Source organism: Escherichia sp. E14S1, assembly GCF_004211995.1.
Taxonomy (GTDB): Bacteria; Pseudomonadota; Gammaproteobacteria; order Enterobacterales; family Enterobacteriaceae; genus Escherichia.
In genome coordinates this window covers 1-230,686 of record NZ_RHJQ01000002.1, presented here as the reverse complement: position 1 = coordinate 230,686, position 230,686 = coordinate 1, and the positions used below count along the sequence as shown (strand labels likewise).

Sequence of the window (230,686 nt, the reverse complement as noted above, 5' to 3'; positions counted from 1 at the left end):
CGCCCATGCCCGCTGCAATAAAGACCATGTCTGCACCTTCCAGCGCCGCACGCAGTGCATCACGATCCTCATCAGCCGCATTACGGCCAACTTCTGGATTAGCGCCAGCTCCCAGTCCTTTGGTGATACCACTACCGATCTGAATCGTCTGCCCAACCGCTGTTTTACGCAGCGCCTGTGCATCGGTATTTACCGCGAAAAATTCAACACCTTCAATGCGCTCACGCACCATGTGTTCAACAGCATTACCGCCGCCGCCGCCGACGCCGATGACTTTAATCACCGCGTCGTTGGTAAGTTCCATTGGTTCAAACATAGTTTCTCTCCGATATGTGCCTGTCGCCTGAGGCCGTAATCACCGCCGGCCTCATAAAAATTAAAATTCTTTTCGCAGCCAACTATTGAGTCGCTTGATCCACGAGCCAACAGATGCTGTAACACGTTTTTCAACTTCCGCTTCACCGTTAAGATGTGACTCTTTCCCGTAATGAAGCAATCCCACTGCCGTTGAATAATACGGCTCCTGAGCGTAATCCGTTAAACCGGTGATATTCAGCGGCGCGCCGATACGCACCTGCGTATGAAACACGCGTTGAGCGCAGGCGGCAAGACCTTCGATCTGCGCCGCGCCACCGGTTAATACAATACCCGCAGCCAGGTGATGCTTTACGCCTTGTTGGCGAAGCTTTTCCTGCAGCTGCAATATCTCTTCGTTGACCAGGTTGAGCAGCTCGGTATAGCGCGGCTCAATCACCTCCGCCAGCGTCTGACGTTGCAGACTACGCGGCGGACGACCACCTACACTCGGCACTTCCACGCTCTCGTCTTTACCGACGATGGAACCCAGCGCGCAGCCATGACGAACTTTAATCGCTTCGGCGTCGCTTGGCGGTGTGCCAAAGGCATAAGCGATATCACTGGTCACGACATTGCCAGCATAAGGAATTACCTTGGTGTGACGCAATGCCCCGCCAGTATAAACGGCGATATCCATTGTACCACCACCGATATCGACGACGCAGACGCCCAGTTCTCGTTCGTCTTCCGTCAATACCGAATAACTTGATGCCAGTCCGGCAAATATCAGTTGGTCAACTTTCAGGCCACAACGTTCAACGGCTTTCACAATGTTTTTTGCCATATCGTTGTGACATGTGATCAGGTGCACTTTTGCCTGCATACGCACGCCAGAAAGTCCTACCGGATTTTTGATCCCTTCCTGATAGTCAATCGCATACTCTTGCGGGATCACATGCAGCACACGATGTTCATCACGCACGCGCACCGATTTCGCGGTATGGACGACATTTTCTACATCTTCTTGTGTCACTTCTTCTTCAGAAATAGGCACCATACCAATTTCATTCTGGCAGCTGATGTGCTTACCAGAAAGCGCCAGATATACCGAAGAGATCTGACAATCTGCCATCAATTCTGCCTGGTCAATGGCGCGCTGTACGCACTTGACCACGGATTCGAGGTCGTTCACCCCGCCTTTATCCATACCACGTGACGGGCAGCTGCCCACACCAATGATATTGACCATACCGTCGGGCAGAACTTCCCCTACTAAAGCGGCAACCTTCGCGGTACCAATCTCCAGTCCTACTACCAGTTTTCTGTCCGTCGCCTTGATCATTGTTGTTCTGCCTGTGCCTGATTTTGTTGCTGAGTAGATTCCTCTGGCGGCAAGGGCGCCCAGCCGACTGCCGCACCAGAGTCATAACGCAAATCAACGTAGCTAATCCGTTTGCCATCGGTTTGCGCCTGCTGCTGTAAAACCGGATAAAGTTCTACAAAGCGAGCCAAACGTTTCATCGTATCGCCCCGGCCAAGATTGAGCTTAATATCGTTATTCAGCGTCAACTGCCAGGAGCGCCGCGCGGTCATCGCCGCTTCCTTCAGAGTAAATCTGTCCTTTGCCAGCATCTGCCCCATTTCGCGATAGCCCTGCAACACTTCATTTGCGCTGCCTTCCGGACCATACAACATTGGGAGCACCTGCTTGCTGGTGCGATCTGGCGGAACGCTGAAGGTGTTTCCTTCAGCGTCAACCATATGCTGATCATTCCAACGCGCAATCGGCACATATTCAACCAGATGAATCTTCAATTCATCAGGCCACTGCTTTCTGACGCTCACCTGCTTAATCCACGGCAGGCGTTGTTCAATTTGCGTCTGGATGATATTTACATCCTGGGTCATAAAGGTACCTGGCTCACCCAATGCCAGGATCGACTGCCGGATATCGTCATTACGCGTGTAATGGCGTTCACCGGTCAACACCAGCTTTGAGAGCGGCAGGCGTTGCGCATCTTCCATCCAGCCCAACACGACCCAGCCGCTCACCAACACTGTCGTTAAAACGGTCAGCAGGAAAAGGATCCCCGCCAGACGCGTTCCATTATTGCGGTGAGAAGAAATCTCTTCTTCACTGTTTCGCGTGTTCAGAGCAGCCTGCGACATATTAGTCCGCCAGTTCCAGAATTCGTACTACCAACTGCGAGAAGCTCATACCCGCCTGACGTGCCGCCATCGGCACCAGACTGTGACTGGTCATACCCGGTGAGGTATTAGCTTCCAGCAGATAAAACTGTCCATCGCTGTCCAGCATGACGTCTATACGTCCCCATCCTTTGCATCCTAAAGTCGTCCATGCTTTCAGCACTAATGCCTGCAAATTTGCCTCTTGAGCCACTTCTAAACCTGCCGGGCAGAAATACTGTGTCTCATCAGAGAGATACTTCGCCTCATAATCATAGAAGGTTCCAGCGGGTTGAATACGTATTGACGGTAAAATTTCTTCACCGAGTATCGCAACCGTGAACTCCGGCCCACTTAGCCATTTTTCAATCAATACTTCTTCATCGTGCTGAAATGCCAATCTTAATGCATCTTGCAGAGCATTTTCTGCTACTACTTTTGACATTCCCACACTGGAACCTTCGCGGCTCGGCTTGACGATAAGCGGCAAACCTAAGGCAGAAATTTCTGCTAACTGCTTATCACTAATGCCTTTTTCAAACTCTGCGCGGGTTAATGCTACCCACGGCGCTACCGGTAAACCAGCCCCCTGCCAAAGCAGTTTGCTGCGTAGTTTATCCATTGAAAGCGCAGATGCCATCACTCCACTGCCGGTATAAGGCAAGCCCATCAGCTCGAGCATACCCTGCAGCGTGCCATCTTCACCACCGCGACCGTGCAGAGCGATAAACACTTTCTGAAAGCCCATCGACTTCAGTTGCGTTACGTCGATTTCTTTCGGGTCGACAGGATACGCGTCAATACCGCCTTCACGCAGCCCAGCTAACACTGCCGCGCCAGAATTCAGAGAAACTTCCCGCTCTGCGGAGGTCCCGCCCAACAGGACCGCGATTTTATCAGTCATGTCGCTCTTCCTCTGTAGTTTGCGGCTTCAGTTTGATTTCAGCTAAAGATCGGGCAATTTTTCCGATATTTCCTGCCCCCTGAACGAGGATCAGGTCGTTACCAGTTAATACTGGTGCTAACATCTCGGCCACCTGCGCCGGGTCCGGCACCAGAATCGGATCAATTTTCCCACGGCCACGGATTGTACGACACAACGAACGACTGTCCGCTCCCGGAATAGGCGCTTCGCCTGCCGGATACACTTCCAGCATCAGCAGGGTATCCACCTGAGTCAGCACATTGGCAAAATCATCATACAGGTCGCGCGTACGGGTGAAACGGTGCGGCTGAAACAGCATCACCAGGTTTTTATCCGGCCAACCTGCTCGCGCCGCTTTAATAGTGGCGTCCACCTCGGTCGGGTGGTGACCATAGTCATCAACCAGCATTGCCGTACCGCTTTTACCATTCACAGGTTCCAATGGAAATTCACCAAGGAAATCAAAGCGGCGTCCGGTCCCCTGGAAACTCTCCAGCGCACGCAAAATAGCCTCGTCTTCAATCCCCTCTTCCGTGGCGACCGCAACGGCAGCGGCAGCATTCAGGGCATTGTGACGACCTGGCGCATTCAGTGTAACGCGCATTGGCTCTTTGTCCTGACGCAGCAGCGTAAAGTGCCCCTGCGGGCCAATCTGCTGATAATCTTCCACACGCACGTCAGCATCTTCGCTGAAGCCATAAGTGGTGGTTTGACGGCCTACACGCGGTAACAATTCGCGAATTACCGGATCGTCAACACACATCACCGCACGACCGTAAAACGGCAGGTTGTGCAGAAAATTAATAAAAGTCTGTTTTAAATTCTCAAAGTCGCCCTGGTAGGTATCCATATGGTCGGCTTCGATATTAGTGACAATCGCTACCATCGGTTGCAGATGCAGGAACGACGCATCGCTTTCATCAGCTTCAGCAATCAGGTAACGACCGTGGCCTAAACGTGCATGAACACCCGCCGCTTTTACCAGCCCACCGTTCACGAAGGTCGGGTCGAGGCCCGCTTCTGCGTAGATGCTGGAAACCATCGCGGTGGTTGTGGTTTTGCCATGCGTCCCGGCAATGGCGATGCCATGACGAAAACGCATTAACTCAGCCAGCATTTCAGCACGACGAATAACCGGAATACGTGCCTCATGAGCGGCAACAATTTCCGGGTTATCGGCGGAAATCGCGCTGGAAACTACGACCACACTGGCATCACGCACGTTTTCCGGGCGATGGTTGAAGTAAATCGTCGCTCCCAGGTTCGTTAGCTGTTGCGTGACTGGGTTTGGCGCTAAATCGGAACCACTGATCTGATACCCTTCATTGGCCAGAACTTCGGCAATACCGCCCATACCGGCACCACCGATGCCGACAAAGTGTATGTGCCGAACGCGACGCATTTCAGGCACGATGGAACGCAGTTTTGCCAATTGTTGTGTATTCATTCTTTACGCCATTAACTTCTCAAATTCATACGATGCAAAAGGCATCGCTACGATTACGCCCGGGCAGCCCGGCTCACTTCATTTGCCACTCGCTCGGTGGCATCCGGAATGGATGCAGCTCGGGCGCGTTCTGCCATGGTTAATAAGGTTTCTCGCGACCACCCGGCCAGGGTGTTGGCGACGGCATCCACAGTAAGCTGCGGCTGCTCGATAATTTTGGCTGCGCCCGCTTTTTCCAGCGGCAGCGCATTCCAGTACTGTTGGCGGTCTTTATGTTGAAACGGCACAAACAACGCAGGTAGCCCTGCCGCAGCGATTTCACTCACCGTCAACGCGCCAGAACGGCAAACGACGACATCCGCCCACGCATAGGCCGCCGCCATATCATCAATAAATTCCGTCACTTTATGCTGCGGTTGCCCCGCTTCGGCATAAGCCTGTTCAACGGTTTGTTGCGAACCTTTGCCGCTCTGATGCCAGATAGTGACTGAATCACCCAGCTTTGCTGCAACCTGCGGCATTGTCTGGTTAAGGATGCGCGCTCCCTGGGAACCACCCACAACCAGAACACGAACCGGACCTTCACGACCAGCCATACGCTGCTGTGGCAACGGCAGCGCCAGCACATCAGTACGCACCGGGTTACCAACAACTTCGGCATCAGGGAAAGCCCCCGGAAACGCCTGCATCACTTTGGTAGCAATTTTCGCCAGCCATTTATTGGTCAAGCCAGCAATGCCGTTTTGTTCGTGAAGTACGACCGGAATGCCTAACGACCATGCTGCCAGACCACCAGGCCCGGAAACATAGCCGCCCATACCGAGCACCACATCGGGCTTGTAAGCTTTCATAATCGCCCGCGCCTGACGCCAGGCGTTAAAGATCCGCAGCGGGGCCGCGAGCAACGCTTTAATACCCTTGCCGCGCAGACCAGAAATACGAATAAAGTCGATCTCGATACCGTGCTTCGGCACTAAGTCCGCTTCCATACGATCGGCAGTACCCAGCCAGCGAACTTGCCACCCCTGGGCCATTAAATGGTGCGCAACAGCCAGTCCCGGGAACACGTGCCCGCCAGTACCGCCTGCCATCACCATTAATCGCTTCCCTTTACCACTCATCGAGAACCTCGTACAAACGCCTGCGCTTTCTCCAGACGTGTTTCATAATCAATACGTAACAGCATCATGATGGCTGTCGACATAATCAGTAAGCTCGAACCACCGTAACTGATCAGCGGCAATGTCAGACCTTTAGTTGGCAACATCCCCGCTGCCGCGCCTACGTTAACCAGCGCCTGGAAGCTAAACCAGATACCAATTGAACAGGCGAGAAAACCGGAAAAACGGTGGTCAATTTCTAACGCTTTACGGCCAATCGACATCGCGCGAAAAGCGACGAAGAATACCATTAAAAGCGCCAGCACCACACCGATATACCCCAGTTCTTCGCCGATAATGGCGAAAATGAAGTCAGTGTGAGCTTCTGGCAGATACTCCAGTTTTTGTACCGAATTGCCTAAACCTTGCCCCCACAATTCGCCACGACCAAACGCCATCAGGGATTGCGTTAACTGATAGCCGCTACCGAAGGGATCTTCCCACGGGTTCCAGAACGCAGTAACACGGCGGATACGGTACGGTTCGGCGAGGATCAGCAGCACGACCGCTGAAATCCCCATGCCGATAATGGCAATGAACTGCCACAATTTTGCCCCCGCCAGGAACAGCATCGCCAGTGTGGTGACGAACAATACGACTACTGTACCAAGGTCTGGCTGTGCCAGCAGTAACACTGCCAGCACCAGAATTACGCCCATCGGTTTCAGGAAGCCGCGCAGGTTGTTACGTACTTCGTCGCCTTTGCGCACCAGATAGTTGGCGATGTAACAAAACAGCGACAGCTTGGTCAACTCCGCAGGCTGAATACGCAGCAGGCCGAGATCGATCCAACGTGATGCCCCTTTAACTGAGCTACCTACCACCAGCACGATCATCAGCAGGATGATTGATCCAAGCAGCATCGTGGCGCTGTAACGTTGCCAGAACTCCATCGGCAGACGCAGCGTAATGATCGCCAGAATGAATGCCAGGATCAGATAGACGCCATCACGCTTCGCGAAGAAAAACGGATCGTTGGTTAAGCGCTGCCCAATGGGCATTGACGCCGAAGTCACCATGATAAAGCCGATCGCCGCGAGGCCGAAGGTCAGCCACAGCAAGGTGCGATCGTACATGATCAGGCTGTCGGTATCTTTTTCCCGCGAGCCCATCACCCAGCCTTTAAGCGCCGTGGAGATCCAGACCAGGATACTGAGTCCTGGCAGGCGCGGCATTTTCAGGCGAGGGAGAGATAAACGCATCAACCTAACTCCTTCGCCAGACGGGCGAACTCATTGCCCCGTTGTTCAAAGTTCTTGAACTGATCGAGGCTGGCACAGGCTGGTGACAACAGCACCATATCCCCTGGCTGCACGCGTGGCGCCAGCAAGAGCATCGCCTGCTCCATGGTTTCGGTTTGCTCTGCCACTTCCGGGCGCAGCGCCGCTAACTGGGCGCCATCACGACCAAAACAGTACAAACGCACGTTGTCGCCATTCAGATAGCGCGCCAGTGGACTGAAATCCGCCGATTTGCCATCACCGCCCAGCAATAAATGCAGCGTACCGTCTACCTGCAAGCCGTTCAGCGCCGCCTCTGTACTCCCGACGTTGGTGGCTTTCGAATCGTTAATCCAGCGCACGCCGTTATGCTCCAGCACCACTTCAAAACGATGCGGCAGACCAGTGAACGTGGTTAACGCTTTCAGGCTGCTGGCGCGCGGTAACCCTGCGGCATCAGCCAGCGCCAGCGCTGCCAGCGCATTGGTATAGTTGTGTTGCCCGGAAAGTTTCATCTCTTTCACGTTCAACACTTTCTCGCCTTTCACCCGCAGCCAGGTTTCGCCCTGCTGATGATTCAGGTGATAGTCACCCATGTTGACGCCAAAGCTGACGCAGCGTTCATCCGCACCGCGAATCGGCATCGTTAAGGCATCATCGGCATTGACGACACAAACTTTCGCATTTTCGTAAATACGCAGCTTTGCCGCACGATATTGCTGCAATCCAAACGGATAGCGATCCATATGATCTTCAGTCACGTTCAGAATGGTCGCTGCCACCGCCTGTAAGCTGGAGGTGGTTTCCAGCTGGAAGCTCGACAGTTCCAGCACGTACAGTTCGCACTCGGCATCCAGCAGCATCAACGCAGGCAGGCCAATGTTGCCCCCCACGCCGACGTTAACACCTGCTGCTTTCGCCATTTCGCCCACTAAAGTGGTGACAGTGCTTTTGCCGTTAGAACCGGTGATCGCCACAATCGGTGCCTGCGCTTCGCGGCAGAACAGTTCGATATCGCCAACAATTTCAATTCCGGCATCGGCAGCGGCGCTTAAAGATGGATGCGCCAGCGCAATACCAGGGCTGGCGACGATCAGATCGGCTGCCATCAGCCACGCGTCATTAAGACCGCCAGTGTGACGTTCCACCGCTTCGGGTAATTTATCCAGGCCAGGCGGTGTCATACGTGTATCCATAACGCGCGGCGTCACGCCGCGAGCAAGGAAAAAGTCCACGCAGGAAAGCCCGGTGAGGCCCAGGCCGATAATAACGACATTTTTACCCTGGTAATCAGCCATGATTAACGTACCTTCAGCGTTGCCAGACCAATCAGGACCAGCATCAGCGAAATAATCCAGAAGCGCACAATGACGCGCGGTTCCGGCCAACCTTTCAGTTCATAGTGGTGATGAATCGGCGCCATGCGGAAAATACGTTGCCCGCGCAGTTTAAAGGAGCCGACCTGCAAAATAACCGACAGGGTTTCAACCACAAACACACCGCCCATAATCACCAGCAGGAATTCCTGACGCAGCAGCACAGCGATAATGCCCAGCGCGCCGCCTAATGCCAGCGAACCGACATCGCCCATAAAGACCTGCGCCGGATAGGTGTTAAACCACAAGAAGCCCAGCCCTGCCCCGACTATCGCGGTGCAGACAATAACCAGTTCCCCGGCGTGCCGCAGATACGGTATATGCAAGTAGCTGGCAAAGTTCATATTGCCGGTTGCCCACGCCACCAGCGCAAAACCACCGGCGACAAATACGGTCGGCATAATCGCCAGCCCGTCGAGGCCATCGGTCAGGTTTACCGCATTACCGGTACCAACAATGACGAAGTAAGCCAGCAGGATGTAGAACAGCCCCAGCTGCGGCATCACATCTTTAAAGAACGGCACCACCAGCTGCGTTGCTGGCGTGTCTTTCCCGGCAAGATACAGCGCAAAGGCGACGCCCAGCGCGATCACCGACATCCAGAAATACTTCCAGCGCGCAATCAGGCCCTTGGTGTCTTTACGCACCACTTTGCGATAGTCGTCGACAAAACCAATGATGCCGTAACCCACCAGCACCACAAGTACGCACCAGACATATGGGTTAGCGGGATAAGCCCACAGCAGTACGGAGATCACTATCGCCGTCAGGATCATTATCCCGCCCATGGTCGGCGTACCGCGCTTACTAAAGTGCGATTCCGGGCCATCGTTACGAACGACCTGACCAAAGGAGAGTTTTTGCAAATGGGCAATCATACGCGGGCCCATCCACAATGAGATAAACAGCGCGGTCAGCAGGCTGACGATGGCGCGAAACGTCAGATAGGAAAAGACGTTAAAGCCGGAATAATATTTGACCAAATGTTCGGCCAGCCAAACTAGCATGTCCCATTCTCCTGTAAAGCGCGTACCACCTCTTCCATGGCGGCACTACGTGAACCCTTAACTAAAATCGTAATCACCTGTTGCTCTGCAATCAGTGATTTAAGACGCGCAATTAACGCGGATTTATCAGCAAAATGTTCGCCAACGCCGCTGGCGGTGCTGATAACATGGCTTTGTTTACCCACGCTTAACACGCGGTCAATACCAGCCGCCTTCGCCGCTTCGCCCACCTGTACATGGCAGGCTTCGCTTTCAGCGCCCAGTTCCGCCATATCGCCCACCACCAGCACGCGGTAGCCAGGCATTTCAGCCAGTACCTGGACTGCTGCGGTCATTGAACCGACATTGGCGTTGTAGGAGTCGTCGAGCAACAACTGGTTTTCCGCCAGTTGAATCGGGAACAGACGCCCGGGAACGGCTTTCAGATTCGCCAGCCCCGCTTTGATAGCATCAAGCGTTGCGCCCACGGACATGGAGAGCGCGGCGGCTGCCAGCGCATTCGCAATATTGTGACGCCCCGGCAACGGCAGCAGAACATCGACGCTACCCGTTGGGGTTTGTAGCGTAAATTCCGTACCGTGCGAAGTCACATGGATATTGGTGGCGGTGAAATCGCTGTTGGCGGCATTCGGTGAGAAACGCCACACTTTGCGTGAGCCAATTACGCTCTGCCAGTTCAGCCAGTCGTTGTTGTCGGCATTCATAATGGCGATACCGTTTTCCGGCAGGCCGGTAAAGATTTCGCCTTTCGCTTTCGCGACACCAGCAAGCGAGCCGAAACCTTCCAGATGCGCCGCCGCCAGGTTGTTGACCAGCGCCGCTTCCGGGCGAGTCAGACTCACAGTCCAGGCAATTTCGCCCTGATGGTTCGCGCCAAGTTCAATAACTGCGTAATCGTATTCCGGCGTTAAGCGCAGCAGCGTCATTGGCACGCCGATGTCGTTGTTGAGATTGCCCGCGGTATAAAGCGTATTGCCGCACTGGCTTAAAATCGCCGCAGTCATCTCTTTAACGGAGGTTTTACCGGAGGAACCGGTCAGAGCAACCACGCGCGCCGGAACTTGCTGGCGAACCCATGCAGCCAGTTCACCAAATGCCAGACGCGTGTCTTTAACGATTAACTGCGGCAGGTCGATATCCAGTGGACGGCTGACCAGGAGCGCGCCTGCGCCCCCAGCTTTCGCCTGGTCGGCAAAATCGTGGGCATCGAAACGTTCGCCTTTCAGGGCAACAAACAGACAGCCTGGCGTCAGTTTCCGCGTGTCAGTCGTTACGGCATCCAGGGTGATATCCGCCCCTTTTAGTTCACCGTTGAGAATATCGGTAAGTTGGCTAAGGGTTACGCTAATCATGCGATCACCCCCAGCAAACGCGCCACCGTGACGCGATCGGAGTAGTCCAGGCGCTGATTGCCAACAATCTGGTAATCTTCATGGCCTTTGCCCGCGACCAGCACCACATCGTTCTCTTTAGCCTGCATAACGGCGCAAGTCACCGCTTCGGCACGACCTTCCATCACTTTGGCATGTCCGGCATCTAACATTCCCGCCAGAATATCGTTGATGATGGCGCGCGGTTCTTCGGTACGCGGGTTATCGTCAGTTACTACCGCCACGTCGGCAAACTCTTCAGCAATCGCCCCCATCAGTGGACGCTTGCCTTTATCACGATCGCCGCCACAGCCGAAGACGCACCACAGCTTGCCTGCACAGTGAAGTCGTGCAGCCTGCAAGGCTTTTTCCAGTGCATCCGGGGTGTGAGCATAATCCACAACCACCGTCGGTTTGCCCGGTGCAGTAAACACTTCCATACGTCCGCAAACCGGCTGCAGACGCGCGGCGGTTTTAAGCAGGTCAGCCAGCGGATACCCCAGTGCCAACAGCGTCGCCAGCGCGAGCAGCAAGTTGCTGACGTTAAAAGCGCCCATCAGGCGACTTTCAATTTCCCCATCGCCCCAGCTTGAGCTAAAGCGAATGGTTGCGCCGCTGTCGTGATAGTTCACGTCGGTCGCTTTCAACCAGCGGCCATGACAGTTCAGATTGATATGGTCTTCCATCGACACCGCAACTGCATCCGGCAGTTTTGCCAGCCAGCGACGGCCTACTTCGTCATCGGCGTTGACTATCGCCTGACCGCAATGATGTTCGGAGTAAAGCAGCCATTTTGCGGCTTCGTAATGTTCCATATCACCGTGATAATCAAGGTGATCGCGGCTTAAGTTGGTAAAGACCGACGCCGCAAATTTCAATGCCGCCACACGGTGCTGTACCAGCCCGTGGGAGGAAACTTCCATTGCGCAAAAAGTCGCGCCCTGATCCACCAGCCCCGCCAGCTCATGCTGAACGTCGACTGCCGAACCGGTCGTGTTTTCCGTCGGAATAACTTTACCCAGCAGGCCGTTACCTACGGTCCCCATCACCGCGCTGGTTTCACCAAGCAACTGACTCCACTGCGCCAGAAGCTGGGTAGTGGTGGTTTTGCCGTTGGTGCCCGTTACGCCCACGAGACGTAAATTGTCAGAGGGTTCATGGTAAAAGCGGCCCGCCAGCGCTGATAAACGCTCATTGAGCTGGCTGAGATAGATGACCGGTACGCCGTGCATTTCACGGATTTCACCATCGGTCGCCTCATCTTTTGCCTCTGCAATAATGGCAGCCACACCTTGCGCTATCGCCTGCGGGATATATCGACGCCCGTCCGCCTGATGACCTACTACAGCTACAAAAAGATCGCCCGACGCAGCCACACGGCTGTCGAGTGTCATCTCTCGCAGTGCTCGCGAAGGTGCGTTTGGCACCCACGGAGCAAGAAGGTCGCGCAAATTACGATCTGCCACCTGTCCCCTCGCCTTGATTAATCACAAATTCGTTTTTATCACCCGTTGTCAGCGCATCCGGTTCGATGTTCATGGTGCGCAATACGCCGCCCATGATGGCACCAAAGACCGGCGCGGAAACGGCGCCGCCGTAGTATTTACCCGCCTGCGGATCGTTAATAACAACAACCAGCGCGAAGCGCGGCTGACTCGCAGGCGCAACGCCTGCGGTATAAGCAATATATTTATTGATGTAGCGACCATCCGGCCCGACCTTTTTCGCGGTACCGGTTTTAATGGCGATACGATAGCCTTTAATCGCCGCCTTCACGCCACCCCCGCCCGGTAGCGCCACGCTTTCCATCATATGCACCACGGTGCGAACAATGGATTCCGGGAAGACACGTTCACCAGGAACCGGGGGGTCAACCTTGGTAATCGACAGCGGGCGATAGATACCATAGCTGCCAATGGTTGCGTAGACTCGCGCTAACTGTAACGGTGTCACCATTAGCCCGTAGCCGAAAGAGAAGGTGGCCCTCTCTATGTCAGACCACCGTTGTTTTTGAGGATATAAGCCACTGCGTTCTCCGACCAACCCCAAATTGGTCGCTTTTCCCAACCCAAAACGTGAGTAAGTATCTACTAACGCTGAGGACGGCATCGCTAACGCCAGCTTGGAAACACCGACGTTACTCGACTTCTGTAATACCCCGGTCAGGGTTAATTCGCTATAGCGCGCCACGTCTTTAATTTCGTGGCCGTTAATTCGATAAGGCACGGTATTAAGCACCGAGTTTTCCCGCACCACACCACGTTGCAACGCGGTCATCACCACCATCGGTTTGACAGTAGAGCCCGGTTCAAACACGTCGGTAATGGTACGGTTACGCATCGCCTCTTTTGGCGTGCCACTCAGATTGTTGGGGTTGTAAGACGGGCTGTTGGCCATCGCCAGCACTTCGCCGGTGTTGACATCCACCAGCACGGCGCTGCCGGATTCAGCCTTGTTAAAGGCCACGGCGTTGTTCAGTTCGCGGTAAACCAGCGCCTGCAGGCGTTCATCAATACTCAATGCCAGGTTGTGCGCAGCCTGGCTGTCGGTAGAAGAAATATCTTCGATTACACGGCCATAGCGGTCTTTACGCACAATACGTTCGCCCGGTTGCCCGGTAAGCCATTTATCAAAACTTTTCTCGACGCCCTCAATCCCCTGGCTATCAACGTTGGTAAAGCCAATGAGGTGAGCGGTCACTTCGCCAGACGGGTAGTAACGGCGAGATTCTTCGCGCAGATGAATCCCCGGCAGCTTCAGTTTTTTGATGTATTCAGCCATGTCAGGGTTAACCTGACGCGCCAGATAGATAAAGCGCCCTTTCGGGTTAGCATTAATACGGGCGGAAAGTTGATCCAGCGGAATATTGAGCGCGTTAGCCAGCGCCTTCCAGCGGTCACCGACGCTGATGCCACCAGCTTCATGCACTTCTTTCGGGTCGGCCCAGATCGCTTTTACTGGCACACTCACTGCTAACGGGCGACCAGAACGGTCGGTAATCATGCCGCGGGAGGTGGAGACTTGCTGAACGCGAAGAGAGCGCATGTCGCCCTCTTTCACCAGCATATCCGGGGAGATTACCTGCAACCAGGCAACGCGCCCCAGCAGGAAAGCCAGTGCCAATAAAATACAGCCGCATAACAACGCAAAACGCCAACTGATAAAGTTGGCATGTTCTTCCTGACGTTTTGGTTTCTGCGTTTTCGCCGCTGCTTTCATGCGTCGCGTTTATCCTTATTTTTGCACTACGATATTTTCTTGTGATGGATCAACATGCTGCATTTGCAGCTTCTCCGTGGCGATCCGTTCCACCCGGCTATGGTCGCCGAGCGCATTCTCTTCAAGAATGAGGTTGCGCCATTCAATGTCTAAAGCGTCTCGCTCCAGCACCAATTGTTCGCGCTGAGCGGTGAGCAAACGGGTATGGTGCGCCGTGGTCACCACAGTCACCGCCGTCAAAATAATGCAAATGAACAGGCAGAGCGGCAGCTTCCCAAACCGCAAAAGATCGTCACCGATAACGCCAGGCAAGGCATGGCGCTCGTGGCTTCCCATCGATCCTTTAACTTTGCTGAGGGCTTCTGTCACTCTGCTGATCATGCGTTCGTCCTCTCTGCAATACGCAGAACTGAACTACGGGCACGAGGGTTCTCAGCCACCTCTTCTTCGCCCGGCATCAACTTACCTAGTGCCCGCAACTGACGGCCACCCAGTTTTTTGAGCTGCTCTTCAGTCATCGGTAACCCTGCCGGAACTTGTGGACCGCGACTGTTTTCACGCATAAAGCGTTTCACAATACGATCTTCCAGCGAATGAAAACTGATGATCGAAAGCCGCCCGCCTGGGGCCAGCACGTTAAGCGAGCTTTTTAGCGCCTGCTCTATCTCCTCCAGTTCACTGTTCACCCAAATGCGCACCGCCTGGAAGGTACGGGTCGCGGGATGTTTGAATTTGTCTTTCACCGGCGTTGCCGCAGCAACGACTTCTGCCAGTTCTTTAGTGCGGGTCATCGGCTGTTCGCGGTTACGCTCGACAATGGCGCGTGCAATACGTTTAGCAAAACGCTCTTCGCCATAGGTTTTTAATACCCAGGCAATATCGGATTCTTCTGCGGTTTGTAGCCATTCGGCGGCAGACTGACCGCGCGTCGGGTCCATACGCATGTCCAACGGGCCATCGCGCATAAAGGAAAAACCGCGTTCAGCATCATCGAGTTGTGGTGAAGAGACGCCAAGATCGAGCAGAATGCCGTCGATCTTGCCGATAAGATCGCGCTCGGCGACATATTCGCCCAGCGCAGAGAAAGGTCCATGAATGATGGAGAAGCGCGGATCATCAATAGTCTTCGCGACGGCAATAGCCTGCGGGTCGCGATCGATTGCCAACAAGCGTCCCGTTTCGCCAAGTTGCGAAAGAATCAGACGTGAGTGACCACCGCGACCAAAAGTTCCATCAATGTAGATACCGTCAGGACGGATATTGAGGCCATTTACGGCTTCGTCCAGCAGTACCGTGGTATGTTTATAGTTTTCCATCATTTTATAGAGACAAGTCCTGCAGCCGCTCCGACAAGTTTTCGGTAACAGACTGTTCAGCGTCGATATCTTCCCTGACCTGTTGATGCCAGGTCGTTTCATCCCACAGTTCGAACTTATTGAACTGCCCGACCAGCATCACTTCTTTCGTCAGCCCGGCATGCTGCCGCAACACAGGCGCGATTAATAATCGACCTGCGCTATCCAGCTGACACTCACTGGCATGCCCTAACAGAAGGCGTTGAACACGACGTTCAACAGGGTTCATGCTCGAAAGACGCGATAATTTGTGCTCGATAATTTCCCATTCAGGAAGGGGGTAAAGCAGCAGGCACGGGTGATGAATGTCAATGGTACACACCATTTGACCGGCAGCGCTCCCGAGCAGTTCTTCCCGATAACGGGTAGGCACCGATAAGCGCCCTTTACTGTCGAGATTGACTAACGTTGCTCCCCGGAACATGCCAGTCTCCCCCCGATTACCACTTTATCCCACAAATTCCCACTAAAAGGAGTTTACGGAGCGGAGGAAAAGCTTGTCAAGCCAGGAACATTCCTTACCGAAGCAAAAAACCCAATGTTTACGGCTAATATCTGCATTGTTTAAAAATCGCCCAACAAACGAAGCAAATTAACGTCATGAATAGTTGTAAGAAAAAATCCCATTCATCATTACCGTTTTAAAAACGACTCAATTTTCCTTAATGGAAATATAAAGTGTCAGTTTGCGACGCGAGCGGCATTTTAGGACATATCTCCCCCGGATAACAGTCCCTGTTGCACGTGCGCCATGCCTGATACCAGCGACTTTGAACAAAAGTTTAGAAAAGTGTTTGTTTAATCGGCAATTGCCGATTTGCTTGTAACAAAATAATGCAATTGCAATCTACCGTTACGAGTTAATTATCATTCAACGCAGCGAATGGAGTTAATTGGCAGGATATTCAGGAGGGCTTATGGATAATTGTCCAGAATAGTCTTATTTACATTATGGATATCGATGTCCAATTACGTACTCAATGCGCCAGAGGTAAAATCCACTGGCGCATCTTTTCGTAATGTTTATCTACGGCTTAGTACACCACGACGATAGAGATTACGTTTAATGCGTGTTAAGCCTGGTTTTGGTTTGCGCGGTTCGTCCAGACTGGCGAGCACAATCTCCAGTACGCGTTCCGCAACATCGCGATGACGCTGGGCTACCGCCAGTACCGGACACTGTAAGAAGTCGAGCAATTCGTTGTCACCAAAGGTCGCAATTGCCAAATCAGAAGGCAGTTTGCCATCGCGGCGCAGCGTGACATCCATAACGCCTTGCAACAACGCAAATGAGGTGGTGAACAGCGCCTGCGGCATCGGATGCGTTTCCAGCCATTTTTCGAATAACTGGGCAGCGGTTTCCCGCTCATAACTGTTGGCATAAAGGAAATGCACTTCGCGTGGATCATCTTTCCAGGCGGTACGGAAACCCTGCTCGCGCAGGAAGCTGACAGAAAGCTCCGGCAACGCGCCAAGATAAAGCACCGTCTCAGCAGGAAACTTACGTAACTCTTCGGCCAGCATTTCTGCATCATCCTGGTCGGCACCCACAACGCTGGTGAAGTGTTCACGATCGAGGGCGCGGTCCAGCGCGACAATCGGGAACGGGTCGTTAGCCCAGCGTTGATAAAAAGGATGCTCCGGCGGCAGCGACGTCGAAACAATGATGGCATCGACCTGACGCTGCAAAAGATGCTCAATACAGCGCATTTCGTTGTCTGGCTGATCTTCGGAACAAGCAATCAGTAGTTGATAACCCCGTTGCCGCGCCTGACGTTCAAGATAATTAGCGATACGGGTGTAACTTGTGTTCTCCAGATCGGGGATCACAAGACCAATCGAACGTGTGCGTCCAGCACGAAGCCCAGCAGCCACGGCATTTGGGTGGTAATTGTGCTCACGCACCACTGCCATGACTTTTTCAACGGTTTTGTCGCTCACACGGTATTGCTTCGCTTTGCCGTTAATAACATAGCTTGCAGTGGTCCGCGACACTCCCGCCAGCCGAGCGATTTCATCCAGTTTCACAATTGCCCCTTGAGTAAAATGTAAAAACCATACCCATTGTACTGGCATGGGTTAAATTCATTAACATCTAAGCGCAGAAAATTAACTGCGGCAACTGCTTTTATTCCAGGTTCCCACTGAATTCGCAAAAAAAGCCCAACGTGACATGTTGGGCTGTAAATTGCGCATTGAGATCATTCTCAACGCATTATTTTATCGCCGCGCGAAAGTCCTACTACGCCGGAGCGAGCGACCTCCACAATTTTCGCCACATCGCGAATCGATGCTAAAAATGCATCAAGCTTATCGCTGGTTCCCGCCAATTGAACGGTATAAAGCGATGGCGTGACATCAATGATTTGCCCACGGAATATTTCCGTATTGCGCTTCACTTCGTCACGTCCATAGCCACTGGCCTGAATTTTCACCAGCATGATTTCCCGCTCAACATGCGCCCCCTGCCCCAGTTCGCTAACACGCAGCACATCGACCAGCTTGTGTAATTGCTTTTCAATCTGCTCCAACACTTTTTCATCGCCCACGGTCTGGATAGTCATACGCGATAATGTCGGATCGTCGGTTGGCGCAACGGTCAGGCTTTCAATGTTATAGCCCCGTTGGGAAAAGAGGCCGATCACGCGGGATAACGCGCCTGATTCATTTTCGAGTAATACGGATAATATCCGGCGCATAATCAGGTTCTCTCCGTTTTGCTTAACCACATTTCATCCATTCCGCCGCCACGAATCTGCATCGGGTAGACGTGCTCGCTGCCATCAACAGTGACATCAACAAACACCAGGCGATTATTGCGGACCTGTTCCAGTGCCTCGCTAAGTTTGTTTTCCAGCTCTTGCGGATGAGAGATCTGGATCCCAACATGGCCATAGGCTTCCGCCAGACGAACGAAATCCGGTAGCGACTGCATATAAGATTGTGAATGGCGGCCGGAATAGATCATGTCCTGCCACTGCTTCACCATCCCCAGATAGCGGTTATTGAGATTCACCACCAGCACCGGCAGTTCATATTGCAAAGCGGTAGACAGTTCCTGAATGTTCATCTGAATGCTGCCGTCGCCAGTGACACAGACCACGGTTTCTTCTGGCAATGCCATTTTGACACCCAGCGCCGCAGGCAAACCAAAGCCCATAGTGCCGAGGCCACCGGAATTGATCCAGCGGCGCGGTTTATCGAAAGGATAATAAAGCGCGGCGAACATCTGGTGCTGCCCGACGTCGGACGTGACATATGCATCACCTTTCGTTAGCCGCCAGAGTGTCTCGATCACCGCTTGCGGTTTAATCTTTTCGCTCTGAGTGTCGTATTTAAGGCACTGGCGAGCGCGCCACTGTTCAATCTGTTGCCACCAGTCACGAATTTCATCCAACGGTTGGTGAGCCGTTTCTTGTGCCAGCAACTCCAGCATTTGATCCAGCACCAACCGCGCGTCACCAACGATCGGAATGTCGGCGGTAACGGTTTTTGAGATCGACGTAGGATCGATATCAATATGTAAAACCGTTGCATTCGGGCAGTACTTGGCCAGATTGTTAGTGGTGCGATCGTCAAAGCGCACGCCGACCGCAAAAATAACATCGGCATTATGCATGGTCATATTGGCTTCGTAGGTGCCGTGCATTCCCAGCATCCCCAGCGCCTGACGATGCGTTGCCGGAAACGCCCCCAGCCCCATTAATGAAGAGACGACGGGAAGATTAAGCTGCTCAATAATCTGTTTGAGTTGTTGATGGCAACTCGCAGTCACGGCGCCGCCGCCAACGTAAACTACCGGTTTTTTCGCTGCCGCCAGTGTCTGCAATGCGCGTTTAATCTGCCCCTTATGACCCAGTGTGGTCGGGTTATAAGAGCGCATACTGACCGACTCCGGCCAGACGTAGGGTAATTTGTTCGCCGGATTAAGAATATCTTTCGGTAAATCAACCACCACTGGCCCAGGACGACCACTTGCCGCCAGCCAGAATGCTTTTTTCAGCACCTGAGGAATATCTTCCGTTTGCTTAACCAGGAAACTGTGTTTTACCACCGGGCGGGAAATTCCCACCATGTCGCACTCCTGAAAGGCATCGTAGCCTATCAGCGAGGTCGCTACCTGACCAGAAAGGACAACCAAGGGAATGGAGTCCATATAAGCAGTAGCGATACCGGTAATCGCGTTAGTCGCCCCAGGACCCGACGTCACCAGCACGACCCCCACTTCCCCGGTTGCACGTGCCAGGCCATCGGCCATATGCACAGCCGCTTGCTCATGACGAACTAATACGTGATCGATACCCCCCACGGTATGCAATGCATCGTAAATATCAAGGACCGCGCCTCCGGGATAACCGAATACTTGTTTAACGCCCTGATCGATAAGCGATCGGACGACCATCTCGGCTCCAGACAACATCTCCATGACCTGCCTCACTGTTTGGCGGAAAAAATGTGTAAAACACATTAACCGTCCGATCTTGCTTAAGCAATTGGCAGACAGAGTCACAAACGTGAAGAAATAAGAATAAACAGGAGGAAAGGAGAAAAGAAACGATAAAATACTCCAGAATGAAGGCGTAAATTGATAATAAATTGGCTAGATTCGGCTACTTACAGCAATTTCTCTATTTTTTTAATTTTTCATGAAATCTGGCGCACATGCATTTAGAACAAAATTCTACATTTAATAAAAAAAGCAGAATAAACCAGAAAGGAATGCCTGATTTATTCTGCTTTTGTTTAGCGTTTACATATAGAGACTAATTGCTCTTCCATCCACTGATGGCCTTTATCGCGCCCGGCAGCCTCATGCCAGGAGAGATAACAGGTTCTGCTATTCTGTTTTAACGGCAGCGGTAATATCTGTAATTCTAAAGATTCGGCGAACTCTTCAGCCAGCCAACGAGGCGCAATAGCGACCAGGTGAGTTTGCGACACCACGCTAAGGACGCTCATCATTGCCATGCCCTGATAAGCAATACTGGCTTGCTTATCTACTGTGTCGTACCACGGTTGACTAAATGAGGCGAAACGATCGAGCGAAACCGCCGCATGTTGTTCGTTATAAACATCATGTTTCAGTAATGGACCTTTAATATGCGGATGGTTCTTACTGGCTACCAGCACCATTTCATCTTTAAATAACGGCACACTGGTAAATTCAGGGCGGTGGAAATCTTCATAACTTATAACGAACTCCGTTTCCTGATAGCGCAACTGATGTTCAGTGTTCTGATTTAATGAAGACTTGAACATAACATGTATATTTGGCGCAATCTGCTCAATGTGATTATAAATCTGCGAGGTCAGAATGCTGTCTAACGGGCTGCAAACACAGAGATGGAATACCCGCTCGCTACTGGCAGGCTCAAAACCTGAACCCGGTAATTCGTTTTGCACTAATTGCAGCGCCTGGCGCACAGAACCAAAAAGTTGAAATGCGCGGGCAGTCGGTTGGATACCACGACCATAACGAACAAACAACTCGTCATTAAACATCACTTTCAGGCGTGCAACAGCGTTACTGACCGCAGGTTGCGACATTCCCAGAACATGAGCGGCACGAGTAATATTCTGCTCCTGCATCACGGCATCGAAAACAGTTAATAAGTTTAGATCGACCATGCGCAGCTGTGGCTTACTAAAATCTGCTGGTTCTGGATGATCTGTTTTTACCTCTGGCATACTTAACTCCACTGTCACACTTAACTCCCTTTTCCTTACCGGAATGCAGAAAAAAATAATCCTGAAAAATATGATTTACCATACATATAAAATAAGAAAAAGGAAAATGAGTAAAATTAGGAAAACATAAAGATAAGAGTTCTGTTTAAAACAAAACCCACCGCCGCGCAGAGAGTCATCCACCACAGCATGATTATCTATAATGTTTTTGTCACACAAACAATATAATCATAATCACCATGAATGCTCAATCATCCGTGATATGTATAAAATCGCCACTTTAATTAAAAATTTATATATTAATCACCCATATATTCCTTATTAACTTATCAATAATATAAGCCTCATCAATAATTAAACATTCATAAAATAAATAATTACAGAAAAATCATCAGGATGGGTTAGGTAATTGATACTATCTATATGCATATCACTTATTGATTAAATGCAATAAATTATGCTGAAGTATGTCAATTAATGAAAAGTGTGATCTGGCTGATAGAAATTAATATTGTTGGTTTATGTATACACAGCACAATTAGCTAATTTGATACATGCAAAATTACCGCTGAAAAGCCGCTTTTCTTACTACAGGGTTGACATCCGTTTTTGTATCCAGTAACTCTAAAAGCATATCGCATTCATCTGGAGCTGATTTAATGACTCACATCGTTCGCTTTATCGGTCTACTACTACTAAACGCATCTTCTTTGCGCGGTAGACGAGTGAGCGGCATCCAGCATTAAGCCAGCACGCAGTCAAAAAAAACCCGCGCCATTGCGCGGGTTTTTTTATGCCCGAAGCGAGGCGCTCTAAAAGAGACAAGGACCTAAACCATGAGCCAGCAAGTTATTATTTTCGATACCACATTACGCGACGGTGAACAGGCGTTACAGGCAAGTCTGAGTGCGAAAGAAAAACTGCAAATTGCGCTGGCCCTTGAGCGTATGGGTGTTGACGTAATGGAAGTTGGTTTCCCCGTCTCTTCGCCGGGCGATTTTGAATCGGTGCAAACCATCGCCCGCCAGGTCAAAAATAGCCGCGTATGCGCGTTAGCTCGCTGCGTGGAAAAAGATATCGATGTGGCGGCTGAATCTCTGAAAGTCGCCGAAGCCTTCCGTATTCATACCTTTATTGCTACCTCCCCAATGCACATCGCCACCAAGCTGCGCAGCACGCTGGATGAAGTGATCGAACGCGCTATCTATATGGTGAAGCGCGCCCGTAATTACACCGATGACGTTGAATTTTCTTGCGAAGATGCCGGACGTACACCCATTGCCGATCTGGCGCGAGTGGTCGAAGCGGCGATTAATGCCGGTGCCACCACCATCAACATTCCGGACACCGTGGGCTACACCATGCCGTTTGAGTTCGCCGGAATCATCAGCGGACTGTATGAACGCGTGCCTAACATCGACAAAGCCATTATTTCCGTACATACCCACGACGATTTGGGCCTGGCGGTGGGCAACTCACTGGCGGCGGTACATGCCGGTGCACGCCAGGTGGAAGGTGCAATGAACGGGATCGGCGAGCGTGCCGGAAACTGTTCACTGGAAGAAGTCATCATGGCGATCAAAGTTCGTAAGGATATCCTCAACGTCCACACCGCCATTAATCACCAGGAGATATGGCGCACCAGCCAGTTAGTTAGCCAGATTTGTAATATGCCGATCCCGGCAAACAAAGCCATTGTTGGCAGCGGCGCATTCGCACACTCCTCCGGCATCCACCAGGATGGCGTGCTGAAAAACCGCGAAAACTACGAAATCATGACACCAGAATCTATTGGTCTGAACCAAATCCAGCTGAATCTGACCTCTCGTTCGGGGCGTGCGGCGGTGAAACATCGCATGGATGAGATGGGGTATAAAGAAAGTGAATATAATTTAGACAATTTGTACGATGCTTTCCTGAAGCTGGCGGACAAAAAAGGTCAGGTGTTTGATTACGATCTGGAGGCGCTGGCCTTCATCGGTAAGCAGCAAGAAGAGCCGGAGCATTTCCGTCTGGATTACTTCAGCGTGCAGTCTGGCTCTAACGATATTGCCACTGCCGCCGTCAAACTGGCCTGCGGCGAGGAAATCAAAGCAGAAGCCGCCAACGGTAACGGTCCGGTCGATGCCATCTACCAGGCGATTAACCGCATCACTGACTATAACGTCGAACTGGTGAAATACAGCCTGACCGCCAAAGGTCACGGTAAAGATGCGCTGGGTCAGGTGGATATCGTCGCCAACTACAATGGTCGCCGCTTCCACGGCGTCGGCCTGGCCACCGATATTGTCGAGTCCTCCGCCAAAGCCATGGTGCACGTACTGAACAATATCTGGCGCGCCGCAGAAGTCGAAAAAGAGTTGCAACGCAAAGCTCAACACAACGAAAACAACAAGGAAACCGTGTGATGTCGAAGAATTACCATATTGCCGTTTTGCCCGGAGATGGGATCGGGCCGGAAGTGATGACCCAGGCGCTGAAAGTGCTGGATGCCGTGCGCAACCGCTTTGCGATGCGCATCACCACCAGCCATTACGATGTAGGCGGCGCAGCCATTGATAACCACGGACAGCCGCTGCCGCCTGCGACGGTTGAAGGTTGCGAGCAAGCCGATGCCGTGCTGTTTGGCTCGGTAGGCGGCCCGAAGTGGGAACATTTACCACCAGACCAGCAACCAGAACGCGGCGCGCTGTTGCCTTTGCGTAAGCACTTCAAATTATTCAGCAATCTGCGTCCGGCAAAACTGTATCAGGGGCTGGAAGCATTCTGTCCACTGCGTGCTGACATTGCCGCTAACGGCTTCGACATCCTGTGCGTGCGCGAACTGACCGGCGGCATCTATTTTGGTCAGCCAAAAGGCCGCGAAGGTAGCGGACAATATGAAAAAGCGTTTGATACCGAGGTGTATCACCGTTTTGAGATCGAACGTATCGCCCGTATCGCGTTTGAATCTGCCCGCAAGCGTCGTCGCAAAGTCACCTCAATCGACAAAGCCAATGTGCTGCAATCCTCTATTTTATGGCGGGAAATTGTTAATGAGATCGCCATTGAATATCCGGATGTCGAACTGGCGCATATGTACATCGACAACGCCACCATGCAGCTGATTAAAGATCCATCACAGTTTGACGTTCTGCTGTGCTCCAACCTGTTTGGCGACATTCTGTCTGATGAGTGTGCGATGATCACTGGCTCGATGGGGATGTTGCCTTCCGCTAGCCTGAACGAGCAAGGTTTTGGTCTGTATGAACCGGCGGGTGGCTCGGCACCAGATATCGCAGGCAAAAACATCGCCAACCCGATTGCGCAAATTCTGTCGCTGGCGCTGCTGCTGCGCTACAGCCTGGATGCCGATGATGCGGCTTGCGCCATTGAACGCGCGATTAACCGCGCATTAGAAGAAGGCATTCGCACCGGGGATTTAGCCCGTGGCGCTGCCGCCGTTAGTACCGATGAAATGGGCGATATCATTGCCCGCTATGTGGCAGAAGGGGTGTAATCATGGCTAAGACGTTATACGAAAAATTGTTCGACGCTCACGTAGTGTACGAAGCCGAAAACGAAACCCCGCTGTTATATATCGACCGCCACCTGGTGCATGAAGTGACCTCACCGCAGGCGTTCGATGGCCTGCGCGCCCACGGTCGCCCGGTGCGTCAGCCGGGGAAAACCTTCGCCACCATGGATCACAACGTCTCCACCCAGACCAAAGACATTAATGCCTGCGGTGAAATGGCGCGGATCCAGATGCAGGAGCTGATCAAAAACTGCAAAGAATTTGGCGTCGAGCTGTATGACCTGAATCACCCGTATCAGGGGATCGTCCACGTGATGGGGCCGGAACAGGGCGTCACCTTACCAGGGATGACCATTGTCTGCGGCGACTCGCATACCGCTACCCACGGCGCTTTTGGCGCACTGGCGTTTGGTATCGGTACTTCTGAAGTTGAACACGTGCTGGCAACGCAAACCCTGAAACAGGGCCGCGCGAAGACCATGAAAATTGAAGTCCAGGGCATAGCCGCGCCGGGCATTACCGCGAAAGATATCGTGCTGGCAATTATCGGTAAAACCGGCAGCGCTGGCGGCACCGGGCATGTGGTGGAGTTTTGCGGCGAAGCAATCCGTGATTTAAGCATGGAAGGTCGTATGACCCTGTGCAATATGGCAATCGAAATGGGCGCGAAAGCCGGTCTGGTTGCACCTGACGAAACCACCTTTAACTATGTCAAAGGCCGTCTGCATGCGCCGAAAGGCAAAGATTTTGACGATGCCGTCGCCTACTGGAAGACCCTGCAAACCGACGAAGGTGCAACTTTCGATACAGTTGTGACTCTGCAAGCAGAAGAGATCGCCCCGCAGGTCACCTGGGGAACTAACCCCGGTCAGGTGATCTCCGTGAATGACAATATTCCCGATCCGGCTTCGTTTACCGATCCGGTTGAGCGCGCGTCGGCAGAAAAAGCGTTGGCCTATATGGGGCTGAAACCGGGTATTCCATTGACCGAAGTCGCTATCGATAAAGTGTTTATCGGTTCTTGTACCAACTCACGTATTGAAGATTTACGCGCGGCGGCGGAAATCGCCAAAGGGCGAAAAGTCGCGCCAGGTGTACAGGCACTGGTGGTTCCCGGCTCTGGCCCGGTAAAAGCTCAGGCGGAAGCGGAAGGTCTGGACAAAATCTTTATTGAAGCCGGTTTTGAATGGCGCTTGCCTGGTTGCTCAATGTGTCTGGCGATGAATAACGACCGTCTGAATCCGGGCGAACGTTGTGCCTCCACCAGCAACCGTAACTTTGAAGGCCGCCAGGGGCGCGGCGGGCGCACGCATCTGGTCAGCCCGGCAATGGCTGCCGCCGCTGCTGTGACCGGACATTTCGCCGACATTCGCAACATTAAATAAGGAGCAGACCATGGCAGAGAAATTTATCAAACATACAGGCCTGGTGGTTCCGCTGGATGCCGCCAATGTCGATACCGATGCGATTATCCCGAAACAGTTTTTGCAGAAAGTGACGCGTACAGGTTTTGGCGCGCATCTGTTTAACGACTGGCGTTTTCTGGATGAAAAAGGCCAACAGCCAAACCCGGACTTCGTGCTGAACTTCCCGCAGTATCAGGGCGCTTCCATTTTGCTGGCGCGGGAAAACTTCGGCTGCGGCTCCTCGCGTGAGCACGCGCCGTGGGCATTGACCGATTACGGTTTTAAAGTGGTGATTGCGCCGAGTTTCGCTGACATCTTCTACGGCAACAGCTTCAACAACCAGCTGCTGCCGGTGAAATTAAGCGATGCGGAAGTGGACGAGCTGTTTGCGCTGGTGCAAGCCAGTCCGGGGATTCATTTCGACGTGGACCTAGAAGCGCAAGAGGTGAAAGCGGGTGAGAAAATCTATCGGTTTAGCATCGATGCCTTCCGCCGCCACTGCATGATGAATGGGCTGGACAGCATCGGTCTGACGCTGCAGCACGACGACGCTATTGCCACTTATGAAGAGAAGCAACCAGCATTTATGCGTTAGTTTGTACGCCGTCCGGCACTCAATCGCCAAAAAGAAAAAAGCCAGCAGATAATCACTGCTGGCGTGGCGATTAACACCAATACTCAGTCACACATGATGTCCGCAAATCAGTATTCAGAATCACTCCCCTCCCACTGCATCAGCTCTTCAAGCATGGTTAATCGTTGTGGAACGCTTAACCAACGCAGCCAGCACAACGTCGCTGTCGCGGTAAAGTAGTGCTGATAAAACTGACGCATGGGACACCTCCTTGCTTCATCGTTAAGAATTATTGACTTAATATAGGGAAAATAAAATTGCTGACTTTTGCGCAGGAGTTCCCCTTTTATGCCATCAGCTCGTCTGCAACAACAATTCATCCGCCTGTGGCAATGCTGCGACGGTAAATCTCAGGAGACCACGCTGAACGAACTGGCGGAGTTGCTCAACTGTTCCCGTCGCCATATGCGCACGCTCCTGAACACCATGCAGGATCGCGGCTGGCTGACGTGGGAGGCGGAGGTTGGACGCGGTAAACGTTCGCGTTTAACCTTCCTGTATACCGGGCTGGCGCTTCAGCAACAGCGGGCAGAAGATTTGCTTGAACAGGATCATATCGACCAACTGGTGCAGCTGGTTGGCGACAAAACGGCTGTGCGGCAAATGCTGATTTCCCATCTGGGCCGCAGCTTCCGCCAGGGGCGGCACATCCTGCGCGTGCTCTACTATCGCCCGTTGCGTAATCTGCTGCCTGGCAGCGCATTACGCCGTTCCGAAACGCATATCGCCCGGCAAATCTTCAGCGCGTTAACCCGCATAAATGAGGAAAATGGGGAACTGGAGGCGGACATCGCCCACCACTGGCAGCAAATTTCCCCACTCCACTGGCGCTTCTTTTTGCGCCCCGGGGTCCATTTTCATCATGGTCGTGAACTGGAAATAGACGACGTCATCGCCTCGTTGAAGCGGATCAATACGCTGCCGCTCTATTCCCACATCGCTGAAATTGTGTCGCCGACGCCCTGGACGCTGGATATTCATCTCACTCAGCCAGATCGCTGGTTGCCGTTACTGCTGGCGCAAGTTCCGGCGATGATCCTGCCGCGTGAATGGGAAACCCTCAGCAATTTTGCCAGCCACCCTATCGGTACCGGTCCGTATGCGGTAATGCGTAACAGCACTAACCAACTGAAAATTCAGGCATTCGATGATTTCTTCGGTTATCGGGCATTAATCGACGAAGTTAACGTCTGGGTCTTGCCGGAAATTGCCGATGACCCCGCAGGAGGCCTGATGCTGAAAGGGCCGCAGGGCGAGGAAAAAGAGATTGAAAGTCGCCTTGAAGAAGGTTGCTACTATCTACTGTTCGACAGTCGCACCCATCGCGGAGCGAATCAGCAAGTCAGAGACTGGATAAGCTATGTGCTTTCGCCGACCAATCTGGTTTATTTCGCCGAGGAACAGTACCAGCAACTGTGGTTTCCGGCCTATGGGCTGCTCCCCCGCTGGCACCATGCCCGCCCAACACATTGCGAAAAACCTGCCGGACTGGAACATCTCACCCTGACCTTTTATCAGGATCACATTGAACATCGGGTGATTGCCAGGATCATGCAGCAGATTCTGGCAAGTCACCAGGTCACGCTGGAAATCAAAGAGATCAGCTACGATCAGTGGCACGAAGGTGAGATCGAAAGCGACATCTGGCTTAACAGCGCCAACTTTACGCTGCCGCTGGATTTTTCGCTGTTCGCACACTTGTGCGAAGTGCCGCTGCTACAACACTGTATTCCTCTCGACTGGCAAGCCGACGCCACGCGCTGGCGCAACGGCGAGATGAACCTGGCGAACTGGTGCCAGCGGTTAGTAGCCAGCAAAGCGATGGTGCCGCTGATCCACCACTGGCTGATTATTCAGGGGCAACGCAGTATGCGCGGCCTGCGCATGAACACCCTCGGCTGGTTCGATTTTAAATCAGCGTGGTTTGCGCCACCGGATCCATGATTGCTGGTTGATAACAAAATCACTACACTAACGCCGTTCTCAACGGGGTGCCACGCAGACGCGTGCGCTGAGAAAATACCCGTCGAACCTGATCCGGATAACGCCGGCGAAGGGATTTGAGGCTCCTTCTCAAGTCCTTTGCCACTCTTTTTTGAGGTGCAAAGTGTTAAAAAAATGTCTTCCCCTGCTGTTGCTGTGCACAGCGCCTGTTTTCGCTAAACCCGTTCTGACTGTTTATACCTACGATTCCTTCGCCGCCGACTGGGGGCCTGGTCCGGTGGTCAAAAAAGCCTTTGAAGCCGACTGTAATTGCGAACTGAAACTGGTGGCGCTGGAAGATGGCGTTTCGCTTCTCAACCGTCTACGGATGGAAGGCAAAAACAGCAAAGCCGATGTGGTGCTGGGGCTGGATAACAATCTGTTAGACGCCGCCAGTAAAACCGGACTGTTTGCCAAAAGCGGTGTGGCAGCGGGTGCAGTAAACATTCCCGGCGGCTGGAATAATGACACTTTCGTACCGTTTGATTACGGCTACTTCGCCTTCGTCTATGACAAAAACAAACTGAAAAATCCGCCGCAAAGCCTGAAGGAGCTGGTTGAGAGCGATCAAAACTGGCGAGTGATTTATCAGGATCCGCGCACCAGTACGCCGGGGCTGGGTCTGCTGTTGTGGATGCAAAAAGTCTATGGCGATGACGCCCCGCAAGCCTGGCAGAAGCTGGCGAAGAAAACTGTCACGGTCACCAAAGGCTGGAGCGAAGCCTACGGCCTGTTTTTAAAAGGCGAAAGCGATCTGGTACTGAGTTACACCACCTCTCCGGCTTATCACATTCTCGAAGAGAAGAAAGATAACTACGCCGCTGCGAACTTCAGCGAAGGTCACTATCTGCAGGTGGAAGTTGCCGCCCGCACCGCTGCCAGCAAGCAGCCGGAGCTGGCGCAAAAATTCCTCCAGTTTATGGTTTCTCCGGCTTTCCAGAATGCGATTCCAACTGGCAACTGGATGTATCCGGTAGCAAACGTCACGCTGCCTGCCGGGTTTGAACAATTGACCAAACCAGCAACCACGCTGGAGTTCACGCCAGCCGAAGTGGCGGCACAACGTCAGACCTGGATTAGCGAATGGCAACGCGCCGTCAGCCGTTAATTCCCGGCTGGTTAATTCCAGGTGTAAGCGCTGCTACGCTTGTGGTGGCGGTTGCACTGGCGGCGTTTCTCGCCCTGTGGTGGAACGCGCCGCAGGGTGACTGGGCAACAATCTGGCAGGACAGCTACCTGTGGCATGTGGTGCGTTTCTCCTTCTGGCAGGCGTTTCTTTCGGCGCTGCTCTCTGTCGTTCCTGCGATTTTCCTCGCCCGCGCCCTCTACCGCAGGCGCTTTCCGGGGCGGCAGGCGCTGTTGCGTCTGTGCGCAATGACCTTGATCCTCCCGGTGCTGGTCGCCGTTTTCGGCATTCTTAGCGTCTATGGTCGCCAGGGCTGGCTGGCATCGCTCTGGCAATCGCTTGGTCTGGAGTGGACCTTTTCGCCCTACGGCCTGCAAGGCATTTTGCTGGCGCACGTATTTTTTAATCTGCCGATGGCGAGCCGCTTATTACTCCAGGCGCTGGAAAACATTCCCGGCGAGCAGCGCCAGCTTGCTGCCCAGCTTGGGATGCGCGGCTGGCACTTCTTTCGTTTCGTCGAATGGCCGTGGTTACGGCGACAAATTCCGCCGGTTGCTGCGCTTATCTTTATGCTCTGTTTCGCCAGCTTCGCCACCGTGCTATCGCTGGGGGGCGGTCCGCAGGCGACCACTATCGAGCTGGCAATCTATCAGGCGCTGAGTTACGACTACGATCCTGCCCGCGCGGCGATGCTGGCGCTGATCCAGATGGTGTGTTGCCTCGGACTGGTGCTATTGAGTCAGCGATTGAGTAAGGCCATTGCGCCTGGTACCACGTTGGTTCAGGGCTGGCGCGACCCGGACGATCGTCTGCATAGCCGCATTTTCGATACGGTATTGATCGTGCTGGCGCTGCTGCTGTTGCTGCCACCGTTACTGGCGGTGATTGTCGATGGGGTAAATCGCCAGTTGCCGGAAGTGCTGGCACAACCGGTGCTGTGGCAGGCGCTGTGGACCTCGTTGCGTATTGCGCTGGCGGCAGGCGTATTGTGCGTAGTGCTGACCATGATGCTGCTATGGAGCAGTCGCGAACTGCGGGCGCGGCAAAAAATGCTGGCGGGTCAGGCGCTGGAGATGAGCGGCATGTTGATCCTCGCCATGCCGGGGATTGTGCTGGCAACGGGCTTCTTTTTGCTGCTCAACAACACTATTGGCCTGCCACAATCTGCTGACGGCATTGTGATTTTCACCAATGCGTTAATGGCGATCCCTTACGCGCTGAAGGTGCTGGAAAACCCAATGCGCGATATCACCGCCCGCTACAGCATGTTGTGTCAGTCGCTGGGTATTGAAGGCTGGTCGCGCTTAAAAGTGGTGGAGCTGCGCGCTCTGAAACGTCCGCTGGCGCAGGCGCTGGCCTTTGCCTGCGTGTTGTCGATTGGTGATTTTGGCGTGGTGGCGTTGTTCGGTAACGATGATTTCCGCACCCTGCCGTTTTATCTCTACCAGCAAATTGGCTCTTATCGCAGCCAGGACGGCGCGGTCACCGCGTTAATTCTGCTGCTGCTCTGTTTTCTGCTGTTTACCGTGATTGAAAAACTACCGGGGCGAAATGTTAAAACTGACTGATATCACCTGGCTTTACCACCATTTGCCGATGCGTTTTAGCTTAACGGTGGAGCGCGGCGAGCAGGTGGCGATCCTCGGGCCAAGCGGCGCGGGTAAAAGTACCCTACTGAATTTGATCGCCGGTTTTCTGACGCCAGCCAGCGGTTCGCTGACTATCGACGGCGTTGATCACACCACGACGCCGCCGTCACGCCGTCCGGTATCGATGCTGTTTCAGGAGAACAACCTGTTCAGTCACCTGACGGTCGCGCAGAACATCGGGCTGGGGCTTAATCCAGGACTGAAGCTGAACGCGGCACAGCAGGAGAAAATGCATGCTATCGCACGCCAGATGGGGATTGATAATTTAATAACGCGGTTACCGGGCGAGCTTTCCGGCGGTCAGCGGCAGCGCGTGGCTCTGGCGCGTTGCCTGGTGCGCGAACAGCCGATTTTATTGCTCGATGAACCGTTCTCGGCGCTCGACCCGGCGCTGCGTCAGGAGATGCTGACGCTGGTCAGTACAAGCTGTCAGCAGCAAAAAATGACGTTATTGATGGTGTCGCACAGTGTGGAAGATGCGGCGCGGATAGCCACGCGCTCGGTGGTGGTCGCCGACGGGCGCATCGCCTGGCAGGGTATGACCGATGAGTTGTTGAGTGGTAAGGCGAGTGCTTCGGCGCTGTTGGGAATTACAGGTTAATATGCACTGTCGGATGCGGCGTGAACGCCTTATCCGACGTTTTGTCCGCATCAGGCGCCCCGCACAAGACTATCCTCTAAACCCCAACCACTTTACGCAATATATCGATATACACCGGCATCAACGGATGGCGAATTAACACCACCAGCGCCACCACGCCAATGGCAGAAATCAACGGCGCCAGCCACAACAAATGACCACGCGACAAATAATGACTTAAACGATCGGTTACCTTGCCGCTGCGCCATAATCGCCAGCACAACCAACCGCCAACCCACAAAAACACCGCCGTCGCCAGCAGCAACCATTTAAACTCGCCACTCTGCATTCCGGCAGGAATATCGATCGCCGCGCCTGCCAGAATCCCCGGCAGGAAGTAAAACGGAGGCCATAACAGGCAGCCGATAATATTTGGCGTGATAAATTTCGCCACAGGCAGATCCAGCATCCCCGCCACCATTGGCACTAGCGGGCGCGTCGGCCCGATAAAGCGCCCGACCAGAATGGTAAACATGCTGTGTTGATGCAGCGCATGCTCGGTTTTATCGAGTAACGCTTTGTTTTTCTTCAGAAATGACCAGCGATGCAGCGGCTTTTTAAACCGCCAGCCCAGCCAGAAGGAGATCCAGTCGCCCATCAGGCAGCCAACAATCCCCGCCAGCCAGGCGTGCCAGAAACTTAACTCGCCGCTACCTATCAGCGCCCCCAGCCCCGCCATCAGCACCGTACCGGGCAGAATCAAACCGACCAGCGCCAGTGACTCCAGAAAGGCCACCAACACCACCGCCATCAATGAATACACAGTGGATTGGGTAATAAAGTGTTCCAGCAATGCTTGCATAATGTGCCTGTCAAATGGACGAAGCAGGGATTCTGCAAACCCAATGCTACTCCGTCAAGCCGTCAATCGTCTGATTCGTTACCAATTATGACAACCTGAGAGCTACATCATTCACTTTTTCTTCACAACCGGCACGAAACTCGCTCGGGCTGGCACCTGTGCATTTTTTAAATACCCGTGAGAAATAGAGTTGATCATCAAAGCCAACATTGCGCCCGACGGTGGCGATAGGCATACGAGTCGTGCTCAATAGCAGCTTCGCCTGACTGATGCGTTGATCTTCGCGCCAGCTTAAGACACTAATCCCTAATTGCTGGCGGAACAGATGCGACAGACGCGACGGAGACAAGCAGACATGCTGTGCGACACTGGCGATATCAAAATTGCTGTCCGCAAGGTGATCGCTGATGTACTGACAAGCCTCGCGTACCCGATTATCCATTGGCGGATGTAGCGACTCATTAATGACTTCCATGCGCCGCAGTAACAATTGCTCAAGAAGATTTATCGCCAGCAACTCCGAATAGCGCCCTTCCACTTGTCCGGCATTGATAATTTGCCCGAACAAATCGCTGAAATGCGGCTGATGCGCTTCGTTCGGGCGAAAGAAACCGGTATTGGCAAATATCGACGGCCAGTTAAGCCATTCGTGCCAGTAAGCGCGGGGGCGAAAGTAAACCCACTGGTGATACCATTCGCGGGCCTCCGGATGACGACCGTAGTGATGAATTTCTCCCGGCGGGAATAGCAAAATATCGCCTGGTCGGCAGACAAATTCTCGCCCCTGGTTTTTCACTATGCCCTGTCCGCGAATGGTGAGATTGAGAATATAGCCTTTCATTCCCAGCGGTCGGTCGATAAAAAAATCGAGATAACCGTTGGCCTCAATCGGCGTTAAACCCGCCACCAGATGGGCGTTGAACGAGTAACCCGGCAGCAAGGGATCATTTTGCGCTTCAGCCATACTTTTCATACTCCCGCCATTCAGAGAAGAAACCAATTGTCCATATTGCATCAGACATTGCCGTCACTGCGTCTTTTACTGGCTCTTCTCGCTAATCCAACCGGCAACCCCGCTTGTGAAAAGCATTTTGTAACAAAGGGGGGCAATAGCCATAACAAAAACGCGTAACAAAAGTGTCTATAATCACGGCAGAAAAGTCCACATTGATTATTTGCACGGCGTCACACTTTGCTATGCAATAGCATTTTTATCCATAAGATTAGCGGTTCCTGCCTGACGCTTTTTTTCGCAACTCTCTACTGTTTCTCCATACCCGTTTTTTTGGATGGAGTGAAACGATGGCGATTGCAATTGGCCTCGATTTTGGCAGTGATTCTGTGCGAGCTTTGGCGGTGGAATGCGCCACCGGTGAAGAGATCGCCACCAGCGTAGAGTGGTATCCCCGTTGGCAGGAAGGGCAATTTTGTGACGCCCCGAATAACCAGTTCCGTCATCACCCGCGTGACTACATTGAGTCAATGGAAGCGGCGCTGAAAACCGTGCTGGCAGAACTTAGCGCCGAACAGCGCGCAGCGGTGGTCGGGATTGGCGTGGACACCACCGGCTCCACGCCTGCACCAATCGACGCCGACGGCAACGTGCTTGCGCTGCGCCCGGAGTTTGCCGAAAACCCGAACGCGATGTTCGTTTTGTGGAAAGACCACACGGCGGTTGAAGAAGCGGAAGAGATCACCCGCTTGTGTCATACACCGGGCAAAACTGACTACTCTCGCTATATTGGCGGTATTTATTCCAGCGAATGGTTCTGGGCAAAAATCCTGCATGTGACTCGCCAGGATAGCGCCGTGGCGCAATCTGCCGCATCGTGGATTGAACTGTGCGACTGGGTACCCGCCCTACTCTCCGGCACCACACGCCCGCAGGATATTCGCCGCGGACGCTGTAGCGCCGGGCATAAATCTCTGTGGCACGAAAGCTGGGGCGGTTTACCTCCAGCCAGTTTCTTTGACGAACTGGACCCGATCCTCAATCGCCATTTGCCTTCCCCGCTGTTCACTGACACCTGGACTGCCGATATTCCGGTGGGCACCTTATGCCCGGAATGGGCGCAGCGTCTCGGTCTGCCTGAAAGCGTGGTGATTTCCGGCGGCGCGTTTGACTGCCATATGGGCGCAGTCGGCGCGGGCGCACAGCCTAACGCGCTGGTAAAAGTTATCGGTACTTCCACCTGCGACATTCTGATTGCCGACAAACAGAGCGTTGGCGAGCGTGCAGTTAAAGGCATTTGCGGTCAGGTTGATGGCAGCGTGGTTCCTGGATTTATCGGTCTGGAAGCAGGTCAGTCGGCGTTTGGTGATATCTACGCCTGGTTTGGTCGCGTACTCGGCTGGCCGCTGGAACAGCTTGCCGCCCAGCATCCGGAACTAAAAGAGCAAATCAAAGCCAGCCAGAAACAACTGCTTCCGGCGCTGACCGAAGCATGGGCCAAAAATCCGTCTCTGGATCACCTGCCAGTGGTACTCGACTGGTTTAATGGTCGTCGCACGCCAAACGCTAACCAACGCCTGAAAGGGGTGATTACCGACCTGAACCTCGCTACCGACGCTCCGCTACTGTTCGGCGGTTTAATTGCCGCTACCGCTTTTGGCGCGCGCGCTATTCAGGAGTGCTTCACTAACCAGGGGATCGCCGTAAACAACGTGATGGCGCTGGGCGGCATCGCGCGGAAAAACCAGGTGATTATGCAAGCCTGCTGCGACGTGCTGAATCGCCCGCTGCAAATTGTTGCCTCTGATCAGTGTTGCGCGCTCGGTGCGGCGATTTTCGCTGCCGTCGCCGCGAAAGTGCATGCCGACATCCCATCAGCCCAGCAAAAAATGGCCAGTGCGGTAGAGAAAACCCTGCAACCACGTACCGAACAGGCACAACGCTTTGAACAGCTTTATCGCCGCTATCAGCAGTGGGCGATAAGCGCCGAACAACATTATCTTCCAACTTCCGCCCCGGCACAGGCTGCCCAGGCCGTTCCGACTCTATAAGGACACGACAATGACGATTTTTGATAATTATGAAGTGTGGTTTGTAATTGGCAGCCAGCATTTGTATGGCCCGGAAACCCTGCGTCAGGTCACCCAACATGCCGAGCACGTCGTTAATGCGCTGAATACGGAAGCGAAACTGCCCTGCAAACTGGTGCTGAAACCGCTGGGTACCACGCCGGACGAAATCACCGCAATTTGCCGCGATGCCAATTACGACGATCGTTGCGCGGGTCTGGTGGTATGGCTGCACACCTTCTCCCCGGCCAAAATGTGGATCAACGGCCTGACCATGCTCAACAAACCGTTGCTGCAATTCCACACCCAGTTTAACGCGGCGCTACCGTGGGACAGCATCGACATGGACTTTATGAACCTGAACCAGACTGCACATGGCGGTCGCGAGTTCGGTTTCATCGGCGCGCGTATGCGTCAGCAACATGCCGTCGTTACCGGTCACTGGCAGGATAAACAAGCACATGAGCGTATCGGCTCCTGGATGCGTCAGGCGGTATCTAAACAGGATACCCGTCATCTGAAAGTCTGCCGTTTTGGCGATAACATGCGTGAAGTGGCGGTCACTGACGGCGATAAAGTTGCCGCACAGATCAAGTTCGGTTTCTCCGTCAATACCTGGGCAGTTGGCGATCTGGTGCAGGTGGTGAACTCCATCAGCGACGGCGATGTTAACGCGCTGGTCGATGAGTACGAAAGCAGCTACACCATGACACCTGCCACACAAATCCACGGCGAAAAACGACAGAACGTGCTGGAAGCGGCGCGTATTGAGCTGGGGATGAAGCGTTTCCTGGAACAAGGTGGCTTCCACGCGTTCACCACCACTTTTGAAGATTTACACGGTCTGAAACAGCTTCCTGGCCTGGCCGTACAGCGTCTGATGCAGCAAGGCTACGGCTTTGCGGGCGAAGGCGACTGGAAAACTGCCGCCCTGCTTCGCATCATGAAGGTGATGTCAACCGGTCTGCAGGGCGGCACCTCCTTTATGGAGGACTACACCTATCACTTCGAGAAAGGTAATGACCTGGTGCTCGGCTCCCACATGCTGGAAGTCTGCCCGTCGATCGCCGTAGAAGAGAAACCGATCCTCGACGTTCAGCACCTCGGTATTGGTGGTAAAGATGATCCTGCCCGCCTGATCTTCAATACCCAAACCGGTCCGGCGATTGTCGCCAGCCTGATTGATCTCGGCGATCGTTATCGTCTGCTGGTTAACTGCATCGACACGGTGAAAACACCGCACTCCCTGCCAAAACTGCCGGTGGCGAATGCGCTGTGGAAAGCGCAACCGGATCTGCCAACCGCTTCCGAAGCGTGGATCCTTGCTGGTGGTGCGCACCACACCGTCTTCAGCCATGCGCTGAACCTTAACGATATGCGCCAGTTCGCCGAGATGCACGACATTGAAATCACGGTGATTGATAACGACACCCGCCTGCCAGCGTTTAAAGACGCACTGCGCTGGAACGAAGTGTATTACGGATTTCGTCGCTAAGTAGCCGCATCAGGTATGTAACGCCTGATGCGACGCTGGCGCGTCTTATCAGGCCTACGCGCTGCGATTTTGTAGACCGGATAAGCCAAAGCGCATCCGGCACGAAGGAGTCAACATGTTAGAAGATCTCAAGCGTCAGGTTTTAGAAGCCAACCTGGCGCTCCCAAAACACAACCTGGTCACTCTGACCTGGGGCAACGTCAGCGCCGTTGATCGCGAGCGCGGCGTCTTTGTGATCAAACCTTCCGGCGTCGATTACAACATCATGACCGCCGACGATATGGTCGTGGTCAGCATCGAAACCGGTGAAGTGGTTGAAGGTACGAAAAAGCCCTCCTCTGACACGCCAACTCACCGACTGCTCTATCAGGCATTCCCGTCCATTGGCGGCATTGTGCACACGCACTCGCGCCACGCCACCATCTGGGCGCAGGCGGGCCAGTCAATTCCGGCAACCGGTACCACCCACGCCGACTATTTCTACGGTCCCATTCCCTGCACCCGCAAAATGACCGACGCAGAAATCAACGGCGAATATGAGTGGGAAACCGGTAACGTCATCGTAGAAACCTTTGAAAAACAGGGTATCGATGCGGCGCAAATGCCCGGCGTTCTGGTCCATTCTCACGGTCCGTTTGCGTGGGGTAAAAACGCCGAAGATGCGGTGCATAACGCTATCGTGCTGGAAGAGGTCGCTTATATGGGGATTTTCTGCCGCCAGCTGGCCCCGCAGCTCCCTGATATGCAGCAAACCTTGCTGGATAAACACTATCTGCGTAAGCATGGTGCAAAGGCGTATTACGGGCAGTAACGACTGTATAAAACCACAGCCAGTCAAACGAAACCAGGCTATACTCAAGCCTGGTTTTTTATTGGATTTTCAGCGTGGCGCAGGCAGGTTTTATCTTAACCCGACACTGGCGGGATACCCCTCAAGGGACCGAAGTTTCTTTCTGGCTGGCAACGGACAACGGGCCGTTGCACGTTACGCTTGCGCCGCAAGAGTCCGTGGCGTTTATTCCCGCCGATCAGGTTCCCCGCGCTCAGCATATTTTGCAGGGTGAGCAAGGCTTTCGCCTGACACCGCTGGCGTTAAAGGATTTTCACCGTCAGCCGGTGTATGGCCTTTACTGTCGCGCCCATCGCCAGTTGATGAGTTACGAAAAGCGCCTGCGTGAAGGTGGCGTTACCATCTACGAGGCCGATGTGCGCCCGCCAGAACGCTATCTGATGGAGCGCTTCATCACCGCTCCGGTGTGGGTCGAGGGAGATATGCGCAATGGCGCTATCGTTAATGCCCGTCTGAAACCGAATCCCGACTATCGTCCGCCACTCAAGTGGGTTTCTATTGATATTGAAACTACCCGCCACGGTGAGCTGTACTGCATCGGCCTGGAAGGTTGCGGGCAGCGCATCGTTTATATGCTGGGGCCAGAGAATGGCGATGCCTCCGCGCTCGATTTCGAACTGGAATACGTCGCCAGCCGCCCGCAGCTGCTGGAAAAACTTAACGCCTGGTTTGCAAATCACGATCCCGATGTGATCATCGGCTGGAACGTGGTGCAGTTCGATCTGCGAATGCTGCAAAAACATGCCGAGCGTTACCGTATTCCACTGCGTCTGGGGCGCGATAACAGCGAGCTGGAGTGGCGCGAGCACGGCTTTAAAGACGGCGTCTTTTTCGCCCAGGCCAAAGGTCGGCTAATTATCGACGGTATCGAGGCGCTGAAATCCGCGTTCTGGAATTTCTCTTCATTCTCGCTGGAAACTGTCGCTCAGGAGCTATTAGGCGAAGGAAAATCTATCGATAACCCGTGGGATCGGATGGACGAAATTGACCGCCGTTTCGCCGAAGATAAACCCGCGCTGGCGACTTATAACCTGAAAGATTGCGAACTGGTGACGCAGATTTTCCATAAAACAGAAATCATGCCGTTTTTGCTCGAACGAGCAACGGTGAACGGCCTGCCAGTAGATCGGCACGGGGGATCGGTAGCGGCGTTTGGTCATCTCTATTTTCCCCGTATGCACCGCGCTGGTTATGTCGCGCCTAATCTCGGCGAAGTGCCGCCGCACGCCAGCCCTGGCGGCTACGTGATGGATTCGCGGCCAGGGCTTTATGATTCGGTGCTGGTACTGGACTACAAAAGCCTGTACCCGTCAATCATCCGCACTTTTCTGATTGATCCCGTCGGGCTGGTAGAAGGCATGGCACAGCCTGATCCAGAGCACAGCACCGAAGGTTTTCTCGATGCCTGGTTCTCGCGGGAGAAACATTGCCTGCCGGAGATTGTGACTAACATCTGGCACGGGCGCGATGAAGCCAAACGTCAGGGCAACAAGCCGCTGTCACAGGCGCTGAAGATCATTATGAATGCCTTTTATGGCGTGCTTGGCACCACTGCCTGCCGCTTCTTCGATCCGCGCCTGGCGTCGTCGATCACCATGCGTGGTCATCAGATCATGCGGCAAACCAAAGCATTGATTGAAGCGCAGGGCTACGACGTGATCTACGGCGATACCGACTCAACGTTTGTTTGGCTGAAAGGCGCACATTCGGAAGAAGAGGCGGCGAAAATCGGTCGTGCACTGGTGCAGCACGTTAACGCCTGGTGGGCGGAAACGCTGCAAAAACAACGGCTGACCAGCGCGCTGGAACTGGAGTATGAAACCCATTACTGCCGTTTTCTGATGCCTACCATTCGTGGAGCCGATACCGGCAGTAAAAAGCGTTATGCCGGGCTGATTCAGGAGGGCGACAAACAGCGGATGGTATTTAAAGGGCTGGAAACCGTGCGTACTGACTGGACGCCGCTGGCCCAGCAGTTTCAGCAGGAGCTGTACTTGCGCATCTTTCGCAACGAGCCATATCAGGAGTACGTGCGTGAAACTATCGACAAACTGATGGCGGGCGAACTGGATGCGCAACTGGTTTACCGTAAACGGCTTCGCCGTCCGCTGAGCGAATATCAGCGTAATGTACCGCCACATGTACGCGCTGCACGCCTTGCCGATGAAGAAAACCAAAAACGCGGTCGCCCCTTGCAATACCAGAACCGTGGCACCATTAAGTACGTATGGACCACCAACGGCCCGGAGCCGCTGGACTATCGACGTTCACCGCTGGATTACGAACACTATCTGACCCGCCAGCTTCAACCTGTGGCGGAAGGAATACTCCCCTTTATTGAGGATAATTTTGCTACACTTATGACCGGGCAACTTGGGCTATTTTGAGCAAAAAAAGAGTTCGTCAGATACCATTTTGATGCGTGACGAATGCCTTGCCATCCAGTACCATAGCGCCCTTTCCATTCCTGGACCTGAATAACACTACTACCACATTAGCCTGGTAGCGGGTAGTTATTGCCTGCAATTAAAGATATAGAGCCAAACACATATGCCTTTTACACTTGGTCAACGCTGGATCAGCGATACAGAAAGCGAATTAGGACTTGGAACCGTTGTCGCGGTGGATGCGCGAACTGTCACATTACTTTTCCCATCTACTGGTGAAAACCGTCTGTACGCACGCAGTGATTCCCCCGTGACCCGCGTGATGTTCAACCCTGGTGATACCATTACCAGCCATGACGGCTGGCAGATGCAAGTCGAAGAAGTAAAAGAAGAAAATGGCTTGCTGACCTATATCGGTACTCGCCTGGATACTGAAGAGTCCGGCGTGGCCCTGCGTGAAGTTTTCCTTGATAGCAAACTGGTGTTCAGCAAACCGCAGGACCGTCTGTTTGCCGGGCAGATTGACCGTATGGACCGCTTTGCGCTGCGTTATCGCGCGCGTAAGTATTCCAGCGAACAGTTCCGTATGCCGTACAGCGGCCTGCGCGGTCAGCGTACCAGTCTGATCCCGCACCAGCTCAACATCGCTCATGATGTTGGTCGCCGCCATGCGCCGCGCGTTCTGCTGGCTGACGAAGTGGGTTTAGGGAAAACCATTGAAGCCGGGATGATCCTGCATCAGCAGTTGCTCTCTGGCGCTGCTGAACGTGTGCTGATTATCGTACCGGAAACTTTACAGCATCAGTGGCTGGTGGAAATGCTGCGCCGTTTCAACCTGCGCTTTGCGCTATTTGATGATGAGCGTTATGCCGAAGCTCAGCACGATGCTTACAACCCGTTCGACACCGAACAGCTGGTGATTTGCTCGCTGGATTTTGCCCGTCGTAGCAAACAGCGTCTGGAACACCTCTGTGAAGCCGAATGGGACCTGCTGGTGGTCGATGAAGCGCATCACCTGGTGTGGAGCGAAGACGCGCCGAGCCGCGAATATCAGGCTATTGAACAACTGGCAGAGCACGTGCCGGGCGTTCTGCTGCTGACCGCAACCCCGGAACAGCTGGGAATGGAAAGCCACTTCGCCCGTCTGCGTCTGCTGGACCCGAACCGTTTCCACGATTTCGCGCAGTTCGTTGAAGAGCAGAAAAATTATCGTCCGGTTGCAGACGCCGTTGCCATGCTGCTGGCAGGTAACAAACTGAGCAATGACGAACTGAACATGCTTGGCGAGATGATCGGCGAGCAGGATATCGAGCCGCTGTTGCAAGCAGCAAACAGCGACAGCGAAGATGCACAGAGCGCCCGTCAGGAACTGGTTTCGATGCTGATGGATCGCCACGGCACCAGCCGCGTGCTGTTCCGTAACACGCGTAACGGTGTGAAAGGCTTCCCGAAACGCGAGCTGCACACTATTAAGCTGCCGCTGCCGACGCAGTATCAGACGGCTATTAAAGTCTCCGGCATTATGGGCGCACGTAAAAGTGCGGAAGATCGCGCTCGCGATATGCTCTACCCGGAGCGTATTTATCAGGAATTTGAAGGTGATAACGCCACCTGGTGGAACTTCGATCCGCGCGTTGAGTGGCTGATGGGCTACCTGACCAGCCATCGCTCTCAGAAAGTGCTGGTGATCTGCGCCAAAGCGGCCACTGCGCTGCAACTGGAGCAGGTACTGCGCGAACGTGAAGGTATTCGCGCCGCGGTGTTCCACGAAGGCATGTCGATTATCGAACGTGACCGCGCTGCCGCCTGGTTTGCTGAAGAAGACACCGGTGCGCAGGTACTGCTGTGCTCGGAAATCGGTTCTGAAGGACGTAACTTCCAGTTCGCCAGCCACATGGTAATGTTCGATCTGCCGTTCAACCCGGATCTGCTGGAGCAGCGTATTGGTCGTCTGGATCGTATCGGTCAGGCACACGATATTCAGATCCATGTGCCTTATCTGGAAAAAACCGCTCAGTCAGTGCTGGTGCGCTGGTATCACGAAGGTCTGGATGCGTTCGAGCACACCTGCCCGACCGGACGCACTATTTACGATAGCGTATATAACGATCTGATTAACTATCTGGCTTCACCGGATCAAACCGAAGGCTTTGACGATCTGATCAAAAACTGCCGCGAGCAGCATGAAGCGCTGAAAGCACAGCTGGAACAGGGTCGTGACCGCCTGCTCGAGATCCATTCCAACGGTGGCGAAAAAGCCCAGGCCCTGGCAGAAAGCATTGAAGAGCAGGATGACGATACCAACCTGATCGCCTTCGCCATGAACCTGTTCGATATTATCGGTATCAATCAGGACGATCGCGGCGACAACATGATCGTGCTGACGCCGTCCGATCATATGCTGGTGCCGGACTTCCCTGGTCTGTCGGAAGATGGCATCACCATCACCTTTGATCGTGAAGTGGCGCTGGCGCGTGAAGATGCACAGTTTATTACCTGGGAGCATCCGCTGATCCGCAACGGTCTGGATCTGATCCTCTCTGGCGATACTGGTAGCAGCACGATTTCACTGTTGAAAAACAAAGCATTGCCGGTAGGTACACTGTTGGTAGAGCTGATTTACGTGGTTGAAGCCCAGGCGCCGAAGCAGTTGCAGCTTAACCGCTTCCTGCCGCCGACACCGGTACGTATGCTGCTGGATAAAAACGGCAACAACCTGGCAGCGCAGGTTGAGTTTGAAACCTTTAACCGTCAGCTTAACGCGGTTAACCGTCACACCGGCAGCAAACTGGTTAACGCCGTGCAGCAGGATGTTCACGCTATCCTTCAGCTGGGTGAAGCGCAGATCGAGAAATCTGCCCGTGCATTGATTGATGCGGCGCGTAACGAAGCCGACGAAAAACTGTCTGCCGAGCTGTCTCGTCTGGAAGCGCTGCGTGCGGTGAACCCGAACATTCGTGACGACGAACTGACCGCCATTGAAAGCAACCGTCAGCAGGTAATGGAAAGCCTGGATCAGGCAGGCTGGCGTCTGGATGCCCTGCGTTTGATCGTTGTGACGCATCAGTAACGGAGCCGAAAATGGGGATGGAAAACTACAATCCACCGCAGGAACCCTGGCTGGTTATCCTGTATCAGGATGACCACATTATGGTGGTCAACAAGCCGAGCGGTTTGTTGTCTGTACCGGGTCGTCTGGAAGAGCACAAAGACAGCGTGATGACGCGCATTCAGCGTGATTATCCGCAGGCAGAATCGGTGCATCGTCTGGATATGGCTACCAGCGGGGTGATTGTAGTGGCGCTGACCAAAGCCGCGGAGCGGGAATTAAAACGCCAGTTCCGCGAGCGCGAGCCGAAAAAGCAGTATGTGGCCCGCGTCTGGGGGCATCCATCCCCCGCAGAAGGTCTGGTGGATCTGCCGCTGATTTGCGACTGGCCAAACCGCCCGAAACAGAAAGTCTGTTACGAAACGGGTAAACCTGCGCAGACGGAGTATGAAGTGGTGGAGTATGCGGCGGATAACACGGCAAGAGTGGTGTTAAAGCCGATTACCGGGCGTTCACATCAATTGCGTGTGCATATGCTGGCGCTGGGTCATCCGATTCTCGGCGATCGTTTTTATGCTTCACCAGAAGCGAGAGCAATGGCACCGCGTTTGTTGCTACATGCAGAGATGTTGACGATTACCCATCCGGCATATGGCAATAGTATGACGTTTAAAGCGCCAGCGGATTTTTAATCGTCACGCTGGCGAAGTTCGGTAGGCCGGAGAAGGCGCTCACGCCACATCCGGCAATTTTGCGCCGATTGCCTGATGCGACGCGGGCCGCGTCTTATCAGGTCTACACTTTGAAACTTATTTAAATCCTTTCTGCTGCTTAATCAGCTCATACGCCTGCTGAATTTCCTGTGCTTTCTGCTTCGCCATCTCCATCATCTCAGGCGGCAAACCTTTCGCCACCAGCTTATCTGGATGGTGTTCACTCATCAGCTTGCGGTAGGCGCGTTTAATGGTGGTCGCCTCATCCGTTGGCTTCACGCCCAGCACATTACAGGCATCTTCCAGCGTCGGGCCACGCTGCGCTTGCTGCCAGTTACCACCGCCGGACTGCTGCTGATAACCGCCGCCAAACTGTGCACCGCCCTGCATCATGCGCAGAAACTGATCAAACTGGGCGCGGGAGATCCCTAATTCTTCAGCAATGACATACAGCACCGCTCGCTCATTTGGATGCAGCGAACCATCAGCAAACGCCGCCTGAATCTGGATCTCCAGAAACATGCGAATTAAGTCAAAACGACCAAAGCAGACACTGCGGAACTGACGCATCTTTTCGCGCAGTGGGTAATTGTCTGATTTTCCCACCCGGAACGCATTTTGCGCCGCAGTACGGGAAGCACCATGCAGATTCATTCGCTCCATCAGCTGGCTGGCGATATGAATATCAGCCTCGGTAACGCGACCTTTGGATTTGGTTAAATGCCCCATCACTTCAAAAGTGGTGGCAAAAAACAGCGCCTGACGCTCGCGCTGGTTGGCGAACCACGCCATCTTGCGGCTACGGGCTTTATCAAACATATGGCCAATTAACAGGCCTAACACTACGCCCCAAAAGCCGCCGCCCATCAGTAAGGCCACGGCCACGCCAATGATTTTTCCCCAATACTGCATATATTCCCCAAATGGACTTACGGAAACCAGCGCTATCTCCCACAATATAAAGGTGCTTTTACCGTTTTCCGGCTGCGGTCAATTGTGGGACATCGCCTATAATTTGCATTATCATACCTGTCATTCAATGCCGTGCCTAACACCACAGACGCTATTCGGACAGGATTAACACTAGCGTAGAGATGACGAGTACGTTAGTCTCTGACCGTTTGTCACGCGCAACGTTACCGATGATGGAACAATAAAATCAACGTATGAAAAAACGTATCCCCACTCTCCTGGCCACCATGATTGCCACCGCCCTTTATAGTCAACAGGGACTGGCAGCCGACCTCGCCTCACAGTGCATGTTGGGCGTGCCAAGCTATGACCGTCCTCTGGTACAGGGCGATACCAATGACCTACCCGTGACGATTAATGCTGACCATGCAAAGGGGAACTACCCCGATGACGCCGTGTTTAGCGGCAGCGTGGATATCATGCAGGGTAACAGCCGTCTGCAGGCCGATGAAGTACAGCTTCATCAAAAAGAGGCGCCAGGACAACCGGAGCCGATACGTACCGTCGATGCGCTCGGTAATGTCCATTACGACGATAACCAGGTGATCCTCAAAGGGCCAAAAGGCTGGACGAATCTGAACACCAAAGACACCAACGTCTGGGAAGGTGATTATCAGATGGTGGGGCGTCAGGGGCGCGGTAAAGCAGACCTGATGAAACAGCGTGGCGAAAACCGCTACACCATCCTGGATAACGGTACTTTTACCTCCTGTCTGCCGGGTTCTGATACCTGGAGCGTGGTGGGTAGCGAAATTATTCATGACCGCGAAGAACAAGTCGCGGAGATCTGGAACGCCCGTTTTAAAGTGGGTCCGGTTCCGATCTTTTACAGCCCCTATTTACAGTTGCCGGTGGGTGACAAACGCCGTTCTGGTTTCTTGATCCCGAACGCCAAGTACACCACCACCAACTACTTTGAGTTCTACCTGCCGTATTACTGGAACATCGCGCCAAATATGGATGCCACCATCACGCCGCATTATATGCATCGTCGTGGCAACATTATGTGGGAAAACGAATTCCGTTATCTCACCCAGGCCGGCGCAGGCTTGATGGAGCTGGACTATCTGCCTTCGGATAAAGTCTATGAAGATGAACATCCAGAAGATAGCAATTCACGCCGTTGGTTGTTCTACTGGCAACACTCCGGAGTGATGGACCAAGTTTGGCGCTTTAACATCGACTACACCAAAGTCAGCGACCCGACCTATTTCAATGATTTTGATAATAAATATGGTTCCAGTACCGATGGTTACGCCACGCAAAAATTCAGCGTGGGCTATGCGGTGCAGAACTTTGACGCCACGCTTTCGACGAAACAATTCCAGGTTTTTGATGATACCAGTGGCAACAGCTATGCCGCTGAACCACAGTTAGACGTCAACTACTACCATAACGATCTCGGCCCGTTTGATACCCGTATTTATGGTCAGGCAGTGCATTTTGTTAATACAAACAGCAATATGCCGGAGGCTACTCGCGTTCATCTGGAGCCGACGATCAACCTGCCGTTATCTAACACCTGGGGCAGTATCAATACCGAAGCGAAGCTGCTGGCTACCCATTATCAGCAGACCAATCTCGACTGGTATAACAGCAACCCACAAAACAATAAGTTGGCAGATTCTGTTAACCGCGTAATGCCGCAATTTAAAGTTGACGGCAAAATGGTCTTCGAACGTGATATGGAAATGCTGGCGCCGGGTTACACCCAGACGCTGGAGCCGCGCGCACAATACCTGTATGTGCCGTATCGCGATCAGAGCGACATCTATAACTATGACTCCTCATTGCTGCAATCCGACTACTCGGGCCTGTTCCGGGACCGGACTTATGGCGGTCTTGACCGTATTGCTTCCGCGAACCAGGTCACGACCGGTATCACAACTCGCGTATATGATGATGCAGCCGTTGAACGTTTTAATATTTCCGTTGGTCAAATCTACTATTTCACGGAGTCTCGCACCGGCGATGACAACATAACATGGGAGAATGACGACAAAACGGGCTCACTGGTATGGGCAGGCGATACCTACTGGCGCATCTCCGAACGCTGGGGATTGCGTGGCGGCATTCAGTACGATACTCGTCTGGATAACGTAGCCACCAGCAACACCAGCATTGAATACCGTCGGGATGAAGACCGTCTGGTACAGCTGAACTACCGCTACGCCAGCCCGGAATATATTCAGGCTACGCTGCCTAAATACTATTCCACTGCCGAGCAGTATAAGAATGGCATTTCGCAGGTGGGTGCAGTCGCTAGCTGGCCAATCGCCGATCGTTGGTCGATTGTCGGGGCGTACTACTACGACACCAACGCGAACAAGCAAGCCGACTCAATGTTAGGTGTGCAATACAGCTCCTGCTGCTATGCGATCCGCGTCGGTTATGAGCGTAAGCTGAACGGTTGGGATAACGATAAACAACATGCGATATATGACAACGCAATCGGCTTTAACATCGAACTTCGCGGCCTGAGTTCCAACTACGGTCTGGGTACGCAAGAGATGCTGCGTTCGAACATTCTGCCGTATCAAAACTCTTTGTGATTTGTTGATTTACCACGTAATCCGCAGTGCGGTTAATTGAAATGGAAAAAGTATGAAGAACTGGAAAACGCTGCTTCTCGGTATCGCCATGATTGCGAATACCAGTTTCGCTGCCCCCCAGGTAGTCGATAAAGTCGCAGCCGTCGTCAATAACGGCGTCGTGCTGGAAAGCGACGTTGATGGATTAATGCAGTCGGTAAAAATGAACGCTGCCCAGGCAAGGCAGCAACTTCCTGATGACGCTACGCTGCGCCACCAAATCATGGAACGTTTGATCATGGATCAAATCCTCCTGCAGATGGGGCAGAAAATGGGGGTTAAAATCTCCGATGAGCAGCTTGATCAGGCGATTGCCAACATTGCCAAACAGAACAACATGACGCTGGATCAGATGCGCAGCCGTCTGGCTTACGATGGTTTGAACTACAACACCTATCGTAATCAGATCCGCAAAGAGATGATTATCTCGGAAGTGCGCAACAACGAAGTGCGTCGTCGCATCACTATCCTGCCACAGGAAGTTGAAGCTCTGGCGCAGCAAGTCGGTAATCAAAATGATGCCAGCACTGAACTGAACTTAAGCCACATCCTGATCCCACTGCCGGAAAACCCGTCTTCTGAACAAGTGAATGAGGCGGAAACTCAGGCGCGTGCCATTGTCGATCAGGCACGTAACGGTGCAGACTTCGGCAAACTGGCTATCGCTCACTCTGCCGATCAGCAAGCGCTGAACGGCGGCCAAATGGGCTGGGGTCGCATTCAGGAGCTGCCGGGGATCTTCGCCCAGGCATTAAGCACCGCGAAGAAAGGCGACATTGTTGGCCCTATTCGTTCCGGCGTTGGCTTCCACATTCTAAAAGTTAACGACCTGCGCGGCGAAAGCAAAAATATCTCGGTGACCGAAGTTCATGCTCGCCATATTCTGCTGAAACCGTCGCCTATCATGACTGACGAACAGGCCCGCGTGAAACTGGAACAAATTGCTGCGGATATCAAGAGCGGTAAAACCACATTTGCTGCCGCAGCAAAAGAGTTCTCTCAGGATCCTGGCTCTGCAAATCAGGGCGGCGATCTCGGTTGGGCTACGCCAGATATTTTCGATCCAGCCTTCCGTGATGCGTTGACCCGCATGAATAAAGGTCAAATGAGTGCACCGGTTCACTCTTCATTCGGCTGGCATTTAATCGAACTGCTGGACACCCGTAACGTCGATAAAACCGATGCGGCGCAAAAAGATCGTGCATACCGCATGCTGATGAACCGTAAGTTCTCGGAAGAAGCAGCAAGCTGGATGCAGGAACAACGCGCCAGCGCTTATGTGAAAATTTTGAGCAACTAATGGTTAAACCCCAACGTGTTGTGATCACTCCCGGCGAACCCGCCGGGATTGGCCCGGACTTAGTTGTCCAGCTTGCACAACGAGAGTGGCCGGTAGAACTGGTTGTTTGTGCCGATGCCACTCTCCTTACCGACCGGGCAGCGATGCTCGGTTTGCCGCTTAACCTCCGCCCTTATTCCCCCAACTCCCCTGCGCAACCGCAAACTGCGGGAACGCTGACGCTACTTCCCATTGCACTACGTGTACCTGCCACAGCGGGACAATTAGCAGTTGAGAATGGGCATTATGTGGTGGAGACGCTGGCACGCGCGTGCGACGGTTGCCTTAACGGCGAATTTGCCGCGCTGATCACAGGTCCGGTGCATAAAGGCGTTATCAACGACGCAGGCATTCCGTTTAGCGGTCATACCGAGTTTTTCGAAGAGCGTTCGCAGGCGAAAAAAGTGGTGATGATGCTGGCAACCGAAGAACTTCGCGTGGCGCTGGCAACAACGCATTTACCGCTGCGCGATATTGCTGACGCCATCACCCCTGCGCTTCTGCACGAAGTGATTGCTATTTTGCATCACGATTTGCGAACCAAATTTGGTATTGCCGAACCGCGCATTCTGATCTGTGGCCTGAATCCGCACGCGGGCGAAGGCGGTCATATAGGCACGGAAGAGATAGACACCATCATTCCCGTTCTCGACGAACTGCGGTCGCAGGGGATGAAACTCAACGGGCCGTTGCCTGCCGATACCCTGTTTCAGCCGAAATATCTCGACAACGCCGACGCCGTGCTGGCGATGTACCACGATCAGGGTCTTCCCGTGCTAAAATACCAGGGCTTCGGGCGCGGTGTGAACATTACGCTGGGCCTGCCCTTTATTCGCACATCAGTGGACCACGGCACCGCGCTTGAACTGGCGGGACGTGGCAAAGCCGATGTCGGCAGTTTTATTACGGCGCTTAATCTCGCCATCAAAATGATTGTTAATACCCAATGAATAATCGAGTCCACCAGGGCCATTTAGCCCGTAAACGCTTCGGGCAAAACTTTCTCAACGATCAGTTCGTGATCGACAGTATTGTTTCTGCCATTAACCCGCAAAAGGGCCAGGCAATGGTCGAAATCGGCCCCGGTCTGGCAGCTTTAACCGAACCGGTTGGCGAACGACTGGACCAGCTGACAGTCATCGAACTTGACCGTGATCTGGCAGCGCGCCTGCAAACGCATCCGTTCTTAGGCCCGAAACTGACGATTTATCAGCAGGATGCGATGACCTTCAACTTCGGTGAACTGGCAGAGAAAATGGGCCAGCCGCTGCGTGTTTTCGGCAACCTGCCGTATAACATTTCCACGCCGTTAATGTTCCATCTGTTTAGCTATACTGATGCCATTGCCGACATGCACTTTATGTTGCAAAAAGAGGTGGTGAATCGTCTGGTTGCAGGACCGAACAGCAAGGCGTATGGTCGATTAAGCGTCATGGCGCAATACTATTGCAACGTGATCCCGGTGCTGGAAGTGCCGCCATCAGCCTTTACACCACCACCCAAAGTGGATTCCGCCGTCGTACGTCTGGTTCCGCACACGACGATGCCTTATCCGGTTAAAGATATTCGCGTGCTGAGTCGTATCACCACTGAAGCCTTTAACCAGCGTCGTAAAACCATTCGTAATAGCCTCGGCAACTTGTTTAGCGCCGATGTGTTAACGGGAATGGGGATCGACCCAGCGATGCGAGCGGAAAATATCTCTGTCGCGCAATATTGCCAGATGGCGAACTATCTGGCGGAGAACGCGCCTTTGCAGGAGAGTTAACGATGATCAATTCGCCCCGAGTGTGTATTCAGGTTCAAAGCGTCTATATTGAGGCACAATCTTCACCTGATAATGAACGTTACGTTTTTTCTTATACCGTAACCATACGCAACCTGGGGCGAGCGCCAGTGCAGTTGTTGGGGCGTTACTGGCTGATCACTAACGGCAATGGCCGTGAAACAGAAGTCCAGGGCGAAGGTGTGGTGGGCGTCCAACCGCATATCGCGCCTGGCGAAGAGTACCAGTATACCAGCGGCGCGATTATCGAAACGCCGCTAGGCACCATGCAGGGTCACTACGAAATGATTGATGAGAACGGCGTTCCCTTTATCATCGACATTCCCGTATTCCGACTCGCCGTTCCAATATTCATTCATTAAAAAATTATGGCGACATACCTTATTGGCGATGTTCATGGCTGTTACGATGAACTGATCGCATTGCTGCATAAAGTGGAATTTACCCCTGGGAAAGATACTCTCTGGCTGACGGGCGATCTGGTTGCGCGCGGTCCTGGTTCGCTTGATGTTCTGCGCTATGTGAAATCCTTAGGCGACAGCGTACGTCTGGTGCTGGGCAATCACGATCTGCATCTGCTGGCCGTGTTTTCAGGCATAAGCCGCAACAAACCAAAAGATCGTCTCACGCCGCTACTGGAAGCGCCTGATGCCGATGAACTGCTTAACTGGCTACGTCGTCAGCCTTTGTTGCAAATCGATGAAGAGAAAAAGCTGGTGATGGCCCACGCGGGGATCACGCCGCAGTGGGACTTACCGACCGCGAAAGAGTGCGCACGTGACGTAGAAGCGGTACTGTCAAGCGACTCTTACCCCTTCTTCCTCGATGCCATGTACGGCGATATGCCGAACAACTGGTCACCAGATTTGCGTGGTCTGGCGCGATTACGTTTTATCACCAACGCCTTTACCCGTATGCGCTTTTGCTTTCCAAACGGTCAACTGGATATGTACAGCAAAGAATCGCCGGAAGAAGCCCCTGCCCCGCTGAAACCGTGGTTTGCGATTCCTGGCCCTGTCGCTGAAGAGTACAGCATCGCCTTTGGTCACTGGGCATCGCTGGAAGGCAAAGGTACGCCGGAAGGTATTTACGCGCTGGATACCGGCTGCTGCTGGGGTGGTACATTAACCTGCCTGCGCTGGGAAGATAAACAGTATTTTGTCCAGCCGTCGAACCGGCATAAGGATTTGGGCGAAGCGGCGGCGTCTTAAACACAGCCTGATACAGGAAGGCCGGATAAGACGCGACCGGCGTCAAATCCGGCACTAGCCGTAAATTCTATACAAACTTACCGCCGCTCCAGAATCTCAAAGCAATAGCTGTGAGAGTTCTGCGCATCAGCGTCGTGGAATTCGCTGAACACCGATTCCCAGTCATCCGGCTCATAATCCGGGAAATGGGTGTCGCCTTCCACTTCTGCGTCGATATGCGTCAAATACAGTTTCTGCGCTTTCGGCAAGAACTGCTCATAAACGCGACCGCCGCCAATCACCATAATTTCTGGTACGTCACCACACGCCGCAATGGCTTCATCCACCGACTTCACCCACGTTACGCGATCGTCCGTACCCGGCTGGCTGCTGATGACAATATTTTTGCGTCCAGGTAGCGGGCGACCGATGGATTCCCAGGTATGGCGGCCCATAATCACAGGTTTATTTAAGGTGTTGCGTTTAAACCAGGCGAGATCGGCAGGCAGATTCCACGGCATGGCGTTTTCCATGCCAATAACGCGATCTACCGCTAGCGCCGCAATCAAACTGATCATTGAAATTTCCCGATAAAAAAAATTGTCGTCACTATACGTAAAGCGTAAACCTTCGTCGACTGGCGAGAGGATGATGTTGAGGAAAATTTTTATTTTGCTGGCGAGTCCATAATCTGTTCGTGGACTCGCCGCAATACAATGAAATAAAAACAAATAGTTAGCTGTAAAGCGTGATTTACGTCACTCTTTATTAGGATAAGGGTTTCGTTTCCGGTTCATCCGCCATATTACCGGTATGTTTCCCCTCTTCAGTACCCTGCCAGCCATGCCGTTGGATGAGTGACAGATGTTCCCGGTCCTCGGTGATGATCTCGCTTAACATCGCGCTGGTGCGTTTATAGACCGCCGCGCGGGCTTTGGTATCGTTTTCGCCCATAGCCATCTCTTCCACCATTTCAATATTAAAGCGGCGGAACACATCGGCGCGTTCTCGCGCTTCATACGGCCCCAGACCTAAACTTTCCAGCGCCAGACGCCCGGTTTTCAGCGCACCTTCGAAGGTTTCACGCTCCGGCTTTTCAACGCCTGCCTGACGCAAACGAATGTAGTGGTCGACATCACGGGCGCGGGCAATAATCTGCAAATGCGGGAAATGTTCTTTCACCATCTCCGTCAGTTGCAGGTTGGTTTGCGGATCATCAATAGCGTTAATCAGCACTTCCGCTTTCGCCGCTCCGGCAGATTCCAGTAAATCCATCCGCGTGGCGTCGCCGTAAAACACTTTCATGCCGAATTTACGCAGCGTTTCGATATGGTCCGGGTCGTGATCGAGCACCACCATTTTCACCCCGCTGGAGAGCAGTAAACGTCCGGTGATCTGCCCAAAACGACCGAATCCGGCAATGATTACCCGCGGCTGTTCTTCGTCGATCTCATCGGCTTCACGCGCCTCTTCAGTAGAAGATTGCTCAAGGCGATTGAGGATCACCAGCAGAATCGGCGTTGCCGCCATCGACAGCGCCACCGCAAGGGTCAGCGATTTCGCCCACTCCGGCTCCAGCACATTCGCCATTTGCGCTGCACCAAATACCACAAAGGCAAACTCACTGCCCTGCCCTAACAGCACCGCAAACCAGCGACGCTGTTTATTTGGCACCTGCAACGGTCGGGCAATCAGCCACAGCATGGCAATTTTGATGATGAGGAAACCAAGCAGCAAAATAACAATGCGCAACGGATTTTCAAGCAGCGTGCCAAAGTCTATCGACATGCCAACACCGATAAAAAACAGCCCCAGCAGCAAACCTTTAAACGGTTCGATATCGCTTTCCAGCGCATGACGATATTCCGAGCTTGCCAGCAGTACGCCCGCCAGAAACGCGCCCATCGCCATCGACAAGCCGACCTCTTCCAGCAGCAAACCAAAGCCAAACACGAGGAATAACGCCACGGCACTAAACACTTCCCGCAAGCCAGAGCGGGCAACAAAACGCAGCGCCGGACGCGTGACATAGCGCCCCAGCAGTACCACCAGCACCAGCGCGCCCGCCACTTTTAACGCCGACAGGGCAAATGCGCCCATCGTCGTCGAGGCACTGCTCGCCGCCAGTAGCGGGATCATCGCCACCAGCGGGATCGCCGCGATATCCTGGAACAGCAGCACCGCAAAGGCACTGCGGCCCATCTGCGTCATCATCAGATTGCGCTCATTCATCGCCTGCATGGCAATCGCCGTAGAGGAGAGCGCCAGCGTCATGCCGATCAGTTCCGCTACCTGCCAGCGCAGCCCAAGTAACATGCAGAACAGCCCCAGCAGGCCGCCGCAAATCACCATCTGCAATGCGCCACCGCCGAACACCGTCGCACGCAGTTTCCACAGCCTTTGTGGATCGAGTTCGAGGCCGATAATAAACAGCATCAGCACCACGCCGATTTCAGCAAAGTGCAGAATAGATTCGGCATCGGTCACCAGTCGCAGCCCCCACGGGCCAATAATGCAGCCGGCGATCAGATAGCCAAGTACCGATCCCAGACCAAGACGTACCGCAATGGGTACAATCAGCGCCGCCGATCCAAGATAGATCAGCGCCTGAATCAGCGTATGACTATCCATGATGTGCCTCCTGCCATTCCAGCAGACGTTGCTTATAGTAACGCGCCTGCCCTTCGAGGGTTTCGTCGTCACAAATAAAGGTGCAGTGCATGGCAAACGGCGGCAGCCAGTTCAGCCCACAATAGATCGCCGTCGCCTGTAGCGGCTGCGACAGCACATCAAAGCCTGGATGCGCACCAATTTCAAAATGGCTTTCCCCGCCGCCGGTCGTCACCGCCCACAGCAAATGTTTGCCATGCAGCGCCGTGCCGCCGTGACCGTAAGCCCAGCCGTGCGAGAAGACTTTATCGATCCAAAGTTTAAGGAGCGGTGGAATGCTGTACCACTGCATCGGGTGCTGCCAGACGATCAGATCGGCGCGAGACAGCGCCTCCTGCTCGGCGGCAATGTCGATATTGAAGTCAGGATAGAGTTGATAAAGAGAGCGAATTTCAACGCCTTCCAGCGTCCTTGCCTGTTCAAGCATCCGTTTATTCGCATGGGAATGATGCGGATACGGATGCGCATAAATTATAAGAATCATAGTTATTAGCCCGCGTGTTTACGCCTTTGTTTTCCCACAAAGTGTAGTCACATATTCACGCGGCTTATAGTCAATAATATTGATTCAGAAAAGAGAGAAATCTGAATAAATTACCCCGCTCGCTGCCTGCGGATCGTCATATTGCTGGTCTGCGCCAGTGACATTCCACGCGTCTCGGGAGCAAACGCTACGGAAATCAACAAGCCAAATAGCGAGATCCCCGCCCCCATTAGCATGGTGCTACTGATGCCGTAATTATTGATAAAGATTGGCAGCGCCCAGGTCGATACAATGGTGCCAATACGGCTTAAGGACATAATCACGCCCACGGCTGAAGCACGAATATCCGTCGGGAAGAGTTCATTAGGATAGAGCCACTGCAAATTACCTGGCCCGCCAGAGAAAAAGGCATACACCGCAAAAGCCATTACTACCAGCCAGATCCCCATATCCGGGATCAGCCCCAAAACTGCCAGCGCCAGCGTCATCATGGCAAAGCTGCCAATCAACAATGGACGCCGTCCGGCAGTGTTTAGCCACAGCATCGGCGGAATACAGCCGAGCATAAAGAACAGGCTAATCACCACATTCCCCAGCGCCGCGTTTTTGCCAACACCCAATCCCAACAAACCAACGATTTGCGGGCCAAAGGTGTAAATGGCGAACATTGGGATCACCTGGCAGGTCCAGATGGCGGCAACAAACAGAACAAAAGGAAAATGGCGGCGATTAAACAGATCGCGAAAACGGGTTTGCTGCGGCTGCTCTTCCTCGAAAGCCACCGGTTCGCCAAACAGTTTGATCATCATCTCTTCGCACTCTTTCACTCGCCCTTTGCGTAACAACCAGCGGGGAGATTCAGGCAGTTCGAATCGACCAATCAAAATCAACAAACAGGGGATCGCTGCGCTGCCCAGCATCCAGCGCCAGCCGCCTTCCACATCATAAAGCCAGTAGCCGACCAGATCGGCGCAGGTCGCGCCGACATACCACATGGCGGCGATAAAGCTGATGGAAAACGCCCGCTGACGGGTACTGGAGAACTCGGTGATCATTGAGGTGGCGATAGGATAATCCGCGCCGATAACAATGCCGATGAGTACCCGCATCACCAACAGTTCGACGGGGGATGAGACAAACATCGTCGCCACCGATATCACGCCGATGGCGATGATATCAATGAGGAACATTTTGCGCCGTCCGACTTTATCGGAAATATAGCCAAACAGCGATGTGCCAACGAACAGCCCGGCGAGCGTTCCCGCGCCCAGCAAGCCAATCCAGTCAGCGTCCAGTTTCAGCGCCGGCGTCAGTTGCTCCAGTGCCACGCCAATCATTACCAGTACATAACCATCCAGAAACGGCCCCCCGCTTCCCCACAGCAAAATGCGGCGGTGAATAGAGGAAAATTTAAGATCGTCAAAGTTTCTGGACGGTTGCATGGGTTATTCCTGTTTTTTTGCAATGAGAGTCAGTACGGCGTTACGTATCAAACCAACATCAGCCGTAACGAAACTCCACACCAAAGGTGCCGCGCGGGTATTCCCACTGTTCCAGCGCCGACCCCAGCCCCAGAATGCGACAGGTGCCGCACTCCAGACATCCGGCGTAATCGAAGCGCACACTGCCGTCATCCTGCTTCTTGTACAGACCTGCGGGGCACGCTTTCACCAGCAGCTCCAGCGCCTGTTTATCGGCATCGGCCTTCACAACAATGTGCGGATGCTCTTCATCGACATTGAATTTATTAACGCCCAGTTTGACGTCCACATTGACGGGAGAAGTCATAAAACGGTCACTCCTTTCATGCCATCCTTGATTAGATTGATGAAGCCCACCTTCTTGCCGTGGCGGAGGATTTTCTTGCGCATCAGTTCCGGCGCGCTGCCGTCAATGGTGAACAGGTCACGCGCCACGCCCACCGCCAGTTCCGGGTAGCCGCTAAACATGCGTGGATTATCAAGGAACGCCGGTAGTTTCTGGTACATGCGCATATCGCGCAGCGGGCCACTCTCCAGATGCTGACGATATTCCGCCAGTTTCTGCTTACTAAAATCGTCGTTTTTCATCGCTGAAAGCACGGTTTTTGCTGCGGCTTCCCCGGCGGCAATCGCCAGATCCATACCGCGAATGGTAAAACCGAGGTTCATACACATTCCGGCGGCATCACCGGCAATCAATACGCCGTCACCAACCAACTCCGGCAGCATGTTGATACCTGCTTCCGGCACTACGTGAGCGGAATATTCCACCAGCTTGCCGCCCGCGATCAGCGGTGCAACGGCCGGATGTTGTTTGAAATCTTCCAGCATTTGCGGCACCGATTTTTTTGCGTCATGCAGATGATGCAGACCACAAACCAGCCCCAGCGACAGGGTATTTTCATTGGTATAAAGGAAGCCGCCGCCCATCAGGCCATCTGTGGGGGAACCCGCAAACAGGCAAGCCGCACCCTGATTACCCTGCAACTGAAAACGGTCTTCGATAACCGACTTCGGTAACTCGATCAGTTCCTTCACGCCAACCGCCACATCCGTCGGTTTAACGCGTTTTGCCATCCCCAGCTTTTCGGCAAGGATGGAATTCACCCCATCAGCAAGGATCACTGTTTTCGCTTCAATCACATCGCCATCGGCTTCTACACCGACAACTTTGTCATCGCGCTGTACGAGGTTATCGACGCGAATCCCGGTAATTAACTGCGCGCCCGCGTCTTCGGCCTGCTCCATCAACCAGGCATCAAATTTACTGCGCAAAACGGAGTAAGAACGCTGGGATGGCGAGGTTTCATCACCATTGCAGTAGTCCATGGTCATCGCTGACTTTTCCGTCATAAACGCGAGTTTTTCATGGGTGATCAGGCGTTCTACGGGGGCGGATTCGGCGAAACCAGGAATAATGTGTTCCAGACTGTGGGCATAGAGACGCCCGCCGGTGACGTTCTTGGCACCCGCGGAATTGCCACGCTCGATAACTAACACTTGCGCCCCTTCGCGGGCGAGCACCAGTGCGGCAACCGAACCGGCAAGCCCAGCACCGACGATGATGGCGTCAAAGATATCTTCGGACATAAGAGCTCCCTGTCAGCGGCAGGGCCGAAATGCAGCCCTGCCAGAGTGGATCAACGCGCTAAAGCTGCGGTCAGCGCCGGAAGGATCTTCACGGCGTCGCCAACAATGCCGTAATCCGCATACTGGAAGATCGGCGCATTTTTATCTTTATTGATGGCGAAAATGGTTTGCGACGCGTTAGCGCCAACCATGTGCTGGATCTGCCCGGAGATCCCCACCGCCAGATACAGTTCAGGTTTCAGCATCAGGTTGGAGATACCGACATAGCGTTCGTGCTCCATCCATTTTTCGTTTTCCGCCACCGGACGAGAACAGGCCAGCTCCGCACCTATCGCCTTGCAAAGCTGTTCTGCCAGCGCAATGTTCTCTTTGCTGCCAATGCCGCGACCGACGCTGACCACCAGACGGGCTTTGTCGAGATCGACGCTGTTGCTCTGGCGCGACTGGGTTGCCGTGCGGGTAATCGCCACAGCCGGAGCCTGCCACTCCACGGTGTGCGTTTCGCCAGTGCGTGACGCGTCTGGCTGAGCCGCATCAAACGTGCCGCTGCTGATGGTCAGTACCGCATACGGCGTGGCAATGCGTTCTTCGCCAATTGCCAGGCCGCCGTAAACCATGTGTTTCACCGTCGCTTTACCGTCCTGTACGCTGACGGTGCTGGCATCGTTAGAAACTGCCGCTTTGAGGCGATAACCCAGTTTTGCCGCCAGTAATTTGCCGCGACGGGTGTTTGGCAGCAGTACCAGGCCGTCTGCGCCGTGCTGGCGAATAGTGTCAGCCATGACACTGGCGTAATCTTCGATCATCCGATCGTCCGGTTTGCCGCTTAATTTCCAGACATGATTAGCGCCGAGCTGGATTGCCTGTGCGCCATCGGCATCATTGAGGACAAAGGTGTTGATTTGATTAGCTAAAGCCTGCGCACCGTTCATCAGTTCCGGCAGACGAGAAGGGGTATCGCTGAATACCCAGACTTGAGAAAACGTGTTCATAGCATCCCCTGTAATTAAATGACTTTGCGAAGATTTTCAGCAAATGCGGCGATCTGTTCTTCGCCGTCGCCTTCAATCACGATGCGCTGACGCTCGCGCTGTTTCGGCGCGGCAACCTGTTGTTCAGACCACGCAACCTCCGCGTTAAAACCGATATCCGCCGCCGACCATACCTGGACTGGCTTTTTCGCCGCGCCGAGAATGGATTTCATCGAAGGAATTTGTGGGGAGTTGATATCAGTGGAAACAGCAACAACCGCAGGCAGCGGAATGCTTAAGGTTTCTGTTTCATCTTCCAGTTCGCGCTCAACGGTGAGGGTATCTGCCGTCAGGGAGATAATTTTGCTGACGCCGTTAACTGCCGGAATATTGAGGATTTCGCCCACCAGCAGACCAACCTGCTGGGCATAAAGGTCGGAAGAACCGTCGCCGCACAGGATCAGATCAAAGCCAGCTTTCTGTGCCGCGGCAGCCAATGCAGTCGCCGTTTGTTGCGGCAGTGCCTGCTCGAACTGGTCATCAATCACCACAATCAGTTCATCCGGGCCGCGCGATAGCACATCTTTACGCCCTTTGGCGTTGGTCAGGGCTTTACCGCCCACACTTAAGGCCGTCACCTGCGCCTCTGCCGCCTGCTGTTTTAACTGGCAAGCCGATTCAATAGCGTTCAAATCGTATTGGCTTATTTTCGCATCGGCTTTACTGAAGTCTAACGAACCATCAGCATTATTGACCGCAATATCCTGTTCATCAGGCACGCACTTATAGCAAGTAATAATCTTCATTGCATCTCCAGAAATCATGAAGGAAACGTCGTTCATATCGGTGGTGTTAATTACAGATATCACGTCCTTTAATTCGGGAATAAAACTTTAATCACCAATATTGAAAATGTCACACGCAGATAAATCCAACTTTCAATATTGTTAAGCTCCTCACCAATATTGAAAACATGGCGTAGCAAAGAGAAATTTTCAATATTGTTTTATGGATCACCAATATTGAAAGTCAGATGCTATTTTTTTACTCAAAATCAAATCCATCATATTGATTAATAATGGATATTTACACAAAGACACTCTGTTTTTACCCGATGAAAAACCGTGACTTACATCACAGAATGCAGCCAATTGAATACCCATTATGAGTTAGCCATTAACGCGTCCACGAGGTTAATAATAATTATATTAAATGTTAACAAAAATAAAACAAACGGGAACGCAAAATAAATATTCGTTTTCACAGTGGAATTAACTCATGACAAAAGAAAAGAGTAAAACGGGAATAGAACCGAAGGTGTTCTTTCCGCCATTAATAATCGTTGGCATACTTTGTTGGCTTACCGTAAGGGATCTGGATGCGGCGAATGTCGTTATTAATGCTGTATTCAGTTACGTCACCAATGTATGGGGATGGGCATTTGAATGGTATATGGTGGTGATGCTTTTCGGTTGGTTCTGGCTGGTGTTTGGCCCGTATGCCAAAAAGCGTTTAGGTAACGAACCACCAGAATTTAGTACCGCCAGTTGGATCTTTATGATGTTCGCCTCCTGTACGTCAGCTGCCGTACTGTTCTGGGGATCGATTGAGATCTACTACTACATCTCCACGCCGCCGTTTGCTTTAGCGCCAAACTCCACTGGTGCGAAAGAGCTGGGGCTGGCCTACAGTTTGTTCCACTGGGGACCGCTACCGTGGGCCACTTACAGCTTCCTTTCCGTCGCCTTCGCGTACTTCTTCTTTGTCCGCAAAATGGATGTAATTCGCCCCAGCTCCACTCTGGTGCCGCTGGTCGGTGAAAAACATGCCAAAGGCTTGTTTGGCACTATCGTCGATAACTTCTATCTGGTGGCGCTGATCTTCGCAATGGGCACCAGTCTGGGTCTTGCCACGCCGCTGGTGACCGAGTGTATGCAGTATCTGTTTGGTATTCCGCATACCCTGCAACTGGACGCTATTATCATTACCTGCTGGATCATCCTCAACGCTATCTGCGTAGCCTGTGGTCTGCAAAAAGGGGTAAAAATCGCCAGCGATGTGCGCAGCTATCTGAGTTTCCTGATGCTTGGCTGGGTATTCATCGTCAGCGGCGCCAGCTTCATCATGAACTACTTCACCGACTCGGTGGGGATGTTGCTGATGTATCTGCCGCGCATGTTGTTCTATACCGATGCCGTTGGCAAAGGCGGCTTCCCGCAGGGCTGGACCGTGTTCTACTGGGCATGGTGGGTAATTTATGCCATCCAGATGAGTATCTTCCTCGCGCGTATTTCCCGTGGTCGTACCGTGCGTGAACTGTGCTTCGGTATGGTGATGGGGCTGACAGCATCCACCTGGATCCTGTGGACCATACTCGGTAGTAACACTCTGCTGTTGATGGATAAAAATATCATCAACATTCCAAACCTGATCGAACAGTATGGTGTGGCGCGCGCCATCATCGAAACCTGGGCCGCTCTGCCGCTCAGCACTGCCACCATGTGGGGCTTCTTCATTCTCTGCTTTATTGCCACCGTTACCCTGATTAACGCCTGCTCTTACACCCTGGCGATGTCCACCTGCCGCGAAGTGCGCGACGGTGAAGAACCACCGCTGCTGGTGCGTATCGGCTGGTCAGTGTTGGTTGGTGTTATCGGCATTGTTCTGCTGGCGCTCGGCGGCCTGAAACCGATTCAAACCGCCATCATCGCCGGAGGATGCCCGCTGTTCTTCGTCAACATTATGGTGACGCTCTCCTTTATTAAAGACGCGAAACAGAACTGGAAAGATTAATTAACCCCCAAAATATCAAGAGGTTGAAAGATGGATTTTAATTTAAATGATGAGCAGGAACTGTTTGTCGCCGGTATCCGCGAACTGATGGCCAGCGAAAACTGGGAGGCCTATTTTGCCGAGTGCGACCGTGACAGCGTCTACCCGGAACGTTTTGTCAAAGCACTGGCGGATATGGATATCGACAGCCTGCTGATCCCGGAAGAGCACGGTGGTCTGGATGCGGGGTTTGTTACCCTCGCCGCCGTGTGGATGGAACTGGGTCGTTTGGGGGCGCCAACCTACGTGTTGTATCAGTTGCCTGGCGGGTTTAACACCATCCTGCGTGAAGGCACACAAGAGCAGATCGACAAGATTATGGCTTTCCGCGGCACCGGTAAGCAGATGTGGAACTCAGCGATTACCGAACCGGGCGCGGGCTCCGACGTGGGTAGCCTGAAAACGACTTATACCCGTAGAAATGGTAAGATTTATCTTAATGGTAGTAAGTGTTTTATTACCAGCAGCGCCTACACCCCGTACATCGTGGTGATGGCGCGCGACGGGGCTTCTCCGGACAAACCTGTCTACACCGAATGGTTTGTTGATATGAGCAAACCAGGCATCAAAGTGACCAAACTTGAGAAGCTCGGTTTGCGTATGGATAGCTGCTGTGAAATCACCTTTGACGACGTGGAACTGGACGAGAAAGACATGTTCGGTCGGGAAGGTAACGGCTTTAACCGCGTCAAAGAAGAGTTCGACCATGAACGTTTCCTGGTAGCCCTGACCAACTACGGTACGGCGATGTGCGCCTTTGAAGATGCGGCGCGCTACGCCAACCAGCGCGTGCAGTTTGGCGAGGCGATTGGTCGTTTCCAGTTGATTCAGGAAAAATTCGCCCACATGGCGATCAAATTAAACTCCATGAAAAACATGCTGTATGAAGCTGCGTGGAAAGCAGACAACGGCACCATCACCTCTGGTGATGCAGCGATGTGCAAATACTTCTGCGCTAATGCGGCATTTGAAGTGGTGGATAGCGCAATGCAGGTGCTGGGCGGTGTCGGGATTGCGGGCAACCACCGCATCAGCCGCTTCTGGCGTGATCTGCGTGTAGACCGCGTCTCCGGGGGATCTGACGAAATGCAGATCCTGACGCTGGGTCGTGCGGTGCTGAAGCAATACCGCTAAGTCCGTGCACTGCCTGATGCGACGCTGATGCGTTTTATCAGGTCTACGGAAGCACGAATGTCGGCCGGATAAGGCGTTTACGCCGCATCCGGCAGTCATGCGCTACACAATTTTTCAGGAGCTAATAATGGATCATCTACCCATGCCGAAATTCGGGCCGCTGGCCGGATTGCGCGTTGTCTTCTCCGGTATCGAAATCGCCGGGCCGTTCGCCGGGCAAATGTTCGCAGAATGGGGGGCGGAAGTTATCTGGATCGAGAACGTCGCCTGGGCCGACACCATTCGCGTTCAACCTAACTACCCGCAGCTCTCTCGTCGCAATTTGCACGCGCTGTCGTTAAATATTTTCAAAGATGAAGGCCGCGAAGCGTTTCTGAAATTAATGGAAACCACCGATATCTTCATCGAAGCCAGTAAAGGTCCGGCCTTTGCCCGTCGTGGCATTACCGATGAAGTCCTGTGGCAGCACAACCCGAAACTGGTTATCGCTCACCTGTCCGGTTTTGGTCAGTACGGCACCGAGGAGTACACCAATCTTCCGGCCTATAACACCATCGCCCAGGCCTTCAGTGGTTACCTGATTCAGAACGGTGATGTTGACCAGCCAATGCCTGCCTTCCCGTATACCGCCGATTACTTTTCTGGCCTGACCGCCACCACGGCGGCGCTGGCAGCACTGCATAAAGTGCGTGAAACCGGTAAAGGCGAAAGCATCGACATCGCCATGTATGAAGTGATGCTGCGTATGGGCCAGTACTTCATGATGGATTACTTCAATGGCGGCGAAATGTGCCCGCGCATGACCAAAGGTAAAGATCCCTACTACGCCGGTTGCGGTCTGTACAAATGCGCCGACGGCTACATTGTGATGGAACTGGTGGGCATTACTCAGATTGCAGAATGCTTTAAAGATATCGGCCTCGCACATCTGCTCGGCACGCCGGAAATCCCGGAAGGCACCCAGCTTATCCACCGTATCGAATGCCCTTACGGACCACTGGTAGAAGAGAAACTCGATGCCTGGCTGGCGGCGCACACCATCGCGGAAGTTAAAGAACGCTTTGCTGAACTGAATATCGCCTGCGCCAAAGTGCTGACCGTACCGGAACTGGAAAGCAATCCACAGTATGTGGCTCGTGAATCAATCACCCAGTGGCAAACGATGGATGGTCGCACCTGCAAAGGGCCAAACGTGATGCCGAAATTCAAAAATAACCCAGGCCAAATCTGGCGCGGAATGCCATCACATGGCATGGATACGGCTGCCATTTTGAAAACTATCGGCTACAGCGAAAACGACATTCAGGAGTTGGTCAGCAAAGGTCTGGCCAAAGTTGAGGACTAAACGCGTGGCGCCAGTCGGCTTGCCTGACTAGCGCCCGCCCAATAACAAACGAACAAAATGGATAGAGGTGCAATGGATATCATTGGCGGACAACATCTACGTCAAATGTGGGACGATCTGGCGGACGTTTACGGTCATAAAACGGCGCTGATTTGTGAATCCAGCGGCGGAGTCGTTAACCGGTATAGTTATCTTGAGTTAAATCAGGAGATTAACCGCACGGCAAACCTGTTTTATACGCTGGGGATTCGCAAAGGCGACAAGGTTGCTCTACATCTCGACAACTGCCCGGAATTTATCTTTTGCTGGTTCGGGCTGGCAAAAATTGGCGCGATTATGGTGCCGATTAACGCCCGCCTGTTGCGCGAGGAAAGCGCGTGGATCCTGCAAAATAGCCAGGCGTGCCTGCTGGTGACCAGTGCGCAATTCTATCCTATGTATCAACAGATTCAGCAGGAAGATGCCACGCAGTTGCGGCACATTTGCCTGACAGATGTGGCGCTTCCCGCTGATAATGGTGTGAGTTCGTTTACTCAACTGAAAAATCAACAACCTGCCACCTTGTGCTATGCACCGCCGCTAACGACCGACGATACGGCGGAAATTCTCTTTACCTCCGGTACCACTTCCCGACCGAAAGGGGTGGTGATTACCCATTACAACCTGCGCTTCGCTGGATATTACTCTGCCTGGCAGTGCGCACTGCGTGACGATGACGTCTACCTGACGGTAATGCCTGCGTTTCATATCGATTGCCAGTGTACTGCGGCGATGGCGGCGTTTTCTGCCGGAGCCACCTTTGTGCTGGTCGAGAAATACAGCGCCCGCGCCTTCTGGGGACAGGTACAGAAGTATCGCGCCACCGTTACCGAATGTATTCCGATGATGATCCGTACGTTGATGGTGCGACCGCCTTCAGCGAGCGATCAGCAACACCATCTGCGGGAAGTAATGTTTTATCTCAACCTGTCGGAGCAGGAAAAAGATGCGTTTTGTGAACGCTTCGGCGTTCGCTTGCTGACCTCTTATGGGATGACGGAAACCATTGTTGGCATTATCGGCGATCGCCCTGGCGATAAACGACGCTGGCCGTCGATTGGTCGGGCGGGGTTTTGCTACGAAGCGGAGATTCGCGACGATCACAATCGTCCGCTCCCGGCTGGTGAGATCGGTGAAATCTGCATTAAAGGCGTACCGGGAAAAACCATCTTCAAAGAGTACTTTCTCAACCCTGAGGCCACCGCTAAAGTCCTGGAAGCTGATGGCTGGCTGCATACTGGCGATACCGGATACTGCGACGAAGAGGGCTTTTTTTATTTCGTCGATCGTCGCTGCAATATGATCAAACGCGGTGGGGAGAATGTCTCTTGCGTAGAGCTGGAAAATATTATCGCCGCGCACCCGAAAATTCAGGACATCGTGGTTGTTGGTATTAAAGATTCGATTCGCGATGAAGCCATCAAAGCGTTTGTGGTGCTGAATGAAGGTGAAATATTGAGCGAAGAGGAGTTCTTCTACTTTTGCGAACAGAATATGGCGAAATTTAAAGTGCCCTCTTATCTGGAGATAAGAAAAGATCTGCCACGTAATTGCTCGGGGAAAATAATCAGAAAGGCGCTGAAATAAACACTACAGCAGGGTACTACCCTGTCTGGTAATAATCACGTTTAAAAATAATATGCATTTTTTTGCAGGGGCGTTGTCGTCCCTGAAAAAGCAAAATGGAGAAAAGGAATGAGTGAATCATTACATCTGACCCGCAATGGATCAATTCTGGAAATTACCCTTGATCGCCCAAAAGCGAATGCTATTGATGCAAAAACCAGCTTTGAAATGGGCGAAGTATTTCTAAATTTCCGTGACGATCCGCAATTACGCGTCGCCATTATTACTGGTGCCGGAGAGAAATTCTTTTCCGCAGGCTGGGATTTAAAAGCGGCAGCAGAAGGCGAAGCACCGGATGCTGACTTTGGTCCGGGTGGTTTTGCGGGCTTAACCGAAATTTTCAATCTCGACAAGCCGGTTATCGCAGCTGTGAACGGCTATGCCTTTGGCGGCGGCTTTGAACTGGCACTGGCGGCAGATTTTATTGTCTGTGCCGATAACGCCAGCTTCGCTCTGCCGGAAGCTAAACTGGGCATCGTACCTGACAGCGGCGGCGTGCTGCGTCTGCCGAAGATCCTGCCGCCTGCCATCGTCAATGAAATGGTAATGACTGGCAGAAGAATGGGCGCAGAAGAGGCGCAGCGTTGGGGGATCGTCAACCGCGTGGTTAGCCAGGCGGAACTGATGGATAACGCCCGCGAACTGGCGCAGCAACTGGTTGACAGCGCCCCGCTGGCGATCGCGGCGCTGAAAGAGATCTACCGCACCACCAGCGAAATGCCGGTAGAAGAAGCGTATCGCTATATTCGCAGCGGCGTGTTGAAACACTATCCATCGGTTCTGCATTCGGAAGATGCCATTGAAGGGCCGCTGGCGTTTGCCGAGAAGCGCGATCCGGTGTGGAAAGGACGTTAACAACCGTGAGCTATTACGCCTTTGAGGGGTTAATTCCGGTGGTTCACCCGACGGCGTTTGTCCATCCCAGTGCTGTATTGATTGGCGATGTGATTGTGGGAGCCGGTGTCTACATCGGCCCACTCGCCTCACTGCGTGGTGACTACGGGCGGTTGATCGTGCAAGCGGGAGCCAATATTCAGGATGGCTGCATCATGCACGGCTACTGTGATACTGACACCATTGTGGGGGAAAACGGCCATATTGGTCATGGCGCAATCCTGCATGGTTGTGTGATTGGTCGCGATGCACTGGTTGGGATGAACAGCGTGATTATGGATGGCGCGTTCATTGGCGAAGAGAGCATTGTTGCCGCTATGAGCTTTGTCAAAGCGGGCTTTAGTGGCGAGAAACGCCAGTTGTTGATGGGCACGCCAGCCCGCGCTGTACGCAGTGTTAGTGACGACGAGTTACACTGGAAACGGTTGAATACCAAAGAGTATCAGGATCTTGTCGGGCGCTGTCATGCATCGTTACATGAAACGCAGCCGTTGAGGCAAATGGAGGAAAATCGCCCCCGTTTGCAGGGGACGACGGATGTGGCGCCGAAACGGTAACATCGTCGGATGCGGCATAAACGCCTTATCCAACCCGGCTGAAGAGCAACCGTAGGCCGGATAAGATGCGCCAGCATCGCATCCGGCGATAGCTGTCGGATGCGGCATAAACGCCTTATCCAACCCTGCTGGAGAGCAACCGTAGGCCGGATAAGATGCGCCAGCATCGCATCCGGCGACCAGGTCGCACGGTATCAACGAAATGACATTAACGACGCATACTCTTTGACAACATCATCTGCCACTTCTGCTCGCGGTTAAGTTCCGTGAGCGGAACGGCAGGAATACGCGGCGTCTTTCTTACGCCGACTAATTTATCCCGGCTGTTATTGCGCAGGCGCGCGTAAATTTGCTCATCGATATCGACCACTTTTACCAGTCGCTGGCACTGGCATCCCCGCCCTTCCAGCTTATTAGGGATCATCTTAACTTCGCAGCTTATTTCTGCGACTTCCGACAGAATATAAGTCAGGGTATTAACCGCCTTGCTGTGTTCAATATCGAAATGAATAGAGATCTCTCTTGCTATCACCCATCGGTTTTCAGCCATCATCCATTCGGCGATTAACAAATAGAGTGGTTTTTCAACACATCCTTCACACATACGAACTCCAGTTTCACAAATTAAAAGACTGGCTATGACTCGTTTTGCAGCAATTAAACAAGGCCATATTAAAATTGTGGATATATCGATAGTATGCAACCTAACGAAGGATTAGTGTGAGCAAAATCCTGCTTACGCCATCAAAAATATGAATTCCAACAAAGTTTTGTCTTACAGATAAAAAAACGGTCCTCTTTCGAGAACCGTATTAGTTATTCGATCAAATTGGCGAATAAAACATATCCGCCATCACACGCTATTATTTGATCTGTGCGTGCATTTCCTGCACCGAAATAACTTTTTCGGTCGCATCGGCATTCAGCGCCATCGCGGTAGCGAAACCACCGTTCAGGGTGGTGTCATAATGCACTTTATATTGCAGCGCACTGCGACGAATCACGCGGGAGTCTTCAATCGCGCGACGACCTGAGGTGGTGTTGATGATGTAGGTGTATTCGCCATTCTTGATACGGTCCTGAATGTGCGGACGACCTTCATGCACCTTGTTTACCAGACGCGGGTTGATACCCGCTTCGCCCAGCACAATCGCCGTGCCGTGGGTTGCATCCAGCTCGAAGCCCTGTTTCAGCAGTTTTGCCGCCAGGTCCACCACGCGTTCTTTGTCGCCTTCACGCACGGAGAGCAGCGCACGGCCCTGTTTCTTCATGGTGGAGTTACTGCCCAGCTGCGCTTTGGCGAACGCTTCAGCGAAGGTGCGACCCACGCCCATCACTTCCCCGGTGGAGCGCATTTCTGGCCCTAACAGCGGGTCAACGCCCGGGAATTTGTTGAACGGCAGCACCACTTCTTTCACCGAGTAGTACGGCGGGATAACTTCTTTAGTCACGCCCTGCTCAGCCAGCGATTTGCCTGCCATCACGCGCGCCGCCACTTTTGCCAGCGGCACGCCGGTGGCTTTGGAGACGAACGGAACGGTACGCGCCGCACGCGGGTTAACTTCAATCAGGTAGACTTCGTTGTTTTTCACCGCAAACTGCACGTTCATCAGGCCGCGCACCTGCAATTCGAAGGCCAGTTTCTGCACCTGTTGGCGCATCACATCCTGAATTTCCTGACTTAAGGTGTAGGCTGGCAGAGAACATGCGGAGTCACCGGAATGCACGCCCGCCTGCTCAATATGCTCCATGATGCCGCCAATCAGCACCATTTCGCCATCGCAGATGGCGTCCACGTCAACTTCTACCGCGTCATCGAGGAAGTGGTCCAGCAACACTGGCGCATCGTTAGACACGCTGACCGCCGTCTGGAAGTAGCGACGCAGGTCAGCTTCGTCATAGACGATTTCCATCGCCCGACCGCCGAGAACGTAAGACGGACGTACCACCAGCGGGTAGCCAATCTCTTTTGCCTTCTCAACCGCCATTTCAATAGCGGTAACGGTGGCGTTCGCCGGTTGTTTCAGTTTCAGACGGTCAACCGCATGCTGGAAGCGTTCACGGTCTTCCGCACGGTCGATAGCATCCGGGCTGGTACCGATAACCGGGACGCCAGCGGCTTCCAGCGCACGTGCCAGTTTCAGCGGAGTCTGACCACCGTACTGGACGATAACGCCTTTCGGCTTCTCGATACGCACGATTTCCAGTACATCTTCCAGGGTTACCGGCTCGAAGTAGAGGCGGTCGGAAGTGTCGTAGTCGGTGGAGACGGTTTCCGGGTTACAGTTCACCATAATGGTTTCGTAACCGTCTTCGCGCAGCGCCAGCGAGGCGTGTACGCAGCAGTAGTCGAATTCGATACCCTGACCGATACGGTTCGGGCCGCCGCCAAGCACCATGATTTTTTCACGGTCGGTAGACGGATTCGATTCGCACTCTTCTTCATAAGTGGAGTACATATAAGCGGTGTCGGTGGCAAATTCTGCCGCACAGGTATCCACGCGCTTATAAACCGGGTGCAGATCATACTGGTCGCGCAGCTTGCGGATTTCCGCTTCGCGAACGCCCGCCAGTTTAGCCAGACGCGCATCGGCAAAGCCTTTGCGTTTCAGCTGGCGCAGGAAGTCAGCGTTCAGGCCAGTGATGCCCACTTCTGCCACTTTCTCTTCCAGACGAACCAGCTCTTCAATCTGTACCAGGAACCAGCGGTCAATGTTGGTCAGGTTGAAGACACCGTCTACAGACAGGCCCGCACGGAAAGCATCGGCGATATACCAGATACGCTCTGCGCCTGCGTCTTTCAGTTCGCGACGGATTTTGGTTAACGCTTCCGGGTCATCCAGGCTCACTTTCGGGTCGAAGCCAGTTGCGCCCACTTCCAGGCCGCGCAGCGCTTTTTGCAGGGACTCCTGCTGCGTGCGACCAATCGCCATCACTTCGCCAACCGATTTCATCTGAGTGGTCAGACGGTCGTTCGCACCAGCGAATTTCTCGAAGTTGAAGCGAGGAATTTTAGTCACCACGTAGTCGATGGACGGCTCAAAGGAGGCCGGAGTACGTCCGCCGGTGATGTCGTTCATCAGTTCGTCGAGGGTGTAACCCACCGCCAGTTTCGCTGCCACTTTGGCAATCGGGAAACCAGTGGCTTTCGACGCCAGCGCCGAAGAACGGGACACGCGCGGGTTCATTTCGATAACAATCAGGCGACCGTTTTTCGGGTTCACCGCAAACTGGACGTTGGAACCACCGGTTTCAACACCGATTTCACGCAGCACTGCCATCGAGGCGTTACGCATGATTTGATATTCTTTGTCGGTCAGCGTTTGCGCTGGCGCGACAGTGATGGAGTCACCGGTGTGGATGCCCATTGCATCGAAGTTTTCGATAGAGCAGACGATGATGCAGTTGTCGTTTTTATCACGCACCACTTCCATCTCGTACTCTTTCCAGCCAATCAGCGACTCATCAATCAGCAGCTCTTTGGTCGGGGAGAGATCCAGACCGCGGGCGCAGATTTCTTCAAACTCTTCGCGGTTATAAGCGATACCGCCACCGCTACCGCCCATGGTAAAGGATGGGCGAATAATGCACGGGAAGCCCACGTCAGCGGCAACCGCCAGCGCTTCTTCCATCGTGTGTGCAATACCGGAACGCGCAGTTTCCAGACCGATTTTCTTCATCGCTACGTCGAAACGGCGGCGGTCTTCTGCTTTATCAATCGCATCGGCGGTAGCACCAATCATGGTGACGCCGAACTCTTCCAGCACACCCTGACGCTCCAGCTCCAGCGCGCAGTTCAACGCCGTCTGACCGCCCATCGTTGGCAGCACTGCATCCGGGCGCTCTTTTTCAATAATCTTGCGTACCACTTCCCAGTGAATCGGCTCGATGTAGGTCGCATCAGCCATTTCCGGGTCGGTCATGATGGTCGCCGGGTTGGAGTTCACCAGAATGACGCGGTAACCTTCTTCGCGCAGGGCTTTACATGCTTGCGCGCCAGAGTAGTCAAACTCACACGCCTGACCGATAACAATCGGGCCCGCACCCAGAATCAGGATACTTTTTATATCTGTACGTTTTGGCATGACTCTTTTACTCCTGATTACTTAGCGGTTTTACGGTACTGCTCAATTAACTCGATAAAGTGGTCGAACAACGGCGCGGCGTCGTGTGGACCAGGGCTGGCTTCCGGGTGCCCCTGGAAGCTAAACGCCGGTTTATCGGTGCGATGAATCCCCTGTAATGTACCGTCGAACAGGGATTTATGCGTGACACGCAGGTTTGCAGGTAATGTTGCTTCATCCACCGCAAAACCGTGGTTCTGGGCGGTGATCATCACCACGTTTTTCTCAACATCTTTCACCGGATGGTTGCCGCCGTGGTGACCAAATTTCATTTTGACAGTCTTCGCACCGCTCGCCAGCGCCAGCAACTGATGGCCGAGGCAGATGCCGAATACCGGGATGTCGGTTTCGAGGAATTTCTGGATGGCAGTAATAGCGTAATCGCACGGGGCCGGGTCGCCAGGACCGTTGGAGAGGAAGATACCGTCTGGATTCATTTTCAGCACATCTTCCGCAGAAGTTTGCGCCGGAACGATGGTCAGGCGGCAGCCTCTGTCCACCAGCATCCGCAGGATGTTGCGCTTGGCACCGAAATCGTAGGCCACGACGTGGAACGGCAGCTCGTCTTCTTTTTTCGCTTCTGGCAGGCCGCCGGTCAGCGTCCAGCTCCCTTGTGTCCAGCTATAGGCTTCTGCGGTGGTCACTTCTTTTGCCAGATCCATGCCGTTCAGACCTGGGAACGCGCGGGCTTTTTCTAATGCCAGCGCCGCATCCGGGTTATCGCCCGCGATAATGCAGCCATTCTGTGCGCCTTTCTCGCGCAGTAAACGCGTCAGCTTACGGGTATCGATATCGGCAATCGCCACGATGTTATGGCGTTTCAGGTAAGAAGAGAGGTCTTCGGTGTTGCGGAAGTTGCTGGCAATCAGCGGCAGGTCGCGAATCACCAGACCTTGTGCATGTACCTGAGAAGATTCTTCATCGGCGTCATTAGTGCCGACATTGCCAATATGGGGATAAGTAAGAGTAACGATTTGACGAGAATAGGAAGGATCAGTGAGGATTTCTTGATAACCGGTCATTGAAGTATTGAAAACGACTTCCCCAACCGCCGAACCTGTTGCCCCTATGGCCCGACCGTGAAACTGGGTTCCGTCTTCCAGAACCAATAGCGCTGACTTAATCAAAACACCCTCCAGAGAATATTCACTCACTTTATTTGCATATTAATTCGCAATGATGACGCAAATCAATGCAAATCTGCCTACCGACGAATTTCTGGCAAACGGCGGCATTCTGGAGATATGGGCGCTAAAAGTCAACTCAATCGCGGTATTTATTATATGATTTTATGCGTCATGCATATTTTTATGGCATTAAGCGACAAAAAGATCACCTAACGTAGTCAGGAAAACGCTTGCACAGCGAGAAGAATGTAAAAACAAAATTCACTCGGAAAAAAGTGGACCAGATGGTCAAAATTTACATTAAAACAACAAAAACCACAGACAAAACTTTATATTTTTAGCAATTTGCATCAACAATTAAGAAAAAAACACAAAATAAAAGGGCCAAAAATCAAAGCCCTTTATAATCAACGAATTAGATATGTTATTTTTGCATCAATACAAATGTTTTGTGGTTATAATTTATTGAGATCCAGCACATCTCGCATATCAAAAAGACCATTTTTCTTGCCATTTAGCCACAATGCCGATCTTACCGCACCGTTAGCAAATGTCATGCGGCTGGACGCCTTATGGGTAATCTCCAGACGTTCGCCGATATCGGCGAACATGGCGGTATGTTCACCCACGATGTCACCCGCTCGTACAGTGGCAAAACCAATGGTGCCAGGAACACGTTCACCGGTATGGCCCTCACGACTGTAGACCGCGCAATCTTTCAGGTCTTTGTCCAGTGCATGAGCAATCGCCTCCCCCATCGCCAGCGCAGTGCCTGACGGCGCATCGACTTTATGTCTATGATGTGCTTCGATAATTTCAATATCGGTGTAGTCACCCATTACCTGAGTGGCTTTCTCCAGCAGCTTAAGCATGACGTTAACGCCAACGCTAAAATTGGCGGCAAAGACAATCGCAATATCTGTGGCAGCGTCACGAATCGCTTGTTTGCCAGCGTCATCAAAACCCGTTGTACCAATCACCATCCCTTTACCATGCTGGCGACAAAAAGCGAGATGGTTCAGCGTACCTTCCGGACGGGTAAAATCGATAAACACATCAAAATCATCTTTTACCGCGTCGAGGCTGCTTTGCACGGTAACGCCTGTTTTTCCGACTCCGGCCAGTTCACCAGCGTCGCTGCCCAGTAAAGAAGATCCTTCGCGCTCCAGCGCCGCGCCCAGCTGCACGCCTTCTAATGCCAGCGCCGCCTGAATCAACTGGCGGCCCATACGCCCCCCGGCTCCCGCGATGGCAACGCGGATGTTTGCATTATGCATAGCTATTCTCTTTTGTTAATTTGCATAGACCGTTTTCAGAGTAACCAGCGCATCGCTACGCCGCCAGCCAAAAACGCTGATAATTAGAAATTAATGATAAACAGGGAGGGATATCAGTGAAAGGCATGACGCAGAAAGTGATGCGTCATACCATCTGTCATTATGCCTGGTCTTGTGACTTTGACGGCAGGCAGCAAAGTATAAGCAGAATTACGCCCGTAACAGGGATCAACACGACAATAATGACCCACCACCCTGGATATCCGATATCGTGCATCCTTCTGACGGCTAGCGCCATCGCCGGTACGGCAAAAATCAACGTTAAAATAAATGACGCGGGCAGCGCAAAAAAAATGAAAACACCATAGTCATTGTTCATTGTTTCCGCAAACCACCAGCATAAAAGCGGTAGCAGACAGATAACGACACTACCGATCATAAACGACCAGAACTCAAAACGGGTGGCGACACCTTCATAATTAAAGATGTTTTTCCACCCTTCCAAATACGCTTCTCCATACGTCATAGAACACTTCCTTGTTTTCTGATTAGTTCGCCAGGGCCAGCACTTCCGCCACCCACTGCTGAAAGCCTTTCACATCCAGATCCAGCGCCACCTGCACGTTTGCAGGTTTACTCAGGCAACCGTCGATATCAACAACCGTAGTACCTGAGGTAAATTCGCCCTGCGTTTCCACTGCCACAAAACACGGCTTGAGAGTGAATAAGTCCGGGCGCACCAGCCAGGCGATGGCGCAGAGATCGTGCATACGCAGGCCGCTTTGCATACTGCCGCTACGGTAGTGACTAAACAAGGCGTGCAGCATTTTTCCGGTACGATTCAACTCCGGCAATGTAGCAAGATAATCAGGAGCTAACACCGCCTGATTGGTGACATCCAGACCGCACATGACGATTTCGATGCCGCTACGGAAGACGCACGCAGCCGCTTCTGGATCGGCAGCGATATTAAACTCGGCGTTTGGTGTGCAGTTGCCGCGTCCGGCAGAACCACCCATGATCACCAGACGGCGAATATGCGGTTTGCATTCCGGGCATTGTGAAAGTAACAGCGCAATATTGGTTAACGGGCCGATGGCTACCAGAGTAACAGGCTCAGGCGCACGCAGCAGGGCATCCCGAATAGCCAGAAATGCGGGTTTGTCCAGTGGGCTTCTGTTGTGCTCGACAAAGTCGTAGCCAGCCATTCCCGATTCACCGTGCACAGATGCTGCATTACGCGGTGCGCGTACCAGCGGCACGGCAGCTCCCTGGGCAAGCGGAATCTCCGCATTCCAGAAATGCAGCAGTTGCAGGGCGTTGCGGGTAGTTTTCTCAACCGAGACATTACCTGCGACGGTGGTCATCAGTTGCAGGTCGAGCTCGGGGGCAAAAATCGCGGCGGCAATGGCGACGGCATCGTCAATGCCGGGGTCTGTATCGAGGAAAATAGGTAAACGCATGTTTTCTCCATAAAAAATGCCGGTAACAAGACCGGCATTTTCGCATAACTTAGGCTGCTAATGACTTAATCAACTTCACGAATATCGACACGCAACTCTTTCGGCACTTCGAAAACGATATTTTCTTCGCGGCCTTCCAGCGGAATGGCTTCGCCACCGCCAAGCTGCTGTAAACGTGCGACTACGTTCTGTACCAGAATATCCGGAGCCGACGCGCCAGCAGTCACACCGACGCATTTCACCTCTTTTACCCACTCTTCCTGGATATCTGTCGCATCGTCAATCAAAAACGCCCGTTTGCCCATGCGCTGGGCCAGTTCCGCCAGACGGTTGGAGTTGGAGGAGTTTTTCGAACCGACCACCAACACCACTTCTGCCTGCTCTGCCAGGGCGCGTACCGCTTCCTGACGGTTGGTGGTGGCGTAGCAGATATCATCTTTGCGCGGCCCGACAATTTTCGGGAAGCGTTTACGCAGCGCGTCGATGACATCAGACGTGTCATCCACCGATAGCGTGGTCTGGGTCATAAAGGAGAGTTTCTCTTCGTTTTTGACCGTCAGTTTCCACACGTCGTCCGGCGACTCGACCAGATACATTCCCCCTTCCGGGTTACTGTACTGGCCCATCGTACCTTCCACTTCCGGATGCCCGGCGTGGCCGATGAGAATCGACTCTTCGCCACGACGGCTGGCGCGCGCGACTTCCATATGCACTTTGGTCACCAGCGGACAGGTCGCGTCAAATACCGTCAAATCGCGACTTTTCGCTTCGTTGCGGACTGCCTGAGAAACACCGTGTGCGGAAAAAATCAGGATCGCGCCGTCCGGCACTTCGCTGATCTGCTCAATAAAGATAGCCCCGCGCTCGCGCAGGCTATCGACCACGTAGCGGTTATGCACCACTTCGTGACGGACATAAATCGGTGCGCCGTAAATGGCCAGCGCGTTTTCAACAATGCTGATAGCGCGGTCTACCCCGGCACAAAAACCACGTGGGTTGGCCAACAGGATCTGCATGTTACGCCTCCAGCGCCGGATCGATTTCCAGCACTTCAATATCAAAATGAACGGTCTGCCCGGCCAGCGGATGGTTGAAATCAACGGTAATGGAGTCGCCGTTAATTTCGCGGATCACGCCAGGCATCTCACTGCCATCCATTGCGGTAAAAAGCATGATTGCGCCAATTTCTGGCTCGCCTGCATCCATAAACTCACGGCGGGAGAAGTACTGAATCAGGTCCGGTGACGGCACGCCAAACGCCGCATCTGGCTCCAGCGAGAAGGTGGTTTTATCGCCCACTTTCAGCCCCAGAAGGTGTTGCTCCAGACCTTCGGAAAGAGAAGCATCACCCAGGCGGAACAGCGCCGGTTTACCGTTGTTGCGGGTAGACTCGGCGGTAGTGCCATCGTCGAGTTTTAGCGTGAAATGCACCAGGACGGCGCTATTGCTCTGTACAGATTCAGACATGCAGGTTTGCTCTTATATTTTGAGGATTTTTGCCGGATGCGGCCTACGATTACGCAGCAATCTGTAGGCCGGATAAGATGCGTCAGCATCGCATCCGGCAGGGTTTATTATTGTTTTTTCGCTTTAGAAGGCAAAAAACCTTCCAGCACAATCAGTGCCGCACCGACACAGATTGCAGTATCGGCAAGGTTGAAGGTGGCGAAGTGCCAGTCGCCGACGTAGAAGTCGATCATATCGACAACGAAGCCATGCCACAGGCGGTCGAACAGATTGCCCAGCGCGCCGCCAATAATCAGCGCGTAAGCGATATTGTTTAGCTTCTGCGTGGCTTTTGAGCGATACATCATCACCACCAGGGTAACGCTAATACCAATCGCTATACCGGCAAAGAACCAACGCTGCCAGCCGCCGCTATCGGCAAGGAAACTAAACGCCGCGCCATAGTTACGCGCATAATGCAGATTAAGCGACGGGAACAGCGGGACCGTATCCCCCAGAGCAAAGTTCTGGAGGATCAGGTATTTGCTGCCCAGATCGATAATCAGCACGACTACCACCAGCCACAGCCAGCGTAGCCCTGTTGAACAGATCGATTGACTCATCAGGCAAACTTACGTTTTTCACCGTCACCGGCGACGTTGCTGACACAGCGGCCGCAGATTTCTGCGTGTTCCGCCACCTTGCCGACATCCAGGGTGTAGTGCCAGCAGCGTGGACACTTCTCACCTTCGGCTTTACTCAACGCGACTTTCAGCCCTTTGAGTACTTCGCTCTGCTGAGCATCAGCAGGTGCGTCGTTATAGTCTGCAACGGTAGCGCCGGAGGTCAACAGGACAAATCGTAATTCATCGCCCAGCGCAGTCAGTTTCGCCGCCAGTTCCGGTTCAGCATACAGCGTCACTGCCGCTTCCAGCGAGCCGCCCACTTTCTTGTCGGCACGCGCTTGCTCAATGACTTTGTTCACTTCGCCACGCACTTTCAGCAGCTCGTCCCAGAACGCATCGTTCATCGCTTCGCTGTCTGCCAGACCAAACAGGCCTTCGTACCACTCGCCGGTGAAGACGTATTTTTCACGCTCGCCCGGCAGGTAGCCCCACACTTCATCAGCGGTGAAGGAGAGGATAGGTGCCATCCAGCGAACCAGCGCTTCTGCGATGTGATACAGCGCAGTCTGGCAGCTACGACGCGCCACACTGTCCGCTTTGGCGGTGTACTGACGGTCTTTGATGATGTCGAGGTAGAAGGAACCCATCTCAACGGAACAGAAGCGCATCAGACGCTGTACCACTTCGTGGAAATCGTATGCTTCGTACGCCTTGAGGATGTCTTCCTGTGCCGCTTTCGCACAACCTACGGCCCAGCGATCCAGTACCACCATCTCTTCCGGTTTCACCATATCTTTTGCCGGATCAAAACCATTGAGGTTTGCCAGCAGGAAGCGTGCGGTGTTACGGATACGACGATAGCTGTCGGCAGCACGTTTCAGGATCTCGTCAGAAACGGCCATTTCGCCAGTGTAGTCGGTAGATGCCACCCACAGACGCAGAATATCCGCGCCCAGTTTGTTCATCACATCCTGCGGCGAAACGGTGTTGCCGATGGATTTGGACATCTTGCGACCCTGACCATCCACGGTAAAGCCGTGGGTCAGCACCTGACGATACGGCGCTTTGCCCTTCATCGCGGTAGAGATCATCAGAGAGGACATGAACCAGCCGCGGTGTTGGTCAGAACCTTCCAGATACATGTCTGCAGCGTGACCGGCAAATTCCGGACGCACGTCAACAACGGAAGAGTGGGTAGATCCGGAGTCAAACCATACGTCGAGAGTATCCGGCACTTTCACATACTGGTCAGCTTCGTCGCCGAGAATCTCTTTCGCATCGAGATCCCACCACGCCTGGATGCCATCAACTTCAACGCGTTTAGCCACTTCTTCCATAAGTTCGAGGGTACGCGGATGCAGTTCTTCCGTGTCTTTATGCACGAACAGTGACATCGGTACGCCCCAGGTGCGCTGACGGGAGATACACCAGTCAGGACGGTTAGCGACCATCGACTCGATACGCGCCTGGCCCCAGTCAGGGATCCACTGCACGCCTTTGATCTCTTTCAGTGACTGCGCACGCAGACCTTTCTGATCCATGCTGACGAACCACTGCGGCGTCGCGCGGAAGATGATCGGCGTTTTGTGACGCCAGCAGCACGGATAGCTGTGCTGCATTTTCTCAACGTGCAGCAGCGCGCCTTTTTCCTGCAGCAGCGCAACGACGATGTCGTTCGCTTTGAAGACGTTCACGCCATCCAGCGTCGGGTAAGTACCCGGCAGATAAGTGCCGTCCGGGCCAACCGGGTTAGCGGTTTCCAGACCGTATTTCTGGCCAATCACATAGTCGTCCGGACCGTGGCCAGGCGCGGTGTGAACGGCACCGGTACCAGCATCCAGGGTAACGTGATCGCCGAGGATTGCCGGAACGTCGAAGCCCATAAACGGATGGGTAAAGCGCAGCAGTTCAAGCTCCGCACCTTTTACCGTGCCGAGAATGGTGTAATCGGTCACGCCGATACGCTGCATTACGCTTTCAACCAGATCTTTCGCCAGAATAACGGCCTGACCGTCGATCTGCACCAGCGCATAGTCGAAATCCGGTGCAATAGAGATTGCGCGGTTTGCAGGCAGAGTCCACGGCGTAGTGGTCCAGATTACCAGCGAGATTGGGCCGTTAACGTTGCTGACGCCAAATTTTGCTTTCAGCGCATCCTGATCGACCGCCTGGAAAGCGACGTCGATGGACGGAGAAGTTTTGTCGTAATACTCAACTTCCGCTTCTGCCAGTGCAGAACGGCAGTCAACGCACCAGTGCACTGGCTTCGCGCCTTTGTGCAGGTGACCGTTGCCGATGATTTTGCCCAGCGCGCGGATGATGTTGGCTTCAGTTTTGAAGTCCATGGTCAGGTACGGGTGCGACCAGTCGCCCAGCACGCCCAGACGGATAAAGTCTTTGCGCTGACCGTCAACCTGGGTCGCAGCGTATTCGCGGCACTTGGCGCGGAACTCGGCCGCAGTGAATTTCTCACCCGGCTTACCGTATTCTTGCTCTACTTTCAGCTCGATCGGCAGACCGTGGCAGTCCCAGCCAGGCACATACGGCGAGTCATAACCGGAAAGCCCTTTGGACTTCACGATAATGTCTTTCAGAATCTTGTTAACCGAGTGACCAATATGAATGCTGCCATTCGCATAAGGAGGGCCATCATGCAGAATGAAGGTTTTTTTGCCTTTTTTAGCCGCACGAATGATGCCGTACAGGTCATCATCAGTCCAACGCGCCAGCATTCCCGGTTCGCGTTTGGCGAGATCGCCACGCATCGGGAACCCTGTTTCCGGCAAATTCAGGGTTGATTTATAGTCACTCATCAGATTCTCGGTTCCGTATTTCGGTTTGATTACATAACAGGCTTAAGCCGGTTTTGTTAGCCCAAAAAATTCGCGGGCGGTTAATTCATCACGCGCAATCTGCGCTTTCAGTTCGTCCAGCGACGCAAATCGCTGCTCATTGCGTATTTTTTTACGCAGCACTACTTGTATATGGCGACCGTAAAGGTCCATTGCAACATCTAACAAATGCACTTCCAACTGCTGGCGAATACCGGCAACCGTTGGACGTGTTCCGATGTTTGCCACACCGGGTAACGGCTTTTCGCCGAGGCCCAGCACTTCCACCGCGTAAACCCCTTTCACCGGGGAAACCTGACGGCGTAGCGGTACATTCGCCGTCGGGAAACCTATCGTGCGCCCTAATTCATCACCGTGGACCACACGCCCGGAGATGGCAAACGGGTGCCCCAGTAAACTTTCTGCCAGAGCCAGATTATCGTCTGCAAGTGCCTGACGCACAGCGGTGCTGCTGATACGCACGCCACCTTCGCAAAAAGTTTGCGTACTGGTAATGTCAAAGCCGTATTCCACGCCAGCTTTCTGTAATAACAAGAAATCGCCTTCACGACCAGCGCCAAAGCGGAAATCATCACCCACGGCGAGGAATTTTACCCGCAAATGCTTCACCAGTAGATCGCTGATGAAGTTTTGCGCAGTCAGCGCCGCAAAGCGCCTGTCGAAACGCACGCACAGCACGTAATCTACGCCACACTCTGCAAGGTAACGCAGTTTTTCCCGCAGTCGGGTCAGTCTTGCCGGGGCTTTATCGGTAGCAAACAGTTCCAGTGGTTGAGGTTCAAAAAGCATCACCATCACCGGTAAGTTTCGCCTGCGCCCTTCTTCCTGCAAGCCCTGCAACAGCGCGCGATGACCGCGATGCACGCCGTCGAAATTACCAATAGTCAGCACACACCCTTCTTGCGGGGCCTGGCTGAGATTATGTATGCCGCGTATCAGCTTCATGTCTGGCTCAAAACAGTGAAAATCGTCCGAGTATACCTTGTACAGCGGTCAAGGTTAACCGGCGATTGAGTACCGAAATCAGAAAGAAGTGGCTTTTCATTGCCATGGCGCAAATCACGGGCAGAAACTCACGGCCTGATGCAATTTTTATCGCGGAAAAGCTGTATTCACACCCCGCAAGCTGGTAGAATCCTGCGCCATCACTACGTAACGAGCGCCGGCACATTAACGGCGCTTATTTGCACAAATCCATTGACAAAAGAAGGCTAAAAGGGCATATTCCTCGGCCTTTGAATTGTCCATATAGAACACATTTGGGAGTTGGACCTTGGCTAATATCAAATCAGCTAAGAAGCGCGCCATTCAGTCTGAAAAGGCTCGTAAGCACAACGCAAGCCGTCGCTCTATGATGCGTACTTTCATCAAGAAAGTATACGCAGCTATCGAAGCTGGCGACAAAGCTGCTGCACTGAAAGCATTTAACGAAATGCAACCGATCGTGGACCGTCAGGCTGCTAAAGGTCTGATCCACAAAAACAAAGCTGCACGTCATAAGGCTAACCTGACTGCACAGATCAACAAACTGGCTTAATCGCCTTTTGTTGTCAGCTTTGTAAAAAAGCCCGCGCAAGCGGGTTTTTTTATGCCCATCTGCAGGCCAAAACTACAGCCTGCAGAGTACAAATGGTTATTTTGAAGCTGAAGTAAACAACGCAGAGTAATCTGTGTTGCAAATACGCTGTACCGCAGGATGTTGAATCATCCTTTCGGCGAAAATCGCGTGGTACTCTTCCATCACGTTCTCAACGCGGCCTATCTCCATAACCGAGTCATCGTTATAGAAATCATTAGCGTAAAGCGAAGGTGCAACGAAAATAGCGTTATGCGTCGCTCCAAAAGCTTTCATCAACGCAGCATCATCAAACTCCCCCAGAATTTCAACGTTTAAGCCCTGAGAGTTAAACCAGTTTAATAGCTTGCGTCCCAACATTGAGCGACGCCCCGGAATAAGTAAGCGACGCTCTTCCAGACAGGCAGGAAACGGCTTTTCTGGCAGCGGGTTAGTGCACCAGAAACTGACACCACACTCGCCAATTTTTATGGAAAACAGCCCTTCCTGCTGGGTGGAGTCTATCGGGCAGTCAGAGATGATCATATCCAGCTTATGCTGACTCAGTTGCTCCAACAGCATCTCGTGCGTCGATTCAAAACAGCGTAAATGGATCTGCTCGTCTTCCACCACTGCGGCATTCAATACACTACTGACCAGGCGTTTGGAAAGAGCATCTGCCACGCCAACATCAAACAACAAGTTGGACTCTTTGCGATAGTTCACAATGTCCAGCATTTCCTGGCTTAAGGTGAACATTTTATCGGCATAGCGATAGACCAGTTCACCCAGTTCGCTGGGTTCCAGACCACGTCCTTTACGCTTAAATAGTTTCCCTTGCAGGCGCTCTTCCAGCGCCCGGATCTGCCCAGTAATGGTTTGTGGTGTTAAATAAAGCGCCTCCGCTGCGCCAACCACAGAACCTTCTTTGTAGACATGCCAGAAGTAATACAAGTGGTTGTAATTGATATGAGACATGCTCATTTCTCTCCCTGATAAGAATGAAAAGGGAGCCATTTATGGCTCCCCGGTACATCGCCCTGTCAAACTGATGGACGTAAACGAATGCGTAACCAGCTATATCCAATTACCGCCGAAGAGATTGAGCCAACCAGAATGCCCAATTTCGCCCAGTTAATCAGTTCTGGATCTACGCTACCAAAAGCCAGGCTGGCAATAAAGATAGACATAGTAAAACCGATACCGCACAAGATCCCAACCGCCATAATTTGCTGATAAGTGGTTCCCTCTGGCAAATGAGCCAGTTTCAAACGCAGCGCCAACCAGCAGAACAAACTAATACCCAACGGCTTGCCAATCAGCAAACCGGCGATGATCCCTAATGGCAAGATGGAGGTCAGGCCATCCAACGTCACGCCTTGCAGAGAAACGCCGGCATTGGCAAAAGCAAACAGCGGCAAAATCAGATAAGCCACCCATGGATGCAGAACATGCTCCAGGCGCTTCGCCGGAGAACGGCCATGCTTCTCTTTCAATGGAATAAAGAAACCGACAATGACACCTGCCAGCGTTGCGTGGACACCTGATTTCAACACTGCGGTCCACAGCACCACGCCGACCAGAATATAAACTCCCGTGCGGCGAACACCACAAATGTTCAGCACCGCGAGCACCGCAATTGCTACGGCTGCAACGCCAAGAGAGGTCATCGACAAATCATTAGTGTAAAACAAGGCAATGATTATGATGGCCCCAAGATCATCGATAATAGCCAGCGCCATCAAAAAGATCTTCAGCGCCAACGGTACACGACTTCCCAATAACGCCAGAACCCCCAGCGCAAAAGCAATGTCAGTTGCCGCCGGGATCGCCCACCCTTCACGAGTAACAGGATCGGCGTAGTTAAAGGCCAAATAGAGCAATGCCGGGACAATCATCCCGCCGATTGCGGCAATAACTGGAAATGCCGCCTGGCGCAAACTGGCCAGCGATCCTTGCATCAGCTCGCGTTTAACTTCCAGACCAACCAACAGGAAAAATACCGCCATTAACGCGTCATTTATCCATAACAGCATGTTTTTATTGATTTCAAGAGAACCAACCCGGAGCTGAACCGGCGTCTCAAGAAAGTCGTGATACCATCCACTGGTTGCGCCGCTGTTGGCCATAATCATCGCCAGAACAGCGGCAATGATGAGAATAATGCCTCCCGAGGCATCACTGCTAAAGAATCGATGCAGATGTTTCACTTTTTATTTCTCTTTCAGGTGAATAGATCGTTTTTACTATTTTACCCTGCACGAATCATCGTTAAAATCAGATTATAGTGTAGGAATAATTCGTTTTTTACGATCTATAAAGAAGATTAAGTCACCAGCAGAGGAAGTGTTTTTGGCGCTCGAAAGCGGTGGCTGATGACCTCAAGCCCTGATAATCATAGCTTAAGGTCTGGATTTCTGAGGGATTAATTCGGAAAAATAATAATTAATTTGTTGTCAGTCGGCGTCGTTTGTTAGGACAATATTTCAAAAATAATCCAGCTTGTCGTCAATAATTGCGATAAAGAGATAAATTAAAGTTAAATAATTAAATCCTTAAAAAATTACGCCATAAAAATGCGAGGCGTCTTCAGGATTAGAATCGATAAAACTGAGTGGGTTAAAGAGAGCGGTATAATAGCGGCGGGTGCTTGAGGCTATCTGTCTCAGGCATTAGCTGGATGGCAGATAGAGAAAAGCCCCGAGTGATATTTTACCATCAACCCGAGGCCCCCTATATGCTGAACACATGTAGAGTGCCTCTTACTGACCGTAAGGTCAAGGAGAAGAGAGCAATGAAGCAGCATAAGGCGATGATTGTCGCCCTGATCGTCATCTGTATCACCGCCGTAGTGGCGGCGCTGGTAACGAGAAAAGACCTCTGTGAGGTTCACATCCGAACTGGCCAGACGGAGGTTGCTGTTTTCACGGCTTACGAATCCGAGTAAGAGCAACGGCGGGGAGCGATCCCCGCCACTTTACAGGTGCTCGCATATCTTCAACGCACCCTGGTTTTTACCCAGGCCTGCCCACGGGCAGGCTTTTGGGGAGGTTAGCGAGTCAGGTCGTCGAAAAACTTCTTCACGCCATCAAAGAAACTCTTCGAACGCGGACTGTTGTGCTCGCCGGTTGGGCCACCGAAGCTTTCCTGCAGCTCTTGCAGTAGTTGTTTCTGCTTCTCGTTCAGACCTACCGGTGTTTCGACCACTACGCGGCACAGCAAGTCACCTTGCGCACCGCCGCGGACAGACTTGACGCCTTTACCGCGCATACGGAACAGCTTACCGGTCTGGGTTTCGCCAGGCACTTTCAGTTTGACGCGACCATCGAGGGTCGGCACTTCGATTTCACCGCCCAGCGCCGCCATAGCGAAGTTGATCGGGACTTCGCAATACAGGTTGTTGCCTTCACGCTCGAAAATCGGGTGCTGTTTAACCTGAACCTGAACGTACAGATCGCCTGCCGGTGCGCCGTGTTCGCCCGCTTCACCTTCGCCCGCAAGACGGATGCGGTCCCCGGTATCCACCCCTGCCGGGATTTTAACGGACAGCGTTTTGCTGCGCTCAACACGACCATGACCATGACATTTGTTGCACGGATCTTTGATCAGCGTACCGCGGCCCTGACAGTGTGGACAGGTCTGTTGTACGGCGAAGAAGCCCTGGCGCATCTGCACCTGACCAGAACCATGACAGGTCGGACAGGTTTGCGGCTGTGTACCTGGTTTTGCACCGCTACCGTGGCAAACGTCACACTCTTCCAGAGTCGGAATGCGGATCTCTTTGGTCACGCCACGTACAGCTTCTTCGAGGGTGAGCTCCATGTTATAGCGTAAATCAGCACCACGCGCCGCACGTTGACGACCACGTCCGCCGCCAAAAATATCGCCGAAAACGTCACCAAAAATATCGCTGAAGTCTGCGCCGCCGCCAAAACCGCCGCCGCCCATGCCGCCTTGCTCAAACGCCGCATGACCATACTGATCGTATGCCGCACGTTTTTGCGAGTCGGTCAGAACTTCATAAGCTTCCTTGATCTCTTTAAATTTCGCTTCGGCCTCTTTGTCACCCTGGTTACGGTCCGGGTGGTATTTCATGGCCAGGCGTTTGTAGGCCTTTTTGATTTCACGCTCTTCCGCTGTTTTGGAAACGCCTAAAATCTCGTAATAATCTTGCTTAGCCATCTTTTTTGATTTGCCCCTAGATGAATGCACGGGCGGAGAGGAAATTCCCCTTCGCCCGTGTCAGTATAATTACCCGTTTATAGGGCGATTATTTTTTGTCTTTGACTTCTTCAAATTCAGCGTCGACAACATCGTCATCTTTCGCGTTGTTTGCAGAAGCATCAGCACCGGCAGTCTGCTGCTGGGCATGTTGCTGCTGGGCGATTTCCATCAGTTTCTGGGAAACCTGTGCCAGCTCCTGCATTTTCGCTTCGATAGCGGCTTTGTCTTCACCTTTCAGAGCAGTTTCCAGTGCAGTCAGCGCAGACTCGATAGCAGTTTTGTCGTCAGCCGGCAGTTTGTCGCCTGCTTCTTCAACCTGCTTACGGGTGCTGTGCAGCAGATGGTCGCCCTGGTTGCGGGTCTGTACCAGCTCTTCAAACTTACGGTCAGCTTCGGCGTTCGCTTCTGCGTCGCGTACCATTTTCTGGATTTCATCTTCGTTCAGACCAGAAGAAGCCTTGATGGTGATCTTCTGCTCTTTACCGCTATTTTTATCTTTCGCGGAAACGTGCAGGATACCGTCAGCATCGATATCGAAGGTAACTTCGATCTGCGGCATACCGCGCGGTGCCGGGTTGATACCATCCAGGTTGAACTGCCCCAGAGATTTGTTATCAGCCGCACGTTTACGTTCACCCTGCAGCACGTGGATGGTTACCGCAGACTGGTTGTCTTCAGCGGTAGAGAACACCTGGCTGTGCTTGGTCGGGATAGTGGTGTTTTTCGCGATCAGCGTCGTCATCACACCGCCCATGGTTTCGATACCCAGAGACAGCGGGGTAACGTCCAGCAGCAGTACGTCTTTTACGTCACCAGTCAGAACACCACCCTGAACAGCAGCACCGATTGCTACAGCTTCGTCCGGGTTAACGTCTTTACGCGGTTCTTTACCAAAGAATTCAGCAACTTTCTTCTGAACCATTGGCATACGAGTCTGACCACCAACGAGGATAACGTCGTCGATATCAGATACGGACAGGCCAGCGTCCTGCAGTGCAACTTTCAGCGGCTCGATGGAACGGTTTACCAGGTCTTCAACCAGGCTTTCCAGTTTCGCACGAGTCACTTTGATGTTCATGTGTTTCGGACCGGTCGCGTCTGCAGTGATGTACGGCAGGTTAACGTCGGTCTGCTGAGCGGAAGACAGCTCGATTTTCGCTTTTTCTGCCGCTTCTTTCAGACGCTGCATTGCCAGCGGGTCGTTGCGCAGGTCAATGCCCTGATCTTTCTTGAATTCTTCAACCAGGTAGTTGATCAGGCGGCTATCAAAGTCTTCACCACCCAGGTGGGTATCACCGTTGGTAGCCAGAACTTCGAAGGTTTTTTCGCCGTCAACTTCGTCGATTTCGATAATGGAAATATCAAAAGTACCACCACCCAGGTCATAAACCGCGATAGTACGGTTGCCAGTACCTTTGTCCAGACCGTAAGCCAGCGCAGCTGCGGTCGGTTCGTTGATGATACGTTTTACTTCCAGACCAGCGATACGGCCTGCGTCTTTGGTTGCCTGACGCTGAGCATCGTTAAAGTATGCCGGTACGGTGATAACAGCTTCAGTTACCGGTTCGCCCAGGTAATCTTCCGCGGTTTTCTTCATTTTTTTCAGCACTTCAGCAGAAATCTGCGGCGGTGCCATTTTCTGGCCTTTAACTTCGACCCATGCGTCGCCGTTATCAGCAGCAATAATTTTGAACGGCATGATGGAAACATCACGCTGTACTTCTTCGTCCTGGAAGCGGCGGCCAATCAGGCGTTTAATCGCAAACAGGGTGTTTTGCGGGTTCGTCACTGCCTGACGTTTAGCCGGCTGACCAACCAGAGTTTCACCATCCTGGGTATAGGCAATGATAGAAGGCGTGGTGCGATCGCCTTCGGCGTTCTCCAGCACACGAGGAGTGGTGCCATCCATAATCGCTACACAAGAGTTGGTAGTACCCAGGTCGATACCAATAATTTTACCCATCTAAACGTCTCCACTATATATTCGGTCATCATGTGGTATGAGTCTGTAATAGGGGCGAAACGTCTGGTTTCAACTGCCCAATTTCATTTTTTTGCAGACTCACTCACTGCGGTTGACTACTAAATGGGGTCGTAACCCACGTCATCAAGGGGGAGATGCAAAAATTTTTTGTGCTTTTGCGCAGAAATTTCGTGATATGCCGTAAGAAGACATGAAACAGACGGCAATTTCATTCATATAAAGAATGAATCCAACACAAGAGATTCACCAAAAAATTGTAATAAAAAGAAAAGATTACATACCTGAATCTTCTTTTCGCCAGCAGTAAACTAGTGGCTATTCATCCCCTACTGCTCCCCCGCTAAGAGAATCTTTATGAAATCCGTTTTTACGATTTCCGCCAGCCTGGTACTTAGCCTTATGCTGTGCTGCACGGCGCAAGCTAACGACCATAAAATCCTCGGCGTCATTGCGATGCCGCGTAACGAAACCAACGATCTGGCACTGAAACTCCCCGTTTGCCGCATCGTAAAACGTATCCAACTCACCGCCGACCACGGCGATTTACAGTTGAGCAGCGCGTCGGTTTATTTCAAAGCCGCCCGTAGCGCCAGTCAAAGCCTGAATGTTCCCGCCGAAATTAAAGAAGGGCAAACCACCAGCTGGATCAACATTAACAGCGATAACGACAACAAACGCTGCGTGTCAAAAATCACCTTTTCCGGTCATACAGTGAACTCGTCCGATATGGCCACGCTGAAAATTATCGGCGACGATTAACGCTTGAACAGAGAAGCCACAATAAATGAATGTTAATTACCTGAATGATTCAGATCTGGATTTTCTCCAGCATTGTAGTGAGGAGCAACTGACCAATTTCGCCCGTTTGCTCACCCATAACGAAAAAGGCAAAACTCGCCTCTCCAGCGTTCTGATGCGTAATGAACTGTTCAAATCGATGGAAGGGCATCCCGAGCAACATCGCCGCAACTGGCAGCTAATTGCCGGAGAATTACAGCATTTTGGCGGCGATAGTATCGCTAACAAACTTCGCGGACACGGTAAACTGTACCGGGCCATTTTGCTCGACGTCTCAAAACGGCTGAAGCTAAAAGCCGACAAAGAGATGTCTACGTTTGAAATTGAGCAACAATTACTGGAACAATTTCTGCGTAATACCTGGAAGAAAATGGACGAGGAACATAAGCAGGAATTTCTCAAGGCGGTCGATGCCAGAGTCAACGAGCTGGAAGAGCTATTACCGCTGCTGATGAAAGACAAATTATTGGCAAAAGGCGTGTCGCATCTGCTTTCCAGCCAGCTTACCCGCATTTTACGTACTCACGCAGCAATGAGCGTTCTCGGGCATGGCCTACTACGTGGTGCGGGGCTTGGTGGCCCGGTGGGCGCGGCATTAAACGGAGTTAAAGCCGTCAGCGGTAGCGCCTATCGCGTTACTATTCCGGCGGTCCTGCAAATTGCCTGCCTGCGTCGAATTGTCAGCGTCACTCAGGCCTAATCCCTCACATCGGGGAAAATTTTCATTTTCCCCTCAAAAGATCATGGACACTACTCCATTGGCTGATTATTATGCCGCGCCCTGAAAACACTACAGTTATTCAGGGAAATTATTTCACCATTCATTCAATGATGATTTTTGAGGAATTATGGGCAACACTAAGTTGGCTAATCCGGCACCGCTGGGCCTGATGGGCTTCGGCATGACCACCATTCTGCTTAACCTGCACAACGTGGGTTATTTCGCTCTGGACGGTATTATTCTCGCTATGGGCATCTTCTACGGCGGTATCGCGCAAATTTTTGCCGGTCTGCTGGAGTATAAAAAAGGCAACACTTTCGGTTTAACTGCCTTCACCTCTTACGGTTCTTTCTGGCTGACGCTGGTTGCGATTCTGCTGATGCCGAAACTGGGCCTGACCGATGCGCCAAATGCACAGTTCCTTGGTGTCTACCTGGGTCTGTGGGGCGTGTTTACGCTGTTTATGTTCTTCGGCACGCTGAAAGGCGCACGCGTTCTGCAATTCGTTTTCTTTAGCCTGACCGTGCTGTTTGCCCTGCTGGCGATCGGTAACATTGCCGGTAACGAAGCAATCATCCACTTCGCAGGCTGGATTGGCCTGATCTGCGGTGCCAGCGCAATTTATCTGGCAATGGGTGAAGTGCTGAACGAGCAGTTTGGTCGCACCGTTCTGCCGATTGGTGAATCCCACTAATTGCTTGATATCCCCCGCTCGGGGGATATCAGTTTGTTGACAACGTGCGCTTTATTCATGCCGGATGCGGCGTGAACGCCTTATCTGGTCTACAAAATCGTGCAAATTCAATATATTGCAGGAAACTCGTAGGCCTGATAAGCGTAGCGCATCAGGCAGTTTTGCGTTTGTCATCAGTCTCATCCCCCGCCTGGGGGGATTTTTTTATTCGCTAACTTCGCGTCTTGCACTCTTCGGTCTGAATGCTGCCACCACTTCCGGTGCAGTTTCAACGTATGGTCCTTCCAGCAACTGAATGCAGTACGGTACGCTGGCGAAAATGCCATGTACCACGACCTTACCCTCGGCATCCTTCACGCCTTCTAGTGTCTCTTTGATGGACTTCGGCTGACCGGGTAAGTTAAGGATCAGTGCCTGCTTACGAATCACCCCCACCTGGCGCGAAAGGATCGCAGTTGGCACAAAATGCAGGCTAATCTGGCGCATCTGTTCACCAAAGCCTGGCATCTCGCGGTCCGCTACTGCCAGCGTCGCATCGGGCGTAACGTCACGGCGCGCCGGGCCAGTACCGCCGGTTGTCAGCACCAGATGGCAACTCATTTCATCCACCAGCTCACACAACGTTTGCTCAATGATCGCCTGCTCATCGGGGATTAAGCGAGTTTCCAGTTCAAACGGCGTGGTTAGCGCCGATGTCAGCCATTCTTCCAGCGCAGGGATGCCTTTATCCTGATAAACGCCGCTGGACGCGCGATCAGAGATGGAAACTAAGCCGATACGTAAAGTATTCATCAAGATTTTTCCGTTTAAACAGTCTCGTTAAACAGAATGATACACTGCGAAGGGAGTGACAGACAGGCTTCAGAAGAGGTAGCGTGACCGACTTCCCGGTCACGCTAAGAATGATTACAGCAGATCGCCGATCATTTTTTCCAGTTTTTCCTGGTCAACAGCAAACTTACGGATACCTTCCGCCAGTTTATCAACTGCCATTGGGTCCTGGTTGTGCTGCCACAGGAACTCAGACTCGGTGATACGCGCCGGACGCGCTTTCACTTCACCAGTGTAAGACAGTTTACGTTCGATAGCCCCTTCGCTCTCAGCCAGCTCTTTCAACAGTGCCGGTGCGATGGTCAGACGGTCGCAGCCTGCCAGTTCCAGAATTTCGCCGATGTTACGGAAGCTTGCGCCCATAACCACGGTTTCATAACCGTGTTCTTTGTAGTACTGGTAGATTTCAGATACAGAAACGACACCCGGATCTTCTGCCGGAGCGTACTCTTTCTTATCTGTATTGGCTTTGTACCAGTCAAGAATACGGCCAACAAACGGAGAAATCAGGAACACGCCCGCTTCCGCACAAGCACGTGCCTGAGCGAAGGAGAACAGCAGAGTCAGGTTACAGTTGATACCTTCTTTTTCCAGCTGTTCTGCAGCACGGATACCCTGCCAGGTAGAAGCCAGTTTGATCAGAATACGATCGTTGCTAATACCTGCATCGTTGTAGAGCTTAATCAGGCGTTTTGCTTTCGCAATTGACGCTTCGGTGTCATAGGAAAGACGCGCATCAACTTCAGTTGAGATACGGCCCGGAACCAGTTTCAGGATTTCCAGACCAATATTTACTGCCAGTTTGTCGGTCGCGTCCACGATCTGCTGCGCGCGATCGTTGCTCTGCTGTTTCGCCCAGGCGACAGCATCATCAATCAACTTACGGTATTCCGGAATTTGCGCTGCGTTAAGAATGAGAGAAGGGTTGGTTGTGGCATCCTGCGGTTGATACAGCTTCATTGCCGCGATGTCCCCTGTGTCGGCCACTACGGTGGTGTACTGACGAAGGGAGGTCAATTTGTCCGTCATGATAGTATTTCTCTTTAAACAGCTTGTTAGGGGGATGTAACCGGTCTGCCCTGATGATATCACGACGTAACGACAGCGCAACCGCAGACAAAAGGGTTATCACCAGGCAAGACTGTTTCGGATTTCTGACATGGCGTTGATATCACCCGCCATTTTTAAACAAAACCTCATGTATGCTACACAGACGTTATCAACCAATGCACATCGTATATAATTCTTAATCAATTGGTAACGTTTACACAGGAATGTAACCGCGCGCCGGCGACAAGAGGGATACGAATGCCTGACTTTTTCTCTTTTATTAACAACGTACTATGGGGATCAGTGATGATCTACCTGCTCTTCGGCGCAGGCTGTTGGTTCACTTTTCGTTCTGGGTTCGTTCAATTTCGCTATATTCGTCAGTTTGGCAAAAGTCTTAAAAATAGCATTCATCCGCAACGAGGCGGTTTAACTTCTTTTCAATCATTGTGTACCAGTCTCGCCGCGCGCGTCGGCAGCGGCAACCTGGCAGGCGTTGCGCTGGCTATCACCGCCGGTGGACCGGGTGCTGTTTTCTGGATGTGGGTTGCCGCGTTTATTGGCATGGCGACCTCTTTTGCTGAATGTTCCCTTGCCCAGCTTTATAAAGAACGTGACGTCAATGGGCAGTTTCGCGGCGGACCGGCATGGTATATGGCGCGTGGGTTAGGGATGCGCTGGATGGGCGTTCTGTTCGCCGTCTTTTTGCTCATCGCCTACGGACTGATTTTCAGCGGTGTTCAGGCAAATGCTGTCGCTCGCGCGATGAGTTTTGCATTTGATTTCCCTCCGTTAGTAACGGGTGTCATTCTCGCCATTTTTACCTTGTTGGCGATAACTCACGGCATTCATGGCGTCGCCCGGTTAATGCAATGGTTTGTCCCTATTATGGCGTTAATCTGGGTACTCGCCAGCCTGGTCATTTGCGCAATGAATATCGGGCAACTTCCACACGTTATTTGGTCTATTTTTGAAAGCGCCTTTGGCTGGCAGGAAGCGGCAGGCGGCGCGGCGGGTTATACCCTGAGTCAGGCGATTACTAACGGCTTTCAGCGCAGTATGTTTTCCAATGAGGCGGGGATGGGATCAACACCGAACGCAGCGGCGGCGGCGGCATCATGGCCACCGCATCCGGCAGCGCAAGGTATTGTCCAGATGATCGGCATCTTTATCGACACGATGGTGATTTGTACGGCAAGCGCCATGCTGATATTGCTGGCTGGTAACGGCACCACCTATTTGCCACTGGAAGGTATCCAACTCATTCAGAAAGCGATGCGTGTATTAATGGGTTCCTGGGGGGCAGAATTTGTCACGATAGTAGTGATTCTATTTGCCTTCAGCTCGATCGTCGCCAACTACATTTATGCCGAAAATAATCTCTTCTTTTTACGGCTGAACAACCGGAAAGCTATCTGGAGTCTGCGTATCTGTATCTTTGTTACAGTCATTGGCGGCACCCTACTGAGCCTTCCGATGATGTGGCAACTGGCCGATATTATTATGGCCTGCATGGCAATCACCAATTTGACAGCGATTTTGCTGCTTTCCCCTGTGGTGCATATCATTGCCAGCGATTATCTGCGCCAGCGTAAACTCGGCGTACGTCCGGTGTTTGATCCGCTGCGCTACCCGGATATCAGTCAGCAACTTTCCCCTGACGCGTGGGATGATTTGTCGCAGGAGTAATCACAACTATCGATCAACTCATCCACTTTTTTTGCTACAGTCGCAGTAAATTTCCTGCAAGGACTGGATATGTTGATTCTGATTTCACCTGCTAAAACACTTGATTATCAAAGCCCTTTGGCCACCACACGCTACACGCTGCCGGAGCTGTTAGACAACTCCCAACAGCTTATCCATGAAGCGCGAAAACTAACGGCACCGCAGATTGGCAAACTGATGAAAATCAGTGACAAGCTGGCCGATCTCAACGCTACCCGCTTTCATGACTGGCAGCCTGACTTTACGCCAGAGAATGCCCGGCAGGCAATTCTGGCATTTAAAGGCGATGTCTATACCGGCTTGCAAGCCGAAACCTTTAGTGAAGAAGATTTTGCTTTTGCCCAGCAGCATTTACGTATGCTTTCCGGTTTGTACGGCGTACTGCGCCCGCTCGATTTAATGCAGCCATACCGTCTGGAGATGGGGATCCGTCTTGAGAATGCGCGGGGTAAAGACCTGTACCAGTTCTGGGGGGATGTGATCACCAACAAGCTAAACGAAGCGCTCGAAGCACAAGGCGATCAGGTGGTGATTAACCTGGCGTCAGATGAGTATTTTAAATCAGTGAAACCGAAGAAATTAAATGCCGAGATAATCAAGCCGGTATTCCTCGATGAGAAGAATGGCAAGTTTAAGGTCATCAGCTTCCATGCTAAAAAAGCGCGTGGCCTGATGAGTCGGTTTATCATTAAAAATCGCCTGACCAAGCCAGAGCAACTGACAGGTTTTAACAGTGAAGGTTACTTCTTCGATGAAGCCTCTTCCAGCAATGGCGAACTGGTGTTTAAACGCTACGAACTGCGTTAAGTTTGCGGTAAATGCCGGAGGTCATCCGGCATTTATATTTAGCGGTGATGTCTGCCAGGCCCCGGATAATGATCATCCCGGTGATCATGACGATGATCGTCACGATGATCGCGATGATTATTATAGTGCGGCTGCAGTCCGTATGGGTGCCAGCGATTGCCTCGCCATTCATAATTTCTGTGCCACCAGTCGTGGTCACGCCAGTAACCGCCATCCCAGTAGAAACCGCGATAATCACGATCGCCAATCTGTAACTTTACTGATGGCACCAGCATTATTTCCTCAGCCTGCGCTGCCATAGGAGCAACCAGAATCATGGAAAATGCGAGTAAGAGAGATTGCATCTTTTTCACAGGTGACTCCTTATTATCATTGCCAGTTATGGGCCGATATAAGGAGCTTACGGTAAAAGAATCCTCGTTGTCATTATCCAATCTAAGTCACCGCATTTATTGAAAATTTCTCCTTTTTTTCTGTCGATTTTTCTCATATTTTCTCCACAAAAAAGCCGAGCTGTATAAACACAAGCCCGGCTATTTTTTCGGAATTTAATAGATATTAATTATGATTCATCATGAGTTTGCGCAGCGCAGCAAAATCGGCAGGCAAACTATGTGAAAGTAAGGGCAAATCAGCACGTTCTGCCAGCTCTTTTGGCAGTTCCAGCGTTTCACCAAGAATCACTTCCACGCTCTCTTTAAACTTCGCCGGGTGCGCGGTGCCGAGGAACAGACCATATTCTCCCGGATGAAGCTGGTCACGCAGCGCACGGTAAGCCACGGCAGCATGCGGTTCCGAGGTATAGCCCAGTGCTTTTAACTCACGCATTGTCTGTCGGGTGGTTTCATCATCCACCACCGCATAACCCAGCTCCTTCAGTTGCCAGATTTTACGGCGGAACAACTCTTCCACTCGCGGCCAGTTGTTTGGCTGGCTGACATCCATCGCATTAGATAATGTCGCCTGGGTAGCTTTAGGCACCCAGTGCCCGTCGTGCAGGAAACGCGGCACCGTATCGTTAACGTTAGTAGCAGCGATAAAACGTTTCACCGGCAGACCGAGTGATTTCGCCAGCAATCCTGCCGTCAAATCGCCGAAGTTTCCGCTCGGCACTGAAACAACTAGCTGGTTACGCGCTTCCTGCGGCAACTGCGCCACGGCTTCAAAGTAATAGCAAATCTGCGCCAGCAAACGACTGATGTTAATAGAGTTAGCAGAGTTCAGTCCCAACGCCACTTTTAGTTCTTCATCATCGAATGCCTGTTTAACAAGAGCCTGGCAGGCATCAAAATCGCCGTCGATGGCGACGGTTTCAATATTGCCACCCAGCGTACAGAACAGTTTTTCTTGCAGTGGACTGATTTTGCCGTGCGGGTAAAGGATGACCACTTTAACGTTCGGTAAACCGTAGAAAGCGTGAGCCACTGCCGCTCCGGTGTCGCCGGAAGTCGCAGTCAGAATAGTCACTGGCTTATCGCCCGCAATATGGGTCAGCATTTGCGCCATAAAGCGACCGCCGAAATCTTTAAATGCCAGCGTTGGCCCGTGGAACAACTCCAGACAACCGACGTCATTTTCAACTTTGGCAACCGGAGCCGGGAAAGCGAATGCCGCGCGCACGCGCTCTTCCAGAACTTCCTGTGGGATCTCATCACCAATAAACGCCGAGAGGATCTTCGCGCTGCGAGTGACGAAATCCAGTTTCAGCATCTCATCAATTTCGGTCAGGCTGAATTCCGGTAGCTCATGAGGGAAAAACAACCCCTGATTTTTGCCCAATCCCTGCGTTACGGCTTGCGCAAAACTGACCTGCTCGTTGTGATCTTTCAGATTGTAGAGTTTCATTTAGTTTTCCAGTACTCGTGCGCCCGCCGTATCCAGCCGGCAAATATGAACAAGACCTTCCTGATTTTGCAGGTAATTCTTACCTAACCAGTCGGCAACTCGCTGGGCGGTATCCAGTTTATCGCACAGAGCGAACAAGGTCGGCCCCGAGCCGGAGATACCGCTCGCTAGCGCGCCGATTTCCGCGACCGCCTGACGTGCTTGTCTGAAGCCTGGCAGTAAACGTTCACGGTAGGGTTCAGCGATAACATCTTTCATCAGCTTTGCGGCCAGATCAGGCTGGCGGGAATAGCAGGCATGAATGAAGCCCGCCAGGTGTCGCCCGTGAGCAATGCAATCCTGGCGGCGATACTGCGCCGGTAAAATAGCCCGTGCTTCTGCCGTCGAGACTTTAATCCCCGGATACGCTAACACCCATAACCACTCATCAAATCCTGGTACCTGCTGGCTGATGATGCCGTTTTCTTCGATCATCAACTGCATGCCGCCAAGAAAACACGGTGCTACGTTGTCGTAATGAATGCTGCCGGAGATACGCCCTTCCAGTTCGCCCATCAAGGCCAGCAGGCGGGTATCATTGAGCGGCTTACCACAGTGTTCATTCATCGCCACCAGCGCCGCGACCACCGAACAGGCGCTGGAACCTAAGCCAGAACCGATCGGCATATTCTTTTCCAGGGTCATCGCCACCGGAATTTGCTTACCCACTTCCTGGCAAAAACGCTCCCAGCACTGATAAACGATATTTTCCTGCGGTTCTGACGGCAGCTTGCCTGCAAACCGTCCAAGATTGTTGAGACTGAAGCGCTCTGCTGACTCAACCGTCACTACATCTCCCAGCAAGGAACCATCAACAGGCACCACCGCCGCCCCGAGCACATCAAACCCGACGCTCATATTGGCACTGGAAGCCGGAGCATAAACCTTAACCATTTTAGACTCCTAACTTCCATGAGAGGGTGCGCAGCAGATCGGCAAAGACACCGGCAGCTGTAACGTCATTACCCGCACCGTATCCGCGCAGGACCAGCGGCAGTGGCTGATAATAGTGGCTATAGAAGGCCAATGCGTTTTCGCCGTTTTTCACTTTGAACAGCGGATCGTTGCCATCCACTTCAGCAATCTTCACGCGGCAGACGCCATCTTCATCAATATTGCCAACATAGCGCAAAACTTTTCCTTCATCACGGGCCTTCGCTACGCGCGCGGCAAAGAGATCGTCGAGCTGTGACAGATTCGCCATAAAAGTCGCAACATCGCCTTCCGCGTTAAACTCTGCGGGCAGCACAGATTCGATTTCGATATCCGCCAGTTCCAGTGATCGTCCTGTTTCACGAGCGAGAATCAACAGCTTGCGCGCCACATCCATACCAGAAAGATCATCACGCGGGTCCGGTTCGGTATAGCCCATTTCTCTTGCCAGCGTGGTGGCCTCGGAGAAGCTCATCCCTTCGTCTAACTTACCGAAGATGAAAGAAAGCGAACCAGAAAGAATGCCAGAGAATTTCATCAATTCATCACCCGCGTTGAGCAGGTTTTGCAAGTTCTCAATGACCGGCAACCCCGCACCGACGTTGGTGTCATAAAGGAATTTACGCCGTGATTTTTCCGCCGCGTAACGCAGCTGATGGTAGTAATCCATCGACGAGGTGTTGGCCTTTTTGTTCGGGGTCACCACATGGAAACCTTCGCGCAGGAAGTCGGCATATTGATCCGCCACCGCCTGGCTGGAAGTGCAATCGACAATCACCGGATTCAGCAAATGATATTCTTTCACCAGGCGAATTAAGCGCCCAAGGTTGAACGGCTCTTTGGCTTGGGCCAGTTCTTCCTGCCAGTTATCCAGGTTAAGGCCATGCACATTAGTCAGCAGCGCCTTCGAGTTAGCAACGCCGCAAACGCGTAAATCGATGTGTTTGTTCTTCAGCCAGCTTTGCTGACGCTTCAGTTGCTCCAGCAGCGCACCGCCAACGCCACCGACGCCAATCACAAACACTTCGATAACCTGATCGGTATTGAACAGCATCTGGTGGGTAACGCGTACGCCAGTGGTCGCATCATCGTTATTTACCACGACAGAGATTGAGCGTTCAGAAGACCCTTGAGCAATGGCGACAATGTTGATATTGGCGCGGGCCAGCGCAGCAAAGAATTTCGCCGAGATCCCACGTAAGGTACGCATACCATCGCCCACCACCGAGATAATGGCCAGCCGTTCAGTGACCGCCAGCGGCTCCAGCAAACCTTCTTTCAGTTCCAGGTAGAACTCTTCCTGCATCGCGCGTTCAGCACGCGCACAGTCGCTTTGTGGTACGCAGAAACTGATACTGTATTCGGAAGATGATTGCGTAATCAGCACCACTGAAATGCGGGCGCGTGACATTGCCGCAAAGACGCGCGCCGCCATGCCGACCATTCCTTTCATCCCCGGACCAGAAACGCTGAACATTGCCATGTTATTCAGATTGGAAATGCCCTTGACCGGTAATTCGTCCTCATCACGGCTGGCGCCAATGAGCGTACCTGGTGCTTGAGGATTTCCGGTATTTTTAATCAGGCAAGGGATCTGGAACTGAGCGATAGGGGTAATGGTGCGAGGGTGAAGAACTTTAGCGCCGAAGTAGGAAAGCTCCATCGCTTCCTGGTACGACATCGACTTCAACAGCCTCGCATCGGGCACCTGACGCGGGTCGCAGGTATAGACACCGTCGACATCCGTCCAGATCTCGCAACAATCGGCGCGTAAACAGGCGGCCAGTACCGCGGCGGAGTAGTCAGAACCGTTACGTCCCAGCACCACCAGCTCACCTTTTTCATTACCGGCGGTAAAACCAGCCATCAGCACCATGTGGTCAGCCGGAATGCGGCTTGCCGCAATACGTCGGGTGGACTCAGCAATATCGACCGTAGATTCGAGGTAATGACCGATTGCCAGCAGCTTTTCGACCGGATCGATAACGGTAACGTTGTGACCACGCGCTTCCAGTACCCCGGCCATAATGGCGATCGACATTTTTTCACCACGGCAAATCAGCGCGGCGTTGATGCTGTCCGGGCATTGCCCCAACAAGCTAATGCCATGCAGGACATGTTTGATTTGGGCAAATTCTTGATCAACGAACGCTTTCAATTGCGCCAACGGGAATCCCGGCTGGGCGGCGGCGAGTCCCGTCAGAAGTTCGGCAAAAATACGTTCGGCATCGCTGATATTGGGTAAAGCATCCTGACCGCTAATGGTTTTTTCTATCATTGCGACCAGATGGTTGGTAATTTTGGCGGGGGCAGAGAGGACGGTGGCCACCTGCCCCTGCCTGGCATTGCTCTCCAGAATATCGGCAACCCGCAGAAAACGTTCTGCATTTGCCACTGATGTACCGCCGAACTTCAACACTCGCATGGTTGTTACCTCGTTACCTTTGGTCGAAAAAAAAGCCCGCACTGTCAGGTGCGGGCTTTTTTCTGTGTTTCCTGTACGCGTCAGCCCGCACCGTTACCTGTGGTAATGGTGATGGTGGTGGTAATGGTGGTGCTGATGCGTTTCATGGATGTTGTGTACTCTGTAATTTTTATCTGTCTGTGCGCTATGCCTATATTGGTTAAAGTATTTAGTGACCTAAGTCAATAAAATTTTAATTTGCTCACGGCAGGTTACCAGTTCATAGAGTGCTGGTAGATGCTCTTTTTTTAATCCACACAGAGACATATTGCCCATTGCAGTCAGAATAAAAATCTGAAAACGCTCTTCCTTGTCGTTTTTTATTTGGTGATATTTTTTTCAATATCATGCAATAAACGATGCAACATGGCCGTGTCTCGTTGCTCCAACAGACCGATGCGTTGTTGTAACCAGTCGACCAGTTTGGTGTCATCTGCCACCGCCAGAGTCGTTAACAATGACATGGCACGTTCACGTAAAGCCTGCAGTTGAAATGGGTCCGCCGTTGCGGCAGATTCCACCGGTTGTTGTATTAATGTTGCTAATTGATAGCAATAGACCATCACCGCCTGTCCCAAATTCAGTGATGGATAATCCGCCACCATTGGCACGCCGGTGAGGACATCAGCAAGCGCCAACTCTTCGTTAGTCAAGCCGGAATCTTCGCGACCAAAGACCAGCGCCGCGTGGTTCATCCATGTTGATTTTTCCTCCAGTAGCGGCACCAGTTCTATCGGCGTGGCGTAGTAATGGTATTTCGCCCGACTGCGCGCAGTGGTGGCAACGGTAAAATCAACGTCGTGTAGCGATTCAGCCAGCGTTGGAAAAACTTTAATATTATCAATAATATCACCAGAACCATGTGCCACCCAGCGGGTAGCTGGTTCCAGGTGTGCCAGGCTATCGACAATGCGCAGCTCGCTAAATCCCATTGTTTTCATCGCTCGAGCCGCTGCACCAATATTTTCAGCTCTGGCAGGTGCTACCAGAATGATCGTTATACGCATGTTGCCACTCTTCTTGATCAAATAACCGCGAATAGGGTGATGAATGTCAACTTATTACGCGGAGAGAATTTACAAATTCGTAACGTAAGTCGCAGAAAAAGCCCTTCACTTAACTTAAAAAAAGCTAAACTATTTCTTGACTATACTAACGGTGCAATTGTTAAAAATTGCTACATATCTTTCTGTTTACTTAGGATAATTTTATAAAAAATAAATCTCGACAATTGGATTCACCACGTTTATTAGTTGTATAAGGCAACTAGTTGTATTATTAAAATAATGTGACGAAAGCTAGCATTTAGATACGATGATTTCATCAAACTGTTAACGTGCTACAATTGAACTTGATATATGTCAACGAAGCGTAGTTTTATTGGGTGTCCGGCACGTCTTAGCCTGTTATGTTGCTGTTAAAATGGTTAGGATGGCAGCCGTTTTTGACACTGTCGGGTCCTGAGGGAAAGTACCCACGACCAAGCTAATGATGTTGTTGACGTTGATGGAAAGTGCATCAAGAACGCAATTACGTACTTTAGTCATGTTACGCCGATCATGTTAATTTGCAGCATGCATCAGGCAGGTCAGGGACTTTTGTACTTCCTGTTTCGATTTAGTTGGCAATTTAGGTAGCAAACATGCAGACCCCGCACATTCTTATCGTTGAAGACGAGTTGGTAACACGCAACACGTTGAAAAGTATTTTCGAAGCGGAAGGCTATGATGTTTTCGAAGCGACAGATGGCGCGGAAATGCATCAGATCCTCTCTGAATATGACATCAACCTGGTGATCATGGATATCAATCTGCCGGGTAAGAACGGTCTTCTGTTAGCGCGTGAACTGCGTGAGCAGGCAAATGTTGCGTTGATGTTCCTGACTGGCCGTGACAACGAAGTCGATAAAATTCTCGGCCTCGAAATTGGCGCAGATGACTACATCACCAAACCGTTCAACCCGCGTGAACTGACTATCCGTGCGCGCAACCTGCTGTCTCGTACCATGAATCTGGGTACTGTCAGCGAAGAACGTCGTAGCGTTGAAAGCTACAAGTTCAATGGTTGGGAACTGGACATCAACAGCCGTTCATTGATCGGCCCTGATGGCGAGCAGTACAAACTGCCGCGTAGCGAGTTCCGCGCCATGCTTCACTTCTGTGAAAACCCAGGCAAAATTCAGTCTCGTGCTGAACTGCTGAAGAAAATGACCGGCCGTGAGCTGAAACCGCACGACCGTACTGTAGACGTGACGATCCGTCGTATTCGTAAACACTTCGAATCTACGCCGGATACGCCGGAAATCATCGCCACCATTCACGGTGAAGGTTATCGCTTCTGCGGTGATCTGGAAGATTAATCGGCTTTACCTCCGTCAAAAAAAACGGCGCTTTTTAGCGCCGTTTTTTTATTTCCAGATACGTAACTCATCGTCCGTTGTGACTTCTTTACTGGTTTTCATTTTTGGCAGTGAAAATGCATACCAGTCGATATTCCGCGTCACAAACATCATGCCTGCCAGCGCCACCACCAGCACACTGGTTCCCAACAACAGTGCGCTATCGGCAGAGTTGAGCAGTCCCCACATCACACCATCCAGCAACAACAGCGCGAGGGTAAACAACATGCTATTGCGCCAACCTTTTAATACCGCCTGCAAGTAAATACCGTTCATTAATGCCCCTATCAAGCTGGCAATTACCCATGCCACGGTAAAACCGGTGTGTTCAGAAAGCGCCAGCAAGAGCAAATAAAACATCACCAATGACAGCCCCACCAGCAAATATTGCATCGGGTGCAAACGTTGCGCGGTGAGCGTTTCAAAAACAAAGAAGGCCATAAAAGTCAGGGCAATCAGCAAAATAGCGTACTTAGTCGCCCGGTCCGTTAATTGATACTGATCGGCAGGCGTAGTGACTGCGACGCTAAACGCCGGGAAGTTTTCCCAGCCGGTATCATTGCCTGAAGCAAAACGCTCACCGAGATTATTGGCAAACCAGCTACTTTGCCATTGCGCCTGAAAACCGGATGCACTTATTTCTCGTTTCGCTGGCAAAAAATCACCTAAAAAACTGGGATGGGGCCAGTTGCTGGTTAAGACAAGCTCACTATTACGTCCCGTCGGCACCACGGACAAATCACCAGTACCGCTTAAATTCAGTGCCATATTCAGCTTCAGGTTCTTCTTCCGCCAGTCCCCTTCGGGTAAAGGGATATGCACGCCCTGCCCGCCTTGCTCCAACCCGGTACCGGGTTCAATGGTCAGCGCTGTTCCGTTAACTTCAGGCGCTTTCACCACGCCAATACCACGCGCATCCCCGACGCTAATCACAATAAATGGCTTGCCTAAGGTGATATTTGGTGCGTCGAGTTCGTTAAGACGCGAAACATCGAAATCGGCTTTTAGCGTTAAATCACTGTGCCAGACCTGACCGGTATAAATACCAATCTTGCGTTCTTCCACATTCTGATTACCATCAACCATCAACGACTCAGGTAACCAGAAATGGATAAAACTTCGTTTCCGCTCCACGGTTTTATCCTCTTCCTGCACCGTATAAAGCTCGGTCACAGGAATAGCGATGAGCGGCCCAACGAGTTTTTGCGGCCCGCTGGTACTTTGGCGAATCGCATCTTCCACATCGCTACGGTAATCGGCACGTTCGACAATCACCTGCCGAATCAGCATTATCGGAATCAACAACAGCAATACTGCACCAAACAGGGTGGTCATTTTCCAGAACAGGGGGGATTTCAACATAGTCTTCTCCTTTGCAATGGCGACAGGATATGAAGGCTATGTGGGAAGAATTTGAAGTTATGTGAAGTGACGGTGAAGTCGAAGCGAGGCCAATACGCCGCCTTCCGGCACGTTGCGCAACGTGACTTCGCCATTAAGCAAACGGGCAACTTCACTGACAAACGCCAGCCCCAGACCACTGCTTTTTTGCCCATTCGCACGCGGCAAAGAGTAGAAACGCTCAAAAATACGTGACAGCGCGTAGTCAGGAATACCGCTGCCGGTATCCTGCACATTAAGCGTAACGTGTTCCTGCTCCACCCCAGCGCTAAGCGTTATGCGGCCATTCTCGGGAGTAAAATCGATAGCATTATCCAGTAAATTCCCCAGTGCCTGTTCCAGCAACGCAGGTTCAGCAGCAACGTTAACCTCGGTGGGCATAACATTAAGAGTGATATTCTTTTCTGCCAACTGCACGGTGCGCGCTTCGCTGACGCGGCGAAATAAAGCCGCCACAGCAACCGCAGAAAGAACGACCTCCTGGCGATTCTCCAGTCTTGCCTGGCGTAATAGCGTTTCCACCAGCGCCTGCATTCGCGCATTTTGCGTCAGAATGTTGTCAGTAAAACGAGCCACCACTTCCGGCGGCGGACCTTCGCGTAAAATTTCCGCCGCGCCACGAATTGCCGCCAGCGGACTTTTCAACTCATGAGTTAACGCGTAGACATACTGCTCAATATAGTTTTTCCCTTCCAGCTTCACGCGCATACTTTCCAGCGCCTGCGCTAACTTACGCAGCTCGCTACTGCCGAGTTCAGGAAGCGGAACGGGCTTATTGTCGGTAACGGAATCAGCATAACGAGTGAGTCGGGCAATGGAGTGGTTGATCCACCAAACCATTCCTGCGCCGATTACCAGCGCAATTCCCAGCAAAATGGCGCTCGCCCATAAAATTCGCCGCTCGCTGCGTTTAATCACCGGCGCCATCGCCGCGTTCGGTTTGCCTACGCTCAAAACGCCAACCAGCCGCGTGCCGTCCATAATAGGTGCGGCAACATACATCACAGAACTTTCGGGATCGGCAGGATTTTGCAACGTACTGCGCGCACCATACTGACCACGCAACGTTAGCCATACGTCATTCCAGCGCGAATAATCCTGCCCGACGGCTTTATTGGCCGAATCAAACAATACTTTGCCCTGCGCATCAGTCATATAGACATGATATTCGTTGCGCACTTTGTTGATGCCGCTGATATTGGCGCGAAACGGGCGATTTTGTAGCTGGTTAAATGCCTGCGCCAACTGCCCATGCGTTGGGTCACCAGAGAGCAAATCGGCACGCGCCAGCTCCGCCAGCAACGTTGCCGTATCGATCAACGTCCCTTCCGTCGCCCTTCGCACGCCCGGTTTAACTTCTTTGACAAAAATAGCCAGCACGAACCAGGCGGCTACCGCCACCAGTAAAAAATACCCCAGCAACAGCCGCATGCCGATACGCATTACAGGCTCCTCAGGCTGTATCCCATGCCGCGATGGGTATTGATCGGCGAAAGCTCGGGATTAATAGCGCGCAGTTTGGCACGCAGCGTTTTAATGTGAGTATCGACAGTGCGATCGTAGGTGTCCTGCGCATCTTCCCAGACGCTATCCATCAGTTGCTGACGGGACCAGACGCGGCCCGGCGACTTGAGTAACGTTTTCAGCAACAAAAACTCATACCGTGTTAGCGTTAATGGCGTGTCAAACCAGCTGATCTGCGCCGCGGGTTCATTCAATTCAAAATGACCAATACGGATGACGGGAGACGGCGTTGAGAACTTCTTCACCCGACGCAGTAAAGTGCGCACTCTGGCGCACACTTCGCGGGGTGAAAACGGTTTAGCCACGTAGTCGTCAGCGCCAATTTCCAGTCCAAGCAGGCGATCCACCTCTTCACTACGGGCTGTCAGGAACAGTACAGGTAGCGCCGGATGGATCACCAGCAACTGACGGCACAATTCAAAGCCGCTGATATCCGGCAGACCTACATCGAGAATAATGACGTCGGGAACCTGCTGGCGTGCTTTATCCAGCACCGGCAAGCCTCGCTCAAAGACCTCGACGGCAAAACCTTCCTGCTGCAACATGTAGACCAGCGTGTCGGCTATCCCTTGCTCGTCTTCCACTAACCAGACCGTTTCCCGTTGCATATATCGCCTCTGTTATTGCCGCCACGGCATGACAGGCACCGCACTAATCGCGTTTTTCGGCGACCCATCTACAACTTTGTCGGAGTAGGCCAGGTAAGCGAGCGCATTGCGTTTGGCGTCATAGAAGCGTACGACCTGTAACGACTTAAAGACCAGAGACGTACGTTTTTTGAATACCACTTCGCCCTGAGCTTTGCCGTTTTTAATGCGCTCTGACAGTTCAATCGGCCCGACTTGCTGGCAGGAAATAGCCGCATCGGAAGTATCTTCCGCCAGGCCCAATCCCCCTTTAATACCGCCGGTTTTTGCCCGACTCACATAACAGGTGACATTTTTCACATCGGGATCGTCAAAGGCTTCTACGACAATTTTGTGATCCGGGCCGATCATTTTAAATACGGTATCGACCGAACCAATTTCTTCCGCATGTGCCAATGGCCCCAGCATTATCAGGCTTAAAGACAGGATCAAATGCTTGTATTTCATATTGTTACCATTTTTATAAGTTACACAGAGCAATTAGTTCGTCACGGTAAATAACATATTGATTAAGAACAAAATCTCAACACTTTTATTTCCGTCAAGACCTAAAACATACTCTACTAAGAAAAAAACACTGAATGCTAAAACAGCAAAAAATGCTATTATCCAATTACCTGATGTCAGGTGCTCGTTGTGAAAGGATGAGGATATTTTATGGATCAGGCCGGCATTATTCGCGACCTTTTAATCTGGTTGGAAGGTCATCTGGATCAGCCACTGTCGCTCGACAATGTAGCGGCGAAAGCAGGTTATTCCAAGTGGCACTTACAGAGAATGTTTAAAGATGTCACTGGCCATGCTATTGGCGCGTATATTCGTGCTCGTCGTTTGTCGAAATCGGCGGTTGCACTACGCCTGACCGCGCGCCCAATTCTGGATATTGCGCTGCAATACCGCTTCGACTCTCAACAGACATTTACTCGTGCATTCAAGAAGCAGTTTGCCCAGACTCCCGCACTTTACCGCCGTTCTCCTGAATGGAGCGCCTTTGGTATTCGCCCACCGCTGCGTCTGGGTGAATTCACCATGCCAGAGCACAAATTTGTCACGCTGGAAGACACGCCGCTGATTGGCGTAACTCAGAGTTACTCCTGTTCACTGGAGCAAATCTCTGATTTCCGCCATGAAATGCGTTATCAGTTCTGGCACGATTTTCTCGGTAATGCGCCGACTATTCCGCCAGTACTTTACGGCCTGAATGAAACGCGTCCAAGCCAAGATAAAGACGACGAGCAAGAGGTGTTCTACACGACTGCGTTGGCTCAGGAGCAAGCAGACGGCTATGTACTGACGGGGCATCCGGTGCTGTTGCAGGGCGGCGAATATGTGATGTTTACCTATGAAGGTCTGGGAACCGGCGTACAGGAATTTATCCTGACGGTGTACGGAACCTGTATGCCGATGCTGAACCTGACGCGCCGTAAAGGTCAGGATATTGAGCGATACTATCCGGCAGAAGATGCCAAAGCGGGAGATCGCCCAATTAATCTGCGCTGCGAACTGCTGATTCCAGTACGTCGTTAACGCTGCAGCTCGTCTAATGCAGGGGCGTCCAGATGCGAGATATCCCCTGCGGTTTCAACGACCCAACCAGACGCCAGCCACAGGCTTTCCTGATAATCCACGCGCGAAATAGAACAGTTACGCAGACGTAAGCGGCGTTCTGCCCATGCAGGTAGGCCCAGAATAGTACTCACCAGGCATCCCAGCGCGATACCGTGGCTCACCAGTAGCGGTCGACTTCCCTGCGGCAAATCCCGACAAGATTCCAGTGCAGCATTGACGCGCTCACTCAGTTCCTGCATTGACTCGCCTTCAGGAATACGCCCGTCAACAGTGCCATTTACCAGTTGGCGACGCCAGTTCTCTTCTTCTTCGGTCAGAGAGTCGATATGTCTTTTTTCCAGCACGCCCATATTTAATTCACGCAGGCGGGAATCAAAGATTATGTCACAGCCGCAAGCCTGAGCGATGATTTCCGCCGTGCGCCGGGTGCGACCTAAATCGCTACTGATGATATGTGTGATTCCAAGCTCTTTGGCACGTGCCGCCACCTGCATTGCTTGTTGCTCACCTTTGGCAGTCAGTGGGCTATCAGACTGACCCTGAATACGTCGCTCGGCGTTCCACTGCGTTTCACCGTGGCGGACTAGGTATACCTGTAACATGCTTTTTTTCCGTATACTGCTGTAACGTTAATTTTTGAGTAATCCTGATTATGCACCATGTTGTCTGTGCGACCACCAATCCCGCTAAAATTCAGGCCATTCTGCAGGCATTTCACGAGATCTTCGGCGAAGGATCCTGCCACATTGAGTCCGTTGCCGTCGAGAGCGGCGTACCGGAACAACCCTTTGGCAGTGAGGAAACGCGCGCTGGCGCACGAAATCGGGTAGAAAATGCCCGCCGTTTACATCCAGAGGCCGATTTTTGGGTGGCGATTGAAGCGGGCATTGATGGTGACAGTACCTTCAGTTGGGTGGTCATTGAAAACGCCAGCCAGCGCGGCGAGGCGCGTTCGGCTACTTTGCCGTTGCCTGCGGTGATTCTGCAGAAAGTGCGTGAAGGCGAGGCGCTCGGCCCCGTGATGTCGCGTTATACCGGTATTGATGAGATTGGTCGTAAGGAAGGAGCCATCGGCGTGTTTACCGCCGGGAAACTCACTCGCGCCAGCGTTTATCATCAGGCGGTGATTCTGGCGCTAAGTCCGTTTCATAATGCCGTGTATCAGCCATTGTAAACCGGATAAGGCGTTCACGCCGCATCCGGCATTCGGTACACAATGCCTGATGCGACGCTGACGCGTCTTATCAGACCTACCAAACATATTGAAATTGCTGGTATTTGTAGGACGGATAAGGCGTTCACGCCGCATCCGGCATTCGGTGCACAATGCCTGATGCGACGCTGCCGCGTCTTATCAGGCCTACAAAATCAATCGCTTTTCAGCAACACGTCTTCCAGCCACTGGCGCAGCTCGACGGGGGCGGCTTTCAGACTGTTAGATCCACGCGTAATGGTCGCGATGCCCGCGCCGAGTTCATTTTTTAACTCGCGCTGGCTCATTTCACCACGCAGCAACTCTTCGACGATACGCACGCGAGTCCCCAATGCTTCGCGCTCATCTGGCGTCAGCATCAGATTTAACAACGGTAAATGGAGATCGTTTTCGTAGGCATTCTTAAGCAGGTCGACAAAACGTAACCACTCCTGGTGACGCTGTTCTGCCATCGCTGCTGAATAGGGTGATTGTTGGGCCATAATATGTCGCCATTGTTAGCGGGGGAAGCAAAATGCCTCCCCCGGTTGTACTCGCTAAAGAGTACGATAGCATATCATAAAGGTTCAAATCAGTAACGACGTCCCCATTCCGTAGCGCTCAAAAGCGTGGGCTTATCGCCCATGAAATAGCGATAGTACGCGTCATAAGCCAGCACATTTTTCACATAACCGCGCGTCTCGGAGAACGGAATACTCTCGACAAACGCCACTGCGTCGATACGCCCGGCGCTGTTACCAAGCCACGTGCGCACCCGCCCTGGACCGGCGTTATAAGCTGCCGAGGAGAAAATGCGGTTATTGCCAAATTGCTGATAAACATATTGCAGGTAACTGGTGCCAATGTTGATGTTCGTTTCCGGATCCAGCAATTGCCCAGGGCTGCTATAACCAGGAATAGAGAACATCTTCACCGTCTGAGTCGCCGTACCGGGCATAATCTGCATCAGGCCGCTGGCTCCTACCGGTGATTTCACTTTCGGATTCCAGGCGCTCTCCTGACGGGCAATCGCCATTGCATAGCTTTGTGGGATATCTTTGCCGTTGGTGTAACGTTCGAAGAGATCGTTGTAGGCCAGGGGGAATCGTTCTTCCAGATGATCCCACAATTTCCCGGCGATCGTCGCCTGAACACTGAGATCCCACCAGTGATTATTAAAGGCATAGCGTGCCAATTGCGCCTGCTCTGTTTTTGACTTGCTCTTCACCAGATTGGCCCACTCGCTACGTGCGGTGTTATCCATATTCCAGTACATCAACTCGCGCACGCGCGCCATCTCCGGCCCCTGGATCAGGGCGCTGTCAACGTTCTGCGGCGCTTTATCAATCTTTAGTTGATACTCTTCGCCAATACGTTGCGCAGCGACCATCGGGTAAAATCCACGCTGTTGCATGAGTTGATGCAAAATCTCTTTTGCTTCAGCTTCACGCCCGCGTTCCAGCAGTATATCCGCCTGCCAGTAACGCCATTCATCTTTATCTTTCGCCTCTATTGGCAGACGCGCCAGCCAGGTATTCAGACCACGACGATCGCCAGTGCCAAGCGCCATCCGCACGCGGCGTTCAATTAACGACGTGGATTGCGAACGCATAATCGCGTCATCACGCCATTTCGCCTGTTCGTCGGTAACATCGTTGCCCATCAGACGCCAGGCGACGATATCACGCAGCTCCTGAATCTGATCCTCATTAAGCTGCTGTGCCTGGGCAAGTGAAGGGATCATCAGTCGTGCGTTTTCAGCATCCTGACGCGCCACGCTGGCAAATGCCACCGCCGCCATCTGACGGGTAAAATCGGTCGCGCCGGTGGAACGCGCGAAGGTCAGCACAATATTAGGATCATTCGCCAGCGAAATGATTGCCGAAGCAATAGTCTGGTAATCGGCAGGCATTTGCCCTGCCAGCACCGTCACCAGCCCGGTATTGCCTGCTTTCATCGCAAGGCGGATACGCTCTAAATAAGCCAGGGGTTCTTGTTTGCCGGACGCTCGCCAGACGCTAAATAACTTGTCACAAGCGTTAGGCTGGCTCTTTCCGGTTAGCCACAGCTCTTTCGCCCCCTGCCAGGCTTCTTCACTTTGCCCGGTGTTCCATTTTGCATAGTAGTAATTACACTGGGCTTCGGTTGTGCCTGGCTTTTCCGGGCTAAAGGCTAACAAGCCACGCCAGTCTTCACGCCGCGCCAGTTCATTGACGAAACGAGATTGCAGCGTGCGAGCGGGAGGAAGCGTGGGGTTAGCGCGAACAAAGTTAGTGACCGTCACCGCCGGTTGATTCATCAGGTCATCGGTGATCTGGCGATATTCCAGGTAGGGGTATAACGGGTAATCCTTCAGGGATGGCATCATTTGTTCGACCACATCCATTTGTCGATTATCCCAGGCCTGCTTGATTTGCGCGTAACGGCTACGCTGCTCATCCAGTGAGTCGGCTCGCGCCACGCTGCTGACCGTCAGCAGACAGACACCGGCAGCCAACAGCCGCCAGGTAACTTGTTTGGCTTTTTCCACAAGCGCACCCTCTAAGTGTAAATACATCAATGCAGCATCATGCCGCGTAATAGATTTATGCTAACCAGTCATTGCCGTTTACGCCACGTTACGGACACTTTTTTACTTTTATACTCTAAATAATTCGAGTTGCAGGAAGGCGATAAGTGAGTGAGTCCCCAGGAGCTTACAGAAGTAAGTGACTGGGGTGAGCGAGCGTAAGCGCAGCACATGCAACTTGAAGTATGACGAGTATACTGCGAAGGTGATCGACCAACTGGGATTAGGCGGGGAAAAAGGCTACACTTCGCCTTTGAAAACTCATCATCACGATAAACATAGAGGCGAAGTCCAACGTGGCTCAATTCGTTTATACCATGCATCGTGTCGGCAAAGTTGTTCCGCCGAAACGTCATATTTTGAAAAACATCTCTCTGAGTTTCTTCCCTGGGGCAAAAATTGGTGTCCTGGGCCTGAACGGCGCCGGTAAGTCCACCCTGCTGCGCATTATGGCGGGCATTGATAAAGACATCGAAGGTGAAGCGCGTCCGCAGCCAGACATCAAGATTGGTTACCTGCCGCAAGAGCCGCAGCTGAACCCGGAACACACCGTGCGTGAATCCATTGAAGAAGCCGTTTCTGAAGTGGTTAACGCCCTGAAACGTCTGGATGAAGTGTACGCACTGTATGCCGATCCGGATGCCGATTTTGACAAACTGGCCGCGGAACAAGGCCGTCTGGAAGAGATCATTCAGGCTCACGACGGTCACAACCTGAACGTTCAGCTGGAGCGTGCGGCGGATGCGCTGCGTCTGCCGGACTGGGACGCGAAAATCGCTAACCTCTCCGGTGGTGAGCGTCGTCGCGTGGCGTTGTGCCGTCTGCTGCTGGAAAAACCAGACATGCTGCTGCTCGACGAACCGACCAACCACCTGGATGCCGAATCCGTGGCCTGGCTGGAACGCTTCCTGCACGACTTCGAAGGCACCGTTGTGGCGATTACTCACGACCGTTACTTCCTCGATAACGTTGCAGGCTGGATCCTCGAACTTGACCGCGGTGAAGGTATTCCGTGGGAAGGTAACTACTCCTCCTGGCTGGAGCAAAAAGATCAGCGTCTGGCGCAAGAAGCTTCACAAGAAGCGGCGCGTCGTAAGTCGATTGAGAAAGAGCTGGAGTGGGTACGTCAGGGTACTAAAGGCCGTCAGTCGAAAGGTAAAGCGCGTCTGGCACGCTTTGAAGAGCTGAACAATACCGAATACCAGAAACGTAACGAAACCAACGAACTGTTTATTCCACCTGGACCGCGTCTGGGCGACAAAGTGCTGGAAGTCAGCAACCTGCGTAAATCCTACGGCGATCGCCTGCTGATTGACTCCCTGAGCTTCTCGATCCCGAAAGGGGCGATCGTTGGGATCATCGGTCCGAACGGGGCGGGTAAATCGACGCTGTTCCGTATGATCTCTGGTCAGGAACAGCCAGACAGCGGCACCATCACTTTAGGTGAAACGGTGAAACTGGCGTCTGTCGATCAGTTCCGTGATTCAATGGATAACAGCAAAACCGTTTGGGAAGAAGTTTCCGGCGGTCTGGATATCATGAAGATCGGTAACACCGAGATGCCAAGCCGCGCCTACGTTGGCCGCTTTAACTTTAAAGGGGTCGATCAGGGTAAACGCGTTGGCGAACTTTCCGGTGGTGAGCGCGGTCGTCTGCATCTGGCGAAGCTGCTGCAGGTTGGCGGCAACATGCTGCTGCTCGACGAACCAACCAACGACCTGGATATCGAAACCCTGCGCGCGCTGGAAAACGCCCTGCTGGAGTTCCCGGGCTGCGCGATGGTTATCTCGCACGACCGTTGGTTCCTCGACCGTATCGCCACGCACATCCTGGACTACCAGGATGAAGGTAAAGTTGAGTTCTTCGAAGGTAACTTTACCGAATACGAAGAGTACAAAAAACGCACGCTGGGCGCAGACGCGCTGGAGCCGAAGCGTATCAAGTACAAGCGTATTGCGAAGTAATGCGTAAAATGCCGGGTGCGGCGCGCCAGCATCGCATCCAGCATTAGTTAAATGATGAGTCCCCGAAAAGGCAGAATTCTCTTTAAGTGTATTAGCTCAGATGCGGACTGACATCTCAACTCAAGCGGGAACTCATGGTTCCCGCTTAACGTTTTATTCACCGCGCAGAATCTGGCGGAAATGGGAAACCAGCGGACGTTGGTTGGCTTTATGCCAGGCTGCCCATAATTGCGTTGAATAATTCATCCACGGCAATTCACGTAATACCACCCCTTCCGGCGCATTATGACGCAGACTATGTTGAATTAAGGCCAGACCTAATCCCGCAGCGACCAGACCTAATGCCGTGAGGGGTTCACCCGCTTCCAGGCGAATATCAGGATTAAACCCGGCGTTAACACAGGCGGCGACAAAATGATCGCGAGAATGCGCATCGTCGTTATGAATCACCGCAATCCACTGCTCATCGCCAAGTTGTGACGCAACAAGATTTTCCTCCTGCGCCAGAGGATGATTTTGCGGTAAGGCCAACAACATTCGATCATCCAGAACCTGAATATATTCCAGATCCTGCTCGCTGTCGGTGGGCGGCGTATCGACCAGAGAAAAATCGAGACTGCGCTGGCGCAGGCCTTCAATCTGGGTAGCCGGTGGTTGGCTGTAAAGAGCGATATGCACATTCGGACGCGATACACGTAACGTACGTAACGCCGTAGAAAGTACACCGGAATGCATGGCGTTTTCGATATAGCCAATACACAAGCCCCCATCTTCCCCCCGTCCCAGGCGTTTGCCTAACGACTCCAGGCGGTTGGCGTGTGTCAGCAACGAACGTGTTTCGGCAAGGAATGTCTGTCCATCAGCGGTCAGGCGAATGCGCTGCTGATTACGCTCAAACAGCGTCAGCCCCAGTCGTTCTTCCAGTTGTGCAATCTGGCGGCTCAGCGGCGATTGCGAGATATGTAATCGCTCGGCTGCGCGTCCCACGTGCTCTTCTTCTGCGACCACCACGAAGTACTTCAGTTGGCGTAAATCAATCATGTTAGACCTCAAAGGACTTAAGTCAGACGAATTATGTCCTATCAAGTCACAACATCGCAAGGTATTGTGATCCACGTCACAGGGCGATAGCAAAAAAAACGCCCTAACCCAAACCGAATAATTGAGGACATCTTATGAGCATTAAAAATTTACTCCCCGGCAAAATTGGCTTAGGCGGCGCACCACTTGGCAACATGTTCCGTGCCATTCCGGAAGAAGAGGCCCACGCCACCGTGAGCGAAGCCTGGAACCTGGGTGTGCGTTACTTTGATACCGCGCCGCTGTACGGCTCTGGCCTTTCTGAAATCCGCATGGGTGAAGCGCTGTCTCAGTATCCACGCGATGAATACGTTCTGAGTAGCAAAGTCGCTCGCATCATGCTGGACGAAATGGAAGATCCGGCAAAACGGGATTTCGGTGAAAAAGGTGGCCTGTTCGAACACGGCCTGAAAAACAAAATTCTGAATGACTACTCTGCTGACGCCACGCTGCGATCGATTGAAGACAGCCTGAAACGCCTGAAAACAGACCGTCTGGACATTGTCTGGATCCACGACCCGGCGCAGGACTTCTACGGTGACAGCTGGCTGGAGCAGTTCAACATTGCCCGTACCGGTGCATTTCGTGCGCTGACGCGTTTGCGTGACGAAGGTGTGATTAAAGCCTGGGGACTGGGTGTGAACCGCGTCGAACCTTGCGAACTGACGCTGGCGCTGGACGAACCGAAGCCGGATGCGTTCCTGCTGGCGGGGCGTTATTCCCTGCTGGATCACGAACGTGCGCTGCAACGCCTGATGCCAGAAGCACTGGAACAGAACGTGGATATCGTTGTGGGCGGTCCATACAGCTCTGGCGTACTGGCAGGCGGCGAGCACTTTGAATATCAGAAAGCCTCTGCGGCCATCCAGCAGAAAGTGGCGCAAATTAACGCCATTGCCACACGTTTCAATGTGAACGTTAAAGCGGCTGCGCTGCAGTTCGCGCTGGCAAACCCGGCCGTTGCAGCGGTTATTCCTGGCTCCAGCCGTCCTGGCCGTATGGCAGAAGATCTGGCTGCACTGAATGCGCCTGTTCCGGCTGAATTCTGGGCAGAAATGCGCCGTCAAAATCTGGTTGCGGAAAACGCTCCGCTGCCGACCCGTTAATCAACCTGGTGAGAAAACGATGAAACTGGATCTGACAGGTAAAGTCGCGGTGGTCAGCGGCTCAACCTCCGGCATTGGGCAGGGTATCGCCGCCGGACTGGCAAAAGCAGGCGCAACGGTGGTTGTCGTCGGCCGTAAACAGAGCGGCGTTGATGACGCCATGGCTGCGATTGCGGCACAAACTCCCACAGCGTCACTGCGCGGCGTGGTGGCGGATCTCAGCACCGAAGACGGCGTGGCTGCGCTGATCGCTGCAGTCCCAACGGCTGATGTGCTGGTCAATAATCTGGGCATTTTTAACGATAAAGATTTCTTTAGCGTTCCGGATGATGAGTGGATGCACTTCTATAACGTCAACGTCCTCTCCGGCGTTCGTCTGGCGCGTCACTATGCGCCAGGCATGACGGAACAGGGCTGGGGGCGGATTATCTTTGTCTCGTCCGAATCCGGCGTGGCAATCCCTGGCGACATGATCAACTACGGCGTCACCAAAGCCGCGAATCTGGCGGTTTCTCATGGTCTGGCGAAACGACTGGCGGGGACCGGTGTGACCGTCAACGCCATTCTGCCAGGGCCAACCTTTACCGATGGCCTGAAAGAGATGCTGGCGGATGCCGCTGCACAATCGGGACGCAGTGCGCGTGAACAGGCCGATGAGTTTGTTAAAACCTCGCGTCCGAGTTCCATCATCCAGCGTGCGGCAGATGTGGAAGAAGTGGCGAATCTGGCGGTTTATCTCGCGTCACCGCTTTCCTCGGCAACCACAGGGGCAGCCTTGCGCGTCGATGGCGGCGTCGTCGACACCCTGACAATGTAACCCTATAAATTAAGAGAAAATTATCATGGCTAAAACAACTGTATCGATCGAAATTCCGGCTTCTGCCGACGCCGTATGGCAATTGATGGGCGGCTTTGATGCGCTGCCAGACTGGCTGCCGTTCATCCCGAAAAGCGTAGTGACAGAAGGCGGTCGCGTTCGTTCGCTGACAACCTCTGACGGCGGCACTGTGGTTGAACGTCTGGAAGCGTTTGATAACCGTCAACGCAGTTATACCTATTCCATTATTCAGGCACCGTTCCCGGTGGTGGATTACCTCTCCACCATTACCGTTCATGAAACCGCCGACAGCCAGGTTTCCCGTGTGGAATGGTTCGGTGAATTCACCCCGGTGAATGTGACGAACGAAGAGGCCGAGGCGCTGTTTACCGGCATCTATCGGGATGGTCTCAAGGCGCTAAAGGACAACTTTGTTGCCTGATGCGATCGACAGGCGTCGGAACGTCCGGCGTCTGATTATTAACAAAAACAGAATAGTCTATTGCCATTTGTATCATTTATGTTATCAGGCAGCAGGCGTATTCTCTCCCCATCGCGTTAATAAACGCCAAACAATTAAGACACTCTGGAATATAAACATGAAAACGATCATCGCAATTTTTACGGCTTCCCTTTTCTCTGTCGCGGCGTTTAACGCATCGGCGCAAAGCGTGACAGCAACCGGTACAACACTGGATTCCGCTGAAGCGGTTATTGCGCAGAAAGCGAAAGAGATGAACGCCTCTGAATACAAAATTACCAGCGCTCGCATGGGCAATACCGTCACCATGAGTGCCGAACTGTATAAATAATCGCGCGAGGAACCCATTACGTAATTTGCTAAATATGCGCTGAATGCGTTGCCATGAAAAAACCGTATTGTACTGCCACCGATGACGCGTTCCCGCGCCGGTGCGGGTGACGTTGCGATTGACATGATGGCGGAGTATTACGCGCAGCGCGCCAGTGCTGGACTTATCATCTGCGAAGGTACGCAAATCAGCAGAAGCGCTGCGCATAATTTTCCACGGCACGCTGATTTACTCCGGTAAATACACCAAAGCGCGCGCCGAAGCGAACTGTCAGATTTGATTGCATTCTGGCTACGCAACCGGTCGGTTGGAGTATGAAGTTGCTCACGAATAGCCTTAGCATCCGCAATTTCGTAGCGGGTCACCCGTACAGGTTCTTTCTAATCTCGACAGTCTCTTCCAGAGAGGTTTTCAACTCATCAAAAAAACTCATTTTATACCTCGCCTTTGAGCAGTTTCGTCACGGTTATCCCTGCTCCCCCATCATCTCCCGCACCAGCTCCACGCAGCGCAGGAAACGGCTGTCGTAATCGTCCTCTTCAACCCGCACGAATTCGATATTGTTCTCTTCCAGCATCTCCACCAGCAAGTTCTGGAACTCTTTGCGATCCACCGAACTACCGAGGCTGCGTAAACCATCCGCCACCCACGGAGTGTTGTTCTCCAGCAGGATCACCAGATCAAAACGGTATTCATCGATCAGCGCCTGCACGAACGGATGCTCGCGTCCTTCGTACTTTTTGCAGAACGCCTGAGTAGTCACAAAATCAGTGTCGATAAACGCCACTTTATTGGCATATTTTACTGCAAAATCAATATATTGTGCGTGTCCCAGCGCGATTTTATCGTAGTCGGAATACTGCAATGCGATCTCATCGCCGCCGAGATGCGAAAAGACATAATCACGACCAAACTCCCACGCACTGGTGGTGTTGAAGATATTGGCGAGTTTGTTTACCAAGGTGGATTTACCGCTCGATTCACCACCGAGGATCGCCACGGTGCGCACAAAAAACGGCTTCACTTCGGTAGGAATATATTCCCAGTAGCGGAACGGGTTTTCGCGGATCTGCGCACCGCTGATACTCATAAAGGTGCGTTTCGGATCGACCAGCACTGTTTCGATCCCCAGATGTTCCATATACTGCGGCGCGTCGGCTTCTTCCGAGGTGTAGATCAGATCCGGCTGGATCCCCTTTTCAGCCATAAACTTTTTGATGCCGTTACTCCACACATCCCAGCCGTGCGGATACGGCTCCATGCCCTCTTCGTTAAAGGCATGAATACGAATGTTTTTTTGATACTTAAAGGTTTGCAATAACCAGCGCAGACGATCCGGCACGGTCGGCTGCTGCGACATGGCACTGTCTTCGAACAACGCGCGGTCACGGGTATCGTCAAAGCCCATAATGATATGCAGCTCGTCAACCTGGCTACAGGCGCGCTGGATAAGGTAGATATGTCCGGTATGCAGTGGGTAGAACTTACCGAATACAACGCCGATCGTTTTCTTCTGCCGTGGAAACTCAAGCCCCAAAAAACGGTGCAACGCCTCCAGCTTTTGCGCGCTGGGGCTTTTGATTTTGGCATTCAGTAACTGGCTTAAATACCCTTTGGTCATACCGCTGGCATCAGCTACCTGCTGTAGCGTGCAGCCCTGTTGCTTGATGGCAGTTTTCAGGTAATCAAATGACGACATATCTCCCTCCGTATCTCTCATTATAAGTCGTCGAACACGCTAAGCGCGTCGGAGAGTTTTTTAACGCCAAAAATCTGCATCCCTTCCGGCGCTTTTTTCGGTACGTTAGCCGCCGGAACAATCGCCCGCCGAAAACCGTGTTTCGCCGCTTCCGAGATTCGTTCCTGGCCGCTGGGCACCGGGCGGATCTCCCCTGCCAGCCCGACTTCACCAAATACCACCAGATCCTGCGGTAGCGGTCTGTCACGCAGACTGGAAACCATCGCCAGCAGTAACGCTAAGTCGGCACTGGTTTCGGTTACCTTCACGCCGCCGACCACGTTCACAAACACATCCTGATCGGCCATTTGCAGGCCGCCGTGACGGTGCAGCACCGCCAACAGGATCGCCAGACGGTTTTGTTCCAGACCTACAGCCACGCGGCGTGGATTCGCCATCATCGAGTGATCGACCAGCGCCTGAATCTCCACCAGCAGTGGACGCGTTCCTTCCCATACCACCATCACTGAACTACCAGAGGTCACTTCATCGCCACGGCTTAAAAAGATGGCTGAAGGGTTGCTGACTTCACGCAGCCCCTGTTCGGTCATCGCAAATACGCCCAGCTCATTCACCGCGCCGAAGCGGTTTTTATGGCTGCGCAAGGTGCGAAAACGGGAGTCGGCATCGCCGTCCAGAAGCACCGAACAGTCGATACAGTGTTCCAGCACTTTAGGGCCAGCCAGCGAACCATCTTTGGTTACGTGCCCCACCATGACAATCGCCACACCGCGCGTTTTGGCGAAGCGCGTCAGATAAGCCGCTGTTTCACGCACCTGCGCCACGCTGCCTGGCGATGACTGAACATCCGCCATATGCATCACCTGGATCGAGTCAATTACCATCAGCTTCGGTTGCTCTTCTTCGGCAATCAGGCAGATCTGCTCGATGCTGGTTTCCGACAACATATTGAGATTGTCAGTCGGCAGGCCAAGGCGATGAGCGCGCATTGCCACCTGTTGCAGCGACTCTTCGCCAGTGACATACAGCGTTTTCATCTGCTGCGCCAGTTTGCACAGCGTTTGCAGTAGCAGCGTGGATTTCCCGGCACCTGGGTTACCGCCAATCAGAATGGCGCTTCCCGGCACAACGCCGCCGCCTAATACGCGGTCGAACTCTTTAAATCCGGTGGAAAAACGCGGCAGCTCTTCAAGGCTGATATCGGAGAGTTTCTGGACTTTAGCCACTCCGGCGCTACCGGCATAGCCACTCAGACGCTCGTTACGCGCCACCGTTGGCGACGCAGCAAGACGCACCTCGGTGATGGTGTTCCAGGCATGACAGGCGCTGCACTGCCCCTGCCAGCGCGGATAATCGGCCCCGCATTCATTACAAACAAAGGCGCGTTTTGGAGCTTTTGCCACGGTGTACCTCGTTAATGCTGTGCCGCCCGCAGGATGACGGGCGGGCAATTACTTCTGATTCAGGCTGCCAGAGAGGATGCAGAATACCCCCATCAAGTCAGCGTGACGGATGGTGACTTCCGTCTTTTCATTCACTTTTGGCTTGGCATGGTAGGCAATCCCCAGCCCTGCCGCTTTGATCATCGGCAGGTCGTTGGCACCATCGCCAATCGCCACGGTTTGCGCCAGCGGAATATCATACTCCTGCGCCAGCCGGGTCAGGGTTTTCGCTTTGTACTGCGCGTCCACAATGTCGCCGATCACATTGCCGGTAAATTTACCGTCCATGATCTCCAGTTCATTGGCTACCACGGCGGTTAATCGCAGCTTGTCGCGCAGGTATTCAGCAAAGAAGGTAAAGCCGCCGGAGGCAATCGCCACTTTCCAGCCCAGCGTTTCTAGCTTCAGCACCAGTTGCGTTAAGCCTGGCATCAGCGGCAGATTTTCACGCACCTGTTGCAGAATATTGGCGTCAGCGCCTTTCAGCGTCGCCACGCGGCTACGCAGGCTAGCGGTAAAATCGAGTTCGCCGCGCATCGCCCGTTCGGTCACTTCCGCCACCATCTCGCCCGTTCCAGCCAGTTTGGCAATTTCATCAATACATTCAATCTGGATGGCGGTGGAGTCCATGTCCATCACCAGCAAACCCGGCGTGCGCAGATGCGGGATTTTCCCCAGCGGCGCGACATCCAGCTGCGCTTCGTGGGCCAGGCGCGTAGCCCGGGCAGTGAGTGAACCTGCCAGACGAATCACCTGATAATCTTCCACGCACCAGGCGGCAACAATCACCATTGCCGCGCCCAGTTTGCTCTGGTATTGGGTCAGACGTTGTTTATCCAGCCCACGACCATACAGCAGCCAGCCGCTACGACCTGCGTGGTAATCCAGTGGCATCACTTCATCACCACTTAATGAAAGAGGCAGACCCGGCCATAAAGAGACATCTTCAGGCAGGTCGCACCAGGTAATGTTAGGCATTAAGGCTCCTGTAAAATCGTTCGAAGCAGGGAAAATAACGCATGAGGCTACCTTGTATCCATTGCTTCTGGCAACATTAAGTCTCAAATTTTCAACGGGTGGAATATGGCTCGCACAAAACTAAAATTCCGGCTGCATCGGGCAGTGATTGTCCTGTTCTGTCTCGCGTTGTTAGTCGCACTAATGCAGGGAGCATCATGGTTTAGTCAAAACCACCAGCGACAGCGTAATCCACAGCTGGAAGAACTGGCCCGTACCCTGGCGCATCAGGTAACCCTGAACGTTGCGCCGCTGATGCGTACCAACTCACCTGATGAAAAACGCATTCGGGCGATCCTCGATCAGTTGACGGACGAAAGTCGCATCCTCGACGCGGGTGTGTATGACGAACAAGGCGATCTTATCGCCCGCGCAGGCGAAAGCGTCGAGGTGCGCGACCGACTGGCGCTCGACGGTAAAAAAGCAGGTGGCTATTTTAACCAGCAGATTGTCGAACCGATTAAGGGGAAAAATGGACCGCTCGGCTATCTGCGCCTCACGCTCGATACCCATACGCTCGCCACCGAAGCCAAACAGGTGGATAACACCACCAATATTCTACGCCTGATGCTGCTGCTCTCGCTGGCAATCGGTGTGGTGCTGACTCGCACACTGTTGCAGGGTAAACGTACCCGCTGGCAGCAATCGCCCTTCCTGTTAACCGCCAGCAAACCGGTACCGGAAGAGGAAGAAAGCGAGAAAAAAGAGTGACCCATTACTACAAGAAAGGAAATCGTTATGTCCACATTACGCCTGCTCATCTCTGACTCTTACGATCCGTGGTTTAACCTGGCGGTGGAAGAGTGTATTTTTCGCCAGATGCCCGCCACGCAGCGCGTTCTGTTTCTCTGGCGCAATGCCGACACGGTAGTGATTGGTCGTGCGCAAAACCCGTGGAAAGAGTGTAATACCCGACGGATGGAAGAAGATAACGTCCGCCTGGCACGGCGCAGCAGCGGTGGCGGCGCGGTGTTCCACGATCTCGGCAATACCTGCTTTACCTTTATGGCTGGCAAGCCGGAGTACGATAAAACCATCTCCACGGAGATTGTGCTTAATGCGCTGAACGCGCTCGGCGTCACCGCAGAAGCTTCCGGGCGCAACGATCTGGTGGTGAAAACCGCCGAAGGTGACCGCAAAGTCTCAGGCTCGGCCTATCGCGAAACCAAGGATCGCGGTTTCCACCATGGCACCTTGCTGCTCAATGCCGACCTCAGCCGCCTGGCAAACTATCTCAATCCGGATAAAAAGAAACTGGCGGCGAAAGGCATTACTTCAGTACGTTCCCGCGTGACCAATCTGACCGAGCTGCTACCGGGAATTACCCATGAGCAGGTTTGCGAGGCCATAACCGAGGCCTTTTTCGCCCATTATGGCGAGCGCGTGGAAGCGGAAATCATCTCCCCGGACAAAACGCCAGACTTGCCGAACTTCGCCGAAACCTTTGCCCGCCAGAGTAGCTGGGAGTGGAACTTCGGTCAGGCTCCGGCGTTCTCGCATCTGCTGGACGAACGCTTTACCTGGGGCAGCGTAGAACTGCATTTCGACGTTGAAAAAGGCCATATTACCCGCGCCCAGGTGTTTACCGACAGCCTTAACCCCGCGCCGCTGGAAGCTCTCGCCGGGCGGCTGCAAGGCTGTCTTTACCGCGCGGATATGCTGCAACAGGAGTGCGAAGCGCTGCTGGTCGACTTCCCTGAACAGGAAAAAGAGCTACGGGAGTTGTCGGCGTGGATAGCGGGGGCGGTACGGTAACTCGCTCATTAAAATATCCAGGGAAGGAAATATGAACGATCTGGAGAACCAGGAACGGGAGATTATCAATTTAATGTTCAGCCAGGGTATATCCTGGCTAGCCGCCGTGCGTATCAGGCATAAATTATCGCTTGCTGAAGTAAGTAAAATGTTAGGTATCTCGATTAATTCTCTAAAACGGATCGAAAAGACGGAACGGCTTAGCTCAAATATCAAAAGCAAAATGGCAGGAATTTATGGTTGTCCGCCAGAGTTGCTGATATGCCCTTACTGGATGACGGTTGAACATAAATGAATAGATTCGTGAATAGATACTTGAATGGATTTGATTTCCTATCCATATGAAAAATAATAGTAAATCTATAAATCAGTTGCTATTGATGAATAGATACTAAAAAGCCGGAGCAGTCTCCCGCTCCGGCTTAACACGACAATCGCCTTTCAGCGAAACACAATTACTCTTTATCGCCCAGCAGAACGGATTCCAGTGCGATTTTGATCATGTCGTTGAAGGTGGTCTGACGCTCTTCAGCAGTGGTCTGCTCGTGAGTACGGATATGGTCAGACACGGTGCAGATAGCCAGTGCTTTCGCACCAAACTCTGCAGCCACGCCGTAGATACCAGCCGCTTCCATTTCTACGCCGAGGATGCCGTATTTTTCCATCACGTCGAACATTTCGCCGTCCGGAGAGTAGAACAGGTCAGCGGAGAACAGGTTACCAACGCGCGCATCAACGCCCAGGGCTTTAGCTGCATCTACTGCGTTACGCACCATGTCGAAGTCAGCGATAGCCGCGAAGTCATGATCTTTAAAACGGATGCGGTTAACTTTGGAATCGGTGCAGGCACCCATACCGATAACGACGTCACGCAGTTTTACGTGCGGCAGAACAGCGCCACAGGAACCTACGCGGATAATTTTCTTCACGCCGAAATCGGTGATCAGTTCTTTGGTGTAGATGGAGCAGGACGGGATACCCATACCGTGACCCATTACGGAAATTTTGCGGCCTTTGTAAGTACCGGTGAAGCCCAGCATACCGCGAACGTTGTTCACTTCACGGGCATCTTCAAGGAAAGTTTCAGCAATATACTTCGCACGCAGCGGGTCGCCAGGCATCAAAACTACGTCAGCGAAATCGCCCATTTCTGCATTAATGTGTGGGGTAGCCATCGTTTTATCCTTTTTGTGACATAACAAAGGCGGAGTCAACGCTCCGCCCAAATCCATCAGAACATGGCTTTGCCATATTCCATATCAGAAGTACCAAAATATTTTGCCAGAGTCTGGCCGATATCCGCGAAGGTTTCGCGGTGACCCAGCGAACCCGGTTTTACTTTCGGGCCGTAAACCAGTACCGGAATGTGTTCACGCGTGTGGTCAGTACCGGTCCAAGTCGGATCACAACCATGATCAGCGGTGAGGATCAGGATGTCGTCATCGCGCAGCAGAGACATCAGTTCCGGCAGACGGCGGTCGAACAGTTCCAGACCCGCAGCATAGCCTGCGACATCGCGACGGTGGCCCCAGGAAGAGTCGAAGTCAACGAAGTTGGTGAAGACGATGGTGTTATCACCCGCTTCCTTCATCTCTTTAATGGTGGCGTCAAACAGCGCGTCCAGGCCGGTCGCTTTCACTTTCTTGGTGATACCGCAGTTAGCGTAGATGTCCGCAATCTTACCGACAGAAACCACCTGACCATGTTTTTCATCAACCAGTTTCTGCAGCACGGTCGGTGCTGGCGGTTCAACGGCCAGGTCGTGACGGTTACCGGTACGCTGGAAGTTACCGGCTTTGTCGCCGATAAACGGACGAGCGATAACACGACCGATGTTGTAGCCGCCGTTGGTCAGCTCTTCACGGGCGATTTCACACAGTTCGTAGAGTTTATCCAGACCGAAAGTTTCTTCATGGCAGGCAATCTGGAACACGGAGTCAGCGGAGGTATAGAAAATCGGCTTGCCGGTTTTCATGTGCTCTTCGCCCAGTTGATCCAGGATGACCGTACCGGAAGAGTGGCAGTTACCGAGGTAACCTGGCAGGTTAGCGCGTTCAACCAGTTTATCCAGCAGCTCTTGCGGGAAGCTGTTTTCGTGATCGGAGAAGTATCCCCACTCAAACAGAACCGGGACACCGGCGATTTCCCAGTGACCGGACGGGGTATCTTTACCGGATGACATTTCGTGCGCCCATGCGTACGCGCCGATAACTTCAGCGTTGCCGTCCATTCCTGCCGGAATGAAACCGGTAGAACCTTCATGTGCTTTCGCCAGCCCCAGACGGGTCAGATTTGGCAGATTGAGCGGGCCTTTACGACCTTTATCAGCTTCGCCTTTGGCGCAAGCTTCTGCGATATGACCCAGGGTGTCAGCCCCGACGTCACCAAAGCGTTCTGCATCTTCTGTAGCGCCGATGCCGAATGAGTCCAGCACCATAATAAATGCACGTTTCATATGTTCTCCGTACTCAGTGCTTCAAATTTAAATGATCAGATCAGTATACCGTTATTCGCTGATACGACGATAGACAGTTGGTGTGCTTTCCGGTGCTTTATCGGCAAGTTTAATTGCCGCTTTCACCGCTTTCGCCGCTTCCTGCCAGCTGTTTTCGTCTTTCGCGTGGATAACCGCCAGCGGACGCTGACCGTCTACCTGGTCGCCCAGACGCGCCATATCAGTAAAGCCGACGCTGTAATCGATGGTGTCAGATGCCTGACGGCGACCGCCGCCCATCGCAACCACTGCCATTCCCAGCGCACGGGTATCCATTTCACTGACAAAACCTTCGGTATCAGCATAGACTGCTTTCGTCAGCATCGCTGTCGGCAGATACTTCGCGTAGTTCTCAACGAAGTCGGTCGGGCCTTTTTGTGCTGCCACCATACGACCAAAGACTTCTGCCGCTTTACCGTTGTCCAGCACCGCCTGCAATTTTGCGCGCGCTTCGGCGTCATCTTTCGCCAGTTTACCGGAGATAAGCATCTCCACGCACAGCGCCATCGTGACATCAAACAGACGCGGGTTACGATACTCACCCGTCAGGAACTGCACCGCTTCACGTACTTCTACCGCATTACCTGCACTGGAGGCCAGCACCTGATTCATATCGGTGAGCAGCGCGGTGGTGCGCACACCAGCGCCGTTAGCCACGCCAACAATCGCTTCGGCAAGGGCTTCAGAGAGTTCGTAGGTCGGCATAAACGCGCCGCTACCCACTTTCACGTCCATCACCAGCGCGTCCAGACCTTCCGCCAGTTTCTTCGCCAGGATTGAGGCGGTGATCAGCGGGATGGAGTCCACGGTTGCGGTAATATCGCGGGTCGCGTAGAAACGTTTATCTGCCGGAGCCAGTGAGCTGGTCTGACCGATAATCGCCACACCGACGTCTTTAATGATTTCGCGGAAACGGTTGTCATCCGGGAAGATGTCGAAGCCAGGGATGGATTCCAGTTTGTCGAGCGTGCCGCCAGTATGACCGAGGCCGCGACCGGAGATCATCGGAATGTAACCGCCGCAGGCTGCGACCATTGGCCCTAACATCAACGAAGTGACATCGCCGACGCCACCGGTGGAATGTTTATCAACAATCGGGCCATTCAGATGCAGGCTTTTCCAGTCGAGAACGGTTCCTGAATCTCGCATCGCCATGGTCAGCGAGACACGCTCCGGCATCGTCATATCGTGGAAGAAAATGGTCATCGCGAGGGCGGCAATCTGCCCTTCGGAGATAGTGTTGTCGCGAATGCCGTTGATAAAGAAACGAATTTCTTCATCGCTCAGCGCATGACCATCACGTTTTTTACGAATAATTTCTTGTGCGAGAAACAAGGTAACCTCCCATGGAAAAGAGTATGAGGCGGCTTTTGCCGGATGCGTCTACGCCTTATCCGGCCTACGGATGATACGTCTCGTAGGCCGGATAAGCGCAGCGCATCAAGCGCAAAGCATCTTACTTAGTAGCTGCTGGCGCTCTTACCGTCGCCGTGGCCCAGCGCTTTCAGCAGGCTTGCCAGCAGGCTGGAAGCGCCAAAGCGGTAGTGACGCGCATCTGCCCAGTCAGCACCGAACAGTTCATCTGCGATGGCGAGATATTTCTGCGCATCTTCCGCAGTACGCACGCCGCCCGCCGGTTTGAAACCAACGGTTTTTTCTACGCCCATGTCGCGGATCACTTCCATCATGATGCGCGCGCTTTCCGGCGTCGCGTTCACAGCCACTTTACCGGTAGAGGTTTTGATGAAGTCAGCGCCGGCTTTGATGGAGATTTCAGACGCTTTACGGATCAGCGCTTCGTCTTTCAGTTCGCCAGTTTCGATGATCACTTTCAGCAGTACGTTCGCCGCCGCGCAAGCCTCTTTACAGGCTTTCACCAGATCAAAACCAACTTGCTCGTTGCCCGCCATCAGCGCACGGTACGGGAACACCACGTCAACTTCATCAGCACCGTAGGCGATTGCCGCACGGGTTTCTGCCAGCGCAATTTCAATGTCATCATTACCGTGTGGGAAGTTGGTTACCGTAGCAATACGGATTTCCGGGGTGCCCTGCTCTTTCAGCGTTTTGCGAGCAATCGGGATAAAGCGAGGATAGATACAGATAGCAGCGGTATTGCCGACCGGAGTTTTGGCCTGATGACACAGGGCGATCACTTTCTCGTCGGTGTCGTCGTCATTCAGGGTGGTCAGGTCCATCAATTTCAGTGCACGCAGGCTGCTTGTTTTCAGATCAGTCATTTCATTCTCCTGGCTTGTCGCCAATAAAATTCACCTTGCGAGTTTGTTAGTATTCTAACATCGACTCCGCAACACACTTCGATATACATCACAATTAAGAAAATCTACTTACAAATTTGCATTACGGTAATGCGATCTGGTTCAAATAATTCACTTTCAAATGAATGCACCGATGGTGACAAACGCATCAGGATCAAAGTGAACATCACGAAACTTCTTACAATGGCGCATCACCTTTGGCATAAAAGGAAAAGAAGATGCCCACTTCTCACGAGATTGCACTGCAACAACGTTGCCAGCAAATTGTCACAAGCCCGGTGCTTAGTCCGGAGCAGAAACGCCATTTTCTGGCGCTGGAAGCAGAAAACAATCTGCCTTATCCGCAGCTGCCTGCCGAAGCCCGCCGCGCGCTGGATGAAGGCGTAATCTGCGATATGTTTGAAGGTCATGCGCCGTACAAACCGCGCTATGTCTTACCCGATTACGCCCGTTTTCTGGCGAACGGTTCCGAATGGCTGGAGCTGGAAGGCGCGAAAGATCTTGATGACGCGCTCTCTCTGTTGACCATTCTTTATCATCATGTCCCTTCGGTCACATCGATGCCGGTCTACCTGGGGCAGCTGGATGCGTTGTTGCAACCGTATGTTAGAATTCTAACACAAGACGAGATCGACATTCGAATAAAACGTTTCTGGCGTTACCTCGACAGAACCCTGCCAGACGCCTTTATGCATGCCAATATCGGCCCGTCTGATTCGCCCATTACCCGAGCAATTTTACGCGCAGATGCAGAGTTGAAGCAGGTTTCACCGAACCTGACCTTTATCTACGATCCTGAAATTACCCCTGATGACCTGCTGCTGGAAGTGGCGAAAAACATCTGTGAATGTAGCAAACCGCACATCGCCAACGGTCCGGTGCATGATAAAATTTTCACAAAAGGGGGCTACGGGATTGTGAGCTGTTACAACTCACTGCCGCTGGCGGGGGGTGGCAGCACGCTGGTGCGCCTTAACCTGAAAGCCATTGCCGAGCGCAGTGAATCGCTGGAAGACTTCTTTACGCGCACTCTACCGCACTACTGCCAACAGCAGATCGCCATCATCGATGCGCGGTGTGAATTCCTCTATCAACAATCACACTTCTTTGAGAATAGCTTCCTGGTGAAAGAAGGGCTGATTAACCCTGAACGTTTTGTGCCAATGTTTGGCATGTATGGGCTGGCAGAAGCGGTTAACTTGCTGTGCGAGAAAGAAGGGATTGCCGCGCGCTACGGTAAAGAAGCCGCTGCAAATGAAGTGGGTTATCGCATCAGCGCGCAACTGGCGGAGTTTGTCGCCAATACCCCCGTGAAATATGGCTGGCAAAAACGCGCCATGTTGCACGCACAGTCGGGGATCAGTTCTGATATCGGCACCACGCCGGGCGCACGCTTGCCGTATGGCGATGAGCCAGATCCGATCACCCATCTGCAAACTGTCGCCCCGCATCATGCTTATTATTATTCCGGCATCAGCGACATTCTGACGCTCGATGAAACCATCAAACGTAATCCGCAGGCGCTGGTACAGCTTTGCCTCGGTGCCTTTAAAGCCGGAATGCGTGAGTTTACCGCCAATATCAGCGGTAACGATCTGGTTCGCGTTACCGGTTATATGGTGCGTTTGTCGGATTTAGAAAAATATCGCGCCGAAGGTTCACGCACCAACACCACCTGGCTGGGCGAAGAGGCCGCACGTAACACTCGTATTCTGGAACGCCAGCCGCGCGTGATAAGCCATGAACAGCAGATGCGCTTTAGTCAGTAAGATTATCCCCTTCTCCTGCGTTGACGGGCCAGGCAGTCGTCTGGCTCTGTTTTTGCAGGGCTGCAATCTGCGCTGCAAAAATTGTCACAATCCGTGGACGATGGGGCGCTGTAATGATTGCGGAGAGTGCGTGCCACAGTGTCCGCATCAGGCGTTGCAGATTGTTGACGGCAAAGTGCTGTGGAACGCTATGGTCTGCGAGCAATGTGATACCTGCCTGAAGATGTGTCCGCAACATGCCACGCCAATGGCGCAATCCATGAGCGTGGACGAGGTGCTTAGCCATGTCCGCAAAGCGGTGCTGTTTATTGAAGGGATAACGGTGAGCGGCGGCGAAGCCACGACCCAGCTGCCGTTTGTGGTGGCGCTGTTTACTGCTATCAAAAATGATCCGCAACTGCGCCACCTCACCTGTCTGGTGGACAGTAACGGTATGCTGAGCGAAACCGGCTGGGAAAAATTACTCCCGGTGTGCGACGGCGCGATGCTCGATCTCAAAGCGTGGGGGAGCGCGTGCCATCAACAGCTAACCGGACGCGATAATCAGCAGATTAAGCGGAGCATCTGTTTGCTGGCAGAGCGCGGCAAGCTGGCGGAACTGCGTTTGCTGGTAATCCCTGGCCAGGTGGATTATTTGCAACACATCGATGAGCTGGCGGCGTTTATCAAGGGACTTGGCGATGTTCCGGTTCGCCTGAACGCGTTTCATGCCCACGGCGTGTATGGCGAGGCGCAAAGCTGGGCGAGCGCCACACCGGAAGATGTTGAGCCGTTGGCTGATGCGTTACGGGAGCGCGGGGTGAGCCGGTTGATATTTCCGGCGCTGTATTTGTGACATGCCGGATGCGGCGTGAACGCCTTATCCGACACGAAAGACAAACTACCCACATACGTTAAACACCGCATACGTGTTATTAAGCAACACTTCGGCAATTTCATCCGCGGGTTCCGGGCGTAACTCACAAAGCACAGCAAACACACGGGCAGCCTGCTCCGGGCGGTTAGGCTGCCCCTGAAAACCGTTGAGCGGCATATCCGGCGCGTCGGTTTCCAGCAACAACGATGCCAGCGGTAATTTTGCGATGACATCGCGGGTTTTACTGGCGCGTGGATAGGTGATAGTACCGCCTACGCCAATTTTGTAGCCCAGCTGTACAAACCGTTCGGCCTGCTGCAAGCTGCCGGAAAAACCGTGAACCACGCCAGTGCACGGCAAATCGTGGCGCTTAAGATGCATCGCCAGTTTGTCGTGCGTGCGCCGTGAATGAAGGATCACCGGCAGAGCGTAGCGTTTCGCCAGTTTCAGTTGTTCGTCGAGCAACCACTGCTGCCTCTCAAATTGCGGATCGTCGCCAAAGAGATCCAGGCCGATCTCCCCCACCGCTACCACCTTCGTCGGATGCCTTTCCAGCGCCTGCTGTAACTGATCCAGCGATGCATCGTTATGTTTTTCCAACATACCCGGATGCAAGCCCAATGCGGCATACAGTGGCTGATAATTTTCCGCCAGTGCCAACACGCGGGCAAAATTTGCCGCCTCGGTTGCCGGAACAATGATCTTGCCTACGCCCGCTTGTGCCGCGCGTTGCAGGCTGGCCTCTTCATCGCCGCTAAACGGCGGGAAATCAAAATGGCAGTGGGTGTCGATAAAACGGCAAATCAAGCCAGATCCTCATTGTTAAATGTCGGGTCGTTCGCCTGCGGAGCGTCGCTCACTTCGGCAACCAGCGTATCGTTGGCGACTGGCGCAGGCGGAATGACTATCGATTCCGGCGTCACCACTGGCACCAGATGGCGGGTAAGCGGCGCTTTTTCAGTTAATAGCTTGCCAACCGTGGCGAGGAAATAACGACCGCATAAACGCCCAAGTTTATAGTCTTCGCGCAGTGCCGGAAGCCGACTACCGAGCGCAATACTATGCAATGGCTTCGGCGGATAAATTTCGAATATCCGCAGCTTGCCCGGTGGTTTCTCAATAAACTGCTGAATGTCACGATAGCTGGTTTCATGATGCTGCACCAGATTGACCAGCGGCTGCAGGCTACTGTCACCCAGCCAGCGTTCCATGCGCTTGAACCACTGCGGCGTGTAGTACATTTGTGACGGCACGGTGCGGATGACGACCAACGTTTTTGCTCCCTGCCTTGCCGCCTCTTTAACCGGAATCGCATCACTGATCCCACCATCCAGGTAGTTAATGCCTTCAAGCGACACTCCGCTACGATAAAAACCAGGTATCGCACTGGAGGCGCGAATCACATCCAGCCAGTTTTGTTTGGTTGGTAAAAAGTAATTCGGCGCGTAGTCATCCTGACGACAGGCACACATATAAAAGGATTTACCGCTGTCAAACAGCCGCGCGGCGGTGTCCATTTGCAACGGCATCTGGCTTGCGGTGGCCTCCACCAGCCAGTCGAGATCGATAAGATTTCCTCCACGTACAAAGCGCACTGGATCGAAAAATTCGCGTTTTGTGGTATAGCGCATGATGACTTTGCGCGCGTAACCGGGCTGATTGCAGATATATGCCGAAAGGTTCTGCGCCCCGGCAGATGTGCCGAGATAAAGATCGAAAGGATTAAACTGCGCGCGCATAAACTCATCCAGCACACCAGCCGTGAAAATTCCACGCTGCCCGCCGCCTTCGCACACCAGAGCAATTCGTCCAGGCTGGAACGGCCTTAGCGACAACGGCGCAATATTACCAAGCGTTACAGGTATTCGCTGCCCCACCTCTGCCTTCCTGTTTTTGTTGTGAAAGACTGACAAAGTAACGCAATTTATTATTCGCTAAAACCGCAAAAGCCAGTCCGCTGGACTGGCCTTGTATAAAATTTTCTTAATAGTTTGAAATCTAGGGTCGTTTTCGGCCCATAAACAAACTCACCAGGAACAGAATAATCCCGACGACAAAGACAATTTTAGCTGCGCCTGCAGCGGTACCGGCCAGACCACCAAACCCAAGTGCGGCGGCGATTAACGCGATAACCAGAAATATGATGCCCCAACGAAACATAAGCGTCTCCTTTACCATAGTTAATGTCACCGCTTGATATGAGCGTGAAAATCACTCAATGCGATATTTTTAGTGTGGTGCACATCGCGCCTCCCGACAAAGTTCGGGAGAACGAATTACGACGAATTACTTAGTTTTCAGATCATTTTTAACGCTTTTCACACCATCTACCGCTTTGGCGATACTTTCAGCACGGTCGCTTTGTGCCTGGGAATCGACGGTACCGGAGAGCTGAACCACACCGTCGGTGGTTTCAACTTTCACATGACGGGAAGGGACGATGTCATCCGCCAGTAGTTTGGCTTTGATTTCACTGGTGGTGGCGGTGTCACCCGCATAGCCCTTCACAGAACCTTCTTTAGCGTCGCGAACGTGCAGTTTGTCGCTGACAGAGGTCACGCCTTCAACGCCTTTCGCCACTTTCACAGCCTCTTCGGCCTGGGCCTGGCTTTCAACGAAACCACTCAGGGTCACCACTTTTTGATCGGTTTTGACAGAGATATCAGTGCTCTTGATGTTGTCATGATCCACCAGGGCCGCCTTCACTTTCGCGGTGATGGCGCTGTCATCCATGAAATTACCGACTTTATTCATAGAGCTATCGACTTTTTGCCCTGCGCTTTCATTGGTTGTCTGCGCGCTGTTTTCTGCGTAGGCAGAGCCGGTCGCGACGGCAGAGGTCAACATTACAGCCAGCAGAGTTTTCGAAATCTTCAGTCTTGTCATAGTCATCGATTTATTCCTGTATGTTTGCTCGTAATTTGAGCCAGGCAACACGAGGTTGCATTGCTGAAAGGGAGAGACTTCACCCTGTACAGAAGTCAATGATCGCCATCACAAAAGCGATGAGTGATGAATAACGACCATTACAGCCTCTGAATCAGTTATTAATATCAATCGGATGACAGTTAACGGTTTTAAATACTGATATCTACGTATTGATCGGTATTTAAAGCCGTCAAAAATGTCATCACTTTGTTAAATATAGATCACAATTTTGAAACCGCTCGCCACATCGACTAAAAAACGCGCAAACATAAGCAAAAGCTAATGTTTTAAGAACATTCCGCAAGCGGCTAATAAGGAAGGGAAATTGACAGGGCGCGGCGGATACCGCGCCCTGGAGGCAAGAATTAATGCTCGCGGGTCTGGTGGAACTGAACGTCCGGGTAACGCTCCTGCGCCAGGCGCAGGTTGACCATGCTGGTAGCGATGTAAGCGAGGTTGTCGCCGCCATCCAGCGCCAGTTGGCTTTCGTTCTTACGCTTGAACTCTTCGAATTTCTTCGCGTCCGCGCATTCTACCCAGCGAGCGGTGGCGACGTTGACTGACTCATACACCGCTTCGACGTTGTATTCGCTCTTCAGGCGCGATACCACCACATCAAACTGCAGCACACCAACCGCACCAACGATCAGATCGTTGTTGGAGATCGGACGGAACACCTGCACCGCGCCCTCTTCGGAAAGCTGTACCAGCCCTTTGAGCAACTGTTTTTGCTTCAGCGGATCTTTCAGCCGGATACGACGGAACAGTTCTGGCGCGAAGTTCGGAATACCGGTGAACTTCATCATCTCGCCCTGGGTAAAGGTGTCGCCGATCTGAATGGTGCCGTGGTTGTGCAGACCAAGGATGTCGCCCGGATACGCTTCTTCAACATGCGAACGGTCGCCTGCCATAAAGGTCAGCGCGTCGGAGATCACCACATCTTTCGCGGTGCGCACCTGGCGCAGTTTCATGCCTTTTTCATATTTACCGGACACCACACGCATAAACGCCACGCGATCGCGGTGTTTCGGGTCCATGTTGGCCTGAATTTTAAATACGAAGCCGGTAAATTTATCTTCGCTCGCTTCTACGGTACGGGTATCGGTCTGACGCGGCATCGGCGCAGGCGCCCACTCCACCAGGCCATCCAGCATATGATCGACGCCGAAGTTACCCAGCGCAGTACCGAAGAATACCGGGGTGATTTCGCCCGCAAGGAACAGCTCTTTGTCAAACTCGTTAGATGCGCCTTTCACCAGTTCCAGTTCGTCACGCAGCTGCTGTGCCAGATCTTCACCGACAGCTGCGTCGAGATCCGGGTTATTCAGCCCTTTAACAATGCGGACTTCCTGAATGGTGTGGCCTTTACCGCTCTGATAGAGATAGGTTTCATCTTTATAAAGGTGGTAAACGCCTTTAAACAGCTTGCCGCAGCCAATCGGCCAGGTGATCGGTGCGCAGCCGATTTTCAGCTCGTTCTCAACTTCATCGAGCAGTTCCATCGGGTCGCGGATATCACGGTCAAGTTTGTTCATGAAGGTGAGGATCGGTGTATCGCGCAGACGGGTAACTTCCATCAGCTTACGGGTACGATCTTCAACACCTTTTGCGGCGTCGATAACCATCAGGCAGCAGTCCACCGCCGTCAGGGTACGATAGGTATCTTCCGAGAAGTCTTCGTGCCCCGGGGTGTCGAGCAGGTTAACCAAGCAATCCTTATAAGGGAACTGCATCACAGAAGTGGTAATAGAGATACCACGCTGCTTTTCCATTTCCATCCAGTCCGACTTGGCGTGCTGGTTAGAACCACGGCCTTTTACCGTACCGGCGGTCTGAATGGCCTGTCCGAACAGCAGCACCTTCTCGGTGATGGTAGTCTTACCGGCGTCCGGGTGAGAAATAATGGCAAAAGTGCGGCGCTTCGCCACCTCTTGCAAATAAGGAGACAACGTCATAATTCTTTCTTCTTGAGTAAGCGGCATCGCGCCGCGCTTGTTGAAAACGAAAAATTGCGGCTATTTTACCCATCAACGGGGGGGAGGCAATCAGTGTTTACACAGGAGCTGCTCCAGTTCGTGCAACGAAGAGACGGTCCAGGTGGGCGCGATGCCTTCTGGTTGCTCGCGATTGTGCGCATTCAGCCAGCAGGTCGCAAGCCCGGCGTTGATGCCACCGAGAATATCGGACTCGGCAGTGTCGCCAACCATCAGCACGCGTGAACGGTCAGGATTGCCCGCCTGTTCCAGCGCATAATCGAAAATTTTCTTATTCGGTTTGGCAACGCCAACTTCTTCGGAAATCACCAGCAAATCGAAGTAATCACGCAGGCCCGTGCGTTCCAGACGCACTTGCTGCAAGGCGCTAAAACCGTTGGTGATTATGCCGATTTTGGCGTTACCACGAATGGCGTTAAGCAGGGAAACCGCGCCCGGCAGCGGCGTGCAGATTTCTGCCATCGCATTAATAAAGGCATCGTTGAGTTTACCCGGCTCGACGTTCAGCCGTTCGGCCCAACTTTCAAAACGCCCGTGCTGAAGCTGTAATGAAGTGATCGCGCCGTTTTGATAATCCACCCACAGTGGCTTGTTAACGGCCTGATAGTCCTGAAAATCTTCAGCGGTAAAGGTGACGCTGTAGTCAAGAAACATCCGCTGCAAGCCGGTGAATGAGTCAAAGGTAAACAGCGTTTCATCGGCATCAAAGAAAATCCAGTCCCACTTCATTATTCCACCTTGTCTTACATACTGATTGGCAACGCCATGATGATGGCGTCTTCGCGACCGTCCGTGGTGGGGTAGTAATTGCGGCGAATCGTCGCCTCGTTAAAGCCTAAACTTTCGTACAGGGCAATGGCGGCAGCGTTTGAAGCACGGACTTCCAGCCATAGCGTCGCCACGCCGCGTTTTTCCAGTTCGTCGATCAGATGTTCCAGCAGCGCCCTTCCCAGCCCCTGACGCTGATAGTCGGGATCGACCGCAATATTGAACAATGTAGCTTCATCCAGCACCACTTGCGTAATCGCAAACGCCGCCATTTTGCCGTTTTGCGTTAACTGAAAGTTGAGATAGCGCTCGCCCTGATTGCTGGCAAACGTTTTTTCACTCCACGGAAAGGCGTGGGCGCGTTGTTCAATGTGGAAAGCCGCTGGTAAATCAGTCGTTTCGAGGGAAGAAATCGTGTTCATATGTGCAAATTTGTTGCCATAACGCGGCGCGTGCCGTTGGGTTTGCCCGTAATTCGGTGAGCGCCGGTGATGCCACCTGAGCGCCTTCCAGTGATAGCGGTTCGTCAGTACCTAACCGCCAGCTGTTGCAGCGACTGCCTTGCGGCAGCATCGCGATCCTATCTGGCGTCAGTTGCAGCACTTGATCGGGGCTGACGGTTAATGCACGCAGAACGTCGCTCACCAGGGGATCGGTCAGGGCGGGAAGATCGTTTGCCACCATCACCAGACGGACGTGTGCCGGGATCGCAATGGCAATCTCCCCCTGCAACGCGCCAGGGCGACGCAGCGACCACTGGGTAATGCCCAGTTGCTGTAACTGCCAGTCTCGTCGGGATGTCATAGCGAATCGCTCCTGTTGTCAGGGGCGCAAATATAGCAAATTCGTCGATACCGCGCCAACATATGGCTATAATCGCCGCCAGTATCAATTGAGGAGCATTCCATGTCTGCATTTACCCCGGCAAGTGAAGTCTTGCTGCGTCACAGTGATGATTTCGAACAAAGCCGTATTCTGTTTGCCGGAGACTTACAGGATGACCTGCCCGCGCGTTTAGATACCGCGGCCAGCCGTGCTCATACCCAGCAATTCCACCACTGGCAGGTGTTAAGCCGCCAGATGGGGGATAACGCCCGTTTTAGTCTGGTCGCCACAGCGGATGATGTCGCAGATTGCGATACGCTGATTTACTACTGGCCGAAGAATAAACCAGAAGCCCAGTTCCAGTTGATGAATTTACTTTCTCTGCTGCCGGTGGGGACGGATATTTTTGTCGTTGGCGAGAACCGCAGCGGCGTACGCAGCGCCGAGCAGATGCTGGCAGATTATGCGCCGTTGAATAAAGTCGACAGCGCCCGTCGCTGTGGGCTCTATTTTGGTCGTCTGGAAAAACAGCCGGAGTTTGATGCCGATAAATTCTGGGGCGAATACAGCGTTGATGGCCTGACGGTCAAAACACTGCCTGGCGTGTTTAGCCGCGACGGTCTGGATGTCGGTAGCCAGTTGCTGCTCTCGACGTTAACTCCGCACACCAAAGGTAAAGTGCTGGATGTCGGCTGTGGCGCGGGCGTGCTTTCGGTTGCCTTTGCGCGCCATTCGCCAAAAATTCGTCTCACTCTGTGCGATGTCTCTGCGCCAGCGGTAGAAGCCAGCCGTGCGACGCTTGCTGCCAACGGTGTTGAAGGTGAAGTCTTTGCCAGCAACGTCTTTTCCGAGGTGAAAGGTCGTTTTGATATGATCATCTCCAATCCGCCGTTCCACGATGGGATGCAAACCAGCCTGGATGCGGCGCAAACGCTGATTCGCGGCGCGGTGCGTCATCTTAACAGCGGCGGCGAGCTGCGAATTGTAGCGAACGCCTTCCTGCCTTACCCGGACGTGCTGGATGAGACATTTGGCTTCCATGAAGTTATCGCGCAAACCGGGCGCTTCAAGGTATATCGCGCCATTATGACCCGCCAGGCGAAGAAAGGTTAAGTATCTGGCACCTGTCGCCGCATGTCGTGTTGGATGCGGCGTGAACGCTTTATCCGACCGACAAACGAATTATCCACAATCCGCTGATGGCCATTTTTCCAGCAATTACACATCAGGCGATAATTAACTATTGACGAAAAGCTGAAAACCACTAGAATGCGCCTCCGTGGTAGCAATTCTTTTTTAAGAATTGATGGTATGCGAAGGTGGCGGAATTGGTAGACGCGCTAGCTTCAGGTGTTAGTGTCCTTTCGGACGTGGGGGTTCAAGTCCCCCCCCTCGCACCAAAAACCACGTTGATATTGCTCGCACTGGGCGAAGGTGGCGGAATTGGTAGACGCGCTAGCTTCAGGTGTTAGTGTCCTTACGGACGTGGGGGTTCAAGTCCCCCCCCTCGCACCAAACGAGGCGATATCAAAAAAGTAAGATGACTGTGCGAAGGTGGCGGAATTGGTAGACGCGCTAGCTTCAGGTGTTAGTGTCCTTACGGACGTGGGGGTTCAAGTCCCCCCCCTCGCACCAATTATCTTTACTTCCTTCCCTGTTTTATCATCCCTGATTCCCGTTCATTATCATCAGCATAACGCCAGAAATAAGCGCCAGGCACGATGGTAGCAAAACGTAATGCCGTAATTGTTTGTGATACAGCATCACCGGCGTCAATACTAATCCCATCAGAATCACAATCCGCCACTGATCCGGCGATAAATCAGCATATGTCAGCCCTGCAATCAGCAATCCCGGCAGCAACACTCCCCAGCCACTGCCCAGCATACGTTGCAACATGGTTTGATCTCTTTTATTGATAATGATAACCAATATCATATGATAATTTTTATCATTTGCAAACCAGAGAAATCCCTTGCTATCGGGTAAACCTATCGCTAGGATTAGCAATCATTATCATTTAGATTACTATCACGATTATGGCCTATCGTTCCGCACCGCTCTATGAAGATGTTATCTGGCGAACGCATCTCAAGCCGCAAGATCCCACGCTTGCACAAGCGGTTCGCGCGACGATCGCCGAACATCGTGAACATTTGCTGGAGTTTATCCGTCTGGATGAACCCGCCCCGCTTAGTGCCATGACGCTGGCGCAATGGTCCTCTCCCAATGCGCTAAGTTCTCTACTGGCGGTCTACTCCGATCATATTTACCGCAATCAACCAATGATGATCCGCGAGAACAAACCGCTAATCTCACTGTGGGCGCAATGGTATATCGGCCTGATGGTGCCGCCATTAATGCTGGCGCTGCTGACGCAGGATAAAGCGTTAGATCTTTCCCCGGAACATTTCCACGTTGAGTTTCACGAAACCGGACGCGCCGCCTGTTTCTGGGTCGATGTGTGTGAAGATAAAAACGCAACATCACATTCGCCACAGCAGCGAATGGAAACGTTAATCAGCCAGGCGCTGGTTCCGGTTGTGCAGGCATTAGAAGCGACAGGTGAAATTAACGGCAAACTTATCTGGAGTAATACCGGTTATTTGATTAACTGGTATCTGACCGAGATGAAGCAGTTGCTTGGCGAGGCGTTAGTTGAATCGCTCCGCCATGCCCTGTTCTTTGAGAAAACGCTCTCCAGCGGCGAAGATAATCCATTGTGGCGCACAGTCGTGCTGCGCGACGGCCTGCTGGTGCGCCGCACCTGTTGCCAGCGTTATCGCTTACCGGATGTGCAACAGTGTGGGGATTGCACGCTGAAATAAGCACACTGCCGGGAGGATAAACCCGGCATTAAGTAGATTAATAGGGATGCAACACATTACTTGTTTCTGAAATCCGCATACATAACAGAATATCTGCCGCCTCAAGCAATCCGGCATCAGAACTGACACCCAGTTTCGACATCACATTAAATTTATGCGCGCGGATCGTTTTTATATTCCGTTTAAGCTGTTCAGCAATTTGCGTCATTGAGTAGCCACGCGACATAAACCGTAATATTTCCCTCTCCGTCGGGCTCAGCGTCCGGCTTTGATTAATATACCACTGGTTGTTCAGTCGATCGGTCGCCTGACGCACGCCATTTAATGACAGAAACAGCTCCTGGTGAAAAACATCCAGCGTTGATGCTTTACTTAACACACCATCCAAAGGAGAAGGCGATAATGAGCCAATCAACCGCGCTTCAATATCATCATCCGCAATAACCAAACGCCGGGTACGTGGAAATTTGATTGCCAGCTCAGTCAGACAAGATAATCCCTCCCTGCGCTCAGTTCTCATGGCAGAAAAAGAAAAAATAACCGCCGCAAATGAAACCCGCGACATAGCATCCTGAAAAGCCTCCTGGCTGGTGTACGTATAGAGTTTATAAGGATTACCCGCAAACTTTCTGAATAAACTCTCAATACCGATACTGCTCATGACGCACTTTTCTATGAGTGCGACATTTCTCTTCTTAATTCGGTTGTGTTCCATTCCGCGGCATCTCCATAAACAGAAGGCAAGTTAAGTTCCCTTGCCCCCTGTGCGCTATTAATCCATGCATACATCTCAGCGTTACTGTGAATTGCCAGCCGACGCATCGCACTGTTTTTTTGTGCGCTGATGGTTTTATTGCTTTTCTTAAGCAATGAAGCTATTTGGTTGATGCCCCATCCTTTACCTAACAGCCGCAGTACCTTGCGTTCAGAAAGGGTAAGAATCACGGTGCGATAACCAACTTCCTGAATTTCCGGCATTGCAGGCGAAGTCAGCATGGCGCTGATGCGATCTGCATGGACATTGCCGGAACGAACGGTCTTGACCAGATTCTCAATAGGCTCGATATCGGACAGTAACGTCGCAGTTGGACACATAAGCAGCTCCACCGCCTGAGAGTACCAGGCTCGCGAAACCATGAAAACCCAATGAATTTCCCGGTATTGTGAGATCAATGAATAGTAATGTTCACAAACAGAACGCGGATCTTCTGTTTGTCCGGCTAAATCGGCAATAACTAACCCAGCACGACGTAATTGTAATATGGTCAGCTCCTCCGCAGAGGTGCTACTCGTTATATCGTATTCAGGGAGATGGGTCCTCATGACCTCTTTTAACCCTGCCTGCATAACGGGTATTTTACTGATAACAATTCCATTTTTGCAGCATCCTGGCAACATATATCCTCCATATCCACTGTCTATAAATTATGATGGTTTATTCAGGATATTCACCCTTCAAATGATTCCAACAAATTAATAGATTGAGCGAATAATTTATCCTTAGCATTCACTTCATATCAGTTTACCCCAGCCACACAAAAAATCCTTTGTATGTTTAAGGAGACTAGCATCAAATAATAACCTGGAAAAATACCTCTGACACATTTAAAATATCTAAATTATGTTGTTAGAAATACTTAATCAAAACCCTCAAAATCAATCAGTTTAAGATATCATTTAAAATAACGAATAAAAGTTAAATGAAAATCCTTTAACCAGAATATCAAGAAAAAAACCAATAAAAACTGAAGGATATTTCTTACCCGGTTCCGAAAAAAATGATTTCATCAGCCATTACTCAATCGCGTAAAAACAAAACGATAAATTCATTTTAATGATAATATTCATGGAATTATTTATCCCACTCAAAACTTGCACCGTTTCCCTTCAGCGAACTCATCATCGCAGCCAGGATTAATCAGCGCAATTTTGATCTTAACCAACGTCAAAACAGCCATGCTTCGTGATACAAAAGGGTTCTCATTTTTTGAAAAATACGCAACGCGTCTATGACAAAGGGCGAGTTATGCAAACAGAGCAACAGCGAGCCGTTACACGGCTATGTATCCAGTGCGGGTTATTTCTTTTACAACATGGTGCGGAAAGTGCGTTGGTTGACGAGCTTTCTTCACGACTGGGTCGGGCGTTAGGGATGGACTGCGTCGAAAGTTCTATCTCTTCGAACGCCATAGTGCTGACCACCATTAAAGATGGTCAATGTCTGACATCTACGCGCAAAAACCACGATCGCGGCATTAATATGCATGTGGTTACTGAGGTACAACACATTGTGATTCTGGCGGAACATAAGCTGCTGGATTACAAAGGTGTTGAGAAACGTTTTAGCCAAATACATCCCCTGCGCTATCCGCGTTGGCTGGTCGCGTTGATGGTGGGACTCTCTTGCGCCTGTTTCTGTAAACTGAATAACGGTGGTTGGGATGGTGCGTTGATTACATTCTTCGCCAGTATGATCGCCATGTATATCCGCCAGCTACTGGCACAACGCCACCTCCATCCGCAAATAAACTTTTGCATCACTGCCTTCGCCGCCACCACAATTTCTGGCCTCCTTCTACAACTTCCGACATTCAGTCATACGCCTACTGTGGCAATGGCGGCCAGTGTTCTTTTACTGGTGCCGGGTTTTCCGTTGATAAATGCTGTAGCCGATATGTTTAAAGGTCATATTAATACCGGACTGGCACGCTGGGCGATTGCCAGTCTGCTAACACTGGCAACCTGCGTTGGCGTGGTGATGGCACTCACAATTTGGGGGCTACGCGGATGGGTGTAATCGAATTTCTCTTAGCATTAGCGCAGGATATGATTCTCGCGGCAATCCCAGCAGTCGGCTTTGCGATGGTGTTCAACGTGCCAATCCGGGCATTACGCTGGTGTGCGCTGCTTGGCGCGATGGGTCATGGTTCGCGAATGATTTTAATGACTACTGGACTCAATATTGAGTGGTCGACGTTTATGGCTTCGCTACTGGTCGGCACCATTGGTATTCAGTGGTCGCGCTGGTATCTGGCGCACCCGAAAGTCTTTACCGTGGCGGCTGTCATTCCGATGTTCCCGGGCATCCCGGCGTATACTGCAATGATTTCAGCGGTAAAAATCAGTCAGTTAGGTTACAGCGAGCCGTTAATGATTACCCTGTTAACTAACTTTCTTACCGCTTCATCAATTGTTGGCGCGTTATCCATCGGTCTTTCCGTTCCTGGATTGTGGTTGTACCGCAAGCGCCCCCGCGTATAAAATTGCCTCGCTTAAAGCACATGGATGAGAGGCTGCCTGGCCTCATCCGTGTGTTACTATAAAAGTAATCTCCCTTCTCGTTCATCGTTCCATATTGAGAAACAGTATGTCCTCCAGAGTTTTGACCCCGGACGTCATTGGTATTGACGCCCTGGTACACGATCACCAAACCGTTCTGGCAAAAGCAGAAGGCGGCATGGTTGCCGTATTTGCCAACAATGCCCCGGCGTTTTATGCCGTTACGCCCGCGCGTCTTGCTGAACTGCTGGCGTTGGAAGAAAAACTGACGCGTCCGGGAAGTGACGTGGCCCTGGACGATCAACTCTATCAGGAACCGCAAGCCGCCCCCGTTGCCGTACCCATGGGTAAATTCGCCATGTACCCAGACTGGCAACCCGATACCGACTTTATCCGTCAGGCGGCATTATGGGGCGTGGCGCTAAAAGAGCCGGTAACCGCCGAAGAACTGGCGTCATTTATTTCTTATTGGCAGGCGGAAGGCAAAGTCTTCCATCATGTGCAGTGGCAACAAAAACTGGCGCGCAGCCTGCAAATAGGTCGTGCCAGCAATGGCGGATTAACGAAACGAGATGTGAACACAGTCAGTGAACCTGACAGCCAAATTCCACCGGGATTCAGAGGGTAACGATGAAAAACGTTGGCGACCTGATGCAACGTCTGCAAAAAATGATGCCAGCCCATATCAAACCCGCCTTCAAAACGGGTGAAGAACTTCTGGCGTGGCAGAAAGAACAAGGGGCGCTCCGTGCCGCCGCTCTTGAGCGCGAGAATCGGGCGATGAAAATGCAGCGTACCTTTAACCGCTCCGGCATTCGTCCGCTGCATCAAAACTGCTCCTTTGAGAACTATCGTGTTGAGTGCGAAGGGCAGATGAATGCGTTGAGCAAAGCGCGCCAGTATGTCGAAGAGTTCGACGGCAACATCGCCAGCTTTATCTTTTCTGGCAAGCCGGGAACGGGCAAAAACCATCTGGCGGCGGCAATCTGCAACGAACTGCTGCTACGCGGTAAATCCGTATTGATCATCACCGTGGCCGATATTATGTCGGCGATGAAAGATACCTTCAGAAATAGCGGTACCAGCGAAGAACAACTGCTTAACGATCTGAGCAACGTTGATCTGCTGGTGATCGATGAGATCGGCGTGCAGACCGAATCGAAATACGAAAAAGTGATCATCAACCAGATCGTCGATCGCCGCTCTTCTTCCAAACGCCCGACCGGGATGCTGACCAACAGCAATATGGACGAGATGACCAAGTTACTGGGCGAACGCGTTATGGATCGTATGCGACTGGGTAACAGTCTGTGGGTTATTTTTAACTGGGAAAGCTATCGTAGCCGGGTAACGGGTAAAGAGTATTAATCCTCCTTTCCGGCGCTATACTGCGACACAATTCCACCTTGAGTAATGATGATGAAAACTATTAAACATCTTCTGTGCTGTGCAATTGCCACCAGCGCATTAATTTCCACCGGGGTGCATGCCGCGTCCTGGAAAGATGCGCTTTCCAGCGCCGCCAGCGAACTTGGCAACCAAAACAGCACCACACAGGAAGGCGGTTGGTCGCTCGCCTCATTAACTAACCTGCTTAGTAGTGGCAACCAGGCGCTAAGCGCAGACAACATGAACAATGCCGCAGGCATTTTGCAATACTGCGCGAAGCAAAAGCTGGCTTCAGTTACCGATGCGGAAAACATCAAAAATCAGGTCCTGGAGAAGCTGGGCCTGAACAGCGAAGAGCAGAAAGAAGATACCAACTATCTGGATGGCATTCAGGGTTTGCTAAAAACCAAAGATGGTCAGCAGCTTAATCTGGACAACATCGGTACGACGCCTCTGGCTGAAAAGGTAAAAACCAAAGCCTGCGATCTGGTGTTAAAGCAAGGTCTAAACTTTATTTCCTGATCCGCATAGCGCCGCGTTTTAGCTATTAACAAACTAACGCGGCCCTTCCCCGCTCTTTTCCCTGTTTCTGGACGTCTTTTCCTCTGTTACACGGGAAGCTTTCTTGCGCAAAAAAGTCTGTTTATAAACTAATTCCTAACAACATCGCATTTTTTTGACACTAGAATTGCAGCTATATGGCAGCACCATTACATTGTGTTTCTCAAAAAATCTTAAACATCGGCTAACCGGCCTGTTTTAGTGAGGATCGCCCGTTGTCAGAACTATTCTCTTTCGCCCTATTTCTCGCCTCTGTGCTGATCTACGCATGGAAAGCGGGACGTAACACCTGGTGGTTTGCCGCCACGTTAACGGTACTGGGGTTATTTGTCGTTTTAAACATTACCCTGTTTGCCAGTGACTATTTTACTGGCGACGGCATTAACGACGCGGTGCTCTATACCTTAACTAACAGCCTGACCGGTGCTGGCGTCAGCAAGTATATCCTGCCGGGAGTGGGTATCGTGCTGGCACTGGCGGTAGTTTTCGGCGCGCTGGGCTGGCTCCTACGCCGACGCCGTCATCATCCTCACCATTTTGGCTACAGCCTGCTGGCACTCTTACTGGCGCTGGGTTCTGTGGACGCCAGCCCGGCGTTTCGCCAGATAACGGAGCTGGTAAAATCCCAGTCACGCGACGGCGATCCTGACTTTGCGGCTTATTATAAAGAACCGTCGAAAACCATCCCTGCCCCCAAACTTAACCTGGTTTATATCTATGGTGAGAGTCTGGAGCGGACCTATTTTGATAACGACGCTTTTCCGGACCTCACTCCCGAACTGGGCGCACTGAAAAATGAAGGGCTGGATTTCAGCCATACTCAGCAACTACCAGGAACGGATTACACTATCGCGGGCATGGTGGCGTCTCAGTGCGGGATTCCACTGTTTGCTCCGTTTGAAGGTAACGCCTCTGCCTCGGTTTCCAGCTTCTTCCCGCAGAACATCTGTCTTGGCGATATCCTGAAAAACTCAGGTTATCAGAACTATTTTGTGCAAGGGGCTAACCTGCGTTTTGCGGGTAAAGATGTGTTCCTGAAATCACACGGCTTCGACCATTTGTATGGTGCAGAAGAGCTGAAAAGTGTGGTGGCGGATCCGCATTATCGCAACGACTGGGGATTCTACGACGATACCGTGCTGGATGAAGCGTGGAAAAAGTTTGAAGAGCTTTCCCGCTCTGGTCAGCGATTCTCACTGTTTACTCTGACGGTCGATACCCATCACCCGGATGGTTTTATCTCTCGCACCTGCAACCGCAAAAAATATGATTTTGACGGTAAGCCGAATCAGTCATTCAGCGCGGTAAGTTGCAGCCAGGAGAACATCGCGACGTTTATCAATAAAATCAAAGCGTCACCGTGGTTTAAAGATACCGTCATCGTCGTCTCATCTGACCATTTAGCGATGAACAACACGGCGTGGAAATACCTTAATAAACAGGATCGTAACAACCTGTTTTTCGTCATTCGTGGCGACAAGCCACAGCAAGAGACGCTGGCGGTGAAGCGCAACACCATGGACAACGGCGCTACAGTGCTGGATATTCTTGGTGGCGATAACTTTATCGGCCTTGGGCGTAGTAGCCTCTCTGGTCAATCCATGTCGGAAGTGTTCCTCAACATTAAAGAGAAAGTGCTGGCGTGGAAGCCCGATATCATTCGTCTGTGGAAATTCCCCACCGAGATGAAAGAGTTCACCATCGATCAGAATAAAAACATGATCGCCTTCTCGGGTACCCATTTCCGTCTGCCGCTGCTGTTACGCGTGTCGGATAAACGTGTGGAACCACTGCCAGAAAGTGAATATTCTGCACCACTTCGTTTCCAGTTGGCCGATTTCGCTCCGCGCGACAATTTCGTCTGGGTTGATCGCTGCTACAAGATGGCGCAGCTATGGGCGCCAGAGTTGGCTCTCTCCACTGACTGGTGTGTTTCCCAGGGGCAGCTTGGTGGTCAGCAAATCGTTCAACATGTTGATAAAACGACGTGGAAGGGCAAAACCGCATTTAAAGATACCGTCATCGATATGGAACGCTACAAAGGCAATGTCGATACGCTGAAGATTGTCGATAACGATATTCGCTACAAAGCCGACAGTTTCATTTTTAACGTCGCAGGTGCACCGGAAGAAGTGAAACAGTTTAGCGGGATTTCCCGTCCGGAGTCGTGGGGACGCTGGTCCAACGCGCAGCTGGGCGATGAAGTGAAAATCGAGTACAAACATCCTCTGCCGAAGAAATTTGACCTGGTGATCACCGCCAAAGCATACGGTAATAACGCCAGCCGTCCCATTCCGGTACGCGTAGGCAACGAAGAACAAACCATCGTGCTGGACAATGAAGTGACCACCACCACGCTGCATTTCGAGAACCCAACCGATGCCGACACGCTGGTAATTATTCCGCCAGAACCTGTCTCAACCAACGAAGGGAATATCCTCGGACACTCGCCGCGTAAGCTCGGCATTGGTATGGTGGAAATCAAAGTGGTGGCGCGTGAAGGGTAATCACTGACTGATTTGTAGGTTAGATAAGACGCGCAAGCGTCGCATCCAACATTGAGTACATAATGCCGGATGCGACGAAAACACCTTCTCCGACCTACAAAACATTATTGAAAACAGAAAAAACAGCGCCCAACATTTCCCCGGGCGCTGCATGGCAACTCGATTATCAGAAAGTAATTACGCCCTTAATCAACTCACGATTGTTAATCACATCGCGCTCGTAGGTTTCTGCCAGCGTGGCGAACGGATAGCGATGGGTTAACATCATGTCGGCAGTAATTTTCCCTTCAGCCATCAGCCGCCCGACTTTCGCAAAATCTTCCGGCGTGGCATTTCGGCTACCCATCATCGTCGTTTCTTTTTTATGGAATTCCGGATCGGAGAACTGCAACTCGCCTTTAAACAGACCGACAAATACCACCGTGCCGCCGTGACGAATCAGATTCACGGTGTTATTCATCGCATGTTGATTACCTGTCGCGTCGATCACTTTCTGCGCCAGCGAACCACCAAACTGCGCTCGCAGCTGCGCGTCAAAATCTTCGGCTGACGGGTCCAGCACGGGCAACTCCAGACGCGTTGCCACATGCTCACGCCGCGCCGGACTGGTATCCGCCACCACCACCTGTGCACCATCGGCTTTAGCGATTGCTGCCGCGCCCAGACCAATTGGTCCCGCCCCGACCACCAGCACCTGCTCACCAGGCGCAATTGCTGCGCGACGAACCGCATGAGCGCTAATAGCGAAAGGTTCAATCAACGCTGCCGCCTGCGGATCAATACCATCGGCAGGCAAAATGTTCGCCTCCGGCACGCTCAAATACTCACAAAAACCGCCATCCTGATGCACGCCAATGACCGAAATTTTCTCACAGCAATTGGTGCGACCACTTTTACACGCAGGGCATTCCTGACACGCAACATAAGGGATAACCGCAACTTGCTGACCATTTTTAAGATCAGCAATATTTTTTCCCATCCCAACAATCTCCCCACATATTTCATGGCCTAAAACGCGTGGATAACTAAAAAATGGTTGATTTCCACCCCAGGCATGAATATCGGTACCATAAATTCCGACGGTTTTAATTAATGCTTCATTGTCTCCCGGAATAGGTATCTCGTGTTGTTTCCAGATTAATTCTTCCGGCTGTTGGAAAATTAAAACATTCATCGTAGACACGATTCGGCTCTCCATTTTTTGTTGCAATAGATATCAATGAAAATTAAAAATGGCAGCGAAACAGAAAATCTATTTTGTGAAAACACACATATAAAAATGTTTTAATTATGGTTTTAATGGACTCACAAGGAGAAAATATGAGTCGTTCGCAAAATTTACGCCACAATGTGATTAACCAGGTCATTGGTGATATGGCGCGTGGTCATATCCCTTCACCACTACCATCGCAAAGCGCGCTGGCGGAAATGTACAACATCAGTCGCACCACAGTACGGCATATTCTCAGCTACTTACGCGAATGCGGCGTCCTGACACTGGTTGGAAATGACCATGTTATCACGCGCAAACCTGACTACGATGATGGTTTCGCCTGCACTATCGCTTCAATGAGTGAGCAAAACAAAGTGTTTGAGCAGGCTTTTTTCACAATGATAAACCAGCGCCAGTTACGCCCTGGGGAAACTTTTTCTGAACTGCAGCTGGCGCGAGCCGCGTGTGTCAGCCCGGTGGTAGTGAGGGAATACCTTTTAAAATTCGGTCGGTATAATCTTATTCAAAGCGAAAAGCGCGGACAGTGGAGTATGAAGCAATTCGATCAATCCTACGCCGAGCAGTTGTTTGAACTGCGTGAAATGCTCGAAATACATTCACTTGAGCACTTTCTTAACCTGCCTGATCATGATCCCCGCTGGTTGCAGGTGAAAAACATGCTCGAACGTCATCGCCTACTACGAGACAACATCAGCAATAGCTTTCGTATGTTTTCCCAACTGGACAGAGATTTTCACTCCTTACTGCTTTCAGCTGCCGATAATATCTTTTTTGATCAATCGCTTGAGATAATCTCAATCATCTTTCATTTTCACTATCAATGGGACGAAAGCGATCTTAAACAGCGCAATATCATTGCCGTCGATGAGCACATGACCATTCTCAACGCCCTGATTTGCCGCAGTGACCTAGATGCTTTACTTGCATTACGCACACATCTCGATACAGCAAAAAAGTCAATGATTCATTCAGTAAGACAAATTTGCGATTAGATTAAAAACACATTAAATACAGAAAAATGTAAATTGCACCACATTATTATAATCAGTTCACATTTCATTGTGTTGCGCACACATAAACTGAAGACGTCTTTTAGTTTTTATATTTTTTAATAGTAAAAAATATCAATACAGGAGTCAGTATGGCAATTACTATCAAAGATATCAGCGTTAAGGACATTCGTTTTCCAACATCCAGAAATTTGGATGGTTCTGATGCAATGAATGCAATTTCTGATTACTCTGCGACTTATGTTACCTTAATTACCGATTATTCAGATGATTTAAAAGGTTATGGATTAACATTTACGATTGGACGTGGAAATGACTTATGTGTAAGTGCCGTAAAATCATTAGCAGAATTGTTTGTAATAGGACGAACTCTAGAAGATATAACAGAAAACTTTGGGCAGTTTTGGCATGAACTAGTTTCAGGAGACTGTCAGTTGCGTTGGGTAGGTCCAGAGAAAGGAGTTATTCATCTAGCCACCGCTGCAATTATTAATGCACTTTGGGACCTTTGGGCCCGTTCACAAAATAAAACTGTCTGGAAAATGCTGGTAGACATGTCACCAGAAGAAATCGTGCATTGCATTGATTTTACCTACATTATAGATGTATTGACTCCAGAAGAAGCCATTGCATTACTTCGCCGTTCTGAAAAAGGTAAAGCACAGCGTGAAAGAGAAATGCTTGAGGAAGGTTTCCCAGGTTATACAACTGCAGCAGGGTGGCTCGGTTACTCTGAAGAAAAAATGCGACATCTGGCACGCCAGGCTGTTGCTGATGGATGGACTCACCTGAAACAAAAAGTAGGTGCAGATCTCGAGCAGGATATCCACAGGGCGACAATCTTACGTGAAGAACTGGGTTGGGAACGCAAACTCATGATGGATGCTAACCAAACATGGGGGGTTGATCAGGCCATTACTGCAATGAGGAAATTGGCAAAATTTGATCCTTTATGGATTGAAGAACCTACTAGCCCTGATGATATTCTTGGCCATGCTGCAATCAAATCACGCATTGGTAATATTGGTATTGCTACTGGTGAACATGCACATAACAGAGTTATGTTTAAACAATTTTTTCAGGCTAATGCAATGGATTTTTGCCAGTTAGATCCCGCGCGACTTGGTGGTTTAAACGAAGTACTCGCAGTTGTACTTATGGCCGCAAAATTCAATATTCCAGTTTGTCCTCATGGCGGAGGGGTTGGTTTGTGTCAGTATTCGCTGAATATTGTTCTTTTTGACTATATCTCAGTCTCAGCAACATTGGAAAATAGAGTTCTCGAGTATGTTGACCATTTACATGAGAATTTTGAAGAACCTTTAGTTATTAAGCGAGGCCGGTATTTCCCTCTTTTACAACCAGGTTATGGTGTACAAATGAAACCAGAAACTTTGGCATGTTACTCATGGCCAGATGGTCGTGAATGGGTCAATCAATAAAAATTAAATATCTAGTAGACGCAAAATGTCTATATTTTTTCATAACAAGAGATTATCCAGTAATACATAAAAATTACTGGATAGCAAAAATGTCCACCGTTTATTCGGAAGCACAATTATGAGTCAAACTGATGATGAAATTGTTGTCAACTCTGCAGTGCGAAAGTCAATAATAAGACTTCTACCTTTCTTAGCTCTTATGTACGTCATGGCTTATCTGGATCGTGCCAACATTGGTTTTGCTAAGGATGCTTTTCAGGTCGACACGGGATTAAGTAACGCTGCTTATGCATTTGGTGCCGGCGTATTTTTCATTGGATATGCGATTTTTGAAGTCCCCAGTAATATATTTTTATACAAAGTGGGGGCTCGCTTGTGGCTTTCACGAATCATGTTCACATGGGGACTTATTTCAGCAGCGATGATGTTCGCCCATACGGAAAAAACATTTATCATTTTGCGTTTTTTCTTGGGTGCTTCGGAAGCAGGATTCATGCCGGGCGTTATGTTATATCTAACATTTTGGTTCCCTCTTAATATACGAGCAAAAGTTGCGGGTTATTTTTGGTTTGGTCCACCGATTGCATTTATTCTTGGTGGCCCTATTTCTGGTGGGTTATTAACCATCCATGATTTATGGGGACTGCATAACTGGCAACTCATGTTTTTAGTCGAAGGATTATTAGCTGCGTTAGTTGGGGTAGTCGCATTTTTCTACCTGGATGATAAGCCGTCCGACAAACGTTGCACTTTCCTCACACCACAAGAAAAAGTAGCTCTCAGTCGCATAATGGAAATGGAGGAAAAAACAAAAATAAGTCACAGCCCTCAGGGTATATTAAAGGCACTTTGCGATCCTCGCGTACTTTATTTATGTCTGATTTGTTTTACGATTCAAGTTGGCTCATACGGCATTGCCTTTTTTCTGCCATCACAAGTAGCAGCATTATCAGGGCAGGGAATTGGCTTTATTGTCGGTGTTTTATCCGGTATTCCATGGTTATGTGCCCTATTTGCGGCATGGTACATTCCTCATCTTTCAACAAAATTGAAAGAACGGCGTTGGATTAGCACTATTACTTTACTACTCGGAGGCTTTGGTGTTGCTTTATCAGGAATGCTTGCGGGAACGCCAATCCTGGCTTTTATCGCATTATGTATTGGATGTGCAGGTTTATTAGCCGTTCAACCTATTTACTGGACTTTCCCAACAAGCTATCTCGGTGGAGCAGCAGCCGCCTCAGGAATAGCTTTGATCAACTCACTTGGAAATCTCGGTGGATTCGTTGCTCCTAACATCCGGGTTTGGGCTGAAAATGTATTTGATTCAAATGTTGCAGGATTGTATTTACTTGGAGGTATAGCAATCATTGGTGCTCTCATGCTTGCGGGAATTTTCCAGATTGGCATCAGGGGCGATCTGGATTCATCAGATACAAAAATCAATAAGACATCACTTACGAATGCAAACGCATCAGCAACAAAATAACTAAATAAACAACACATTGCCCGATAAGTCATCGCTTATCGGGCATTTTTCATGGCGATTAAAACGTTTCCCAGTTATCCCCGCTATCAGCGACGGCAATTTTGCGCGACACAACCGGCAACGCTGCGTTTACCACTGGCAAAGCTTCATACTGACGCTGTTGCGTTTGCTGTATACGGAACACCGCTACGGCTTCGGTCAGACGGCTGGCCTGCTCTTCCAGCGCGGCGGCAGCGGCAGCAGACTCTTCCACTAACGCGGCGTTCTGTTGCGTTACCCTATCCATTTCGACAACCGCTAAACCAACCTGATCAATGCCACGGCTTTGCTCATCAGAGGCTGAAGCGATTTCTCCCATAATGTCAGTAACGCGTGTTACGGCGCTGACAATCTCTGTCATGGTTTCCCCGGCACTTTCGACCTGCGTAGATCCGACATCCACTTTACTTACGGAGTCTTCAATCAAGCTTTTAATTTCACGGGCCGCCTGGGCGCTACGCTGCGCCAGGTTACGCACTTCCCCCGCAACTACCGCAAAACCACGCCCTTGCTCGCCCGCGCGCGCCGCTTCAACCGCCGCGTTCAAAGCCAGAATATTGGTCTGGAAGGCAATACCATCGATAACGCTGATAATATCGGCAATCTTCTGCGAACTGGTGGAGATATCGCGCATCGTCTGCACCACGTTATCCACTACCTTGCCACCACGTTGCGCGGTTTCAGAAGCACTTAACGCCAGATGACTGGCCTGACGCGCGTTCTCGGCGTTCTGTTTCACCGTTGCAGTCAGTTGCTCCATGCTGGCCGCCGTCTCTTCCAGTGAAGCCGCTTGCTGCTCAGTACGCGATGAGAGATCGTTATTGCCCGTGGCAATTTCGCTGACACCGCTATAAATGGCATTAGCACCGTTACGTACATCTCCGACAGTACGCATCAGTTCACTTTGCATATGGCGCAAACTCTGAGCCAGTTGTCCTACTTCGTTAGAACCATCCACCTCAATGGGTTTTACCAAATCCCCGCCAGCAATATGACAAATGCTTTCGATCAGGCGATTCATTGGTGCTACCAGCGAGGCTTTAATACCAAACCAGACGGACACAATGACGGCTAACACGACGATCAACACGCCCACCAGCACCCACATCGCCTGGTTGTAGGAAGCATTATTATCGCTGACGGCAATATCGTAGAGACGATCGTTTTGCTCCATATAAGCCATATACAGCTTCTCGAAACCGTCCTGATATCCCTGAGTTGGCTGATCAAAGAACTCATTGATTTTGCCTGCGCCTAACAGCTGGATCAGCTCCGCCAGCGCATTGTGGTAAATATCGTAATTACGTTTGATTTCCGCCGCTGCGGCTGTGCTCTGACGCGGGTCACGCGGCAACGCTTCGTAGTCCGCCCAGTTTTTTTCCGCTTGCTTCAGCGAAATACTGGCACTCTGCATCAGCTCGGCGACGGTTGAACCGCTGCCAATATTGTTCTGATCCATCATGTAGCGGATACCCGCGCGGTTGAGAGTGTTACGTGTCTGCAACAACGCGACCCAGCTGCCATTCAGCGTGGATTGCTGCTGACGAATGGTTTGTAAAACGGAGAAATTTTCTTTGTCATTTTTTAAGGCATTAAAGAACAAACCGCCTGATGTCAGTTGTAAAAGGCCAAAAACGGCCAAAACCAGCAATAAGCTGGTCACGATCTTAATACGTTTAAACATGGTTTCTCTTCCCTCCAGACCTGATACTCAGGTTGTCGGCCTGGTGGTAGAAAACTTTATGATCTGGAGCGGTGTTGAGCGTTTTTTTGTCGCTGCGTACTTACATTTTTTATGAGGGTCACACTCTGGAGCAATTTTTATGGTACAAAGTACCAGTTTTTACTGAATCAGTGATACTCCCATGGCTTATAGCATCGATATCATCTCCTGCATTACCGAACGGTTTATGGCGTTAACCGCCACTGAAAAGCGTATCGCACAATTTATTCTTGATGACGTCTCCGCAGCCGTGGAACTGCCAATTGCTGAGCTGGCGCGGTTAACACAAACCAGCCAGGCGTCGGTGACACGTTTTGCCCGTGCTCTGGGGTGTAAAGATGTCCGCGAGCTGAAAGTCAAACTGGCGCAGTCACTGGCTATCGGGCAGCGGTTTATTCTCGATGTACCGGATCTTGACGGTGTTCAGGGGATCTACGAATCAATTATCAGCGTGCTGGAAACGCATCGTCGCTCGTTGGATATGAACGCCATCAGCCAGGCGGTCAGTTGGTTAAGCCAGGCGCGGCAAATTCTTGCATTGGGAACGGGCGGCGGTTCTACCATCTGCTCGCAGGAGATCCAGTACCGTCTGTTCCGCCTGGGATTGCCAGTGGTCAGTCAGAACGACTCACTCATGATGAGAATGATGTGCTCTGCGGTTATGCCGCAGGATGTGGTGATTGTACTGTCGCTGGGCGGTTATACACCGGAAATCATCGAAAGTGCCGCAATCGCCCGTCAGTATGGCGCGCGTGTTATTGCCATTACGCCAGCACAAACACCGCTGGCAGAACAGGTGGATCTGGTATTGCCGTTGCTGGTTCAGGAAAGTGATTACATTTTTAAGCCCACCCCTTCCCGTTACGCCATGCTCGCGATGATCGATGTGCTGGCAACAGAGCTGGCTATGGCAAATAAAGCGCAGGCGAAAGATCGCCTGCGGCGGATAAAACTGGCACTAGACAGCCACCGGGGTGGCGCTAACCGCCAGCCACTTGGCGATTAGCACTATTGGTTATGCCTCTTCAGGTTTGGTGATCACGACCCTCTGGTTTTCACGCTCATTGGTGATAATAGCCAGAGCTTCTTCCCGGCTGATCTCGCTTGCTGGCGTTACCAGCGTCACCAGTACGCCAGCGACCAGGCTTCCCAGCACTGACGGAATACACGGGTTACCCCAGTAAGCCAGCCAGTCGGCATTCATCAGCACCACAATTGACATCACCATACCGCTCACTAACGCCGCCAGCGCGCCCTGCCAGTTAAAACGTAGCCAGAAGCGACCGAGAATCGAGCAGATAAACAGCCCGGACATCAGCATCGAAATCATTTTGGTAATGTAGCTGATGATGTCATTAGAGGTCAGAGCAAAGACCAGCGCCAGGCCAATAACAAAGGTCAGCATCCAGCGTGAGTAAGTGATTGCCTTGTTCTCCGGCGGCATTCTGCCGGTAACCATGGTGTAGACGTCGCGCATCATAATCGCCACCGCAGCGATGGCATCAGAGCTGGCGGAAGACATGGTGGCTGAAAGCCCGGCAATCAGTACCACCAGGCCAAGCAATGGCGGCAGAAAACTGGTGGCGAACAAGAAGGCATAGTTACTGTTTTCCAGATTCGGGTTCATGGTGAACGCCGCCATGCCGATAATGGCAGGCAGAATCGAGAAGAACAGATACAACACGCCAGTAATAACAAACGAACGGCGTACAGAGGGAACATCTTTACCCGAGTAAATACGCTGGCGATAAGACGGTGTGGCCAGCACACCTACGCCAATAACCAGCGCCAGCGAAAGCGCAGGTAACACGCCCATTTTATCAATCGCAAACAGGCTCATCGCTTTTGGGTCCATCGCCTGTTCAATCGCACTCCAGCCGCCTACGTGAACAACGGCAAGAATAGCCATCAAAATAAAACCAAAGAACAAAATTAAGGCCTGAATGGTGTCTGTCCACACTACCGCCGAATAACCGCCGATAATAACGTAAATCGCAAAAGCTAAGGCGATAATTAATTTTGCTACAGTAAGATCAATACCTGTTGCCCAGGCAAGATACATACTGCCACCTAAAATATGCGCGCCCAGCCAGCCAATAGAGGCAATAAATATCATCAGACCGACAATATTTTTAATTAAATGACTCCCGCCAGTATAATAAGAGAGTTCTTCACTCATGGTCATAAAACGTAATTTACGTACTGGAGCAAACAGCCACGCCACCAGCAATATACCTACGGCCCCACCGACGCCATAAAGCATTCCGGCCCAGCCATTACTGTAGCCAAAGCCCACTGCGCCCATACTGGAACCCGTGCCGACCATCGTGGCAACGGTTGAGCCCAGCGTCAGAAACAGCGGCAGCGAACGCCCGCCCAGCAGAAAATCTTCTCCGCTTTTCTGATTACGAGAAACAAACCAACCAAGCCAAATCATGGCGATGGCATAAATAATAAAGCCGACTAAAAAGATATGACTGTTCATAATTCACATCCTGCCAGTAGAGAGAAAATAATGTAAGAGTTCCCGGAGTGCTGAATGTATTCAGCACTCAATTGTGGTCTGTTTTTTTAATTCTTAAATTTATTAGCGGGTCGCGTTATAACAGGTCACATCGACTTCGACTTTACAATCGACAACCAGATCAGCCACACAACAAATACGTGCAGGCGGATTTTCGCCAAAAAATTCTCTGAATACTTTATTAAAGGACTGGAAATAGCGGGCGTCAGTCAGGATCACTTTCACGTGAACCACATCCGCCAGGCTATAACCGGCTTCGGTCATGATGTCGACACAGTTTTGGATCGCCAGTCGTGACTGTTCAACGATACCGCCTTCTACCACTTCACCGTTTTTCATGGGTGTTTGCCCGGAGACGTACAGCCAGCCGCCCGCCTCAACCGCCCTGGCAAACGGCAAATGCTGCCCACCAGTGCCTGTTCCACCTTCCGTACCGTAACGTTTAATGCTCATATTCACTCCTTAATGTGAGGTCTGGCGGCGCAGGAAACGTCCCGCACGGCCTGTAATGTGTTTATCGCGACCATAGCTCATAACGCCATTTACCATCACCGCTTCAATGCCCTCTGCCGGGCGTTTGGGATCAGAAAAACTGGCAACATCACGAATGGTTTGCGGATCGAACAACACCAGGTCCGCAAAATAGCCGACTTTCACCAGTCCACGCTGGGGCAGACAAAAACGGCTGGCAGAAAGCCCGGTCATTTTGTGGATAGCCGTGGTCAGCGGGAATAAGCCTTCATCACGACAATAGTGACCCAGCACACGAGGGAAAGCGCCCCATAAACGCGGATGCGGCATGGGATCATTAGGCAGGCCGTCAGAGCCAATCATACTGACCGGATAACTCAACACTCGGCGGACGTCGCGCTCGTCCATGTTGTAGTAGATAGCCCCGGCAGGCATTAGCAGCTTCGCGGCCTCTAGCATACTCATCTGCCAGTCGGTGGCGATTTGCGCCAGTGTTTTCCCGGCCTGCTGCGGATGTGTTTGTGACCAGGTGATCACAATATCGAATTCGTCGGTGACTTGTTTGAGATCCAGCGTTGAAGAGCTGGCTGAGTAAGGGTAGACATCGCAGCCAATTTCCTGGTGTTGACGCATTTGGTCAAAAAAAGCCAACGTTTCTTTTGTCCGCCCCCAGTTTTTCGCCCCGGCGCATTTATGGTGGGAAACCACAACAGGCACTTTGCCATGACGCCCAATACGAAACGCCTCATCCAGCGCATCCAGAATCGGTTCGAATTCAGAACGCAGATGAGTGGTATAAACCCCCTTCTCACCGGCTAATTCTTCCGCCAGCGCCATTACCTCTTCGGTAGTCGCCTGAAATGCCGTGGCATAAGCCAGTCCGGAACTTAACCCCAGCGCTCCCTGACTCAACGCCAGACGTAAGTCGGCACGCATAGCGGCAATTTCATCCGCCGTCGCCGGGCGAAACAGGTCGTCCATATGATTATTACGCAGCGCCGTATGACCAATCAGCGTGCCTACGTTCAGTGACGGTCTGGCTGCTTCCACTGCCTGGGCATAGCTTTCAACGGTGGGATAAATAAAGTGCTCCGCTTCCCCCAACAGATTCATCGGGTCAGGGACTTCGCCTTTCATTTTCGCCGACGCTGCACTGATCCCGCAGTTGCCGACAATCACGGTGGTGATCCCCTGGCTGATTTTTGGCAGATATTCCGGGATGCGAATAACGTTGATATCGTCATGGGTATGAACGTCGATAAACCCTGGTGCCAGCACCCGTCCTTCACCGTCAATGACCTGCTGCGCCGTAACGTTAAGCGCAGGGGCTATATCGACAATCCGATCACCTGTTATTGCCACGTCACCGCGAAATTCAGGGCCGCCGCTGCCGTCGATAACCGTCACATTTTTGAATAACCAGTCAACCTGCATGTTCGTCACTCCATTTCTGCAATGGTGATAAGTTAACCATTTACAAGGATGAAAAACAGTGGAAAACTACGCAAAACCCAGATGATTTTCTGATACTTTTATTCACAAATCATAAGATAAATAAACTAAATACCTATATTTCATTTAGTTACAAATGATACTCGCATCCGATACGGTGAAAAACTCAAAAGGTAAATGTTATGAAATACCACTCAGAACCTCTGGTTCCCCATAAATCTGCTCTGATGCAAATGCCCGCAAATATCCTTGCCGAAGATGTTTGTTTACCTGCCGCGATCATTAAAAAGCAGGCTCTGGAGAACAACATTATGTGGATGCAACGCTATGCTGACGCGCGCGGCGTTTCGCTGGCACCGCACGGTAAAACCACCATGACGCCGTGGATTTTTCAGGCGCAGCAGGCGGCTGGTGCCTGGGCAATTGGTGTCGGTAGCGCGTGGCAGGCTGGTGCGGCAATGGCGAGCGGTATTCAGCGTGTGCTGATGGTTAACCAGTTGGTCGGCAAGGCGAATATGCAGTTGATTGCCCAGTTGCAACGGCATTACCCGAAAGTCGATTTTATCTGCTGTATCGACAGCATTGAGAACGCCCGCGCTTTGTCTGTCTTTTTTGCCAGCCAGCAACAGACGCTGAACGTGATGATTGAGCTGGGGGTTCCCGGCGGGCGCTGTGGTTGCCGCTCAACGGATGCCGCACTGGCACTGGCTAAACAAGCGGTCCAATTACCAGGGCTACGTCTGCGCGGGCTGGAGTTATATGAAGGTGTTTTACACGGTGACGATCCACAACCGCAGGTAGAAGCGCTGCTGCGCGATGCCGCACAACTGGCTTGTGATATGGCAAGTCTGGTTGATGGCGAGTTTATTCTCACCGGAGCAGGCACGGTCTGGTATGACGTAGTGTGCAATATCTGGCTGGCGGCAGAAAAGCCTGATAACTGCCGGATCGTCATTCGCCCAGGCTGCTACATCACCCATGACGCAGGGATCTACGACATCGCGCAACAGCAATTGATCGCCCGTGATCCAGTGGCTTGCGATCTGGCAGGCGATCTCACATCTGCACTGGAACTGGTCGCCATGGTGCAATCGGTGCCGGAGGCCGATCGTGCAGTGGTTAATTTTGGTAAGCGTGATTGTGCCTTCGACGCCGGACTGCCACAACCGGTCGCCCACTACCGCAACGGCAAGCCAATGGCGTTTGATCCTGAGGCTATTCGCAGTGTCGGCATTATGGATCAGCACTGCATGTTGCAATTGTCAGCTAATAGCGACGTGCAGGTGGGGGATATTCTGGTGTTTGGCACTTCCCATCCGTGCCTGACCTTCGACAAATGGAAAACGTTATTATTGACTGATGACGACTACAACGTACTGGCAGAGCTGGATACGTTGTTTTGATAGCGCAGATGGCGGGATCCTTCCCGCCATTAATTGTATGTATATCCTTTAGTATCTATCAGCTGCTTAAGGATCGAATATCGTCATAGAGTGATTGGCTGATCTCTACACCCTGTTGCTCACTGCGCAATCGTGCCTGGTAGCGACGTTCTCCTGGCAGGCGCGCGCCCTGTGCCTGCATCTGACTAAACAGTGTTTCCGCCCTTGCCAGATGCCTCCCGGCATCCTCACCAAGAAAACGCTGCGGATCGAGTGCCAGGATCAACTCTCCACCATATGGCAAACCACCTGCACCATTATCCCACGCAAGAGACTCAGCACTGGTCATATCGCCAATCAGTGGCCCCGCAATCAACTCCACCATCGCTGCCAGTGCCGAACCTTTATGACCGCCGAAGGTTAACATTGCTCCGTCCAGCACAGCTTGTGGATCGGTGGTGGCATTGCCATTGCTGTCGATCCCCCAACCTTCAGGAAGTGATTTCCCGGCTCGCTGATGTAACTGAATCTCCCCGCGTGCCGCCGCACTGGTCGCCATATCAAAAATAAATGGCGGCTGCTTGTCGCGCGGCCAACCAAACGCGACTGGGTTAGTACCAAAAAGAGGTTTGCGCCCCCCTTTCGGCGCAACCCAGGCATGGCTTGGCGTGGTCGCCAGCGCCACCAGTCCGGCTTCAGTCAGCGGTTCAACATCCGCAAATAAGGCGGAGTAGTGAACACAATGATTAATCGCCAGTGCTGCAATCCCGCACTGACGCGTTTTCTCGATCAGTAACGGTAGTGCCTGCTGATAAGCCAACAGCGAATAGCCACCTTTGGCATCGGCCTTAACGATTGCCGGAGCCTGAGATTCCACTGTCGGCAGAGCATCGGCAGAGACTTTCCCTTTTCGCAGCGTGTCAACAATCCCCAGCAGTCGCCATAAACCGTGCGAGGCACAACCGTCGCGCTCCCCGGCGGTAACGTTTTTCGCAATCACCACCGCATGTTGCTCACTAAATCCGTTACTGATGAGCGCATGATAGGCTAGTGCGTAAGCCTCTGATAACGAGAGGATTACTCTATCCATTTTCTACTCCTTTATTCTTCTTCATCCCCGTTAAAGTTCGCCCGAGGAAGGCAGGTGTATGCGCCCCAGTAATAAATTCCCAACGACATCAGCGCGACGACGATAGTATCCCACGGGTGACCTATAATGCCGCTACCGCCAAAACTACCCAACCAGGAAAACAGCATAATCAGGGCATAGAAGGCAATAAGCCACAATGAAGATTTAATCTGCTGCGCCAGGCTGACATGCTGAACAGGCACTTTCGACTTACAAACCACGTAAACCACAAACATTACGATTTGTAGCCCCAGTAGCCAGGAAAGCGTTCCCCAACCAGACCAAAAAACAATCAGCGCGGAAATCATAAAAGAGAGTGGGCCGAGCACCGCAAAACCACGAACGCGGAACGGGCGCGGCATATCTGGTGCATTACGACGCAGCCCGGCAGCTGTAACCGGCGCGATGGCGTAGCTCAGTACCAGAGCCGCAGAAACCACGCTAATCAATTGCTCCCACGACGGGAACGGCAGCGTCCAGAAGATAGATAAACCAAACGTCAGCCACAGTGCCGGACGTGGAATACCTGACTCCTTATCGATATGAGTAAAGGTTTTAAAGAATGTCCCCGCCTTCGCCCAGCCATAGATCACGCGCGGTGTCGCATTCATGTAAATATTGCCAGTGCCGCTGGGAGACACAATAGCATCACATACCACCATAAATGCCAGCCAGCCCATCCCAAGGGTAATGGCGATATCACGATACGGCAGCGAATAGTTCTTACTGATCTCCGCCCAACCCCCACTTAGCGATTCAGTAGGAATGCTGCCCAAAAAGGCTATCTGCAGCAGAACGTAGATGATGGTCGAGAGAATTACCGAGAGGATCAGCGCAAATGGGATGGTACGTTGCGGATTTTGCGCCTCGCTGGCAACGGAGATAATCGGTGTCAGCCCAAGGTAAGCGAAGATAATCCCACCCGCGCTAATTGCCGCTTCCACTCCTGACATACCAAATGGAGCCATACCCTGTATATGCAGATTCTCCGGTTTGAAGAAGGCAAATAACGTTATTACCACCAGCAACGGCACCAGAAACTTCAGCACACTAATAAAATTGTTCGAGCGGGCGAACGTTTTGACACTGTAGTAGTTCAGGGCAAAAAAGAAGCACAACAGTAAGAACTGCACCACCCAGCCTAACAGCGTCGGGTCACTGCTCCCCGTCTGCGTCAGCGCCGGAAACCAGGCGGCAGCATATTGCCGTGCGGCTACAATCTCAATGGAGATCAGGCTGGAGAAGGCAATCAGGGTAATAAAGCCCAGCAGATAGCCCATCAATTCGCCGTGCGAAAATACCGGGTAACGAATAATACCGCCCGCGCGGGGAAGCGCCGCCCCCAGTTCGCAGTAAATAATCCCCAGTAGCAGCACCGCAAAACCGCCAATAACCCAGGAAGCAATCCCGGCTGGGCCAGCGATCGATGCGACATGGCTGGCAGCAAACAGCCAGCCAGAACCAAAAATCGCCCCCAGACCAATAAAGGTCAAGTCGGTAAGCGTTAACTGCTTTTTAAACTTCCCCGACTCAACAACGACGGTTTGCGTGCTTTGGGTAGAAGGAATTGTCATAGTGATGCCCTTCAATGAGTCAACAAGGAGGAAATGGCTTCCCGGGTCCACTGGCCGTTAACCAGGCGCAGCAGGGTTAATGGATTACTATCCTGCAACGCAGGCGGTAATAGCGCAGCGGGTGCATTTTGCAGGCATACCGGGCGCAGAAAACGAGTAATGGACAGCGTGCCTACGGACGTGCCGCGCGCGTCGGTGGTTGCCGGGAACGGACCACCGTGTACCATGGCATCGCAAACCTCGACGCCGGTGGGATAGCCATTGAACAATACGCGTCCGGCTTTATCAGCCAACAACGGCAATAAACGACCAGCCAGTTGCCGGTCATCCTCATCCGCCTGAAGTGTGGCAGTAAGTTGCCCTTGCAGAGCGTTAATCACCTGCAACAACTCCGCTTCATCAGCGGCTTCAACCACAATCGCGAGCGGCCCGAACACTTCCTCCTGCAACAGAGGATCTTTTTCAAGTACGCTTGCCACCTGAGCCTGATAGAGACGAGCTTCTGCACGTCCGGTCTGATGATTATCGTCCCCCGCCAAACACTGAATTGTCGGATGTCCTGCCAGTTTCTCTACGCTGTGGCGATAGTGCTCAAGCGTGGAGGCGTTCAGCATGAGTTGCGGTGAAGCGGCATTCACTTTCTCAACCAGTTGCTGCAAAAAGTCCGCGTTTTTCTCCCCCTTCAGCAACACAATCAGGCCTGGTTTAGTGCAGAACTGTCCACATCCCAGCGTGAACGATGCGACTAAATCGCGGGCCAGCGTATCGGCACGTACTGATAGCGCCTGCGGCAGAATGAAAAAGGGATTGAGAGCCGACATTTCGGCAAAAACCGGTATCGGCTGTGGACGCTGTTGGGCCAAACGAAAGAGTGCCATGCCACCACGTAATGAGCCGGTAAAACCCACCGCCTGAATTGCGGGATGTTTCACCAGTTCAGCACCGATATCAGTACCGAAAATCATATTGAATACGCCTGCGGGCATGGCGCATTTAGTCACGGCACGAGCGATCGCTGACGCGATAATTTCTGCCGTTGCCATATGCCCAGGATGCGCTTTCACAACTACCGGGCATCCTGCAGCCAGTGCCGCTGCTGTATCACCACCGGCGGTAGAAAAAGCGAGTGGAAAGTTGCTGGCACCAAATACCGCCACCGGCCCGAGAGCCGTTTTATACTGGCGCAAATCCGGTCGAGGCAAAGGCTGACGCTCCGGCAACGCAGTATCAATTCTTACCTCAAACAGATCGCCCCGACGTAATAACCCGGCAAACATGCGCATCTGCCCGCTGGTTCTTGCCCGCTCTCCCTGTAAACGCGCCAGGGGTAACGCCGTCTCCTGATGTGCCGTAGCGAACAGTTCGTCGCCTGCCGCATCAAGTTCATCGGCGATGGTTTCTAAAAAATCGGCACGTTGCCCGGCACTGGTCTGTGAATAGCGCACAAAAGCCTGCTGCGCCGCAATAGCCGCCTGCGCGGCCTCCTCCACGGAGGCCGGGTAAAAACGTTGCCCGGTAGGTTCGCCATCCTGCGCTCGCAGGCTGACCAGCGACGGTTCACCGCTGGCAACACGTTGCCCGGCGATGAACTGTTGCCCGGTGAAAGGGAAAGTTTCAGTCATAGTCTCTCCCCACCTCAAAGGCCCACGTCCGGCAGCGCAGGGCGAGTCGCCAGCGCTTTCTCAACTATCGCCACAACCTGGGCACGCGTTTCACCTTCCAGCGCCAGACGCGGCGGGCGAGTAACCTCACTGCCACGCCCCAACAGGGCTTCGCACAGCTTGATACACTGCACCAGGTCAGGGCGCGCATCGAGATGCAGCAGTGGCATAAACCAGCGATAGAGCGCCATAGCCTCGTCAAAACGCTGTTGTTTTGCCAAACGGAACAACGTCTCACCTTCGCGTGGGAAGGCGTTTGACATCCCGGAAATCCAGCCTTCAGCGCCCACCGCAATGCTCTCAACCACGACATCGTCCAGCCCTGCAAACAGCACAAAGCGATCTCCTACCGCATTGCGAAGATCGATAAAACGACGAGTATCACCAGAGGAATCTTTAAAGCAGACAATATTTTCGCAATCAGCGAGTGTTTCCAGGATATCAGGGGTGACATCGTTTTTATAAATCGGTGGGTTGTTATAGACCATGATCGGCAGGTCGGTCGCCATTGCCACACTGCGGAAGTGCGCTGCAGTTTCATGAGGCTTAGACGAGTAAACCAAAGCAGGCATCACCATAACGCCATCAACACCGACCTTCTCGGCCTCTTTTGCCATCGTCCGGGCAAAGGCGGTGGTGAACTCAGCAACCCCGGCAATCACCGGAATTTTTCCGCCAGCAGCATCTTTCGCGACTTCGATGATTTGCAGTTTTTCCTGAGTGGTAAGTGACGTGTTTTCTCCTACGCTACCGCACACTACCAGGCCAGAAACCCCGTCTTTAACCAGGTTTTTCATCACCGCATGGGTGGCATCCAAATCAAGTGAGTAATCACTACGGAACTGAGTGCTAACCGCCGGAAAAACGCCACTCCAGTTAATCGCTTTATTGCTCATCTTTGGTTTCCTTATTGTCAACCTGTTGCGTTAATGTGAATTAAAAGTGAATCCTCATTAACAGATTGACCTCTCCTTGCGCTGGCGGCTTGTCGATTTTCTTTCCCCAGGATGACGAAATTAGCACAATGCCCGGTTGCGATTTGTCGTGCTACCCGACCAACGTCATCCGAAAATCACGCGGTGTTGAGCCTGTCATCGCCTTAAATTGACGGCTGAACGCACTGTGGTCGGTATAACCACACTGCAAAGCGATATCGGTAATCGGCGTATTTCCTGCAAGCAACTCAGTGGCCTTTTCCAGTCGAACTTTGTGGATCATCTGGCGAGGAGTCAGGTGAAAAATCCGCTTACAGTAGCGTTCAATTTGCGCCACAGACATTCCGCTCATTTCAGTCAACTCTTCCATAGAGATCGCGCGGTGGTAGTGATTGCGAATGTGCTCATCGATGATCGCCAGACGTTGCCAGGCAGGATGACGCGCATGTGCTTTCTGGAGATCATGTGAGATCCCCGCCATTCCAATCACACGCCCCTGCATATCGCGCAGTGCCAGTTTCTGCGTCAGGCACCAGCCGCGTTCGCGCCCGTTATAGAGATGCATCTCCAGTTGATCACGTAACGCAACCCCTTCGCGTAGCACACGCAGATCCTGTTCGGTATATCCTCGTCCCAGTGCAGAAGGGAAAACATCTGCCGATGTCTTCCCCAGTAGCGATGTCACGTTTTTAAACCCGCAGCGTCGCGCCAACGTCATATTGACTAACAGATAACGGGCCTGCACATCCTTAATAAAAAACACCACATTAGGAATGGCGTTAAGAAGTGGCGCAATCAGTGCCAGTGCATTTAACAATGCCTGAATATTTTGTGGACGCTGCCGCGCCAGCCCCTCGCAAATTTGACTAAGTTCATCAACGGCCAGCGCAGTTTCTTCACAAGGGGAAAACTCAATAGTCTGATGACATATGCTGGACATAGCTGTTCCTCATAGCGATTGAGGATGAATGTTTATTAACCTTTAGTTAACATGACAAGTACTGAAAGCGCATTTTGCGATCCTTCCGTGTATTTCCACTTTCCGTTGCTCTCACTACTGACGAACGCTTGTTCTTGGTCTAACACATCACTAACAAGATGATTAATATTAAAAAAGTATGACCGCTCCTGGTGTCGCGAAATAATTCACTGTGCTGATTTCGTCATTTCCCTTGCAGAAACCCTTCAAGCGATAAAGTTGCAATTACGCCAGCATTTAGAAACATTTCGTTAACCACATGGAGCCAAAGCATGCATGTTCCTCACCAAATCACTGAACTCAGGGCTATCGACTCCCATACCGGAGGCGAGCCGACCCGGTTGATTATTGATGGCTTTCCCGATCTCGGTAGCGGCAGCATGGCCGAACGGCGCGAACGTTTTGCCCGGGAATTTGACAGTTGGCGCAAAGCCATAATTCTTGAGCCACGCGGTAACGACGTGCTGGTCGGCGCGCTACTGTGTGAGCCGGTTTCCCCTCATGCCACGGCAGGTGTCATCTTTTTCAATAATGCTGGATACCTGAATATGTGTGGGCACGGCACTATCGGGCTTGTTGCTTCACTGGCCTGGTTAGATCGTATTAAACCAGGCGTTCATCGCATTGAAACCCCTGTTGGAGATGTAAACGCCACATTGCATGACGATGGCAGTGTGTCAGTTGAAAACGTTCCGGCCTGGCGCTGGCAAAAACAGGTAAGTGTGGAAACGGCGGTGGGTACAGTTACAGGTGATATCGCCTGGGGTGGCAACTGGTTTTTTCTTATTAATGATCATCCATTTGATATTGTGCCGGAACAAATCCCGCAGTTAACTGAATACGCCTGGGCGGTACGGGAAGGACTCGATAATGCGGGTATCGTCGGTGAAAATGGTGGCATTATCGATCATATCGAACTTTTTGCCGATGACGATCAGGCGGATAGCCGTAGCTTCGTCCTTTGCCCTGGCAAAGCGTGGGATCGTTCTCCCTGTGGCACAGGTACCAGCGCCAAGTTGGCCTGTCTGGCAGAGGACGGAAAACTCGCCCCCGGCGATATCTGGCGCCAGGCTAGTATTATTGGTAGCCAGTTTACGGCTCACTATGCCTGCCATGGCGAGAAGATTATCCCCACCATTCGTGGAGAAGCCTGGGTATGCGGCGACAATCGCCTGCTCCTTAATCCGGACGATCCCTTCTGCTGGGGGATTAGCCTGTGAACAGCACGGAGGTCATTGTCATCGGCGCAGGCATCATCGGGGCCGCCTGCGCATGGCAACTGGCAAAACGTGGGGTGAGAGTCACGTTAATTGACGACGGCCGAGCCGGAGCTACAGCTGCAGGAATGGGGCATCTGGTCTGTATGGATGATGATCCCGCAGAACTGACGCTCTCTGCCTGGTCGCTGGAATTGTGGCGCACGTTGACGCCTCAGTTACCACAAAGCTGTGCCTGGCGCGGCTGTGGCACATTGTGGCTGGCGGAAACACCAGAAGAACTGGAAATTGCCCGAGAGAAGCAGCGACGTCTGGCATCGCAGAAAGTAAACAGCGAAATGCAAAGCACCGCACAATTGGCCGAGCGAGAAGTTATGCTACGCCCGGGGCTATCCGGCGGGTTATGGGTGCCGGGCGATGGCATCGTCTATGCCCCAAACGTTGCCCGTTGGTTTATTGCCAATGCGGGCGATAAGCTGACACATCTGGTTGATCCCGCCATTCGTCTGGAAGAACCAACAGTGACATTACAGAGCGGTCGCCAGGTACGCGCCGACGCGATCGTCATCGCCAGTGGTCTGGGAGCCAATACGTTACTGGAGGAGCCATGGCTGCGCGCGAAGAAAGGCCAACTGGCGATTACTGATCGCTATGGTCCACTGGTCAATCACCAACTGGTTGAACTTGGCTACGGCGCCAGTGCTCACGGCGGCGGCACGTCAGTGGCCTTTAATGTGCAGCCTCGTCCCACCGGCCAACTGCTGGTTGGCTCTTCGCGTCAGTTCGATAACCAGGATCGCGAACTGGACCTTCCACTCCTGTCCGCGATGCTGTCCAGAGCGCAACACTTTCTGCCGTCTCTGGCAACGCTCAATATTATTCGTTGCTGGAGCGGTTTTCGCGCCGCCTCGCAGGATGGTAATCCCCTTCTCGGCCCGCATCCTTCCCGTGCTGGCGTCTGGCTGGCTCTTGGTCATGAAGGGCTTGGCGTGACCACTGCCCCCGCCAGCGCGTCGCTGTTAGCCGCACAGTTGCTGGGTGAACGCAGCCTCGTATCTCCTGCCCCCTGGCTACCCGCCAGACTTATCTCCCTGGAGGCCAGCGCATGAGTGGCACCATTCGAATTTTTATTGCCGGACAGCCCTGGTTTGTCCCGACGGGTATTAGCGTAGCGGCGGCACTGGCCTTAACTGATAACCCCATTACGCGCCTTTCGGTGAGCGGGCAACCACGTACGCCCTTCTGCGGCATGGGCGTTTGCCAGGAGTGTCGGGTGAGCGTTAATGGTCGTCGGGTACCAGGTTGTCAGACCCTTTGCCAGCCAGACATGCAGATTGAAAGGAGCGGATATGCAGACCTTACAGTGTGACATTTTAATTCTCGGTGCAGGCCCGGCGGGGCTATCAGCTGCTCTGGCCGCAGCAAAGTGCGATAAGCAGGTCATCATTCTTGATGATAATCCGCGTCCTGGCGGTCAAATCTGGCGCGATGGCCCACAAAGTCAGCTTCCTCCACTGGCCCGCCATTACCGCGATGCCGTTGCCAACGAATCGCGGATTCGTGTGCTCAACGGAGCGAGGTTAATCGCCCGCCGTAGCGAAAATTGTGTACTGTTCGAAACTGCAGAAGACTACGGCACAGTAAGCTGGAATAAGCTGATTCTCTGCTGCGGTGCTCGTGAACTTGCATTACCGTTTCCAGGCTGGACACTGCCCGGTGTCAGTGGCGCGGGTGGGTTACAGGCACAAGTGAAACAGGGGCTGCACATGGCGAATCAAAAAGTGGTTATTGCCGGAAGCGGGCCACTATTACTGGCCGTTGCTGACACCGTTCGCCGTGCCGGAGGCGAAGTGGTGGCGATTGTGGAACAAGCCCCACGCGCAGCGCTATTGCGCTTTGGCCTCGGGCTATGGCGTTGGCCGGGTAAGCTGCGCCAACTGGCGACACTATTTCCTCGTCGTTATCTCAGTGCAAGCCAGGTTATCGCTGCTCACGGCGACGCCACATTGCGTGCTGTCACCCTCCGACACAATGGTAGGGAAATCACACTGCCATGCGACAAATTGGCTATTGGCTATGGTCTGGTGCCTAATCTTGAACCAGGGTTGTTCTTCAATTGTGTCATCAGCAATGATGCCGTGCAGGTGGATGAACTTCAGCGAACCTCGGTTAAAAACATCTATGCAGCCGGTGAATGTACTGGATTTGGTGGCAGTGAACTGGCGCTGATAGAAGGTGAGATAGCCGGACTTTGTGCGGCCGATCGCGCCCATGAAACCAGGTTTCTGCAACAAAAACGTGCCGGGTGGCAGCGCTTCGCCCTTGCACTTCATAAAACCTTTGCCCTGCCCGAAAGTCTCAAGCGCGTTGCGACACCAGAAACGCTGCTTTGCCGCTGCGAAGACATTCGCTGTAGCGATGTAGAGCAAGCACAAAGCTGGCTGCAGGCCAAATTAACGACCCGCTGCGGCATGGGAGCCTGCCAGGGGAGAACCTGCGCCGCTACCGCTCGATGGTTGTACGGCTGGCCATTACCGCAACCGCGAGAACCCCTTTCCCCCTCTCGCAGCGAAACGTTAATTGCCCTGGCGCACCAGCCACCTTCACCACATTAAATCCCTGATAAGGATTTGACGTTAATGGCTTATCCGGTCTGGTAAATCTTACAAATTCAATACATTGCAGAATCTATCCAGGCCAGATAAGCGTGGCGCATCTGGCAATTATTGAGGCGCAAACGAGAAATCTATCCAGGCAAAAAAAAATTCGTGATCTCAATCACATATTCACCTAATGAATAATTCTTGCCCAACCGCTCACCGCCATTCCTGACCGCTTACGTCCCTAATATAACCACTCAGTTATTTACCTTACTTTACGCGCGCGTAACTCTGGCAACATCACTGCAGGATAGCGGTCAATTTACCTCCTCAAACGCAACGCAAACCTAGAACGGCTTCGGCCTATGATTAACAAATTACTCTATGGATTTTGGTTTGCAGGAAGGCAGCCAGTGAGTGAATCCCCGGGAGCTTACAACAGTAAGTGACAGGGGTGAACGAACGCAGCTGCCGCAACTGTAAGCCAAAAGACGACGAGTAAAATGCCAGGTTTTACTATGGATACGAAAAAACTATTCAAGCACATACCCTGGGTGATTCTCGGAATCATCGGTGCATTCTGCCTCGCGGTAGTTGCATTACGTCGGGGGGAGCACGTCAGCGCCCTGTGGATCGTGGTCACCTCTGTGTCGGTGTATCTGGTGGCGTATCGCTACTACAGTCTGTACATCGCCCAGAAGGTGATGAAACTCGACCCCACGCGCGCGACGCCTGCGGTTATTAACAACGACGGTCTGAACTACGTTCCGACCAACCGTTACGTGTTGTTTGGTCACCACTTCGCCGCTATCGCCGGTGCTGGTCCGCTGGTTGGTCCGGTTCTCGCCGCGCAGATGGGCTACCTGCCTGGCACGCTGTGGCTGCTGGCGGGGGTAGTGCTGGCCGGTGCGGTACAGGACTTTATGGTGCTGTTTATCTCCTCTCGCCGTAACGGCGCATCTCTCGGTGAGATGATCAAAGAAGAGATGGGGCCAGTACCGGGGACTATCGCGCTGTTTGGCTGTTTCTTAATCATGATCATCATCCTCGCCGTCCTGGCGCTGATTGTGGTTAAAGCCCTGGCCGAAAGTCCGTGGGGTGTCTTCACCGTTTGCTCAACCGTACCGATTGCGCTGTTTATGGGTATCTACATGCGCTTTATCCGTCCGGGGCGTGTGGGTGAAGTCTCTGTCATTGGTATCGTGCTGCTGGTTGCCTCTATCTACTTCGGTGGCGTGATTGCTCACGATCCGTACTGGGGTCCGGCACTGACCTTTAAAGACACCACCATTACCTTCGCGCTGATTGGCTATGCGTTTGTTTCCGCACTGCTGCCGGTGTGGCTGATCCTCGCACCGCGCGACTATCTGGCAACCTTCCTGAAAATCGGCGTTATCGTCGGCCTGGCGCTGGGTATCGTGGTGCTGAACCCGGAACTGAAAATGCCTGCGATGACCCAGTACATTGACGGTACTGGCCCGCTGTGGAAAGGCGCTCTGTTCCCGTTCCTGTTCATCACCATCGCCTGTGGTGCGGTATCTGGCTTCCACGCGCTGATCTCTTCCGGTACGACGCCGAAACTGCTGGCTAATGAAACCGACGCGCGTTTCATTGGCTACGGCGCAATGCTGATGGAGTCCTTCGTGGCGATTATGGCGCTGGTTGCTGCGTCCATCATCGAACCGGGTCTTTACTTCGCGATGAATACCCCGCCTGCGGGCCTCGGCATCACCATGCCTAACCTGCATGAAATGGGTGGCGAGAACGCGCCGATCATCATGGCGCAACTGAAAGACGTTACCGCACACGCGGCGGCGACCGTCAGCTCCTGGGGCTTCGTGATTTCGCCAGAGCAGATCCTGCAAACCGCGAAAGACATTGGTGAGCCTTCTGTCCTGAACCGTGCAGGTGGTGCGCCGACACTGGCGGTAGGTATCGCTCATGTGTTCCACAAAGTGCTGCCGATGGCTGACATGGGCTTCTGGTATCACTTCGGTATTCTGTTCGAAGCCCTGTTCATCCTGACCGCGCTGGATGCCGGTACCCGTTCTGGCCGTTTTATGCTGCAAGACCTGCTGGGTAACTTCATCCCGTTCCTGAAAAAAACCGACTCTCTGGTTGCCGGTATCATCGGTACTGCGGGCTGTGTGGGTCTGTGGGGCTACCTGCTGTATCAGGGCGTGGTCGATCCGCTGGGCGGCGTTAAGAGCCTGTGGCCGCTGTTCGGTATCTCCAACCAGATGCTGGCAGCCGTAGCGCTGGTACTGGGCACCGTTGTGCTGATTAAGATGAAGCGCACCCAATACATCTGGGTAACTGTTGTTCCGGCTGTATGGCTGCTTATCTGCACCACCTGGGCGCTGGGTCTGAAACTGTTCAGCACCAACCCGCAGATGGAAGGCTTCTTCTACATGGCAAGCCAGTACAAAGAGAAGATTGCTAACGGTACTGACCTGACGGCGCAGCAGATTGCCAACATGAACCACATCGTTGTGAACAACTACACCAACGCAGGCCTGAGTATTCTGTTCCTGATTGTGGTGTACAGCATCATCTTCTACGGTTTCAAAACCTGGCTTGCGGTGCGTAACAGCGACAAACGTACTGACAAAGAAACACCGTACGTTCCAATCCCGGAAGGCGGCGTGAAGATCTCTTCGCACCACTAACCGTGTTTAGCCCCGCTTCGGCGGGGCTTTGTTCTTATCAGAGTGAACTATGTTTGGTAACTTAGGACAGGCAAAAAAATATCTCGGCCAGGCGGCGAAGATGTTGATTGGCATTCCAGACTACGACAACTACGTCGAGCATATGAAGACCAACCATACCGACAAGCCGTACATGAGCTATGAAGAATTCTTCCGCGAACGCCAGAACGCGCGCTACGGCGGCGATGGTAAAGGCGGTATGCGCTGTTGTTAATGGAGAGAGCATGAACCCGATTGCAGTTACCCTACTCACCGGTTTTTTAGGCGCGGGAAAAACCACCCTGCTGCGCCATATTCTTAACGAACAACACGGCTACAAAATTGCCGTGATTGAAAACGAATTCGGCGAAGTCTCCGTTGATGATCAACTGATTGGCGACCGCGCCACGCAGATCAAAACGCTGACCAACGGCTGCATCTGCTGTTCGCGCTCCAACGAGCTGGAGGACGCGCTACTCGACCTGCTGGATAATCTCGACAAGGGCAATATTCAGTTCGATCGTCTGGTCATTGAATGCACCGGCATGGCCGATCCCGGCCCGATTATTCAGACCTTTTTCTCCCATGAGATTTTATGCCAGCGCTACCTGCTGGACGGCGTGATTGCGCTGGTGGATGCGGTACATGCCGATGAGCAGATGAACCAGTTCACCATCGCCCAGTCACAGGTTGGCTACGCCGACCGTATTCTGCTGACCAAAACCGACGTCGCAGGCGAAGCAGAAAAACTGCGTGAACGCCTGGCGCGCATCAACGCCCGCGCACCGGTCTACACCGTCACCCACGGAGACATCGACCTGGGCCTGCTGTTCAACACCAACGGTTTTATGCTGGAAGAAAACGTTGTCAGCACCAAACCACGTTTCCACTTTATCGCGGATAAACAAAACGATATTTCATCGATTGTGGTAGAACTGGATTACCCGGTAGATATCAGCGAAGTTTCCCGCGTGATGGAAAACCTGCTGCTGGAATCGGCGGATAAACTGCTGCGTTACAAAGGAATGCTGTGGATTGACGGCGAACCTAACCGCCTGCTGTTCCAGGGCGTCCAACGCCTCTACAGCGCCGACTGGGACCGCCCGTGGGGCGATGAAAAACCGCATAGCACAATGGTGTTTATCGGGATTCAGCTGCCGGAGGAAGAGATAAGGGCGGCGTTTGCGGGGTTGAGGAAGTAAGGGGTTATTGGCCGGATAAGGCGCATCCGGCCTGATATTTCACTCAAAATAGTCCATATCCAGTTTCGGCACCTTCAACAAACGTGAAGAAACCCCTACTTCGTTTTCGATCATTAAGTGCACCAGGCGTTCCCCATCAACCAGCACCATTCCCTCGACGGATTGAGCAAAGTCACGCGCCTGAGACGTAAATCCAGAAGTGGTAATAAACACCCCACGTTTCGCCTTTTGCCCAGCCAGTGCGCCGTAAAATGCCTGTAATTCTGGCCTGCCTACAGTGTTCTGCCAACGTTTTGCCTGAACATAAACTTTCTCCAGGCCAAGTTTATCAAGCGATATCACACCATCGATGCCACCATCTCCAGTACCGCCAACACGCTGCAAATCATCACGGTGGCCGCCATACCCCAGGCGATGCAAAACATCCAGAACAATGACTTCAAAGCGCGAAGGAGAAACCTGCAATAAGTTTTCCAGAACCTCATCAGCCACCGCATCACGAAGCTCTTTTAGTGCCTGATCTAACCGATCGTCCGGGCTGCTCTTTGCAAGTTCTTCATGATCGGGAGTGTCGGCTTTCGGATCTAAATCGACGGCATCCGGCCGTGACTTGAGTTTGACATTCACAAAATCGAAGGCCAGATGGGTCGTCTCCTGCTCCGTCATTGGCTGGGGATGAGATGCAACCCAGTCAAAACCAGCAGGAGTCAGGCACCATTTGCCACGCGACAAACTTTGCGACAACCCGGCACGTTTTAAACGGTCATGCGCCCAGCCTGCACGATTTTTATAAACAAGTTGTCCGCTGGTAATGACTTTCGCTCGCTGGCTGTCATCCAGTCCTAATGCATCCGCGGCAGCCTCATGAACATCACGCGCGGCTGCACCTTCCGGTTTTGTCGCCAGATAACGCAGAACAGGTTCAATAAATTTGTCATAGGTAGGAACCGTCATAGTACATCCTTGCAGAATCAGGTAGATGTTTTTCGGCTACTATACCACTACCAAAATAGACGAACACGTTAGAAATGAGTCAGTTGCTGTGACTCCGGTCATTGTCCGGAAAGGTACAGAAAGCTAAGATAGGGCGTTATGGGCCTTAAATATTTGGACAGGCCCACACAGCAATGGATTAATAACAATGATGAATAAATCCAACTTCGAATTCCTGAAGGGCGTCAACGACTTCACTTATGCCATCGCCTGTGCGGCGGAAAATAACTACCCGGATGATCCCAACACGACGCTGATTAAAATGCGTATGTTTGGCGAAGCCACAGCGAAACATCTTGGTCTGTTACTCAACATCCCCCCTTGTGAGAATCAACACGATCTCCTGCGCGAACTCGGCAAAATCGCCTTCGTTGATGACAACATCCTCTCTGTATTTCACAAATTACGCCGCATTGGTAACCAGGCGGTGCACGAATATCACAACGATCTCGACGATGCTCAGATGTGCCTGCGACTCGGGTTCCGCCTGGCTGTCTGGTACTACCGTCTGGTCACCAAAGATTATGACTTCCCGGTGCCGGTGTTTGTGTTGCCGGAACGTGGCGAGAACCTCTATCACCAGGAAGTGCTGACGCTAAAACAACAGCTTGAACAGCAGGTGCGAGAAAAAGCGCAGACTCAGGCAGAAGTCGAAGCGCAACAGCAGAAGCTGGTTGCCCTGAACGGCTATATCGCCATTCTGGAAGGCAAACAGCAGGAAACAGAAGCGCAAACCCAGGCTCGCCTTGCGGCACTGGAAGCACAGCTTGCCGAGAAGAACGCGGAACTGGCCAAACAGACTGAACAGGAACGTAAGGCTTACCACAAAGAAATTACCGATCAGGCCATCAAGCGCACACTCAACCTTAGCGAAGAAGAGAGTCGCTTCCTGATTGATGCGCAACTGCGTAAAGCAGGTTGGCAGGCCGACAGCAAAACCCTGCGCTTCTCCAAAGGCGCACGTCCTGAACCTGGCGTCAATAAAGCCATTGCCGAATGGCCGACCGGGAAAGATGAAACGGGTAATCAGGGCTTTGCGGATTATGTGTTGTTTGTCGGCCTCAAGCCCATCGCGGTGGTAGAGGCGAAACGTAAAAATATTGACGTTCCCGGCAAGCTCAATGAGTCGTATCGCTACAGTAAATGCTTCGATAATGGCTTCCTGCGGGAAACCTTGCTTGAGCACTACTCACCGGATGAAGTGCATGAAGCGGTGCCGGAGTACGAAACCAGCTGGCAGGACACCAGCGGTCAACAACGGTTTAAAATCCCCTTCTGCTACTCGACCAACGGGCGCGAATATCGCGCAGCGATGAAGACTAAAAGCGGCATCTGGTATCGCGACGTGCGTGATACCCGCAATATGTCGAAAGCCTTACCCGAGTGGCATCGCCCGGAAGAGCTGCTGGAAATGCTTGGCAGCGAACCTCAAAAACAGAATCAGTGGTTTGCCGACAACCCTGGCATGAGCGAGCTGGGCCTGCGTTATTATCAGGAAGATGCCGTCCGCGCGGTTGAAAAGGCTATCATCAAGGGTCAACAAGAGATCCTGCTGGCGATGGCGACCGGTACCGGTAAAACCCGCACCGCAATTGCCCTGATGTTCCGCCTGATCCAGTCCCAGCGTTTTAAACGCATTCTCTTCCTTGTCGATCGCCGTTCTCTTGGCGAGCAGGCGCTGGGGGCGTTTGAAGATACGCGTATTAACGGCGACACCTTCAACAGCATTTTCGACATTAAAGGGCTGACGGATAAATTCCCGGAAGACAGCACCAAAATTCACGTAGCCACCGTACAGTCGCTGGTGAAACGCACGCTACAATCGGATGAACCGATGCCGGTGGCCCGTTATGACTGTATCGTCGTTGACGAAGCGCATCGCGGCTATATTCTCGATAAAGAGCAGACCGAAGGCGAACTGCAATTCCGCAGCCAGCTGGATTACGTCTCTGCTTATCGCCGCATTCTCGATCACTTCGATGCGGTAAAAATTGCTCTCACCGCCACCCCGGCGCTGCATACGGTGCAGATTTTCGGCGAGCCGATTTACCGTTACACCTACCGTACCGCAGTTATCGACGGTTTTCTGATCGACCAGGATCCACCGATTCAGATCACTACCCGCAACGCCCAGGAAGGGGTTTATCTCTCCAAAGGCGAGCAGGTTGAGCGCATCAGCCCGCAGGGAGAAGTGATCAATGACACCCTGGAAGACGATCAGGATTTTGAGGTCGCCGACTTTAACCGTGGCCTGGTGATCCCGGCGTTTAACCGGGCCGTCTGTAACGAACTCACCAACTACCTTGACCCGACCGGATCGCAAAAAACGCTGGTCTTCTGCGTCACCAATGCCCATGCCGATATGGTGGTGGAAGAGCTGCGTACCGCGTTCAAGAAAAAGTATCCGCAACTGGAGCACGACGCGATTATCAAGATCACTGGTGATGCCGATAAAGACGCGCGCAAAGTGCAGACCATGATCACCCGTTTCAATAAAGAGCGACTGCCTAATATCGTGGTGACCGTCGACCTGCTGACGACCGGCGTCGATATTCCGTCGATCTGTAATATCGTGTTCCTGCGTAAAGTACGCAGCCGTATTCTGTACGAGCAAATGAAAGGCCGCGCCACGCGCTTGTGCCCGGACGTGAATAAAACCAGCTTTAAGATTTTCGACTGTGTCGATATCTACAGCACGCTGGAGAGCGTCGACACCATGCGTCCGGTGGTGGTGCGTCCGAAGGTGGAACTGCAAACGCTGGTCAACGAAATTACCGATTCAGAAACCTATAAAATCACCGAAGCGGACGGCCGCAGTTTTGCCGAGCACAGCCATGAACAACTGGTGGCGAAGCTCCAGCGCATCGTCGGCCTGGCCACGTTTAACCGTGATCGCAGCGAAACGATAGATAAACAGGTGCGTCGTCTGGATGAGTTATGCCAGGATGCGGCGGGAGTGAACTTTAACGGCTTCGCCTCGCGCCTGCGGGAAAAAGGGCCGCACTGGAGCGCCGAAGTCTTTAACAAACTGCCTGGCTTTATCGCCCGTCTGGAAAAGCTGAAAACCGACATCAACAACCTGAATGATGCGCCGATCTTCCTCGATATCGACGATGAAGTGGTGAGCGTAAAATCGCTGTACGGTGATTACGACACGCCACAGGATTTCCTCGAAGCCTTTGACTCGCTGGTGCAACGTTCCCCGAACGCACAGCCGGCATTGCAGGCGGTGATCAATCGCCCGCGCGATCTCACCCGTAAAGGGCTGGTCGAGCTACAGGAGTGGTTTGACCGCCAGCACTTTGAGGAATCTTCCCTGCGTAAAGCGTGGAAAGAGACGCGCAATGAAGATATCGCCGCCCGGCTAATTGGACATATTCGCCGCGCTGCGGTAGGCGATGCGCTGAAACCGTTTGAGGAACGTGTCGATCACGCGCTGACGCGCATTAAGGGCGAAAACGACTGGAGCAACGAGCAATTAAACTGGCTCGATCGTTTAGCGCAGGCGCTGAAAGAGAAAGTGGTGCTCGACGATGATGTCTTCAAAACCGGCAACTTCCACCGTCGCGGCGGGAAGGCGATGCTGCAAAGAACCTTTGACGATAATCTCGACAACCTGCTCGATAAATTCAGCGATTATATCTGGGACGAGCTGGCCTGACATGTATACACTTCATCCTTCAGGCTGCCTCTGCGTTGGCTGCGCTCGTTCACCCCGGTCACGTACTTCTGTACGCTCCCGGGGATTCACTCACTTGCCGCCTTGATGCAACCTGAATGATTTTGTGTATATTACCGTCGGCAATTTCTTCTTCTGCGGCCCCAAACAATGCGGGCCGTTGTTTAATTTACGGAACTCACAATGAACAATAACGATCTGGTCGCGAAGCTGTGGAAGCTGTGCGACAACCTGCGCGATGGCGGCGTTTCCTATCAAAACTACGTCAATGAACTCGCCTCACTGCTGTTTTTGAAAATGTGTAAAGAGACCGGGCAGGAAGCGGAGTACCTGCCGGAAGGCTACCGCTGGGATGACCTGAAATCCCGCATCGGCCAAGAGCAGTTGCAGTTCTACCGTAACCTGCTGGTGCATCTGGGCGCCGACAATCAAAAGCTGGTGCAGGCGGTGTTCCAGAACGTCAACACCACCATTACCCAGCCAAAACAGTTGACCGAACTGGTCAGCAATATGGATTCACTGGACTGGTACAACGGCGCGCACGGTAAGTCGCGCGACGACTTCGGCGATATGTACGAAGGGCTGTTGCAGAAAAACGCCAACGAAACCAAGTCTGGCGCGGGCCAGTACTTCACCCCGCGTCCGCTGATTAAAACCATTATTCATCTGCTGAAACCGCAGCCGCGTGAAGTGGTGCAGGACCCGGCAGCCGGTACGGCGGGCTTTTTGATTGAAGCCGACCGCTACGTTAAGTCGCAGACCAATGATCTGGACGACCTTGATGGCGACACGCAGGATTTCCAGATCCACCGCGCGTTTATCGGCCTCGAACTGGTGCCCGGCACCCGTCGTCTGGCGCTGATGAACTGCCTGCTGCACGATATTGAAGGCAACCTCGACCACGGCGGCGCAATCCGTCTGGGCAATACTCTGGGTAGCGACGGTGAAAACCTGCCGAAGGCGCATATTGTCGCAACCAACCCGCCGTTTGGCAGCGCCGCAGGCACCAACATTACCCGTACCTTTGTTCACCCGACCAGCAACAAACAGTTGTGCTTTATGCAGCATATTATCGAAACGCTGCATCCCGGCGGTCGTGCGGCGGTGGTGGTGCCGGATAACGTGCTGTTTGAAGGCGGCAAAGGCACCGACATCCGTCGTGACCTGATGGATAAGTGTCATCTGCACACCATTCTGCGTCTGCCGACAGGTATTTTTTACGCGCAGGGCGTGAAGACCAACGTGCTGTTCTTTACCAAAGGCACAGTGGCGAACCCGAATCAGGATAAGAACTGTACCGACGACGTGTGGGTGTACGACCTGCGTACCAATATGCCGAGCTTCGGCAAGCGCACACCGTTTACCGACGAGCATTTGCAGCCGTTTGAGCGCGTGTTTGGCGAAGATCCCCACGGTTTAAGCCCGCGCACGGAAGGGGAATGGAGTTTTAACGCCGAAGAGACGGAAGTTGCCGACAGCGAAGAGAACAAAAATACCGATCAGCATCTGGCTACCAGCCGCTGGCGCAAGTTCAGCCGCGAGTGGATCCGCACCGCGAAATCCGATTCGCTGGATATCTCCTGGCTGAAAGATAAAGACAGCATTGATGCCGACAACCTGCCGGAGCCGGATGTATTAGCTGCAGAAGCGATGGGCGAACTGGTACAGGCACTGGGTGAACTGGATGCGCTGATGCGTGAACTGGGAGCGAGCGATGAAGCGGATGCGCAGCGTCAGTTGCTGGAAGAAGCGTTTGGTGGGGTGAAGGAATGAGTGATCATATGTTTCAAATTCCTGAACCATGGGAAATATCAAAATTACCAGAGATTGCAGATATTAACATGGGGCAATCGCCATCAAGCTCAGATGTCAATGAACATGGTGAGGGAATTGTCTTTTTCCAAGGTAAAGCAGAATTCGGTAAATTATATCCAACACCCAAAAAATATTGTACAAAACCAACTAAAATTGCGTCCGCTGGGGATATTTTATTATCTGTAAGAGCCCCTGTAGGACCAACAAATCTGGCAAATCAAAGCACTGCTATCGGAAGAGGCTTGGCTGCAATTAGTGCTTATCATGGATTAATGGAGTCCAAGTACCTTCTTTACTTTTTCAAATGTATTGAACCTTGGTTGAGCACGCAAGGAACAGGTTCTACTTTCAAAGCAATATCCGGACAATTTATAAGAGATTTGCAATCCCCTGTTCCTCCACTTGCCGAACAAAAAATCATCGCTGAAAAACTCGACACGCTGCTGGCGCAGGTAGACAGCACCAAAGCACGTCTTGAGCAAATTCCACAAATCCTGAAACGTTTTCGTCAGGCGGTGCTTGTAAGTGCTTTATCAATAACCAATGAAAAATCTCCAGAGGCTGACAACATTGTTAAACTTGTCGAAGTTGCAGAAAAAATAACTGATGGGGAACATATAACACCTAAGACAGTTGAAGCCGGTATACCTTTACTGTCAGCAAAAGACGTACAAGAAAATGAATTACTATTTGATAATGTTAAATATTTATCAAAAGAAACCGCGGATAAAGCATTGAACAGATGTTCACCTGAAAAAGATGATATTTTAATTGTAAGTAGAGGTGCAACTGTAGGCAGAACGCATTTGGTATCAATTAATACTAAGTTTTGCCTCATGGGAAGTGTTCTACTCATAAAACTAAATAAAAATATAGTGTTGCCTAGTTTTATGAAATTAGTATTCAATAATATCTCTGGACAAAAACAATTAGTCTCAGCCTCTGGTGCTACGGCGCAACAAGCGATCTATATACGTGATGTAAAAGAATTTAAATTTAAGTTATTATCCATCCCCGAACAACGCGAAATCGTTCGCCGCGTCGAGCAGCTCTTCGCCTACGCCGACACCATAGAAAAACAGGTCAACAACGCTTTAGCCCGCGTCAACAATCTGACGCAATCCATTCTGGCAAAAGCGTTCCGTGGTGAACTCACCGCCCAGTGGCGGGCCGAAAACCCGGATTTAATCAGCGGAGAAAACAGCGCCGCTGCATTGCTGGAGAAAATCAAAGCTGAACGCGCAGCCAGCGGGGGTAAAAAAGCCTCGCGCAAAAAATCCTGATCATTATTTTCTGGCGCACCTTTCCGGTGCGCTTTTTATTATTTCATGCCAATCATAACTCACATAAATATATTTAAATCATTCCGGAAATTGCCCATTTTATTCTATTTTTAGCTGGACTTTCCCTGTATTTACTGATGATATATCCAGGTATTTAGCGCGGTGCGGATGTGCGCCAACACACCCGCACCGCTAATCACAATCACTATTATCGGAGAATAGCCGTTATGACTGACACGCATTCTATTGCACAACCGTTCGAAGCAGAAGTCTCCCCGGCAAATAACCGTCAATTAACCGTGAGTTATGCGAGCCGCTACCCGGATTACAGCCGTATTCCCGCCATCACCCTGAAAGGTCAGTGGCTGGAAGCCGCCGGTTTTGCCACCGGCACGGCGGTAGATGTCAAAGTGATGGAAGGCTGTATTGTCCTCACTGCCCAACCACCCGCCGCCGAAGAGAGCGAACTGATGAAGTCGCTACACCAGGTGTGCAAGCTGTCGGCGCGTAAACAGAAGCAGGTGCGGGAGTTTATTGGAGTGATTGCCGGTAAACAGAAAGTTGCCTGAATGGAAAAACGCTCCCGACACGACGTCGGGAGCGGTTCATCATCAGGAGGCGATCACCTCCACCAGCACATCTGTTGCCCAACTCTCTTCGCTGTTGGCGACATTCCCTTCCTTGCAGGCCTGAGCCATTTTGACTAACTGGAAAGAAACGTCATCGCTGAAGTCAAAGTAATGCCATTTCGATGCAAAGTTGATGCGCCAGTAGCCCATCCCCTGATCGAAGCGGATCTTCAATACCTGACCATCCTCAAAAGTCACCGTCAGTTTACGATGGTGAGGGATATCGCGCGGCGAGTCGAACACCGTCAGTTCTACCTGCCTGCCCAGCGCAGCTGCAAACCACTGATCAGCGAAATCCTGAAAATCAGCTATGCTCATCCAGTCATGGAAAGGCCGGTTACCGGGGCGATCTTTATCTTTAAACAGCGTATCCAACGCCACTTCAGCGCCATCGGTCAGCTTTGTTTTTAGCGGTCTCAGAATTGATCCCAACAACGCCAGCGCAACCGGGTTTTGCAGATAGCGATCGGTATAGTGAACGCCGGTAATTCGCGTATTTTTCATCAGTGACTGCGCTTCTTCATGGTCGTTAAACAGCACGTCCCAGAAGCGTTGCCCAAACTGCGACAACGGTCCATTCAACTGTTTGTGGATCTGAATGTCTTTGACCCGCTCGACAGCGTTGGCGGCTTTAGCTGGCAGAATAAACTCGCTCAGTTCTACCGTTTTATAACCGAGACTACGTACCACCAGTTCGTCATTCAGGTGCCACTCCGGCCCCGGAATCGTTGCCTGCTGGCTGCGAGAGGCCAGCGTCATCACGCGATCGGCAAAGGTGACCTGGGCAACAATCGGTAATTGCAGTTCCTGTTCAACATGGCACAGTCGCACACCCAGTGCAGTAAATTGCGATAGTTCATGCAACAGGTCCGGGTCATCCACTCCCGCAGGAATAACAAGATCGACCTCGACGTTGTCTTTTAGCCGATAGCTCTGAATAGCCGCGCGGAACTGACGGGCGTATAAATCCCACTCATTGGGCGCACCGGTCATCCACAGAGTGAGCTTTTCAGCGCCTTCGTTAATCGCCCGGCGAATCGTATCGCCAATGGCGCCAGGGCAGTAGCGGGCATCCGGCAGCGAGAATGTCTCTTCATCCGGTAAACCGATGTAATACGTGAAGTCATCGCCAAGCCAGGCCAGCGCCGCTTTGCGATCCAGCAAATCGTGATCGTGGCGAGTCTGGGAGTCAAGCAGACATTCACTGCATGCAGTATCACAATGACGGCAGCCTAACTGTTTCACCATTCCCTGCAAAATAGCTTCAATGTGTACCGGTGCGCTGGAGGCAAAACCTGCACCACCGCTGATCACATCATAAAGCTGTACGGCTAATACCGATTGCCCATCCTCCAGTCTGACCGGCCGTACAGAATAGCCGAGTTCTGCGGCGGAGATACCCAGAACGCCCGCCAGCGCCTGACGCAGAGCAACCGCCAGAGTCATAGCGACAATCCGCCCCTCTTCTGTGTTATCTGGCAGATACTCGCCATTTTGTGGTTTGCGCAGAACCATTTCAAAGACATCGGTGCGCGCCAGTGCGCCCAGGGTGACGTTCTTCATGAGTGCCGTCGAACCGGGGCAAATCAGACGATGATTCTGGCTGTCGCGATCCGCTTTACCCGGACGCGGTGGATAGTGAGCTTCCATACTTTTCGGCGCATCATTTTCATTCAGCATCGACTCCGCACGGCCACAGCTCAGACACAATGCATAACCGTGTCCACCTTCCCCCAGACTTTGCTGGAAAACATGCCCATCAGCCCCAGAAGCCATATAACCCATTAGCGGGTTAGGCAACGGTACGGGCTCTGCTTTAACAAAGACCCAGGCGGGGACAACAGGGACGAATTTCATGGTTTCAATATTGTTCGTTACCGGAGCGTGTGCATCGGTGACAAACCCGGCAGGCTGCAGCACCTGACGGCGATTATCCATGATTATTTTTTCGCCGCAGGCGCTATTGGAGCAAAAGAGCATCCCGGAACTGCTCATCCCCTCTTCATAGCCAATGGTCCCGCATTTGTGACAGCGCCAGGCACAATCCAGACGCTGGGCTTCATTGGTATCAGCATTAATGTTGTGCCAGTGCAGTGAGACACCGGCAGAGCGGAAGACACGGCCATCAAGAATGATCTCTGCTCCCGGTGCATATTCACGAATGGCAACACCGAGGTTACGGGAAGGTAATCCTTTATAACGGGAGACGTTATCTTCACGGTCCTTTTTATCACGACTTTTTTGCGATTTTTCGCGGATATAATCTTCCATTGTGAAGTTATCAAACGTCACTACATCTGTCGGGAAGCCGTATCCCGGCAGGAAGGTTCTGGCAGCCAGATCGCGCAGCAGATACTCTCCACAGTGTCGTTTCTTCTCCAGCTCTATGCGCTTACGATAAGGCGTTTGCGGCTGCGACTCACGCTCCTGGGTCACGAGATCGCGATAAACGGAGAGCCACCGCTGTTGCAGGAAGGTGATCGCGCTGATTGTTTTATCCCGCAGATGTTCAGCTCTTGCACCATGCAACGCCGTACCTTTCACCAGCCGTTCCAGCGCCGTGTCGATATCAAGAACCGGGCGTTCCAGCCAGACTTTAAAGCGTTCGCATTTTGACTGCCCGTCATCTTCACCGAAAAACCAGAGGCTATCGAGGCTGGTTTTCTCTTTATCGGTTTCGCCAATAACGTTACATAAAAAGTCAGACAGTAATAATGCATTGACGTGACGTTGCACCAGTCGGGCGGAGTTCATCGCGACCATGGGTGCCGGGATCATGGTTTCAAATGGCCAGAGCGGGTTGGCAAAAACCTGCTGGTCGTGTGGGTTACCTTTACATAGGGTGTAAGAGATCGCACGTGATTCTTTACTACGCCCGGCTCGCCCGGCGCGCTGTAAATAGTTGGCCGGATGTGGCGGTACGTTGTTCATTACCACCGCAGTAATGCCCCCGATATCAACCCCCATTTCCATGGTGGTGGAACAGTTGAGAACATTTAGTTGCCCATTCTTGAACATCTTTTCATAGCTTTGCAGGCGTTCTGACGACTGCTGGGCAGAGTGCTCGGCCGTGCGATAGTAGAAACCGCCTTCCACGACACGATCGTTGATGTCTGTCCAGACGTTTTCCGACCGCAACTGTGCGATCAGCGGATCATTGCTGACCCAGTCGCGTGCTTTTGCCAGCCCCTCTGCATAGTCTTCCTGTGAACGATCCAGCTTCCAGATTTCCGGCATGGTGACTTTCTGCGCGACAAAAGTGTCATATTGCGCCTGGGTAAGATGTTCGAACGAAATATGGGTGGGCAGATAAGGGGTTAAGCCTTTAAAAGCCGTATCCAGGATTTTATTGGTTACCGGGCAAATCCAGGCATCCGTGATTAAAGAAAAAGTCATATGCTCTTTCGGTAAATAAAAACGGTTGCCATCGGGTTTCAGTACTGCAAGCGGTCCGGTAAGTTGGGCCCATGCTTCTTTCAGCCATGTATTGATAATATCAATAGTCGCCGTATTGACGGTTTTGAATCCAGCCCCCAGCATCAGTAACTTCGCTAAACGATGGGATACGTTGCCATTACGAATTTGAGGCCAGCGTCTGTTCTGATTATCTTCAGGATCTTTTGATTCCGGGTTACGGACGAATTTTGATGAAAAACGGCTACCAATCCAGTTTTTCAGCTCATCATCCAGCTGTGTGAAGTTACTCTCACGAACGTAAAGATCCAACGTAACCTTGAGAAAATCACGCCAGTCATCCAGCGTTAATCCTTTTTCCTGCCAGTGCAAGGGGAGCTTATGTATTTTCTCCAGCCCCTGGTAACCAACCTGAACCAGCCCCTGTGTTTCCAGGCTGTTAGTCCGTTTAGGGCGACGCATGAATTCCCGGAACAACAACATTTCCGAAAGCTTTAGTGGCCCGCCGTTTTTATTAAACACTTCAGGCTGCAAATAGTGGTTATATTTCAGTACCGGGCCACGGATATCGGCTTTATCTTTAAGCTCGTTAACCATTTCTGTCCAGGTGCGGGATACCAGGGTAGTTGCTGCTTTTCCACCGGTTGCAGCCTGATAAGCCTGTTCAAGCTGTTCAGCCTGCGCTTGTGACAATTTCGCCTGGTCTGGCATTCCCCAGCTTCGATATTCTTCTGCCTGCTCACGGGCTTGCTTCGCCCTGGCCGCTAATTTTTCCAGATCGGCATTGGCATTCGGCGCCGTGGACGTTTGCGTCCGTTGATGCCAGCTCAGAATTTCGACTACGCTTCCGCGTAAGAGACTGCGTTCTGCTTCTTGCTGCATACGCACCGCCATTCGAGCTGTACCTTGTCGACTGTCCGTAAAGGTAATGAGTCGACGTCCTCGCCCTGGCAACGAATCTGGTCCGACGCCCTCTTTGCCTTCATCACTGGTAAAGTCCTGACAATACTCAAGAACGGTAGGCACGATGTTAGTAACGTAAAATGGCCCACCTAATAATGCACGCCGGAAGGGTTGTTTCCCGCTCATGCCTCGGTAGCCACAGCCGCTGGCGCTACAAACCTTTTTATCATTAATAATCAGCGGAATGCTGTCATTGTTAATAACGCCAATACGGCGCGTCTGGCGGTCGAGGCGTTGTAGGGTATAGCCTGTCTCGCTGGTCTCTCCTGCGGCAATAATCAACGGAGGCAGGAAACCGTTCTCTTTTTCGACTTTTTCCTCTGTAGTGTCATGTTCAACAGGTACTTCATCCTGCAAGGAGAACTCATCGCCACCTTTATTTTCCCATTGGACAAGTTTGCCCTTTTTGTCCTGCGCCAGAAGATGAGGCTCATTACAATCATTACAGAACGCCACTTCGTAGACAGGGCTTCCACAGTCGCAATTTTGTCGCTGGTTCACATACACATAGCCAAAGGGCCAGCCTTTTTCGAGCGGTGTACCGTGCTTTAATCTGCAATTTTTATCCACACAAGCCCATATTCCCTGGGTATTACGCTGGAAGATATGCGCCCTGACTTTAAGAAATGCGGGATCCTTTGCATTAGGTTGAGTCCCTGAACAGACATCGATCCAACGCAGTACTTCCTGCTGGCTGTAATGCTGTTTTGTCAGCGCATTTAACCGCTGCGTCATCTGATCCAGTTTCATTGGATTGGGTTGGCTAACCAACATTTCACGTATGTAACGCGCTTCGGGGGAGTGCGTAAGCGCATAAAAGCGATCAGGACTTATCCCTTTAATTTTATTATCATTTTTATCTTTTAGATCCAGATCAGGTATTTGCTCTATTTCGTCTAACGGAAGAGAAACGTTTTTGGATGGTTCCAGTTCAGGAATCACCCGACTTCCGTCCAGAACATCGATGCGCTCCTGCGGGATACCGGATAATTCAGAGAGAAATTTTTTCAGCTGCTTTTCGGCGTCGCTGCCGGCAATGGTCGCAGAGGTCGCTACAAAGCGCACATCATCTGGCGTCACGCCAAACGCTGTCATCACACGACGCAGCTGGAGCGCCAGTTCAGCAGCCTGCGACCCGACATAGGTATGCGCTTCATCCAGTACAATCCAGCGTAGTGATTTTTGTGCTTTGGATTGCTGGATAATCGGGGCGTCGATCTGGCGAACCATCATATATTCCAGCATCGTGCCGTTGGTCACCAGAATCGGCGCAGGTTCTTCACGCATTTTTTCGCGCGAGAGCACCTCATTCGGCCTTTTTGCCTGTTCGCTTTTTACCGAAGCGTGTAGGTTTTCGGTGTTGCCGTTGTAAAGGCAGTAGCGGATCCCGGTACCAAAACCACGCGTCCAGGCATCCAGACGCTCGCGCTGTGAATTAATCAGGGCGTTCAATGGATAGAGAAAAAGGGCTCGGACACCGACCAACGGATTGTTGCCATTTTCATGCAGTTCCCGGTAAAGATCTTCCAGCACCGGAACCATAAAACATTCCGTTTTACCTGAACCCGTACCACTGGTTACCACCACCGAATGTTTCTTTTCCAGCAAAGCTTTCCAACTGGCTAACTGGTGTGTAAAAGGCTTCCAGTCAGCACCAAATCGGTACCGGCCATTACTCTGATCATCCAGTGAATCAACCACTGCTTTGCTCAACAATGCGTTGCCTTCCGTCAGACTGCGCATCGTGTGGTTTGACTCCTTCCAGCCAAACATTTGCTGGAATACCGGAGAAGCAAGGAATGAGCCCGGTTTCCCACAATCAGCCCCCATTTGCTGCGCGAGATGTTCACGCAACTGCGGGTTTGTAACGCCCATGATACTGAGCGTTGCTTCAGTTGAACGAGACAACGATTGTTCAATAAGTGACGAAAAATAGCGTGTAGTCATCCTTATTCCTTTTTATTTTTTAGCAACATAACGCAACAGGCTGCACTGGAAGATGGCCTTAAACCAGCGGGAATCGAAATCCCTGACTTGCCTCAGGAAAAATACGGCACCGGGTTTACGGTCAAATACAGATTCAAAAGAAGCATTTCCGCTTGCCACCGCTGCGGCGAAGACGGGTAACCAGGCCACGGAATAGCGGTGATTTGCGTCAGGATTAATACCAATCACTGGATTTTTTTGTGACATCATCCATTTATACAGACGCTTGCAGCCATATTCAGGCCAGCGAGCCTCACTGTGCTCACGTAAGAGTTCCTGATACCACCCGTGGACACAAGATTCAGGAATAGACGGGGGGAGATATCCATTACTTAACCATTTCTCAATTTCATCGGCATATGTCGGGAACACGAGCCCCAGCCGTTGAAACATATTGGTAACCAGTAATTTCTGGGTTTCCTCCGGTGCACCTTTTTGGCTCAGGAACAATTTGAAACGCTCAGATGCAGCTTTGATCTCAAAGATGGGGAAAAACTCCCATAAAATAGGGAACTCATTCTCAATACGACTCAGATACTCTGCTGACATTTCGAATTTGAAGAGCGACATCGCCAATGCCTGCGGATGCTGCACTAGTGCACGCCATACTTCAAAGGTTGCCAGCGGTAAATAACCAAATTGATCGTACAGGCTACGCATAAATTGCCAGCCGGAATGGGCAGGATCGTTAGCCATCTGTCCGAGAACCCGTGTGATGGTATTAACTTCTGCCTGTGGATTAAAAAGCTGGGTCGCTTTCTGCAATGAGCGGATGTTGCTTTCTTCTACCGGTAACGAAGATTCGCCACGAATGAAGCAGGGGCGAAAAGCCATCTCTTCACCCGGTTTAGGAACAACCAACCATGGTCCGTTTTTGTTAACGATTGAGCTCAACTCATATTCACCGACAGGCACTCCCTCGCTCATTCTTGATGCTAAGGGAATGGATTTCCTCTCGGGTTCACTTAACAGCATGATAACGGGGGAAGGAATCTGTCCAGCACGATGGTTCACTGACTGGCTGAGTAATAGTTCTTTTTCATAATCATAGCGCAGGCTGTATTTATAGCGACGAATTTGCCAGGCCATGACCACACCCGCCCCCGTAATACGCATCTCAACAACCTGATCAATACCTGCCTCAAGTGAAATCAGATTTTCAATGTGTTCACGTAGACTATAGAGATTCAATTCAACAGGACGCTCGCTCAATGCCGTATAACTCCATTCGTGCCATGCCTGTAATCCACTAATGGAGCGCAAATGCAACTGCAATGTATATTTTGTCGGCTCACCATTTCTGGAGAACAGGAATGCTCTGGAACCCAGCAGATCATGCAGTGTAATGTTTTTATCCAGAGGACGTCCGTTTACATCAAGAGCAAGACAGCCTTTAGCGGGGAAAGGTAACTCAATGTCGATGGGGTCAGCCGCCAAATTGGGCAGAACTTGTAATATAATAAATGCCGGAGGTACCCCTTCCACTTTAAGCTGTATCTCTGTTCGCCCCTCAGTACGCTTACGTGTAGCCTCCAGTGTATTGTCTTTGAGTTTTGCTACACAAGGATGCTGTGTGGTGATTACGATAGTGCCTTCATTTGCGTGCATTCCACCTTTTATCTCAATACTGAAATCAGCAGGCAAGATACCGATTTTGCGACGCAAGAGCGTTTCATTATTACTATTACGGATAGAAAGATATTGAGCCCCCAGCATCTCTTGGATATGGCATTGCTCAATTGAAATTCCGCTCAGGTAACGCGTTACATCAATGCTTTGAATATCCGGTAGTGTAGAAATGACTTTTGGTACACCAATAAATGTTTCATCTGGATGACAAACCCAGCTTGCACGCTTTCCATTTAGAGCAAACCTTCCGATGCTGATTTGTTCTCTTCCGGTGCGAATCCGATAAGTTTCATTTGCTGTAACTGTAACGTCCTGACATCCCTTAACAGGTAGCGCTTTAAGTCCAAATACGTTTACTGCGCTCGATTGGCCATCAAAACCAGCAACAGTGCTATTGTCCCGAGGGAGCACAATCAGAACATCGCTGCTTTGCACACTGCAGGAAGCCTGTCCCTGTAACAGCCATTGTTCTGCATCAACGATGAAGGTTAACGGCACCTCACCAATGGCAATTTCGCTGCCATCAAGTTTAATGCTCCCAACAATCATCCCTCCAGCACGAGCCACTAACGACAAACCTGCAGATGGATTTTGCCTGACAAATCTCACTTCTCTTTTACGTAATCGAACTGTTGCCTGTCTGTTTTCCAGGGAAGCATAAGCTGGTCCAAGGCCAGAGACTTCCTCACCATCTTCACAAATTGCAAGTTCAAAGCGCGTAGTTGACGGCTCGCTTGTTACAGGAAAGGAAACTTCGTCAGGAAGAGATACTATCGCCCTAAGTTCATCTGGATGCTTTTCTGACCAATAGAATTGGCAACGCGTACTCTTATTTTTTTGTAGTCGAGGCTTAGCCTCTACAGAGGCTGCGCATAGCAGCCCATTCAAAAAATGCGTTCCTGTTTCATCATCTAACGGTATTGGAAACTCGCTTCGCCAGGTAGGGTGAACCTTATCAAGCTGTTGTACTGGTTCTTTGTGATTTATTAGGTTGTGAGTAAGTACTAAGGAATTGAGGTTATCAGCCATATGACTGATAAGTTCTACAGAGGTATCTTCGCTAAAAACAGTTGGCAGCGCTGATTTTTCTATGACGGCTCTTGCCAGCGAAAGGGCAGAAAAACCTGACTGCTTTGCTTGCTCATATTGTCCAAGGATCCTGGAGAAAACGGCCAGAAAGCGACTGTCTGATTCTTTGAGTAGCCGGAAAGGTAAACCACCTTCACTGAATAATGTTCCGAGAAAATTGCGTCGTTCAGATTCATAAAATCGAATTGGGCGCAGCCAGTAATCTTCCATCCCTTTCGGTACGATAGTACCAAGCTCTGTGGCGGTGAATGAAATCCCTATTTTTTTATATATAGGGTCCCACGTCCATCCGCATTGCCGTTCATAATCCCTGCGGTACCACTCAGAGCAAAAAAGAACAAAACAGGCAGCAAAGTCCCTATTACATATATTAGATTGTAATTGACCGACTGCACGGAGTAGCTGCGTTAATTGGTTATATTCATCATTGGTTGCATGATATTCATAAAGAGGACGGCCATCCGGTTGTCTCAACCCTCTAAGATTCACAAAGTTACTTAGCCAGGAAGTACATTTTACCCATGAAATGTATTCTGATTGACCCAAAGCAAGCTCCTTAGAGATAAAAGATACAAAAACAAAACCCCAGAATATTTCTAATTTGAAAGAAAACCTTTAAAAATATCGTATAATTAATCAGGCGGCAATAGCTAATTTTTCAGGTCGCTACTATAAATCAATTTTAGATAAAAATGATATCAACTATCTATTAATCGCAACTCATTTATCACCTGGCTTTATAATTTCAAATGAAAATAAATCTCAAACAATAAAAAAGTATGCAGTAACTAACATTTAACTTTCCAGGATATAAAACAATTAGAGAAACTTCACAATAGCGAATAATGAGAGTTGTAAAGTCAGTCAAAAAACACAAGTAATCACTGTGCATTTTTTGACCATTGTCGACATGAGTTTAAAGAGGTTAGTGAAGAAGATATTCCTGTACACTCCATACCTATTGATGAATTGTCTCGGGAAAATTTTTATAACTTAATTTAAAAATATAAAAACGTTTTATTATATATAAATCTATAACCCCTCTCACTCCACATCCTCCCTGCGTAGCCCAATATCCTTCAACCGCTCATCACTCATCTGCTGTAACACGCGCCGGGCCTGCTTTTTCAGCCACCAACTCCTCACCGCCTGCCAGAGTTGCACAAGTCCGATAAACGGCGCTTTAGCTTTGTTTTCGTGAAATTCCATCTGCTGCCTCCTCATCTTTCAGAGGCTTCATCATCCGCCTTCTGGCAGCTCACAATACAGATGCAAATATTACTTTTATTTAACATACAGACAGGTTAAAACAGCATCTGCATCCGGTTTTTTAGCCTCATCTGTACCGGTTTTTCTCTCTGTATGGTCCAAAGAAGGAATACAGCATGACGCGTTACCAACATCTGGCGACTCTGCTTGCCGGGCGGATTGAGCAAGGGCTGTATCGTCACGGGGAGAAATTGCCGTCGGTGCGCAGCTTAAGTCAGGAGCACGGCGTCAGCATCAGCACCGTGCAGCAGGCGTATCAGACACTGGAGACGATGAAGCTCATCACTCCGCAACCACGTTCGGGTTATTTTGTCACGCAACATAAAGCCCAGCCGCCAGTGCCGCCAATGACACGTCCGGTGCAGCGCCCGGTGGAAATTACCCAGTGGGATCAGGTGCTGGATATGTTGAAAGCGCATAGCGACAGTTCTATTGTTCCGTTCAGTAAAAGCACGCCGGATGTCGAAGCGCCCAGCCTGAAACCGCTCTGGCGGGAGCTAAGTCGGGTGGTGCAGCATAATCTACAAACCGTTCTCAGCTATGATTCATTAACCGGTCAGCGGGTATTGCGCGAGCAGATTGCCCGACTGATGCTCGACAGCGGCTCGGTGGTCACCGCTGATGACATTGTCATCACCAGCGGCTGCCATAACTCGATGGCGCTGGCGTTAATGGCAGTGTGTAAACCAGGCGACATCGTCGCGGTCGAATCGCCCTGTTATTACGGTTCGATGCAGATGCTGCGTGGCATGGGCGTGAACGTGATTGAAATCCCGACCGAACCAGAAACTGGCATCAGCGTTGAAGCGCTGGAACTGGCGCTGGAACAGTGGCCGATTAAAGGCATCATTCTTGTGCCAAACTGTAATAATCCGCTGGGCTTTATTATGCCGGACGCGCGCAAACGGGCCGTTCTCTCTCTCTCTCAGCGTCATGATATTGTGATTTTTGAAGATGATGTCTACGGCGAGCTGGCAACGGAGTATCCGCGCCCGCGGACCATTCACTCATGGGATATCGACGGTCGGGTGCTGCTGTGCAGCTCGTTCAGTAAAAGCATTGCGCCCGGCCTGCGCGTGGGCTGGGTCGCGCCGGGACGTTATCACGATAAACTGCTACATATGAAATACGCCACCAGCAGCTTTAACGTACCGTCCACGCAAATGGCGGCAGCAACGTTTGTACTGGAAGGTCACTATCATCGCCATATCCGGCGTATGCGGCAGAACTATCAGCGCAATATGGCGCTTTATACCTGCTGGATACGGGAATATTTTCCCTGCGAAATCTGTATTACGCGCCCGAAAGGCGGATTTTTACTGTGGATAGAATTGCCTGAACAGGTCGATATGGTCTGCGTCGCGCGGCAGCTGTATCGCATGAAAATCCAGGTGGCGGCAGGCTCGATTTTCTCAGCTTCCGGCAAATACCGTAATTGTCTGCGCATCAACTGCGCTTTGCCGCTCAGCGAAACCTATCGCGAAGCACTGAAGCAAATTGGCGAGGCCGTGTATCGGGCAATGGAATAATTTCGAAATAGTGGCGAAACACCTGATTTACTCTCACGAATCACCTGTAACTCGTTTTATCTCTGCTGGGCCATCGCCACGTTCCAGCATGGCTTAGGCCAAGCGCGCTTTGTTCATGCCGGATGCCATGTGAACGCCTTACCAGGGCTACAAAAATCTTTAAAGTTCAATATATTGAATGGGTTATGTAGACCTGATAAGCGTAGCGCACCAGGCAGCTTTGCGTTTGTCATCCGTCTCTGATTAGCTCTTGAGCCATGAATAGCGCTCACGCTCAGGCAAGGGCTGCTCTAATGCCTGCATTTGCTCTGCCGAAAGTCCGGTAATCTTTTGTATCCATTCAGGCTCCGCCCCATTCTGCAACAACAATCGAAGAATGTGCTGTTCCCCTTCTTCCCTCCCCAACAGCCATCCATCATTATGAATTCGCTCTGCAATAGTCATTATTCGCTCCCTTTGTTGTGGCATTCGACGGGTAAGTTCGCTGATAAACGCCTTAAAACGCGCTTCATCGCCAGTCAGTAAAATGTAATTTAACAGCGCAGTTATCTGGCTGTCATTAGCACACTCTGTAACCAGTAATACTACCAGTTGGTCGATAAGCCCCATCAGATCGCGTTGGCGAATATGCTTTTGGATCAACTCCAACAGGGCGACTCTGCGATGCTGCACAATCTCGTCGTCTGGCACGACAGTGATATCCACCAGCGGGAACGCGGCGTTATAAAGCTTCCGTGCGGTAGTTGGGTCGGCAAATTCGTCCAGCCAGCACAGGGACCAGGGATAAGGACTACGGCTACCGTGATAAAACAGCATCGGGATGACCAGCGGTAGCGACCGGCGTTTATCATGCTCGATATGGCGCTGCATCACCGCCATGGAATAGCGCATCAGACGAAACGCCATATGGATATCCTCGCGGCTCTGATGTTCAATCACCATATAGATATAGCCATCGCCTTCGCGGGTCTTTACCGACCACAGAATATCGGAGTGTAGCGCCCGCAATTTTTCATCGACAAAGCTGGCAGATTCCAGTTTTAAGGTGTCGAGATCGCATAGTTCACGTAAGCCTTTTGGTAAATGGATCTCCATAAAATCCCGCGCAGTGTCAGGGTGCGTGAGAAAGGTTTTAAATAATGCATCATGCGGCGTGCTGGTCGTGAAGTTTGTCATGGCGATCCATCACCTGTTGATAAGATGACCCGACTTTAGCGACTAATAAAACCATTCTCACCCGGCAATTTCCCATTCCCCGAGGCACTTTCCAGGCTATTTTTGTTCTCCTGCAAGCGATACATTTTTATGGAAGATATCTCGCTTTTTGCGTTTTCTTACCGTCAGGCTCTATTCTTACGATATGAATAAAATCATTGAACTCCGACGCGCCAAAATGCTGGCGCTCTCTTTGCTGCTCGTTGCTGCCGCGACTTTTATCGTTACGCTGTTTTTGCCGCCCAACTTTTGGGTGAGCGGCGTGAAGGCGATTGCCGAAGCGGCGATGGTCGGCGCGCTGGCGGACTGGTTTGCGGTGGTGGCGCTGTTTCGCCGCGTGCCGATACCGATTATTTCTCGCCATACGGCGATTATTCCGCGTAATAAAGACCGGATTGGCGAAAATCTCGGCCAGTTCGTGCAGGAAAAATTTCTCGATACTCAATCGCTGGTAGCGCTAATCCGGCGTCATGAACCGGCGTTGTTAATTGGCAACTGGTTTAGTCAGCCGGAAAACGCCCGTCGCGTTGGACAGCATCTGTTGCAGATCATGAGTGGTTTTCTCGAACTGACCGATGATGCGCGTATTCAACGTCTGCTTAAGCGTGCGGTGCATAAGGCGATCGATAAAGTGGATCTTTCCGGCACCAGTGCACTGATGCTGGAGAGCATGACCAAAAACGATCGTCATCAGGTGCTGCTCGATACGTTAATCGCACAACTGATCGCCCTGCTGCAACGAGACAAATCGCGCAAGTTTATCGCCCAGCAGATCGTCCGCTGGCTGGAGAGCGAGCATCCGCTGAAAGCAAAAATTTTGCCCACTGAATGGCTGGGCGAACATAGCGCGGAGTTGGTTTCTGACGCCGTGAATTCTTTGCTTGATGATATCAGCCGCGATCGCGCACATCAGATCCGCCATGCGTTTGATCGCGCTACCTTCGCGCTGATCGATAAATTGAAAAACGATCCGGAAATGGCGGCACGGGCCGATGCCGTGAAAAGTTATCTGAAAGAAGATGAAGCATTTAACCGCTATCTTGGTGAATTGTGGGGGGATTTACGGGAATGGCTGAAAGCGGATATCAACAGCGACGATTCTCGCGTGAAAGAACGTATTGCTCGTGCAGGACAGTGGTTTGGCGAGACGTTAATTGCCGATGATGCCCTGCGCGCCTCGTTAAATGGTCATCTGGAACAGGCCGCACACCGCGTCGCGCCAGAGTTTTCGGCATTCCTGACTCGCCACATCAGCGATACGGTAAAAAGCTGGGATGCGCGCGATATGTCGCGGCAGATCGAGTTAAATATTGGCAAGGACCTCCAGTTTATCCGTGTTAACGGCACACTAGTCGGCGGTTGTATTGGTCTGATTTTGTATTTGTTGTCGCAGATCCCGGCCTTGCTACCCTTCAGCAATTTTTAGGAAGCGATAAAAATTATGCCAGGGGCGAACTGAGAAAAGCAGCTACAGTTTCAGCAAAACCGATAATGCCCCTACTTCTATTTTTCTGATCTGGTGGTCAGTGAAGCTATCTGCGACAGCAAAAAGAAAATGTAGGAATACATGGCGGCGTTTAAACCTGTTCATGTAATGCAACAGCCGAACGGCGTTAAGGATTTATTAAGATCGCTACGTATACTTCCCGATATCTTATTGATTTGCCTTAAAGGGATTACCGTGACAAAAAGTATTTCATTAAGTAAACGCATCTCCGTTATTGTGATTCTTTTTGCCATTGTGGCAGTGTGTACTTTCTTCGTGCAATCTTGCGCCCGTAAAAGCAATCATGCAGCATCATTTCAGAATTACCACGCCACCATTGACGGCAAAGAAATTGCAGGCGTAACGAATAATATCTCCTCGCTGACCTGGTCGGCACAGAGCAATACCCTGTTTAGCACTATCAACAAACCTGCCGCCATTGTTGAAATGACCACCAATGGCGATTTGATCCGCACTATTCCTCTGGATTTTGTTAAGGATCTCGAGACGATCGAATACATTGGCGATAATCAGTTTGTCATTAGCGATGAGCGCGATTATGCCATTTATGTGATTTCACTTAATGCCAACTCGGAAGTAAAAATCCTCAAAAAAATAAAAATCCCGCTGCAGGAAACCCCGACCAATTGTGGTTTTGAAGGGCTGGCCTATTCTCCTGCCGATCAAACTTTCTGGTTTTTTAAAGAGAAAAATCCGATCGAGGTCTACAAAGTGAGCGGGCTGTTGCGTAACGATGAATTACACATCAGCAAAGACCAGACATTACAGCAGCAGTTTAATTTAGATGATGTTTCTGGCGCAGATTTTAACCCACAAAAAAATAGCTTGTTGGTGTTGTCTCATGAATCACGCGCACTCCAGGAAGTAACCGTAACAGGAGACGTGATCGGCGAAATGTCGTTAACCAAAGGCAAGTATGGCCTTTCACATAACATCAAACAGGCCGAAGGGGTTGCGATGGATGCCTCTGGTAATATTTATATCGTTAGCGAACCAAATCATTTTTATCGCTTTACCCCTAAATAATCACATTAGCAGGCTGGCATGTTTCACTTTTTTGTTATTAACTTGTTAATTGCTAAAAATACAAACAAGGTTAAACATGCCCCCGTCCTCGCATCCCGTAGAACGCTTTTCTTTCAGCACCGCGCTTTTCGGGATGCTGGTTCTGACCTTAGGTATGGGATTAGGTCGCTTCCTTTATACACCTATGTTGCCCGTCATGATGGCGGAAGGGGCGTTTTCATTTAGCCAGCTCTCGTGGATTGCCAGCGGCAACTATGCGGGGTATCTGGCTGGCAGTCTGCTATTTTCGTTTGGCGCATTTCACCAGCCGTCGCGTCTGCGCCCATTTCTGTTGGCTTCTGCCCTGGCGAGCGGATTGTTGATCCTCGCAATGGCATGGTTGCCGTCATTTATCCTGGTGTTATTGATTCGCTTCCTGGCGGGTGTCGCCAGCGCTGGAATGCTGATTTTTGGTTCGACGCTGATTATGCAGCACACGCGCCATCCTTTTGTGCTGGCAGCTTTGTTTTCTGGCGTTGGCATTGGCATCGCGCTGGGCAATGAATATGTTCTGGCAGGCCTGCATTTTGCCCTCTCCTCGCAAACGTTATGGCAAGGCGCCGGGGCGCTTTCTGGCATGATGCTGATTGCACTTACGCTTTTAATGCCCTCGAAAAAACACACCGTCGCGCCAACGCCATTGGCAAAAACGGAGCAACAGATAATGAGCTGGTGGTTACTGGCTATTCTGTACGGCCTGGCGGGATTTGGTTATATCATCGTCGCGACTTACCTGCCGCTCATGGCGAAAGATGCAGGCTCACCATTGTTAACCGCCCATCTCTGGACGTTAGTCGGCTTATCAATTGTGCCTGGTTGCTTTGGCTGGCTATGGGCAGCAAAACGTTGGGGAGCATTACCCTGCCTGACGGCGAATTTAATGGTACAGGCTATCTGTGTGCTGCTTACTCTCGCCAGCGACTCGCCTCTCTTGCTTATCATCAGTAGTATCGGTTTTGGCGGTACCTTTATGGGTACGACATCTCTGGTGATGACTATCGCCCGCCAACTGAGCGTACCGGGAAATCTCAATCTTTTAGGCTTTGTGACGCTCATTTACGGCATTGGGCAAATCCTCGGCCCGGCGCTAACCAGTATGCTTGGCAATGGGACATCGACGCTTGCCAGCGCCACTCTCTGCGGCGCGGCGGCGTTGTTTATTGCTGCGCTTATCAGCACAGTGCAATTATTTAAGCTACAAGTGGTCACTTCATGAGGGCTGTTTCCCTTACCACTCAAGAAACTCAACCTCAACCATTGATGTCAGCCAGACCCCGTTTTCCGCTTGCCAGAAAGGGATCCCTCGTTTCGCCATTTCCTGTGCTTTGACGGTTAAGATAACCGGCGAACCGTGTCTTGCCCCAACTTTGCGGGCCGTTGCTTCATCAGCAGAGAGATGCACATGATGACGCTCCCCTGCAATCAGCCCCTGTTTTTTTATCGCCTCAAGAAAACGGCTTGCCGTACCGTGGTAGAGAAATTGTGGCGGTGTTTTTTCGATGAAGGCAATGGCGACCTGCGAAGTCGAATGCCCCTGAACGGCGCGAATACACGTACCATCACTGGAATAACTAAAGCGCTTCTTATCGCTGGTGGCGACCACAGTATCCAGTAATGCGCGGGTTAACCGCTTGCCAGCTTTTTGTGCACAGAGTATGAGCTTATCGATATCCGCCCATCCTTCACGGTCCAGCACGATGCCAATCGCCTCCGGTTTATGTCGGAGGACAAAACTTAAAAACTTGCTCGTCTCTGCCAGCTCTTTGTCGTTGTATTTTGCCATTTTGCATTCGTCCTTGTATTCGCCGCCTTTACTCACCAGCCGTTATTGTCACTGTGTTTATGAATTTTCTGCAACTCAATCCTTACAGGAAGGTTCTCCGCGCAGCGTAATTTTTCCACGTAGCCGCCACAAGCATACATAATGGGGATTGTTATGGCACAACAAGGGGATGCTGTAGCTGGCGTGTTAACCGACCATGATGTCACCGTTTTACTGCCCGCGATGTATTTAATGGGCAACCCGGTGCAAAATGTCGATCGCTGCATGGAGACAGCTAAAGTGAATGCCAAAGGCTACCCGCATATCATTGCCGTCGGCGTGATTAACGCGTTGCTGTCAAACCTGGTTATGCAGCTTATTATTTAACAAGGAGTTACCATGATTGATTATTCCGCAGCCGGTTTTACCCTGCTGCAGGGAGCGCATTTATATGCGCCGGAAGATCGAGGAATTTGCGATGTCCTCGTCGCTAACGGCAAGATTATCGCCGTTGCCAGCAACATCCCTTCTGACATCGTACCGGACTGCACGGTTGTCGATCTCAGCGGGCAGATCCTCTGCCCAGGTTTTATTGATCAACACGTCCATTTAATTGGCGGCGGCGGCGAAGCTGGCCCCACTACACGCACGCCGGAAGTCGCGCTTAGTCGTCTGACAGAAGCGGGCGTCACGTCAGTGGTTGGTCTGCTCGGCACCGACTCTATCTCTCGCCACCCGGAATCCTTACTCGCCAAGACTCGTGCGCTCAATGAAGAAGGCATTAGCGCCTGGATGCTGACCGGTGCTTATCATGTGCCTTCCCGTACCATTACAGGCTCGGTGGAAAAAGATGTGGCGATTATCGATCGCGTGATTGGCGTGAAATGTGCCATCTCAGACCACCGCTCGGCCGCGCCGGATGTTTATCATCTGGCCAATATGGCGGCGGAATCCCGCGTTGGAGGTTTGCTCGGCGGTAAACCTGGCGTCACCGTGTTCCACATGGGCGACAGCAAAAAGGCGTTACAGCCCATCTATGACCTTCTTGAGAACTGCGACGTACCCATCAGCAAGTTGCTGCCGACCCACGTTAACCGCAACGTTCCGTTGTTTGAGCAGGCGCTGGAGTTCGCGCGCAAAGGCGGCACCATCGATATCACCAGCAGCATTGACGAACCGGTCGCCCCTGCCGAAGGTATTGCCCGCGCCGTTCAGGCGGGTATTCCGCTGGCTCGCGTTACCCTTAGCTCCGACGGCAACGGCAGTCAGCCGTTCTTTGACGATGAAGGGAATTTAACGCATATCGGTGTTGCGGGTTTTGAGACGTTGCTGGAAACCGTGCAAGTGTTGGTTAAAGACTATGGCTTTAGTATCAGCGATGCCCTGCGTCCACTCACCAGTAGCGTCGCTGGTTTCCTCAACCTGACCGGTAAAGGCGAAATTCTGCCGGGCAATGACGCGGATCTGTTAGTGATGACACCACAGTTGCGTATTGAGCAGGTATACGCTCGCGGCAAACTGATGGTCAAAGACGGCAAAGCGTGTGTGAAAGGGACGTTTGAAACTGCATAAGCAGTTCCGAACGCTTGAACAGGCGACTGGCGTTGAGCTGTTTAATCGCCAAAGGCAACGCTACAACTCCTGTGTGGGGCGATTTATTAACCGCCCCCTGACATGCCACTGCGAGTTACGTTTCAGCACTTTTTGGCTCTTCATGGGCCAATTATTCAAGCAACTTACCTTCGACAGCTGTGGATTATCTGGCTACCGGAGTACGCCATACAACAAGAAATTCGCAGCGGGCAGCTCATTGTCCTGAATCGGGACGAATTAGTTATCCCGCATTCCGGATGAATCCCGTTGCAGAGCGTTTCTGGCGTGAACTGCGTGGGCTGGAGATTGAACCTGGCTGAAAGTTTTCTGCAGAAAATGGAATTCTGACATTAGCGCCGGATGGTGATTAATCCATCCGGCAAACGCATTTATTATCTTGAATAACTCAGGCTTTTTCTTCGTTGAAACGCAGTAAACGGAAACCTGTAGAAGCATAGATCAACGCAAATATCATCGAGCAGAAACAGAATACACAGTACGGCAAGTAACTAAACGTCGGAACACCTAGTGTCGTCGCCATATACAATCCGGCAGCTGACCACGGAATAATTGGCGCGCTCATGGTGCCAAAATCTTCCAGCGTTCGGGCTAAGACTAACGGTGATAAATTAAGATCTTCGAATTTCTTCATCATCAATTCGGAAATAACAATCTTATTCAAACCATCAGAACCGGTAAGCAAGTTAATGATGATCGCTAAAACACCGCTTGCCAGAATAGCGCCAAAGGCACTTTTTATTTTGTTTGCCGCACTTTGTAGTGTGACATCCATCATTCCTGTTCCCGTCAGGATGCCAGCAAACATCATGGCGCAGATAATAAATGACAGGAATCCGCCCTGGTTATTAAGACCGCCCTGTTCGAGCAGTTCTTTCACAGAAGGTAACAGCGTCGTTGAATCAGTGATCATCGTCAGACGGAAACCACTCATTGTGGCCTTAATACCTTCTGCCAGCGGGAAACCTTGATACAGCCATCCAACCAGCACAGCCACAAACGCACTGCTTAATAATGCCGGTACCGTAGGCAAACGCAAAAAGGTAAAGCACAGAACAATAAGCATAGGCAACAGTGGTAACAGACCAAACTTATATAACTCTTTAAGCTGTACCAGCATCTGCATACTTTCTGGTGAAATAGACCCCGTAGAAGTATGAATCATCCCTAGCCAGGTGAAAAACAACAGACTAATAATCGTTGATGGGATGGTCGTCCAGAGCAGATATTTAATCAGATCATAAAGTTTAGTTTTGGTTACTGCAGAAGTCAGGTTGGTGGTATCACTTAACGGTGAGAGTTTGTCGCCAAAATAAGCCCCGGTAACAATGGCTGCCGCCAGAATTGGAAGATCGGCATGTAAGCCGGAACCGATGCCCATTAATGCAACACCAATAGAAGCTACAGATCCCCATGATGCCCCGGAAACATAGGACAATACTGCGTTCAGAAAAAACGCTATGGCATAAAGCCATGCGGGTGCAACCAGTAACATACCGTAATAAACCAGCATCGGCAGTGTACCTGCATAGCTCCATGTCGCGACCATAAAGCCAACAAAAATAACGATAAGTACCGGTGCCATCACCGCCGAAATCTTATCGATAATAAACCCCTGAATTTCATCCCAGGTATATTTCAGCTTAGCCATTGCAATAATGCAGGAAAACGCCGCTGAAATTAATAAACAGACGCTGGCAGGCCAGCCCATAACACCGATGCCAACAACCAACACGATCATCATAAAAATGATCGGTGTTAGCGCGACATAAAAACTGGGTTTTTCTCTCATGACTTTATTCCCTGTTAAAAGACTTTTACGCCATTTTGCTGTAAGCGTTCCTGTACCGTCTGAATATCTACCTGTGAAACGGTAGTGTTATTTTTAATGGCAATAGCAGCGGCAGTCCCTGCACCTTCTCCAGTGACAATACAACACCCCATATTACGGATTGTTGCGTATGCGAAATTATCTGCATCGATTGCCCGTCCGCAAACCAACAGGTTTTCAACTTGCTGCGGAATCATTACGCCATAAGGGATTTGAAAATAGTTCGCTTCAAGAGGTAATTTAAGATGACCATTTCCATCTATAAATTCAGGGAATATACCTATCGAATCAACATGACGCCCTTCATTACAAATATCATTTTCAGTCAGTTGAGTTCGCCCAAGAATATGTCTTGATTCTCTTGTTCCTACCGTCATACCGAAATTTTTTAATTGCGCCTGTTCAAATCCTGGCTGGAATTGACGCAAAGCTTCAATCGCCTGCATGGCTTGCTTACGGCCCTCTATTTCGGCACGCGTCAGGTCAAAAACATCCGTACAATCAACGGCAGGGATGCTGACAACGTTCAAGTAATTCGCATCACCATACTCAGTGACCGTACTCCAGGAACCGCCTAACGTCACATCTTCAGGAATAATCCCCGCCGATTTTCCTTTCGCAAAAACTTTACCCAGATAAGGGCTAAACATATCGCGACAAGATTCATGAACATCATAAGACCAGTTTTTATTTTCTTCATCCGCCCCCCAGTCTCCATATTTAGGTTGCGTGCTCTTAATATTTTGCATGAACGCGTTTTTATTGACATTTGCGCAACTAAAAACGGTTGTCATACACATCAGCTCTTCACGTTCACGCTTAATAAATGGCGCTCCGGCAAACCATGCAATATCGGCATCACCAGTACAGTCAATAATGACATTCGCCAAAATGGCCTGACGACCAGATTTACTCTCTGTTATTACGCCGAGTAAATTATTGCCCTGCTTAATAACATCAACGGCGGTAATATGTAGTACGCGGCGCACACCCGCCTGCTCAAGCATTGCATCCGCAACCAGTTTGAAACGCTCGGCATTAATAGCCTGACTATTCGATTGCGGCTCAGGGCTGGACGCCCCCATTGATTTTGCCGTTTCTTCTATTTCGCGTGCCAGTCCACCTGACTCCACTGTATTTTCATGACGCCACCATGCAATTGACTCGACACCAGCCGTCGTCATCATACCGCCGAAACAGCCGAAACGCTCAATCAGCATAGTTACTGCGCCCTCACGAGCGGCACTCATTGCTGCTGCAATACCCGATGGACCACCACCAACAACTAATACTTCCGTGGTTGCCAGTACAGGTATATTACGAGCGGGTTCCAGATAAAATTCCATACTTTATCTCCGTATTCAATAATTGAGTAAAATAATCCCCCGCGCTTATATAAACGCGTTGATATTTTTAATTATTAACAAGCAACATCATGCTAATACAGACATACAAGGAGATCATCTCTCTTTGCCTGTTTTTTATTATTTCAGGAGTGCACACACATTTTCTGTCTCCCTGACTTATCACCACATTGGTATTTATGGAGCACATCACAATATTTCAATGCAATTCAACCATCACACCAAAATGAAACACTGCAATATTAAAGCTTTTTCAATTTGAAAAGCATCAATCTGCATGTTCAACATTTGGATAGAGATTATAGCTTTTAAGCTTACGCCATAATGTTGTACGACCAATTTTTAATACTTCAGCAGCTTTAGTCAGATTCCATTCGCAGACCCGACATGTATGCTCAATAGCTTGCATCTCCAGTTCTGCCAGTGAAGTAAGATGAGGAATATCATCGTCGCCACTACTATTATTTTGTCGGATATCTAATGGAATATTCTCTAATCCGAGGACAAGCCGATTGCAGTTAATAAACACCTTCTCCATTCGGTTTTTGAACTCAGAAATATTCCCAGGCCAACGATACTCAAGCAGAACTGAATTTGCGTCAGGCGTGATTGTCATTTTCTTTCGGGTACGCTCCTGATACTTATCAATAATATCGTCAATCATTTGCTTGAGATCTTCACGACGTTTACGCAATGGTGGGATTTCAATTTCATTCATGGAAATCTCATAATATAGTTGTCGGCTAAAAGCCCCCTGCTGCACGTACTCACGTAAAGAACTACTGGTACATGTAATCAGGCGGAAGCGTACAGGAATCAAACGATGACTATCTGAGCGAGTAACAAGCCCCGTTTTCAATACTTTCAATAAAACACTCTGAACTTCCCCTGATAGATATTCGACTTTATCCAGATATAAGGTGCCATTATGCGCTAGTTCAAATTTCGATGGCGAAGGGCCAACATCAGAACCAAGAAGTTCGTGTAAGATATTTTCTGGTGATAGCATCTGACAATCTACAGAAATAAATGGCCCATCACGTTGCTCACTCTCATTATGTATTGCCATCGCCAGACTCAATTTTCCCACACCTTCTTCGCCATTGATTAAAATCGGAGAGATGGATTTAATTGACCTACGAGCGATAAGCAGTACCTGTTTCATGCCACTTGAAACCGCATGTAAACTGTCAAAGGTAAAATTTGCGTTAGTGCTTATTTGCTGTTGGGCTATTTTCCTGATTTTGTCCAATGGATGAAGAAAAAGCAAAAACGAGCCATCACTTAACGGGCGAAGGGTAACCATCAGTTCAATAAATTCACCACGGCATTCGAGGACAATTTGCTTTTGCGATAGTTTGTTTCGTTGTGTAATCGCCTCATTCAAAATCGGCGGAAATACGAAACCTTTTCGGATGTTCTGACCAATTAAACTTTCTTTATCAATATTCAGTAGTGTTTGCGCCTGAGGATTAACCATCGTAATCAAAGAATGGCTATTCCAACAAATAAAACCATCATCCATGCATTCAATCACAGCGTTATGCTGACAGAGTACTTTGTTTATTAACTTTTGTTCATTTTCAATATAGATATAATTAGCAATTTCTGTTGCACATGAATATGATGTTTTTAATTTAATAAGCTCGGCTGTAGTTTCAATTATACATACAATGTATCCGTGGATATTACCATAATAATCAATAACCGGAGCTGCACTCATTGCATAACAATGCAACTGCTCACTAAAATGTTCTGCTCCTTCCAATTGCGTATATAAATTTGTTTCCCGACAAAGACTATATACATTGGTGCCAATACCATCTTCAGCCCATGACATACCAGATTCAATTCCTAACTCTCGCAATTGACTGGAATAATCGTCTGCTGCATTCAACGATAAAACCCAGCCGTGTGGGTCAAGGATCAAAAATGCCAGCCGGTCGTCACCAGCCAGGGTGAAATGGTCTTCAACAACTCTTTGCGAAATTCTAATAAACTCTTCGTTACGAGAAAAAATCGTCTGCAATGTTTGTCCGGAAGCTTTGACAGGTGTGTTCCAGTGGCGAGGATCGCAATGCTTGAGACATTTTTGCCATGACCTCAGCATCACATGATTAGTCGAATTTGTCGCGACCCAACCATGTTTAACAAACATTTTCCATTTATTTTTTAGATCATTATGATACGACTCTTTATTCATTATAATAATATCCATTCAAGTCACTTCCAGAACTTGTATCAGAATGCTATGCCAATAAGTTTGATCAAACGCAATAATATCTGGTCTACATCCTTACAAAAACAGACCTTATCAACAATGTAATCACACATACATTAGAAAGAATAACCGTTAAAGCAATAAAAGACGAATAATACATTAGATAAATTTTAAAACTGCCAACAACATCTGAAATCTTTGCGTTTGATATTTATAATTATTCAAACTGAAACAACACCGGCATAGGAGTTGTTTCACTGTGAAACAATGCAGTGAAATTTGTTCTGCCATTTTATTTCCTCAAAGATATTTCATCGTTAAATTCCAAAATTGACTGACTATTCTAATCAGCATAAATATCAGGAGAAATAATGTATGGCGAGGATGCGTGCAATCGAAGCAGCAGTAGAAATACTGAAAAAAGAAGGCATTAGCGTTGCTTTTGGAGTACCCGGCGCAGCAATAAACCCACTCTATGCCGCGATGAAAAAATCAGGCGGTATTGATCATATTCTGGCCCGTCATGTTGAGGGCGCCTCGCATATGGCTGAAGGTTACACCCGCAGCCATGATGGCAATATTGGCGTGTGCATTGGCACATCAGGCCCTGCGGGCACTGATATGATTACCGGGCTTTATTCTGCCTCTGCGGATTCCATTCCTATTCTCTGCATTACTGGTCAAGCTCCCGTAGGAAAACTTCATAAAGAAGATTTCCAGGCCGTCGATATTGAGGCTATCGCCACGCCAGTGACCAAAATGGCCCGCACAATTCTCGAAGCGGGTCAGTTACCGGGAATTTTTCAGAAAGCCTTTTGGGAAATGCGTTCTGGCCGTCCCGGCCCTGTTCTTTTAGATCTGCCTTTTGATGTTCAGATGACCGAAATTGAGTTTGATATCGATCTCTATCAGCCACTCACTCCCTGGAAACCCCAGGCGACGCTGGCCCAGGCAGAACGTGCATTGAAAATGCTTAACAGTGCAGAAAAACCAGTCATCATTGCTGGAGGCGGCATTATTAATGCCGAAGCGAGCGAACTGTTGCGCGAGTTTGTTGAGTTAACCGGCGTTCCCGTCATTCAAACCTTACGCGGTTGGGGCGCATTATCAGACGATCACCCTTTAATGATTGGCCGCATGGGATGTCAGGCGGGTCACCGCTATGGTAACGCCAGCTATCTTGCCTCTGATTTTGTTTTTGGTATCGGTAACCGTTGGGCAAACCGTCATACTGGAGCTATTGAAACCTATACAGAAGGCCGCAAATTTATTCATGTTGATATCGAGCCAGCGCAAATTGGCCGGATATTTGCGCCGGATCTGGGTATTGTTTCAGATGCTGAAAGCGCCTTAACGTTATTTATTCAGGTTGCCCGTGATATGAAGTCGCGCGGAGAACTGAAAGACCGTAGTATCTGGGCTGACGAATGTGCCGAGCGTAAACGTACAATGCTCCGCCGCTCAGACTTTGACTGCAATCCGATTAAACCGCAGCGCGTGTACCATGAAATGAATAAGGTTTTTGGGCCAGAGACGCGCTATATTTCGACAATTGGTCTGGCGCAAATTGCTGCGAACCAATTTTTGCATGTTTACCGCCCACGCCACTGGATTAATGCCTGCCAGGCAGGACCACTAGGCTGGACAATGCCCGCAGCATTGGGCGCAGTGAAAGCAGATCCGACTGTTCCCGTTGTGGCAATATCCGGTGATTACGATTTTCAATTCTTGATCGAAGAGTTAGCCGTCGGCGCACAATTTAATCTTCCATATATCCATATTTTACTTAATAACGCTTACCTTGGTTTGATTCGTCAATCACAACGCGCATTTGATATTGATTACTGCGTCCAGTTGTCATTCGAAAATATAAATGCCCCAGAAGTTAATGGTTATGGTGTTGATCATAAATCTGTGGTTGAGGGATTAGGGTGCAAAGCTATTCGCGTATTCACCCCACAAGATATTGGACCTGCACTACAAGAAGCCCAGCGTTTGCGTGACGAATTTCACGTACCTGTTGTCGTAGAGATTATTACCGAGCGCGTGACTAATATCGCTATGGGACCTGACATTAATAAAGTCACAGAATTTGAAGAAACTCTCGACTTATAAGGAAACAGGATTATGGCAAAGTTTGCAGCGAATTTATCAATGCTTTTTACCGAGCATCCATTTATTGAACGTTTTGCGCAGGCAAGTCACGCAGGATTCCACGGCGTTGAATATCTTTTCCCCTATGACTTTTCCACTGACGAGCTGGCTTCGCAACTGCATCAACATAATCTGACTCAGGTTTTGTTTAATCTTCCTGCGGGTAACTGGCAAGATGGCGAGCGGGGTATCGCATGTCATCCTGGTCGGTCAAAAGAATTTCAGGAGGGTGTTTGCAGAGCGATAGAGTATGCACTGGCCCTTAATTGTTCACAAGTGAATTGCCTTGCAGGGAAACATCCAGGTGGTTATTCGCATGAACAATGTCATGAAACACTGGTCGAAAATTTGCGCTATGCGGTAGATAAACTGGCTTCTCATGGGATAAAGCTGGTTCTGGAAGCCATTAATACAAAAGATATTCCCGGTTTTTTTGTTAACAACACCAGACAAGCCCTCAATATTATTCATGACGTAAACCATCCTGATTTTCGCTACCAATACGATATTTATCATATGCAAATCATGGAAGGAAATATTGCTACAACAATCAAAAACAACCTGAATAACATTGGGCATATTCAATTAGCCGATAATCCAGGGCGTCATGAACCTGGGACGGGAGAAATTAATTACCCGTGGTTGTTAAATTATATAGACCAGATTGGTTATCAGGGATGGATTGGTTGTGAATATATTCCATCTACGACAACGACTGAAAGTCTACACTGGCTAAAAAACGAGAGTCAAATTTAATCCCTGAGGATATTTATCATGAATATTGGATTTATCGGCACCGGTATAATGGGCAAGCCGATGGCTTATAATTTACAACAAGCCGGACATACCCTTTATTTTTCAGCGCATTTTGAACCTGCACCGCAAGAGCTTATTGGTGAACGTGGCATTGTTTGCTCTACACCGAGTGAAGTCGCGCAGGAGTGTGAAGTCATCATCACCATGCTCCCTGATACCCCACATGTTGAGGATGTTCTTTTTCATCCCAACTATGGCGTAATACACGGTTTAAGCCACGGGAAAATTGTGATTGATATGAGTTCAATTTCCCCGGTTGCCACCAAAGCATTTGCACAGCGTATTATCGCGGCAGGCGCGGAATATATCGATGCGCCCGTCTCTGGTGGTGAAGTTGGCGCGAAAGCCGGGACGCTTTCCATTATGGTTGGCGGATATGAAGAGGTTTATTTACAGATCAAACCGATTCTGGAATTGATGGGTAAAAATATCACTCTGGTCGGTAACGTCGGTGATGGTCAAACGTGCAAAGTCGCTAACCAAATTATTGTTGCACTGAATATTGAAGCGGTGGCTGAAGCCCTGCTTTTTGCCAGTAAATCAGGTGCCGATCCCGCCCGCGTACGTGAAGCTCTGATGGGAGGTTTTGCTTCCTCTCGTGTGTTGGAAGTTCATGGCGAACGAATGATCAAAGGAACATTCGCCCCTGGTTTTCGAATTAGCCTGCATCAAAAAGATCTGAATCTGGCGCTGGAGAATGCTCGCCTGTTGAATACCCCGCTTCCTAACACGGCGATGACACAACAATTATTTAGCACCTGCGCCGCACTCGGCGGCAAAGACTGGGATCATTCCGCTTTAATTCGGGCGCTTGAAGCTCACGCCAATTACACCATCCGTAAATAATGAATTAAGGGAACCACCGGTTCCCTTTGTTTATTCGTTGCACGGCCCTATCCCCCTATTTTGAAGGACCAGCTATGAAGATAGTTATCTCCCCCGACTCCTTTAAAGAATGCCTTCCCGCATGGAAAGTCGCCGAAGCGCTGGCAACCGGCTGGCGCAAGGTCCTGCCTGGCAGCCAACTGGTGTGTTTGCCCGTGGCTGACGGCGGCGAAGGCACGCTCGAAACACTCATTCATGCGACTGACGGTACGTTTTACACTAAAACCGTCACCGGACCGCTTGGCGAGTCAATACATGCGCAATACGGTATTTTAGGCAACCAAACTACCGCAGTGATAGAACTGGCACAGGCTTCAGGGCTGGAACTGGTTTCTCCGGTCCGCCGTTCGCCCCTCTATACGACGTCGTTTGGCACTGGCGAACTTATTCTCGCCGCCCTGGAACACAATATTGATACCGTTATTCTATGCCTGGGTGGCAGTGCTACTAATGATGGCGGTATTGGATTGATGTCGGCACTTGGCGCATCGTTTACAGACGCTGAAGGGCAAACTGTCTCCGTAAATGGGATGGGGCTGGCGGCAATTCACCACATTGACTTACAGCAACTCGATCCGCGATTGAAAAATGTGAAATTTATCGCAGCCTGTGATGTCACCAACCCACTAACCGGTGATAACGGCGCCACTCAGGTTTTCGGTCAGCAAAAAGGGGCCAGTGCTGATGACCTTGAGCAACTGGAACAGGGAATGAAAAACTATGCCCATTGCATCCATCGATGCTGTGGTAAAGAAGTCGATACGATACCCGGTTCTGGGGCAGCTGGCGGCGTTGGCGCAGCATTGGTGGCTTTTCTTGATGCTCGCCTACAGCCCGGTATTTCGCTCGTGCTGGACGCTATTCAATTTGCCCAGCATTTAAAATATGCGGCATTGGCGATTGTCGGTGAAGGTAAATTAGACCGTCAAAGCCTGAATGGCAAAGCGCCTGTGGGGGCGGCCAAAATCGCCCAGATGATGGGCGTTCCGGTTATCGCAATTGCCGGGTATATCGATGATCAACTTGATCTGAATGAGTTACGCCAGTGTGGAATAGAAGCCTGTTTTTCCGTCGTCAATGGTCCTTGTGATTTACCCACCGCGCTGAGTCAGGGGGAAAATAATTTAATCCGTCTCGGAGAAAATTTGGCAGGATATTTTCATGCAGTCCTGAGTTAATTCTCATTCGGTAAAATGCCCGATAATGCAAATTACCGGGCATACCTGAACATCATTTTTCAGCAAAACCTACATTGCTTTTCTCATCAACCGCCAGTTGTGTCAAAAAACTCTTCAAAAGAATAAACACAACTCCACAAAGCGGTAGCCCAGCCAGAATAGAGACCGTTTGTAGTGGTTGCAGACTTTGTGCATCAAGAAGATAGAGTGTGATGGCGACGACTCCAGTCATAATCAACCAAAATGCCACGTTCCAGAATGCAGGTTCACTCTCACAATCTGCCTGTTTTTGCGTCGCAAAGCCAAGGGCATAACCGACAGTACAGTGTCCGGTTATATATGAAATTAATGCTATAGCCCCAAAGGCAACTAAAAATATCTGACTTGCGGGTAGCTGTTCCAGTAAGCGAGAGACGACAACGCCTCGCCCTTGTTCATTCAGAATAGGAACAAAATCGATAAGATGCGTTGTCTGCAACGATAAACCGAAATTAGCCAGTACCATGTAAAAAACCATGCATCCCAATGAACCTGCCAGAGTTCCACATACAATCAATTGCCGGATCGTCCTTCCTTTTGAAATACGGGCGATAAATAAACCAAATGGGATGGCATACACGACCCACCATGAAAAATAAAATACGGTCCACATCTGTGGAAATCCGCTACGACCAATAGCATCGGTACTTAGACTCATTGCCACAAAATTTTGTAGCATCAGGCCGAGACCATCAATTGACTGGTTAAGTATAAATGCCGTCGGCCCACAAATCAGTATTGCCAGTAGCATCAAAATATCAGCACGAATATTCCAGTTACTGGCCCATGCCACACCTTTCTTTAGTCCAAAAAAAAGAATTAATAATGGCACCAGCGTCCAGATAAAAATAACTATGACATTGATAAACCGCCCTGCGGGTTCCAGATTGAACACATGGCAAAATACGGCAGAAATCATCGGCGTTCCCAGCGCCAGAGATGTTACCGCACCACCAAGCAAACCAAACATATAGAAAAAGTTTACACAATGCCCGCAAAAACCATCAGCACGTGCGCCCAGGCATCCACGACATAAATCACTGACCTTTAATGAGTTGGTTTTCTTAACATGCATAAACCAACCAATGGGAACGGCACAAATCAGATACCATGCCCATGCGGACGGCCCCCAATGGAACATGCCATAAGCAGAGGCCCAACGAGCAGCCTGAGCGCTTCCTGCCGCCGCGCCAAAAGGCGGTTGTTGAATAATCCAAATCCACTCTACAGAGGCCAGATATAACAAGCTGCCCCCCGTTCCAGAAGTAAAAATAAGTCCAAGCCAGGTTAACAAGCTGAAGTCAGGTTTTTCTCCCGGCTGACCTAACAAGATATCGCCATAACGTGAAAAGGCCAGCCACAGGCAACAAAGTACGACCAGAAAAGTCATAACCAGAAAAATCCCGCCCATTTCCCAGGTTAAATAGTGATGCATTTTATTAATATACTGACTGGTATTTTGTGGATACATCGTCAGGCACAGAATGATCACCGCAATAAACAGTATCGCCGGAATAAAAACATTCAGTTCAATCAAAGAAAATCGTTTTTTGAAATATTGCATATCAGTCTCCTGAATGTTTTCATTCAATGAGGACGAATATTGCGCCGTTCTTTTTTCATTTGTTGCAATTGTCGGGAAAGGCGTAAAGAAAAAAAGGCGCAAATAAGTGAGAGCACAGCAATACAATACAGAGAAAAACCATGCTGATGCTGTTGCAGCATGAACAGGAATATCCCCAAAAAGAGCCCGCAGAGGATTGTGGTTATCCAGTAATTGGCACTTAAGTGCTCCAGGTCATCATCCCTCATGGTATTTCTCCTGCAAGGCGCAGAGAGGCTTTCGACTCTCTGCGCCCTGGTGTTATGCCAAACGCACGCCCTGCAGTTGCAGCGTGTTTTGCAAATCAGGAATAGCAACCTGACGCACAGTGCAATGTTGCTGTAGCGAAACCACGGCGGCAGTGCCTGCGGCCTCACCGGTAACGGCACAACACATCATGTTGCGCATAGAAGTATGTGCAACTACGCCTGCGGAAATACAGCGCCCGGCAACCAAAAGGTTCTCCACTTTTTGTGGCACCAGACAGCCATAGGGGATCTGAAAGAAACGCCCGGTCGTTGGCAAAATGAGATAACCGGAACCATCAATAAATTCCGGGAATATCCCTACACTGTCCGAACAACGCCCCTGATTAAGGACGTAATCATCAGCAATACGTATTTCCCCCTCAATAAGCCGTGATTCGCGTGTACCCAGCGTGGCGCCAAAATTGCGTAACCGTACATTTTCAAAGCCCGGAACATAATGGCGTAGTGCGTCAATTGCCCATAATGCTTGCTGCCTTCCGGCGATTTCTGCTTTGGTTAAATCGAAGACATCGGTACAGTCAAAACCAAAGGCGTACACCATATTCATCTGAAAAGCTTCACCACTTTCAGAAAAGGTTGACCAGGTTCCGGCAATCGCCTGGGCGTCGCCTGGAATCACACCATCCTGTTGCGCCCGGGTAAAAATATCCTCCATATAAGGGCTAAACATCTGGTCTTCTTTGCCCGTGGTTTGAATCGTCCAGTTTTTTCCCCAATCCGCGTAGGTCGGCTTAAGTTCTTCCGCAACAAAACGGTTAAAGCGCGCCACATCGACACCTGCGCAACTGAACATCACGGTGACGCCCATCAGTTGGTCCTTGCCCCGTTTCGTCCAGGGCGCGCCTGCACGAGCGGCAATATCAGCATCCCCCGTGCAATCGACGATTCTTTTCGCCAGAATTGCCCCTCGTCCTGATTTATTCTCGACGATAACACCACATAACGTATCCCCGTCCTTGATTACATCCACAACCCAGGAGTGATATAACGGCTCAACGCCAGCTTCCGTTATCATCTGATCGGCAACAACTTTAAACCCCTCAGTATCGATAACTTCGCTAATTGACTGAGGTTCTGGTCGCGTGAAGCCCAATGCTCGCGAGCGGCCTTCATATTCACGACAAATCCCTTCACAATCTTCCGTCCCCGGATGGCGATACCAGGCAAAACTTTCCACACCGACCTGCGTCAATACGCCGCCTAGTGAGCCGTAACGCTCAACAATCATGGTTCTGGCACCTAGCCGCCCCGCCGCTATCGCCGCAGTTAACCCTGCCGGGCCGCCACCGATAACCAGAACGTCCGTTTGTGCAATGACTGGCGTTTGCCGTGCACTTTCATTAATCATGTCCACCATTTGTTCCCCCGTCAGACTCAGGACGCGCAATCCGCATTGTTTTCAGTGATTTCATTGACTTGATTTTTACTTTTACGATTCACACGCTGGAGGACCAGTGCGGCAATAAGGCCGATGAATGCGCAAACCAACATGAACAGGAAGACATCCTGAAAACCGGCAATCCCCGGTTTACGGTCAACCATATTGCCCACCATCGTGTAGCAGTAGATTTCCGGGAAATAGGTCAGTAAAGAGATCAAGCCCGCAGCAGTCCCAGTGACTTTTGCCGGGATCCGAACCTCATCAATAATTGAGAAGAACACGGCATTCGCGGAGTAAATAAACACGCCCAACGCAACCATATTCGCCAGCGCAATAGTGACGTAGCGCGACTCACCGGGCAGGAAGAAATAAACGGTAGTAAAGACAATCATGCCGATAAAGGCGTAAATCATAAAACGCGTGCGTGACGCACAGCGGTCGGCCAGTTGTCCGCCAATTAATCCCCCCATCGCAAATAACACATAGGCGCGAAGAATACTGGCAACTGCCACTTCCGATTCGCCCATATGCAGGATCTGCGTGAGATACGGCGTGACCATGCCAAAGCCGATATAAATTGACCACATACAGAAGGTCACAACGCCTGCCAGCCAAACCGTCGGCATTTTCAGCACGAATGCCATATCCGCCAGACGGAAGTTGGCTTTATCTTCGCTGTGCGTTTCATCCTGACAAACAAACCAGGCTAAAACACCGGTCAGAATAGTCACTACAGAATAGAAGATAATGGTTGCCCGCAAGCCATCAACACCTTCGCCAAATTTGGCAAATACCGGCACGGAAAGAAATCCCAGAACAATAGAAGTTAATCCCTTACCAAGAAACCAGTAACCATATAAGCGGCCTTGTTCTTCACTGGTTCCCAGGGTACGAATAATTCGCACACACACGGCCCAAAACGTAAATACGGTTGTAACAGCCCAAAGCGCATGTAACAGACAGATCATGGTATACGAGGGGAAGGTCGCATAATAAAAACCGCTTATCCCGGTGGAAATTAATGAAAAGGTCATTAATTTACGTGCAGAAAATCTATCGGCAGCCCAGCCACCAGGTAGATATAATAAAAAGTTAACCAGACCATAAGCTGTCATTAGAAAACCAAGTTCAGCATTAGTCGCTCCTGTAGCCTGCTGCATCGCATCGTAATAGGTTTCCCGTAAATAAGGTAATTTATATATTGCACTTCCGGCAATACCGCATAACGCCAGCGTGATCCAACGTTTCCAGTTACTGGTCATATTTATTCCCGAATGAAGTATTTAAAATGACACCAGCGGCCTGCTTTGCACAGGCCGTATTATTTTTTAAAGTCCTAAATGATGCGCAGTCAAAATTGCAGAAAGAACGTCCTGCGCAGTTACCACGAATGGCATATTATGGATAGTTTCCCCTTCAGCAGTAGCGGCTTCAGCCACTGCCAGTAATTTATCTTTATTAATTTCCTTCACGCCTAACATATGGAGATTTGTCGGCAGACCAACGCTATGGCAGAAATTGAGTACGGTTTCAATTTCCTCCTGTGGAGCGTTTTCCAGTACGAGCTGTACCAGCACGCCAAATGCCACTTTTTCACCGTGGTAGCAATGATGGCATTCCTCCAGTTGCGTCATGCCATTATGGATGGCATGAGCTGCCGCCAGACCGCTACTTTCAAATCCAATCCCGCTGAGATAGGTATTAGCTTCGATAATATTCTCTACCGCTTTGGTGTTAACGCCTTGTTCAACCGCGGTTTTTGCCTTATAGCCATCTTCCAACAGCGTGGTATAACAGAGTCGGGCAATGGCCAGTGCCGCCAGTGTCGACGCCCCGCCTGCCATTGTGGCTTTTCCTGACGCCTGATTGGCTCTCGCTTCAAACCAGGTTGACAAAGCATCTCCCATACCGGCCACCAGCAGACGCACTGGCGCGGCTGAAATAATACCTGTATCCATAATCACCATATCCGGGTTTTTCGGGAAAAACAGATATTCGCTAAACTGACCTTCCGGGGTGTAAATTACTGCCAGAGAACTGGTTGGCGCATCTGTGGAAGCAATTGTCGGTACAACCACCACTGGAACTTTTTGGTAATATGCTACGGCTTTTGCCGTATCCAACGTTTTACCGCCGCCAATACCAATAACGACATTATATTTACGCTGATTAAATTTCTCACGAATTCGAGAAATTTCATTTTGCGAGCATTCACCGCAAAAAACATCAAAATCCGCAATAATGTTTTCTCTTGCAAAGCTCTGGCTAACTCTGTCACCCACCAGGCCGGTAACAAAGTTATCTGCAATAATTAATGGTTCTGTTCCCAAACTTGCCGCATATGTAGCAATATTATCCAGAGAACCATTTCCCTGGATATATTTAGCCGGACTTATAATAATCTTATCCATGTCATTCCTCGCGTAACTTGTTTTGCTTCACTGTTAACCTACTCGTTGCATCCAGTGGCGGCAAACATTTCATTCGCGAAAAATTATGTTTTATGATCGCGCTGTAAAAAACATCATCCGCAGATGATAATAAAAAATACTTTTTATGCCTTAATCACAATACATCAATATCCACTCTGGTCCCTTTTCATTTTGAAACAACACCATGAATTAACCGTTTCATTATGAATCTTATTATCCTGTAGTTTGTTTTGTTATGGCTTGAGAATTAATCTCGAAAGCATCTTTAGCGTGGTTTACGTAATTTATCAGAACAGGAATGACTATGAAGAAATTAATTAACCAGATTGATTCTGTTGTCACAGAACAAATGGAAGGACTCATCGCCACCTGGCCACACCTACAGGCAAATTACGCGCCCCGATATGTGTGGTGCAAACAAAACGATAATACGGTGGCGCTGGTTTCAGGCGGCGGCTCGGGCCACGAACCGCTGCACGCAGGTTTTGTCGGCATGGGAATGTTAACCGGTGCATGCCCTGGTGAAATTTTCACTTCGCCCACACCAGACCAAATGATCGAATGTGCCAAAGTCGTTGATAATGGTTCTGGCGTTCTGTTTTTCATCAAAAATTACACAGGCGATATTCTGAACTTCGAAACAGCTGTCGAGATGCTACACGAAGAAGGTATCGCCGTTGGCACGGTTATTATTGACGATGACGTAGCAGTGAAAGACAGCCTGTATACAGCCGGACGTCGTGGCGTTGCTGGTACGGTTTTTGTAGAGAAAATTGTCGGTGCAGCTGCGCTTCAGGGTTATGACCTCGGGCAATGCGAACAACTTGGCAAAGATGTGAACAACGCCACCCGTTCTTTTGGCGTCGCACTATCAGCCTGCACTGTTCCCGCAGCGGGAAAACCCTCATTTGAACTGGCAGATAATGAAATTGAATTTGGTGTTGGGATCCACGGCGAACCAGGCATTGAACGACGTACTCTGCAAGATCTGAACGCGTTAATCGACAATGTGATAGCACAGTTACTGGATAATACCCCCTGGCGACGCACATTACGCCATTGGGATCGCCATGCCGGGGGATGGATAGATACGTCATCAATGAACGAATCATTCGATAAAAATGCTGAATATATTGTATTAATTAACGGACTTGGCAGCACACCTGAATCAGAGTTATATGGTGTCACCAGGGTATTTATGCGCGCAGCACAGCGTCAGGGAATCAAAATTAGCCGCCAGCTGGTTGGTAATTATTGCACATCATTAGACATGGCAGGATTTTCCATCAGCCTGTTGAAATGTACCCCAGAGTTTTTGCAACTTTGGGATGCCCCGGTCAATACGCCAGCTCTTCGTTGGGGATGTTAATAAGGACATTATATGAAAATTCAAAACAAACATATTATCGCCTGGCTGGAGAGTTGTGCGGCGCATCTCGCTGAACAGCAAGACTTTTTAACCGCACTCGACAGAGATATTGGTGATGCTGACCACGGGCTCAATATGAATCGTGGTTTCAGTGCAGTAAAAGCGACTTTACCCGACATTGAACGTCAGCAAATTGGCAACATCCTTAAGAATACCGGTATGAAACTGCTTTCCAGTGTCGGTGGTGCCAGTGGTCCTCTTTACGGCACATTATTTATTCGCGCCTCTGCGGCAGTGGGAGCCAGAACGGAATTAACTCTGGAAGAGTGGCTGGCGTGCCTGGAAGAAGGGATTGCAGGAGTCATCGCGCGAGGAAAAGCAGAACAAGGAGACAAAACACTGTGTGATGTCTGGGTTCCGGTCCTCAACGAAGCCAAAAAAAATCTGCAAGCCGGAATATCGCCTTCCCTTCTGCTGAATACGATGGTGCAAGATGCGGCAACAGCAGTGGATAACACCATCAATATGCAGGCGAAAAAAGGACGAGCCAGTTATCTCGGCGCTCGCAGTGTGGGCCATCAGGATCCAGGCGCTACCTCCTCCTGGCTGATGATTAAGGCTATGCAGGAAGGATTCGCGGAATAAATTATGGTCGCCATTGTTATTGTTTCTCATAGTCTACGCCTCGCCCAGGGGATTGAGGAGTTAGCACTGCAGATGTCTGGTGGTACCGTTCCTCTGGCCATTGCTGCGGGTATTGATGATCCACAAAATCCGATTGGCACCGATGCCATTGCGATTATGTCTGCGATTGAATCAGTCTGGTCACCGGAAGGCGTTCTGGTTCTCATGGATATGGGCAGTGCGCTACTTAGTACAGAGATGGCGCTGGAATTGCTTTCTGAAGAACAGAGAAGCGCGATTTATCTGCTCGCAGCGCCTGTAGTGGAAGGTGCTGTGTCTGCGGTAACGTCTGCCGCGGCGGGGCTTTCGGTTAAGGAGATTATTGCCGAAGTGGACCTTGCGCTGTGTGCCAAACAGCAGCAACTCACGCCATCCTCGACTGCAGGCGAAGTTGTGCCGGCGATATCACCGGTCAATCATTCCGGCGAATGGCAAACTTTTTGCTGGACGATACGTAATCCTAACGGCATTCATGCCCGTCCGGCAGCCAGCATTCTAAAAGTTTCAGCGCAATATTCAGCAAATATTATCGTCATCAAAGGGAATAAACGCGCCAGTACCCGCAGCCTCAATGAACTGGCTATGTTGGGAGCTCGCTGTGGCGATGAAATCATCTTTCAGGCCGAAGGCGTCGATGCCAGTGACGCTATAAAAGCAATTGAAACGTTGGCGAGAGATCATTTTGGCGAAGCTCACCTGCTGGCCTCTTCAGAGATTCCGCTAACCGCAACGCCCGTGGTCAGCGCTCCTGTCGATGGTGCAATAGCAGGCCTGTCAGTACAAAATGGTATCGCTATTGGTCCGGTTAAATGGTTTACCTGTGAACTACCAGAAATTACGCAGCGTACCGTCGATTCTCCGCAAGAAGAGCTGTCGCGAATCGAGTCTGCTATCGACATTGTGGTTCGCGAACTTGCCGATAAAGCGGCAGGGCCTGAAGGCGATATCTTTGCCGCCCATAAGATGATGCTTGAAGATCCAGAAATTAACCGGCAATTACAGCATCGTCTGGCAAAGGGCAAACAGGCGGAATTCGCATGGTTAGAAGTCATGCAGGCATTGGCAGAGCAATATTGTCAGGCGGAAACACTGTATTTACGTGAACGCGAGGCAGATATCCGTGACCTTACACGTCAGGTACTGAACCAGCTTTGCGGGGTAAGTGAGCAATACTTTATGACTACCGCGCCCTGCATTTTGTTAGCCAACGATCTGTTGCCATCACAGATAACCAGCCTGAATAAAGCACACATTCTTGGCATTTGCCTTCATAACGGAGGAACAACTTCACATACAGCGATCCTTGCCAGAGCAATGGGCATTCCTGCTATTGTGAAGGCAGCTATTACCCCGCAAAACGTCCGCGATAACGACACGGTCATTCTTGATGGTGAAACAGGCCGTTTGTGGCTACAGCCGGATGAGGTCACCCGCCTGGATTTACTGCAACGCGCCGAAGCATGGCTACAACAAAGAGATCGTCAGTTAGCTGATGCCATGCTGCCCGCTGTCACGCAAGGTGGGCGAAAAATCAACGTGCTGGCGAATATTGGTGATCTGCAAGACATTGACGCCGCACTGTCTCACGGAGCTGAGGGCGTTGGCTTGCTGCGTACCGAGTTTTTATTCCACGATTCTGCGACATTACCTGATGAGGAAGAGCAGTTCCGTGTGTATTGTTCTGTCGCCCGAGCTTTTGGCGACAAACCAGTAACGATCCGGACTCTGGATATTGGTGGTGATAAACCGTTACCTTCGTACCCTTTACCCGCAGAGGACAACCCCTTCCTGGGACTTCGTGGTATCCGGTTGTGTCTGGCGCATCCGCAAATATTTATTCCTCAATTGCGCGCACTTCTCAGGGCCGGGAAAGAATACCCAACGCTGCAAATTATGCTGCCGATGGTTTCAACGCTCGAGGAGGTCAACGCCGTCAAAACGCTGATACAAACTCAGGCAAAACTGCTGGGACTTACTGCAGAAAATCTTCCGGCGCTGGGAATTATGATTGAGGTTCCTGCCGCAGTCATGATTGCAGACAAATTAGCCAGTGAAGTCGATTTCTTTTCCATCGGCACCAACGATCTGACGCAATATATTATGGCGGCAGACAGAGGAAATAGTACCGTCGCGGAACTGGTCGATTATCGTAATGACGCGGTGATTAACGCTATTGCTATGGTGTGTCAGGCCGGACGTAATAATGAAATTCCGGTCAGTATGTGCGGCGAAATGGCTGGAGATACCCAGCAAACAGCACGACTGCTCACCATGGGGATTGATAAGCTCAGTGCCAGTCCATCCCGACTTCCGGCCTTGAAAGCAGCAATCAGAACCTCCCACTAATTGTGACCTAACGCGATACGTCTTGCGCGTATCGCGTTTCCCATCATTTACTGGGGCATCGTGCGATGCCAGCTCCCCTTCTGCCAGACCAGGTCAAACGTTAGCGGCTCATCATCGTGGTACAGCATCATCTCCAGACTAATGACCAACTCGTGGCAATAGACTGCTTTCAGATTGACCTGCAATGCCGCAATACGTGGCTCATGAAATAAAAGCGCGGAACGTAACTGGCGGCAATACCAACTCTGGAGAAGCTTGTCGCTCTGATTATGCCCTTGCCACTCAGGCATGCCTGAAACAAGTAATATTGGTAGCGGTGAATGGGGAGAACTAAAAAGTTGAAAGAGATCCCGACATACGGAATCACGCAGCGATAACGTATTGTTCCCTGTACTTTCAGGTAATACCGTCTGAACTGATTGGCGCATCATTTTGCGCACTCCTGACGTTTAGTGGCATCTGTATCCTGCCCTGGCTGCTGGACACCACTGGGTTGATGCTCATATTCCATAATCATTCCTTTATGCTCATTGCGTCCCTGGCACTTTCATAAGGGATTTATAAGATCCGCCAAAGATAAAACACTGTACAGAAAAGAATATCCACTGACTTTTTATTTAAAAAGGTATCATTTGACAAAAGTCATTAAACATAACGGAAATACGTTAACATATTCTGATTATTCCGAATAATTTCTCAGCGTTAAACTGATATATAATTATTCCAAAACAATATATCGTACGTAATGATTAAATTACGCATAATATATTCTGCAGAACATAATTAATTATTCAGGGAACATACATAGTGCAAAGCGGTTCAACTTTGCACCAGAAATGAGGGATCAGGCGTCCACTTTATCCAACGGCCACGAATCAAACAGATAACCATCGAAATAGATGTCATCGACGTTAGAGAACTCCAGCAAGCGCTGCTTCACATTCTCCAGATGCTGCCACATCGCCAGTTTTGCCGCGCGGGCATCTTTCTTGATTAACGCAGCCAGGATTTGTTTGTGATCGTCCAACCACTCTTTGCGGTATAAGCTGTCATCGAGATGGCTATGTAACTGGATCCACATTGGATTATTTTCCCGCCACTCCCAGGACTGACGGAACAGTTCCACCAGCATGCTGTTATGCGTGGCTTCAGCAATAGCGAGGTGGAACTGCATGTCGCCGCTTTCGCTACTGCCCGGCGCACTGGAGGCCAGTTCACGCTCTTCCAGTTGCAATGCCTGACGCATTTTAACGATGTCTTCGCGGGTAGCCTGCAAAGCGGCAAATTCCGCGATGTTACTTTCCAGCAACTGGCGCGCCTGTAACAGTTCAAAAGGACCGGCGTCATTGCAGACGTTGGCCTCTGCGCTCTCTGCATTATGGCAGGGTAAACTGTCGAGCACATAAATACCGGCACCACGTCGTACTTCTACCAGCCCTTTGATCTCCAGCATGATCAGTGCCTCACGCACCACCGTGCGGGTGACATCCAGCATTTCTGCGATTTCACGCTCCGGCGGTAGCCGTTCGCCAGGATTGTACGGCGTCTTAAGGATCAGATCGCGGATCATCGCCCCAACTTCCTGGTAAGGTCTTTGCGCAGAGGTGGCAGATTTCATGATGTTGTGTCCGTTAGATGCGATTAATCAAATTATTGCCGGATGCGGCGTGAACGCCTTATTCGGCCTACAAAGAGTGCGTATTCAATAAATTGCGATTGATCCGTAGGCCCGCCAGGCTTACTTACCGGGCAATTTTACGTTGACCGTTAATTTCAAACTATACCATCAGCACTGGAAGTTGGCACGTACAGGTGGGCAAAAAACGAAAACTGGTCAACCAAATATATTTTTGATTGACCAGTGAGTCTGTAGAGTAATCAGTCAGTTACAGTGCAGCCACACACTCACGCGCGCCGCGCTCGCACAGTTGCTGATAAGCCGCAGTCACCGCGCCAACAAAGTCTGCATTTTGCGGCAGATCATCGGCAAAGATACCGCTCAGGCCCAGCAACGCTTTCACGCGGTCTGCGCCCTGATACTGCGCATTGATCTTCTGGAACTCGGCCAGCATCGGGTCTACCACGTCGATAGCATTACCCTGCTCATCCACGCCCTGGGTGTAACGCATCCAGCCCGCTACGCCAAGCGCCAGGTGACGCCAGCTACCGCCGTTTTGCAGGTGTAAACGCACCGGGTCCAGCAAACGCTGCGGTAACTTCTGGCTGCCGTCCATCGCAATCTGCCAGGTACGGTGACGCAGAGACGGGTTGCTGAAACGCTCGATCAGCAGCGTCGCATAGGCGTTCAGATCCGTCCCTTCCGGCATCGACAGCGTTGGTGCTTGTTCCTGCATCATCAGGGCAAAGGCCGCTTTGCGATAATCCGGGTTAGTCATGGTGTCGGCAATGGTTTCATAACCGCCGAGGTAACCGAGGTATGCGAGGAAAGAGTGGCTGCCGTTAAGCATACGCAGTTTCATCATTTCGAACGGTACAACATCCGCAACAAACTGCGCGCCGACTTTATCCCAGTCCGGACGACCATTAACGAAGTTATCTTCAATGACCCACTGACGGAATGGTTCGCAGGCAATGGCGCACGGATCATAAACGCCCAGCTGGTCAGCAATTTCCTGCAACGTTTCAGGGGTAGCTGCCGGAACGATACGGTCAACCATGGTGCACGGGAAGGTGACGTTCTCTTCAATCCATTCCGCCAGTTGCGGGTCACGCGCCTGAGCCAGCCCCAGAACGGCAACTTTCGCCACATGACCATTTTCACGCACGTTGTCACAGGACATCACCGTAAACGCTTTCAGCCCTTTTTCACGACGCAGACGTAGGGCTTCTACGATGTAACCAATTGCGGACTTCGGCGCAGTCGGGTTTTCCAGATCGTGCTTGATCAGCGGGTTATTGAGATCCAGCTGACCGCTCGCCGCATCGGCACAGTAGCCTTTTTCCGTGACCGTCAGGGAGACAATCGCCGTCTGCGGACGCGCCATCGCGTTGAGAATACCTTCGCAACCGTCGATTTCCGGGTGCAGCGCTTCTTTCATCGAACCGATAATTTTCAGCTCGGTGCTTTCCGCGCCTTTTTCCGCCACGGTGTACAGCAGCTGCTGTTTTTTCAGGTTTTCGATCAGCACGCGGTCGTTGCCTGGCATCAGGTTAACTTCGCAGATACCCCAGTCGCTATCGGTGCTTTCCAGCAGGTGATGGGTATACAGCGCCTGGTGCGCGCGGTGAAACGCCCCGCAACCGAGATGCACAATGCGTGATTCCAGACGAGAATGATCCCATGACGGGCGGGCAACCGGCAGATTGCTGTCAACAATAGTAGTCATCGTAAACTCCAGAATCCGTCTTCAGAGAGTGACGGCAAGGAAGAAGGAACCGGCACGGCGCGCAGCCATGCCGGTGGGTATTAACGGCTAAAGAAAGCGCGCTGGATCGCCAGTTCGACGCCGCGAACTTCGGCCAGGCCTTTCAGACGACCAATCGCGGAGTAACCTGGGTTGGTTTTCTTCTTCAGGTCGTCCAGCATCTGGTGACCGTGGTCCGGACGCATCGGGATCAGGTCTTCTTTGCCTTCCGCTTTACGACGGTGTTCTTCTTCAACAATCGCTTTCACCACTTCGTACATATCAACGTCACCGTTCAGGTGCGCCGCTTCGTGGAAGGTTTTCGGGTTATCTTCACGCATGGTGGAGCGCAGATGGGTGAAGTAAATACGCGGACCGAACTGCTTGATCATATCAACCAGATCGTTGTCAGCACGCACGCCGTAGGAACCGGTGCACATGGTGAAACCGTTCGCCATGCTGTTTACGGTATCAACCATCCACTGCATATCTTCAATGGTGGAAACGATACGCGGCAGGCCGAGGATCGGGCGCGGCGGATCGTCCGGGTGAACAGCCATACGCACGCCAACTTCTTCGGCAACTGGAATAATGGCTTTCAGGAAGACGGCAAAGTTTTCGCGCAGCTTCGCTTTATCGATATCTTTGTACAGCTCCAGGTGCTTACGGAACTGGTCGAGGGTATAACCTTCTTCCGCGCCCGGCAGACCGGCGATGATGTTACGGGTCAGACGCGCTTTGTCTTCGTCGCTCATGGTGGCGAAGCGTTCAGCGGCCTGAGCAATTTCTTCTTTGGTGTAATCCGCTTCCGCGCCTGGACGCTTCAGGATGTGCATTTCGAATGCAGCGAATTCGATCTGGTCGAAGCGCAGAGCTTTGGAGCCGTCTGGCAGCACGTATTCAAGGTCAGTACGGGTCCAGTCGAGCACCGGCATGAAGTTATAGCACACGGTGCGGATACCGCACTGCGCCAGGTTGCGCAGGGTCTGCTGATAGTTAGCGATCCACTGCTCATAGTTGCCAGTGTGGGTTTTGATATCTTCGTGAATTGGCACGCTTTCCACGACAGACCACACCAGACCTGCGTCTTCAATGATAGCCTTGCGTTTGAGGATCTCTTCAACGGACCATACTTCACCGTTCGGGATATGGTGCAGCGCGGTAACCACGCCAGTTGCGCCCGCCTGACGGACATCAGCTAAAGAAACCGGATCGTTAGGGCCGTACCAGCGCCAAGTCTGTTCCATGTTTATTCCTCTTTCACGTAGTGGGTTCAACAGCGAAGAGACGCGGAACCCCGGAGTTGTTTAGGTATCCGAAAGAACGACCAGACCGCAGCCGTGGCGTTGCATCGGATGAGATGGCGTATAAGTTCTACCTTTTGGTAATACATGTCAACCTGAAATCTAAAATTGGTTAACCACATCACAAGAAATCTACTCTCCTGCCGGTTGACGCAAATGGCAACAAAGGAGGATCGGCGGTTAGTGATCGGGGGATGTGACATTCATCGCAATAATGGTTGACCAATTTACATAACGTGTCGTCCAACATAACAATGGATTAACCTGGAGAGGTAAAATGTTATTGGTTTCTCGGCGATTGTAGTGGTGATGCTGACAGCGTGGATTATAAAACGCCTTATACCCCTGATGCTTCTCTCTTAACCTGCTTCCCCCATTGCATAAGTTGTGACCGACACAACAAAACTGACGTTGTTGCGAAGATTGCTATTTAGTTTTGGTATAAAAGGTATACAGGCACATGGTGAAACATTTGAATTCCAGCGAGCAGGAGTAATTCACAATGAAGAGAACAATAACGGCGCTTGCTATCATGATGGCATCATTTGCCGCGAACGCGTCTGTATTACCGGAAATCCCAGTACCATTTAAAAGTGGTACTGGTGCAATTGATAACAACACTGTCTACATCGGTTTAGGTAGTGCAGGAACAGCATGGTATAAGCTGGACACACAGGCTAAAGATAAAAAATGGACAGCTCTGGCTGAATTCCCCGGCGGCGCGAGAGATCAAGCAACGTCCGCATTTATTGATGGTGATTTGTATGTATTTGGCGGTATTGGCAAAAACCAACAAGGTTTAACCAGGGTGTTCAGCGATGTGTACAAATATAGCCCAGCAACTAATACCTGGATTAAATTGATGTCACACGCGCCAATGGGCATGGCGGGCCATGTGACTTTTGTACACAACGGCAAGGCTTATGTTACTGGCGGTGTTAACCAAAATATCTTCAATGGCTATTTTGAAGATCTCAACGAGGCCGGAAAAGATTCAAAAACTATAGATAAAATCAACACCCGCTATTTCGATAAAAAAGCAGAAGATTATTTCTTCAATAAGTTTCTGTTGTCTTTTGATCCCTCTACACAGCAATGGAGTTACGCTGGCGAATCGCCCTGGTACGGGACGGCTGGTGCGGCGGTTGTGAATAAAGGTGATAAAACCTGGCTTATTAATGGTGAAATAAAGCCTGGACTGCGGACAGATGCCGTATTTGAACTTGATCTTACCGGCAATAACGTAAAATGGAATAAGCTTCCTCCCGTCTCATCACCAGATGGCGTCGCTGGCGGTTTTGCAGGTATTAGCAATGACTCTCTTATATTTGCCGGAGGAGCCGGATTTAAAGGCTCGCGCGAAAATTACCAGAACGGTAAGAACTATGCGCATGAAGGCCTGAAAAAATCGTATAGTGCTGATATTTATCTGTGGCATAACGGGAAATGGGAGAAATCTGGCGAACTGTCGCAAGGTCGAGCCTACGGAGTATCATTGCCCTGGAATAATAGTCTATTGATTATTGGCGGTGAAATTGCGGGTGGTAAAGCTGTTGCGGATTCAGTGTTGCTCTCAGTAAGAGATAATAAAGTTACTGTGCAAAACTAACTTTTCTGGGTTTCCATTGCCTGAAAATAAAGATGTTGTTCATCCCGGAATAAAATAACTGGCGCGGTTTGCGCAGATACATCCTGCGCCCGCCATATCACTTTAAAAGAGAACTGACAAACGCGCCTGATGAAAATCCAAATAGTTTGAGCAAGGGATATAACGGTTCAGCGTACCGAATGCCAGAGAACAAGACGACGGCGCTACGAAGCCGTCATTTCAGTCGGGGGATGATTGTAGACAAATTTGTTGACGCTATTTTGCAGTTTTGGCGCGAAAGATGAGCGTTCATTAATTTGATTTATTTGCATCCATCAACGCTTTTAACTCCTCCGGTGTAAATGGTGGTTTGCGTCGGTGCAGCATCGCATGGCAATTAGGGCAAACAGGCAGCAAAAAAACAAATGAGATCAAGGTAATATATCTTCGCTTGCAGGCTTGAACAGCAGAAAATTTGCGAGCATGATCGCAATTATTTCACTGCCAGGGATAACAATGGCTTCCAGTAAATCGCTACAGCAGGCAATTGCCAACATAAAAATCTGGCACAAGGGGGAACAGCGCGCGCCGCATAAACCATTGTTACTGCTATACGTATTAGCGGGATACCTGAATGGACATCCGCGCCTTTTCGATTATGGTTCGGAAATCTACGAACCTCTGCACAGTTTACTGGAACGTTTTGGGCCACAGCGTTCACAGTACCGACCTGATATGCCGTTCTGGCGATTACAAGGCGACGGATTCTGGCAATTACACAATGCCGAGCTTTGCTCAACAGCAGGGAGCAGCCGACAACCGCCAGTGAAGGAACTGAACGAATACCACGTTGCAGGCGGTTTCGATGAACAGCACTACGCCCTGGTAACCGGCAATAAAAAACTCATCAATACTCTGGCGCAACAGATACTCGAAGCACACTTCACCGAGAGTATTCAGGAAGAAATTGCTGACGAGCTGGGTTTTGATCTCCAGCAAATCCGTAAACAGCGCGACCCGTTATTTCGCAAAAATGTATTACGCGCTTATAACTACCAGTGCGCGATATGTGGCTTTAATATGCGCCACGACGACACCACCGTCGCGCTGGAAGCGGCGCATATAAAATGGAAACAGCACGGCGGTCCTTGTGAAATTCCTAATGGCCTGGCGCTTTGCGCAATTCACCATAAAGCCTTTGATAAAGGATCGATTGGCCTGGACGAAAATATGCGGGTACTGGTATCAGATGCGGTAAACGGCGGAGGGATCGTTGAGAGATTATTCTGGGATTTTGACGGGAAAACTATTGCGTTGCCGCAGGTGCGTAGAAATTACCCTTATGAGGGGTTTGTGGAGTGGCATCGGAAAGAGGTTTTTAGGGGGTGAGGTTGATAACAGCATTCACCCTACAACCTTACATTGTATTTAAATTAGAGCTGAGTTAACAGATAGTTGTATATATAACAGGCACTTGTCACAACGATTAACTCAATATAGTTAGAATACCTCATATTAATTAAAAAATAAGTAATGTCACAACAGAGGAAAAGTCACGATGACTCTTTATAGTGGTCAACAAAAACTG

195 protein-coding genes, 3 tRNA genes, 7 pseudogenes, 1 riboswitch and 1 other annotated feature (1 of these 207 cut by a window edge) are annotated in these 230,686 nt (G+C 51.3%); of the genes and pseudogenes, 94 read left to right on the top strand and 111 right to left on the bottom strand.

The genetic code is table 11. The annotated features are described in order from the left end of the window. The 20 genes from ftsZ to leuO all read right to left on the bottom strand — a co-directional run. A protein-coding gene (ftsZ, locus tag D9734_RS01760; RefSeq protein WP_064525175.1) for a cell division protein FtsZ crosses the window boundary here: on the bottom strand, positions 1-316 show its 5' end (the start). The gene continues 836 nt to the left of window position 1, outside the view; only the first 316 of its 1,152 coding nucleotides appear in the window; its start codon is at positions 314-316; the stop codon falls past the left edge of the window. A 60-nt stretch (positions 317-376) separates the two neighbouring features. Then, positions 377-1,639, bottom strand: coding sequence for a cell division protein FtsA (gene ftsA, locus D9734_RS01755; protein WP_000588474.1), 1,263 nt, complete (start codon positions 1,637-1,639; stop codon positions 377-379). After that, positions 1,636-2,466, bottom strand: a complete 831-nt coding sequence (ftsQ, locus tag D9734_RS01750) for a cell division protein FtsQ (protein WP_000075731.1) — start codon at positions 2,464-2,466, stop codon at positions 1,636-1,638. The genes ftsA and ftsQ overlap by 4 nt, the downstream gene beginning before the upstream one ends. A 1-nt stretch (position 2,467) precedes the next feature. Next, a complete protein-coding gene (gene ddlB, locus D9734_RS01745; RefSeq protein ID WP_130204924.1) occupies positions 2,468-3,388 on the bottom strand; it encodes a D-alanine--D-alanine ligase in 921 nt (306 codons plus the stop codon). Next, entirely contained in the window at positions 3,381-4,856 is a 1,476-nt protein-coding gene (gene murC, locus D9734_RS01740) for a UDP-N-acetylmuramate--L-alanine ligase (RefSeq protein ID WP_130204922.1), read from the bottom strand. Before murC ends, ddlB begins: the two co-directional genes overlap by 8 nt. A 53-nt stretch (positions 4,857-4,909) precedes the next feature. After that, positions 4,910-5,977: an undecaprenyldiphospho-muramoylpentapeptide beta-N-acetylglucosaminyltransferase gene (gene murG / locus D9734_RS01735; RefSeq protein ID WP_130204920.1), complete on the bottom strand. Its 1,068-nt coding sequence runs from the start codon at positions 5,975-5,977 to the stop codon at positions 4,910-4,912. Then, on the bottom strand, positions 5,974-7,218 hold the full coding sequence (ftsW, locus tag D9734_RS01730) for a cell division protein FtsW (protein WP_130204918.1): 1,245 nt from the start codon (positions 7,216-7,218) through the stop codon (positions 5,974-5,976). Before ftsW ends, murG begins: the two co-directional genes overlap by 4 nt. Beyond that, on the bottom strand, positions 7,218-8,534 hold the full coding sequence (gene murD / locus D9734_RS01725; protein WP_130204916.1) for a UDP-N-acetylmuramoyl-L-alanine--D-glutamate ligase: 1,317 nt from the start codon (positions 8,532-8,534) through the stop codon (positions 7,218-7,220). The genes ftsW and murD overlap by 1 nt, the downstream gene beginning before the upstream one ends. Positions 8,535-8,536: 2 nt before the next feature. After that, positions 8,537-9,619 carry a phospho-N-acetylmuramoyl-pentapeptide-transferase gene (gene mraY / locus D9734_RS01720; protein ID WP_094337176.1) on the bottom strand — a complete coding sequence of 361 codons (1,083 nt, stop codon included), beginning with the start codon at positions 9,617-9,619 and terminating at the stop codon, positions 8,537-8,539. Then, a complete protein-coding gene (murF, locus tag D9734_RS01715) occupies positions 9,613-10,971 on the bottom strand; it encodes a UDP-N-acetylmuramoyl-tripeptide--D-alanyl-D-alanine ligase (RefSeq protein WP_130204914.1) in 1,359 nt (452 codons plus the stop codon). The genes mraY and murF overlap by 7 nt, the downstream gene beginning before the upstream one ends. Beyond that, positions 10,968-12,455, bottom strand: coding sequence for a UDP-N-acetylmuramoyl-L-alanyl-D-glutamate--2,6-diaminopimelate ligase (murE, locus tag D9734_RS01710; RefSeq protein WP_130204912.1), 1,488 nt, complete (start codon positions 12,453-12,455; stop codon positions 10,968-10,970). Before murE ends, murF begins: the two co-directional genes overlap by 4 nt. Next, positions 12,442-14,208, bottom strand: a complete 1,767-nt coding sequence (ftsI, locus tag D9734_RS01705; protein ID WP_000642222.1) for a peptidoglycan glycosyltransferase FtsI — start codon at positions 14,206-14,208, stop codon at positions 12,442-12,444. The genes murE and ftsI overlap by 14 nt, the downstream gene beginning before the upstream one ends. 15 nt (positions 14,209-14,223) lie before the next feature. Continuing rightward, a complete protein-coding gene (ftsL, locus tag D9734_RS01700) occupies positions 14,224-14,589 on the bottom strand; it encodes a cell division protein FtsL (RefSeq protein WP_000625658.1) in 366 nt (121 codons plus the stop codon). Next, the gene (gene rsmH / locus D9734_RS01695; RefSeq protein WP_064525204.1) at positions 14,586-15,527 is read right to left on the bottom strand and encodes a 16S rRNA (cytosine(1402)-N(4))-methyltransferase RsmH; all 942 of its coding nucleotides are present in this window, start codon (positions 15,525-15,527) and stop codon (positions 14,586-14,588) included. The genes ftsL and rsmH overlap by 4 nt, the downstream gene beginning before the upstream one ends. Position 15,528: 1 nt before the next feature. Next, on the bottom strand, positions 15,529-15,987 hold the full coding sequence (gene mraZ, locus D9734_RS01690; RefSeq protein ID WP_064525207.1) for a division/cell wall cluster transcriptional repressor MraZ: 459 nt from the start codon (positions 15,985-15,987) through the stop codon (positions 15,529-15,531). A gap of 599 nt (positions 15,988-16,586) precedes the next feature. Then, complete coding sequence (cra, locus tag D9734_RS01685) at positions 16,587-17,591, bottom strand: catabolite repressor/activator (protein ID WP_064525210.1); 1,005 nt, start codon at positions 17,589-17,591, stop codon at positions 16,587-16,589. 81 nt (positions 17,592-17,672) lie between these two features. Next, a complete protein-coding gene (locus D9734_RS01680) occupies positions 17,673-17,759 on the bottom strand; it encodes a hypothetical protein (RefSeq protein ID WP_032160836.1) in 87 nt (28 codons plus the stop codon). 11 nt (positions 17,760-17,770) lie between these two features. Continuing rightward, positions 17,771-18,262, bottom strand: coding sequence for an acetolactate synthase small subunit (gene ilvN / locus D9734_RS01675; protein ID WP_001252744.1), 492 nt, complete (start codon positions 18,260-18,262; stop codon positions 17,771-17,773). Between the two features lie 2 nt (positions 18,263-18,264). After that, the gene (gene ilvI, locus D9734_RS01670) at positions 18,265-19,989 is read right to left on the bottom strand and encodes an acetolactate synthase 3 large subunit (RefSeq protein ID WP_130204910.1); all 1,725 of its coding nucleotides are present in this window, start codon (positions 19,987-19,989) and stop codon (positions 18,265-18,267) included. 317 nt (positions 19,990-20,306) lie between these two features. Continuing rightward, positions 20,307-21,251, bottom strand: coding sequence for a transcriptional regulator LeuO (gene leuO / locus D9734_RS01665; protein WP_130204908.1), 945 nt, complete (start codon positions 21,249-21,251; stop codon positions 20,307-20,309). A gap of 659 nt (positions 21,252-21,910) precedes the next feature. Here leuO and leuL point away from each other — a divergent pair. The 5 genes from leuL to leuD all read left to right on the top strand — a co-directional run bounded on the left by leuL (position 21,911) and on the right by leuD (position 26,769). After that, on the top strand, positions 21,911-21,997 hold the full coding sequence (gene leuL / locus D9734_RS01660) for a leu operon leader peptide (RefSeq protein ID WP_001300467.1): 87 nt from the start codon (positions 21,911-21,913) through the stop codon (positions 21,995-21,997). A 90-nt stretch (positions 21,998-22,087) separates the two neighbouring features. After that, positions 22,088-23,659 (top strand): 2-isopropylmalate synthase, encoded by a 1,572-nt coding sequence (leuA, locus tag D9734_RS01655; RefSeq protein WP_130204906.1) that lies wholly within the window; start codon positions 22,088-22,090, stop codon positions 23,657-23,659. After that, on the top strand, positions 23,659-24,750 hold the full coding sequence (leuB, locus tag D9734_RS01650; RefSeq protein WP_130204904.1) for a 3-isopropylmalate dehydrogenase: 1,092 nt from the start codon (positions 23,659-23,661) through the stop codon (positions 24,748-24,750). Before leuA ends, leuB begins: the two co-directional genes overlap by 1 nt. A 2-nt stretch (positions 24,751-24,752) precedes the next feature. Then, positions 24,753-26,153: a 3-isopropylmalate dehydratase large subunit gene (gene leuC, locus D9734_RS01645; RefSeq protein WP_130204902.1), complete on the top strand. Its 1,401-nt coding sequence runs from the start codon at positions 24,753-24,755 to the stop codon at positions 26,151-26,153. Positions 26,154-26,163: 10 nt separating this feature from the next. Continuing rightward, positions 26,164-26,769, top strand: a complete 606-nt coding sequence (gene leuD / locus D9734_RS01640; RefSeq protein WP_130204900.1) for a 3-isopropylmalate dehydratase small subunit — start codon at positions 26,164-26,166, stop codon at positions 26,767-26,769. A gap of 107 nt (positions 26,770-26,876) precedes the next feature. Here leuD and sgrT read toward each other — a convergent pair whose 3' ends face one another. Beyond that, entirely contained in the window at positions 26,877-27,008 is a 132-nt protein-coding gene (gene sgrT, locus D9734_RS01635; protein WP_130204898.1) for a glucose uptake inhibitor SgrT, read from the bottom strand. Between the two features lie 88 nt (positions 27,009-27,096). Between sgrT and sgrR the strand changes: the two genes are divergently transcribed. The 4 genes from sgrR (at position 27,097) to thiQ (ending at position 32,167) form a co-directional block, all read left to right on the top strand. Continuing rightward, positions 27,097-28,752, top strand: a complete 1,656-nt coding sequence (gene sgrR / locus D9734_RS01630; protein WP_130204896.1) for a DNA-binding transcriptional regulator SgrR — start codon at positions 27,097-27,099, stop codon at positions 28,750-28,752. Between the two features lie 33 nt (positions 28,753-28,785). Next, a riboswitch (TPP riboswitch) is annotated at positions 28,786-28,885 on the top strand. 30 nt (positions 28,886-28,915) lie between these two features. Beyond that, the gene (gene thiB / locus D9734_RS01625) at positions 28,916-29,899 is read left to right on the top strand and encodes a thiamine ABC transporter substrate binding subunit (protein ID WP_130204894.1); all 984 of its coding nucleotides are present in this window, start codon (positions 28,916-28,918) and stop codon (positions 29,897-29,899) included. Next, on the top strand, positions 29,875-31,485 hold the full coding sequence (thiP, locus tag D9734_RS01620) for a thiamine/thiamine pyrophosphate ABC transporter permease ThiP (protein WP_130204892.1): 1,611 nt from the start codon (positions 29,875-29,877) through the stop codon (positions 31,483-31,485). The genes thiB and thiP overlap by 25 nt, the downstream gene beginning before the upstream one ends. Further along, positions 31,469-32,167, top strand: a complete 699-nt coding sequence (gene thiQ / locus D9734_RS01615) for a thiamine ABC transporter ATP-binding protein ThiQ (RefSeq protein ID WP_130204890.1) — start codon at positions 31,469-31,471, stop codon at positions 32,165-32,167. The genes thiP and thiQ overlap by 17 nt, the downstream gene beginning before the upstream one ends. A 76-nt stretch (positions 32,168-32,243) precedes the next feature. Here the strand turns inward: thiQ and D9734_RS01610 are convergent, their stop codons facing one another. Both D9734_RS01610 and araC read right to left on the bottom strand, forming a co-directional pair. After that, positions 32,244-33,008 (bottom strand): DedA family protein, encoded by a 765-nt coding sequence (locus D9734_RS01610; protein ID WP_130204888.1) that lies wholly within the window; start codon positions 33,006-33,008, stop codon positions 32,244-32,246. 85 nt (positions 33,009-33,093) lie between these two features. Then, positions 33,094-33,972, bottom strand: coding sequence for an arabinose operon transcriptional regulator AraC (gene araC / locus D9734_RS01605; protein ID WP_130205064.1), 879 nt, complete (start codon positions 33,970-33,972; stop codon positions 33,094-33,096). A 338-nt stretch (positions 33,973-34,310) separates the two neighbouring features. Between araC and araB the strand changes: the two genes are divergently transcribed. From araB to rluA, 6 genes are all read left to right on the top strand, one after another. Then, positions 34,311-36,011: a ribulokinase gene (araB, locus tag D9734_RS01600; RefSeq protein WP_130204887.1), complete on the top strand. Its 1,701-nt coding sequence runs from the start codon at positions 34,311-34,313 to the stop codon at positions 36,009-36,011. Positions 36,012-36,021: 10 nt separating this feature from the next. Next, positions 36,022-37,524 carry an L-arabinose isomerase gene (araA, locus tag D9734_RS01595; RefSeq protein WP_000151750.1) on the top strand — a complete coding sequence of 501 codons (1,503 nt, stop codon included), beginning with the start codon at positions 36,022-36,024 and terminating at the stop codon, positions 37,522-37,524. Between the two features lie 115 nt (positions 37,525-37,639). Beyond that, a complete protein-coding gene (gene araD / locus D9734_RS01590) occupies positions 37,640-38,335 on the top strand; it encodes an L-ribulose-5-phosphate 4-epimerase (protein ID WP_130204885.1) in 696 nt (231 codons plus the stop codon). A 74-nt stretch (positions 38,336-38,409) separates the two neighbouring features. Next, the gene (gene polB, locus D9734_RS01585; RefSeq protein ID WP_130204883.1) at positions 38,410-40,761 is read left to right on the top strand and encodes a DNA polymerase II; all 2,352 of its coding nucleotides are present in this window, start codon (positions 38,410-38,412) and stop codon (positions 40,759-40,761) included. A gap of 163 nt (positions 40,762-40,924) precedes the next feature. Continuing rightward, the gene (gene rapA / locus D9734_RS01580; RefSeq protein ID WP_001117011.1) at positions 40,925-43,831 is read left to right on the top strand and encodes an RNA polymerase-associated protein RapA; all 2,907 of its coding nucleotides are present in this window, start codon (positions 40,925-40,927) and stop codon (positions 43,829-43,831) included. An 11-nt stretch (positions 43,832-43,842) separates the two neighbouring features. Beyond that, complete coding sequence (gene rluA, locus D9734_RS01575; RefSeq protein WP_000525176.1) at positions 43,843-44,502, top strand: bifunctional tRNA pseudouridine(32) synthase/23S rRNA pseudouridine(746) synthase RluA; 660 nt, start codon at positions 43,843-43,845, stop codon at positions 44,500-44,502. A gap of 117 nt (positions 44,503-44,619) precedes the next feature. Here the strand turns inward: rluA and djlA are convergent, their stop codons facing one another. Next, on the bottom strand, positions 44,620-45,435 hold the full coding sequence (gene djlA / locus D9734_RS01570) for a co-chaperone DjlA (RefSeq protein WP_130204881.1): 816 nt from the start codon (positions 45,433-45,435) through the stop codon (positions 44,620-44,622). A 254-nt stretch (positions 45,436-45,689) separates the two neighbouring features. Between djlA and lptD the strand changes: the two genes are divergently transcribed. From lptD to apaH, 6 genes are read left to right on the top strand one after another with little or no spacing between them, the layout of a single operon-like run. Continuing rightward, positions 45,690-48,047, top strand: coding sequence for an LPS assembly protein LptD (lptD, locus tag D9734_RS01565; RefSeq protein ID WP_130204879.1), 2,358 nt, complete (start codon positions 45,690-45,692; stop codon positions 48,045-48,047). 52 nt (positions 48,048-48,099) lie between these two features. Further along, positions 48,100-49,386 (top strand): peptidylprolyl isomerase SurA, encoded by a 1,287-nt coding sequence (gene surA / locus D9734_RS01560; protein WP_105289210.1) that lies wholly within the window; start codon positions 48,100-48,102, stop codon positions 49,384-49,386. Further along, positions 49,386-50,375 (top strand): 4-hydroxythreonine-4-phosphate dehydrogenase PdxA, encoded by a 990-nt coding sequence (gene pdxA, locus D9734_RS01555; protein WP_130204877.1) that lies wholly within the window; start codon positions 49,386-49,388, stop codon positions 50,373-50,375. The genes surA and pdxA overlap by 1 nt, the downstream gene beginning before the upstream one ends. Then, the gene (rsmA, locus tag D9734_RS01550; RefSeq protein ID WP_130204875.1) at positions 50,372-51,193 is read left to right on the top strand and encodes a 16S rRNA (adenine(1518)-N(6)/adenine(1519)-N(6))-dimethyltransferase RsmA; all 822 of its coding nucleotides are present in this window, start codon (positions 50,372-50,374) and stop codon (positions 51,191-51,193) included. Before pdxA ends, rsmA begins: the two co-directional genes overlap by 4 nt. A 2-nt stretch (positions 51,194-51,195) precedes the next feature. Beyond that, positions 51,196-51,573 (top strand): Co2+/Mg2+ efflux protein ApaG, encoded by a 378-nt coding sequence (gene apaG, locus D9734_RS01545; RefSeq protein ID WP_130204873.1) that lies wholly within the window; start codon positions 51,196-51,198, stop codon positions 51,571-51,573. Between the two features lie 6 nt (positions 51,574-51,579). After that, positions 51,580-52,422 carry a bis(5'-nucleosyl)-tetraphosphatase (symmetrical) ApaH gene (gene apaH, locus D9734_RS01540; RefSeq protein WP_130204871.1) on the top strand — a complete coding sequence of 281 codons (843 nt, stop codon included), beginning with the start codon at positions 51,580-51,582 and terminating at the stop codon, positions 52,420-52,422. A gap of 77 nt (positions 52,423-52,499) precedes the next feature. On the opposite strand, the gene folA is transcribed toward apaH, so the two are convergent. The 8 genes from folA to D9734_RS01500 form a co-directional block, all read right to left on the bottom strand. Then, positions 52,500-52,979, bottom strand: coding sequence for a type 3 dihydrofolate reductase (gene folA, locus D9734_RS01535; protein ID WP_130204869.1), 480 nt, complete (start codon positions 52,977-52,979; stop codon positions 52,500-52,502). 190 nt (positions 52,980-53,169) lie between these two features. After that, a complete protein-coding gene (gene kefC, locus D9734_RS01530; RefSeq protein ID WP_130204867.1) occupies positions 53,170-55,032 on the bottom strand; it encodes a glutathione-regulated potassium-efflux system protein KefC in 1,863 nt (620 codons plus the stop codon). Then, the gene (gene kefF, locus D9734_RS01525) at positions 55,025-55,555 is read right to left on the bottom strand and encodes a glutathione-regulated potassium-efflux system oxidoreductase KefF (protein ID WP_130204865.1); all 531 of its coding nucleotides are present in this window, start codon (positions 55,553-55,555) and stop codon (positions 55,025-55,027) included. Before kefF ends, kefC begins: the two co-directional genes overlap by 8 nt. A gap of 110 nt (positions 55,556-55,665) precedes the next feature. After that, the gene (locus D9734_RS01520; RefSeq protein WP_130204863.1) at positions 55,666-56,997 is read right to left on the bottom strand and encodes an MFS transporter; all 1,332 of its coding nucleotides are present in this window, start codon (positions 56,995-56,997) and stop codon (positions 55,666-55,668) included. A 58-nt stretch (positions 56,998-57,055) separates the two neighbouring features. Then, on the bottom strand, positions 57,056-57,343 hold the full coding sequence (fixX, locus tag D9734_RS01515; RefSeq protein ID WP_000203741.1) for a ferredoxin-like protein FixX: 288 nt from the start codon (positions 57,341-57,343) through the stop codon (positions 57,056-57,058). Beyond that, positions 57,340-58,626, bottom strand: a complete 1,287-nt coding sequence (locus tag D9734_RS01510; protein ID WP_130204861.1) for an FAD-dependent oxidoreductase — start codon at positions 58,624-58,626, stop codon at positions 57,340-57,342. Before D9734_RS01510 ends, fixX begins: the two co-directional genes overlap by 4 nt. A gap of 50 nt (positions 58,627-58,676) precedes the next feature. Continuing rightward, complete coding sequence (locus D9734_RS01505) at positions 58,677-59,618, bottom strand: electron transfer flavoprotein subunit alpha/FixB family protein (RefSeq protein ID WP_130204859.1); 942 nt, start codon at positions 59,616-59,618, stop codon at positions 58,677-58,679. A 14-nt stretch (positions 59,619-59,632) separates the two neighbouring features. Then, positions 59,633-60,403 carry an electron transfer flavoprotein FixA gene (locus D9734_RS01500; RefSeq protein ID WP_130204857.1) on the bottom strand — a complete coding sequence of 257 codons (771 nt, stop codon included), beginning with the start codon at positions 60,401-60,403 and terminating at the stop codon, positions 59,633-59,635. 472 nt (positions 60,404-60,875) lie between these two features. Here D9734_RS01500 and caiT point away from each other — a divergent pair, with 472 nt between their 5' ends. The 6 genes from caiT to caiE all read left to right on the top strand — a co-directional run bounded on the left by caiT (position 60,876) and on the right by caiE (position 68,024). Beyond that, on the top strand, positions 60,876-62,390 hold the full coding sequence (gene caiT, locus D9734_RS01495; protein WP_130204855.1) for an L-carnitine/gamma-butyrobetaine antiporter: 1,515 nt from the start codon (positions 60,876-60,878) through the stop codon (positions 62,388-62,390). 30 nt (positions 62,391-62,420) lie between these two features. Next, complete coding sequence (gene caiA, locus D9734_RS01490) at positions 62,421-63,563, top strand: crotonobetainyl-CoA dehydrogenase (RefSeq protein WP_130204853.1); 1,143 nt, start codon at positions 62,421-62,423, stop codon at positions 63,561-63,563. Positions 63,564-63,690: 127 nt separating this feature from the next. After that, the gene (gene caiB / locus D9734_RS01485) at positions 63,691-64,908 is read left to right on the top strand and encodes an L-carnitine CoA-transferase (protein ID WP_130204851.1); all 1,218 of its coding nucleotides are present in this window, start codon (positions 63,691-63,693) and stop codon (positions 64,906-64,908) included. 72 nt (positions 64,909-64,980) lie between these two features. After that, positions 64,981-66,534 (top strand): crotonobetaine/carnitine-CoA ligase, encoded by a 1,554-nt coding sequence (gene caiC, locus D9734_RS01480; protein WP_130205062.1) that lies wholly within the window; start codon positions 64,981-64,983, stop codon positions 66,532-66,534. Positions 66,535-66,642: 108 nt separating this feature from the next. Next, a complete protein-coding gene (gene caiD, locus D9734_RS01475) occupies positions 66,643-67,428 on the top strand; it encodes a crotonobetainyl-CoA hydratase (RefSeq protein WP_130204849.1) in 786 nt (261 codons plus the stop codon). 5 nt (positions 67,429-67,433) lie between these two features. Further along, complete coding sequence (gene caiE / locus D9734_RS01470; protein WP_130204847.1) at positions 67,434-68,024, top strand: carnitine operon protein CaiE; 591 nt, start codon at positions 67,434-67,436, stop codon at positions 68,022-68,024. A gap of 208 nt (positions 68,025-68,232) precedes the next feature. On the opposite strand, the gene caiF is transcribed toward caiE, so the two are convergent. The 12 genes from caiF to D9734_RS01410 all read right to left on the bottom strand — a co-directional run bounded on the left by caiF (position 68,233) and on the right by D9734_RS01410 (position 82,110). After that, positions 68,233-68,628, bottom strand: coding sequence for a carnitine metabolism transcriptional regulator CaiF (gene caiF / locus D9734_RS01465; RefSeq protein WP_130204845.1), 396 nt, complete (start codon positions 68,626-68,628; stop codon positions 68,233-68,235). A 259-nt stretch (positions 68,629-68,887) separates the two neighbouring features. Beyond that, positions 68,888-72,109: a carbamoyl-phosphate synthase large subunit gene (gene carB, locus D9734_RS01460; protein ID WP_130204843.1), complete on the bottom strand. Its 3,222-nt coding sequence runs from the start codon at positions 72,107-72,109 to the stop codon at positions 68,888-68,890. A gap of 17 nt (positions 72,110-72,126) precedes the next feature. Beyond that, positions 72,127-73,275 (bottom strand): glutamine-hydrolyzing carbamoyl-phosphate synthase small subunit, encoded by a 1,149-nt coding sequence (gene carA, locus D9734_RS01455; protein WP_000597260.1) that lies wholly within the window; start codon positions 73,273-73,275, stop codon positions 72,127-72,129. A 455-nt stretch (positions 73,276-73,730) separates the two neighbouring features. After that, positions 73,731-74,552, bottom strand: a complete 822-nt coding sequence (gene dapB / locus D9734_RS01450) for a 4-hydroxy-tetrahydrodipicolinate reductase (protein ID WP_130204841.1) — start codon at positions 74,550-74,552, stop codon at positions 73,731-73,733. A 160-nt stretch (positions 74,553-74,712) separates the two neighbouring features. Beyond that, positions 74,713-75,078 carry a DUF805 domain-containing protein gene (locus tag D9734_RS01445; protein WP_130204839.1) on the bottom strand — a complete coding sequence of 122 codons (366 nt, stop codon included), beginning with the start codon at positions 75,076-75,078 and terminating at the stop codon, positions 74,713-74,715. 22 nt (positions 75,079-75,100) lie between these two features. Continuing rightward, positions 75,101-76,015 (bottom strand): ribonucleoside hydrolase RihC, encoded by a 915-nt coding sequence (rihC, locus tag D9734_RS01440; RefSeq protein ID WP_130204837.1) that lies wholly within the window; start codon positions 76,013-76,015, stop codon positions 75,101-75,103. A gap of 65 nt (positions 76,016-76,080) precedes the next feature. Then, positions 76,081-77,031: a 4-hydroxy-3-methylbut-2-enyl diphosphate reductase gene (gene ispH / locus D9734_RS01435; protein WP_130204835.1), complete on the bottom strand. Its 951-nt coding sequence runs from the start codon at positions 77,029-77,031 to the stop codon at positions 76,081-76,083. Position 77,032: 1 nt separating this feature from the next. Further along, positions 77,033-77,482, bottom strand: coding sequence for an FKBP-type peptidyl-prolyl cis-trans isomerase (fkpB, locus tag D9734_RS01430; RefSeq protein ID WP_000004655.1), 450 nt, complete (start codon positions 77,480-77,482; stop codon positions 77,033-77,035). A 107-nt stretch (positions 77,483-77,589) separates the two neighbouring features. Continuing rightward, on the bottom strand, positions 77,590-78,084 hold the full coding sequence (gene lspA, locus D9734_RS01425) for a signal peptidase II (protein ID WP_000083385.1): 495 nt from the start codon (positions 78,082-78,084) through the stop codon (positions 77,590-77,592). Continuing rightward, a complete protein-coding gene (gene ileS, locus D9734_RS01420; RefSeq protein WP_130204833.1) occupies positions 78,084-80,900 on the bottom strand; it encodes an isoleucine--tRNA ligase in 2,817 nt (938 codons plus the stop codon). Before ileS ends, lspA begins: the two co-directional genes overlap by 1 nt. A 42-nt stretch (positions 80,901-80,942) precedes the next feature. Continuing rightward, positions 80,943-81,884 (bottom strand): bifunctional riboflavin kinase/FAD synthetase, encoded by a 942-nt coding sequence (gene ribF / locus D9734_RS01415; protein WP_130204831.1) that lies wholly within the window; start codon positions 81,882-81,884, stop codon positions 80,943-80,945. Between the two features lie 7 nt (positions 81,885-81,891). Beyond that, complete coding sequence (locus D9734_RS01410) at positions 81,892-82,110, bottom strand: DUF2575 family protein (protein ID WP_064525381.1); 219 nt, start codon at positions 82,108-82,110, stop codon at positions 81,892-81,894. 102 nt (positions 82,111-82,212) lie between these two features. Here D9734_RS01410 and rpsT point away from each other — a divergent pair, with 102 nt between their 5' ends. After that, positions 82,213-82,476, top strand: coding sequence for a 30S ribosomal protein S20 (gene rpsT, locus D9734_RS01405; protein WP_001274019.1), 264 nt, complete (start codon positions 82,213-82,215; stop codon positions 82,474-82,476). A gap of 96 nt (positions 82,477-82,572) precedes the next feature. Here the strand turns inward: rpsT and nhaR are convergent, their stop codons facing one another. Together nhaR and nhaA are read right to left on the bottom strand one after the other, a co-directional pair. Continuing rightward, positions 82,573-83,478 carry a transcriptional activator NhaR gene (gene nhaR, locus D9734_RS01400; RefSeq protein ID WP_130204829.1) on the bottom strand — a complete coding sequence of 302 codons (906 nt, stop codon included), beginning with the start codon at positions 83,476-83,478 and terminating at the stop codon, positions 82,573-82,575. Between the two features lie 59 nt (positions 83,479-83,537). Next, positions 83,538-84,704, bottom strand: a complete 1,167-nt coding sequence (nhaA, locus tag D9734_RS01395) for a Na+/H+ antiporter NhaA (RefSeq protein ID WP_130204827.1) — start codon at positions 84,702-84,704, stop codon at positions 83,538-83,540. 584 nt (positions 84,705-85,288) lie between these two features. On the opposite strand from nhaA, the gene mokC reads away from it, so the two are divergent. After that, positions 85,289-85,441, top strand: coding sequence for a type I toxin-antitoxin system toxin MokC (mokC, locus tag D9734_RS01390; protein WP_000809168.1), 153 nt, complete (start codon positions 85,289-85,291; stop codon positions 85,439-85,441). Between the two features lie 104 nt (positions 85,442-85,545). On the opposite strand, the gene dnaJ is transcribed toward mokC, so the two are convergent. Continuing rightward, positions 85,546-86,676 carry a molecular chaperone DnaJ gene (dnaJ, locus tag D9734_RS01385; protein WP_001118464.1) on the bottom strand — a complete coding sequence of 377 codons (1,131 nt, stop codon included), beginning with the start codon at positions 86,674-86,676 and terminating at the stop codon, positions 85,546-85,548. 88 nt (positions 86,677-86,764) lie between these two features. After that, positions 86,765-88,681 (bottom strand): molecular chaperone DnaK, encoded by a 1,917-nt coding sequence (dnaK, locus tag D9734_RS01380; RefSeq protein ID WP_000516135.1) that lies wholly within the window; start codon positions 88,679-88,681, stop codon positions 86,765-86,767. A gap of 375 nt (positions 88,682-89,056) precedes the next feature. Here dnaK and D9734_RS01375 point away from each other — a divergent pair, with 375 nt between their 5' ends. From D9734_RS01375 to D9734_RS23685, 4 genes and pseudogenes are all read left to right on the top strand, one after another. Then, complete coding sequence (locus D9734_RS01375) at positions 89,057-89,461, top strand: DUF2541 family protein (protein ID WP_130204825.1); 405 nt, start codon at positions 89,057-89,059, stop codon at positions 89,459-89,461. Positions 89,462-89,486: 25 nt separating this feature from the next. Then, complete coding sequence (gene msyB, locus D9734_RS01370) at positions 89,487-90,200, top strand: acidic protein MsyB (protein WP_130204823.1); 714 nt, start codon at positions 89,487-89,489, stop codon at positions 90,198-90,200. A 148-nt stretch (positions 90,201-90,348) separates the two neighbouring features. After that, positions 90,349-90,915 carry an acetate uptake transporter gene (gene satP, locus D9734_RS01365; RefSeq protein WP_064530367.1) on the top strand — a complete coding sequence of 189 codons (567 nt, stop codon included), beginning with the start codon at positions 90,349-90,351 and terminating at the stop codon, positions 90,913-90,915. 59 nt (positions 90,916-90,974) lie between these two features. Beyond that, positions 90,975-91,073 (top strand): annotated as a pseudogene (locus D9734_RS23685) (hypothetical protein); the annotation flags it as partial. Between the two features lie 46 nt (positions 91,074-91,119). On the opposite strand, the gene mog reads toward D9734_RS23685, so the two are convergent. Both mog and tal read right to left on the bottom strand, forming a co-directional pair. Continuing rightward, positions 91,120-91,707 (bottom strand): molybdopterin adenylyltransferase, encoded by a 588-nt coding sequence (mog, locus tag D9734_RS01360; RefSeq protein WP_130204821.1) that lies wholly within the window; start codon positions 91,705-91,707, stop codon positions 91,120-91,122. A 114-nt stretch (positions 91,708-91,821) separates the two neighbouring features. After that, complete coding sequence (gene tal, locus D9734_RS01355; protein WP_000130187.1) at positions 91,822-92,775, bottom strand: transaldolase; 954 nt, start codon at positions 92,773-92,775, stop codon at positions 91,822-91,824. Positions 92,776-93,054: 279 nt separating this feature from the next. Here tal and D9734_RS01350 point away from each other — a divergent pair, with 279 nt between their 5' ends. Together D9734_RS01350 and yaaA are read left to right on the top strand one after the other, a co-directional pair. Next, a complete protein-coding gene (locus D9734_RS01350) occupies positions 93,055-94,485 on the top strand; it encodes a sodium:alanine symporter family protein (RefSeq protein ID WP_130204819.1) in 1,431 nt (476 codons plus the stop codon). Positions 94,486-94,554: 69 nt separating this feature from the next. Next, positions 94,555-95,331, top strand: coding sequence for a peroxide stress protein YaaA (gene yaaA, locus D9734_RS01345; protein ID WP_130204817.1), 777 nt, complete (start codon positions 94,555-94,557; stop codon positions 95,329-95,331). A 38-nt stretch (positions 95,332-95,369) separates the two neighbouring features. Here the strand turns inward: yaaA and D9734_RS01340 are convergent, their stop codons facing one another. The 7 genes from D9734_RS01340 to yjjY all read right to left on the bottom strand — a co-directional run bounded on the left by D9734_RS01340 (position 95,370) and on the right by yjjY (position 102,159). Next, entirely contained in the window at positions 95,370-95,684 is a 315-nt protein-coding gene (locus D9734_RS01340) for a DUF2502 domain-containing protein (protein ID WP_130204815.1), read from the bottom strand. A 205-nt stretch (positions 95,685-95,889) separates the two neighbouring features. Then, positions 95,890-97,176 carry a threonine synthase gene (gene thrC / locus D9734_RS01335; protein WP_130204813.1) on the bottom strand — a complete coding sequence of 429 codons (1,287 nt, stop codon included), beginning with the start codon at positions 97,174-97,176 and terminating at the stop codon, positions 95,890-95,892. Beyond that, positions 97,177-98,109, bottom strand: coding sequence for a homoserine kinase (gene thrB, locus D9734_RS01330; protein ID WP_130204811.1), 933 nt, complete (start codon positions 98,107-98,109; stop codon positions 97,177-97,179). Position 98,110: 1 nt separating this feature from the next. Next, on the bottom strand, positions 98,111-100,573 hold the full coding sequence (gene thrA, locus D9734_RS01325; protein ID WP_130204809.1) for a bifunctional aspartate kinase/homoserine dehydrogenase I: 2,463 nt from the start codon (positions 100,571-100,573) through the stop codon (positions 98,111-98,113). A 25-nt stretch (positions 100,574-100,598) separates the two neighbouring features. After that, positions 100,599-100,718, bottom strand: a sequence feature (Thr leader region). Beyond that, entirely contained in the window at positions 100,654-100,719 is a 66-nt protein-coding gene (thrL, locus tag D9734_RS01320; protein WP_001386572.1) for a thr operon leader peptide, read from the bottom strand. Its footprint overlaps the feature before it by 65 nt. Positions 100,720-100,932: 213 nt before the next feature. Continuing rightward, a complete protein-coding gene (locus D9734_RS01315) occupies positions 100,933-101,619 on the bottom strand; it encodes a tRNA/rRNA methyltransferase (RefSeq protein WP_130204806.1) in 687 nt (228 codons plus the stop codon). Between the two features lie 399 nt (positions 101,620-102,018). Then, entirely contained in the window at positions 102,019-102,159 is a 141-nt protein-coding gene (gene yjjY / locus D9734_RS01310) for a protein YjjY (protein ID WP_057696375.1), read from the bottom strand. 95 nt (positions 102,160-102,254) lie between these two features. Between yjjY and arcA the strand changes: the two genes are divergently transcribed. Beyond that, complete coding sequence (gene arcA / locus D9734_RS01305; protein WP_001194358.1) at positions 102,255-102,971, top strand: two-component system response regulator ArcA; 717 nt, start codon at positions 102,255-102,257, stop codon at positions 102,969-102,971. 48 nt (positions 102,972-103,019) lie between these two features. On the opposite strand, the gene creD is transcribed toward arcA, so the two are convergent. The 4 genes from creD to creA are packed head-to-tail and all read right to left on the bottom strand — an operon-like array spanning position 103,020 to position 107,029. After that, positions 103,020-104,372 carry a cell envelope integrity protein CreD gene (creD, locus tag D9734_RS01300; RefSeq protein WP_130204804.1) on the bottom strand — a complete coding sequence of 451 codons (1,353 nt, stop codon included), beginning with the start codon at positions 104,370-104,372 and terminating at the stop codon, positions 103,020-103,022. A 57-nt stretch (positions 104,373-104,429) separates the two neighbouring features. Next, positions 104,430-105,854: a two-component system sensor histidine kinase CreC gene (gene creC / locus D9734_RS01295; protein ID WP_130204802.1), complete on the bottom strand. Its 1,425-nt coding sequence runs from the start codon at positions 105,852-105,854 to the stop codon at positions 104,430-104,432. Then, the gene (gene creB / locus D9734_RS01290) at positions 105,854-106,543 is read right to left on the bottom strand and encodes a two-component system response regulator CreB (RefSeq protein WP_130204800.1); all 690 of its coding nucleotides are present in this window, start codon (positions 106,541-106,543) and stop codon (positions 105,854-105,856) included. The genes creC and creB overlap by 1 nt, the downstream gene beginning before the upstream one ends. Before the next feature lie 12 nt (positions 106,544-106,555). After that, positions 106,556-107,029: a protein CreA gene (gene creA, locus D9734_RS01285; protein WP_000875488.1), complete on the bottom strand. Its 474-nt coding sequence runs from the start codon at positions 107,027-107,029 to the stop codon at positions 106,556-106,558. Between the two features lie 210 nt (positions 107,030-107,239). On the opposite strand from creA, the gene robA reads away from it, so the two are divergent. Beyond that, entirely contained in the window at positions 107,240-108,109 is an 870-nt protein-coding gene (robA, locus tag D9734_RS01280) for an MDR efflux pump AcrAB transcriptional activator RobA (RefSeq protein ID WP_130204798.1), read from the top strand. Here the strand turns inward: robA and gpmB are convergent. After that, positions 108,106-108,753 (bottom strand): 2,3-diphosphoglycerate-dependent phosphoglycerate mutase GpmB, encoded by a 648-nt coding sequence (gene gpmB / locus D9734_RS01275; RefSeq protein ID WP_059216559.1) that lies wholly within the window; start codon positions 108,751-108,753, stop codon positions 108,106-108,108. The genes robA and gpmB overlap by 4 nt on opposite strands. A gap of 50 nt (positions 108,754-108,803) precedes the next feature. Here gpmB and yjjX point away from each other — a divergent pair, with 50 nt between their 5' ends. Next, positions 108,804-109,325: an inosine/xanthosine triphosphatase gene (gene yjjX, locus D9734_RS01270; protein WP_130204796.1), complete on the top strand. Its 522-nt coding sequence runs from the start codon at positions 108,804-108,806 to the stop codon at positions 109,323-109,325. A gap of 194 nt (positions 109,326-109,519) precedes the next feature. On the opposite strand, the gene trpR is transcribed toward yjjX, so the two are convergent. Beyond that, complete coding sequence (gene trpR, locus D9734_RS01265; protein ID WP_064530383.1) at positions 109,520-109,846, bottom strand: trp operon repressor; 327 nt, start codon at positions 109,844-109,846, stop codon at positions 109,520-109,522. Positions 109,847-109,935: 89 nt separating this feature from the next. Beyond that, positions 109,936-111,873, bottom strand: a complete 1,938-nt coding sequence (gene sltY, locus D9734_RS01260; protein ID WP_130204794.1) for a murein transglycosylase — start codon at positions 111,871-111,873, stop codon at positions 109,936-109,938. 335 nt (positions 111,874-112,208) lie between these two features. Between sltY and ettA the strand changes: the two genes are divergently transcribed. Beyond that, a complete protein-coding gene (gene ettA / locus D9734_RS01255; protein WP_064530385.1) occupies positions 112,209-113,876 on the top strand; it encodes an energy-dependent translational throttle protein EttA in 1,668 nt (555 codons plus the stop codon). Between the two features lie 153 nt (positions 113,877-114,029). Here the strand turns inward: ettA and D9734_RS01250 are convergent, their stop codons facing one another. Then, the gene (locus tag D9734_RS01250) at positions 114,030-114,917 is read right to left on the bottom strand and encodes a LysR substrate-binding domain-containing protein (RefSeq protein ID WP_000566334.1); all 888 of its coding nucleotides are present in this window, start codon (positions 114,915-114,917) and stop codon (positions 114,030-114,032) included. 134 nt (positions 114,918-115,051) lie between these two features. Here D9734_RS01250 and D9734_RS01245 point away from each other — a divergent pair, with 134 nt between their 5' ends. The 5 genes and pseudogenes from D9734_RS01245 to D9734_RS01225 form a co-directional block, all read left to right on the top strand. After that, on the top strand, positions 115,052-116,062 hold the full coding sequence (locus D9734_RS01245) for an aldo/keto reductase (protein WP_130204792.1): 1,011 nt from the start codon (positions 115,052-115,054) through the stop codon (positions 116,060-116,062). 19 nt (positions 116,063-116,081) lie between these two features. After that, positions 116,082-116,879, top strand: a complete 798-nt coding sequence (locus tag D9734_RS01240; RefSeq protein ID WP_000762716.1) for an SDR family oxidoreductase — start codon at positions 116,082-116,084, stop codon at positions 116,877-116,879. A gap of 25 nt (positions 116,880-116,904) precedes the next feature. After that, a complete protein-coding gene (locus D9734_RS01235) occupies positions 116,905-117,321 on the top strand; it encodes an SRPBCC family protein (RefSeq protein ID WP_001140838.1) in 417 nt (138 codons plus the stop codon). A gap of 157 nt (positions 117,322-117,478) precedes the next feature. Next, the gene (locus D9734_RS01230) at positions 117,479-117,691 is read left to right on the top strand and encodes a DUF1471 domain-containing protein (RefSeq protein WP_000848792.1); all 213 of its coding nucleotides are present in this window, start codon (positions 117,479-117,481) and stop codon (positions 117,689-117,691) included. A gap of 66 nt (positions 117,692-117,757) precedes the next feature. Beyond that, positions 117,758-117,886: pseudogene (locus D9734_RS01225) on the top strand (hypothetical protein); the annotation flags it as partial. A gap of 271 nt (positions 117,887-118,157) precedes the next feature. On the opposite strand, the gene nadR reads toward D9734_RS01225, so the two are convergent. From nadR to serB, 3 genes are read right to left on the bottom strand one after another with little or no spacing between them, the layout of a single operon-like run. Then, positions 118,158-119,390 carry a multifunctional transcriptional regulator/nicotinamide-nucleotide adenylyltransferase/ribosylnicotinamide kinase NadR gene (gene nadR / locus D9734_RS01220; protein WP_130204790.1) on the bottom strand — a complete coding sequence of 411 codons (1,233 nt, stop codon included), beginning with the start codon at positions 119,388-119,390 and terminating at the stop codon, positions 118,158-118,160. A gap of 20 nt (positions 119,391-119,410) precedes the next feature. Beyond that, positions 119,411-120,793, bottom strand: coding sequence for a DNA repair protein RadA (gene radA / locus D9734_RS01215; RefSeq protein ID WP_001029698.1), 1,383 nt, complete (start codon positions 120,791-120,793; stop codon positions 119,411-119,413). A gap of 48 nt (positions 120,794-120,841) precedes the next feature. Next, positions 120,842-121,810 carry a phosphoserine phosphatase gene (gene serB, locus D9734_RS01210; RefSeq protein WP_130204788.1) on the bottom strand — a complete coding sequence of 323 codons (969 nt, stop codon included), beginning with the start codon at positions 121,808-121,810 and terminating at the stop codon, positions 120,842-120,844. A 105-nt stretch (positions 121,811-121,915) separates the two neighbouring features. On the opposite strand from serB, the gene D9734_RS01205 reads away from it, so the two are divergent. From D9734_RS01205 to D9734_RS01195, 3 genes are read left to right on the top strand one after another with little or no spacing between them, the layout of a single operon-like run. Beyond that, positions 121,916-122,560, top strand: a complete 645-nt coding sequence (locus tag D9734_RS01205; protein ID WP_130204786.1) for a YtjB family periplasmic protein — start codon at positions 121,916-121,918, stop codon at positions 122,558-122,560. A 27-nt stretch (positions 122,561-122,587) separates the two neighbouring features. Beyond that, positions 122,588-123,604, top strand: coding sequence for a lipoate--protein ligase LplA (gene lplA / locus D9734_RS01200; protein WP_130204784.1), 1,017 nt, complete (start codon positions 122,588-122,590; stop codon positions 123,602-123,604). 31 nt (positions 123,605-123,635) lie between these two features. Next, a complete protein-coding gene (locus D9734_RS01195) occupies positions 123,636-123,899 on the top strand; it encodes a helix-turn-helix transcriptional regulator (protein WP_130204782.1) in 264 nt (87 codons plus the stop codon). A gap of 160 nt (positions 123,900-124,059) precedes the next feature. On the opposite strand, the gene deoD is transcribed toward D9734_RS01195, so the two are convergent. The 4 genes from deoD to deoC all read right to left on the bottom strand — a co-directional run bounded on the left by deoD (position 124,060) and on the right by deoC (position 128,338). Beyond that, entirely contained in the window at positions 124,060-124,779 is a 720-nt protein-coding gene (gene deoD / locus D9734_RS01190) for a purine-nucleoside phosphorylase (RefSeq protein ID WP_000224878.1), read from the bottom strand. A 56-nt stretch (positions 124,780-124,835) separates the two neighbouring features. Further along, entirely contained in the window at positions 124,836-126,059 is a 1,224-nt protein-coding gene (gene deoB / locus D9734_RS01185; protein WP_130204780.1) for a phosphopentomutase, read from the bottom strand. Between the two features lie 51 nt (positions 126,060-126,110). Next, a complete protein-coding gene (gene deoA / locus D9734_RS01180; protein ID WP_000477811.1) occupies positions 126,111-127,433 on the bottom strand; it encodes a thymidine phosphorylase in 1,323 nt (440 codons plus the stop codon). 125 nt (positions 127,434-127,558) lie between these two features. Beyond that, positions 127,559-128,338 (bottom strand): deoxyribose-phosphate aldolase, encoded by a 780-nt coding sequence (gene deoC / locus D9734_RS01175; protein ID WP_088544469.1) that lies wholly within the window; start codon positions 128,336-128,338, stop codon positions 127,559-127,561. A 257-nt stretch (positions 128,339-128,595) separates the two neighbouring features. On the opposite strand from deoC, the gene D9734_RS01170 reads away from it, so the two are divergent. Further along, positions 128,596-130,146: a YjjI family glycine radical enzyme gene (locus D9734_RS01170; protein WP_130204778.1), complete on the top strand. Its 1,551-nt coding sequence runs from the start codon at positions 128,596-128,598 to the stop codon at positions 130,144-130,146. Next, the gene (locus D9734_RS01165; protein WP_130204776.1) at positions 130,118-130,981 is read left to right on the top strand and encodes a YjjW family glycine radical enzyme activase; all 864 of its coding nucleotides are present in this window, start codon (positions 130,118-130,120) and stop codon (positions 130,979-130,981) included. The genes D9734_RS01170 and D9734_RS01165 overlap by 29 nt, the downstream gene beginning before the upstream one ends. A gap of 45 nt (positions 130,982-131,026) precedes the next feature. Here D9734_RS01165 and D9734_RS01160 read toward each other — a convergent pair whose 3' ends face one another. The 8 genes from D9734_RS01160 to holD all read right to left on the bottom strand — a co-directional run bounded on the left by D9734_RS01160 (position 131,027) and on the right by holD (position 137,496). After that, entirely contained in the window at positions 131,027-131,809 is a 783-nt protein-coding gene (locus D9734_RS01160; RefSeq protein ID WP_130204774.1) for a metal-dependent hydrolase, read from the bottom strand. Further along, positions 131,806-132,879 (bottom strand): patatin family protein, encoded by a 1,074-nt coding sequence (locus D9734_RS01155; RefSeq protein ID WP_130204772.1) that lies wholly within the window; start codon positions 132,877-132,879, stop codon positions 131,806-131,808. Before D9734_RS01155 ends, D9734_RS01160 begins: the two co-directional genes overlap by 4 nt. A gap of 121 nt (positions 132,880-133,000) precedes the next feature. Further along, positions 133,001-133,162: a DUF1328 family protein gene (locus D9734_RS01150; protein WP_000490275.1), complete on the bottom strand. Its 162-nt coding sequence runs from the start codon at positions 133,160-133,162 to the stop codon at positions 133,001-133,003. 126 nt (positions 133,163-133,288) lie between these two features. Further along, complete coding sequence (osmY, locus tag D9734_RS01145; RefSeq protein WP_112035949.1) at positions 133,289-133,894, bottom strand: molecular chaperone OsmY; 606 nt, start codon at positions 133,892-133,894, stop codon at positions 133,289-133,291. A 401-nt stretch (positions 133,895-134,295) separates the two neighbouring features. Continuing rightward, on the bottom strand, positions 134,296-135,885 hold the full coding sequence (gene prfC / locus D9734_RS01140) for a peptide chain release factor 3 (RefSeq protein WP_130204770.1): 1,590 nt from the start codon (positions 135,883-135,885) through the stop codon (positions 134,296-134,298). Positions 135,886-135,975: 90 nt separating this feature from the next. Continuing rightward, complete coding sequence (gene yjjG / locus D9734_RS01135; RefSeq protein WP_000870705.1) at positions 135,976-136,653, bottom strand: pyrimidine 5'-nucleotidase; 678 nt, start codon at positions 136,651-136,653, stop codon at positions 135,976-135,978. Positions 136,654-136,667: 14 nt separating this feature from the next. Continuing rightward, positions 136,668-137,114 carry a ribosomal protein S18-alanine N-acetyltransferase gene (gene rimI / locus D9734_RS01130; protein WP_001092450.1) on the bottom strand — a complete coding sequence of 149 codons (447 nt, stop codon included), beginning with the start codon at positions 137,112-137,114 and terminating at the stop codon, positions 136,668-136,670. Beyond that, positions 137,083-137,496, bottom strand: a complete 414-nt coding sequence (gene holD / locus D9734_RS01125; protein ID WP_130204768.1) for a DNA polymerase III subunit psi — start codon at positions 137,494-137,496, stop codon at positions 137,083-137,085. The genes rimI and holD overlap by 32 nt, the downstream gene beginning before the upstream one ends. Before the next feature lie 102 nt (positions 137,497-137,598). Here holD and rsmC point away from each other — a divergent pair, with 102 nt between their 5' ends. From rsmC to D9734_RS01105, 4 genes are all read left to right on the top strand, one after another. Continuing rightward, positions 137,599-138,630, top strand: a complete 1,032-nt coding sequence (gene rsmC / locus D9734_RS01120) for a 16S rRNA (guanine(1207)-N(2))-methyltransferase RsmC (RefSeq protein ID WP_001272309.1) — start codon at positions 137,599-137,601, stop codon at positions 138,628-138,630. 200 nt (positions 138,631-138,830) lie between these two features. Beyond that, positions 138,831-138,917 (top strand) — tRNA-Leu (locus D9734_RS01115). Positions 138,918-138,945: 28 nt separating this feature from the next. Beyond that, positions 138,946-139,032: transfer RNA gene (locus tag D9734_RS01110), tRNA-Leu, on the top strand. 33 nt (positions 139,033-139,065) lie between these two features. Then, positions 139,066-139,152, top strand: a tRNA-Leu gene (locus D9734_RS01105). A gap of 27 nt (positions 139,153-139,179) precedes the next feature. Here the strand turns inward: D9734_RS01105 and D9734_RS01100 are convergent. Next, the gene (locus D9734_RS01100; RefSeq protein WP_130204766.1) at positions 139,180-139,416 is read right to left on the bottom strand and encodes a DUF1435 domain-containing protein; all 237 of its coding nucleotides are present in this window, start codon (positions 139,414-139,416) and stop codon (positions 139,180-139,182) included. A gap of 140 nt (positions 139,417-139,556) precedes the next feature. On the opposite strand from D9734_RS01100, the gene fhuF reads away from it, so the two are divergent. Continuing rightward, positions 139,557-140,345: a siderophore-iron reductase FhuF gene (gene fhuF, locus D9734_RS01095; RefSeq protein WP_130204764.1), complete on the top strand. Its 789-nt coding sequence runs from the start codon at positions 139,557-139,559 to the stop codon at positions 140,343-140,345. Between the two features lie 37 nt (positions 140,346-140,382). Here the strand turns inward: fhuF and bglJ are convergent, their stop codons facing one another. Together bglJ and D9734_RS01085 are read right to left on the bottom strand one after the other, a co-directional pair. Further along, entirely contained in the window at positions 140,383-141,060 is a 678-nt protein-coding gene (gene bglJ / locus D9734_RS01090) for a DNA-binding transcriptional activator BglJ (protein ID WP_130204762.1), read from the bottom strand. Further along, complete coding sequence (locus D9734_RS01085) at positions 141,018-141,743, bottom strand: response regulator transcription factor (protein ID WP_130204760.1); 726 nt, start codon at positions 141,741-141,743, stop codon at positions 141,018-141,020. Before D9734_RS01085 ends, bglJ begins: the two co-directional genes overlap by 43 nt. Before the next feature lie 628 nt (positions 141,744-142,371). On the opposite strand from D9734_RS01085, the gene D9734_RS01080 reads away from it, so the two are divergent. The 6 genes from D9734_RS01080 to opgB all read left to right on the top strand — a co-directional run bounded on the left by D9734_RS01080 (position 142,372) and on the right by opgB (position 148,081). Continuing rightward, complete coding sequence (locus D9734_RS01080; RefSeq protein WP_130204758.1) at positions 142,372-143,142, top strand: threonine/serine exporter ThrE family protein; 771 nt, start codon at positions 142,372-142,374, stop codon at positions 143,140-143,142. Then, positions 143,133-143,606, top strand: a complete 474-nt coding sequence (locus tag D9734_RS01075) for a threonine/serine exporter (protein WP_130204757.1) — start codon at positions 143,133-143,135, stop codon at positions 143,604-143,606. The genes D9734_RS01080 and D9734_RS01075 overlap by 10 nt, the downstream gene beginning before the upstream one ends. A gap of 106 nt (positions 143,607-143,712) precedes the next feature. Then, entirely contained in the window at positions 143,713-144,252 is a 540-nt protein-coding gene (gene dnaT, locus D9734_RS01070; RefSeq protein ID WP_130204756.1) for a primosomal protein DnaT, read from the top strand. Positions 144,253-144,254: 2 nt separating this feature from the next. After that, positions 144,255-144,992 carry a DNA replication protein DnaC gene (gene dnaC, locus D9734_RS01065; protein ID WP_130204755.1) on the top strand — a complete coding sequence of 246 codons (738 nt, stop codon included), beginning with the start codon at positions 144,255-144,257 and terminating at the stop codon, positions 144,990-144,992. 48 nt (positions 144,993-145,040) lie between these two features. Continuing rightward, entirely contained in the window at positions 145,041-145,535 is a 495-nt protein-coding gene (gene yjjA, locus D9734_RS01060; protein WP_130205058.1) for a DUF2501 domain-containing protein YjjA, read from the top strand. Positions 145,536-145,789: 254 nt separating this feature from the next. Continuing rightward, a complete protein-coding gene (opgB, locus tag D9734_RS01055; protein WP_130204754.1) occupies positions 145,790-148,081 on the top strand; it encodes a phosphatidylglycerol--membrane-oligosaccharide glycerophosphotransferase in 2,292 nt (763 codons plus the stop codon). A gap of 166 nt (positions 148,082-148,247) precedes the next feature. Here opgB and lgoD read toward each other — a convergent pair whose 3' ends face one another. Beyond that, the gene (lgoD, locus tag D9734_RS01050) at positions 148,248-149,264 is read right to left on the bottom strand and encodes an L-galactonate oxidoreductase (protein ID WP_130204753.1); all 1,017 of its coding nucleotides are present in this window, start codon (positions 149,262-149,264) and stop codon (positions 148,248-148,250) included. Between the two features lie 137 nt (positions 149,265-149,401). Here lgoD and D9734_RS01045 point away from each other — a divergent pair, with 137 nt between their 5' ends. The 3 genes from D9734_RS01045 to D9734_RS01035 all read left to right on the top strand — a co-directional run bounded on the left by D9734_RS01045 (position 149,402) and on the right by D9734_RS01035 (position 153,256). Then, entirely contained in the window at positions 149,402-150,307 is a 906-nt protein-coding gene (locus D9734_RS01045; RefSeq protein ID WP_130204752.1) for a GntR family transcriptional regulator, read from the top strand. A 149-nt stretch (positions 150,308-150,456) separates the two neighbouring features. Continuing rightward, positions 150,457-151,767 (top strand): enolase C-terminal domain-like protein, encoded by a 1,311-nt coding sequence (locus tag D9734_RS01040; protein ID WP_130204751.1) that lies wholly within the window; start codon positions 150,457-150,459, stop codon positions 151,765-151,767. A gap of 118 nt (positions 151,768-151,885) precedes the next feature. Next, entirely contained in the window at positions 151,886-153,256 is a 1,371-nt protein-coding gene (locus tag D9734_RS01035) for an MFS transporter (protein ID WP_130204750.1), read from the top strand. Between the two features lie 58 nt (positions 153,257-153,314). Here the strand turns inward: D9734_RS01035 and tsr are convergent, their stop codons facing one another. Beyond that, on the bottom strand, positions 153,315-154,979 hold the full coding sequence (tsr, locus tag D9734_RS01030) for a methyl-accepting chemotaxis protein (RefSeq protein WP_130204749.1): 1,665 nt from the start codon (positions 154,977-154,979) through the stop codon (positions 153,315-153,317). Between the two features lie 181 nt (positions 154,980-155,160). Here tsr and D9734_RS01025 point away from each other — a divergent pair, with 181 nt between their 5' ends. After that, positions 155,161-156,024: a MurR/RpiR family transcriptional regulator gene (locus tag D9734_RS01025; protein WP_064530245.1), complete on the top strand. Its 864-nt coding sequence runs from the start codon at positions 155,161-155,163 to the stop codon at positions 156,022-156,024. A gap of 9 nt (positions 156,025-156,033) precedes the next feature. Here D9734_RS01025 and D9734_RS01020 read toward each other — a convergent pair whose 3' ends face one another. The 3 genes from D9734_RS01020 to D9734_RS01010 form a co-directional block, all read right to left on the bottom strand. Then, positions 156,034-157,503 (bottom strand): sodium:solute symporter family protein, encoded by a 1,470-nt coding sequence (locus tag D9734_RS01020; RefSeq protein WP_130204748.1) that lies wholly within the window; start codon positions 157,501-157,503, stop codon positions 156,034-156,036. 102 nt (positions 157,504-157,605) lie between these two features. Next, complete coding sequence (locus tag D9734_RS01015; protein WP_000023754.1) at positions 157,606-157,995, bottom strand: RidA family protein; 390 nt, start codon at positions 157,993-157,995, stop codon at positions 157,606-157,608. Positions 157,996-158,004: 9 nt separating this feature from the next. Then, positions 158,005-159,447, bottom strand: a complete 1,443-nt coding sequence (locus tag D9734_RS01010) for a D-aminoacylase (protein WP_130204746.1) — start codon at positions 159,445-159,447, stop codon at positions 158,005-158,007. Between the two features lie 200 nt (positions 159,448-159,647). Between D9734_RS01010 and D9734_RS01000 the strand changes: the two genes are divergently transcribed. Next, entirely contained in the window at positions 159,648-160,868 is a 1,221-nt protein-coding gene (locus tag D9734_RS01000; RefSeq protein ID WP_130204744.1) for an amino acid deaminase, read from the top strand. Positions 160,869-160,926: 58 nt separating this feature from the next. On the opposite strand, the gene D9734_RS00995 is transcribed toward D9734_RS01000, so the two are convergent. The 5 genes from D9734_RS00995 to D9734_RS00975 all read right to left on the bottom strand — a co-directional run bounded on the left by D9734_RS00995 (position 160,927) and on the right by D9734_RS00975 (position 167,086). Then, positions 160,927-161,937, bottom strand: a complete 1,011-nt coding sequence (locus tag D9734_RS00995; RefSeq protein WP_130204742.1) for an Ldh family oxidoreductase — start codon at positions 161,935-161,937, stop codon at positions 160,927-160,929. 11 nt (positions 161,938-161,948) lie between these two features. Next, on the bottom strand, positions 161,949-163,550 hold the full coding sequence (locus D9734_RS00990; protein ID WP_130204740.1) for an APC family permease: 1,602 nt from the start codon (positions 163,548-163,550) through the stop codon (positions 161,949-161,951). Between the two features lie 11 nt (positions 163,551-163,561). Beyond that, positions 163,562-165,172 carry an aldehyde dehydrogenase (NADP(+)) gene (locus D9734_RS00985; RefSeq protein WP_130204738.1) on the bottom strand — a complete coding sequence of 537 codons (1,611 nt, stop codon included), beginning with the start codon at positions 165,170-165,172 and terminating at the stop codon, positions 163,562-163,564. Between the two features lie 14 nt (positions 165,173-165,186). After that, positions 165,187-166,107, bottom strand: a complete 921-nt coding sequence (locus D9734_RS00980; RefSeq protein ID WP_130204736.1) for a dihydrodipicolinate synthase family protein — start codon at positions 166,105-166,107, stop codon at positions 165,187-165,189. A 151-nt stretch (positions 166,108-166,258) separates the two neighbouring features. Next, the gene (locus tag D9734_RS00975) at positions 166,259-167,086 is read right to left on the bottom strand and encodes an AraC family transcriptional regulator (RefSeq protein WP_130204734.1); all 828 of its coding nucleotides are present in this window, start codon (positions 167,084-167,086) and stop codon (positions 166,259-166,261) included. Between the two features lie 311 nt (positions 167,087-167,397). On the opposite strand from D9734_RS00975, the gene D9734_RS00970 reads away from it, so the two are divergent. The 7 genes from D9734_RS00970 (at position 167,398) to yjiA (ending at position 174,831) form a co-directional block, all read left to right on the top strand. Further along, positions 167,398-168,345: a 4-hydroxyproline epimerase gene (locus D9734_RS00970; RefSeq protein WP_130204732.1), complete on the top strand. Its 948-nt coding sequence runs from the start codon at positions 167,398-167,400 to the stop codon at positions 168,343-168,345. Beyond that, positions 168,342-169,451 carry an FAD-dependent oxidoreductase gene (locus tag D9734_RS00965; protein WP_130204730.1) on the top strand — a complete coding sequence of 370 codons (1,110 nt, stop codon included), beginning with the start codon at positions 168,342-168,344 and terminating at the stop codon, positions 169,449-169,451. Before D9734_RS00970 ends, D9734_RS00965 begins: the two co-directional genes overlap by 4 nt. Beyond that, positions 169,448-169,711, top strand: a complete 264-nt coding sequence (locus tag D9734_RS00960) for a (2Fe-2S)-binding protein (RefSeq protein WP_000017085.1) — start codon at positions 169,448-169,450, stop codon at positions 169,709-169,711. Before D9734_RS00965 ends, D9734_RS00960 begins: the two co-directional genes overlap by 4 nt. Continuing rightward, positions 169,692-170,957, top strand: coding sequence for an FAD/NAD(P)-binding oxidoreductase (locus D9734_RS00955; protein WP_130204728.1), 1,266 nt, complete (start codon positions 169,692-169,694; stop codon positions 170,955-170,957). Before D9734_RS00960 ends, D9734_RS00955 begins: the two co-directional genes overlap by 20 nt. 503 nt (positions 170,958-171,460) lie before the next feature. After that, positions 171,461-173,611, top strand: coding sequence for a pyruvate/proton symporter BtsT (btsT, locus tag D9734_RS00950; protein WP_109867472.1), 2,151 nt, complete (start codon positions 171,461-171,463; stop codon positions 173,609-173,611). 49 nt (positions 173,612-173,660) lie between these two features. After that, a complete protein-coding gene (locus tag D9734_RS00945) occupies positions 173,661-173,864 on the top strand; it encodes a YbdD/YjiX family protein (protein ID WP_130204726.1) in 204 nt (67 codons plus the stop codon). A 10-nt stretch (positions 173,865-173,874) separates the two neighbouring features. Beyond that, a complete protein-coding gene (gene yjiA / locus D9734_RS00940) occupies positions 173,875-174,831 on the top strand; it encodes a GTPase (RefSeq protein ID WP_001297640.1) in 957 nt (318 codons plus the stop codon). A gap of 39 nt (positions 174,832-174,870) precedes the next feature. Here the strand turns inward: yjiA and mrr are convergent, their stop codons facing one another. Further along, positions 174,871-175,785, bottom strand: a complete 915-nt coding sequence (mrr, locus tag D9734_RS00935) for an adenine/cytosine-specific restriction endonuclease Mrr (RefSeq protein ID WP_130204724.1) — start codon at positions 175,783-175,785, stop codon at positions 174,871-174,873. 187 nt (positions 175,786-175,972) lie between these two features. On the opposite strand from mrr, the gene hsdR reads away from it, so the two are divergent. From hsdR to symE, 4 genes are all read left to right on the top strand, one after another. Next, positions 175,973-179,485, top strand: coding sequence for a type I restriction-modification system endonuclease (gene hsdR, locus D9734_RS00930; RefSeq protein ID WP_165383260.1), 3,513 nt, complete (start codon positions 175,973-175,975; stop codon positions 179,483-179,485). A gap of 201 nt (positions 179,486-179,686) precedes the next feature. Next, positions 179,687-181,276: a type I restriction-modification system methyltransferase gene (gene hsdM, locus D9734_RS00925; RefSeq protein WP_130204722.1), complete on the top strand. Its 1,590-nt coding sequence runs from the start codon at positions 179,687-179,689 to the stop codon at positions 181,274-181,276. Continuing rightward, on the top strand, positions 181,273-182,601 hold the full coding sequence (locus D9734_RS00920) for a restriction endonuclease subunit S (RefSeq protein ID WP_130204720.1): 1,329 nt from the start codon (positions 181,273-181,275) through the stop codon (positions 182,599-182,601). Before hsdM ends, D9734_RS00920 begins: the two co-directional genes overlap by 4 nt. Before the next feature lie 227 nt (positions 182,602-182,828). Beyond that, positions 182,829-183,170 carry an endoribonuclease SymE gene (symE, locus tag D9734_RS00915; protein ID WP_130204718.1) on the top strand — a complete coding sequence of 114 codons (342 nt, stop codon included), beginning with the start codon at positions 182,829-182,831 and terminating at the stop codon, positions 183,168-183,170. Between the two features lie 42 nt (positions 183,171-183,212). On the opposite strand, the gene D9734_RS00910 is transcribed toward symE, so the two are convergent. From D9734_RS00910 to D9734_RS00900, 3 genes are all read right to left on the bottom strand, one after another. Beyond that, the gene (locus D9734_RS00910; protein WP_130204716.1) at positions 183,213-189,554 is read right to left on the bottom strand and encodes a DEAD/DEAH box helicase; all 6,342 of its coding nucleotides are present in this window, start codon (positions 189,552-189,554) and stop codon (positions 183,213-183,215) included. Between the two features lie 12 nt (positions 189,555-189,566). After that, on the bottom strand, positions 189,567-192,857 hold the full coding sequence (gene yjiT, locus D9734_RS00905; RefSeq protein ID WP_130204714.1) for a protein YjiT: 3,291 nt from the start codon (positions 192,855-192,857) through the stop codon (positions 189,567-189,569). 498 nt (positions 192,858-193,355) lie between these two features. Beyond that, the gene (locus D9734_RS00900; protein ID WP_130204712.1) at positions 193,356-193,520 is read right to left on the bottom strand and encodes a DUF1127 domain-containing protein; all 165 of its coding nucleotides are present in this window, start codon (positions 193,518-193,520) and stop codon (positions 193,356-193,358) included. Positions 193,521-193,696: 176 nt separating this feature from the next. Here D9734_RS00900 and D9734_RS00895 point away from each other — a divergent pair, with 176 nt between their 5' ends. Then, positions 193,697-195,109, top strand: coding sequence for a PLP-dependent aminotransferase family protein (locus tag D9734_RS00895; protein ID WP_130204710.1), 1,413 nt, complete (start codon positions 193,697-193,699; stop codon positions 195,107-195,109). A gap of 243 nt (positions 195,110-195,352) precedes the next feature. Here D9734_RS00895 and D9734_RS00890 read toward each other — a convergent pair whose 3' ends face one another. Continuing rightward, positions 195,353-196,285: an Rpn family recombination-promoting nuclease/putative transposase gene (locus D9734_RS00890; protein ID WP_130204708.1), complete on the bottom strand. Its 933-nt coding sequence runs from the start codon at positions 196,283-196,285 to the stop codon at positions 195,353-195,355. 184 nt (positions 196,286-196,469) lie between these two features. Between D9734_RS00890 and D9734_RS00885 the strand changes: the two genes are divergently transcribed. The 4 genes and pseudogenes from D9734_RS00885 to D9734_RS00875 all read left to right on the top strand — a co-directional run bounded on the left by D9734_RS00885 (position 196,470) and on the right by D9734_RS00875 (position 200,112). Next, positions 196,470-197,750 (top strand): DUF445 domain-containing protein, encoded by a 1,281-nt coding sequence (locus tag D9734_RS00885; RefSeq protein WP_130204706.1) that lies wholly within the window; start codon positions 196,470-196,472, stop codon positions 197,748-197,750. Between the two features lie 34 nt (positions 197,751-197,784). Then, a pseudogene (locus D9734_RS23445) lies at positions 197,785-197,945 on the top strand (2-hydroxyacyl-CoA dehydratase); the annotation flags it as partial. 60 nt (positions 197,946-198,005) lie between these two features. Continuing rightward, positions 198,006-198,857 (top strand): YjiK family protein, encoded by an 852-nt coding sequence (locus D9734_RS00880; protein WP_130204704.1) that lies wholly within the window; start codon positions 198,006-198,008, stop codon positions 198,855-198,857. A gap of 76 nt (positions 198,858-198,933) precedes the next feature. After that, the gene (locus D9734_RS00875; protein ID WP_130204702.1) at positions 198,934-200,112 is read left to right on the top strand and encodes an MFS transporter; all 1,179 of its coding nucleotides are present in this window, start codon (positions 198,934-198,936) and stop codon (positions 200,110-200,112) included. A 12-nt stretch (positions 200,113-200,124) separates the two neighbouring features. On the opposite strand, the gene kptA is transcribed toward D9734_RS00875, so the two are convergent. Further along, the gene (gene kptA, locus D9734_RS00870; protein WP_130204700.1) at positions 200,125-200,679 is read right to left on the bottom strand and encodes an RNA 2'-phosphotransferase; all 555 of its coding nucleotides are present in this window, start codon (positions 200,677-200,679) and stop codon (positions 200,125-200,127) included. A gap of 171 nt (positions 200,680-200,850) precedes the next feature. On the opposite strand from kptA, the pseudogene D9734_RS00865 reads away from it, so the two are divergent. The 3 genes and pseudogenes from D9734_RS00865 to D9734_RS23440 all read left to right on the top strand — a co-directional run. Then, positions 200,851-201,045 (top strand): annotated as a pseudogene (locus tag D9734_RS00865) (hypothetical protein); the annotation flags it as partial. Between the two features lie 12 nt (positions 201,046-201,057). Then, entirely contained in the window at positions 201,058-202,230 is a 1,173-nt protein-coding gene (iadA, locus tag D9734_RS00860; protein WP_130204694.1) for a beta-aspartyl-peptidase, read from the top strand. Positions 202,231-202,294: 64 nt separating this feature from the next. Further along, positions 202,295-202,571: pseudogene (locus tag D9734_RS23440) on the top strand (LysR family transcriptional regulator); the annotation flags it as partial. A gap of 86 nt (positions 202,572-202,657) precedes the next feature. On the opposite strand, the gene nhaC reads toward D9734_RS23440, so the two are convergent. The 3 genes from nhaC to dhaR form a co-directional block, all read right to left on the bottom strand. After that, positions 202,658-204,061: a Na+/H+ antiporter NhaC gene (gene nhaC, locus D9734_RS00850; protein WP_130204692.1), complete on the bottom strand. Its 1,404-nt coding sequence runs from the start codon at positions 204,059-204,061 to the stop codon at positions 202,658-202,660. Between the two features lie 14 nt (positions 204,062-204,075). Further along, positions 204,076-205,446: a putative intracellular survival FAD-dependent oxidoreductase IbeA gene (ibeA, locus tag D9734_RS00845; RefSeq protein WP_130204690.1), complete on the bottom strand. Its 1,371-nt coding sequence runs from the start codon at positions 205,444-205,446 to the stop codon at positions 204,076-204,078. 286 nt (positions 205,447-205,732) lie between these two features. Continuing rightward, positions 205,733-207,667 carry a dihydroxyacetone kinase operon transcriptional regulator DhaR gene (gene dhaR / locus D9734_RS00835; RefSeq protein ID WP_130205054.1) on the bottom strand — a complete coding sequence of 645 codons (1,935 nt, stop codon included), beginning with the start codon at positions 207,665-207,667 and terminating at the stop codon, positions 205,733-205,735. A 393-nt stretch (positions 207,668-208,060) separates the two neighbouring features. Here dhaR and gcl point away from each other — a divergent pair, with 393 nt between their 5' ends. The 4 genes from gcl to D9734_RS00815 all read left to right on the top strand — a co-directional run bounded on the left by gcl (position 208,061) and on the right by D9734_RS00815 (position 212,718). Then, positions 208,061-209,800, top strand: coding sequence for a glyoxylate carboligase (gcl, locus tag D9734_RS00830; RefSeq protein ID WP_130204686.1), 1,740 nt, complete (start codon positions 208,061-208,063; stop codon positions 209,798-209,800). A 12-nt stretch (positions 209,801-209,812) separates the two neighbouring features. Then, a complete protein-coding gene (gene hyi, locus D9734_RS00825; protein WP_130204684.1) occupies positions 209,813-210,595 on the top strand; it encodes a hydroxypyruvate isomerase in 783 nt (260 codons plus the stop codon). An 18-nt stretch (positions 210,596-210,613) separates the two neighbouring features. After that, positions 210,614-211,501 carry a 2-hydroxy-3-oxopropionate reductase gene (locus D9734_RS00820; protein WP_130204682.1) on the top strand — a complete coding sequence of 296 codons (888 nt, stop codon included), beginning with the start codon at positions 210,614-210,616 and terminating at the stop codon, positions 211,499-211,501. A 74-nt stretch (positions 211,502-211,575) separates the two neighbouring features. After that, a complete protein-coding gene (locus D9734_RS00815) occupies positions 211,576-212,718 on the top strand; it encodes a glycerate kinase (RefSeq protein ID WP_130204680.1) in 1,143 nt (380 codons plus the stop codon). Positions 212,719-212,770: 52 nt separating this feature from the next. Here D9734_RS00815 and D9734_RS00810 read toward each other — a convergent pair whose 3' ends face one another. From D9734_RS00810 to D9734_RS00790, 4 genes are all read right to left on the bottom strand, one after another. Beyond that, positions 212,771-214,321: a BCCT family transporter gene (locus D9734_RS00810; protein ID WP_130204678.1), complete on the bottom strand. Its 1,551-nt coding sequence runs from the start codon at positions 214,319-214,321 to the stop codon at positions 212,771-212,773. A gap of 300 nt (positions 214,322-214,621) precedes the next feature. Then, the gene (locus tag D9734_RS00800; protein WP_130204674.1) at positions 214,622-215,986 is read right to left on the bottom strand and encodes an FAD-dependent oxidoreductase; all 1,365 of its coding nucleotides are present in this window, start codon (positions 215,984-215,986) and stop codon (positions 214,622-214,624) included. 17 nt (positions 215,987-216,003) lie between these two features. Then, a complete protein-coding gene (locus tag D9734_RS00795; protein ID WP_130204672.1) occupies positions 216,004-217,272 on the bottom strand; it encodes an MFS transporter in 1,269 nt (422 codons plus the stop codon). A gap of 66 nt (positions 217,273-217,338) precedes the next feature. Next, positions 217,339-218,421 (bottom strand): glycerol dehydrogenase, encoded by a 1,083-nt coding sequence (locus D9734_RS00790; RefSeq protein ID WP_130204670.1) that lies wholly within the window; start codon positions 218,419-218,421, stop codon positions 217,339-217,341. A gap of 325 nt (positions 218,422-218,746) precedes the next feature. On the opposite strand from D9734_RS00790, the gene dhaK reads away from it, so the two are divergent. The 3 genes from dhaK to ptsP are packed head-to-tail and all read left to right on the top strand — an operon-like array spanning position 218,747 to position 222,841. Further along, complete coding sequence (gene dhaK, locus D9734_RS00785) at positions 218,747-219,811, top strand: dihydroxyacetone kinase subunit DhaK (protein WP_165383259.1); 1,065 nt, start codon at positions 218,747-218,749, stop codon at positions 219,809-219,811. A gap of 12 nt (positions 219,812-219,823) precedes the next feature. Beyond that, a complete protein-coding gene (dhaL, locus tag D9734_RS00780; RefSeq protein WP_130204666.1) occupies positions 219,824-220,456 on the top strand; it encodes a dihydroxyacetone kinase subunit DhaL in 633 nt (210 codons plus the stop codon). 3 nt (positions 220,457-220,459) lie between these two features. Then, positions 220,460-222,841, top strand: coding sequence for a phosphoenolpyruvate--protein phosphotransferase (ptsP, locus tag D9734_RS00775; RefSeq protein ID WP_130204664.1), 2,382 nt, complete (start codon positions 220,460-220,462; stop codon positions 222,839-222,841). Positions 222,842-222,888: 47 nt separating this feature from the next. On the opposite strand, the gene iraD is transcribed toward ptsP, so the two are convergent. The 4 genes from iraD to uxuA form a co-directional block, all read right to left on the bottom strand. Beyond that, positions 222,889-223,272 (bottom strand): anti-adapter protein IraD, encoded by a 384-nt coding sequence (iraD, locus tag D9734_RS00770; RefSeq protein ID WP_033555723.1) that lies wholly within the window; start codon positions 223,270-223,272, stop codon positions 222,889-222,891. A 413-nt stretch (positions 223,273-223,685) separates the two neighbouring features. Next, positions 223,686-224,459: a Uxu operon transcriptional regulator gene (uxuR, locus tag D9734_RS00765; RefSeq protein ID WP_130204662.1), complete on the bottom strand. Its 774-nt coding sequence runs from the start codon at positions 224,457-224,459 to the stop codon at positions 223,686-223,688. A gap of 268 nt (positions 224,460-224,727) precedes the next feature. Further along, the gene (locus D9734_RS00760) at positions 224,728-226,188 is read right to left on the bottom strand and encodes a fructuronate reductase (RefSeq protein ID WP_130204660.1); all 1,461 of its coding nucleotides are present in this window, start codon (positions 226,186-226,188) and stop codon (positions 224,728-224,730) included. An 80-nt stretch (positions 226,189-226,268) separates the two neighbouring features. Next, entirely contained in the window at positions 226,269-227,453 is a 1,185-nt protein-coding gene (gene uxuA / locus D9734_RS00755) for a mannonate dehydratase (protein ID WP_130204658.1), read from the bottom strand. 559 nt (positions 227,454-228,012) lie between these two features. Here uxuA and D9734_RS00750 point away from each other — a divergent pair. After that, positions 228,013-229,119, top strand: a complete 1,107-nt coding sequence (locus tag D9734_RS00750) for an N-acetylneuraminate epimerase (protein WP_130204656.1) — start codon at positions 228,013-228,015, stop codon at positions 229,117-229,119. Positions 229,120-229,223: 104 nt separating this feature from the next. Continuing rightward, positions 229,224-229,403 (top strand): annotated as a pseudogene (locus D9734_RS00745) (sialate O-acetylesterase); the annotation flags it as partial. A 7-nt stretch (positions 229,404-229,410) separates the two neighbouring features. Here the strand turns inward: D9734_RS00745 and D9734_RS00740 are convergent. Next, positions 229,411-229,515: pseudogene (locus D9734_RS00740) on the bottom strand (HNH endonuclease); the annotation flags it as partial. Positions 229,516-229,614: 99 nt separating this feature from the next. Between D9734_RS00740 and D9734_RS00735 the strand changes: the two are divergent. Next, a complete protein-coding gene (locus D9734_RS00735) occupies positions 229,615-230,487 on the top strand; it encodes a phosphorothioated DNA-binding restriction endonuclease (protein ID WP_097768621.1) in 873 nt (290 codons plus the stop codon). Positions 230,488-230,686: the final 199 nt, after the last annotated feature.

Bases quoted from the DNA above. Each gene is read 5' to 3' on its own strand.
- caiD (WP_130204849.1), top strand. From the start codon at position 66,643: ATGAGTGAATCATTACATCTGACCCGCAATGGATCAATTCTGGAAATT.
- dnaK (WP_000516135.1), bottom strand. From the start codon at position 88,681: ATGGGTAAAATTATTGGTATCGACCTGGGTACTACCAACTCTTGTGTA.
- D9734_RS01230 (WP_000848792.1), top strand. From the start codon at position 117,479: ATGAAAACGATCATCGCAATTTTTACGGCTTCCCTTTTCTCTGTCGCG.
- murG (WP_130204920.1), bottom strand. From the start codon at position 5,977: ATGAGTGGTAAAGGGAAGCGATTAATGGTGATGGCAGGCGGTACTGGC.
- D9734_RS01080 (WP_130204758.1), top strand. From the start codon at position 142,372: ATGCAAACAGAGCAACAGCGAGCCGTTACACGGCTATGTATCCAGTGC.
- fixX (WP_000203741.1), bottom strand. From the start codon at position 57,343: ATGACTTCTCCCGTCAATGTGGACGTCAAACTGGGCGTTAATAAATTC.
- dhaR (WP_130205054.1), bottom strand. From the start codon at position 207,667: ATGAATAAAGAGTCGTATCATAATGATCTAAAAAATAAATGGAAAATG.
- uxuR (WP_130204662.1), bottom strand. From the start codon at position 224,459: ATGAAATCTGCCACCTCTGCGCAAAGACCTTACCAGGAAGTTGGGGCG.
- leuO (WP_130204908.1), bottom strand. From the start codon at position 21,251: ATGCCAGAGGTAAAAACAGATCATCCAGAACCAGCAGATTTTAGTAAG.
- D9734_RS01235 (WP_001140838.1), top strand. From the start codon at position 116,905: ATGGCTAAAACAACTGTATCGATCGAAATTCCGGCTTCTGCCGACGCC.
- D9734_RS01680 (WP_032160836.1), bottom strand. From the start codon at position 17,759: ATGCGCAATTTACAGCCCAACATGTCACGTTGGGCTTTTTTTGCGAAT.
- osmY (WP_112035949.1), bottom strand. From the start codon at position 133,894: ATGACTATGACAAGACTGAAGATTTCGAAAACTCTGCTGGCTGTAATG.
- hsdM (WP_130204722.1), top strand. From the start codon at position 179,687: ATGAACAATAACGATCTGGTCGCGAAGCTGTGGAAGCTGTGCGACAAC.
- btsT (WP_109867472.1), top strand. From the start codon at position 171,461: ATGGATACGAAAAAACTATTCAAGCACATACCCTGGGTGATTCTCGGA.
- dnaC (WP_130204755.1), top strand. From the start codon at position 144,255: ATGAAAAACGTTGGCGACCTGATGCAACGTCTGCAAAAAATGATGCCA.
- ilvI (WP_130204910.1), bottom strand. From the start codon at position 19,989: ATGGAGATGTTGTCTGGAGCCGAGATGGTCGTCCGATCGCTTATCGAT.
- iraD (WP_033555723.1), bottom strand. From the start codon at position 223,272: ATGATGCGCCAATCAGTTCAGACGGTATTACCTGAAAGTACAGGGAAC.
- leuD (WP_130204900.1), top strand. From the start codon at position 26,164: ATGGCAGAGAAATTTATCAAACATACAGGCCTGGTGGTTCCGCTGGAT.
- D9734_RS00955 (WP_130204728.1), top strand. From the start codon at position 169,692: ATGCAGACCTTACAGTGTGACATTTTAATTCTCGGTGCAGGCCCGGCG.
- D9734_RS01100 (WP_130204766.1), bottom strand. From the start codon at position 139,416: ATGTTGCAACGTATGCTGGGCAGTGGCTGGGGAGTGTTGCTGCCGGGA.
- D9734_RS01445 (WP_130204839.1), bottom strand. From the start codon at position 75,078: ATGACGTATGGAGAAGCGTATTTGGAAGGGTGGAAAAACATCTTTAAT.
- murC (WP_130204922.1), bottom strand. From the start codon at position 4,856: ATGAATACACAACAATTGGCAAAACTGCGTTCCATCGTGCCTGAAATG.
- creA (WP_000875488.1), bottom strand. From the start codon at position 107,029: ATGAAATACAAGCATTTGATCCTGTCTTTAAGCCTGATAATGCTGGGG.
- leuA (WP_130204906.1), top strand. From the start codon at position 22,088: ATGAGCCAGCAAGTTATTATTTTCGATACCACATTACGCGACGGTGAA.
- D9734_RS01315 (WP_130204806.1), bottom strand. From the start codon at position 101,619: ATGCGTATAACGATCATTCTGGTAGCACCTGCCAGAGCTGAAAATATT.
- araB (WP_130204887.1), top strand. From the start codon at position 34,311: ATGGCGATTGCAATTGGCCTCGATTTTGGCAGTGATTCTGTGCGAGCT.
- araD (WP_130204885.1), top strand. From the start codon at position 37,640: ATGTTAGAAGATCTCAAGCGTCAGGTTTTAGAAGCCAACCTGGCGCTC.
- D9734_RS01205 (WP_130204786.1), top strand. From the start codon at position 121,916: ATGGCTCGCACAAAACTAAAATTCCGGCTGCATCGGGCAGTGATTGTC.
- dnaJ (WP_001118464.1), bottom strand. From the start codon at position 86,676: ATGGCTAAGCAAGATTATTACGAGATTTTAGGCGTTTCCAAAACAGCG.
- nhaR (WP_130204829.1), bottom strand. From the start codon at position 83,478: ATGAGCATGTCTCATATCAATTACAACCACTTGTATTACTTCTGGCAT.
- mog (WP_130204821.1), bottom strand. From the start codon at position 91,707: ATGAATACTTTACGTATCGGCTTAGTTTCCATCTCTGATCGCGCGTCC.
- yjjX (WP_130204796.1), top strand. From the start codon at position 108,804: ATGCACCATGTTGTCTGTGCGACCACCAATCCCGCTAAAATTCAGGCC.
- ptsP (WP_130204664.1), top strand. From the start codon at position 220,460: ATGGTCGCCATTGTTATTGTTTCTCATAGTCTACGCCTCGCCCAGGGG.
- hsdR (WP_165383260.1), top strand. From the start codon at position 175,973: ATGATGAATAAATCCAACTTCGAATTCCTGAAGGGCGTCAACGACTTC.
- yjjY (WP_057696375.1), bottom strand. From the start codon at position 102,159: ATGACTAAAGTACGTAATTGCGTTCTTGATGCACTTTCCATCAACGTC.
- D9734_RS01375 (WP_130204825.1), top strand. From the start codon at position 89,057: ATGAAATCCGTTTTTACGATTTCCGCCAGCCTGGTACTTAGCCTTATG.
- uxuA (WP_130204658.1), bottom strand. From the start codon at position 227,453: ATGGAACAGACTTGGCGCTGGTACGGCCCTAACGATCCGGTTTCTTTA.
- D9734_RS00820 (WP_130204682.1), top strand. From the start codon at position 210,614: ATGAATATTGGATTTATCGGCACCGGTATAATGGGCAAGCCGATGGCT.
- D9734_RS00990 (WP_130204740.1), bottom strand. From the start codon at position 163,550: ATGACAATTCCTTCTACCCAAAGCACGCAAACCGTCGTTGTTGAGTCG.
- apaG (WP_130204873.1), top strand. From the start codon at position 51,196: ATGATCAATTCGCCCCGAGTGTGTATTCAGGTTCAAAGCGTCTATATT.
- ftsA (WP_000588474.1), bottom strand. From the start codon at position 1,639: ATGATCAAGGCGACGGACAGAAAACTGGTAGTAGGACTGGAGATTGGT.
- murF (WP_130204914.1), bottom strand. From the start codon at position 10,971: ATGATTAGCGTAACCCTTAGCCAACTTACCGATATTCTCAACGGTGAA.
- sgrT (WP_130204898.1), bottom strand. From the start codon at position 27,008: ATGCGTCAGTTTTATCAGCACTACTTTACCGCGACAGCGACGTTGTGC.
- folA (WP_130204869.1), bottom strand. From the start codon at position 52,979: ATGATCAGTTTGATTGCGGCGCTAGCGGTAGATCGCGTTATTGGCATG.
- D9734_RS01025 (WP_064530245.1), top strand. From the start codon at position 155,161: ATGGCTTATAGCATCGATATCATCTCCTGCATTACCGAACGGTTTATG.
- thrA (WP_130204809.1), bottom strand. From the start codon at position 100,573: ATGCGAGTGTTGAAGTTCGGCGGTACATCAGTGGCAAATGCAGAACGT.
- D9734_RS00810 (WP_130204678.1), bottom strand. From the start codon at position 214,321: ATGCAATATTTCAAAAAACGATTTTCTTTGATTGAACTGAATGTTTTT.
- deoB (WP_130204780.1), bottom strand. From the start codon at position 126,059: ATGAAACGTGCATTTATTATGGTGCTGGACTCATTCGGCATCGGCGCT.
- carB (WP_130204843.1), bottom strand. From the start codon at position 72,109: ATGCCAAAACGTACAGATATAAAAAGTATCCTGATTCTGGGTGCGGGC.
- apaH (WP_130204871.1), top strand. From the start codon at position 51,580: ATGGCGACATACCTTATTGGCGATGTTCATGGCTGTTACGATGAACTG.
- pdxA (WP_130204877.1), top strand. From the start codon at position 49,386: ATGGTTAAACCCCAACGTGTTGTGATCACTCCCGGCGAACCCGCCGGG.
- ibeA (WP_130204690.1), bottom strand. From the start codon at position 205,446: ATGGAATTTTATCTGGAACCCGCTCGTAATATACCTGTACTGGCAACC.
- D9734_RS01035 (WP_130204750.1), top strand. From the start codon at position 151,886: ATGAGTCAAACTGATGATGAAATTGTTGTCAACTCTGCAGTGCGAAAG.
- D9734_RS01610 (WP_130204888.1), bottom strand. From the start codon at position 33,008: ATGCAAGCATTGCTGGAACACTTTATTACCCAATCCACTGTGTATTCA.
- araC (WP_130205064.1), bottom strand. From the start codon at position 33,972: ATGGCTGAAGCGCAAAATGATCCCTTGCTGCCGGGTTACTCGTTCAAC.
- D9734_RS00910 (WP_130204716.1), bottom strand. From the start codon at position 189,554: ATGACTACACGCTATTTTTCGTCACTTATTGAACAATCGTTGTCTCGT.
- robA (WP_130204798.1), top strand. From the start codon at position 107,240: ATGGATCAGGCCGGCATTATTCGCGACCTTTTAATCTGGTTGGAAGGT.
- rsmC (WP_001272309.1), top strand. From the start codon at position 137,599: ATGTCTGCATTTACCCCGGCAAGTGAAGTCTTGCTGCGTCACAGTGAT.
- D9734_RS00760 (WP_130204660.1), bottom strand. From the start codon at position 226,188: ATGACTACTATTGTTGACAGCAATCTGCCGGTTGCCCGCCCGTCATGG.
- caiT (WP_130204855.1), top strand. From the start codon at position 60,876: ATGACAAAAGAAAAGAGTAAAACGGGAATAGAACCGAAGGTGTTCTTT.
- D9734_RS01165 (WP_130204776.1), top strand. From the start codon at position 130,118: ATGAACAGCAGATGCGCTTTAGTCAGTAAGATTATCCCCTTCTCCTGC.
- D9734_RS00875 (WP_130204702.1), top strand. From the start codon at position 198,934: ATGCCCCCGTCCTCGCATCCCGTAGAACGCTTTTCTTTCAGCACCGCG.
- lplA (WP_130204784.1), top strand. From the start codon at position 122,588: ATGTCCACATTACGCCTGCTCATCTCTGACTCTTACGATCCGTGGTTT.
- yjjG (WP_000870705.1), bottom strand. From the start codon at position 136,653: ATGAAGTGGGACTGGATTTTCTTTGATGCCGATGAAACGCTGTTTACC.
- rihC (WP_130204837.1), bottom strand. From the start codon at position 76,015: ATGCGTTTACCTATTTTCCTCGATACAGACCCCGGCATTGACGATGCC.
- rluA (WP_000525176.1), top strand. From the start codon at position 43,843: ATGGGGATGGAAAACTACAATCCACCGCAGGAACCCTGGCTGGTTATC.
- fkpB (WP_000004655.1), bottom strand. From the start codon at position 77,482: ATGTCTGAATCTGTACAGAGCAATAGCGCCGTCCTGGTGCATTTCACG.
- lptD (WP_130204879.1), top strand. From the start codon at position 45,690: ATGAAAAAACGTATCCCCACTCTCCTGGCCACCATGATTGCCACCGCC.
- ftsI (WP_000642222.1), bottom strand. From the start codon at position 14,208: ATGAAAGCAGCGGCGAAAACGCAGAAACCAAAACGTCAGGAAGAACAT.
- D9734_RS01170 (WP_130204778.1), top strand. From the start codon at position 128,596: ATGCCCACTTCTCACGAGATTGCACTGCAACAACGTTGCCAGCAAATT.
- trpR (WP_064530383.1), bottom strand. From the start codon at position 109,846: ATGGCCCAACAATCACCCTATTCAGCAGCGATGGCAGAACAGCGTCAC.
- mokC (WP_000809168.1), top strand. From the start codon at position 85,289: ATGAAGCAGCATAAGGCGATGATTGTCGCCCTGATCGTCATCTGTATC.
- D9734_RS00995 (WP_130204742.1), bottom strand. From the start codon at position 161,937: ATGGATAGAGTAATCCTCTCGTTATCAGAGGCTTACGCACTAGCCTAT.
- rimI (WP_001092450.1), bottom strand. From the start codon at position 137,114: ATGAACACGATTTCTTCCCTCGAAACGACTGATTTACCAGCGGCTTTC.
- D9734_RS01045 (WP_130204752.1), top strand. From the start codon at position 149,402: ATGAGTCGTTCGCAAAATTTACGCCACAATGTGATTAACCAGGTCATT.
- D9734_RS00885 (WP_130204706.1), top strand. From the start codon at position 196,470: ATGAATAAAATCATTGAACTCCGACGCGCCAAAATGCTGGCGCTCTCT.
- D9734_RS01245 (WP_130204792.1), top strand. From the start codon at position 115,052: ATGAGCATTAAAAATTTACTCCCCGGCAAAATTGGCTTAGGCGGCGCA.
- serB (WP_130204788.1), bottom strand. From the start codon at position 121,810: ATGCCTAACATTACCTGGTGCGACCTGCCTGAAGATGTCTCTTTATGG.
- caiF (WP_130204845.1), bottom strand. From the start codon at position 68,628: ATGTGTGAAGGATGTGTTGAAAAACCACTCTATTTGTTAATCGCCGAA.
- yjiA (WP_001297640.1), top strand. From the start codon at position 173,875: ATGAACCCGATTGCAGTTACCCTACTCACCGGTTTTTTAGGCGCGGGA.
- D9734_RS00815 (WP_130204680.1), top strand. From the start codon at position 211,576: ATGAAGATAGTTATCTCCCCCGACTCCTTTAAAGAATGCCTTCCCGCA.
- caiA (WP_130204853.1), top strand. From the start codon at position 62,421: ATGGATTTTAATTTAAATGATGAGCAGGAACTGTTTGTCGCCGGTATC.
- mraY (WP_094337176.1), bottom strand. From the start codon at position 9,619: ATGCTAGTTTGGCTGGCCGAACATTTGGTCAAATATTATTCCGGCTTT.
- thiQ (WP_130204890.1), top strand. From the start codon at position 31,469: ATGTTAAAACTGACTGATATCACCTGGCTTTACCACCATTTGCCGATG.
- dhaL (WP_130204666.1), top strand. From the start codon at position 219,824: ATGAAAATTCAAAACAAACATATTATCGCCTGGCTGGAGAGTTGTGCG.
- D9734_RS00960 (WP_000017085.1), top strand. From the start codon at position 169,448: ATGAGTGGCACCATTCGAATTTTTATTGCCGGACAGCCCTGGTTTGTC.
- D9734_RS01085 (WP_130204760.1), bottom strand. From the start codon at position 141,743: ATGTTGCCAGGATGCTGCAAAAATGGAATTGTTATCAGTAAAATACCC.
- gcl (WP_130204686.1), top strand. From the start codon at position 208,061: ATGGCGAGGATGCGTGCAATCGAAGCAGCAGTAGAAATACTGAAAAAA.
- mraZ (WP_064525207.1), bottom strand. From the start codon at position 15,987: ATGTTCCGGGGAGCAACGTTAGTCAATCTCGACAGTAAAGGGCGCTTA.
- dapB (WP_130204841.1), bottom strand. From the start codon at position 74,552: ATGCATAATGCAAACATCCGCGTTGCCATCGCGGGAGCCGGGGGGCGT.
- D9734_RS00735 (WP_097768621.1), top strand. From the start codon at position 229,615: ATGGCTTCCAGTAAATCGCTACAGCAGGCAATTGCCAACATAAAAATC.
- sgrR (WP_130204896.1), top strand. From the start codon at position 27,097: ATGCCATCAGCTCGTCTGCAACAACAATTCATCCGCCTGTGGCAATGC.
- D9734_RS01075 (WP_130204757.1), top strand. From the start codon at position 143,133: ATGGGTGTAATCGAATTTCTCTTAGCATTAGCGCAGGATATGATTCTC.
- D9734_RS01015 (WP_000023754.1), bottom strand. From the start codon at position 157,995: ATGAGCATTAAACGTTACGGTACGGAAGGTGGAACAGGCACTGGTGGG.
- tsr (WP_130204749.1), bottom strand. From the start codon at position 154,979: ATGTTTAAACGTATTAAGATCGTGACCAGCTTATTGCTGGTTTTGGCC.
- D9734_RS00795 (WP_130204672.1), bottom strand. From the start codon at position 217,272: ATGACCAGTAACTGGAAACGTTGGATCACGCTGGCGTTATGCGGTATT.
- djlA (WP_130204881.1), bottom strand. From the start codon at position 45,435: ATGCAGTATTGGGGAAAAATCATTGGCGTGGCCGTGGCCTTACTGATG.
- D9734_RS00790 (WP_130204670.1), bottom strand. From the start codon at position 218,421: ATGGATAAGATTATTATAAGTCCGGCTAAATATATCCAGGGAAATGGT.
- rsmH (WP_064525204.1), bottom strand. From the start codon at position 15,527: ATGATGGAAAACTATAAACATACCACGGTACTGCTGGACGAAGCCGTA.
- dnaT (WP_130204756.1), top strand. From the start codon at position 143,713: ATGTCCTCCAGAGTTTTGACCCCGGACGTCATTGGTATTGACGCCCTG.
- D9734_RS00985 (WP_130204738.1), bottom strand. From the start codon at position 165,172: ATGACTGAAACTTTCCCTTTCACCGGGCAACAGTTCATCGCCGGGCAA.
- araA (WP_000151750.1), top strand. From the start codon at position 36,022: ATGACGATTTTTGATAATTATGAAGTGTGGTTTGTAATTGGCAGCCAG.
- holD (WP_130204768.1), bottom strand. From the start codon at position 137,496: ATGACATCCCGACGAGACTGGCAGTTACAGCAACTGGGCATTACCCAG.
- D9734_RS00945 (WP_130204726.1), top strand. From the start codon at position 173,661: ATGTTTGGTAACTTAGGACAGGCAAAAAAATATCTCGGCCAGGCGGCG.
- murD (WP_130204916.1), bottom strand. From the start codon at position 8,534: ATGGCTGATTACCAGGGTAAAAATGTCGTTATTATCGGCCTGGGCCTC.
- satP (WP_064530367.1), top strand. From the start codon at position 90,349: ATGGGCAACACTAAGTTGGCTAATCCGGCACCGCTGGGCCTGATGGGC.
- ilvN (WP_001252744.1), bottom strand. From the start codon at position 18,262: ATGCGCCGGATATTATCCGTATTACTCGAAAATGAATCAGGCGCGTTA.
- mrr (WP_130204724.1), bottom strand. From the start codon at position 175,785: ATGACGGTTCCTACCTATGACAAATTTATTGAACCTGTTCTGCGTTAT.
- bglJ (WP_130204762.1), bottom strand. From the start codon at position 141,060: ATGGAACACAACCGAATTAAGAAGAGAAATGTCGCACTCATAGAAAAG.
- prfC (WP_130204770.1), bottom strand. From the start codon at position 135,885: ATGACGTTGTCTCCTTATTTGCAAGAGGTGGCGAAGCGCCGCACTTTT.
- surA (WP_105289210.1), top strand. From the start codon at position 48,100: ATGAAGAACTGGAAAACGCTGCTTCTCGGTATCGCCATGATTGCGAAT.
- ftsL (WP_000625658.1), bottom strand. From the start codon at position 14,589: ATGATCAGCAGAGTGACAGAAGCCCTCAGCAAAGTTAAAGGATCGATG.
- D9734_RS01520 (WP_130204863.1), bottom strand. From the start codon at position 56,997: ATGCAACCGTCCAGAAACTTTGACGATCTTAAATTTTCCTCTATTCAC.
- arcA (WP_001194358.1), top strand. From the start codon at position 102,255: ATGCAGACCCCGCACATTCTTATCGTTGAAGACGAGTTGGTAACACGC.
- D9734_RS01150 (WP_000490275.1), bottom strand. From the start codon at position 133,162: ATGTTTCGTTGGGGCATCATATTTCTGGTTATCGCGTTAATCGCCGCC.
- rapA (WP_001117011.1), top strand. From the start codon at position 40,925: ATGCCTTTTACACTTGGTCAACGCTGGATCAGCGATACAGAAAGCGAA.
- leuL (WP_001300467.1), top strand. From the start codon at position 21,911: ATGACTCACATCGTTCGCTTTATCGGTCTACTACTACTAAACGCATCT.
- D9734_RS00750 (WP_130204656.1), top strand. From the start codon at position 228,013: ATGAAGAGAACAATAACGGCGCTTGCTATCATGATGGCATCATTTGCC.
- D9734_RS01505 (WP_130204859.1), bottom strand. From the start codon at position 59,618: ATGAACACGTTTTCTCAAGTCTGGGTATTCAGCGATACCCCTTCTCGT.
- kefC (WP_130204867.1), bottom strand. From the start codon at position 55,032: ATGGATAGTCATACGCTGATTCAGGCGCTGATCTATCTTGGATCGGCG.
- lspA (WP_000083385.1), bottom strand. From the start codon at position 78,084: ATGAGTCAATCGATCTGTTCAACAGGGCTACGCTGGCTGTGGCTGGTG.
- caiC (WP_130205062.1), top strand. From the start codon at position 64,981: ATGGATATCATTGGCGGACAACATCTACGTCAAATGTGGGACGATCTG.
- ftsQ (WP_000075731.1), bottom strand. From the start codon at position 2,466: ATGTCGCAGGCTGCTCTGAACACGCGAAACAGTGAAGAAGAGATTTCT.
- ftsW (WP_130204918.1), bottom strand. From the start codon at position 7,218: ATGCGTTTATCTCTCCCTCGCCTGAAAATGCCGCGCCTGCCAGGACTC.
- D9734_RS01500 (WP_130204857.1), bottom strand. From the start codon at position 60,403: ATGAAGATTATTACTTGCTATAAGTGCGTGCCTGATGAACAGGATATT.
- D9734_RS01350 (WP_130204819.1), top strand. From the start codon at position 93,055: ATGCCTGACTTTTTCTCTTTTATTAACAACGTACTATGGGGATCAGTG.
- ileS (WP_130204833.1), bottom strand. From the start codon at position 80,900: ATGAGTGACTATAAATCAACCCTGAATTTGCCGGAAACAGGGTTCCCG.
- D9734_RS00900 (WP_130204712.1), bottom strand. From the start codon at position 193,520: ATGGAATTTCACGAAAACAAAGCTAAAGCGCCGTTTATCGGACTTGTG.
- D9734_RS01010 (WP_130204746.1), bottom strand. From the start codon at position 159,447: ATGCAGGTTGACTGGTTATTCAAAAATGTGACGGTTATCGACGGCAGC.
- thiP (WP_130204892.1), top strand. From the start codon at position 29,875: ATGGCAACGCGCCGTCAGCCGTTAATTCCCGGCTGGTTAATTCCAGGT.
- deoD (WP_000224878.1), bottom strand. From the start codon at position 124,779: ATGGCTACCCCACACATTAATGCAGAAATGGGCGATTTCGCTGACGTA.
- yjjA (WP_130205058.1), top strand. From the start codon at position 145,041: ATGATGAAAACTATTAAACATCTTCTGTGCTGTGCAATTGCCACCAGC.
- kptA (WP_130204700.1), bottom strand. From the start codon at position 200,679: ATGGCAAAATACAACGACAAAGAGCTGGCAGAGACGAGCAAGTTTTTA.
- D9734_RS01250 (WP_000566334.1), bottom strand. From the start codon at position 114,917: ATGATTGATTTACGCCAACTGAAGTACTTCGTGGTGGTCGCAGAAGAA.
- ribF (WP_130204831.1), bottom strand. From the start codon at position 81,884: ATGAAGCTGATACGCGGCATACATAATCTCAGCCAGGCCCCGCAAGAA.
- ddlB (WP_130204924.1), bottom strand. From the start codon at position 3,388: ATGACTGATAAAATCGCGGTCCTGTTGGGCGGGACCTCCGCAGAGCGG.
- fhuF (WP_130204764.1), top strand. From the start codon at position 139,557: ATGGCCTATCGTTCCGCACCGCTCTATGAAGATGTTATCTGGCGAACG.
- D9734_RS00980 (WP_130204736.1), bottom strand. From the start codon at position 166,107: ATGAGCAATAAAGCGATTAACTGGAGTGGCGTTTTTCCGGCGGTTAGC.
- msyB (WP_130204823.1), top strand. From the start codon at position 89,487: ATGAATGTTAATTACCTGAATGATTCAGATCTGGATTTTCTCCAGCAT.
- D9734_RS00800 (WP_130204674.1), bottom strand. From the start codon at position 215,986: ATGGTGGACATGATTAATGAAAGTGCACGGCAAACGCCAGTCATTGCA.
- iadA (WP_130204694.1), top strand. From the start codon at position 201,058: ATGATTGATTATTCCGCAGCCGGTTTTACCCTGCTGCAGGGAGCGCAT.
- caiB (WP_130204851.1), top strand. From the start codon at position 63,691: ATGGATCATCTACCCATGCCGAAATTCGGGCCGCTGGCCGGATTGCGC.
- nhaC (WP_130204692.1), bottom strand. From the start codon at position 204,061: ATGAGAGAAAAACCCAGTTTTTATGTCGCGCTAACACCGATCATTTTT.
- symE (WP_130204718.1), top strand. From the start codon at position 182,829: ATGACTGACACGCATTCTATTGCACAACCGTTCGAAGCAGAAGTCTCC.
- D9734_RS00920 (WP_130204720.1), top strand. From the start codon at position 181,273: ATGAGTGATCATATGTTTCAAATTCCTGAACCATGGGAAATATCAAAA.
- tal (WP_000130187.1), bottom strand. From the start codon at position 92,775: ATGACGGACAAATTGACCTCCCTTCGTCAGTACACCACCGTAGTGGCC.
- gpmB (WP_059216559.1), bottom strand. From the start codon at position 108,753: ATGTTACAGGTATACCTAGTCCGCCACGGTGAAACGCAGTGGAACGCC.
- thrB (WP_130204811.1), bottom strand. From the start codon at position 98,109: ATGGTTAAGGTTTATGCTCCGGCTTCCAGTGCCAATATGAGCGTCGGG.
- creD (WP_130204804.1), bottom strand. From the start codon at position 104,372: ATGTTGAAATCCCCCCTGTTCTGGAAAATGACCACCCTGTTTGGTGCA.
- D9734_RS01020 (WP_130204748.1), bottom strand. From the start codon at position 157,503: ATGAACAGTCATATCTTTTTAGTCGGCTTTATTATTTATGCCATCGCC.
- yaaA (WP_130204817.1), top strand. From the start codon at position 94,555: ATGTTGATTCTGATTTCACCTGCTAAAACACTTGATTATCAAAGCCCT.
- D9734_RS00895 (WP_130204710.1), top strand. From the start codon at position 193,697: ATGACGCGTTACCAACATCTGGCGACTCTGCTTGCCGGGCGGATTGAG.
- D9734_RS00970 (WP_130204732.1), top strand. From the start codon at position 167,398: ATGCATGTTCCTCACCAAATCACTGAACTCAGGGCTATCGACTCCCAT.
- creB (WP_130204800.1), bottom strand. From the start codon at position 106,543: ATGCAACGGGAAACGGTCTGGTTAGTGGAAGACGAGCAAGGGATAGCC.
- hyi (WP_130204684.1), top strand. From the start codon at position 209,813: ATGGCAAAGTTTGCAGCGAATTTATCAATGCTTTTTACCGAGCATCCA.
- creC (WP_130204802.1), bottom strand. From the start codon at position 105,854: ATGCGTATCGGCATGCGGCTGTTGCTGGGGTATTTTTTACTGGTGGCG.
- D9734_RS01410 (WP_064525381.1), bottom strand. From the start codon at position 82,110: ATGTGCCGGCGCTCGTTACGTAGTGATGGCGCAGGATTCTACCAGCTT.
- D9734_RS01000 (WP_130204744.1), top strand. From the start codon at position 159,648: ATGAAATACCACTCAGAACCTCTGGTTCCCCATAAATCTGCTCTGATG.
- D9734_RS00975 (WP_130204734.1), bottom strand. From the start codon at position 167,086: ATGTCCAGCATATGTCATCAGACTATTGAGTTTTCCCCTTGTGAAGAA.
- leuC (WP_130204902.1), top strand. From the start codon at position 24,753: ATGGCTAAGACGTTATACGAAAAATTGTTCGACGCTCACGTAGTGTAC.
- D9734_RS01195 (WP_130204782.1), top strand. From the start codon at position 123,636: ATGAACGATCTGGAGAACCAGGAACGGGAGATTATCAATTTAATGTTC.
- D9734_RS01510 (WP_130204861.1), bottom strand. From the start codon at position 58,626: ATGTCCGAAGATATCTTTGACGCCATCATCGTCGGTGCTGGGCTTGCC.
- thrC (WP_130204813.1), bottom strand. From the start codon at position 97,176: ATGAAACTCTACAATCTGAAAGATCACAACGAGCAGGTCAGTTTTGCG.
- leuB (WP_130204904.1), top strand. From the start codon at position 23,659: ATGTCGAAGAATTACCATATTGCCGTTTTGCCCGGAGATGGGATCGGG.
- rsmA (WP_130204875.1), top strand. From the start codon at position 50,372: ATGAATAATCGAGTCCACCAGGGCCATTTAGCCCGTAAACGCTTCGGG.
- ispH (WP_130204835.1), bottom strand. From the start codon at position 77,031: ATGCAGATCCTGTTGGCCAACCCACGTGGTTTTTGTGCCGGGGTAGAC.
- kefF (WP_130204865.1), bottom strand. From the start codon at position 55,555: ATGATTCTTATAATTTATGCGCATCCGTATCCGCATCATTCCCATGCG.
- deoC (WP_088544469.1), bottom strand. From the start codon at position 128,338: ATGACTGATCTGAAAACAAGCAGCCTGCGTGCACTGAAATTGATGGAC.
- dhaK (WP_165383259.1), top strand. From the start codon at position 218,747: ATGAAGAAATTAATTAACCAGATTGATTCTGTTGTCACAGAACAAATG.
- D9734_RS01240 (WP_000762716.1), top strand. From the start codon at position 116,082: ATGAAACTGGATCTGACAGGTAAAGTCGCGGTGGTCAGCGGCTCAACC.
- D9734_RS00890 (WP_130204708.1), bottom strand. From the start codon at position 196,285: ATGACAAACTTCACGACCAGCACGCCGCATGATGCATTATTTAAAACC.
- D9734_RS01040 (WP_130204751.1), top strand. From the start codon at position 150,457: ATGGCAATTACTATCAAAGATATCAGCGTTAAGGACATTCGTTTTCCA.
- nadR (WP_130204790.1), bottom strand. From the start codon at position 119,390: ATGTCGTCATTTGATTACCTGAAAACTGCCATCAAGCAACAGGGCTGC.